Source organism: Burkholderia sp. BCC1999 (assembly GCF_905339975.1).
In the GTDB taxonomy this organism is placed as follows: Bacteria; Pseudomonadota; Gammaproteobacteria; order Burkholderiales; family Burkholderiaceae; genus Burkholderia.
The window spans coordinates 1-177,605 of record NZ_CAJPHP010000015.1 but is presented as its reverse complement, the minus strand read 5'-3'; the positions used below and the strand labels follow the sequence as shown (position 1 = coordinate 177,605).

Sequence of the window (177,605 nt, the reverse complement as noted above, 5' to 3'; positions counted from 1 at the left end):
GGGGGGGGGGGGGGGGGGCGCCCCCCCCCCCCCCGGGGGGGGGGGGGGGGGGGGGGGGGGGGGGGGCCCCGGCGGGCCCCCCCACCCCCGAAACGTCGTCACTGATCGATCGGCGACGTGAGCGGCACGTGTTCGCCGGTCAGCCCGAATACGACGAGCTGCGCGGGCTCGGTCGCGCTCGCGTTGCGCGACACCTGGTGGCGCGAACCGGGCGCCTCGTACCAGCCTTCGCCGGCGCGGTAGCGGTGCAGCGGGCCGCCGTTCACCTGCGACAGCACTTCGCCTTTCGACACGACGGCAAACACCGAGCCGAGGTGATTGTGCGCTTCGGACGCCTGGCCGGGCGCATAGTTGACGGTCGCGATCACGACGAGCTTGCCGGGCGCTTCGGGCACGGCCTGCTGCATGATCGCGTGCACGTTGTCGCCGGCATCGTGCGCGCGGGCCGCGGCCGGCAGGGCGGCGCCGAGCATGAGCGCCGCGCACAGAACGGCGCGATGGAGCGGGGAGCGGATCATCGTCGCCTCCTTACTCGGGCATCTTGCGGAACGCGATCGCGAAGCGGTTCCATGTGTTGATCGTCGCGATCAGCATCGACAGGTCGAACAGCTCTTCGTCGGTGAAGTGCGGCTTCACGGCTTCCCAGACGGCGTCGGGCACGTGGTTGCCGGCCACCAGCGTCAGCGCCTCGGTCCATTCGAGCGCCGCGCGTTCGCGCTCGGTGAAGAACGGCGTTTCGCGCCACGTGACGACGGTCGCGAGACGGCGGTCGGTTTCGCCGCCCTTGCGTGCGTCGGTCGTGTGCATGTCGACGCAGAACGCGCAGCCGTTGATCTGCGACGCGCGCAGGCGGACGAGTTCGGCGAGCGGCTTCTCGATCGAGCTTTTCGCGATGAAGTCCTCGGCGTTGCGCATCACCTTGATGGCGTTCGGGCTGGCGGTATAGAAGTTCAGGCGCGGTTGCATGGCAGGTCCTTGTTCGGTTGGGTAGCGCCCGGGTGGCGCGACAGGACCCACTTTAAGACCTGGACTGGCCTGCTTGAATAACCAATTCCATGGAAATTCAGGTGACCAGTGGCGATCCACCGGCGATGCCTGAACCGAGCAGCCCGGCCAGTTTCGCGAGCGCCGTGTCGATGCGCAGCGCGTCGATCCCGCCATAGCCGAACAGCAGCCCCGCGCGGACCGGCACGCCGACATGGAACGCCGAGATTCCGTACAGGCCGATGTCCTGCGCACGCGCGGCGCGGACCAGCGCCGCTTCGTCGATCCCCGGTTTCAGGTGCGCGGCGAGGTGGATGCCGGCCGTCGGCACGATCGCGTCGAACCACGGCGCGAGTTCGCCGCGCAGGTGCGCGATCAGCATCTTGCGGCGCGCGTCGTAGTGCTTCTGCACGCGCTTCAGGTGCCGCGCGAAATCGCCTTCGAGCATGAAGCGTGCGAGCGCCGCCTGCGTCAGCGTGCAGGTGTGCCAGTCGACGATCTGCTTGGCCTTGGCCAGCGCGCCGCGCAGCGCGCGCGGCGGAATCGCGTAGCCGATCCGCAGTTCGGGAAAGATCGTCTTCGAGAACGTGCCGACGTACGCGACGAGGCCCGTGCGGTCGAGGCTCTTCAGCGATTCGACCGGCCGGCCTTCGAAGCGGAACTCGCCGTCGTAGTCGTCCTCGATGATCACCGCGCGGCGGCGCTGCGCCCATTCGAGCAGCGCGACGCGCCGGTCCAGCGTCATCGGCATCCCGAGCGGGAACTGGTGCGACGGTGTCACGTAGACGAGCCGGGCTTCGTCGGGCAGCCGTTCGGTGACGAGCCCGTGCGCATCGACCGGCACGCCGATCACCGTCGCGCCGAGCGACGCGAACGCGGCGCGCGCGGGCGGATAGCCGGGATCCTCGACCGCGACGACATCGCCCGGCCGCACGACGACGCGTGCGAGCAGGTCGAGCGCCTGTTGAGCGCCTTGCGTGACGAGCACGTCGTCCCAGCTGCACGCGACCGCGCGGCTGAACGCGACGTAGCGCGCGATCGCGCCGCGCAGCTGCGCGTCGCCGGCCGGGTCGTGGTACTGGCCGGGGCCGCGCGCCTGCTGGCGCAGCGCGTGGTGCAAGCAGCGCCGCCACGCGTCGAACGGGAACAGCGTCTTGTCGGTCACGCCGCCGCGGAAGTCGAAGCCCGGCGAATCCTGCGGCGTGGGCATCGCGAGCGCATCGGGCAGGTCGTTCCACAGCGCGCGTGCGTCGACTGCGTCGATGCGCGGCGTGCCGTCGACGATCGACGGCGCCGACATCGCCGCGGCGTGCGGCACGCGCGCGAGGCCGTCGGCGACGAACGTGCCGTCGCCCGCGCGCGTATTCAGATAACCCTCGGCGACGAGGCGCTCGAACGCGTCGAGCGTCGTTTTGCGCGACACGCCGAGCTGTTTCGCGAGATCGCGCGTCGACGGCAGCCGCGCGCCGCCTTCGAGACGCCCGTCGACGATCGCGGTGCGCAGCTGCCGGAAGATCTGCCCGGTCAGGTCGTGACGGCCTTCGATGCGGATCGCGATGTCCATCGTAGTGGTTACCTCGGTCTTGATGATCTGATGCCGATCAGGATACCGGAAGTCGACGGGCCGATCGGTGGGTTGCCGGCGTGAGCGTCGCCTTCGTCGCCCGATTGGACCGCAGCCCGCCGCTGCCTTACGATCCACGACAACCACATACCGGAGCGACCTCATGCTGTCCGAAGACGAACTGGCGTTGCTCGACGCGATCCGTGCCACCGGCAGCCTGTCGCGTGCGGCCGCGCGGCTCGGCAAGGCGCCTTCGACGGTGTCGCACGCGGCGCGCCAGCTCGAAACGCGGTTCGACGCACTGCTGTTCGACCGGCGTGGCTACCGGCTGCAGCTCACGCCGGCCGGACAGTTGCTGACCGACGAGGCGGCACGGCTGGCGCTGGACGTGGCGCGGCTCACGCAGCGCGTGCGGCAGGTCGCGAGCGGCTGGGAGGACCGGCTGTCGATCGTCAGCGACGAGGTGCTGGAGTTCGACACGCTGCTGCCGATCGTCCGCGCGTTCGACGCGCTCGATTCGGGTGTGTCGTTGCGCTTCACGCACGAAGTGCTCGGCGGCACCTGGGAAGCGTTGCGCGACGGCCGCGCGGACCTGGTGGTCGGCGCGACCAACGAGCCGCCGGCGATCCCTGGCTTCAAATGGTTCGAGCTTGGCGCGATGGAGTGGGTGTTCGCGGTGTCGCCGCGTCATCCGCTGGCATCCGCGAACGGTGTGCTGACGCGCGACGCGATCGGCGCGCATCGCGCGGTCGTCGTCGCCGATTCGTCCCGGCGCGCGGCCGGCCGTGCGTATGGGCTGCTCGGCGGGCAGGCCGTGCTCGCGGTGCCGTCGATGCGCGCGAAGATCCTCGCGCAGCGCGACGCGCTCGGCGTCGGCTGGGTGCCGCGCCGGCGCGTGACTTCGCTGCTGGCGCGCGGCGAACTGGTCGAGAAACAGACGGCCGATCCGCGCGAGCCGAACCTGCTTTACGTCGCGTGGCATGGCGACCGCGACGGCCGCGCGCTGCAATGGTGGCTGGAACAACTGCGCGAGCCGCGCCTCGCGCAGCGACTGCTCGACGGGATCGACGTGACCGGCTGAAAGCGGCCGTCCGAACATGTTCGATGTTTTCGAACGTGTTCGTCACGCCCGTCGTACGGCAAGGCCGAGCGCCGCGCGCATCCTGTGTTCACGGTCAACTCACCGGTTCACAGGAGAACATCATGCAACGCTTCGAAGGAAAAACGGTCCTCGTCACGGGCGGCAACAGCGGCATCGGCCTGGCGGCCGCCAGGGCATTCGCGGCCGAAGGCGCGCGGGTCATCATCACCGGGCGCGACGTCGAGACGCTGGAAGCTGCCCGGCAATCGCTCGGCGAAGGCGCGCTGGCGATCCGCAACGAGGCCGGCAGCGTCGCGTCAGCGCGCGCGCTGGCGGATGCGATCGCGACGGCCGGCGCAAGGCTCGACGCCGTGTTCATCAACGCGGGCGTCGCGAAGCTCGCGCCGTTCGCCGACAGCGACGAGGCCATGTGGGACCTCGTGTTCAACACCAACGTGAAAGGCGCGTATTTCCAGATCCAGTCGCTGGTGCCGCTGCTGAACCGCGGTGCGTCGATCGTGATCAACGGCTCGATCAACGCGCACATCGGGATGCCCGGCTCGTCGGTGTACGCGGCGAGCAAGGCGGCCGTCAATTCGTTCGCGAAGACGCTGTCGACGGAACTGCTGCCGCACGGCGTGCGCGTGAACGTCGTAAGCCCGGGGCCAGTGCAGACGCCGCTCTACGGCAAGCTCGGGCTCGATGCCGCGACGCTCGACGAGACGGCCGGCAAGATCAAGGGCCTCGTTCCGGTCGGCCGCTTCGGTACGCCGGAAGAAATCGCGTCGACGGTGCTGCACCTGAGCGCGGCGGAATCGGCGTTCATCGTCGGCGCGGAAATCATCGCGTCGGGCGGGATGGGCTTGCTCTGAGCCGTGGCACTGGCGGGGACCGTTACCGGGCGACGCGACGCCGGGCGGACGGTCCCCGTCGTCCGCGGGACGGCCCGCTGCGAGGCTAGCCGGCGCGGGAGCGGTGCGGGGCGCGATCGGCCACGGACGTTGCCGGGCCGCGTCCCGCGTCGCGGCGACGAAAAGGCCATGACGTCGGCAGGGACGAATGCCCATTCTCTAGACGACCGGTCTAATCCGGCGCTATCATCCGTCCTCATGAATGCGACGACGTATTCGGGCCCGGACAACCAAGACGCGAAAATGCCATTTCTCGCTGCGATGCTGTTCGGGCAGCGAGACGCCGTCGTTTTATTTGGCCCGTTTCTAGACGACTGGTCTAATAGGTGCGCGCGGCATTCGACGTAATGAATCGCACCTTGACGCGCCAGCGCTGACTAACCGACAGGCGTGCCGCGCCGGCTTACCCCGGTTGCGCGGCCCCGGTCCCCCGTCCATTTTTGAAGGAGTGTCCGATCATGAAGATTCTGGTTGTCCTGACCTCGCACGACACGCTCGGCGACACCGGCAAGAAAACCGGCTTCTGGCTCGAGGAACTGGCCGCGCCGTACTACACGTTCAAGGATGCGGGCGTCGAGCTGACGCTCGCATCGCCGAAGGGCGGCCAGCCGCCGCTCGACCCGAAAAGCAGCGATCCGGCCGCGCAGACCGATGCGACGCGCCGCTTCGAGGCGGACACGGCGGCCAAGGCCGAACTCGCGTCGACGCGCAAGCTGGCCGACGTATCGGTGGACGACTACGACGCCGTGTTCTACCCGGGTGGCCACGGCCCGCTGTGGGATCTCGCCGAGGATCTGCATTCGATCGGCCTGATCGAGCGTGCGCTCGCCGCGGGCAAGCCGGTCGCGACCGTCTGCCACGCGCCGGGTGTGCTGCGCCACGTGAAGAACCCGCAGACCGGCGAATCGGTCGTGCGAGGCAAGCGCGCGACAGGCTTCACCAACAGCGAGGAAGCGGCCGTCGAACTGACGGAAGTCGTGCCGTTCCTCGTCGAGGACATGTTGAAGACCAACGGCGCGGAATTCGAGCGCAGCGCCGACTGGGCGCCGCATGTCGTCACCGACGGGCTGCTGATCACGGGGCAGAACCCCGCGTCGTCGGAGCCGGCTGCCGAGGCCTTGCTCGCGAAGCTCGGCCGCCAGTAATGGCATGGCGCCGGCCGGGCCGGCGCCGCTCCCGCTCCGTCGCCGGGCATGACCGGCGACGGTCCCGATCGTTCCGCCGTGCGCATCGCGCGGCGAGTCCCCAGTCGTTTTGCAGAACCAAGCAAAGGAGTCGTGGATGTCTGCCCTGTTCGAACCGTTCAAACTCAAGGATGTCACGCTGCGCAACCGCATCGCGGTGCCGCCGATGTGCCAGTACGTCGCCGAAGACGGCGTCGTCAACGACTGGCATCACGTGCATCTGGCCGGCATCGCGCGCGGCGGTGCGGGCCTCGTGATCGCGGAGGCGACGGCCGTGTCGCCGGAAGGGCGCATCACGCCGGGCTGCGCCGGGTTGTGGAACGATGCGCAGGCCGAAGCGTTCGCGCCGTCGGTCGCGGCGATCAAGGCGGCCGGCGCGGTGCCCGGCATCCAGATCGCGCATGCAGGCCGCAAGGCGAGCGCGAACCGCCCATGGGAAGGCGACGACCATATCGCCGCCGGCGATCCGCACGGCTGGCAGACCATCGCACCGTCGGCCGTGCCGTTCGGCGCGCACCTGCCGAAGGTGCCGCATGAAATGACGCACGACGACATCGCCCGCGTGCAGGCCGATTTCGTCGCGTCGGCGAAGCGCGCACGCGACCTCGGCTTCGAATGGCTCGAACTGCACTTCGCGCACGGCTACCTCGGCCAGAGCTTCTTCTCGGTGCATTCGAACCACCGCACCGACGAGTACGGCGGCTCGGCCGAGAATCGCGGCCGCTTCCTCGTCGATACGCTCGCGGCCGTCCGCAAGGTCTGGCCCGAGCACCTGCCGCTGACCGCGCGTCTCGGCGTGATCGAATACGACGGCCGCGACGAAGAGACGCTCGCCGAGTCGATCGCGCTTACGCAGCGGATGAAGCAGGAAGGGCTCGACATGCTGAGCGTGTCGGTCGGCTTCTCGACGCCCACCGCGCAGATTCCGTGGGGCCCGGCGTTCCTCGCGCCGATCGCCGAGCGCGTGCGCCGCGAGGCCGGGCTGCCGGTGTCGTCCGCATGGGGGATCGACACGCCGCAACTGGCGAACCGCGTGGTGGCCGAAGAGCAGCTCGATCTCGTGATGGTCGGCCGCGCGCATCTGGCCGATCCGCACTGGCCGTATTACGCGGCCAAGCAGCTCGGCGTCGAGCGTCCGTCGTGGACGCTGCCCGCGCCGTACGCGCACTGGCTCGAGCGTTACCGGATCGCCGACAAGGTGGCCTGAGCGGCCGTGGCGACACGGCGCGCCGGCACGGCACGCGCATGATGCGCGCCGCCGATCCGGCGCCGATGGATAGAATGGCGGTTCGTGCAGGCCGGTTGCCTGCGCGAACCGCCATTTTTTTCATTTCGACAGAGGTGCCATGGGCGCACATGTCCCGTCGTCTCACGATTCCGCCGCACGGCCGCGCGCGCAGCAGATTGCCCGCATCGTGCTGTATGCGGCGCTGCTGGTGCTCGCGCTGTGGGTGATCCGCGACTTCATTCCCGCCATCGCATGGGCCTGCGTGATCGCCATCGCGATGTGGCCACTGCTCAAATGCTTCGAATCGCATCGGCTGTTCCGTGACCGTCCGACGCTCATCGCGACCGTCATCACGGCCGGGATCTCGCTGCTCGTCGTGCTGCCGATCGCCGTCGCGGCGACCCAGGCGATCGGGCAGGCGCACGACCTGCGCGAGTGGCTGAGGACGGTTCAGGACAACGGCATTCCGTTGCCAGACGTCGTCAGCCGGCTGCCTTACGGATCGACGCAGATCACCGCATGGTGGCAGGCCAATCTCGGTCATCCGCTGCATGCGTCCAGCGCGATGCACGGCGTGAACGGCGAGAAATTCCTCGCGTTCGGGCGGCAGTTCGGCACGAAACTCGCGCATGTGCTGCTCGAATTCGGCTTCATGCTCGTCACGCTGTTCGTGATCCTGCGCGCAGGCCACAAGCTGTCGGGCGCGTTGTTGCAGGGTGCGCGGCGCGCGTTCGGGCACAACGGCGCGGAACTGATCGACCGGATGGTCAAGGCCGTGTACGGCACGGTGACGGGGCTCGTCGTCGTCGGGCTCGGCGAGGGCGCGCTGCTCGGCATCGCATATGCGTTGGCCGGCGTTCCGCATGCGGCGCTGCTCGGCCTCGTCACGGCGATCGCCGCGATGCTGCCGTTCTGCGCGCCGATCGTGTTCTGCGGCGCGGCGCTGTGGCTGTTCGTGCAGGGCGCGACGATGTGGGCCGTGGTGGTGGCCGTGCTCGGGTTCATCGTCGTGTTCGTCGCCGAGCATTTCGTGCGGCCGGTGCTGATCGGCAGCTCGGCGCGGCTGCCGTTCCTGCTCGTGCTGTTCGGCATCCTCGGCGGCGCCGAGACGTTCGGCCTGATCGGGCTGTTCGTCGGTCCCGCGCTGATGACGGTGCTGACGATGCTGTGGGCCGAGTGGATCGCGTGACGACGCGCGCGGTTGCGCCGGTTCGAGGGTGCGGCGCAGCGGCATCGATGCGCGTACAAGCATGCGCCGGCCGCAACGATCCGGCTTGCGCGCGGGCATGCGATGCAGGGATTCGTATAAAGATCTCTACATTTCTTTTCGATCCGGACCCAAAGGTCTAGTAGCATGGGGCTTTCGATCACGCCGGCACGGCGCAGCAGATTTCCCCAAGCATGCGATTGATTTCGATGTCCCGACCCGCCGCGACGCTGTCCCTGGCCGCGAGCTGCCTGATGTTGCACGGCTGCGCGTGGTTCGACTCGTGGCTGCCGTTCTCGTATTCACGCACGCCGCTCGCGCGGGCCGCATCGCGGCATGGCGCAACGCGCGCCGACGTCGTCCGCGCCGGCGGCAACCCGCGCAGCGTGTGGATGGTCCGCAACGGCAGCGGCGTCTGCTACAACTACTTCATCGAGCACGGCAACGACCACCGCGAGTATTTCGTCGTGTTCGACAGGGCCGGCGTCGTCACGCAATACGGCTTCGATTCCTGCATGGACGCCGACCGCAAGGGCACGCTCCAGCCGGGCAAGGCCGCTTCGCGCTAGCGCAGCCGCATGGGCCGCGCCAGCCGGTGCCCGGGGGCGTTACGCGATCGTGTCGAGCACGCCGCCGTCCGCGCGTAGCGCGGCGCCCGTGGTCGCCGACGCCAGCGGCGAGCACACGTACACGACCAGGTTCGCGATTTCCTCGGGCAACGCCGGCCGCTGGATAATCGACGTCGCACGCTGCGTGCGGACGAAATCCACCGCGACGTCGTCGATGCTGCGGCCCGTTTCGTCGGCCTGCGCCTTCAGCATCGCCCGCACGCCTTCCGACATCGTCGGCCCCGGCAGCACCGAGTTGACGGTCACCTGGGTGCCGGCCGCGAGCTTGGCGAGGCCGCGCGCGATCGACAGCTGCGCGGTTTTCGTGAACCCGTAATGAATCATGTCGACCGGGATGTTCAGGCCCGATTCCGACGAAATGAACACGATGCGCCCGGCATTGCGTTCGATCATCCCCTTCAGGTAATGCCGCGCGAGCCGCACGCCGGACATCACGTTCATCTGGAAGTAATGTTCCCACTCGGCGTCGTCGATCTCGAAGAACGCCTTCAGCCCGTAGATGCCCGCATTGTTGACGAGGATGTCGGCCTCCGGCGTGTGCTGCGTGATGCGCGCGACGCCGGCCGCGTCGGACAGGTCGGCGGCGACGCCGTCGAAGCTCGCGCCGGGCACGGCCGCGCGCAATTGCGCGAGCGCCGACTGCACCGACGTGTCGCTGCGGCCGTTGACGACGACGCGCGCACCGGCGCGCGCGAGCCCTTCGGCGATCGCGAGCCCGATGCCGGCGGTGGAGGCGGTGACGACCGCGGTCTTGCCTTTCAGATCGATGTGCATGAGCGTGACGGGGGAGGAGTGAATGGAAGCCGCCGCGCGTGCCGCGGCGGACGGAATTCAAAGCTTAGGAGAATTTCGATCAACAGGCCATTCCGCGCGTGGGGCGGCGGCGTTGTGACGTACACGTTCCGGATGCGGACGTGAAGCGCAGGCAGTTCGTGAGTCGCACACGCGCGAGATCCCGGTCGGCTCAGGTGGACTGAGCACGAGGTCGGGATCTCGCGCGTCTGCTTCGCCCGCAGGGAACCAACCCGACGATGCGTTCGCAGGCTGCGATGGGAGCGTGCGTGCATCCGGTCCGAATGGATCGGCGCCACAGGCGACGCTGGCGGATTTCGCGCCTGCCGCCTGCCTGTCTCGCGACCCTTGCTCGCAGCCTTTGCGAAGCGCGGCAATGGCAGGCAAATATCAGGAGCACATGACGAACCAGTCCCACCAGTAGTATCCCAGCAGCTCCTGCGTGCTTCTTTCCAGCGTATAGAGTCCGAAGCAGGCGCCAAGCGTTTCTATCCCGCTCGTTCTCGCCTTGGCGCCAATGCTGACGAAAGTTTGCAACTTCGTCACCGGCGGCAGGCCGTCGGACGTTTCAGGGTTCAGTTGCACGGCCTTGACTTCAAGGAACTCCTGCGTAAACGGGTTGAAAACCTGCTGGCCGAAAAGGTGCGAAACCTGATAAACGAGCACGGCCTCGTCCGAGTTCCCGTACAGGGATACCGCCCTGAGTGAAACGGTGTCGCCCGGGACCAGCGTCAGACGTGATTCAGCGGCGCCATTTCCGAGCGCCTCACCTCGTGCCCCGGTGTAAAGCAGGTTGACGGCGCGATGATCGACGGCGGTCGGTCTCTCGGGCTGCTTGCTCGGATTCGGGTACCTCCTCTTGACGTATTCCGTGTCGATTACGGCCAGGATGTCGATCTGCTGCGCGCTCGGGTCGAGACTGATGCTTCCAGGATCGGCTGTCATACGTGGTGCCTCCATTCGGGCTTTGTCGCGGAAAGGGGGCGGCGCCCTGTCAGGCGCCGCGCAAGACCTGCTGGCTGCTGGCTCGAATCGCTTCCGTCCGGCTTCGGAGCGAGTGGCCGGGGCGCATGCTTCAACTGGCCGTGGCTTGCCAGGTCCAGAAGAAGTAGCCGAACAACGTCTTCTTGTTTTGATCCCGCGTATAAAGCGCAAAGCACGCGCCGAGGTTCTCGGATCCGGAAGCGTTTGCTACGGCGTTGAGGCTTTGAAACGCCTGGGATTGCGCCGAGATCGCAACGACATCGGGCGTCTCTGCGGCACTCGGTGCGTCGGCCTGTACGATGTTCTGCACGGCAAACTGGCTGAAGACCCGATCACCCGAGAAGTGCCGCACGTTGTAAATCACTGCCGAGTCGCCCGAGTTGTCGGACAGCGACGTCCCCATCAGGGACACGCTGTCGCGAACCTGCAGCTTCAGGCCCAGCGTGCCCGTTCCTTCCGAACTGCTCACGCCGGGCAGGCGGCTGCTGAGCATGAACGCGGCATTGCTGGAGATGGCCGTCGGATTGGATGCGTTCTTGCTTGGATTGGGATAATTTGTCTTTACGTAATGCGTGTCGATAACCGCAAGAATGTGAATGAATTGAGCGGCTTTTTCCAGGTTGATGTTATCCGGGTCGACTTTCATTGGAATGCCTCCGTGGTGGGTCAATTTCCCGTTCGATACGAATGACGCATCGGCGATGCGCTCTTTTAGTATCGTCAATTTATATTCGTCTTTGTACCTGTCAGCTTTGATGGGGGAGCTATTTTAATAGGGCGTATTTTGATTTTTTAGGGGCGGAAACTGCTTCTGGTCAAACGGGAAAGGCCGGGATTTCAGGTTCGCCCGGCGCAAGCCGGTGCAAGACCTTGAGATTGACGTGCCGGTGGTAATGGTGCCGCCCATTGATTACGGGTTCACTATCGTTCGTGGGCGGGACACGGGCGCGCTTCGATCGGTGTAATTGGTTGTAATTGATTTTCGTGGTTTTTGTACTAACGAAAATTCGATTATTACGTGTGGGTTCCGGTGATCGCCATCGTGTAATCGGGTGTAATTGATTGTTCCGCTCAAAATGACGATATTGACCGTGACGCACTAATGACGTGTCGTCGGATTTCAATTCCCAACGCTGAATGATTGGAGGTTAACCATGGCTTCCGAAGTCACCCTTGCATCAAGCGCGCAGGACATCAACATTCTCGTGGTTATCGACACGGAATGGGTCAAGAGAACCTACCCGAATCCGAGCCAGGTTCAGGGCAATCCGACGGGCATCGCTCACAATGGCCAGTTCATGATTTGCACCGGCGCGCGCGGCATCAAGGGGCAGGGTACGGCCGACCTGGAAATCACCGCCTACCCGCGCGACCGCGTCATGTTCACCGGCGTGTCGATCTACGACAACTCCGATGACGCCGTGATCATCTACGACATCAAGCACTACAAGGGTGACATGGTGTTCAACCAGTTCAACTGCAACACGGTCGTGCGCAACGGTGCGGTGGAACCCGATCCGGAATCGTCCAGCCGAAATGGCCTGCCGGCGAAGCAGAAACAGCTGACGTTCGCGACCTTCGACTCGTCGGTCAGGAACAGCGGCACCGAGTTCTTCGGCGTTTGCTTCGCGCTCTACAAGCTGGTCGGCGGGCAGAAGCAAGAGCTGTTCGGCTACTACTGGTGGGATCCGAAGATCTACGTTCCGGCCTGACCCCATCGGCTCGTGTCACGCACGGGGGCACGCAGGAGCCGTTTCACCGTACGCGTGAAATTCTCCGCCACGCGTGTCGACGCGTCGGCGGAGGCAGGATCGTGCCCACGAGAATTTTCGTGGGCACGATTCATGTTTGACGGTAGCGACTTCGATTTTTGCCGTTGCGAGTCCCGAAGGCCGGGCTCCGGTTGCGCGCCGCCTCACAGTCTTGTACGGTGAGCGTTCGCCGTCCGAACCGGGAGCCCGCCGCGTGAGCCGTACCGCCAACCGATCCATCGACCCATCGCCGTTCTGGCGCGACGCCGCGCTGCCGTTCATCGAGGCGCGCACAGTCGACGACGGACGAGAGATCTGCTACGCGAAGCACACGCACGATACGTTTTCGGTGGGGGCGATCGTCGGCGGCACGAGCACCTACGTGAACGGTGCGACGAACGCACACGTCGGGCGCGGCGTGCTCGTGATCATCGATCCGGAACAGGTGCATGCATGCAATCCGTACGGCCCCGATGCGTGGGCATACCGGATGGTCTATGTCGACGTGCCGTGGCTCGCGCGGCTGCAGCATTCGCTGGGTCGCGATCCGAACGGCGATTTTCACGGCTTTTCGCCGAAGTTGACGGAGCGGGGCGACCTGTTCGCGCAATTTGGCGGGTTCTATCGCACGCTCGTGTCGCCATCGGTCGATCCGCTGGGCAAGGAAAGCGCGGCGGTCGAATTCTTCACGCAACTGCATGGCGCGCTCGATCGCGAACCGTCCGCCCCGCGGCCGGGCGACGACAATACGAAGCTCGCGCGCGCGGCCGACTACATCGCCGCACATTGTCGCGACGGCGTGACGCTCGATGCGATCTGCGCGGCGGCCGACCTGTCGCCGTCGTATCTGATCCGTGCGTTCAACGCCCGCTACGGGATGACGCCGCATGCATTCCTGATCGATCGTCGCGTGCAGTACGGCCGCACCGAGCTGCGCCGCGGCCGGCCGATCGCCGAAGTCGCGCTCGACGCCGGCTTTGCCGACCAGGCCCATTTCCAGCGCGCTTTCCGGCGCATCGCGGCCGCGACGCCCGGACAGTACCGCAGCGCGATGCGCTGACCGGCAGCGTGGCTATACGTCGAGCAGGAACAACGCGCTGCCTGCCAGCAGCAGCGCCATCAGCCGGTTGAACATGCGCATGCGCCGCGCGTTCGCGAGCCGATGCCGCAGTGACGCGCCCGCATACGCCCAGCACGCGATCGACGCGAAGCAGATCACCAGATACAGCGCGGCGAATTGCCAGACCTGTGTGCGGTCGCCGTCGGCCGCATAGGCGCCCATTGCGGCCACGCACGCGAGCCATGCCTTCGGATTGAGCCACTGCATCGCCGCGCCGGCCGCCGCCGACGGGCCGGCCACGTCCGGGTCGGCCGACAGCCGGCCGTCGTCGAGCGCGAGCCGCAGCGCCATATACAGCAGGAACGCGATCCCCGACCACTGCGTGGCCGTCGTCAGCACGGGCCAGCGCGCGAGCGCCGCGTGCAGGCCGAGGCCGATCAGCAGAAAGAGCGCGACGAAGCCGAGCGTCGCGCCGGCCGCGTAGCGCAGGCTCGCGCCGAGGCCATGACGGGCGCCCGCGCTGAGCGCGACGATATTGACGGGACCGGGGGTGATCGACGAGGCCAGCGCGAACGCGGCCATCGAAACCAGCATGCTCATCAGGTGTCTCCATGCGAAATGTCGAAAGTCGCATCGAGACTACGGGAGCCGTTTCGGCCGGTATTGAAGAAAACTGCCCTCGGCGGCGTGCGGCCGCCGTCAGTGCAGCGCGCGCGGTGCGTGGGCCGGCTGCGACTCGGCCGGGCCGGTTACGTCGGCCACGCGCAGCGGTCCGCCCGCGCAGGGTTCCGTCGACACCGAAAAGCCGAACGTGTTGACGCCGCCCGAACACGCGACGAACACGCCGCCGCCGTGCATCTCGGCCACGGCCTTGACGATCGACAGCCCGAGCCCGTGGTTCTCCTTGCTGTTCGCGCGCGCCTCCTCGAGCCGGTAGAAGCGTTCGAACACGTGCGGGCGCTGCACCGGATCGATCGGCTCGCCGGGGTTCGACACGGCCATGTCGACGAGTGTGTCGCGGCGCGTGATCGTCACGTTTACCGTCGCGCCGGGCGCCGAATGCTGGATCGCGTTGATCAGCAGGTTCGTCATCGCGCGGCGGAACAGCGACGGATCGACGGCCGCGCGTGCGTCGCCGTGCAGTGCGGCATGCAGCTGCGCCTCGTCGAGCGGGATTTCGAGGAAATCGAGCATGCGCCGCACCTCGTCGGCAAGCGACACGTCCTTCAGGTCGGTCGCGCGCTCGCCGCGATCGCTGCGCGACAGGAACAGCATGTCGTTGATGATCACGCGCAGCCGTTCGAATTCCTCGAGATTCGACTGCAGCGTCTGGCGCATCCGGTCGACCGACTGGTCGCGGCTCGTCAGCGCGACCTGGGTCTGGCCGATCAGGATGCTGATCGGCGTGCGCAGCTCGTGCGCGACGTCCGCGTTGAACGCTTCGAGCCGCGCGTAGGTCTGCTGGATCCGTTCGAGCGCGCCGTTGAACGACGTCGCGAGGTCGCGCAGCTCGGTCGGCAGCGCATCGGTCTGCAACCGCTGGCGGCGGTTGGTCGCGCTCACGCTCGCCGCGTCCTGCGACAACCGGTCGAGCGGCGCGAGCCCGAAGCGCGCGACCGCGCGGCTCAGCAGCAGCGTGATGACGGTGGCCGTCGCGATCAGCGCGGCGAGCGTCCAGCCGAAGCGGCGCAGCATCCGCTGCGTGCGCTCGCACGACGTCGCGACCACCAGCTGCAGTGGCGGCCGTTCGCCGGCGCCGGCCAGCGAGACGGTCTTCGTCATCACCGCGTAGCTGCTGTCGTTGAGCTCGTAGCGCTGGAACGCGCCGAACGGCGGGTCGAGCGGCACGCCGTTGACGGGGCTGCCGAAGCGGAACGCCGGGTTGTCGCTGACGACCTGGTAGTGCGTCGAGCCGTCGGGCGACTCGAGATCGGCGAGCTTTTCCTGCATCAGGCGGCCGCGTGCGGCCGTGGTGGCATGCGACACGATCATCTCGGCAACCTTCGCCCGCGTGTCGATCGTCGCGCGCAACTCGGCGAACAGCTGGCGCTCCATCATCACGAACAGCCCGCAGCCGACCAGCGTGAACACGAGCAGCGACACGATGCCGAACATCGCCGACAGCCGCAGGACGATCGAGCGTTTCATGCCGTCCTCTCGGTGTCGCCGTCCTCGCGCGCCTCGAGCACGTAGCCCATCCCGCGGATCGTGTGCAGCAGCTTGTCCGCGAACGGGCCGTCGAGTTTCGCGCGCAGCCGCTTGATCGCCGTCTCGACGACGTTCGCGTTGCTGTCGAAGTTCACGTCCCACACGAGTTCGGCGATCGTCGTCTTCGACAGCACTTCGCCGCTGCGCCGCGCGAGCACGCCGAGCAGCTGGAACTCCTGCGCGGTCAGGTCGAGCCGCGTGCCGTCGCGGGTCGCACGGCGGCCGATCAGGTCGACGCGCAGGTCGCCGATCGAGATCAGTGTCGATTCCTGCACGCGCGCGCGGCGCGTCAGCGCGCGCAGCCGTTCGATCAGTTCGAGGAACGAGAAGGGCTTGGTCAGATAATCGTCGGCGCCGCCGCGCAGCCCGCGCACGCGATCGTCGACGCGGTCGCGCGCGGTCAGCATGATGACGGGCGTCTGCTTCTGCGCGCGCAACGCACGCAGCACGCCGAAGCCGTCGAGCTTCGGCAGCATCACGTCGAGCACGACCACGTCGTAGTCGAATTCGACGGCCTTCCACGCGCCGTCCTCGCCGTCGAGCGCGGTGTCGACGACCCAGCCTTCCTCGGTCAGGCCGCTCTTCAGGTATTCGACGACTTTCGGTTCGTCTTCGACGATCAGCACTTTCATGTTCGTATTCCGCGTAACCGGGTTAAGGGCCGATGCCAGCGGTGCGCTGCGGGCCGGCCGCTGCGACGTCGGACGGCGCGGCGCCGTTCGTCGCGGCGCCGTCCCAGCCGCCGCCGAGCGCCTTCGCGAGAAACACGACGAGCGCCGCACGCTGGCCCTGGATCTGCACGGCCTGGCGCTCGCTCGTCAACAGTTGCTGCTGGGCCGTCAGTACGTCGATGAACGGCGTCAGGCCGCCCGCGTAGCGGTCCTGCGCGAGCGACACGAGCTTGCGCGCGTCGTCGACGGCCGCCGATGCCTGCTGCGCGGCGTCGGCGAGGACCGACAGGCCCGTGACCGCATTTTGCACCTCCTGGAACGCGGTGAGCACCGTCTGCCGGTAGCTGGCCTGCGCGGCGACGTAGCCGGCCTGTGCGAAATCGACACCGGCCTTCAGCTTGCCGCCCTCGAACAGCGGCTGGCTGAGCGACCCGCCGACCGACCACAGCAGCGCCGGCACGCTGAACAGACTCGCGAAGCGCGTCGCATCCCAGCCGATGTCCGGCGACAGCGTGATGCGCGGGAAATATGCGGCGCGCGCAACGCCGATCTGCGCGTTCGCGGCCGCCATCGCGCGCTCGGCCGACGCGACGTCGGGGCGCCGCTGCAGCAGGTCGCTCGGCATGCCGGTCGGCAGCGCGGGCGCGTTGATCGGCACCACGCGCGGCGGCAGTGAGAATTCGGGGGCCGGCGTGCCGACCAGCGTCGCGATCGCGGTTTCGACCTGCGCGCGCTGCTGGACCAGCAGCTGCGCCTGCGTGCGCGTCGCGTCGAGCTGCGAGCGCTGCTGCAGCAGGTCGAGGCCCGACACCGCGCCGAGGTCGTGGCGTGCGCTCACGTAGTCGAGCGCCTTCTGCTGCAGGTCGATCGAACGTTTGACGACATCGATTTCGGTATCGAGCTCGCGCAGCGCGAAATAGCTCGACGCAAGGTCGGCCGTCAGCACGAGGCGGGCGTTCGCGAAATCGTCGCGCGCCTGCTCGGTGGTCGCCTGTGCCGATTCGACGCTGCGCCGCACGCGGCCGAACAGGTCGAGCTCGTAGCTGACGGCCGCACCGACCTGGACGTCGTTCTGCACGGTCGACATGCTTTGCGTCGCGTAGTTGGTCTGCGGCCGGTCGGCGGAGATCTTGAAACGCTGGCCGCTCGCGTTCAGGCCGACAGCCGGATATTGCGCGGATGCGACGGACGCGAGCGTCGCCTTCGCCTGGTCGTAGCGCGCGGCCACGGCCTTCAGGTTCTGGTTGTTGCGCAGCGCGTCGGTTTCCAGTGCGTCGAGTTGCGGATCGCCGAACGCGGTCCACCACGCGGGATCGAGCGGCGCGCGGGCCGGCGCGGCCGGGTGCCAGTACGCGTCGGCCGGGTCGAGCCGCCATGCGGCCGGCGTGTCGACGGCCGGGCGCTGGTAGTCCGGGCCGACGGCACAGCCGGCGAGGGCGGCTGCCGCGACGGCGGCGAGCGCGACGGGCCCCACGCGGATACGCATCGCGGTCACGGCTTCGCTCCCGAGGCGGCCGATGCCGGTTGCGCGGCCGGTGCCTGCACGACGACCTTGTCGCCGTTCGCAAGCGCGTCGCTCGGGTTCGCGACGAGGCGGTCGGCCGGCGTGAGCGGGCCGTCGACTTCGAGCGTCTGGCCGATCGTGCGCACGACCGTCACCTGCTTCAGATGGACCTGGCCGTTCGCATCGACGGTCGCGACCGTCGGGCCTTCGCCGCGGAACAGCAGCGTATTGGCCGGGACCTGCAGGCGGCCGACCGGCGTCATCGGCAGCGTGGCCTGCACGTAGGCGCCGGGCAGCAGCCGGCCGTCCGGGTTCGGCAGCGTGATCTCGATCTGCAGCGAGCGCGTCGCGACGTCGATCGCCTCGGACGTGCGCGTGATCGTGCCGTCGAACGTCTTGCCCGGCAGTTCGGCCTGCGCGACGCTCACGTGCTGGCCGACCTTCACCTGCTGCGCGTACGCCTGCGGCACCTGCACGTAGAGGCGCAGCCGGTCGGCCTGCACGACCGTGAACAGCGAGCGGCCCGCGTTGCCCGAGTTGACGAGATCGCCGACGTCGACGTTGCGCTGCGTGACGATCCCGTCGATCGGCGCGACGATCCGCTGGAAACCTTTCAGCTCGGTGAGCCGGCGCATGTTCGCATCGGCCGCGGCGAGGTTCGCGCTGCCCTGGTTGAACGCGCCTTGCCGGTCGTCGAGTTCCTGCTGCGACACGGCATCGCGCTGGCGCAGCTGCTGCGCGCGGTCGAACGACGTCTTCGCGAGCGCGAGTGCGGCCTGCGCCTGCTGGCGTTGCGCGGTGGCCTGCGCGAGTTCCTGGTTCAGCTCGGGTGTATCGAGTTCGGCGAGCGTCTGCCCTTGCTTCACGTGCGCGCCGATGTCGGCCTGCCAGCGCAGCACATAGCCGCTCGCCCGCGCGTAGATGGGCGCCTCGACGAAGCCGCGCAGCGTGCCGGGCAGCGTCAGCTTGCCGCCGGTGGCCGCGTCGACCGGATGCACGACGTTCACGTACTGGCGCGTGTTCTGCTCGGCGACCGCATCGAGCCGGTTGCTGTTCAGCTCGTTGACGACGATCGTGCGCGCGGCGCCGGCGGCCAGCAGCACGCCGATCACGATCAGGACGATGCGCCCGCGCCGCGATACCGACGTGCGCGTCGGCAGGTGCATGCCGTGTTCGTCCACCTGGATGCCGACGGAGCTGTGATGTTTCTCTTCCATGAATTCAACCAATTCAACCGGGTAGTGGGGCGAAAGTCAGTGTCCAGCCTGGCGCGCGCGCCGGCGGGCCAGCCGCGCATGCACGCCGCCGAACACGAGCGGCACGAACAGCAACGTCGAAACGGTCGCGAACAGCAGCCCGCCGATCACCGCGCGGCCGAGCGGCGCATTCTGCTCGGCGCCTTCGCCGAGACCGAGCGCCATCGGCACCATCCCGATGATCATCGCGAGCGCGGTCATCAGCACCGGCCGGATCCGCGTCGCGCCGGCCTCCAGCGCGGCGGTGAGCGGCGGCGCGCCGGCCGCGAGACGCTGGCGCGCGAACGACACGACCAGAATGCTGTTCGCGGTCGCGACACCCACCGTCATGATCGCGCCCGTCAGCGCGGGCACGCTCAGGTGCGTGCCGGTGATGAACAGCATCCACGCGATGCCGGCGAGCGCGGCCGGCATCGCGCTGATGATGATCAGCGGGTCGAGCCACGACTGGAAATTGACGACGATCAGCAGGTAGACGAGCACGATCGCCATCGCGACACCCGCGCCGAGGCCGATATACGACGTGCGCATCGTCTCGACCTGGCCGCGCACCGTCAGGTCGGTGCCGCGCGGCAGCGTGGCGCGCGCGTCGGACACGATGCGGTCGATCTCGCCGGCGACCGAGCCGAGGTCGCGGCCTTCGACGCTCACGTACACGTCGATCGCCGGGCGGATGTTGTAGTGCGTGATCACGGCCGGGTTCGCGGTGCTGCGCACCTGCACGAGGTTGCCGAGCAGTTGCAGCGGCATGCCCGTGCGGCCGCTCGCCGAGATCGGCGTGCCGAGCAGGTCGTCGACCGACGCGATGTTGTATTGCGGGGTCTGGATCTGCAGCGGGTACTGCACGCCGGTGCGCGGGTTGATCCAGAACGACGGCGTCGTCTGCGAACTGCCGGACAGCGAGATCAGCATGTTCTGCGCGACGTTCTGCGCGGAGAGGTTGAGCTGCTGCATGCGCGTACGATCCATGTCGGCCAGCAGGGTCGGCTCGTCGTTGCGTTGCAGCACGTGCACGTCGACGGCGCCGGGGATTTGCCTGAACTTTTTCATCAGGCTGCTCGCGATAGTCATGTTACTCGCGAGATCGTTGCCGAGCACCTGCACGTCGATCGCGGCCGGCTGACCGAAGTTGAGGATCTGCGTGATGATGTCCGACGGCTGGAAGAAGAACTCGACGCCCGGGAAGCGCTCGGGCAGCAGCGTGCGCAGCGTCTGCACGTAATGCTGGGTCGCGCGGTGGCCGGGCTTCAGCGCGATCAGCAACTCGCCGTCGAGCGTGCCGATCGTGCCGGCGTTGCTGTACGACAGGTTGATGCCGCTCACTGGCAGGCCGAGGTTGTCGACGATCGCGCCGAGCTCGTCGGGCGGCACGGTTTCGCGGATCACGCGCTCGACCTGGTCGGCGAGGCGCGCGGTTTCCTCGATCCGGTAGCCGGTGGGCGCGCGCATGTGCAGCCGGATGTTGCCGGAATCGGCGTTCGGGAAGAAGTCGCGGCCGAGCACGAATACCAGGCCCGTCGACAGCACGCAGAAGCCGAGGAAGCACATCGCGTAGAAGCGGCGGCGCACGAGCAGGATGCTCAGCAACACGATGTACCACGCACGCAGCCGTTCGAACGCGAGGTTGAACGCGTGATGGATGCGCGCGAAGCGCGACGTCGAATGGTCGGGGCCGGTGCTGGCCTGCTGCGGGCGGAACAGCAGCATCGCGAGCGTCGGCACCAGCGTGCGCGACAGCACGTACGACGCGAGCATCGCGAACACGACGGCTTCCGCGAGCGGCACGAACAGGAAGCGCGCGACGCCGGTCAGGAAGAACATCGGCACGAACACGATACAGATGCACAGCGTCGAGACGAACGCGGGCACCGCGATTTCGCCCGCGCCTTCGAGGATCGCGTCGTGCAGGTTGGTGCCGAGATGCAGGTGCCGCTCGATGTTCTCGATCGTGACGGTCGCGTCGTCGACCAGGATCCCGACCGCGAGCGCGAGCCCGCCGAGCGTCATGATGTTGATGGTCTCGCCGAGCGCGGACAGCGCGATCAGCGACGTGAAGATCGACAGCGGAATCGAGATCGCGATGATCAGCGTGCTGCGCCAGTTGCCGAGGAACAGCAGGATCATCATCGCGGTCAGCACGGCGGCGATCAGCGCCTCGTGGATCACGCCCTGGACGGCCGCATTGACGAACACCGACTGGTCGAACAACGGCGTGATCGTGAGCCCCTCGGGCAGCGTCGGGATCACCTTCGGCAGCAGCGACTTCAGGTCCGACACGACCTTGAGCGTCGACGCGTCGCCGCTTTTCAGGATCGAGATCAGCACGCCGCGCTGGCCGTTCTGCCGCACGACGTTGGTCTGCGGCGCGAAGCCGTCGCGCACCGCCGCCACTTCGCGCAGGTAGGTCGTCGCGCCGTTGACGGTCTGGACCGGCAGGTTGTTGATGTCGGCGACGGTATCGGCCGACGCGTTGGTGTCGATCCGGTATTCGGTCTGGCCCATCTTCGCGGTGCCGGTCGGCAGCACGAGGTTCTGCGCGTTGACCGCGTTGACGATGTCGGCCGGCGTGAGGCCCTTCGCGAGCAGCGCTTGCGGATCGAGGTCGATCGCGACCACACGCGTGCGGCCGCCGTACGGGAACGGGATCTGCACGCCCGGCACCGTGATCAGCTGCGGGCGCAGGAAGTTGAGCGCGATGTCGGCGAGCGACTGTTCGCTGAGCGTCTTGCTCGACAGCCCGAGCTGGATCACCGGGATGCTCGAGGCTGAATAGGTGATCACGAGCGGCGGTGTCGCGCCCTGCGGCATCTGCCGCACGATCGCCTGCGCGGAGGAGACCGTCTGCGCGATCGCCGTCTGCACGTTCGCGCCCGGTTGCAGGAACACCTTCACGACGGCGATGCCGGGCAGCGACGTCGATTCGACGTGCTGGATGTTGTTGACGGTCGTCGTCAGGATCCGTTCATGGACGGAGGTGATCCGGTTGGTCATCTCCGTCGCGGAGAAGCCGCTGTAATTCCAGATCACGCTGATGACGGGGATGTTGATCGCGGGCAGCACGTCGACCGGTGTGCGCATCAGCGCAAGCGGCGTGGCCAGCACGATCATGATGGCCATGACGATGAACGTGTAGGGGCGCTTGAGCGCGAGATTGACGATCCACATGGAGGCAGCGGGACAGGCGGTGATCAGGCGTCGGTGAAGGGAACCCGAATGATAGGCGTCGACGTGGAACGGGTTACTGTCGCGAAACTGGCGGAACTGTCAGTTTGGGGCACGCGGGTCGTCCGTCGATTCCGCAGACGGAATGCCTGCGTCGCGATGGCTGCGATTGCGTCGATCGCGCTGCGCTCACAGCTGCTCCATCCCGAAGCGCGCGAGCGCATGCAGATCGACGACCTCGATCTGGTTGTACGCGAGCCGCAACGCGCCGAGCTTCTCGAGTTGCTGCAGCGCCTGGTTGATCCGCTGCCGCGACACGCCGACGAGCATCCCCAGTTCCTCCTGCGAGATCGACAGCGACGGGCCCGTATCCGGATACAGGTCGGGGTTGAAGAGCTGCGCGAGCGCCTGCGCGACGCGCGCGTCGACGTCGAGCAGCCGGCTGTTCTGGATCGACGCGATGAATTCGCCCATCCGGTTGTTCAACTGATGGATCACGAAGCGTGTGAACGGCAGGCTGGTATCGAGCAGCGCATGGAAAGTGTCGACCGGCACGAATAGCACGCTCGAGCGCTGGATCGCGACGACTTCGTACTTGCGCAGCTCGCGCTTGATCACGCTGCCTTCGCCGAACCAGCCGCCCGACGGCACGCCGGAAAACGTGCAGCCGCGCCCCGACACGTTGAAGATCGCGAGCTTCAGCAACCCCTGGTGCACGCCGATCCAGTACTCGGACGGCGCGAGCCGGTGCGCGATCACGTCGCCGGCCTCGCACTGCTCGACGCGCGACTGCGCGAGCACGAGCGCCTGGTGTTCGGGCGCCAGCGTGCGGAACCACGCGCACTGGCCGAACAGCGTCGACAGGGCGGGCAGCGGGCCCGGTTCGGGAGGCTGGTCGGCCGGGCGGGCGGCCGCGTCGGGCGGCGCAACGGAATGGTCGTGCATGGGTGCGGGTTTGCGAGGATAGGGATAACGCGCAGCGCTCGAAAGGCACTCTGTCGTTTCGATGACAGACGGCTCACAATAGCGCCCGTTAGGCTGTCGGCAATTGAACCACATCAAAACGATCCGGGGTGCATGCACGCCGGTCGACAGAACACGGGAGACAGGATCATGACGCAGATGTTCGAGGCCGGACTCGGCCGCCGCGACGCCAATTACGTGCCGCTCACCCCGATCGATTTCCTGGTCCGGACGGCCGAAGTCTACGGCGAGCGCCTTGCGATCGTGCATGGCGACGTGCGGCGCACGTGGGGCGAGACCTACGCGCGTGCAAAGCAGCTGGCGAGCGCGCTCGTGCAGGCCGGCGTCGGGCGCGGCGACACGGTCGCGGCGATGCTGCCGAACATCCCGGCGATGGTCGAGGCGCACTTCGGCGTGCCGATGGCCGGCGCGGTGCTGAACACGATCAACACGCGGCTCGACGTGTCGTCGGTGCTGTTCATGCTGCGTCACGGCGAGGCGAAGGTGCTGATCGTCGACACCGAATACGCGGAGTTCGCGCATCGCGCGGCGCTCGAGGTGCCGGGCCTGAAGATCGTCAGCGTGGCCGACGCGATGCCGGCCGATCCCGACCGTTTCGCGGGCGCGACCGATTACGAGGCGTTCGTGGCCGGCGGCGACGCCGACTACGCGTGGACACCGCCCGCCGACGAATGGGATGCGATCGCGCTGAACTACACGTCCGGCACGACCGGCGACCCGAAGGGCGTCGTCTACCATCATCGCGGCGCGTATCTCGCGGCGATCAGCAACCTCCTCGAATGGGACATGCCGAAGCACGCGGTGTATCTGTGGACGCTGCCGATGTTCCACTGCAACGGCTGGTGCTTCCCGTGGGCCGTCGCGGCGCGCGCGGGCGTGAACGTGTGCCTGCGCAAGTTCGACGCGAAGACCGTGTTCGACCTGATCCGCCGCGAGCGCATCACGCATTACTGCGGCGCGCCGATCGTGCAGAGCGCGATCGCGAATGCACCGGCGGAATTCCGTGAAGGGATCGACCACACGGTGCACGCGATGGTCGCGGGAGCGGCGCCCGCGCCGGCCGTGATCGCGAAGATGAAGGAGATCGGCTTCGACCTGCTGCACGTGTATGGGCTGACCGAGGTGTATGGCCCGGCGACCGTGTGCGCGAAGCAGTCTCACTGGGAAGAACTGTCCGACGAGGAGCGCGCGCGGCTCAATGCGCGCCAGGGCGTGCGTTACCACCTCGAAGCGGGCGCGACGGTGCTCGATCCCGATACGATGGCGCCCGTGCCGGCCGACGGCGAGACGCTCGGCGAGATCATGTTCCGCGGCAACATCTGCATGAAGGGCTACCTGAAGAACCCGAAGGCGACCGACGAGGCGTTCCACGGCGGCTGGTTCCATACCGGCGATCTCGCGGTGCTGATGCCGGACGGCTATATCCGGATCAAGGATCGCAAGAAGGACATCATCATCTCGGGCGGCGAGAACATCTCGAGCATCGAGGTCGAGGACGCGCTGTACCGCCATCCGGCCGTCGCCGTCGCGGCCGTCGTCGCGATGCCCGACCCGAAATGGGGCGAAGTGCCGTGCGCGTTCGTCGAGCTGCGCGAAGGCGCGAGCGCCACCGAGGAGGAGATCGTCGCGCACTGCCGGCAACTGCTCGCGGGCTTCAAGGTGCCGAAGGCCGTGCGCTTCGGCGAGTTGCCGAAGACGTCGACCGGCAAGATCCAGAAGTTCCAGTTGCGCAATGCGGTCGGCTCGGACAAGGCGATCGACCTGGCTGGCGACAAGAAGTAGGCGGCGCGCCCGGCCGTGGCCGATCATCCTGCGTCCGTCACGCGTCGCGTGCGAGCCGGAACACGCTGACTGCGTGCCGCGCGCGTCACCGCCAGTCGTCCGCTTGATACGTCAACTTTGGCGAAATCTTTAGCGGAATGCCGTCGATCGACGGCCGGCGGGCGCGGGAGAGGACCGCGGGCGTCAGTGCGTCACGAGCCACGCGACGGCCAGATAGCGGCCGACCTTCGCGATCGTCACGATGACGAGAAAGGTCGGCAGTGGTTCGCGCAGCACGCCGGCGATCATCGTCAGCGGATCGCCGATCACCGGCGCCCAACTGAGCAGCAGCGACCAGCGGCCATAGCGCCCGTACCAGCGCTCGGCGCGCGCGAGCGCGGACGGCTTGACCGGAAACCAGCGGCGCTCGCGGAAGTGCTCGATGCCGCGCCCGAGCGCCCAGTTGATCGCCGAGCCGGCGACGTTGCCGATGCTCGCGACGAGCACCAGCGCCCACACGGGTTCGCGCCCGGCGAGCAGCAGGCCCGCGAGCACGGCTTCGGACTGGAGCGGAAACAGGGTCGCGGCGACCATCGACACGGCGAACAGGCCGCCGTAAGTGAACAATTCGGACATCGCGCGATTGTACCGGCCGCACGCCGGCCGGCCCGGGTCATACGGTCACCGGCTCGCGGCGCTAGGTGGCGTCGGCCGTGCCGAACAGCAGGTGCGAGATCACCGACTTGTCGACTGGTTCGTCGTTGAGCGTGCTGGCGAGCAGTTCGCCGGCGAGTTGCTGCGGCGAGAACACCATGTCGGGTTTCAGCAGGCGCAGCCGTTCGAGGTTGCGCTGCTGGTTCACGAGCGCGACCGTGCGCACCGCCGGCGCGATCTCGCGGATCGCGAGGATGATGAAGGCGTTTTCGGCGTCGTCGGAGCGCAGCGCCAGCACGGCTCGCGCGGTCGCCGTGCCGGCGCTTTCCAGCACCGCGTGGTCGGTCGCGTCACCGACGATCAGGTCGGTCGCGGCCGCGTAGTTGTGCTCGACGCCGGCCGGCACGATGACGGTCACCGCGTAGCCGCGCTTGCGCAGCCCGTCGTGTACCGCGTGCGCCACCGGCGTCGCGCCGACGATCAGGAAATGATGCTTGCGGATCACGTTCGAAAGGCCTCCCTTGACGATCCGTTTCAGATTGCCGCCGATCACGGGGCCGACGACCGCGCTGATCGACGTCGCGAACACCGTGATGCCGAGGACGATCACCGAGGCGGTGAACAGGCGTGCGGTCGGCGCGTGCGGAACGATGTCGCCGTAGCCGACCGTCGACATCGACACGATCGAGAAATAGACGGCGGTGGCGAGGTCGTGGACGGGGGGCGTGAATTCGTCGCCGAGGTACAGCACGCCGAAGGTCGCGTAGATCAGCAGCGACACGATGCTCAGCAGCGCGAACAGGCTGCTTGCGGCCACGCTCGCGCGGTCGAAGTGCCGCCAGTAATACAGCAGCGCAACCGCCAGCACGGCCGTGTAGACGAACACCGCGTGGCTTTGATAGCCGCCGAGCAAGCTGATCGCGGCGGCCGCGACCAGCAGCACGATCGACAGCACCCACGCGACGCGGGCGCGCAGCACGATGCCGATGGCCATCGTCGCGAGGCCGGCCGCGACGACGACTTGCGGCAGCACGACGAGCCCTGCGTTGTCGACGAGATTCAGCGCATCGGCGAGCCACGCGTGATGCAGGCCGAGCCTGGCATGCTCGACGACTGGGCGCAGCACCATGAGCGCATCGAGCGCGAGGAGGAGGGCGAGATACCAGTGCAGGCCGATTGGCGCGAACAGGCGCCGCAGGCGGGTAGTGACGTGCTTCATTCAGTCGCCCGGCGGGCCGGGCATGTCCAACGAACCAGCCGCTACCCTAAAGCATTCCGCGATCGGCTGCTTTTTCGCGGGGCCTGATGGCGGCCGTGACGAAGCCGGCAGCCCTGGTCTTTCAGTTCCAGCCGACCATGATCGCGCCCATCCCGACGAGCAGCCCGCCCGTCACGCGATTCATCGCGCGCATCCGTGCCGGCCGCTGCAGCGCGCGGCTCAGCCGGTGCGAGAACAGCGCCATCGACGCGACGCCGCCCGCGAACAGCAACGCGAACGTCGTCGCGAGCAGCAGGAATTGAAGGTTCAGGCTCCAGTCGGCATTCGGGCTGATGAACTGCGGAAAGAACGACGGAAAGAACAACAGTGTTTTCGGATTCAGGCCGGAGGTCGCGACGCCGCGCCAGAACAGCGCGCGGTCGCTGTCCTGCTGGGCGATGGCCGGATCGGTTGCGGCAGCCGGTGCGTTCGCCGGCGCACGGCTGAGCCATTGCTTGGCGCCGAGCCACACGAGATACGCGGCACCGGCCCAGCGCAGTACGGTCAGCGCGTGCTCGTTGAGATGCACCAGTGAATTCAGGCATAGCGCGGTCAGCGCGAGTTGCAGCAGCACGGCGAGCGTGCCGCCCCAGACGCAGGGCAGCGCACGGCGCCAGCCGGCGCGCAGCGCCTGGTTCATCGTGAGCAGGTTGACGGGACCGGGGGCGTAGATCAGGACGACGGAGGCAGCGAGGAACGACAGATAAAGCTTGAACGACATGACGGGAGTGCAGGTACAGGGCCGCAGGCACCGGCCCCGCACGCGGTCGGATAGGCGTGCGGGCGGCGGGGAATCGCATGTCTGCCGCCCGGCACCGCAACTTGTGATTGCGGCCGTGCGTCCCGGTGCGAAGGGGTTGTCGCGGGGAGCGTGCCGGGCAGCAGGCATGGAGAAAATGTATCAAGCGGCCCGGTTAAAAGGCTTCCTGTTTTCCGGTAAAACGGGCCTGAAACCGGAATCCTGTTCAGATAGAATGCCGATTTTCAGTAGAAGATTCTTCTCATCATGGCTACCCGCGAACGCACGCCGAAAACGCTCGACAATCAGGACCGCAAGATCCTTGGTGCATTGCAGAAAAATGCGCGCCTGTCGAACGCCGAACTCGCCGAACAGATCGGCATGTCGACCACCGCATGCTGGAACCGCACACGGCAACTCGAGCTCGACGGCTACATCGACGGTTACGTCGCACTGGTCAACCAGCGCATGCTCGGCTACGCGGACATCGTGATCCTCGAAGTCACGCTCGATCGCCACGAGGACGACGCGCTCGCGCGTTTCGGCTCGGAACTGGCGGCGCTGCCTGAAGTGCTCGAGGCATATCTGGTGTCGGGCGAGTACGACTACTGGATCAAGGTCGCGGTGGATGGCACGGCCGGCTACGAACGCTTCCTGCGCGAAAAGCTGTACCGGATTTCGAGCATTCGTCACAGCCGCTCGATGTTCGCGCTGCGCTGCATGAAGGATGTGCCTTCGATCCAGGTGTGACGGCAGGCGAGGATGGCGTGCGGCCGTCGTTGAAACGACGGCGCGTGCGGTTGCGCGTGGGTGCGGTAAATGCCGCCAAAGGGCCGACAGGGAAGGCTCGCCGGGTGTGACGGTAGGCGGACACGGAAAACGGATGAATCTTCCGTTGGGGGCGGGGTGACGTTGGCTCTCGCCTGGTATCGGCGCTTGTCGCGGCCGTAAAACAAGCTTGAAACGCTCCCGACGCGGTGAGCGCATTCATCAGCCGGAACGCGCCCGGCACATTTCCACGTCAGTCAGCACCACCGCATTCCGATGCCCGGCGCGGCGGCCACTGGCGGCGCGCATCCGGGCAAGCGGATCAGGCGGAGGGTTTGCCGCTGGATGGCGGCCGATCGTTCCGCTCAGCGCGGCAGGCGCGCGTGTGCTTCAGCGATGACTTCGCAGTTCTCGAGGTGGAGCGCCCACGCTTCTGCAAGCAGCTCGCTCACACGTGCGAGCCAGCCAGTGGATTCGGTGGAACGGTTGGAGACATTAGACGTTTGCATGACGAAGCCCCGTATAGGTGGCGAGTTAGGGATAACCCTAATCATAGCGAAACGTCACCGCCTTGTGAAATGCGATTTCGTTATATGAGAATTCCTGACACTTATGTTGCTGTTGAGCAACATGAATAGCGGCTGCCTTTGCGTGACGCACGGGCGTGCCGAGGCCGTGCCGGCACGGCCTCAGGGGAAGAGAGCAAAGGGGATTCGAGTGTCGGGGAAAAGGGGCGCGATTACTGCCCGATCCACCCGAACCGCCAGGACAGTCGCCGCGTCGCGGCGAGCAGCGTCTGCGCGAGGTCGCTGTCCGGCCCGCGCGGGAAGCCGCGCGACGAGCCGATGATCGCGATCACCAGCCGGATGCTGCCGGTGTGATCGAACACGGGCGCGGCGACCGTGCCGATGCCCGGCACCGGCGCGTCGAACGCGAAATCGAGTTCGTCCGCACGGATCGCCGCGAGCCGCGCGCGAAATGCGGCGTCGTCCGGCGCGGTGCGGCTGCCCGCGAGACGCACGGGCTCGTTGGCGAGCAGGTCGGCCAGCACGTCGTCGGACATGCCGGACGCGAAGATCCGGCCGATCGCCGTATTGACGAGCGACATCACGGTGCCGACCTGCAGGCTCACGTGCTGCGGCCGCGCCGATTCTTCGAGACGGATCACGGTCGGGCCCAGCGGGCCGAGCGTCGCGGCGGCCACACTCATGTCGGTCGCGGCGGCCAGCGCGATGATCTCGGCTTCCGCGTCGCGCGTCGGCGACACGCGCTGCATCGCGATCAGGCCGAGCGCCTGTGCGAGCGGGCCGCCGTCGAAACAGCCGGCGTCGTCGCGGCCCAGCAGGCCGATCTTCTGCAGGCTGACCAGATGCGGAAATGCCTTCGCGGCCGGCATGCCGGCCGCTGCCGCGAGATCGCGCAGCGGCAGCGCGCGGCCGGCCGACACCAGCGCGAGCAGCAGTTCGCCGGTGCTGTCGAGCGCATTGATCCCGCGCTGCGCCTTCGCGTCGTCGCCCAATGCCGGCGGCACGCGAGTCGCGCCAACTGCCGGCGCGGGCGGCGGTTCAGCCTGGTTCGAGCTTTCCGCGCCGAGCGACGCGGTGGCCTGCCGTGCGGCTTCGCGCAAGGCCGTCGCAATCGGGCCGTCCCAGTCGACATCGATCGACCCGCTCGAACCGATTACCGTCAACGCAAGCTGCAGATGCCCATTCGCGTCGAATACGGGCACGCACATTGCGCTGACGCCGGGGCTCGGCCGGTCGATGCTGCGCTCGATACCGCGCGTGCGAATCGCTTCGCGCTCGGCTTGCCGCGCGTCGGCGTCGGGTGCGTTTTGCTCGTCTTCGGCGCCCGCGAGCGAATCGCCCGCGCCGGCCTGGCTGGCCGCCATTGCGTCGAGCTGCGCGGTGTCGCCGAACGTGCGGAACACGCGGCCGGTGGCCGTCGTATCGAGCGACATCACCGAGCCGACGTGCAGGTTCACGTGCAATGGATAGCCGCCGTGCTCGATGCGCACGATCGTCGGGCCGAGCGCGCCCGGCACCGACAGCGCGACGCTCAGGCCGACGGCTTCGGCGAGCTGCACCGCGTGCGGCAGCGCCGCGCGGTAGGCCGCCTGGCGCTCGATCGACATCAGCCCGAGCCGCAACGACAGCGGGCCCGGCTCGTAGTTGCCGGTGATCGCATCGCGCTTCACGAGCGCGAGCCGCGTCAGGCTGACCAGATAGGTATGTGCCTGCGCGGTCGACAGGTCGGCCGCCGCCGCCAGCTCCGACAGCCCGAGCGGCTTGCGCCGGCGCGCGAGCGCGTCGAGCAGCCGGCCGCCGACCTCGACACTCTGGATCCCGCGCTGCGCCTTGGGCGGCGCGTCGTCTGCGCTGACTTCGTGGTTCTGCACGCGATGGTTCTTCCGTTGACGAAACCCCGCATGGTATCCGACGCCATTTATCGCGCCAGCCCGCAGGTTTACCCGTATTAAACAATAGCAAGCGACTTTGTCATTGACAAATATTCGGCACAGGAAGATGATCCGCTCACTCCCCTCAACACATGGCTCGCAGCCACGGAACGCAACATGGCCAAAGCATTCGCCTCCCAAGCCGATCTGGAAGAGAAGAAAGTCACCTGGACGAAGCTGTCCGAGAACGCGTACGCGTACACCGCCGAAGGCGACCCGAACTCGGGCGTGATCATCGGCGACGACAGCGTGCTGATCGTCGACACGACCGCGACGCCCGCGATGGCGCAGGACCTGATCGCGAAGATCCGCAGCGTGACCGACAAGCCGATCAAGCACGTGGTGCTGTCGCACTACCACGCGGTGCGGGTGCTCGGCGCTTCGGCGTATTTCGACGAAGGCGCGCAGCACGTGATCGCGAGCCGCGGCACGTACGAGATGATCGTCGAGCGCGGCGAGGCCGACATGAAGTCGGAGATCGAGCGCTTCCCGCGCCTGTTCGCCGGCGTCGAGACGGTGCCGGGTCTGACCTGGCCGACGCTCGTGTTCGAGCGCGAGATCACGCTGTTCCTCGGCAAGCTCGAAGTGAAGATCATGCACGTCGGCTCGGGCCACACGAAGGGCGACACGATCGTGTGGATCCCGTCGCAGAAGGTGCTGTTCTCGGGCGACCTGGTCGAATACGACGCCGCGTGCTATTGCGGCGACGCGCAGCTCGAACAATGGCCGGCCACGCTCGAGGCGCTGCGCGCGCTCGGCGCCGAGAAGCTCGTGCCGGGCCGCGGCCCCGCGCTGCTGAATCCGGCCGAGGTCGACAAGGGCCTCGACTACACGAAGGATTTCGTGACGACGCTGCTCGCGCAAGGCCGCAAGGCGGTCGAGCGCAATCTCGACCTGAAGGCGTCGATGGCGCTTACGCGCGAAGCGATGGACCCGAAGTTCGGCCATGTGTTCATCTACGAACACTGTTTGCCGTTCGACGTGTCGCGCGCATTCGACGAGGCGAGCGGCATCACGCATCCGCGCATCTGGACCGCGCAGCGCGACAAGGACATGTGGGCCGCGCTGCAGGACTGAGCGGCACGCGGCGGCGGGGCGTTGAGATAAACGCTTCGCCGTTTCCCTGAGGGCTGCGGCATCCGCGGCGGCACTGCGCCGCGGCGCCGGCAGCCGTATCCGGTCTCACAAGAAAGCAGGGCGCATGCACGCCCTCGGAGACTGCTGCGCGCTCGAATCGCGCGGCCCGTTTGGAGAGAGACATGCCCCAATCGCTTCCCGCCGAAGCGACGCTCGCGCACGCGAGTGCCTCGGCGCCGACTTCCGTATCCGACACCGAATCCAGCGACGCGCAGCTGTTCCGCAAGATCGCGTGGCGGATCGTCCCGTTCCTGTTCCTCTGCTACGTCGTGTCGTTTCTCGACCGCATCAACATCGGCTTCGCGCAATTGCAGATGAAGCACGATCTCGGTTTCAGCGATGCGATGTACGGCCTCGGCGCCGCGGTGTTCTACGTCGGCTACGTGTTCTGCGAGGTGCCGAGCAACATGCTGCTCGCGCGGTTCGGCGCGCGCCGCACGTTTACGCGGATCATGCTGCTGTGGGGCATTGCGTCGACCGGGATGATGTTCGTGTCGCAGCCGTCGCATTTCTACGTGCTGCGGTTCCTGCTCGGCGTGTTCGAAGCGGGCTTCTTTCCCGGCATCGTGCTGTACCTGACCTACTGGTTCCCGGCGAACCGGCGCGCGGCGGCGATCTCGGTGTTCTTCGCGGGCGTCGCGGTGGCCGGCGTGCTCGGCGGCCTGATGTCGGGCTGGATCATGCGCGACATGAGCGGCGTGCTCGGGCTGCACGGCTGGCAATGGATGTTCGCGATCGAAGGCGCGCCGGCGATCCTGCTCGCGTTCGCCGCGTTCACGTTCCTCGTCGACCGGCCGCAGGACGCCGCGTGGCTCACGTCCGACGAAAAGGCGCGCGTTGCCGCGCTGTGTGGCGAAGGGCGCGGGCACGGCAGCGCGCACGACGGACGCAGCGTGATGGCCGCGCTTGCGAATCCGCGCGTGTACCTGTTCGCGTTCATCTATTTCTCGCTGACCTGCGCGTCGCTGACGCTCAACTTCTGGATGCCGCTGATGATCCGCGACTTCGGCGTGACCGACGTCGTTGCGGTGAGTCTCTACACGGTCGTGCCGAACGCGGTCGGCGCGATCGGGCTGGTCCTGATCGCGCGCCGCTCGGACCGCACCGGCGAGCGCCGCAAGCACTTCGCGTGCTGCACGATCGGCGGCGGGCTCGCGCTCGCGGCGCTGACACTGCATCTGCATAGTTTCGCGGCGATGCTCGCGTGCCTGTCGATCGCGGCGACGCTGATCTTTGCCGCGCTGCCGATCTTCTGGGCCGTGCCGACCCGCTACCTGTCGGGCAACGCGGCAGCCGCCGGGATCGCCCTGATCAGCAGCATCGGGATCACGAGCGGCATCGTCAGCCCGTGGGTGATCGGGATGATCCGCACGCGCACGGGCAGCATGGATCTCGCCGTGTACCTGCTGGCCGCGCTGCTGGTGGCGAGCGGCGCCGCGCTGATGCTCGGCGTGAAGAGCGAAAGCGCGCAACGCGGCTGAGTGAACCAGGGCCGGTCGATGCCCGCGGGCAGCGGCGACCGGCGCCTCATCTCCGTCCGCACCCGAATCCATCGAGGAGACGTTCGATGTCAGCCCCTCTTCACGCGCACGCCGCACCGGCCGTCGCGTCCGGCGCCGGTTCAACGGACGCGGCCGGCGACGACGCGCTGTATCGTCGCATCGGCATGCGGATCATCCCGTTCCTGTTCATCTGCTACATCGTGTCGATCCTCGATCGCAGCAACATCGGCTTCGCGCAGTTGCAGATGCGGCAGGATCTCGGCCTGACCGATGCGATGTACAGCCTCGGCGCGGTGCTGTTCTTCGTCGGCTACGTGCTGTTCGAGGTGCCGAGCAACGCGCTGCTGCGCCGCTTCGGCGCGCGCCGCACGTTCGCGCGGATCATGTTCCTGTGGGGCGCGGTGTCGGTCGCGATGATCACCGTCGACAGCGCGAAACACTTCTACGTGCTGCGCTTCCTGCTCGGGCTGTTCGAGGCTGGGTTCTTCCCGGGCGTGGTGTTCTACCTGACTTACTGGTATCCGGCGCGGCGGCGCGCGTCGGTGCTGTCGATCTTCTACGCGGGCGTCGCTGTGGCCGGGATGGTCGGCGGGCTGCTGTCGGGCTGGCTCATGCGCGGGATGTCCGGCGTGATGGGGCTGCACGGCTGGCAATGGATGTTCGCGATCGAAGGCGCGCCCGCGATCCTGCTCGGCCTGATCGCGTGGTTCTGGCTGTGCGATCGCCCCGAGCACGCGCGCTGGCTGTCCGACGCCGACCGACAGCGGCTCGCGGCCGACCTGGCCGCCGACCGCGCCGGCGCGGGCATGCAGGCGCCGCATTCGCTGCGGCAGGTGCTGGCCGAACCGCGCACGTACCTGTTCGCGTTCATCTATTTCTCGCTGACCACCGCGCTGCTGATGCTGCTGTTCTGGATGCCGCTCATGATCCGCGAATTCGGCATCCGCGACGTCGTGCAGATCAGCCTGCTGTCGGTCGTGCCGAATGCGATCGGCGCGGCCGGCCTGATCGTGATCGCGCGACGCTCCGACCGCAAGCGCGAACGGCGCCGGCACTTCGCCGCGTGCGCGTTCGGCGGTGCGGTGGCGCTCGCGCTGCTGACGCTGCACCTGCCGAGCATCGTCGCGATGATGGCGCTGCTGTCGATCGCGGCGATGCTGATCTTCGCCGCGCATCCGGTGTTCTGGGCCGTGCCGTCCGCGTATTTCTCGGGCGCCGGCGCGGCCGGCGGGATCGCGCTGATCAGCAGCATCGGCGTGTCGAGCGGGATGATCACGCCCTGGCTCGTCGGGTTGATCCGCACGCGCACCGGCAGCATGGACCCTGCGATGCTGATGATTGCGGCGCTGCTGGCCGCGTGTGCGGTCGCGATGCTGCTGGGTGTGCGGCGCGGCGAGGCCGGCGCGCGGGCGGAAGCCGCGCATTGACGGCGATGCCGCGCGAGCGGGCGGCGGTGCGATGCCGTCGTCCCGTTCGCGGCGGAAGCGGGCGCCGCGGCTAGGCCCGATACACCTCGATCCGGTTACGGCCGCGTTCCTTCGCGAGATAGAGCGCCTTGTCGGCGCGCGACAGCGACTGGTAGGCGCCGAAGTCCGATTCGCGCATCGCGTCGATGCCGATGCTGACGGTCACCACGACCTGCTCGTCCTCGTGCGTGAGCTGCGTCTGCAGCGCGCGCTGCTGCACGCGCCGCGCAAAGGCCAGCGCCGTATCGAGATCCGATCCCGGCAGCACGATCGCGAACTCCTCGCCGCCGACCCGGCCGACGATGCTGTCCGGCCCGGTTTCCGCGAGCAGCAGCCGCGCGAAATGACGGAGCGCGCGATCGCCGAGCGGGTGGCCCCAGCGGTCGTTCAGCGCCTTGAAGTGATCGAGGTCGAGCATCAGCACGGCGGCGGCCCGGCCGGTCGCGCGCACACCGCGCAGCGCCGCTTCGCTTTGCCGCATGAACGCATGACGGTTCGACAGTTGCGTCAGGTGATCGGTCGTCGCCATCCGGTGCAGTTCGGCCTCGATGTGCTTGCGGTCGGTCGCATCGGTGATGAAGCCGTGCCATACGGTGCCGCCGTCGGACGTGCGCTGCGGGCGTGCATCGCCTTCGCGCCAGCGCAGGCCCTGGTCGGGCAGCAGCACGCGATACTCGAGACGCCACGGCGTCAGGTGCACCGACGATTCCTGCAGCGAGTGCCGGTAGGCGACCAGGTCGGCCGGATGGATCCGCATCTCGACCGTCTCCGCGTGGTGGGCGAGCTGCTCGGGCGTCAGTTCGTAGATGTCGCGGACGCCGGCGCTCGCATACGAGAAGAAGCGGCGCCCGCCGGCCGTCTGACGAAGTTGAAAGACGAGCCCCGGCACCTGGTCGGTGAGATCCGTGACGAGCGCGGCCGAGTCGCGCAACCGCGCGGCGAGTTCGCGCAGTGCGGTGATGTCGGTGGTCGTGCCGACCATCCGCAGCGCACGGCCGTGGCAGTCGCGCGTGATCACCTTGCCGCGGCTGCGGATCCACCGGTACGTGCCGTCCTTGCAGCGGATGCGGTGTTCGACTTCGTAGCTGTCGGTGCGGCTTTCGAAATGCGCGAGCATCGCGGCTTTCACGCCGTCGACGTCGTCCGGATGCAGGCGTTCGTAAGCGTCCTCGATCCGGCTGCTCAGTTCGTGCGGCGCATAACCGAGCATCGCCTTCCACGCCGGCGAGTAACGGATCTCGCCGTTCTCCACGTTGCGGTCCCACACGCCGGTGCCGCTTTCGGTCAGTGCAAGCGATGTCAGCGTGCTGTGCTCCTCGACGCGCGCGAGCCGGTTGCGCAACGCAGCTTCCGCGATGGCGCGGGCCAGCGCGCGCTCGGCCACGACCGCGAGGTCGAGCAGCAGCGCGCATTGCGTGGCGTCGAGCATCAGGCGGGTGTCGTTGACGATGCACAGCGTGCCGAGTGTCGTGCCGTCGGGCGCGGCCAGCTCACAGGCCGCGACGATTTGCGGTGCGGGAAGCCGGGCGTCGTTGCATTGCGGGGCGTGTACGACGTATCGTCTGCCGGCAGACGGATCGCGTTCGACGTGCGGCGCAAGGCAGACGGCAGGAAGCGGATCGGGCAAGGTGCCGTCGGCGGCGAGCACGCGTTGCGTGCCGGCCTCGGCGCGCGCGACGAATGCGCCGGCCGTGCGTGCCTGCGCACGCGCTATGCGGCAAACGGCGACGAGTTCGGGCAGCGACGGAAGCGCCGGCTGGCCGTCGGCGGAATCGTGCGCAGAGGCCGGCGCGTCGCCGGTCTCGGTGATGAACATACGGAACCGCATGGTCGAATTCCGCAACGGACGATTGCCCTCGTGATCGGACGAATGCCGATCGAACGAGGCTGCTTGGGGGACTGCAATCGCAGAGCTTACTGTCGCGCGGAATGCGTGGCAAGCGAGTCGAAATCGGTCGCTGGCGCCGGTCATTTGTGCCGGTGGCGAACGAATCCGGCGCGCGTTCCCGCAGACGAATCGAGCGTTCGGCGCGCGCCCGGAAACGTGCCGTCGAACGGGGAATGACCGTCGGTCGATTCGCCGTGCGGCCCCGTTTCCCACGACGCGCCCGGGGTTCGATGCGATGACCGGCCCCGATCGACACGGGGCCGGCGCGATCGATCAACTGGCGTAGCGCGGCGCGGGCGTATCGGCCGACAGGTGCGGCGCCATCGTGCGACGTGCGGTCTCGTAAGCGTCTCATTCGTCGCCCGCATGCAGCGACGGGATCGTCACGAGTTCGCCGCGCTCGAAGCCGACGAGTGCCGCATCGACCATGTCGGGCGCGGCCATCACGATTTCCTTCGGCAGGTGTTCGAGCGGCAGGCCGCCCGTTTGCCAGAAATCGGTGGCGGTTGCGCCCGGCAGTACGGCCTGCACCTGTACGCCCTTGCCGGCGAGTTCGTGATGCAGCGACTGGCTGAACGCGAGCACGAACGCCTTGCTGCCGCCGTACACGCCGTTCAGCGTTTCCGGCGAGATCGCGACGATCGACGAAATGTTGATCACCGCGCCGCCGCCGCGTGCGACGAAGCCGGGCACGGCTGCGTAGGTCAGGCGCGTGAGCGCGGTCACGTTCAGGTCGATCATGCGCGTCATTGCGTCGACGTCGCTGTCGAGCAGCGGCGCATGCGTGCCGATACCCGCGTTGTTCACGAGCAGCGTGATGCTCGCGTCCTGTTTCAGCTTCGCCTCGACGGCGGCGAGCGCCGAGCGGTCGTTGAGGTCCGCGTCGACGATCTCGACGCTGCGCTGCGTGTCGTTCGTGATGCGCTCGGCAAGGGCGCTCAGGCGGTCGCGATTGCGCGCGACCAGGATCAGGTCGTAGCCGCGGCGCGCGAGGCGGTCCGCGTAGACGGCGCCGATGCCCGACGATGCGCCGGTAATGAGGGCGGTACCGCGATGTGCTTGCGTCATGATGTGCTCCGTTTCGGTGGGGTTGGCCGGATGGCGTGAAGCCATTCTGGCGCCGAAGTGTCGCGACACAAATGACGTAGATGGGTATGATTCAGGACATCGGGCCGACCACCGCGCCCGGGACCGGAGAACCCCATGCACCGAATTGGCTTTCTGATCAGCGACGGCTTCCAGATCATGGCGCTCGCCGCGCAGTCGGTGTTCGAGTACGCGAACATGGGCATGCGCGAGCCGTTCTACGTGATGGACAACTATTCGGTCGACGGCGGCGACGTGCGCTCGTCGCTTGGGCTGTCGGTCGCGACGCGTGCGCTGCGCGGGCGGATCGACGTCGATACGTGGATCGTCGCGGGCGTCAACGATCCGCTCGCCGCGCCGGCGCCGGCCGGCGTCGTCACCTACCTGCGGCGTACGAACGCGCGTGCGCGGCGGATCGCCGGCATCTGCACGGGTGCGTTCGTGCTGGCCGAGGCCGGGCTGCTCGCGCAGCGCCGCGCAACCACGCACTGGGCGTTCGGCCGCGACATGCAGCGGCAGTACCCGGAGATTCGCGTCGAGGAAGACCGGATCTACATCGTCGACGGTCCGATCTGGACCTCGGCCGGGATGACGGCCGGGCTGGACCTTGCGCTCGCGATGGTGGAAAAGGATCTGGGCGCCGATGCCGCGCGCTCGGTCGCGCACAAGCTCGTGATGCATCAGCGCCGGGCCGGCGGCCAGTCGCAGCATTCGGAAATGCTCGATCTCGCGCCGAAATCCGACCGGATCCAGAACGCACTGAACTATGCGCGGCAGAATCTCGGCCGTGCGTTGACCGTCGAGGATCTGGCCGAAGCCGTGCACTTGAGCCCGCGCCAGTTCAGCCGCGTGTTCACGCTCGAAACGGGGCAGTCGCCGGCGAAGGCGATCGAGCGGCTGCGGCTCGAATCCGCGCGGCTGATGATCGAGCAGAGCCGCCATCCGCTCGACGTGATCGCGAAGGAGAACGGTTTTCGCGACCGTCGGCACATGCGCGAGGCGTTCGTACGCGGGTTCGGCGTGCCGCCGCAGGCGATGCGGCGCGACGCGCGGGCGGACGAGCGGGAGCCGGCCTGAGCGTGGGCGCGAGGTGTTCGGTGCGGTTTGAAAAAATCGCGCAGAATCTCGTCGATATGCTTCGTGAGGAGACACGATGTACGCCGCCCCGTTCGACATAGCGATTCCCGATCACGCGCTCGATGACCTGCGCCGACGCCTGCGAGACACGCGCGCACCGATGCTGACACCGGCCGCGGCGTGGCAGCAGGGTGTCGACGGCGCATGGCTGCGCGAGCTGACCGCATACTGGGCCGAACGCTTCGACTGGCGTGCGACGGAGCGCGCGCTGAACCGGCTGCCGCAATTCGTCGCCGACGTCGGTGGGCAGCGCGTGCATTTCATCCATCGGCGCGGCGTCGGACCGAGGCCGTATCCGCTCGTCATCACGCACGGCTGGCCGGGTTCCGTATTCGAATTCGAGGCGCTGATCGATCGCCTCTGCGACCCGGCGGCGTTCGGCGGCGATCCGGACGACGCGTTCGACGTCGTCGTGCCGTCACTGCCGGGCTTCCTGTTCTCGCCGGCGCCCGAGGCGCCCGGCATGGCGGCATTTCAGGTCGCCGACCGCTGGGCGGCGCTGATGTCCGGCCTCGGCTATCGCCGCTTCGGTGCGCAAGGCGGGGACCTCGGCGCAGGCGTGTCGATTGCGCTCGGCGCGCGACATGCCGCCGTGGTGGATGCGATTCACCTCAACTATCTGCCCGGCAGCTACGAACCTCCGACCGACGCGGCTGCGCCGCTGACCGAGGACGAACGGGCCTTCGTGACGCAACGCGGCGAATGGGCCGCGCTGGAAGGCGGATACGCGCATGTTCACATGACGAAGCCGCAGACGCTGGCCGTCGCGCTGAACGATTCGCCGGCCGGGCTGGCCGCGTGGATCGCGGAGAAATTTCGCGCGTGGAGCGATTGCGACGGTGACGTCGCGCGGCGGTTTTCGCACGACACGCTGCTGACCGGAATCTCGCTCTACTGGTTCACCGGCTGCATCGGTTCGTCCATGCAGATGTATTGGGAAAACCGGCTGCAGCCCATGCGCTTCGCGGCCGGGCAGCGCGTGACGGTGCCTGTTGCGTTTGCGCGTTTTCCGAAGGAAATCAGCCGCCCGCCGCGCAGTTGGCTCGAACGGGTGTTCGACGTCGCGCAGTGGACCGACATGCCGCGCGGCGGCCATTTTGCCGCGCTGGAGGAGCCGGATCTGCTGGCCAACGATATTCGGCGATTTTTCCGGCGTTTTCGGTAACGCGCGGTTCGGTCCGGGAGGCCGGTAAAGTCCGCCGGCGGCCAACCGGGCATCGACGGGAGCCTGCACCATGCGGACCGCGCCGCGCGGCTTCCTGTCCTATCGCGTGACGAACGGCGCGGCGTCGTCCGGCGCGGTGCGCGCATGTTTGCGCTGGCGCAGCAGCGCGACGCGGCAGTTCTCGCGCGCGGTCTCGTTACCATCGTCGTCGAGCAGCACCAGATCGCCGCGCATCACGTTCAGCGTGATCACGTCCTCACCGGGCGCGCCGAGCGTTTCCGGCGTGTGCACCGAACCGGCCGGTTCGAGCACCGTCGAGCCGGCGTGCGCGACCCAGTCGTATTCCAGGTAGCGCCACGCACCCTGCAGCGTATGAACGAACACCTCGCCATCGTGACGGTGGCGCGGCAGCGTGCCGCCGGCCGGCATCTTCAGCAGCGCGGTGAGCGTGTCCTCGGCCGCATTGATGTGCAGGTACTTGATCGCGAGCCCCGGCAGGTCGGCGCTCATCGGCAGCCACGGCAGCGCGTCGCCCGGCAGGCACGAGATTGGCGGCAGGTCGGTGGAGAGCGAGGCGGACGGCTGCGTCATGGCGGGAGGCGGAGCGGAAATGGGGAGCCCGCATTATCGCAGAGCCGGATCGCACGGCCGAACGCGGTCGCTCTCGTCGACACGGGCGCCGCCGAAGGCACGATACTTACAGTCTGAAATGCGCAGGTAAACTGTACAGTTAAACTGTCGACATGCTATCGTGGCGCCATGAACACGCCATCGTCCCCCTCCGATGCACTCCCGCTTGCCGGTCTCGCCGGCGAACTCCGCATTTCGGTCAGCAAGCTGATGCGGCGCATGCGGGAGCAGACCCATCCGAACGACCTCACTTCGTCGCAGAAATCGGTACTGCTGCGGCTCGACCGCGACGGCCCGGCGACGGTGTCGGCGCTGGCCCGTGCCGAAAGCGTGCGTCCGCAGTCGATGCGCGTGACGGTCGCGACGCTCGAGGCGCTCGGCGCTGTCGGCGGCGCGCCCGATCCGACCGACGGCCGCCAGACGCTGATCGCGCTCACGCCCGGTTTCCGCAAGGTGCTGCAGGCCAACCGTGCGGCCAAGGACGACTGGCTGTTCCGTGCGCTGCACGCGCAACTGTCGGAGGCGGAACAGGCCGAGCTCGCGGCGGCCGTGAAGCTGCTGCAGCGGCTTGCCGAATTCCAGGATCCCGCCCGCCCGTGAACCGCATCGACCCGCACGCCGAAAGGACCGCCTGACCATGAACCTCGCACATCTCGTGTCGTACTTCTTCGGCGGCGCGTTTCTCGCGAACGTCGTACCGCATCTCGTCAGCGGGTTGCGCGGCGAGCCGTTCCAGACGCCGTTCGCGAATCCACCCGGGCGCGGGTTGTCATCGTCCACCGTGAATGTCGTCTGGGGTGTTGCGAACCTCGTGATGGCGTACGTGCTGGTGTGCCGGGTCGGCGATTTCGACCTCCGGGTCACGGCCGATGCGGCGGCGCTCGGGCTCGGCATCCTCGCGCTCGGCCTGTTCCTCGCGCGGCGATTCGGCGAACTGCACGGCGGCAACGAGCCCGACCGGGAGCGGCCATGAGCGTACCGGCGGCAGGCGTGTTTCGTTCGCTTCGCAGTTTCAACTATCGTGTGTGGGCGATCGGTTCGCTGGTGTCGAACATCGGCACCTGGGTCCAGCGCACCGCGCAGGACTGGCTCGTGCTCACGCAGCTCACGCATCACGACGCATCGGCCGTCGGCACGGTGATGGCGCTGCAGTTCGGGCCGCAGCTGCTGCTGTTGCCGTGGACCGGCTACGCAGCCGACCGCTTCGATCAGCGCAAGCTGCTGATGACGACGCAGGCGCTGATGGGCGTGCTGGCGCTGGCGCTCGGCGCGCTGACGGTCGCGGGTGTCGCGCGGCTCGAGCATGTCTACGTGTTCGCGTTCCTGTTCGGCTGCGCGTCGGCGTTCGACGCGCCCGTACGGCAGACCTTCGTCGCGGAGCTGGTCGGCGATCGCGAGCTCGCGAATGCCGTCGCGCTCAATTCGACGTCGTTCAACGCCGCGCGGATGATCGGCCCGGCGGCGGCGGGTTTCATGATCGCGTCGGTCGGCACGGGCTGGGCGTTCGTCGCCAACGGGCTCAGTTTCTTCGCGGTGCTGGTGTCGCTGTTGCTGCTGCGGGAGGACGAACTGCGTGCGAACCTGCGGGCGGGGCGTTCGCGAGGCGGCCTGCTCGACGGCTTCCGCTACGTGTGGCGGCGCGACGACCTGAAGGCGATCCTCGTGATGCTGTTCCTGATCGGCACGTTCGGGCTCAATTTCCAGTTGTTCATCTCGACGATGGCGGCCAGCGTGTTTCACGTCGATGCACGCGGGTTCGGTGTGCTGTCGTCGATGATGGCCGTCGGCACGGTGTCGGGCGCGCTGCTCGCGGCACGCCGCGAGCAGCCGCGCTTCCGGCATCTGTGGTTCGGCGCGGCGCTGTTCGGGCTCGGCTGCACGTTCGCCGCGCTGGCGCCGGGCTACTGGCTGTTCGCCGCCGCGCTCGTGCTGACCGGGATCGCCGCGATCACCTTCATGAATTCGACCAACAGCCTGATGCAGCTTTCCACCGAGCCGGCGATGCGCGGCCGCGTGATGGCGCTGCGCCTCGCGGTCGCGCTCGGCGGCACGCCGATCGGCGCGCCGGTGGCCGGCTGGGTCGCGAACCATCTCGGCCCGCGCTGGGCGCTCGGCGTCGGCGCGGCGTCCGGTTTTGCCGCGGCGCTGGTCGCCACGCATTTCGTGAAGCGCAGCCGCGCGCTAGCGCAAGCCGACGGCGCGCGCGAACGGTTCGACGGCGTGTGATCGGGTGAGCGGGCGGGGCGTCGATATAGCCCCGCCGCGCTTGCTCGTCCCGCAACCGCTCGCACACCGCACACCGCCGGGAGCCGGATGCTTCGCGTGCGGCGCCTACCCAGCCGGCCGCACCGCCGTCGCATGCGCGGCTTCCAGACACGACTGGAACAGCAGCGCGGCCCGCGACGGCCGCGGCGAGCGCCGCAGCAGGCTCACGAACCGGCACCGGTAATTGAACCGGTGCGGTGCGATCGGCTGCATCAGCCCCTTGTTTTCGAAACTTTCCGCGTAGTGATCGGGCAGGAAGCCGAGATAGCGGCCCGACAGGATCAGCGTCGCGATCGATTCCTGGTCCGACGCGGTCGCGCTGCGCGTGAGCTTCGCGCGGTGGCTCAACTCCATGTTCGGCGAGTGGAAGCCGAGCCCCGCGAACGCGTGGTTGCGGATCGTCGTCCACGTGAGCTTGCCGTGCGGCGCATCGAAGAGCGGATGCTGGCGGCCGCAGTAGAGCAGCATCCGTTCGTCGAACAGCTCCGAATACTCGAGACTGCCCGAGTTGCGGTGCGCCGGAATGATCCCGACCTGATAGCTGCCGTCGATGATTCCGCGCTCGACCTCGTTGATCGACGCGACGTGCAGGTTCAGCGCGACGTCGGGCGCTTCGTCGGCGAACTGGCGGATCGCGTCGCCGAGCCGCGCATTCGCGTTGGTGGCTGTCTTGTCGAACACCGCGATGTGCAGTTCCCCGCCCATTTTGTCGTGAATGCCGTCGATCCTGCTGCGAAACGCTTCCATCGACGCGAGCAGGCGCAGCGTTTCCTCATAGACCGTCTGGCCTTCCGGCGTCAGCGTGAAGCCCGCGCGGCCGCGCCGGCACAGCACGAGGCCGAGGCGCGTTTCGAGATCCTTCACGTGCCGGCTGATCGTCGAGATGCCGATATTCAGCTCCAGTTCGGCCGCCGCCATCCCGCCGCACTGCACGACACCCTTGAAGACCCGCAGCAGGCGGAGATCCATGTCGCTGAGCTGCCCGAGCAACGCACGGCTCTTCGGTTTCTTTGCTTGCATAGTTGAGCAAGTGAACATTGATATTGCGATATTCAAAAGACTAATTGGCGTCCCGACAATGTGCAACATCAACACAAGGAGGAGGGGCGCGCCGCGCCGACCGACATGACCGACATCACCACCGCCCAGCAGGACGACACGAACCTTCGCACCGACGCCGCGTGGCTCGACGCGCACTGGATGCCGTTCACGGCCAACCGCCAGTTCAAGGCCGATCCGCGCATGATCGTGTCGGGCAAGGGTGCGTATTACACGGATGGCGAAGGCCGCAAGATTTTCGACGGCCTGTCGGGCCTCTGGTGCACGGGCCTCGGTCATGGCCGCACGGAAATCGTCGAAGCCGTGAGCCGCCAGGTCGCGCAGCTCGACTACGCGCCGGCATTCCAGTTCGGCCACCCGAAATCGTTCGAACTCGCGAACAAGATCAAGGACCTGACGCCGGCCGGCCTCGACTACGTGTTCTTCACGGGCTCGGGTTCGGAAGCGGCCGATACCTCGCTGAAGCTGGCCCGCGCGTACTGGCGTGCGAAGGGCAAGGGCACGAAGACGCGCCTGATCGGCCGCGAGAAGGGTTACCACGGCGTGAACTTCGGCGGCATCTCGGTCGGCGGGATCGGGCCGAACCGCAAGCTGTTCGGCCAGGGTCTCGACGCCGATTTCCTGCCGCACACCCAACTCGCCGAAAACAAGTTCTCGCGCGGGATGCCCGAGCACGGCGCCGAGCTGGCCGACCGCCTGCTCGAGCTGATCGCGCTGCACGACGCGTCGAACATCGCGGCCGTGATCGTCGAGCCGTTCTCCGGCTCGGCGGGCGTGGTCGTGCCGCCGAAGGGCTATCTGAAGCGCCTGCGCGACATCTGTACCGCGCACGACATCCTGCTGATTTTCGACGAGGTCATCACGGGCTTCGGCCGCGCCGGCGCGATGACGGGCGCCGATGCTTTCGGCGTGGTGCCGGACATCCTGAACTTCGCGAAGCAGGTGACGAACGGCGTGCAGCCGCTCGGCGGCGTGGTCGCGACGAAGGAGATCTACGACACGTTCATGGCCGCGGGCGGCCCCGAGTACATGCTCGAGTTCCCGCACGGCTATACGTATTCGGCGCACCCGGTCGCGTGCGCGGCCGGCGTCGCGGCGCTCGACCTGCTGGTGAAGGAAGACGCGGTGGCGCGTGTGCGCGATCTCGCGCCGCATTTCGAGGCGGCCGTGCACGGGCTGAAGGGCCAGCGCCACATTACCGACATCCGCAACTACGGGCTGGCTGCCGGCCTGACGATCGCGGCGCTGCCGGGCGAGCCCGCACGGCGCCCGTACGAGATCGCGATGCGCTGCTGGGCGAAGGGTTTCTACGTGCGCTACGGCGGCGACACGATCCAGCTGGCGCCCCCTTTCATCTCGGAGAAGCGCGAGATCGACAACCTGGTCAACGCGCTGTCCGACGCACTGAACGAAGTGGACTGAGCCGCCGCTCGTCCCCCGCGATAACCGAATTCACGAAAGAGCCTCAACGATGAAACACGACAGCAATGTGACCTCCACCATCGGCCACCTGATCGACGGCAAGCGCGTCGACGGCGGCAGCCGCGTCCAGCCGGTGTTCGACCCGGCCACCGGCGAATCGAACAAGAGCGTCGCGCTTGCCGACAAGCTGACCGTCGAAGCCGCGATCGCGTCCGCGCAGGCCGCGTTCCCGGCGTGGCGCAACACGCCGCCGCTGAAGCGCGCGCGCGTGATGAGCCGCTTCAAGACGCTGCTCGAAGAGCACGCCGACGAGCTGTGCGCACTGATCACGGCCGAGCACGGCAAGGTGCTCGCCGATGCGATGGGCGAACTGCAGCGCGGGATCGAGAACGTCGAATACGCGACCTACGTGCCCGAGCTGCTGAAGGGTGAGCACAGCAAGAACGTCGGCCCCGCGATCGACTCGTGGAGCGAGTTCCAGGCGCTCGGCGTCGCGGCCGGCATCACGCCGTTCAACTTCCCGGTGATGGTGCCGCTGTGGATGTGGCCGATGGCCGTCGCCTGCGGCAACACGTTCGTGCTGAAGCCGTCCGAGCGCACGCCGTCGTCGACGCTGCGCATGGCCGAGCTCGCGCTCGAAGCCGGCCTGCCGCCGGGCGTGCTGAACGTCGTGAACGGCGACAAGGAAGCGGTCGACACGCTGCTGACCGATCCGCGCGTGAAGGCCGTGAGCTTCGTCGGCTCGACGCCGATCGCCGAATACATCTATTCGACCGGCTGCGCGCACGGCAAGCGCGTGCAGGCACTCGGCGGCGCAAAGAACTTCGCGGTCGTGATGCCGGACGCCGATATCGGCAATGCGGTGAACGCGCTGATGGGCGCCGCGTACGGTTCGTGCGGCGAGCGCTGCATGGCGATTCCGCTGGTCGTCGCGATCGGTGACGAGACGGGCGACAAGGTCGTCGCGGGACTGAAGGCCGAGATCGAGAAGATGAAGGTCGGCCCCGGCATCGGCGCGGGCGTCGACATGGGCCCGCTCGTCACGCAGCAGCATTTCGAGAAGGTGACGGGTTTCGTCGAAGCCGGTGTGGAAGCCGGTGCGACGCTCGTCGTCGACGGCCGCAGCGTGAAGGTCGACGGCCACGACGGCGGCTACTACCTCGGCCCGTGCCTGTTCGACAACGTGAAGCCCGGCATGCCGATCTACCAGCACGAGATTTTCGGGCCCGTGCTCGGCGTGATCCGCCTGAAGTCGCTCGACGAGGCGATGGCGCTGATCGACGCGCACGAGTACGGCAACGGTACGTGCCTGTTCACGCGCGACGGCGAGGCCGCACGCTATTTCGGCGACAACATCCAGATCGGCATGGTCGGCATCAACGTGCCGCTGCCGGTGCCGGTTGCGTATCACTCGTTCGGCGGCTGGAAGCGTTCGCTGTTCGGCGACCTGCACGCGTACGGCCCGGACGCCGTGCGCTTCTACACGAAGCGCAAGACGATCACGCAGCGCTGGCCGTCGGCCGGCGTGCGTGAAGGGACGGTGTTCAGCTTCCCGTCGAGCCGCTGACGCGCGGCCCGGCTGCCTGCATCGCCCGCCTGGCGGCGGACGATGCCACACGGCCGGCGCGATCGCGAGCAGGCCCGCCCGGATCGTCGATCCGGGCGGGCTTTTTTACGTCCGCGCGGCGTGCGCGGCAGACGGCGGATTGACGCTTACGGCGTGGCCACGTGCCACATGTCCTTGAAGTTGTCGCCGTTGCGATCGCCCTGTTTCATGTCCTTCGAGAAGAAGTACAGCGGCTTGCCCTTGTACGCCCATTGCGGGCTTCCGTCGTCGCGCTTGACGATCGTGTAGGGCCCGACCGGAACGTCGGTCGCACTGGCCTTGTAGGGTTGCCAGAAGGATTCGCACTGGCCCGTGCACGCGCTGGTGCCGGCGTTGGGCTTGTCCTTGTCGAACGTATAGACGGTCATCCCGTTCGCGGCGACGAGCGAACCGTTTTCGACTTTCGTGATCGAGCCTTGAGCCGACGCCGAAGCGGATGCAATGGCGAGCAGGGTGGAGCTGACGAGCAGCGCGGCTTTCATGAGGGCCTCCTGTAATCCGGTGGGCGGCCGCGATCGCGCACGGGCGAGCGTGCGTCGGGATCGCGATGAATGGTGCCGGAACGCGGTGCCGTCGCCGCCGGTGCGAGCGACGCAGGGTCGAATGGCGGCGAACGGAGCGCTCCATTCACGATAGGCGGTTTTTGGCGGGGCTGCGAGAACATCGGGGGCGCATCGGCCGCGCGTATGCGTCACGCAACGGGGGGCGATCGCCGCCATGCTCCACTCCGGTAATCGACATCCGTCCCCGAACGCGCGCCGCACGCACCCGTGCGTCAGCGTTTCGCGCGATTGGTCAGCGCGACGCCCGCGATCACGAGCGCGCCGCCGGCCAGCATCGACGGCGACAACGGCTCGCCGAGCAGCGCGACCGACAGCAGCACGCCGAACACGGGCACCAGGTTGGTGAACACGGCCGCGCGGGCCGGCCCGAGTTCTCGGATCCCTTGTGAATACCAGACGAATGCGACCACCGTGCCGATCGCGCCGAGGTAGAGCATCGACGCGATGGCCTGCCACGTCAGCGGCGTGCCGCCGCTCGCAGGCGCGCCGAACAGGTGCGCGACGATCAGCAGTGCGAGGCCCCACAACGCCGCATACGTCGTGGCTGCGAGCGGCGAGAGTCCGTCGAGCGCGCGCCGGCCGATCACCGTATAGGCGGCCCAGCTCAGCACGGCGCACAGCATGAAGCGTTCGCCGGCGCCGAACGTGTTGCCGAGATCGGTCAGCACGCGCAGCAGGTCGCCGCGGCTGATCACGACGAGCGCACCGAACAGCGCGACGGCGATGCCGGCCCAGCGCGACAGCGACAGGCGTTCCCCGCGCACGACGATCGACAGCAGCACGGCGGTGGCGACCGGATTCAGCGCGACGAACAGCGCGGTGCGCCCGGCCGGCATTCGCGCGAGCGCCGCGAAAAAGCACACGTTGTACAGGAAGATGCCGGTCGCACCGAGGCCGAACGTCGTCACGATCTGGCGGCCGCTCAGTTTCGGCAGTCCGCCTTCGATTCTCCACGTCAGCACGGCCAGCATCAGCGCGGCGATCGCGAAGCGGCCGGTGGCCGCCGAGGTCGCGGACATCGTCGCGGCGAGGATCCGGCCCGCGATGAAGGTCCCGCCCCAGAACAGCGCGACGAGCGTGAGCTTCACGTAGACGGCCGCGTGCGGCCGGGTGGCGACGAGGCTGGCGGGGGGAGCGGGAGCGTTCATGTGACGTGGGTTCTCGAAAGGAAAGCGCGTGCGGCCATGCGTGCGCGACCGCGCACGGCGGGCAATGCCGGGCCGGGGGAAGGCCGGGCAGCAGGCTGATTCAGGGGGATGGGACCGGGCGCGGCGCCGTCAGCGAAACACGGGCGCCGACGCGAGCGCGGTCAGCACGACCGGCATCGCGAGTGCCGCGGCGATCGTCTGGAACGCGGTGATGCCGGCCATCAGCGGCGCATCGCCGCCGAGCTGGCGCGCCATGATGTACGACGCCGACGACGTCGGCAGCGCCTGGAACAGCAGCGCGACCGTCAGCGCCGCGTCGCCGAGCCCGAAGACGCGACCGGCCGCGAGCGTGAGGAGCGGCATCGCCATGAACTTGAACGCCGACGCGATGCACACAGGCTGCAGCCACGCCCGCGCCGCATCGAATTTCAGCGCCGCGCCGACGCACAGCAGGCCGAGCGGCATCGATGCCGCGCCGAGCGCGCGCACGGCCGGCTCGACGGCCGCCGGGAACGCGACGCCGCCGGCCTGCATCGCGATCCCGAGTACGCACGCGACGACGAGCGGGTTCGACAGGATCTGCCGGGCGAGCGCGCCCGCGCCGAGCCGCATGTCGCCATAGCGCGCAAAGACCAGCACGCACATCAGGTTGACGGTCGGGACGATCGCCGCGACGCACACGGCCGCGAGCGCGATGCCTTTTGCGCCGAACAGCCCGGCGGCCAGCGCGGTGCCGACATAGTTGTTGAAGCGCACGGCGCCCTGGAACACCGACGTGAAGCCGGCGCCGTCGACCCGCACGAACGGGCGGACCAGCAGGAGAAGCGCCGCGGCGAGTGCGGTCGAACCGACCAGCGCTGCCGCGAGCGGTAAAACGGGCAGCGATTGCAGTCGCGCATTCGCGAGGCCGTCCGCGAACAGCGCGGGCAGCAGCACGTAGTAGCACAGCCGTTCGGCCTGCGGCCAGAACGCGTCGGCGATGAAGCCCGTACGCCGCAGGCCGTGGCCGAACGCGACCAGCAACGCGACCGGCGCCAGCGCGAGCAGGATCGGGCCGATCATCGGCGCGCCTTCACGCGGGTCGCGCGGGAACGGTGGCGAAACGAGGCGGGAATCCATCCGGCGGGCAACATGGCGACACGCAATCGAAAGAGTGACGATGCCGCCAAGTTAACACGCGCAAGCAACAGTAATAATTGTTAATTATCGGGTGTTCAATGAGAAATTCTCATCGATGACGCGGAGACTTCGGCGGCCAGTGCGCGGGCGAATCGTTCGGCCGGGCGCGACTGGTGTTCGAGCAGCACGACCGCGCGGCCCATCTGCGGCTGGCCGAACGGCAAGCGCGTGACGGGTGGCAGGCGCGCGAGCGTCGAATCGGGGAGCGCGACGATCGCCGCGCCGAGCCCGCGCGCCACCATGCGCGCGATCGTCTCCGCGCTGTCCAGCACCATCTCTTCACGCACGCGCACGCCGATGCGGCGCAGCTCGGCGGCGATCATGCGGCCGGCCCACGCCTGCGCATCGAAGCGGATGAACGGCAACGCGTCGAGCAGCGCGCCTGCGTCGCGTTCCGCATGGTCGGGCGGCGCGAGCAGCCAGAAGCGGTCCTCGTACAGCGTGGTCCACGTCAATTCGGCCGGATGCGGACGCACGGGGCGCGTCGTGATCGCCGCATCGAGTTCGCCGGCCGCGACGCGGTTCGCCAGCTCGGCCGACATGCCGGCCGATACGTGCACACGCAACGACGGATGGGCGGCACGCAGCGCGAGCAGCGCGTCGGGCAACGGGCCGGACAGCGCGGTCTGGATCGCGCCGATCCGCAGGCGGCCGACGAGCTTCTTCTCGTCGCTGAGCGCATCGGGAATCCGGTCGACCATCGCGAGCACCTGCTCGGCCTGCGCGAGCAGGATGTTGCCGGCTTCGGTCAGCACCGGCTGCCGGCGCGAGCGATCGAACAACTGCACGTTGTATTCGCTTTCGAGCGTCTTGATCTGCAGGCTCACCGCCGATTGCGTGAGGCCGATGGCTTCGCCGGCGCGCGCGAAAGTCCGGTATCGGGCGATGGCGACCAGCGTTCTGAATGCGCGTAGTGACATGGGCGAAGTGGCGTGAGCGGCAGGGCCGGCATGCGGATTGCTCGCGTGACGGGCCGCATGGAGGCGGTGAACTCGGCGGGATACGCAAGCGGACAAACCAGCCGGCAAGTTCGCGGACATCATGCCCGTGGCCGCCGAATCGGGCAACCGTGGCATCGCCGGCGTGGCACGGGCTGCCCGCGGCTACGCTTGTCGGGGTGGTTGCCGCCGCGCGTGTTCCGCCGCACTATCCGAAGCGATGCGAGCGACGCTTGCACCGATCGTTGAAGGAGGGCCCGACGATGCTGACGAATCCCGGCGACGTGGCGCGTGCGTGCTACCGCGCCTACGCCGACAAGGACCGCGATGCGATTGAAGCGCTGATTGCGCCGGACTTTCATTTCACGAGCCCGCTCGACAACCGGCTCGACCGCGACACTTATTTCGCGCGCTGCTGGCCGAACAGCGCGATGTTCACGGGCTTCGACTTCGTCGACGTCGTCGTGCACGGCGAGCACGTACTCGTCGTGTACGAGGCCGAGACGCGTGGCGGCAAGCGGTTCCGGAACGCGGAGCGGTTGCGTGTCCGCGATGGCCGGATCGTCGAGGCGGAAGTGTATTTCGGCTGGAATGTGCCGCACGATGCGCGTGACGGCGAGTTCGTCGAACCACGCGGTTGAGCGCGGGCTACACCCACAGCCGGTACATCCAGAACGATTCGTCGTCGATGAAGCGCTGCGTGAATTCGCTCGGCGAGAATCCCGTGACGCGCTTGACCCCGCGGCTCAGGTGCGCCTGGTCGGCGAATCCTTCGTCCAGCGCCAGCGTCGCCCAGTTGAATGCGGCACCGGCTTCGAACCGGTCGCGCGCCGCGAAGAACGCGCTCTCCGTCCTCACGAGCGCCTGCCATTCGCGCAGCGATCGGCCGCTGTAGGTCTTGATGCGCCGTTCGACCTGACGCGGGCTGTACGTGCCGCGCCATTCGCGCGCCTGCAGCTCGAGGCGCTCGACCCAGCAGCGCCCCGCGTTGCGGAGCGACGACAGCGCCGTCGCAGGCCGCAGCGCCTGCCAGCGCGGCGCGAGATGGCGATCGATCGCCGCCAGCACGTCGGCGTCGCGATCCGCGCCGATCAACGCATCGAGCAGCGGATGCCAGTCGTGGCCGAGGCACGCGTGTGCGTCGAGCACGCGCTCGTGGATGTCCGGCAGCGCGATGCCGAACAACGTCCGCGCGGCATCGGCGGTGAAACAGATCATGCCGATCAGCCCGCCCGTCGGCGCCCACGCGATGGTGGGGGCCGAGTGGCTGCCCGATAGCGTCGCCGCCGCGCCGAAGGGGCGCCATCGCGGGCCGTCCGGTGCGGATTCGATGAAACCCACGTCGAGATCGCGGTACCACGACACGCAGACGAGCGGCGTGGCCGGAAAGTGCGAAAGCCGTTGCGCGTCGCCCAACACGACGCCGCGCGTGTCGCACAGGACGATCGCGACCACCGCGCCCTGCAGCGCGGCCGGTGCGGGATGCAGCCGCGCATGCGGCGACCGCCCGCTGCCCGCCACGCGGGGGGCGCGGGCAAGCGGATCGGGACATGACGGCGGAATCGATGGCGGGCCGGAGAACATGACGCCGCAGTATAGGGACCGGCCTGATGCGTGTCGATGTCGTTTGCGTTCAAGACCGCCGGCGCGCCGATGTGGAGAATCCGGCGCATGAACACACGATCCTCTTCCCAATGTCCCTTCCACGCGGGTGCCGCTGCGCCGGCGCCCGTGCTTCACCCGCCCGGCGCATGGCCGCCGGGGCCGCCCGCCGGCCTGACGGGTTGGGGGTTGCTGCGCACGATGTCGCGCGACCTGATCGGCACGCTTGGCGGCTGGCAGCGCACCTACGGCGACGTCGTTCACTTGCGCGTGTGGCCCGAGCATGCCGTGGCCGTGACCGATCCGGCGCTCGTGCGCGAGCTGCTGGTCACGCATCACGATGCGCTCGGGCGCTGGGAGCGCGCCACCCGTGTATTCGGGGAGGTCCACGGCCACAGCGTGCTGGTCGCGGAAGGCGACGCGTGGCGCGACCAGCGGCAGGCCCTGCAGCCGAATTTCATGCCGAAACCGGTTCAGTCGTTCGTGCCGGCGATCGCGGCGACGGCCGGTCACGCGCTCGCGCAATGGCCGGCGCGCGATCCGGACTGGCCGATCGAAAGCGCGCTGACGTCGCTGACCATGGACGTGATCATGCGCACGATGTTCTCCGACACGATCGGCGACGATGCGCGCGCGGCCGAGGAGGCGGTGCGCGTGGTGAGCGCCGCGGCCAACGCGGCGTTCTACCAGCCGGTGAACACGCCGAACTGGGTGCCGTGGAAGCACCGCACGGCACGCGCGATGGCGGTGCTGAAAGGGCTCATCGACCGGCAACTGCATGCGCGTCTCGACCGGCCCGAGCATGCGTGGCCCGACGATCTGCTGTCGCGCCTGTTGCGGCTGCATCGGGCGGATGCGCGGAAATGGCCGTTGCAGGCCGTGCACGACGAATGTGTGACGGCGTTCCTGGCTGGCCACGAGACGACCGCCGGGGCGCTGACCTGGTGGGCGTGGTGCATGGCCGCGAATCCGGCCGTGCAAGCCGCCGCGCGCGACGAGGTGTCCCGCGTGCTGGGCGGTCGCGCGCCGTCCGCGGAGACGCGCTCGTCGTTGCGCTACCTGTCGCAGACACTCGACGAAACGCTGCGCCTGTATCCGTCCGCGCCGATCCTGATCAGCCGTCGCGCATCGCGGCCGATCGCGCTGGGCGCGTGGCAGTTTCCCGCGCGCACGCTGTTCATGCTGCCGCTGCAACTGATGCAGCGCGATCCGCGATGGTTCCCGGAACCCGATACGTTCCGCCCGGAGCGCTTCGCCGACGATGCGCCGGCGCTGCCGCGCGGCGCGTACATGCCGTTCGGCACCGGCCCGCGCGTGTGCCTCGGCCAGCATCTGGCGATGACGGAGATGACGGTCGTGGCCGCAATGGTGCTGCAGCGCTACGTGTTGTCGGTGCCACCTGGCATGACGCCACCGCGCGAGGTGTTGAACGTCACGCTGCGGCCGCAGCAGGCGTTGCATCTGGCGATCGCGCCGACGGGGCTGGCGGCCGATGAGGTCTCCGAATGATGGAGGCATGAACGGTCGATTCGATCCAGCCTGCATCGCGCGGGCGATTGCCGTTCGCGCGATGCGGCGTCATCGAATCGTCGGAATGTGAATGTGCGCCGGCAAACGCTTTCGGTGCCACTCGCGCAGCACCTATGCTTGAAGGACCCACGCCGGGCGGAGCCCAAGGAGAATGGTCATGCGCATGCTTCTCAACATACGAATCCCTCACGAGCCGTTCAACACGCTGGTGCGCGACGGCAGCGTCGGCGACGTGATCTCGCGAATACTCGAAGCGGTCAAGCCGGAGGCCGTGTATTTCACGGAGCAGAACGGCGGGCGCGGGGCGGTCGTGATCGTCAATCTGGATGATCCGTCGCAGATCCCGGCGCTCGCGGAGCCGTGGTTCCTGATGTTGAATGCAGACTGCGAGTTCCGCGTGGTGATGTTGCCGGACGATCTCCGCAACGCCGGGCTCGCGCAAATCGGCGCGAAGTGGAAGTAGCGCGAAGCAGCGCATGTCCGTGCTCCCGCTCGACAACCGGGCGGGACGCATGGTGCGGCGCTCGCGCGCCGACTATCGCGCAGGCTGCGACGGCTCGATGTTCGATGCCTGCGTGTCTTTCGGCCGCAGCAGCAACAGCAGCCCGCACAGTGCCGCCGCGACGACGAACACGAAAAAGAACCGTTCGTTCCATTGATACTCGCTGGCGGACGCCGTGCCGCCGTGATTCCCGGCCGTGGCACCGATTTCCAGCAGGAACGTGAAGACCGCCGGTACCGGCGCGGAGCCCAGGTAGGCCAGGAACGCGAATTGCAGCCGGCCGCGGGTCAGGATCGACCATACGTTCTTGCCCATCAGGCAGGCGACCAGCACCACGGGCGGCACGAGCACGAGCGATGCGGCGCTGATCGCGCACAGAAACAGCCAGCCAATTCCAATGATCGGAATGAGTGACATGAGTCGGGATTCCTGTTTTCGGGCAATCGTGTTGTCGATCGGGCGTCCGCATCGGCGTCAGCAAACGACCCAGGCATGCGGCACTTGACGGATAGTGCCCGATTCCGCGCCCGTTGCCATCCGTGCCGATCGAGACGGTCGAGGCGATCACCCGGCCGCATCTTCCCCCAGCGCCTGGATGAATCGCGAAAACAGCTCGGGCTGCGACGAAATCCCGAGCTTCGCGTACAGATGGCGCCGATGCACCTTCACCGTTTCGGGTGAGATGGCCAGCCGCTCGGCGATTGCCTTCGACGAATTGCCGCGCAGCACCATTCGCGCGATCGACATTTCGCGGTCGGTCAGCACACCCGCGCCGAAACGTGCGAGCGCCTGCTCGACGCGCGCGCCGAGATCGGCATCGGGCGTCATGCGAGCGGCGTCGCCTACCAGCCGCCAGTGTTGCCGCATCGCCGCGAGCACCCAAGGCATCGCGGCCGTCAGCTTGCCGAGCGGCTCGACGTCGAAGCGCGCGGTCGCACCGAGCGACAGCGACAGCAGCGTGTCGGCGTTCGGCCGCACGAGGATCTGGATCTCGTCGTCGCCGACCGCGTCGCGGAAGTAGCTGAGGAAATATTCGCTCTGCCGGAACAGGTCGGGCGCGACTTCCTCGAGCCGGTAGCAGCCGTCGGCGAGCCCGTCGTGCGCGGCCTGCAGGAACGGGTCGAGCAGATACACGCCGTTCAGGTAGAGCGGCACGGGCGACGCTGCGTCGGTGCCGCCCGTGTCGTATTCGTCGAGCACGAGCGGCACGCCGTCGCGGCTGACCGCGGTCGCGAGCGCGTTGTCGAACGGCACCATTTCATTGAGCAGCAGCACCAGGAACCGCCAGAAGCGCGGCTGGCCGAGATGATCGATTGCGCGGCCAAGCGCCTGATGCATCGCGATTTCGGAAAAGAGACGATCCATACCACCACCGGAAAGGCGTAACACGAAGGGGGAATAGCGGTCCTGAAATTGGCTTCCTAGACTGCCACGCAATCAATCGGGCCCGAGTATGGGTGTTCAAAAAAGAGCAGGATAGGAGCACAGGAGAACGAAATGGCGATGATGTCGGAATCGACGGGTACCGTGCAAGCGGCGCCTGCCACGGAGGACGCGCCGCGCGCGTTGTCGCAGACGCTCAGCGTGCGCGACGCGGTGATGATCACCGTATCGGGCGTGACGCCTGCAAGCTCGATCTTCGTGATCGCGCCGTTCGCAATCCAGCAGGCGGGCAGCGGCGCCGTGCTGTCGTTCGTGCTCGGCGGCGTGCTGGCACTTGCATTTGCGCTTTGCTACGCGGAGCTCAGCGCCGCACACCGCAGCGCGGGCGGCGAATACGTGATGGCCAAGCGCGTGTTCGGCACGCTGCCCGGCTACCTGACCTTCATCACGGTGCTGTCCGTCAGCGTGTTCATTCCGGCCGTGCTCGCGAGCGGCGCCGCGCCATATCTGAACAACGCGCTCGGCACGCACTTCAGCAACCAGTCGGTCGCGCTGACGATCGTACTGCTCAGCTATCTGCTCGGCATGCTGAACATCAAGACGAACGCGTGGATCACCGGTGCGTTCCTCGTCGTCGAGATCGGCGTGCTGATGTTGATCGCAGGGCTCGGCTTCGGTTCGCCGCACCGCGGCGCCGACGTGCTGATCGCGCCGGTCGTCGCGAGCGGCAACGCGCTCGTGCCGGCGACGCTCGCGGCCATCGTGCCGGCGATCGGCACCGCGATCTTCTGCTACAACGGCTTCGGCTCGGCCGCGTATCTCGCGGAAGACCTGCGCGGCGGCAACCGAAACGTCGCGAAGGCGGTGATCTATTCGCTGCTCGTGATCCTCGTCGTCGAACTGGTGCCGCTCACCGCGATCGTGCTCGGCGCACCGTCGCTGACGGAACTGACGAAGAGTGCCGACCCGATCGGCTACGTGGTGCGCTCGCTGAGCAACCCGACCGTGTCGCGCGTGGTCAGCGGCGGGATCTTCCTGTCGGTGTTCAACGCGATCATCGCGATCGTGATCACGATGGGCCGCCTGCTGTACAGCAGCGGACGGCACGCGCTCTGGTCGCGCACTTGCAACCGCGCGTTCTCGACGATCCATCCGCGCCTCGAATCGCCGTGGCTGGCGACGATCGCGCTGGCGGTGCCGTCGGCGGGGCTCGTGTTCGTGTCGAGCCTCGACGAGCTGACCGCGTTCACGGTCGACCTGCTGCTGCTGATCTACCTGGTCGTCGGGCTGGCCGCGCTCGCGAGCCGTTTCGTGCGTCGCGATGTCGAGCATCATTACCGGATGCCCCTGTGGCCCGTGACGCCGCTCGTCGCGGTGGTGGGCGCAGCCTACACGCTGTACACGACGCTGGCGACGGCAACGAAATCGACCGACCTCATCATCATCGCGGGGCTGCTGGTCGCCGCACTCGTGATGTACGGGGTGTGGGCGCGCCACAGCGAAGCGTTCCGCGCGCTCTGAGCACCGGACCGACACCTTGCAACATCGATATACCGAACCACTGAAAGACTGGAGGAACTGCATCATGCGCACGAGGGATCTCGGCATCCGCATCGGACTCGGCACGCCGGGCCGCTTCAACGCGATCACGGACGTACCGGGCGTGCGGGTCGGACATTGCACGCTGAACGTCGAGAACGGCGACGCATCGATCCGCACCGGCGTGACCGTCATCGAGCCGCGCGCGGGCGCCGCGCACGATTCGCTGTGCTTCGCGGGCGTGCACGTGCTGAACGGCAACGGCGACGCGACGGGGCTTGAATGGATCCGCGAAGCCGGCCTGTTGACGACGCCGATCGCCTATACGAACACGCACAGCGTCGGCGCGGTGCGCGACGCGCTCGTCGCGAACGAGCGCGAAGCGGCGGCCGGCCGCGTGTACTGGTGCATGCCGGTCGTGATGGAAACCTACGACGGGCTGCTGAACGACATCTGGGGGCAGCACGTGAGTGCCGCGCACGTGCAGCGCGCGCTGGCTGCCGCGCAGTCGGGGCCGGTTGCGGAAGGCGGTGTCGGCGGCGGCACGGGCATGATCTGCCACGAGTTCAAGGGTGGCATCGGCACCGCGTCGCGCGTGCTCGCGGCAGATGCGGGTGGCTGGACCGTCGGCGCACTCGTCCAGGCGAACTACGGTGTGCGCGAGATGCTGCGCGTCGCCGGCTACCCGGTCGGTGAAGTGCTGCGTGATGTGCATTCGCCGTTCCGCGCGCCTGAAGCGAAGGGCGAGGCCGGCATGGGCTCGATCGTCGTGACGATCGCGACCGATGCGCCGCTTCTGCCGCATCAATGCACGCGCCTCGCGCAGCGCGCGAGCGTCGGGCTCGCACGTGTGGGCGGCGGCACCGAGGATTCGAGCGGCGACATCTTCCTGGCGTTTGCAACCGGCAACGACGGCCTGCCGGCGGCGAACTACGGCAGCAAGGGCGCGCCGACCACCGGCGTGCAGATGGTCAACAACGACCATATTTCCGCGCTGTTCGTCGCGGCGGCGGAAGCGGTGGAGGAAGCAATCGTGAATGCGCTGGTCGCGGGCGGCGACGTCGAATCGCGCGGTGCGCGGGTCGAAGGGCTCGGGCAGGCGCGCCTGCTGGATGCGTTGCGCGAAGTGGGGTGGCGGCCGGGGCGCGGCGCCTGAAACGGCAAGCGCCGCTTCAAATGAAGCGGCGTGGAACGCGGCGGCGATGCGGCGATCGGTCGGGCCGCGATCGGTCGGGCCGCCGTCCGCCCGCGCATGCGATGCATGCAGTGCGGGCGATGCGTGCCTGGCCGTGACGACGCGGCGTCATGCTCAGCTGCCGAAGTAGATGTTGCAGAAGCTGACCGGGCCGACACAGGCGTTCGGGTCTTCCTGCTTCGATTGCGAACGATCGACGCGGCCCGCGGCCTTGACGGCTTCGGCGCGATTCGCCTGTTGCGGTGCGGCGTCTGCCGGTGCCGGCTGTGCGTGGGCGACAGCAGCGGTGAGCGACAGAGCAACGAGGGCGAGGTGAAGCGGCTTCATTTTGGTTTCTCCTGGGTGAGTGCCAGTCTCGCTGGCAGTGAGGAAACTATAGGCTCGCACTGCTTAAAGATTAATCACCGAGGCTGTAGAGCTTATTTCCATCCGGAACAAGGATCCCGTTGCGCCCGCACCGATTCTCAATGGCGGTGCCGGTTGAACGGCGCATCCTTGTCCAGCAGCGCGCTGCGCATGAAATGCAGGCAACCGACGATCCGCTGTATGCTCCGGCGCGCATCGGGCACCGCGTACCACGCCTGCAGCGTGTGCTGCGCCGCGCGGATCGCGAGATTCACCGATTTCAGCGTGCGTGCGTGATGGCCGGGCGTCGGATCGTCGAAGAAGCGCGGCAGCTCGTGCAGCACTGCATCGATCGAGGCAGTCCAGCGCAGCGTCTGCGGCGGTTTCGATGCACTGAACGCATCCAGTTCGTCGCGCAGGTCGATCACCGCATGGCCGACCTCGAGTGTCGACAGCATCCAGCGCATGGCGTCGCGGTGCTGCCGCGTGCGCCGCACGAGCAGCGTGCGCAGTTGCGCCATCAAGTCGTGCGTACTCGACTGGAAACGCTGCGCGAGGCCGTCCGGCGCGCCTTCGCACGCGAGCGTGACCTGGCGGCGCAAGTCGTGCGCGATGCGGCCCGTGAGCCACGGCATGTGAGTGGGGAATACGACCGCGAACACGAGCGAGCACGCGAGCATCGCGACGACGATCGCCAGCCCGTTGTTGATCAGCACTTCGGGCGTATACGCGATCGCGTTGTCGGGGCCGGCGAGCAGGCAGAAGAACACCGCGAAGCCGATCCCGTAGCCGGACAGGCCGGGCCGCATGGCAAGGAAGGCACCGAGGCCGAGTACCGGCGCGAGTGTCGCGCACAGCAGCGGAAAGCCGTCGATGTTCGGATACACGTAGCACAGGAACACGTAGCCGACGGCGGTCGCGAACGCCGCGCCGACGCTCATCTGCGCGACGAACTTCGGCGCGCGCGGCGACGTCGAGCTGAGGGCGCACGCGATCGCGGTGGCGATCACGGCGAGCGGGCCGCTTGGCCATTCCGACGCGATCCAGAACGCGCTCATCGCGCCGACGGCGACGATCGTGCGCAGGAACGCGAAGCCGACGAAGAACGAATTGGTCTTCACCGCGTAATGCGTGACGGAGCGCTCGAACGCATGATCGTCCTGGTCGAGCGACGCGTACGTATCGGCGTAGCCGAGGTACTCGCCGATGAAGCGGTACAGCAGTTCGATCGCGGTGTCGAAGTCGAGCAGGCCGCCGGCCGCATGCGCTTCGACGCTTCGCCGCGACGCACGGGCGGCTTTCGGCAACGCGCTGTGGAAACGGCGCAGCTCGAGCAGCGCACCGGTGGCCGGCGTGACGCCGTGCTGCCGCTCGTCGCGCAGTGCCGCGAATCGCAGCGCGAGCGCGTCGACATGCGGTGCGAGCGCATCGAGCACCGCGTCCGAATGGTTCGCGCGCAGGCGTTTGACGAGCTGGTGCAGCGCATGGAGCCGCGTGCACGCATTCATGAACTCGCTGTTCAGCCGTGCGAGCCGGCGGCTGCGCGCGCGAATGTGGGGATCCTCGAACGACGCGAACGCGCGGTTGGCCTCGAAGCCGACGATGTCGTCGACGAAATCGGCGAAGCGCCGCTCGAAATCGCCGCGCGCGACGTCGCCCGCGAGCGCACCGGCCGTGAACGCCGCGAACGTCGCGTGGCGGGTGCCCAGCGAGCGCATCAGCGCCTTCGCGGAACTGAGCGGCAGGATCAGCGCGCTGACCGCGCCCGAGCAGGCGATTCCGAGCGCGACTTCCGCGGCGCGCGTGAGCGCGGACTGGAACAGCGTCTGCGGCGTCATCACGGCCGGCAAGCCGATCAGCGCCGCCGTATAGCCGGCGAGCACGAAGCCGTACCAGCGGAAATGGCGGTTGCGCACCGCGAGCGCGATGCAGGTGCCGATCCACAGCGTGATGCCGGCCATGTACAGCTCGGGCTGCTGCGCGAACAACCCGCCGAGCGCGAGCGCGGCGACGAGGCCGGCCGCCGTGCCGAGCACGCGGTAGAAACTCTTCGCGAACACCATCCCCGACAGCGGCTGCATCAGCACGAACACGGTCGTCATCGCCGTGCGCGGCTGCGACATCTCGAGACGCATCGCGATGCCCATCGCGAGCAGCGCCGCGAGCACGGTTTTCGCGAGATGCAGCCAGATCAGCCCGTCGCTCGCGGCCCAGTCGCGCGCCGCGTCGCCGAGCGGATCGAGCCATGTCCTCCATCGTGCCGGTTCGATGGAAGGTCGCTCGATCGCAGGTTGTGGCTTCATGAAAAGAGGGGGCCGGTACGGGGCCGGGCACGGTGCCGCGGCGCATCCGAACGGGTCCGTTCGACTGGTGAGGCGCCGATTGTAGGAGCGCGGCGCCCGCGCATTAACGCAGCTGCGGGGAAACGATAGTTGCAGCCGGAGTAACAATCTGTCGCATCCAGTGGAGGAAAATAGCGGTTCCGCTACAGGTTGCTCACAGGAATGGATACCCTACAAAACATGCGGGTGTTTTCGCGCGTCGTCGAGACGGGCAGCTTCACTGCTGCTGCGCAATCGCTGAATTCGACGACGGGCGCGATGTCGCGCGCGGTGTCGGAACTCGAGGCGCGACTGCGCACCCGTCTGATGAATCGCTCGACCCGCCGTCTCGCGCTCACGTCCGCCGGCGAAAGCTATCTGCGGCGCTGCCGCCAGATCCTCGCCGACGTCGACCGCGCGGAAGAAGAGGCGAGTTGCGCGCACGAACGGCCGGCTGGCGTGTTGCGCATGCACAGTTTCGCGAGCGTCGGGCATCACTATGTGCTGCCCGCGCTGACGCGCTATCACGCGCAGTTCCCGGACGTGTCGATCGAGCTGTCGCTGTCGCAGCGCATGCCCGACCTGTTCGACGGCACGAGCGACATGGCCGTCGTGACCGCGTCGTCGCTGCCCGATTCGGAACTCGTGTCGCACCTGCTGGGCTCGACGTTCAGCATCCTGTGCGCGTCGCCCGACTATGTGAAACGGCACGGCGTGCCGGCCCGTCCGCAGGATCTCGCCGCGCACGCGTGCCTGACGCTGTGTACGCCCGCGTTCCCGACGCACGAGTGGGTGCTCGAAGGGCCCGAGGGTGTCGAGCAGATCCATGTCGCGGGGCCTGTGCAGACCAATACGGCCGAATCGCTGGCGCTCGCGATCCGCGACGGCATCGGGATCGGCATGCTGCCGCTGTACTCCGCGATCGACGCGTTGCGCGATGGCACGCTCGTGCGCGTGCTGCCCGCGCACATCCTGCAGAAGATGAACGTGTACGCGCTGTATCCGTCGCGCCGCTTCGTCGATGCGAAGGTGCGGACCTGGGTCGAGATGTTGCGTGCCCAGGTGCCGGGAATGATCGCGCGCGATGTCGAGATGCTGAACGCGATCGACCGCGAACCGCAGGCTGCCTGAACGCCAGGCGCTGCCTGGCGCGTCGTTTCTTGTCCGGCTTCTTCATGCACGAGCGATACACGCCTTGCCCACGGAATATCCTTCACGCGGGCGAGGCGTTTCGTCATGCCGTCACAGCGAGGGCTTCGCGGCCGCACCCGATTCGGTTGCCGGCTGGCCGGCCGGGCCGTACGCGGCCTGCGCCGCCTTGTGCTCGGCAAGCCGCTTCGCCTGCAGCCGTTGCTGCGCGGCCATGATGTCCTCCGGATAGTTGTCGGCTTCACCGCGCGCCGGGTTGTAGCCGACCGACTCCAGATCGATCAGTTCCTGCAGCACCTGCGCGCGCGTGACGGGCGACGTGGCCGACTGGGCGAACGACAGGGCCGGTGCGGCAAGCAGGACGGCAGCGGCGGCGGTAACGGCGAGCGATTTCACGAGGTTCTCCTGAATACGGGGTGGGTGGCCGGATCGATGCGCGACGCATGACCCGAGCTTCGACGCCAGTCTACGTAGCGGCTGCACGTACAAAAACCCCGATTCCCGGCAGGCTGCCTTCCAGATGGAACAACATTGGCGCGTCGCCCGCGGCAAACGAACGGGTATGCGAATACACGTTCGTGGCCGTCGGGCGACGCGCTATCACCCAGGTCAGAAGCGCGTGCGCATGCCGATCGTGCCGACGACCTGGTTCGCCGTGCTCGATGCGCCGCCCGACGTGTTGATGAACGCCTGATAGCCGCGGCCGGACGCATGCTGATACATCGCTTCCGCGTACAGGTCGGTGCGGCGCGACAGCTTGTACACGGCCTGCAGGTCGACCTGGTGCCACTTCGGATCGGTGCCGTGCTTGCTGTCGGGATTCGACACGCTGGCGTCCGTGTACACGTAGGCGGCGCCAAGGCTGACGGCCGGCGTGACCGCATAGCGCACGTTCACGTCGTAGTTGTTGAACGCGACCTGGCCGGTGGAGCCGAACGAGCCCGTGTTGTCATACTGCGAGCGCGTATAGACGAAGCCGACGGTCGCCGGGCCGAACACGTAGCTGATGCCGCCGCCGTACGTGCGCATGCGGTCCGAGCCGATCGACCAGCCGCCCTGGCTCACGCTCTTCGCTTCGGCCGAATCGGTTGCGCCGGGGCTCGCGCTCGTCGAGCCCTTGGTGCCGTTCATCTGCAGGTAGGCGCCGGCCAGCTTCAGCGGGCCGTTGGTATAGCTCGCCGCGACGCTGTACGCGCGGTTCGCGCTGAAGTTCGTCGAGTTGGAGAACGCGTACATCGCGCCGACCTTGAAGCCCGCGAGCGACTCGCTCGTGTACTTGACTGCGTTGTTGATACGCAGCGAGTGATTCAGGTTGTCGTTGTCGAACGGATGCGCGAAGCCCGCGTCGCCGAAGTCGCCGGCCGTCGCGGACAGCGGCGCGACGAAGTCGACCATCGTGTCGTACTGGCGGCCGAGCGTCAGCGTGCCGTAGCCGGCCTGGCTGAGGCCGATGTACGCGTGGCGACCGAACAGCTTGCCGTCCTGGCCGAGGCCGCCATTGTTGACGTTGAAGCCGTTTTCGAGCACGAACAGTGCTTTCAGGCCGCCACCGAGATCCTCGGTGCCGCGCACGCCGAAGCGGCTGCCGTTGACCGTGCCGCTGGCCATGCGCCACTGCGATGCGCCGTTCACGTTGTTGGTGTACGCGATGCCGGCGTCGATCAGGCCGTACAGCGTGACCGAGCTTTGCGCATGGGCGAGCGGCGCGAACAGGGCGGCGGCGCATGCGCCGGCGATCAGGTTTTTTTTCATGGTGAGGCTCCTGCGTGTGGGACTGGAATCAAAAGTTCGGCGCAAGTATAGGAATGCCCTGCGCGTGCGCGGCCGCCTGCGCGGCGAGCGCACCTTTCCGGATCCGGCAAGAGTCCTTCACAAAACTGACATGTCGTGCCGCGTGTGCCCGAGGCAGGCGGTTTTAGCGTGATGGCCGACACGCGGCTTCCGTTCGGCGCGGCCCGGTTGTCGTGTCGATGCAACATGCGCGGCGCGTGCGCGCATCGATGCTTTTCATCCATACTGGTCACCCGGATCGCACGGCCGCCGACGCAGATCGCGCGGCGGTCGACATGCATACAACAAGGGGCCTCCACATGAATCTGTTCAACGTACGCCTGCGCGGCCGCGACGGCCTGTTCACGATCGGCATCGACGGCGGCACGATCGCGCGGGTCGACGCGCAATCCGCGCCGCTCGCACCGGCGAATCCCGGCGATATCGACGGCGGCGGCCGTCTCGCGATTCCGCCGCTCGTCGAGCCGCATATTCACCTCGACGCGGTGCTGACGGCCGGCGAGCCGGCATGGAACATGAGCGGCACGCTGTTCGAAGGGATCGAGCGCTGGGCCGAGCGCAAGGCGACGATCACGCACGAGGACACCAAGACGCGCGCGCATGCAGCGATCGGCATGCTGCGCGACCACGGGATCCAGCACGTGCGCACGCACGTCGACGTGACCGATCCGACGCTCGCCGCGCTGAAGGCGATGCTGGAAGTGAAGGACGAGGCGCGTGGGCTGATCGACCTGCAGATCGTCGCGTTCCCGCAGGAAGGCATCGAGTCGTTCGACGGCGGGCGCGCGCTGATGGAGCAGGCGATCGACCTCGGCGCGGACGTCGTCGGCGGCATTCCGCATTTCGAGAACACGCGCGAGCAGGGCGTCAGCTCGATCGGCTTCCTGATGGATCTCGCGGAGCGCACCGGCTGCCTCGTCGACGTGCATTGCGACGAGACCGACGACCCGCATTCGCGCTTTCTCGAAGTGCTCGCCGAAGCGGCGCGTGTGCGCGGGATGGGGGCACGCGTGACCGCGAGCCACACGACCGCGATGGGCTCGTACGACAACGCGTACTGCTCGAAGCTGTTCCGGCTGCTGAAGCGCGCGGGCCTGAACTTCATCTCGTGCCCGACCGAGAGCATCCATCTGCAAGGCCGCTTCGACACGTTCCCGAAGCGGCGTGGCGTCACGCGCGTCGCGGAGCTTGACCGCGCCGGGATCAACGTGTGCTTCGGGCAGGATTCGATCAAGGATCCGTGGTATCCGCTTGGCAACGGCAACATCCTGCGCGTGCTCGATGCCGGCCTCCATATCTGCCACATGATGGGTTACGAGGATCTGCAGCGCTGCCTCGACTTCGTGACCGACCACAGCGCGACGGCGATGCATCTCGGCGACGGCTACGGCATCGCGGTCGGGCGTCCTGCGAATCTCGTCGTGCTCGACGCGGAAAACGACTACGAAGCCGTGCGGCGGCAGGCGAAGGCCACGCTGTCGATCCGCCACGGGAAGGTGATCATGCGGCGCGAACCGGAGCGTGTGACGTATCCGGATTGATGCGGAAGGCGTGGGGTCGCGATTCTTTCCGACCTCATCTATTCATGAAATGCATGAGTCGATTCTAAAAATACGTTTGTCTCATGATCGGCACAGGCCTACGATGCGGTTCTGACGACGGTGCGCGTATTGCGTGCCGTCTTTTCGATCCCCGCTCGCCGACCTCATGCGCCTCGATCTCCCGTCCGCTCCCGCATCCTCTTCGCCGCCCGCCAGCCCGTTCGCGCGCATGGCCGTCGTCACGGTCCTGACCGGCGTCGGAGCGGGCGTCGGCGGCATGCTGCTCGCGCTGCTGCTGCATGCGATCCAGCACATTGCATATGGCTACAGCGTCGCGCACGTGATCGGTTCCGAGAGCTTTCTCAGCGGCGTGACCGGTGCCGATCCGTTGCGCCGCCTGGTGGTGCTGGTCGTCTGCGGGATCGTCGCCGGTGGCGGCTGGTGGGCGCTTTATCTCTATGGCCGGCCGCTGGTCAGCATCCGCCGCGCCGTACGTGCGGCCGATCCGCGGATGCCGTTTGTCAGCACGACGGTTCACGCGCTGCTGCAGATCGTCACCGTTGCACTCGGCTCGCCGCTCGGCCGAGAAGTCGCGCCGCGCGAGATCGGTTCGCTGCTCGCCGGGCGGCTGGCTCATGCCGCGGGGCTTTCGCCCGACGACTGCCGGCTGATGGTCGCGTGCGGTGCCGGTGCGGGCCTTGCGGCGGTCTACAACGTGCCGCTCGGCGGCGCGATCTTCGTGCTCGAAGTACTGCTCGGCACGTTCGAACTGCGGGCGCTGGTCGTGGCGGTTGCGACGTCGGCGATTGCGGCCGTCGTCGCGTGGATCGGCCTCGGCAACGAACACCAGTACACGGTGCCGCCGTTCGTGCTGAGCACGCCGCTCGTTGCATGGTCGATCGTCTGCGGGCCGCTGTTCGGTTTCGCCGCGTACGGCTTCGTGCGGCTCACGACCCGCGCGCGGGCGAACGCGCCGAAAGACTGGCGGCTGCCCGTGTTTTCGCTGGTCAATTTCGCGGTGATCGGTGTGCTCGCGATGCGGTTTCCTCAACTGCTCGGCAACGGCAAGGGGCCGGCATCGCTGGGTTTCGACGGCACGCTGACGATCGGCCTGGCGGCGGCGCTGCTCGTGCTGAAGGTACTGATCGAGGCCGCCAGCCTGCGGGCCGGCGCGGAGGGCGGGCTACTGACGCCAGGCCTCGCGAACGGCGCGCTGCTCGGTGTCGTGCTCGGCGGGATGTGGAGCCTCGTGTGGCCGGGCGCGTCGATCGGCGGATGTGCGCTGATCGGCGCGATCGCGTTCCTGGCCGCGTCGATGCAGATGCCGATCACGGCCGTCGTGCTGCTGCTCGAATTCACGCGTGCGAATCACGACAGCCTCGTGCCGATGCTGCTGGCCGTGGCCGGTTCGCTTGTCGCGTACCGGTTTGCTCAGCGCTTGGCGGAGCAAAGGGCGAGTGCGGTTGTGACCGTCAGCGTGCCTGCGACGACGGCGCGCTGACGCTCGGTCGGCGATTTCCCTCCGAGGCGGTGCGGTTCGTGCCGCCTTTCTCCGTTTCCCCCGTTTCCCTGTTCTGACACGACGCGATCGTCACCGCGCACGCCAAAGCGCGTCCGCCGGTTCTGTGCAAGAATCCGCGCGTTTCCGCGCCGCAACCAACAACGACACGCGCGGACGTCCCTATCAGGAAACGAGGAGCTCAAGTTGATACAGCGCATTTCCCGCTTCTTCACGCAGGTGGTTCACCGCGTGCTGCCCGACCCGTTGATTTTCGCGATCCTGCTGACGATCGTCACGTTCGCGCTTGCGTTCGGCCTCACGCCGAATACGCCGGCGCAGCTCACGACGATGTGGGGTTCGGGTTTCTGGAACCTGCTCGCGTTCTCGATGCAGATGGTCATGATTCTCGTCACCGGCCATGCGCTCGCGAGTTCGCCGCCCGTGCGGCGCATGCTCGTCGCGCTCGCGAGTACCGCGCGTACGCCCGGTCAGGGCGTGATGCTCGTTGCATTCGTCGGCGCGTTGGCGTGCGCGATCAACTGGGGTTTCGGCCTCGTGCTCGGTGCGATGCTCGCACGCGAAGTGGCGCGCCGCGTGCCCGGCAGCGACTACCGGCTGCTCGTCGCGTCGGCCTACATGGGCTTCCTGAGCTGGCATGGCGGACTGTCGGGCTCGGTCCCGCTCGTCGCGGCCACGAAGGGCAATCCGATGGAAAAGACCATCGGGCTGATTCCCGTGTCGGATACGATCTTCACCGGCTACAACGCGTTCATCACGATCGGCCTGATCGTGATGCTGCCGTTTCTCGCGCGGATGATGATGCCGAAGCCGGGCGACGTCGTCAGCGTCGATCCGGCGTTGCTCGCCGAGCCGCCGAGCGTCGAGCGCAAGCTCGGGCCCGATGCGACGTTCGCGGAACGCCTGGAGGAGAGCCGCGTGCTGTCGGTCTTCGTCGCGGCGCTGTGCGCGGCGTTCCTCGTGCTGCGTTTCGTGCAAAAGGGCTTCGCGCTCGACATCGATACGGTGAACCTCGCGTTCCTCGCGGCCGGCATCCTGCTGCACCGGACGCCGATGGCGTATGCGCGCGCAGTGGCCGGCGCGGCGCGCGGCGCGTCGGGGATCATGATCCAGTTCCCGTTCTACGCGGGCATCCAGGCGCTGATGGATCACTCGGGGCTGGCGGGCGTGATCACGAAGTGGTTCGTCGATATCGCGAACGTGCACACCTTCCCGCTGCTCGCCTTCCTGAGCTCGGCGGTGATCAATTTCGCGGTGCCGTCGGGTGGCGGCCACTGGGTCGTGCAGGGTCCGTTCGTGATGCCGGCCGCGCAGGCGCTCGGCGCCGATCTCGGCAAGGCCGCGATGGCGATCGCGTACGGCGAGGCATGGACCAACATGGCGCAGCCGTTCTGGGCGCTGCCGGCGCTGGCGATCGCGGGACTCGGCGTGCGCGACATCATGGGGTATTGCGTGACGACGCTGCTGTTTTCCGGCGTGGTGTTTGTGGCGGGAATGTATCTGTTCTGACAGGGCGAGGCGAGATGCGGGCGGTGTACGCGTCCGCCTCTCGCCATCGTGAATCCGGCCTGTCGTCACGCCGGCGAGAAGCCGGATCGCCATCCATCATCCGATCGGGCAGAATCGACACTCCCAGTTCCAGCCGACGGATGTTCCATGACCGCTTCGAACGAACCGCCCGGCCACCGCGCCTATGCGAGCTTCGCGCAACGCTACGCGGAGATCGCGCCGACGAAGGCGCACAACGCATTGTACGAACGGCCGGCGACGATGGCGCTGCTCGGCGACGTTGACGGCCTGACGGTGCTCGACGCCGGCTGCGGGCCCGGCATCTGCAGCGAGCACCTCGCTCGCCGCGGCGCGACCGTGCATGCATTCGACGTCACGCCGGAGATGACCGCGCTTGCGCGAACGCGCTGCGACGGCCTCGCGGTCGAAGTCGTGGAGGGTGACCTGGAGGCGCCGCTTGCGTGGCTGCCGGATCATGCGGTCGACAAGGTGCTGTGCTCGCTCGCGCTCGACTACGTGCGCGATCTCGCGCCGACGCTGCGGGAATTCAGGCGCGTGGCGCGCCCCGGTGCGACGCTCGTGTTCTCGATGGCGCATCCGATGCGCGACTGGATGGACGAGCGCACGCGCGGAGACGGCACGTACTTCGACACGTCGCGCTTCGGTTTCCACTGGTCGGGATTCGGCGAGCCGAAGCCCTTTGTCGAAGCCTGGCGGCGTCCGCTCGCCGATATCCTGAATGCGGTCGCCGACGGCGGCTGGCGGCTCGACCGGTTCGTCGAACCGAAGCCGCTGCCGGAGATGAAGGCCGTGTCGGAACGACTCCACGCGGAGCTGTCGCTGGCGCCGGCCTTCCTGTGCATTCGCGCGCGCCGCTGATGCGGCAGGGTGTGCTACCGGCGTTCAGTGCTGCGCCGGTTCGTCGTTCAGCGTGCCGAGGAACGCTTCGATATCCTTGATGTCCTGCGCCGTCATCGCAGGCGTGTCGCCCGGCTTGCGGTCGAACGGCGCATCGGTCACGTCGACGTTCGCGCGATATCTCGGCGGGATGTCGTCGTACTCGTCGACCTTGCCGTCCGCGCCGCGCGAATAGAACTTCTGCGGCGAGATGCTGCGCTCGTTGTAGAACGCCATTACCTGGTCGAGCGTATGGAACACGCCGTTGTGGAAGAACACGTGGCGCGTCGCCGAGTTGCGCAGCGTCGGCGTCAGGAACATCGCGCAGTACTGCGTCTGGTCCTTCAGGTCGTCGCGGAACGGCCCGCACACGCCGAGATCGTAGAACGCCGGATTGCGGTTCTGCGCGAGCGCCTTGTTGCGCGGCGCACCGAGCGCCTCGTACTGGTAATCGGTAAACATCGGCGGCAATCCATCCTTGCCGGGCTTCGACAAGTGGCAGCCCGCGCAATTCGCCTTGTCCGGATCGTTGAACAGGCGCAGCCCGCGCAGCTCGGCCTGCGTGAGACGCGCACGGCCTTCGAGCCAGCGGTCGTACTTGCTGTTGTACGGGTGGAACGACGGATCCTCGACCTGGTAACGCGCGATCGCGAACATCGCCTCCGACACCGCGAGTTGCGGGCTGTCGAACACGCGCGCGCCGAACAGTTTCTCGAACTGCGCGCGGTGCGCCGACTGCGCGAGCTTGTGCGCCACGTCGTCGATGCTCGAGTTCGCCATCTCGACCGGATTCAGCAGCGGGCCGAACGCCTGCTGCTGCAGCGTGTCGGCGCGGCCGTCCCAGAACATCCCACCCTGCGGTACGAGTTGCGGCGCGGCCGACGTGCCGGCCACCTTCTGCGCCTTCACCACACCGGCCGCCGATGCGGCCTGCTGCGCGACGGTCGGCGCGGCGTCGTTTTCGCCGGCATCGGGGCCGATGCTGAAGTTCGGCTGGCGGTACAGGTACATCAGCGACGGCGGCGGGCGATAGCCCTGCTGCGTCATCGCGAGGCCGCCGGGCTGCACGTCGAGCGCATTCGGCGGGCCGTACGCATGATCGGGGCTGTGGCACGACGCGCACGACTGCTTGCCCGACGCGGACAGCGACGGATCGGCGAACAGCGCACGGCCGAGTTGCGCGACCGCCGACAGCGGCTGTGCGACGGGACGCTGCAGCACGACCGGATGCGGATTCGCGCCCGTCCAGTCGGCGACGACGGTGCCGATCGCCGCCGGCACCTGCGCGGGAAATGCGATTGCAAATGCGCCATAGCCGAGCACGGCCGCGCCGATCACGAACGCCGCGCGGCGCAGCAGGCGGGAAGGGGCGCGCGGCGCGGAGGAGCCGGAGGCATCGGGAGACGGGAACACGGGGCGAGCTGTCATGCTGTCGGTCGGAAATCGGGCGCCGCACGAAGCGACGCGTTAAACGGAAAAAGCCGGCGCGTGAGGCGCCGGCCATGCGGTCATGCAATCCCGGTCAGATTGCCGGTGCCGCGCTCAATGCGGTGCCGAGCGTCGGGTCGAGGTACAGCGGCGTCGTGTTCGGCTTCGACGTGAAGTCGAACAGGTTGCGCAGGTCGCCGGCCGTCGCGTCGAACGAACCGCCGCCGATACGCTGGCCGCCGAGCCAGTTGTCCTCGATGAAGCGCACGACGGACGACTGGTCGAGCATCGTGTGGTCGACGTAGTTCTGCTTCGCATACGGCGAGATCACGATCAGCGGGATGCGCACGCCCGGGCCGCAGCGGCCGTTCACGGTCGCGCCGTTCACGCCGGTGGTGCCGCCCGTGCCGCACTTGCCGGCGCCGTTCACCTGGTCGACCGGGTCCGACGACGCGCGCGTCGGCGCCGTGTACACGTGGTCGTACCAGCCGTCCGAGTCGTCATAGGTGACGATCACGGCCGTGTTCTGCCAGTCCGGCTGTTGCTGCAGGAAGTTGACGACCTTCGTCACGAACGCCTGCTCGTCGAGCGGATCCGAATAACCCGCGTGCGCATCCTGTGCGGCCGGGGCCTTCAGGTAGCTGACCGACGGGAAGTTGCCGGCCTTCACGGCGGCGAAGAAGTCGTCCGTGTCGTACTGGTGGTTCGCGGGCTCGGCGGTCTTGCCGTCGGCCTGGAGGCTCGAACCGATCGCCGCGACCGAGCTCGGGCGCGTGTGCTGCGGGTTCGACGTCGACGCGTAGTACTGGAACCAGTTGTGGTGCGGGATGTAGTCCGACGTCGCGGCGTTCACGGCGGTGGCGACCGTGCTGCGCGCGCAGCCCGTCGTGCCGTTGCCGTTGATCGTCGACAGGTTGAAGCCGCCCATGAAGCCGCCCCACGTGATCTTCGCGCCGTTCAGCAGGTCGCCGATGTTCTTGCCGCTCATCAGCGCCTGGTCGGTCGTGCTCGAGCACACGTCGTTGCCGGGGTCGACGTCGTTGATCATCGTCAGGCCACCCGCGCCGTCATTGATGTAGTACGAGCTCTTCGCGAGCGTCGACGGTTGTGCAGACGTCTTGACGATCTGCATCCCGTTGGTCTGGCCGGACACGACGTTCAGCGCGCCCGGCGTCGACGGGCCATACGACGTCGTGTACGTGTTGTCGCTCATCGCGAAGCGCTGCGCGTAGTTCCACAGTGCCGTCACGGTGTTGCCGTCGAAGTAGCCCATCACCTGGCCCTTCGTGCCGAACGCGCCGGCGCCGCCGGACGAGCCCTTGCCCGTGTACTTCGGGAACAGGTCGGCGAGGCCGTTGTCCTCTGCCTGCTGCTCGGCCGTGTACGCGTGGTTCTGGTCGGCGGTCGCCGCCTGCGTGCGGTCGAGGCGGAACGGGTTCGCCGCGTCGGTGCCGTTGGCCGTGTTCGTGAAGTTGGGGTTCGCGGTGAGCAGCGTGCCCGTCAGCCCGTTCGGCGTCGGCGTGCCTGACTTCGCGCTGAACGCCGGTTCGCCCGACGGGTTCGTCGCGTTCGGATAGGTGCCGAAGTAGTGGTCGAACGAGATGTTTTCGCCATAGATCACGACGACGTGCTTGATCGGCGTGGCGGTCTGCAGCGCATCCTGCGACGACACGGCAGGCGTCGACGTGGGATCGTCGCTGCCGCCGCAGGCGAACAGCGCCAGCGCTGCGGCTGCGCAGGCAGTGACGAGCAAGGCTTGACGGAACATCGGGAAACTCCAGGTAAGGTCTTCGATGGTGGAGAGCGGCCCCGTTGCCGTGTCGGTTCGGCGCGGAGCTCGTGAGAGAGCACGCGCATTGGAACAGTCGCGTATGAAGATATGGGGACGGAGTGATTTCGCGACGGTTGCGCTGCGGTATCGATTTCATTACGACGCAGCGCGGCGCGAAAGAGAACGGAAAGGGGCGGACCGCGTGCCACATGGGCGTCACATTCGGCGGCGCGCGCGTGGCTGCCGCGGGAGCCAAGCAGGGCAGGCGAAAGGGCGTGGCCGGCGAATTCGTCTATGCAACGCCGTGCGGCGCTTTTTTGACAATCCGGTTACGCATTCATACGATGAACGCCTGTCGCGCGCATCGCGCGATTTCCCACTGTCAGTGAGGCTTCAGCGTGCCGATCCCCGTTCTGTTTGCCGTTCTGTGCGCGGCGTTCCTGCATGCGTCTTGGAATGCGCTCGTCCGCAGCAGCGGCGACCGGTTGCGGTCGGCGACGGTGCTGCAGATCGCGATCGGGGTGTTCGCGCTGTTGTTCCTGCCGGCCACCGCGCCGATCGCACCGGCGAGCTGGCTCTGCGTGGTCGCGTCGGCCGTGCTCCACGTCGCCTATACGCTGCTGCTCGTGCGTGCGTACGAGCATGGCGACCTGACCGTCGCGTACCCGGTTGCGCGCGGCACCGCGCCGCTGCTCGTCACGTTCGGCGCGGCGGCGTTCGCGGGCGAGCACCTGAACGTCGGCGCGCAATGCGGGCTCGTGCTGATCTGCGCGGGCATCATGGCGATCGGGCTGGAGCGCGGGCGCGACGCGAAGCACCGGATGATGCAGGTGCTGCCGACGGCGTTCGCGACCGGCGTGTCGATCGCGGCGTACAGCGTGGTCGACGGAATCGGCGTGCGCGAAAGCGGCAACACGGTCGGTTATACCGCGTGGATGTTCGTGCTGACGGGCGCGATGATGGCTGCGTACTACCGGCTGCGCGCGGGGCCGCTGCGGCTCACGCAGCAGGTCGGCGAGACGGCGAAGGCCGCGTGCGGCGGCGTGTTCGCGGCGCTCGCGTACGGCATCGTGATCTGGGCGATGGATCGCGCGCCGATGGGCCCGGTGTCGGCGCTGCGCGAAACGAGCGTGGTGTTCGCGGCGCTGATTGCGCGCGTGTATCTCGGCGAGCGGCTGACGCCGCGCCGGGCGACGGGGTGCGCGGTGATCGCGGCGGGGGCGTTGCTGATCAGTGCGTTCGAAGCGGTGCGGTGAACGCGTTGGCCCGATGTGCCGGGCGTGTCGCTCGCCGGGTCAGGTTTCAACCGGCATCGCACTCGTGCACTTGATCTCGTCGAGGCACACGCTGGAATGCACGCCGCTCACGCCGGGAATCCGCATCAGCGTTTCGAGCAGGAAAGTGGACAGCCCCTTCAGGTCGCGCGCGACGACCTTCAACACGTAGTCGATATCGCCCGTCACCGAGAAACATTCCTGGATCTGCGCGAGATCCGACACGAGTTTCTGGAACTTCGACAGGTCGCGGATATGTCCACGCTCCATCGTCACGTGCACGAAAGCGGTGACGCCAAAGCCAAGCGTGTCGGGGCACAGCCGGGTTTCATAGCGGCGGATCGCGCCGATCTCCTCCAGCCGCCGGTGGCGGCGTAGTGTCTGCGCGGGCGACAGGCCGACGGCCTTCGCCAGATCGAGGTTCGACGCGCGGCCGTTCTCCTGCAGGATCGAAAGCAAGTGGCGATCGAGGCGATCCAGAACCGGTTCATGCATTTTTATTTCCTCATCTGTCTCCTGGATGCAATCTTATCTCATAATGTAGGGTTTGCATGAACGGGTTACGAAACCCGATTTCGCCGTCGCGACGCTAAACTGACGCCGGATTTTCGTGTGCGGCCGCAGCAATGCGGATGCGGCGAGGTCGGCGGCCGGTCTGGCGGGCACGCTGACGCTAATCGGGCGCCGCCACGCGAGGATTGCAGTCCCCCAACCCGGCGGCTCCACGAACGGCCGCCGGCACAGTAAAACAGCGCCCGGCACACCGAGGCGCGCCGCACCCCGCTGCAGGCGGAGGCGGACAGAGTGGAGAAGACATGGTTTCTGGAAACGAGAGCGACGGCCTGAAGCGCGGGCTGAAGAACCGGCACATCCAGCTGATTGCGCTCGGCGGCGCGCTCGGCACGGGGCTGTTCCTCGGCATCGCGCAGACGATCAAGATGGCCGGCCCGTCCGTGCTGCTCGGCTACGCGGTGGCTGGCATCGTCGCGTTCTTCATCATGCGCCAGCTCGGCGAGATGGTCGTCGACGAGCCCGTCGCCGGCTCGTTCAGCTACTTCGCCAACAAGTACGTCGGCCACTTCACCGGCTTCCTGTCGGGCTGGAACTACTGGGTGCTGTACATCCTCGTCAGCATGGCCGAGCTGTCGGCCGTCGGGATCTACGTGCAGTACTGGTGGCCCGGCGTGCCGACCTGGGTGTCGGCGCTGGTGTTCTTCGTCGCGATCAACCTGCTCAACCTGGCGAGCGTGAAGTCGTACGGCGAGACGGAATTCTGGTTCTCGATCATCAAGGTCGCCGCGATCGTCGGCATGATCGGCTTCGGCGGCTGGCTGCTCGCGAGCGGCCATGCGGGGCCGGAGGCGAGCGTCCGGAACCTGTGGCAACACGGCGGCTTCTTCCCGAACGGCGTGTCGGGGCTCGTGATGTCGATGGCCGCCATCATGTTCTCGTTCGGCGGGCTGGAACTGATCGGCATCACCGCGGCCGAGGCCGACGATCCGAAGCGCAGCATTCCGCGCGCGACCAACCAGGTGATCTACCGCATCCTGATTTTCTACATCGGCGCGCTCGCCGTCCTGCTGTCGCTGTATCCGTGGGAAAAGGTCGTCACCGGCGGCAGCCCGTTCGTGCTGATCTTCCACGCGCTGAGCAGCAACGTGGTGGCCAACGTGCTGAACGTGGTCGTGCTGACGGCCGCGCTGTCGGTCTACAACAGCGGCGTGTACAGCAACAGCCGGATGCTGTTCGGCCTCGCGCGGCAGGGCAATGCGCCGAAGGTGCTGTGCTCGGTGAACAAGCGCGGCATTCCGCTCGCCGCGCTCGGCGCGTCGGCGCTCGCGACCGGCGCGTGCGTGCTGGTCAATTACTTCATGCCGGGCAAGGCGTTCGAGGTGCTGATGGGCCTCGTCGTGTCGGCGCTGATCATCAACTGGGCGATGATCACCCTGATCCATCTGAAGTTCCGTCAGGCCAAGCGCGCGGCCGGGGAGGAGACTTCCTTCCGCAGTCTGGGCTATCCTTTCACGAATTACCTGTGCCTGGCATTCATGGCCGGCATTCTCGTCGTGATGTACCTGACGCCGGATCTCCGCCTGTCGGTGTACCTGATCCCGGTATGGCTCGCGGTGCTCGCGGTCGGGTATCGCTTCCGTCAGAAGAATGCAGGCTATGCGGTGCGCGACGGCGCATCCGCACGCTGACGCAGGCCACGACCGATCATTCTTCCAAACGAGACCGACATAGCCATGTTCGAACACATCGACGCGTACCCGGGCGACCCGATCCTGACGCTGAACGAGAATTTCCAGAAAGATCCGCGCGACCAGAAGGTCAACCTGAGCATCGGGATCTATTTCGACGCCGAAGGCCGGATTCCGGTGATGGGCGCCGTGCGCGAAGCCGAAACCGCGCTGCAGCGCGACAGCGGCCCGAAGCCGTACCTGCCGATGGTCGGCCTGGCCGCGTATCGCGACGCCGTGCAAGCGCTCGTGTTCGGCGCCGATCACCCGGCCCGCGCGGCCGGCCGCATCGCGACGCTGCAGACGCTCGGCGGCTCGGGCGCGCTGAAGGTCGGCGCCGATTTCCTGAAGCGCTATTTCCCCGATGCGCAGGTGTGGCTCAGCGATCCGAGCTGGGAAAACCACCGCTTCATCTTCGAGCGCGCCGGCTTCACGGTGAACACGTACCCGTACTACGACGAGGCGACGGGCGGCCTGAAGTTCGACGCGATGCTCGCGGCGATCGACGCGCTGCCGGCGCGCAGCGTCGTGCTGCTGCATGCGTGCTGCCATAACCCGACCGGCGTCGACCTCGACGAAGGCCAGTGGGAGAAGCTGATCGACGTGATCGAGGCGCGCGGGCTGCTGCCGTTCGTCGACATGGCGTACCAGGGCTTCGGCGCGGGCCTCGACGCGGACGCGTTCGCGGTGCGTGAACTGGCCCGCCGCGGCGTGCCGGCACTCGTGGCGAACTCGTTCTCGAAGAACTTCTCGCTGTATGGCGAGCGCGTGGGCGGCCTGAGCGTCGTCTGCGAGGATGCTGCCGCGGCCGATCGCGTGCTCGGCCAGCTGGCCGGCGCCGTACGCTCGAACTACAGCAACCCGCAGACCTACGGCGCGAAGGTCGTCGCGGCCGTGCTCGGCACGCCGGCGCTGCGCAAGCAGTGGGAAGAGGAACTGTCGGCGATGTGCCGCCGCATCGCGCGGATGCGCCAGTCGATCCATGACGGCCTGCGCGACCACGTCAGCGGCGAGGCGCTCACGCGCTACGTGAAGCAGCGCGGGATGTTCACGTACACGGGCCTGACCGAATCGCAGGTCGACGCGCTGCGCGAAGTGCACGGCGTGTACATCCTGCGCTCGGGCCGGATGTGCGTGGCGGGCCTGAATGATTCGAATGTCGGCATCGTCGCGGATGCGATCGGCAAGGTGCTGAAGAGCGGCGTCTGATCGACGCGCGCCCCGGCGCGCACCGAACGATGCTGGATGAACCGGCTGTTTCCCGTCGCGGGAGCAGCCGGTTTTTTCTTGCGCGGCGGCAACGTGCGCTGGACGACAGACGCCCGAGCGCTTGCGGCGGTACGATCACGGCATCCGACACAACAAGAAGGGCGAGACATGGGCATCCGGATCATCCAGCTCGGCACGCCGCGCGCGGCCGGCGAGGGCCTGCGGATCGGCACGGTGCGGCGGCCGCCGCGTGGCGTACCGAAGGCGGAATTCGCGTCGCGCAACTACTATGATGTATGGTTGCCGACGCTGTCGCCGAGCGCCGAACTCGTTGCCCAGGCACAGGCCGCCAAAACCGACGCCGAATGGAATGCGTTCAAGCGCCACTTCCGCGCGGAGATGGCGCATGGCGATCCGGCGAAGGTGCTGGACCTGCTGGCGGCGCTGTCGGCCACCACGGCGTTCTCGATCGGCTGCTATTGCGACGACGAGCGCCATTGCCACCGCAGCGTGCTGCGCGAGCTGCTTGCGCAGCGCGGCGCGGCGATCGAGCCCGACGCGGGCTGAAGCCGCGTCGGGCGGCAGCATCCTGATCGTGCGGCGCAGCGAACCGCTTGACGTGGGTCAAGCGCGCGGCCGCGCGCGCCACTATGCTCTCGTCATGGAGCCATCACGACGATGACAGGCCGACAGATGCACATTACTTTTCCGCCCGAGCCGCCCGAATATTGCGCGCGCGATCTGGTCGTCGCGTTTTCGGCGCTGGTCGACGGGCGTTGCGTACAGTGCGCGGTCACGGCCGAGGCGCTGGAAGACCATTTCGGCGCGCGGTCGCTGCTCGAACGCGACCTGCTGGCCGCGTTCGACGGGCACCGGTCGGCGATCGAGGCGATGGCTCGACGGATGCTCGAGGAAATCGGCGGCCGGCCGGTGCTGCTGCATAGCGGTCACTTCCGGCTCGAAGGCTGATATCGCAGGAGGGTGCATGACACTGCAGGGCAACATTCACGAACGCGACTGGTCGGTCGAAGTCGAGACGCGCCCGTGCGAATCGGGCGAGTTCCGCTGCCGCGTGTCCGTCGAGCACGGCGTCGGCGCCGCGCGGTTTCATCATACGTTCGAGCACAGCCATGCGTATCCGACCGAGCGCGAGGCCATGATCGAAGGGCTGCGCGCCGGCATGACATGGATCGAGATGAAGACGTCGCAGGTCTTCAACGTATGAACGACCCCGCGCCCGGCACGGCGCGGGAGGATGGTCGGCCGGGTAGCGATCGAAGCGTCGCGCCCCGCCACGGGAAACGCGTGCCGCCGCATCGTGATGCGGGCGGCGCAAGCAAGGCGGTCGACGAGCGGGCGGCGCCGTCAGGAGAGTCGGACATGGGCGTGGGCATGCAGATCGCCTGCCATGGATTTACGGGGACCGCCGCGGTCGAAGCCGAGGCCGGCGCGCAGCTGGTGCGGCTCGAACGGTTCCGCGCGCTGATCGACGGCTGCCACCTCGCGATCGAATCGCGCGCGGCGACCGATGGCGCGCGGCTGTACGACGTGCGGCTCGACCTGGTGATGCACGACGCGGCGCTCAGGCCGCTGCCGCCGTGCGTCGGCGATGACGTCGACGACGCGCTGCGCCGCGCCTTCGCACAGGCCGAACGGGCGCTGATCGCGTGGCAGGCGAGCGGCGAAAGGGTGGCGCTGCGCGGCTGATCCGGCGGCGCGCGTCAGACCTGCGCGAGCGCCTGCGCGTCGATGATGCGTACGCGCTTGCCGCGTGTTTCGACCAGCGCTTCGCGGTGGAACCGCGAGAACATCCGGCTGACGGTTTCGAGCTTCATCCCGAGATAGCAGCCGATTTCCTCGCGCGTCATCCGCAGGTTGAATTCGGTCGCCGAATAGCCGCGCGCCTCGAAACGGGACGACAGGTTCAGCAGGAAATGCGCCACGCGCTGTTCGGCCGACATCGTGCCGAGCAGCAGCATCTGGCTCGATTCGCGCACGATCTCGCTGCTCAGCATCTGGTAAAGGAAATGCTGCATCGGCTTCATCTCGCGGCACGCCGCTTCGAGCGCGCCGAACGGGATGATGCACACGACGCTGTCTTCCAGCGCGATCGCGTCGCAGCAATGCTGTCCGCCGCCGATGCCGTCCATGCCGAGCGTTTCGCCGGCGATCTGGAAGCCCGTCACATGCTCGCGGCCGTCGCGATGCATCATCACCGTCTTGAACGAACCCGCGCGCACCGCATAGATGCTCTGGAACGGATCGTCGATGCGGAACAGCGCATCACCCTGGCGAACGTGCCGGGTCGTGCAGATGATCGAGTCGAGACGGCCGTATTCGGCGGCCGTCAGGTGCGGCGGCAGGCACATCGAGCGCATCGCGCAGGCCGAGCAGCGTGCGGCCGGATGTTTGGCGGCGTCGGCGCGCGCGACCGCGCGCAGCGGAATCGTTGGCCGGGGTACGACGGAGACGTCGGCGGCGCAGGCGGTGGCTGTGGACATAAGTCACTCCGGCTCGTCAGGGTCGGTGCACGCGAGCGTGCACCAGGGATTCGATGACACGGCATGCAGCGTCGAATTCGACGGTCTTGTCGAAGAAGTAGTCGGCTCCCGCCGTCGCGCATGCCTCTCTGAATGCCGGCGCCGAATGATTCGTCAGCACGATCGTGACGATGCGCGGCGCGACCTTGGACAACATCCCGATCAGGTCGAGGCCGCTGCCGTCCGCGAGCCGCACGTCGACGATCACGACATCCGCCTGGCTGCTGCGGATGTGCGTCCACGCGTCCTGGCCGTCTTCCGCTTCGCCCACGACGGCGACACCGCGGATCGCGCCGACGAGCAGCGCGATGCGCTGCCGGACGGCGACGGCGTGATCGACGAGAAACACCCTGAGCGCGGCAGGTGACAGGCTGGCATTCATGCCGGCAGTATCGTGTTGCGCCGCCGAAATTGAAATCGGCCGAATTGGAAGTTTGTGTAGGCCGCTTCGCCGCGTTGTAGGGCGTTTCCTACAACGCGTCGGGGAAACCGCCGGAGCGGCTCCGATGTTGCGATGCCGCGTGCGCGGCTGAAGGGCCTCGGCGCCTGGTCAGCCGGCCTTGCGCGCCGCGAGCGTATCGCGCGCCGTGCGGCAGGCGGCGAGATCCCACGCGGCACAGCCGACGCTCTTGAACAGCAGCGGCCCGCCGCGCGTAAAGGTGCCGTTCAGCACGTCGGCGAGCGACGCGACGTGCTGCCAGTCGACTTGCGCGACGATCAGGTCGCCGGCCTCGTGGCGCGCGCCGGCCGGATCGTCGACGACGAGCCGGCTGCCGTGCACCGTGTTCGCGTCGATCTCGGCGGCATCGGCGGTGAACGCGCCGACGCCGACCACGAGCCGGCCTTCGCGTGCGGCTTCCCGGTAGACGGGCGTGCGGCTCGTCGTCAGCGTGACGACGACATCGATCGCGTCGGGAATCGCGTCGCCGTCGAGCGGCACGAGCCGCGGCGCGTGCGCGCGGTTCGCCGCGCAGAAGGCGGCCGCGCTGTCGGCGTTCGTGCCGCGCACGTGAAGGCGCGCGTCGGGGAAGATCGCCGCGAGCGCTTCCGCGTGATTGGCCGCCTGCTTGCCGGTGCCGATCAGCAGGATGTCGTGCGGCGCGGCGCCATGCAGCGCCTGGATGCCGAGCGCGGTGATGGCCGCCGTGCGGCGCCCGGTGACCGTCGGGCCGTCGAGCACGAAGCGCATCTCGCCCGAGTGCGCGTCGTACGCGGTGACCTGGCCGAGAATCGTCGGCAGCCCGCGCGCGCCGTTGCCGGGGCAGACGTTCACGAGCTTGTGGCTCGCGAGGTCGCGCGCGCTCGACGGCATCGACAGCATCACGCCGCCGCCCTGCAGCGGCACGACCAGGCGCTCGGGGCTGACGATCTCGCCCGCCGCGTACTCGGCGACGGTTTGTCTGAGTGTGGCGAGCAGCGCCGGGTAATCGAGCAGCGCGGCCGTGTCGGCCGCATCGAAAACGGGAATCGGGGAAAGGGCAGTCATCGTGTGCGTCGTATGCGTCGTGAGCGTGGACGACGGGCGCATGCCGCGCCCGCCACAGGGTTGCCGGATACCGTGACACAGGGCAGCGTGGATCGAATCTATACCACTTTCTGGCGCACCTGCAACCCAGAAAATAAAGCACGCTGCCGGTTTTGGTTCTAATATCTGTCCAGAAGGGCCGCCATGGCCTCGATGCCGGCGCGCTCCGGTATAGTGCGAACCCATTCCAGATTCACGCCCGCGACCGGGCAGGAGCCATACGATGATGTCCGCGCGTCCCGACTTACTCGAAGGCGGTTTCAAGCCGCTGCAGATCTACGAGCAGGTAGCCGAGAAGATTCGCGACGAGATCCGCGCGGGGCGCTATGCCGCCGAGTCGCGGCTGCCGTCCGAGCGCGAGCTCGCGGGGCTGTTCCAGGTCGGCCGGCCGGCCGTGCGCGAGGCGCTCGGCGCGCTGCAGAACGAGGGGCTCGTGTTCACGAAGCGCAATTCGGGCACCTACGTCGTCGCGTCGCCGCTCGACGTGCTCGCCGAGCGCGGCGACATGCACAACGCGTCCGAAGCCGATTTCAGCCCGACGTCGACCCTCGACGTGCGGTTGATCCTCGAGCCCGCGATCGCGCGTCTCGCGGCCGGGCACGGCCGGGCCGATCCCGGCGCCGAACGTTATCTGGCGCAAATGGAAACCATCACCGACGTCGACGATCCGCATCAGCGCGCGCTGTGGAACGAGAGCGACCGGCTGTTCCATCGGCAGCTCGCGCTGATGACCGGCGACGCGCTGATCGTGAAGATCGCGGACGAAGTCGCGAAGACGATGGACCAGCCGCTGTGGAAACGCCTGAAGGACGACGGCATCTACGACGCGGGCCGGATCCGGCTCTACGTGTCCGAGCACCGGTTGATTTACGAGGCGATCGTGTCGGGCGACGCCGACGCGGCGGCGTTCTATGTCGAGCAGCACATCCGCCGTGTACGGCGCGACATCACGCCGAAGTGACCGCGCGAGCGTCGTTCTGGTCTGAAAATTGACCAGAACCGAAGATTTTATTTTGAAATTGCTTGCGTGGTGACCACACGTGTCCTACATTGGTTTCACACAAAACCAATCAGGAGACATCATGCGATACCTCGTTACCGCGCTCTCGGTGGCCATCGCCGCCGGTGCGCTGACTTCCGCCCACGCGCAGGAAGTCGTGATGATCGGCCATTCGGCGCCGCTGACGGGCCCGCAGGCCGCGAACGGCAAGGACAATGAAAACGGCGCGCGCCTCGCCGTCGACGAACTCAACAAGGCCGGCATCAAGGTCGCCGGCAAGACCGTCACGTTCAAACTGGTTTCCGACGACGACCAGGCCGACCCGAAAGCGGGCGTGCAGGTCGCGCAGAACCTCGTCGACAAGGGTGTCGTCGCGGTGCTCGGACCGTACAACTCGGGCGTCGCGATTCCCGCGTCGCGCGTGTATTCGACTGCCGGCGTGCCGATCCTGCCGGTCGCGTCGAACCCGGCGCTGACGAAGCAGGGCTTCAAGAACATCTTCCGGATCGGCGCGAGCGACGAACAGCTCGGCGGCACGATGGCCACGTTTGCCGCGAAGACGCTGAATGCGAAGACCGCCGCCGTGATCGACGATCGCACCGCGTACGGGCAGGGCGTCGCCGAGCAGTTCATGAGCGTCGCGAAGGCGAACGGAATCAAGATCGTCGACCAGGAATACACAAGCTCGTCGGCCACCGATTTCCTCGGCATTCTCACCAAGATCAAGGCCAGCAACCCCGATGTGATCTTCCTCGGCGGCTATGCGGCGCAAGGCGCGCCGATGGCCAAGCAGATGAAGCAGCGCGGGCTGCGTGCGAAGCTGCTCGGCGGCGACGGCATCTGCTCGGCCGACATGGGCAAGGTCGCGGGCGACGCGGCATCGATCGTCTACTGCGCGCAGGGCGGTGTCGCGCTCGAGAAGACGGCGGCCGGCCGCGAGTTCCTGAAGAAGTACCACGACACGTATCACACCGATACGCAGGTCTACGGCGTCAACTACTACGACGGGATGAAGCTGCTCGCCGACGCGATGGTCAAGGCCGGCACGACCACCGACAAGGCGAAGCTGATCGCGCAACTCGCGAAGTCGAACTACGCGGGCGTCGCGGGCACCTATTCGTTCGACGCAAACGGCGACCTGAAGGGCGCACCGACGACCGTCTACGTGATCCGCAACGGCCTGCCGGAGCCGTACGCGAAGTAATCGCCACACCAGCCTGTCACCGGACGGCGGCGCGACCGCCGTCCTTCGTTTCAACGCATCCGATTCGACATGAAAATTTCCCGATCCCTTTCCACCGTCGAAGTCCATACGGGCGGCGAAGCGTTCCGCATCGTCACGAGCGGGCTGCCGAGACTGCCGGGCGACACGATCGTCCAGCGCCGCGCGTGGCTCAAGGAGAACGCCGACGAGATCCGCCGCGCGCTGATGTTCGAACCGCGTGGCCACGCCGACATGTATGGCGGTTACCTGACCGAGCCGGTCTCGCCGAATGCCGATTTCGGCGTGATCTTCCTGCACAACGAAGGCTACAGCGACCATTGCGGGCACGGCGTGATCGCGCTGTCGACCGCCGCCGTCGAGCTCGGCTGGGTGCAGCGCACGGTGCCGGAAACGCGGGTCGGCATCGACGCGCCGTGCGGCTTCATCGAGGCGTTCGTCAAGTGGGACGGCGAGCATGCGGGCCCGGTGCGCTTCGTCAACGTGCCGTCGTTCATCTGGCAGCGCGACGTGTCGGTCGAGACGCCGTCGTTCGGCACCGTGACCGGCGACATCGCGTACGGCGGCGCGTTTTATTTCTACGTCGACGGCGCGCCGTTCGACCTGCCGGTACGCGAATCGGCCGTCGAGAAACTGATCCGGTTCGGCGCGGAAGTGAAGGCCGCCGCGAACGCGAAGTACCCGGTCGTGCATCCGGAGATTCCGGAAATCAACCACATCTACGGCACGATCATCGCGAACGCGCCGCGCCATCCGGGCTCGACGCAGGCGAACTGCTGCGTGTTCGCGGATCGCGAGGTCGACCGTTCGCCCACGGGCTCCGGCACCGGCGGGCGCGTCGCGCAGCTGTACCAGCGCGGGCTGCTCGCGGCCGGCGACACGCTCGTCAACGAATCGATCGTCGGCACGGTCTTCAAGGGGCGCGTGCTGCGCGAGACGACGGTCGGCGACATTCCGGCCGTGATTCCGGAAGTGGAAGGCAGCGCGCATATCTGCGGGTTCGCGAACTGGATCGTCGACGAACGCGATCCGCTCACTTATGGATTCCTCGTGCGCTAAGCAGCGGCGCCGATCGGCCGCCCTCGCGCGGTTTCCCGCTTGTAGTACCAGGTTTGGCGCGTCGTTCCCGTTACGGGGCACGCGCCTTTTTTGCGTGCGAAACGCGGGCAAGGCCACGCGGTGCATGTCGGCGCAACGCCGCCGCGGGCCGGCAGGCCTCGCGAGTTTGGTACGATGCACCCTTTTCAGTCGAGCTCCACCCGCGTGAATCGCCGAAACGTGTCGTCAGTGCGTGCCTTCTGTGCCAGATGGGTCGCGCGCGCCCAACCCGTCGCGGCTGCCGCCGTCGCGCGGGTCAAGCCTCTCGCCGCCACCGCGTGGCACCATCTCCGTCATCCGACGCGCCGCGGCGTGCTGCTCACGGCTGCCGCCGTGCCGGCGCTGTTCGCGGTGTACGTGGTCGTGCTGATTCCGTTCACGCCGGGCATCGGCGACATCCGCAAGGCGCGCGTCGACCAGCCCGCACAAGTGCTGTCCGCCGACGGCAAGCTGCTGGCCGAATTCAAGCCGTCGAACCGCGAGTGGGTGCCGCTCAAGCAGATCTCGCCTCACATGGTCGACGCGCTGATCGCGACCGAGGATCACCGCTTCTACGAGCATCACGGCCTCGACTGGAAACGCACGGCGTCGGCCGCGCTTCATACGTTCTCGGGCAGCCGCCAGGGCGGCTCGACGATCACGCAGCAGCTCGCCCGCAACCTGTATCCGGACGAGATCGGCCGCGCGCCGACGCTCACGCGCAAGGTGAAGGAGGCGATTACCGCGCTGAAGATCGAGGCGGTCTACAGCAAGGACCAGATCCTCGAGACCTACCTGAACACGGTGCCGTTCCTGTACAACGCGTACGGCGTCGAGATGGCCGCGCGCACCTATTTCGACAAGTCCGCCGACGAACTCGACGTGCTCGACAGCGCGACGCTCGTCGGAATGCTGAAGGGCAACAGCTATTACAACCCGGTGCTGAACCCCGAGCGCGCGCTGCAGCGGCGCAATACGGTGCTCGGCCAGATGGTGAAGTACGGCAAGCTGTCGCCCGCGCAGTTCGCGCAATTGCAGCGCCGCCCGCTGCGCATCGACTTCGAGCGCCAGAAGGAGCCGCCGGGGCCGGCGCCGCACTTCGCGCAGCAGTTGCGCAAATGGCTGATCGCATGGGCCGACCGCAACGACTACAACATCTACTCGGACGGGCTGATCGTGCGCACGACGATCGACTCGCGGCTGCAGCAGATGGCGACACAGGCGCTCACGCTGCAGGGTAACCAGCTGCAGGGCATCGCGAACAACGCGTGGAGCGGCCGCGACGGCTGCGGCACCGACAACGAGGTGTTCCGCACCTTCATGCGCGAATCGCCCGAGTACAAGGTCGCGCAGGATGCCGGCAAAGACGACGCGGGCGCGATGAAGCTGCTTGCGGCGGACCGCGGCTTCATGCGTGCGCTGTGCAAGGCGAAGACCGACGTGCAGGCCGGCTTCCTCGCGATCGATCCGCGCAATGGGCAGATCCGTGCGTGGGTCGGCAGCCGCGATTTCACCAACGAGCCGTTCGACCACGTTGCGCAGGCGCGACGCCAGCCGGGCTCGACCTTCAAGCCGTTCGTCTATGGCGTCGCGTTCGCGAACGGGATGAAGCCGGACGACACGTTCATCGACCAGCCGGTCGAGATCCCGCTGAAGGGCGGCGAGATCTGGCGGCCGAACGACGACGTGCCGCCGACCGGCAAGCCGATGACGCTGCGCGACGCGATCGCGCTGTCGCGCAACCGGATCACCGCGCAGGTGATGGAGAAGGTCGGGCCGGCCGCCGTCGCACGGCTCGCGCGCGACATGGGCGTGCGCGAAAGCCCGCTCGAACGCGTACCGTCGCTCGCGCTCGGCACGAGCCCCGTCACGCTGAAGGAGATGGTCGCGTCGTACGCGACGATCGCGAACGGCGGGCTGTACGTCGAGCCGCAGATGGTCACGCGCATCGAGAACCGCCAGGGCGAGGTGCTCGCCGAATACGCGCCGGCGCCGCCCGAGCGCGCGCTCGACGCCGAAACCGACAAGACGCTGCTCGGGGTGATGCGCGACGTCGTCACGCGCGGCACCGGCGGCAGTATCCGCACGCGTTTCGGGATCCGCGGCGACGTGGCCGGCAAGACCGGCACGACGCAAGACAACGCGGACGGCTGGTTCATCCTGATGCAGCCGGGCCTCGTTGCCGGCGCGTGGGTCGGCTTCGACGACGGCCGCGTGACGCTGCGCAGCGATTACTGGGGGCAGGGCGCGCACAGCGCGCTGCCGATCGTCGGCGATTTCTTCCAGCGCGCGCAACGTGCCCGGATCGTCGACTCGAAGGCGAAATTCGACACCGAGCCGTCGCCCGGCTGGTTCGCATCGCTGCGCGAGCGCGTGACGGACCTGTTCGACACGTGGTTCCCGCCCGAACCGAAGAAGGCGCCCGCGCCCGGCAGGACGCAGCGAATCGAGCGTCCGCCCGAGGTCGACGAAGGCGCGGCGTCGGACGCGTCGGCCGCGTCGGCGCCTGAAGCCGCGTCCGGCGGTATCGTCGAGGAGTGGGTGCCGGCATCCGAAGTGGCCGCATCGGCCGCCGCCTTGTCGGCGGGCGCCTCGCAACCGCAACCCGCGCAGCCGCCAGCGAGCGCCGGCATGACGAGCGGCAGTAGCGCGGGCATCGACACAGCGCCGCCCGCCGCGCCGGTCCAGCCTCCCGCGCCGTCCACTCCCGACGCGACCGGCACGTCGCAGTAACATAACCGTTCAGATTTCGCGCGATGCTGCCGTAATCAAGATGTCAAGACAGCTCGCGCGGTCGCTCCGCGCCTCTCCGATGCGGCTTCCCACCGATTACGTCGCGCTCGCGCGCGACGATCTCACCGCCGGCGTTCCGCTCGGCTTCGATCTCTACGATGCCGACGGCGCGGCGCTGCTGCCGGCCGGCACGACGCTGCGCGACGCCGCGCAGCATGCGTTCCTGTTCGACCATTTCCGGCCGGTGCGCCGGCGCGATGACGCGCAAGCCGATCCGCGTGTGCAGGGCGCGGTGCCGCCGGCCACGCGCATGGGGTTGTCGGCGGGCGCCGCGATCGGCATCCGCCGCCGGGTCGGCACGACCCGCGCGTTGCAGCGCTGCCGGCTGATCGGCGTCGCTGCGTCGGGCGCGCTGTTCGTCGAACCGCAGCAGGCGGCCGTGCTCGAATTCGCACGCGGCGACGACATCGAGGCGGTCGCGATCGGCCGCGCCGCGGTGTCCCGTTTCGGCGCGACGGTCGAGGCGGTGCAGGCATCGGGTGCCGCGCCGTTCATGATCCTGTCGCCGCCGGGCTTCGTCGACCGGCTGCGCACGCGCGCGGAACCGCGCGTACGGGTGCGGATCGCGGCGTGCTGCGCCGGTGGAGCCGAGGGGGCGGAGGGCATCGGGGTGGTGCACGACATCAGTCTGAGCGGGCTGTCGATTGCCGTCGACCGGCCGATCGCGGCAACCGGCGAGCCGTTGCGTGTGCAGCTTCCGTTCGAAACGGGCGGGCACGTCGAGCTGCTGGCGCTGGACGGCACGGTGCGCGCCGTGCATGCCGATCCGTCAGCGCCGGCGCTGACGCTGCATCACGCGGCGTTCGGCGAAACCGCCGATGGCGACCTGGTCCGCTTGAAGGCGCTGCTGTTCGACCGGCTGATGGCATCGGCGGATACCGATCACCTGCGCTGACACGCAGCAGGGACCGCATATTTGGCGCGCGAACGTCGATAATCATCTGATGATTCGGCTTATTCCAGCGAGATTGTACGATTTCCGTCAACAGTGAATTTGCGATTTAAGTATTTACCCTGATAGTCGCGCCTCCTAGACTTCTACTCATGCGCAACGACCTCGAGTCCGAAGCGCCTGACAAAACAATCCTGGAGGTAACGCATCATGAAATCGCTGATCAAGGCAGTTGCACTGGCCGCCCTGGTGGCCGCACCGATCGTCTCGTTCGCCCAATCGAACCAGCAGCCGCTGACGCGCGCACAAGTGCGCGCCGAGCTGGTCCAGCTCGAAAAGGCCGGCTACAACCCGAACGACTGGATGAACTACCCGGAAAACATTCAAGCCGCCCAGGCCAAGATCGCCGCCGCGCAGAACACCGGCGCGCAAGCTGACGCAACGGGCTACGGCGCGAATGCCGCCGCCACGTCGCAGTCGGGCCAGCGCGTGGTCGTGCCGGCCGCCGCCGATCGTTCGTCGGTGTACTTCGGCCACTAAGCCGGCAGGCACCCATGAGGGTGCCCGGCTCGTCGCTTCCCCTGAACCCGCGCACGGTAGCCGCCGTGCGCGGGTTTTGCATTTGCGCGGCCGGTCGGCATCACGATCCCGCATCGGCGCGGCGGGCCCGGCTCGCGAGTACGGCGGCGACACCGCCGAGAATGGCAGCCGACGCGAGCGCGAGCCGCCAGGTCGGCTGTTCCGACAGGAACAGCACTGCGCCGCATGCGGCGATCGGCGGCACCGACAACTGGACCGCCGCGGCGCGCATCGCGGTCAGGTACCGCAGCGCGGCGTACCAGATCACGTAGCCGATCCCGGACGTCAGCGCGCCGGATAGCACGGCGAGCACGATGCCGGACGGCGTCAGGTGAGTGCGGGCTGCAAGCACGGCGCTCAACACGAGCGCCAGCGGCGCGGCCCGCATGAAATTGCCGGCGGTCGCCGCGACCGGGTCGGTCGTCCGACGGCCGCGTATCGAATAGATGCCCCATGCAATGCCGGCGACCGTCATCAGCGCGGCGCCGCTCGGCGTCGGGGCGGCCAGCCCCGGTGAGACGAGATACAGCAATCCGGCCAGCGCCGCCCCGAACCCGGCCCAGCCGGCGGGAGCAAACCGTTCGCCGGCGTGCCATCCGGCCGCGAACATCGTCAACTGCACCGCGCCGAACAGGATCAGCGCGCCGGTGGCGGCGCTGACGGTCAGGTACGCGAACGAGAAGCAAGCGACATACGCGAACAGCATGACTGCGGCGGGCCAGTCCGCCGGCTGGGCGGACCGCCGCGCCCCCGCGCGCGCAACGATCGCGAGCATCAGCGCGCCCGACACGAGGCGCACGCTGCCGAAGCTGGCCGCGTCGATCCGGCCGGCCTGCAGCGCGAGCCGGCACAGCAGCGAGTTCGATGCGAACGCAAGCATCGCGACCGACGTCAGCGCGGCGACGCGCGCGCCCGGCCGCACATGCGACGCGAGGGCGGAAGCGGGCGGGCGCATGGCGAGCCTCACGCGTGACCGGCGACGATCAGCACGGCCGCGCCGAACAGCGCGACACCGAGCGGCGCGGTGAGCAGCCGCCCCCACACGGCATTCTTTTCGATGGCCATCAGCGCGGCGAGCGCCAGCATCCAGCCGAGGCTGCCGGCGCCGACGACGAACATCAGCAGCATCAGCGCCCAGCAGCACCCGATGCAGAACAGCCCGTGGCTGGCGCCCAGCGAGAACGCGTGTCGCAGCGGCGCACGTCCGCGCCAATGGCCGATCACGAAACCGAGCGGCGTGCGGCAACGCTCGAGGCAGCGTGCCTTCAATCCGCTGAACTGAAACGCGCCGGCGAGCGCGAAGACGGCCGCGCCGATCAACCAACCGCGCCACGCAAGCGCCGGCACGTGCGCGACGCCCGTCAGCAGCAGCGCGTGCAGTCCGTGCGCGACGAGACCGAAGCCGCTCCATGCCGCGACGTAGCCCAGACCGACGAGGGCGAGCAGCCACGCGCGGTCGGGGCGATCCGACACGACGCGCGCGAACGTGTCGAACAGCGTCAGCGTGGTCGGCAGCATCATCGCGAGGATCATCAGCGTCCAGGCTGCCGCGTCGAACGCTGCCGGCAGCCACAGCGCGCCACCCGGCAGCGCGCGGCACAGCGTGCTGAATGGCAAGGACGCCGCGTCGTCGCCGTGCTCGAGATAGCGCCCGTACGGGCTGCGCGTCCACGCCCACAGCGTGACCCACGCGAACCCGACGAGACTCGCGAGCACGAACGGAAACAGGCGCCGGTGCAACCGCGCGGCCATGGTCGTTTACGTGCGTTCGCGATTCATGCGTCGAACAGGAACGTGCTCTGCAACGCGTTGTGATCCTTCAGATCGACGTCGATGCCGATCGCCGCGTTCTTCGACCGGTAGACCGGCGCCTTGCCGACGAATACGGGTGCGCCGGGCACCGTCGAGAACACGGTGTCGGCCAGCGTCGTCTGCGCGCCGCTCGGGCCGAGGTACGGTTCGAGTTCCGCGTGGTAGTCGGTGCCGATCGACAGCGTGCCGCGGGCGCCGACGACATCGAACCTGATCGGCGCACGTTCGACCGACACGACCTTGCCGATCAGTTTCGCGAGCTCGGCGATCGGGCCGCCGGCCTGGCCCGTATAGACCTTGAGCAGCGCCTGCTCCTGCGCCTCCGACGCCGTGTCGCTGACGTAGATCGCGGCCGTCCAGTTGCCTTGCAGGATGTTGCCCGGCACGCGGCACACGGCGGCGATCGTGTTGCCGCCGACGTCGATACCGTCGACCGTGCCCTTGTCGACATGCCACGCGACGATGGTGTCGCAGACGCCGAAATCCGGATCCTCGCCGATCCAGCACGGGCACAGTACGCGACAGTTGCAGACCTCGAGCAGACGGCCTTCAAGGTGATAGCTCATGATTTCCTCCAGGTGAGCGACGGCGCTTGCGCGTTGTGCTGGGCGGAGAAAACCGGCTGACGAAACGTCACGCCCGCTCGGCGTCGCGAACGCGAAATGCGCTGAGGAATGCGGCGGAAGCGAAGACGGGATGGGTGCGATAGCGCGGCCTGAAACGGCGTATCGATTTTCCAGTGTAGGCGTGCGCGGGCGATATGCAAGGCGCCGGCTGACAAGCGTCCGCGCGTGCGCTAGCATCGCGGACGGTGTCGCCGCGCGCCGAGGCGCGGCAGGGCAACCGGCCCGCACCGGGTTCCGCAATTCAACGAACAACAAGGAGCATCCATGCGTGTCTTGACCGGTCTGCTGTGCTCGCTGGCGTTGCTGGCGAACGTCGCCCATGCGCAGGCGAATTGCGCGGACGCGACGGATCAGGCGGCGATGACGGCATGTGCCGATCGCGCGTACAAGAAATCCGACGGGGAGCTGAACCGCACCTACCAGGCCGTCACCGCGCGTCTGCACGATGCGCGGCCGCTGGCCGACAAGCTCGTGAATGCGCAGCGTGCATGGATTGCGTACCGCGATGCCGAGTGCGGTTTCTCGAGCGCGAATGCCGAGGGCGGCAGTGCGTACCCGATGGTCGTCTCGACCTGCCTCGACGATCTGACGAAAGTGCGCACCGAAACGCTGAAGGGCTATCTGTCCTGCGAGGAAGGCGACCTGGCGTGCCCGGTGCCCGGCAAGTAAACCTCACGCGCCGTTCAACCGGCCGCGCGTCACGCGGCCGGCCAGGCACGCCATTCGCGGCTAGACGTCGTCCGTTTCGTCGAGCAGCTTGTGCCGCATCGCGTACCGCACCAGCGCGGCTTCGTGCGGCATCTGCATCTTTTCCAGGATCCGCGTCTTGTAGGTGCTGACGGTCTTGGCGCTTACGCACAGCGCATTCGCGATCTCGGTCAGCGTCTGGCCGGCCGCGATCCGCCGGAACACGTCGAATTCGCGATCGGACAGCCGCTGGTGCGGCAGCGTCTCGGCCGGCTCGTTCAGGCTCTGCGCGAACTGCTCGGCCATCGCAAGGCTCACGTAGACGCCGCCCGACGCGACCTTCGTCACCGCGCCGACCAGTTCGGCGCTCGCACTTTCCTTCGTCAGATAGCCGGACGCGCCTGCGCGGAACGCACGCACCGCGTATTGCTGTTCCGCGTGCATCGTCAGCACGAGCACGCGCAGCGCGGGCTTCTCGTCCTTGATCTGCTTGATCAGTTCGACGCCGTTGCGGCCCGGCATCGACAGGTCGAGCACGAGCACCTGCGCGGGTGTCGAGCGCACGAGCGCGATCGTCGACGGGCCGTCGCAGGCTTCGCCGGCCACCTCGAATCCGGTGGCGTTCTGGAGGATGTGCCGCAGACCGTCGCGTACGAGCGTATGGTCGTCGGCGATGAGCACCTTGATCATGTGATGAGCGTTTCCTGTTGAACGGTACTGAGCGGGAATGCGACGGTAATCGAGAAGCCGCGCGCGAGCGCGGTGTCGATCGTCACGGTGCCGCCAAGCATGTGTGCGCGTTCGCGAATGCCGATCAGGCCGAACGATTTGTCCTCATGGGCCGGACCGCCGGGCGCCGCGCCGCGGCCGTTGTCCGCGACGCGCAGCACGCAGAAGCCTTCCTCGATGTCGAGGCGCAGCGCGACGCGCGTCGCATCCGCATGGCGCGCGACGTTCGTCAGCGCTTCCTGGACGATGCGGAACAGCGTGGTCGCGCCCGCGCTGGTGAACGAGAGGCCGCCCGTTTCGATGTGACGCTCGACATCGATCCCGTAGCGGTTCGTGAAATCGTTCGCGAGCCATTCGATCGCGGGCACGAGGCCGAGATCGTCGAGCATCACCGGGCGCAGGTCGGCCGCGATGCGCCGCACCGACGCGACCGTCGCATCGATCAGCCGCCGCATGCCCTGCAGGTGCGTCTGCACGTCCTCGTCGGGCTGCGCGCGGCCGGGCACGCGCAACTGCTGCTCGACGACCGACAGGTCCATCTTCAGCGCGGTGAGCTGCTGGCCGAGGTCGTCGTGCAGTTCGCGCGCGATCCGCGTTTTTTCTTCTTCGCGCACGTTCTGCAGGTTCGCCGACAGCTCGCGCAACTCCTCGCGCGACTGCTTCAGCGCGTTCTCGGCGCGCAAGCGCTCGGTGATGTCGCGCAACATCACGGTGTAGAGCTTGCCCGACGCGTCGCGGATCTGCGAGATCGACGCCTCGATCGGGAATTCCTCGCCGTTGGCGCGCAGCCCGAACAGCACGCGCTGACGGCCCATCTGCCGCTCGGACACGCCCGTCACGCCGAACTGGTCGACGTGCTTCGCGTGCGCGGCGCGGAACCGCTCGGGGATGAAGCGCGACAGCGGCGCGCCGATCGCCTCCATCGCGGACACGCCGAACACCTGCTCGGCCATCGGATTGAAGATCACGACCGTCTGCTTCTCGTCGATCGTGATGATCGCTTCCATCGACGAACGGATGATGCCCATCATCCGCGCCTCGTTGAGGATGCCGCGGCTGCTCGCGCCGGCATCGGCAGTCGCGCCGGACCGGCGGCGCTGCAGCGCATGGACGAGCGCCGCGAAGGCGAACGACGCGATCAGCCCCGCGGCGAGCACGGTGCCGGCCGCGCGCTGCGCACCGGTCGCGCTCGGGCGGCCGTCCGCGGAATAGGCGAGCGTCAGCGCGGTGCCGCCGAAATTCAGCACGTCGGTGCGTCGCATCAGGTCGGGCGATGCCGACGCTTCGTCGGTCGTCGACTCGACGCTGACGATCGCGCGCGGACCGCCGCCGGCCGTCATCCACAGGTCGATTCCGCGTTCCGCGTCGAGCGCGCGCTCGACCAGGCGCCGCGGGCTCAGCGCCGCGAACAGCACCCCGTCGACGCCGGCTTCACGCGTGCCGGACGGCGTGACGGCCGCATTCGGCGACAGGGTCACGGGCAGGAACAGCGTCAGCGTGCGGGCGTCGCGGGAGGCATCGTCGTCGGCCGGGTGGACGCCGAGCGCGATGTCGCCGGTCTGCAGCGCGCGCGTCAGCGGCGCCGCGTCGGATACACCGAAGCGGACGACCGGCGAGTTCGAGGCGGGCGCGCTGAGCGCCGCGGTCGCAAGCGGACCGGCCGGCAGCGGCTTCGCGCCGGCGAGCCCGCCGCGTGCGGCCGGCGACAGCGGCGCATAGCCGATCTGCCGGACCGGCGAGCGGGCGCTGTCGAGATCGAGCGTCTCCGCATACCGGCGCCATTGTTCGGGCGTCATGTCCGGGACGAGACCGAACGCGCCGCGCGCGCCTTCGAGCACGGCAACGCCGGCCTGCAACTCGTGGCGCAGCATCGCGGTCACGTGCGTCGTGCGGCGTTCGAAGCGCGTATGGACGGCGCCTTGCCACTGCTCGCGCACGAGCAGCGCGACGCCGAGCGACAGCACGGCGCCGGCGCATAGCGCAACGACGCCAGCCGCGAGCGGCTGGCGTAACATGGTCTGGAGGCGCGTGGGCCCTCGGGCGTCACGCGTCGGGGTTCCACTGGCGGTCATTCAATGGCCATTCTGTTGGTCGGGCAGCCCGGGGCACTCGGGCAGCGCGGCAAAACCGGGGAAAACTCGCACCGGCTGCGTGCAACGTCTGTTTTCAAGATGAAATTGTGCGCGTTTTACACGTTTTTTGTAATAGGGTCACCTGAAATTGCGGCGAACGGCGTGAAGCAACGGGCACGCCGGCTGCGTTTGACGCGCGTCAAGCCGCGCGCCGGCACGTGGGGCAGACTGTTCGGCAGGCAAGCCGGCACCGGGCCGGCTTGCGATGACGGGCCGCCGTGGCGCGATGCGCGACGCGTGCCCGGTCGGAGGGACGGACCATGTACAAACGGATTTTCGTCGGGCTCGACGGCAGCCCGAGCGCGCGTCTCGCGCTGAACGAGGCGATCCGGATCGCGGCGGCGTCCGGCGGTGAAGTCACCTGTGCATATGTCGTCGAGCACCGGCCGCAGCTCGTCGACGTCGACGCGGGCTTCGCGGCCGAGCGCGACGGCGACGCGGCCGCGACCGATGCCGTGACGCCGGTGCTCGACGACGCGAAAGCGGTGCTCGCGCAGCAGCATGTGACGGGCACCGTGCGCGCGCTCGACGCATACGGCGAGGATGTCGCCGCCGTGCTGATGCGCACGGCGGCCGAAGCCGACGCGGACCTGATCGTGATGGGCACGAGCGGCCGGCACGGCCTGCGCCGGCTGCTGCTCGGCAGCGTCGCGGAATCGCTGCTGCGTGCGGCCGACCGGCCCGTTCTGCTGGTGCGGCACAACGAACCCGGTACGCCGGCGGCTGCGTAGCACGCTGTGTGGCGCAGAAGCAGGCGCTGCCGCGAGCGGGATGCAGCAGCGCACATACGCCGGTAGTCCGCCCGATGAAACGCGCGACGCGCTGATCGGCGCATCGCGCGCAAGCGCGCCTGTCGTCCTGTCGTCGCAGGTTCGACGAGCCGGAAGCGGGCGCCCGTGACGCACCCGCGTGCCCGCGATTGCACACGCGGTTGCATCCCGACACGCAGTTCTGGCAGCATCGACCGGTGTCCGCTTGTTCGCCGCGCGCATGGCCGCGGCGATCGACGCAGGGGCATCCGGCTGGAACCGGTCGCACGGGCGATGAACGGGGCCGACCGCCGGATGCCGGTTACCTACCTTACCGACGTCATCCGCCATGCCGATCTCCGCTCCCGACCTGATTCGCCAGTTCGACCTGCAACCGCATCCCGAAGGCGGCTATTTCCGCGAAACCTATCGCGCGACCGATTCGGTCGTGCGTCCGGCCGACGGTGCGCCACGCGCTGCGTCGACCGCGATCTACTACCTGCTGTGCGACGGCGCGTATTCGTCGTGGCACCGGATCCGTTCCGACGAGGTCTGGCATTTCTACGCGGGCGACCCGATCGAAGTGTGGGCACTCGACGCGCACGACGGGCTGACGATCCACCGGCTCGGCAACCCGCTCACGCATCCGGGCACGGTGTTCCAGGCGGTCGTGCCGGCCGGGAGCTGGTTCGGCGCGCGCTGCGCGTCGCCCGAGCATGTCGCGCTCGTGGGCTGCACGGTGGCGCCGGGGTTCGAGTTTTCGGAATTCGAGCTGGCCGACGCAGCCGCGCTGGCCGACGCGTTCCCCGACTACGCGGAACACGTCGCACGGCTCGCGCAGCGCTCCGACGTGTGACGGTCACGGTATTGCCATCGTTGGCGCGAAGCCCGCGCCGACGGCGTGTGTTCCGCGCGATCGCGGCCAAACCCGTTTAGAATGCCCGTGATGCACATGGTCGGCCGCGGACGTGCCGCGGCGGCCGTTGCACTGCCGGTCCGACGGCTCCCGTCGCACGGCCCGCATGTCTTCCAGGAGCGCCGCCGTGTGGCACTTTCCCATCGCAATTCCATCGTCGCTCGGCCCGTGGGCCGTGTTCGCGAGCGTGTTGATCACGCAGCTCGGCGTGCCGGTGCCGGCCGTGCCGATGTTGATTCTCGGCGGCACGATGGCGGCAATGGGGCAGGCGTCGTGGGTCAGCATGTTCGCGGCGGCGATCGGCGCGACGATGCTCGCCGATTCGCTGTGGTTCTTCATGGGCCGTACGCGCGGCCGGCGCCTGCTGAACGGCCTCGTCCGCTTCTCGCTGTCGCTCGACACGACGCTGCGCTTTGCCCGTAACGTATTCGAAAGATACGGCGCGCCGCTGCTCGTGTTGTCCAAGTTCCTGCCGGGCCTCGGCCTCGTGTCGGCGCCGCTGCTCGGCACGACGGCGATCGGCGTCGGCGTGTTCCTGTTCTGGGACCTGGCCGGCGCGTCGCTGTGGGCCGCGTTCTGGCTGGTCGGCGGCGCGGCCATTCATGATCAGATCGTCCAGTTCGTGCTGTGGGTGCGCGCGAGCGGCGGCACGATTCTCGACGCGTTCCTCGCGATCTTCATCACGTTCCTGCTGTACCGCTGGGTGCGCCGCCTGCAGTTCCGCCGGTATCTCGCGCAGGTGCGCATCTCCCCGCCGCAACTCGTCGAGATGATGACGTCGGACGAGCCGCCGCTGATCTTCGACGCACGGCCGAAGGCGATCCGCGAGCGCGAACCGTACCGGATCGCCGGCGCGGTGCCGGTCGATCTCGATTCGCCGGACCTGCTCGACCCGGAACTGCTGAAACGTCCGATCGTCGTCTATTGCGTGTGCCCGAACGAGGCCACGGCCAAGCGCCTGATCGCGAAGATGCAGCGCAAGAAGATGATCCACAACATCCGCGCGCTGAAGGGCGGCCTCGATGCGTGGGAAAAGCACGGTTTCCCGGTCGAGCCGATGCCGGCCGATCTCGACGCGTCGCGTTATTTCGTGCGTCCCGAACACGGCGCGCTCGAAGGCGAATATACGGTGCGCGCGACGTTGTCCAAATAAATGCGCGCGCGATATCGCGCGCATTCGAATTCCGCCTCCGGTTTCACGCATGGCGATTTCGTGAAAATCGGCTGGCGTGAAACCTCTGATCCTCCATATAATCCCGCCTGCATATTGCGTGCGCCTGATCGCGCACCTTCGACGCGTGTTCGTTCACGCCGAAAGCGATTGATCCCGTTGTCGTCCGTTACGCGCACAGCCGCGTCACACGGGCCGCACGGGCGTATTCCGTAAAAGGCCCGATCCGCTTTCCGGATTGTTCCGGGAAGTACGGATAATCCGCGGCGATTCCCATCGGATTGACGCAGTATCCGCGTCGTTTCTCATTCGGAAAACGGCGGCGGGGATTATTTCGTTTTCGGTTGCCGAAATTGGCATGAACGGTCGCGCATTGACATCGACACAATGACGGCGGCCCGCTCGCGGCTGCCAGGAGACGGACTTGAAACAACCAGAAGACCAGCTGCACCGCGGGCTGGAAGAACGGCACATCAACCTGATGGCGCTCGGCGCGACGATCGGCGTCGGCCTGTTCCTCGGCTCCGCCACCGCGATCCGCACGGCCGGCCCGGCCATCCTGCTGACCTACCTGCTGGGCGGCATCGCGATCTTCCTGATCATGCGCGCACTCGGCGAAATGGCGATCACCAATCCGGTCGCCGGCGCCTTCAGCCGCTACGCACGCGACTACCTCGGGCCGCTCGCCGGCTACCTGACCGGCTGGACCTACTGGTTCGTGTGGATCGTCACCTGCATGGCGGAAATCACGGCGGTCGGCGTCTACATGCACATGTGGTTCCCCGGCGTGCCGAACTGGATCTGGGCGCTCGCCGCGCTCATGACAATGGGCTCGGTGAACTTCATCGCGGTCAAGCTGTACGGCGAATTCGAGTTCTGGTTCGCGCTGATCAAGATCGTCACGATCGTGCTGATGATCATCGGCGGCGGGCTGATGATCGCGTTCGGCATCGGCAACGGCGGTGTCGCGACCGGCATCTCGAACCTGTGGTCGCACGGCGGCTTCATGCCGAACGGGATCAACGGCGTGATCGCCGCGCTGCCGATCGTGATGTTCGCGTATCTCGGCGTCGAGATGCTCGGCCTCACGGCCGGCGAAGCGCGCAACCCGGAGAAGTCGCTGACGAAGGCCGTGAACTCGGTGTTCTGGCGCGTGCTGATTTTCTACATCGGCGCGCTGTTCGTGATCATGTCGCTCTATCCGTGGGACCAGATCGGCACGCAGGGCAGCCCGTTCGTGATGACGTTCTCGCGGCTCGGCATTCCGGCCGCCGCCGGCATCATCAACTTCGTCGTGCTGACCGCGGCGCTGTCGTCATGCAACAGCGGCCTGTTCAGCACCGCGCGGATGCTCTACAACCTCGCGCAGCAGGGCCAGGCGCCGGCCATGCTCGGCCGCGTGAACCGCAGCGGCGTGCCGGTGTACGGCGTGATCGTGTCGGTCGCGCTGCTGCTGATCGGCGTGCTGCTCAACTATCTCGCGCCGCAACACGTGTTCACGTGGCTCACGTCGGTATCGACGTTCGGCGCGATCTGGACGTGGTGCGTGATCCTGATCGCGCAGATGCGCTTTCGTCGCACGCTGTCGGCCGACAAGATCGCGCGCCTGCCGATCCGCGTGCCGTTCTATCCGCTCGGGTCGATCGTCGCGCTCGGTTTTCTCGCGCTGGTCGTCGTGCTGATGGCATTCACGCCCGATACGCGCGTCGCGCTCGTGATCGGGCCCGTGTGGATCGTGCTGCTCGGCATCGCGTATGCGCTGTTCTACGCGAACCGGCCGGCCGCCTCCGCACCGACAAAGTCGTAAGCGGGCCGGGACAGGGAGCCACGCGATCGTTGATCGCGATCATGCGCGGGCGGGCAGGACGACCTATGCTGAACAAATCGCTTGTCCGCGCTTCGCGTGGCTACCCGCCGATCCTTGCGACCGCGGCGGCTGCCCGGCCGCCGCGCGCCGCTTCCACGCGAGGCTCCCGTCGTCGTTCCGCGACGACGCGCACGCACGGAGGCTTTCGCCATGCAGCCTGCCCATTCCATCCCGACGCTCGCGCGGATCGCGCTGGCGGTCGATCCAACACCCGAATCGCTGTCCGCCGCACGCTACGCCCGCACGCTGCTGCGTCCCGGCATGCGATTGCGTATCGTCTGTGCAATCGACAATCCGCGCCTCGTGCTGCCCGATATCCCGCGCATCGACGCGCTGCTGACGTCGGCGCGCGAGGACATGATGGGCGAAGCGCACGCCATCAACGCGCGGATCGCCGCGCTGTTTGCCGACAGCGGCATCGAGGTCGAGCAGGTCATCGTCGATACGTCGGTCACGGGCGGCACGGTCGCCGATGCGCTGGTGAACGACACGTCGGCATGGCAGGCGGACGCGCTGGTGGTCGGCGCGAATCCGCATCATGGGCTGTTGCGGCTCGTCGAAGGCGCGATGTCGGACACGCTGTCGAAGCGCGTGCGCTGCGCGCTGCTGATCGTGCCAGCCGCCTATGCACGGCCGTCGGACGGCGCGCTGCAGCGGCTGATGTTCGCGGTCGACGGCAGCGAGCCGTCGCTGCACGCGGCGCGTGTCGGGCTCGGCTTCGCGGCGCCGACGACGTTGCTGTACGCCGCCTACGTGATCGATCGCGCGGTTCGTCTGACCGATATCGTGCCGGTGCGTGCGCTCGAGGACGCGTACCGTGCGGAGGGCGACGATGCGCTCGCGAAAATCGCACCGCTGTTTCATGCGACCGGGAATCCGACCAAGCGCGGTGTCGTCGAAACGCGTCCGACCAGCGACGACGTGGCCCATGCGCTGATGCGCGATGCCGTGCACTGGCGTGCGGAACTGCTGGTGGTCGGCACGCATGGCCGGCGCGGTATCGCCGCCTGGCTGATCGGCAGCGTCGCGCGCCGCGTGGCGCACCTCGCTCAAGTGCCCGTGCTGCTCGTGCGCGGCGCGGCGTGAATGGCGCGGCATCGCGCACGAAGCCGATGTCGATTGACCTGCATCAGAAACGGCATGCGCATCGCGTGAGACAGTAACGGAACATCCGGCGATGGCGATGGTCTGTCGTGCATGAGCGACGACAACCGCGCGTGCACGCAAGCATCGAAACCGCCGATCCGGCGGGTCGCGATCGAACGCGCGCTTAAGCCGGCACATCGATTTCAGGAGCCGCGCCATCGATTGCATGGCGTGTCATCCACCGAGAACTCTCTGGCACGAGGGTAGGCAGCCAGCGGCTGCCTTGGAGGACGGGCGGGGTGCACGCACCCCGTCCGCTTTCCGCCTGGCTGGCCCCGTCGGATCACTTTCCCCGCAGGTATTGTTTTGCATGCGGCCGCTCAGAACGGCGCGTATGTGCGCGCGGTCGCATCGAGGCGAACCGCGGCGAAGGTCGACACGTGCACTGCGCCGCCGCATTCACGCGACAGCGGCAGGCACGGCGAACGCGTCACGGCGCGCAGCCATCGTACGGCCTCGTGCCGTGCGTCGACTGCGTGCGTGTTCAGGTGGTCCGAAGAATCGAGCAGAGGTCGTGCCGGCGGACGACGCCGCGTCGCACCCGCGAGCGCGGGCGCACGACGTGCATCGGCCCGCATGCGCTGCACGTGCGGCTGCGCAGCCGGTTCGCATGCGGCCAGCCGGGGCGTGCCTTGCGGCGCGGCTCCGACTCGACCGGCTCGGTGCGCGACAGGCGCGCGCCGAGGGCCGCGGCGAACCGCTGCAGCGCGAGGACCGACCCCGCGACGCTCTGGTACTTCTCGCGGCCGATCTGCCCGTCGAGCGTGACGAGCAACCCGGCGTCGCGGGCGAGCGCGAGCAAGGTTTCGAGATCGTCGGACGGACGATTGCCGGCCGACGCGCTCCGGGCGGGCAGGGCGCGCGCGTTGCCCGACGCGCGCCGCTGGCCGTCCCGGCCCGGGAAGTTGCGATGTGCCATGGTTGGTCTCCTGCGCCAGACCCCGCGCGCCTTGCTCGATGGCAGGCTGGGCGATGATCCGGTATGAACGCGTTGTTCATGGCATCAGTATCGTGTGACGGCGGCAGGCTGCCAAGCGGCGCGCGCTGAACTCGCTGTCAGGTATTGCGCGGCGCCTATCGGAATCCGCTGACACGCGCCGTGGCCAATTGGTCGATCGTCCGGGCCGCAGGCGATCCGGCGGGTTCGTTCCGACGAATGAATCCGGTGTGCGGAGCCTCGCTTGACGCATGATTTCGGCCGGTCTAAGTTCCCGAGTGCATCGGCGTTGCGTGGCGGTTCCACCGCCCGCCAGTCGGCCGGTGCCGCGCCCCGGGGTGGCGTGGCAGGGCTTCCAGTCTCGTTCGCGGGCAGTTTGCGCCGCGAATCAAGCGCGGCCGGTTCGGGGACGGATCGGCACGGCGGCACGCAACGTGCCGTTGATCGCGCGCAAACACGCGCCGGCGCATCGCACGCCGCGCGGCCGACCAGTCTTTAAGCTTCCAGTACCGTCGTTTTTTCATTCCTCGACCGTCAGGAGTCCGTCGATGTCCAAGGACAATTTGCTCGATTCACTCAAGGAAGCCGCCGAACAGCGCGCGATCGGCGCGGATCAGCTGCGTGCGATGCTCGACGATGAAGTGCGTGCGCTGTCGTCCGGCGCACGCGTGCATGACTACATCCACGTGTTCGCGATCCAGAACCTGCGCGAACGGATGCGCCAGCGGGACGATTTCGATACCGACACGCAGGCCGGTGCTGCGCCGGCGGAATCCGATCCGCGCCCGAGCGTCCGCCTGTGACAGGCGCTTGCCGCGGCTGACATGGCAGGTCGCCGGTCGCGGCCGAATCACGATTGACCGCTCTTGCCAGCGGCGCTTGCCGCTTCGGTCCGCCTGCGCGCGACCTGACGATTCACTGACAGCCGTCAACGTCTTTCGTCATATGTTTCATTGAATTGTCACAACGACCTCAAGTAAGCGCCGCGATTGCCGTTTACCCGGTGAATTCGTCCACCGGGCGTTCGCGCTCCCTTACCGAGTCGTTGCCATGCTCTCGTCCATCCGCGCCCGCATTCTCGCCGCGTGCGTCGCCATCGTCGTATTCGCGCTCGTCGCCACCACGCTGATCAACTATTTCATCGCGCACTCGTACAACGACGACGCGATCGACCGCAACCTGACCTCCGTCGCGAGCGGCCACGTGGTCGGGATCGCCGACTGGGTCGCCACCCGCAGCCGGATGATCGCGTCGCTGCAGGACGCGGCGCTCGCACCCGATCCGCTGCCGGTGTTCAAGCAGATGGCCACGGCCGGCGGCTTCACGAACGTGTACGCGGGCTACGCCGACAAGGCGTTCCGCTTCTCCGACCCGACCGGCATCCCGCCCGACTACGATCCGACCGGCCGCCCGTGGTACAAGCAGGCCGCGCAGGCCGGCAAGCCGGTCGTCACGCCGCCTTACGTCGATGCCGGCACCGGCAACCTCGTCGTCACGTTCGCGGTGCCGATCCTGCGTGACGGCGCGCTGAAGGGCGTCGTCGCCGCGGACGTCGCGATGGACAGCGTGATCGCCAACGTGAAGTCGATCCGCCCGACACCCGCGAGCTTCGGGATGCTGATCGACAGCAGCGGCCACGTCGTCGCGCATCCGGACCCGAAGCTCACGCTGAAGCCGGTCGCCGACGTGTCGCCCGAACTCGGCGCGACGAGCGCCGCGACGATCGCGGCCGCGACGGCCCCCGTCGAGGTGAGCGTCGGCGGCAGCGCGAAGCTGGTGCGTGCGCGGCCCGTGCCGGGCACCGACTGGTACGCGCTGGTGCTGCTCGACAAGACCGAAGCGACGGCCGGCATGCGCTCGCTGCTGACGGCGTCGCTGATCACGCTGGTCGTGATCGTCGGCGTCGCGTCGCTGATCATCGGCGCGATCACCGCGACCGCGTTCCGCCGCCTGTCGCAGGTGCGCCAGGCGATGGCCGCGATCGGCTCGGGTGCCGGCGACCTGACGCAGCGCCTGCCGGCCGACGGCCGCGACGAAGTCGCCGACATCGCGCGCTCGTTCAACAGCTTCGTCGACAAGCTGAACGACGTGATGCGCCAGATCCGCGACGCGAGCGAATCGGTGCGCACGGCCGCGAACGAGATCGCGGCGGGCAACCAGGACCTGTCGTCGCGTACCGAATCGGCCGCGGCGAGCCTCGAGGAAACGGCTGCGTCGATGGAAGAGATCACCGCGACCGTCGGCCAGTCGGCGGCAGCCGCCGGCCAGGCCGACGAGCGCGCGGCGGCCGCGTCGCGGATCGCGTCGCACGGCGGGGCGGTCGTGTCGGACGTCGTCGCGACGATGGAGAAGATCGAAGAAGCATCGGGCCGGATCGGCGACATCATCGGCGTGATCGACGGGATCGCGTTCCAGACCAACATCCTCGCGCTGAACGCGGCCGTCGAAGCGGCGCGGGCGGGCGAGCAGGGCCGCGGCTTCGCGGTCGTCGCGCAGGAAGTGCGCAGTCTCGCGCAACGCAGCGCGCAGGCTGCGCGCGAAGTGAAGGTGCTGGTCGAATCGACGGTCGCGAGCGTGTCGGCCGGTTCCGGGCAGGTGCGCCAGGCCGGCGACACGATGCGCGAGATCGTGTCCAACGTGTCGAACGTGACGACCATCATCTCCGAGATCACGCACGCGGCGAACGAGCAGACGCGCGGTATTCAGGAGGTGAACCGCGCGGTCACGCAGCTCGATGAAATGGTCCAGCAGAACGCGGCGCTCGTCGAACAGTCGACCGCCGCCGCGACCGCGCTGCAGTCGCAGGCGAATGCGCTGGCGACGACGGTCGGGCGGTTCAAGGTCGCGTAATCGCAGCCTGGAGGGGGCGCGGCCGCACCGCTCAGGAGCGGCCGCTGTCGCGCATCAGCGCGAGCCGGTTGTAGAGCGTTTTCAGGCTGATGCCGAGCGCCTTGGCTGCGCGCGGCTTGTTGCCGTCGAAGTAACGCAGCGTCGCCGCGATGAAGCGTTGCTGCGCATGGTGGAGCGTCGCGCCGAGCGGCAGCGCCATCGCGCTCTCCGACGTACGGTCGGGCGGCATCGGCTGCTTCGGCAGCGCGACGTCGATGCCTTCGTCCGCCAGGATGTACGCGCGCTCGATCGTGTTGTGCAGCTCGCGCACGTTGCCGGGCCACGAGTACGCGCGGAGTGCCGCGATCGCTGCGTCGGTCAGCCGCTTGTGCGAGCGGTGCCGCGCGTTCAGCGTGTCGACGAATTCCTGCGCGATCGTCTCGACGTCGCCGTCGCGCTGGCGCAGTGGCGGCACGTACAGCGCGAACGCGGCGAGCCGGTAGAACAGGTCCTCGCGCAGCCGGCCGTCGCGCACGGCATCGGCCGGGTTGTGCCGCGTGGCCGACACGATACGCACGTCGAGCGGAATCGGCTCGGTGCCGCCCACTCGCACGATCGCATTCGACTCGATCGCCCGCAGCAGCTTCACCTGCAGCGCCGCGGGCATTTCGGCGATCTCGTCGAGCAGCAGCGTGCCGCCGCGCGCGGCCTCGAAGAAGCCTTCGCGCTGCGCGATCGCACCGGTGAAACTGCCTTTCTCGTGCCCGAACAGTTGCGACTCCGCGATATCGGGCGGGATCGCGCCGCAATTCACGGGCACGAACGGGCCGTCGCGCCGCGCACTGAGATCGTGCAGCCGGCGCGCGACGATATCCTTGCCGACCCCGCTTTCGCCGGCAATCATCACGCTGGCGCGGGTCGGCGCGATTTTCTCGATGCGGCCGAGCAGCGTGCGCACCGCGGAGGACCGGCCGGAGAGCCGGCGGCCGTCTGCGCGCTGCTTCGACCGGTTTGCGGTTTCACCCATCGTCGTTAGCGGGCCGTTTTGAAAATCGGCATCACGCGTTCCGTTCATTGCAATATTTATCATCGACAGCGAAACGGCCACGAAGGTGCCGCTGAATAGTAATTTCCAATGTTCGCGACGGGGCCAGAAGGATTCGACCATCGGCCTTTTGACTGGAAACGGCTGCTCGTTCCAGGGTCGGACCGCAGCTTTTTTACAGAAAGCCGATGAAAAATCCGGCCGCTATCGCTTTTCGCCGAAGCGGCGGGCGGCCTCGATCGATGCCGGACCGCCACGACACGCGGCGGGCACGATGCGCCGTCCCGCCATCCGCCGCCGGAACACCGTGTCACGCCCGTCCCGGGCATATCGCTTGCTGACACTTCCACGCCCGCCCGGCACGCTCGACGGCATCCCGGATCGCCGAACGGAGGCACGTCGCCGCACGACGGGAGCCGGCGCGAGGCAAGGATGCAATGAGGCCCCTGACCCATGAGCTGTTGCGGCAGGGTGCATGGGTCGTGCTGACCGTCGCGCTGGCGTCCGCGCTGCAAGCGTGGGCGATTCACCTCGTCGGCGAGCACGCACCGTTTGCGCCGCTGCCTTTCTATGCGGGCGTTGCCGCCGCCGCGTGGCTGACGTCGTTCGGCGGCGGCCTCGCCGCGACTGTCGCGAGCCTGGCCGTGATCGGCACACTGTGGTGGCGCGATGCGCCGCTGGACACGCTGCTCGCGCAGGCCGGTGCGTTCGTTGCGATCAGCTTCGTCGAGTGCATGCTCGTGATGGCGGTGAAGCCGCTGATCGCGAACGATCGCCTGCACGCCGTCGACGACGACGGCGACGACGGCGACGCGGACGCCGCCACGCGGGCGCCGCATCGCGAGCCGGCGCCCGCCGCACGCGAGCCTGACGACAGCGAGTTGCGCCGGGTGGTCGACGCATCGCCCGACGCGATTGTCGGTGTCGACACCGCGCGCCGGATCACGAGCTGGAATCCGGCCGCGCGCCGGATCTTCGGGGTCGACGCCGCACAGGCAAGCGGGCGCGATGTCGCAGCGATGATCGCGCCGCGCTGGCGGCGGCGGCATCCGCTGCCCGCCACGTTCGCGAACCTGCACGCGCCGGTCGGGCCGCTCGACGTGCTATGTGTGCGTCGCGACGGCGGCCGCTTTCGCGCTACCTTCGCCGCGTCGCCGATCGTCGATGCGCAGGGCAACTGCACGGGCCTGTCGATGACGCTGCGCGAAGCGCGCGAACGCCGCTGCCGCGAGCGGCGAGACCTGCGCTCGTTGCGCGGCGCCCGCGACGCACGCGCGCTGGCCGACACGTCGAACCGTCTGAAGGACGAGTTGCTGGCCACGGTGTCGCACGAGCTGCGCACGCCGCTGAACGTGATCTACGGGTGGGTCGAGGTGTTGCGCAACGTCGACGGGCACGGGCTCGCGGAACAGGCGGTCGACGCGATCGATCGCAGCGCGCGGTCGTTGTCGCACATGGTCGGCGACCTGCTCGACGCGTCGTCGCTCGCGACGGGCCGGCTGCGTCTCGAACGCGTGCCGGTCGACCTCGTGCGCGTCGTGCGCGACGCCACGCGCGAGCTCGATGCGACCGCGCAGGCGAACGGGCTCGAACTGTCGACGGCGTACGCGATGCAGTCCTGCGTGATTCCGGCGGACGGCGAGCGCGTGCGCCAGGTGCTGTCGAACCTGTTGTCGAACGCGATCAAGTTCACGCCGCCGGGCGGGCGCATCGACGTGTCGCTGACGCGTGCGGGCGAACGCGTCCGGCTGTCGGTCGCCGATACGGGACAAGGGATTGAACCGGAATACCTGCCGCACCTGTTCGAAACCTTCAGCCGGCCCGAAGGCGCGTTCGCTTCGCCGAAGCGCGGCCTCGGGCTCGGCCTGTCGATCGTGCGCAACATCGCACAGCTGCACGGCGGCGGCGTCGTCGCGACGAGCGACGGACCGGGACGCGGGACGACCGTGACGGTCACGCTGCCGGCCGGCTGGGACGCCGACGATCCGGCCGAGCGCCTGACGCGCCCCGCAGGCGCGTCGGACTCGGTGGCGCTCGACGGCCAGCGCGTGCTCGTCGTCGATGACGATGCAACCTCGCGCGCAAGCCTCGCCGCGGCGCTCGAAACGATGGGCGCGCAAGTGTCGACCGCGCAGTCGGGGCACGACGCGCTCGACGCGGTGGAGCGGCATCCGCCGAGCGTCGTGCTGTCGGATCTCGCAATGCCGGACGGCGACGGCTTCTGGCTGCTCGACCGGATCCGCCATTTGCCGGGCGGCAGCGGGCATTTGCCTGTCGTGGCGGTCACCGCGCACGCCGGCAAGGCCGACCGCCACCGTGTGCTGGCCGCCGGCTTCGATGCGTATCTGTGCAAGCCGGTCGACATGCCGACGCTCGCGAGCGTGATCGTCGACGTCGCGCCGGACGATAGGCACGGCGGGAAAGGGCGCGGCTGAGCGCCCGGTCACACTGGAATACGGGAGGCCCGATGGATGCAACGAAAACCATGCGGTGCGACGGCACGGGCCGCGAGCCGGTTCGAACCAGGCGCATGCCGCCGGTCGTGCCGATCGCGTGCATGCCGATTGTGTCGTTCATATGGATCGCGACACCCCGCCATGCATCGGCCGAGGAGGGTGTCGGTGCGAAGCTCGAGAGTCAGGCGTCGGCCGTCGGCGGCCAGATCCGCGATGCGACGCTTGCTTCCCGCGTCAGGGCGGCGCTCGTCGCCGAACGCGGATTGGCGTCCGGCGACATCGACGTTCAGGTTCGCCATCGCGTCGTCGAACTGACGGGCAACGTGCCCGACGAACGGCAACGCGCGACCGCGATCCGCGTGGTGCACGGCGTCGACGGCGTGAGCGGCGTACACGACAGGCTGCAGATCCGCCGGCAGTAAGATGTGCGCGGGCCAGCGCCGGGGAGGAGGTTCAACGTGGATAGCCTCGTCGCGGGCCGCTTCTCGCGGGAAGAACAGGCGGAACGTTGCGCGCATGTGACACGGCGCACGAACGGGTTCGTGGAGCGGACGATGTTCGCGGCCGGCGTGCTGTCGGTGGAGCGCACCGAGGGCGCGTGGTGCACCGGCGCATGGACCGATTTCTTCTCGTCGCGCCATCGCCCGGCGCGACGGCAACCGGCGCGGCCGGCGCGCGCCGTCACGACACACGGAGGCCCGGATGACCACGAACCGGAGCAAGCGGTGCCGTCGCCTACGGGCGGCAATCACACTGGCTGCTGCCGTTGGCGCACTGGCGTTCGCGTGTTCGCACGCGCAGACGCTGCCCGCTTCGTCGGTGCAGGTCGCCCCGGGCGTCGTCCGCCCCGGCACGACCGCTGACGAGGCCGACATGACGCAGCGGCCGACCGGCATCGATGCGGAGTTTGTCGACAAGGCCGGCATGCTCGACAAGGTCGAACGGCAGGCCAGCCAGCTTGCGCTCGACCGCTCGTCGAACCCCGGCGTGAAAGCGTTCGCGCGCCGGATGGTAGACGATCACGCCCGCCTCGCCGGCGCATTGCGGCAACTCGGTGCGCAAAAGGGTGTGCCGGTGCAGGCGCGGATGCTGGTCGATCCGGCGGTGACGGCGTTGCGGATGAAGGCAGGTCATGCGTTCGATACGGCGTACGTCGCACTGGCCGGCCCGCGTGTGCATGAAGCGGCGATCCGGCTCTACGAAGATGAGGCGAAGCACGGCCGCGATCCGCAGCTTCGCGCATTCGCGGCTAGCACGCTGCCGGCGCTGAACGCGCATCTGGCCGCCGCACGGCAACTCGCGCAGACCGTCGCGGCCGCGCGCTGATCGGCGTCAACGCCGCCGTTTGCCGTCCTCGGGAGCGTCCGGCGACGCCTCGTGCGGCGGCGAGTCCAGTGCCGTTTCGCCTTCCTCGATCAGCCAGTACGGCAAACTGCCGTAGTACGCGTGCAGCACTTCGCCCCAGCCAGGATCGGCCATCGCCGGCCAGCAGTCCCGGTCGAAGCCGGGCGCGTCGCGCACGTGCTCGGTCGCGACCGGCAGCACGAAGCATTTGCGCTCGACGTCGAGCACGAGCACGTTCCACGGCACCGCGAGCAGTTTGTCGCCGAGCCCGCGCACACCGCCCGACGCAACGACTGCATACGCGATCCGGCCGGCGCGCACGTCGAGCATGATGTCGGCCACCTTGCCGATGTCGTCGCCGTCCATCGTCAGCACACGATCGCCCGCGAGCGTCCGGGCGGCCATCACGTCGGGCCCCGGCCCGCAGACGGTCGAGCGGCGAGGGCCGCCGACAATGCGCGTGTCGCCGCGCGACAGTCTGTCCGTTGTCATCGATCATCTCCTGTCGAAGCTGTTGGTGGTGAGCGCCGGCGCGGCAGCGACACGTCCTCGAGCGTATTGGCCAGCTCGTCGCGTTCGGGGCCGCCCGCGCGCGTCGCGATGTCACCGAGGGACACGATCCCGACCAGCCGCCGGTCGCGATCGAGCACCGGCAAGCGATGCAGTTGCACGTCGGCCATCCGCTGCTGGACGTCGCCGACGCCGTCGTCCTCGACACACCATTGCACGGGTGCGGATGCCACGGCCCGCACCGGTGTATCGAACGCATGGCCGTGCGACAGCCCGCGCACCGCGAGATCGCGGTCGGTGACGATCGCGACGAGTTCGGTGCCGTCGCAAACGGGCAGCACGCCGATGTCGAAGCGCTGCATCAGTTCGGCCGCATGGCGAATCGTGTCGGTCGGCGCGACGCACACCACGTCGCGCGACATGATCTCGTTGACGCGATACATGAACGCCTCCTTCGTGAGCGAGACGAATCGGGAGCAGATGTCGTGCCGCGCACGCTGCGCATGCACCGGGCCTCGACGGCCGGGCGACGGAGAAAATTGCCAGCCCGCTTGTACATCTTCCACGGCGGCTGCCGCGCACGGGCGGTGCGGGATGTCAGTGGCCGATGCCCGTCATGACGACGATTGCCAGCACCACTGCGCTCTCGATGGCGGCCAGTGCGGCGACGCCGGCGGCGCCGCTGATTTCATGCCATCTGCTTTCAAGGCGTTTCATCAGATCACTCCGAATGGGTCCGGCCCGCCGATGCGCCGCCGCGCATGGCGAGCCGGATGCCGCCGTCAGCCGTGATCGCGGGGCGGGGAAGGGTCGTGCGGCTTGCGACGTTCATGCTCGCCGGACGGTTTGGCGGGGTCGATGCGGGTCGCGCCGCCGACGGCGGGCGGATCGCTGGCCGGAAACGTCTCTTCGAGCCCTTCGTCGATGCGCTCTTCCGTCTTGTCTTCGGACGGCGGGTGTGACGTGGCGAGACGGAACAGTCCGGCAGCCGGTGACACGGCGTCGTGGCGGCCGGTGGCGTAAGCGGTCATGGTCGAACCTCCTTGGTCGTCGATATACGCGCAAGCGCCGTGCCCATGACGTGCCGGCGGCACGACGCTTGCGCGCCGGAGAAGCCGGACGGGCACGCGGGACATGAGCCGCGCGCCGTCCGCGTGGACAAGAGGACATCCTGATGAATGCATCCAGGGAAAGGATACGTTACGACGCGAACGTATGCGGCGGCGAATTCGCCAGCGTGCGCGCGCGATTCGACGCGTGGAAACGCGAATCGCTGGTCTATCGGCCCGAGCGGCGCATGTTCGACGGCAAGGACGAGGTACGCGAGCTGAACGACCTCGTCTACGACGGGCCCGAGCGCGCGCAGCAGGCGCTCGTCGCGCAATGCGCGCCGTCCGATCCGTTCGCACTCGCGGTGCGGCTGACCACGGAAGGACGCACGATGTGGCTGGTGATGGCGGCCTACGACGACTGACCGTGCGGCGCGCGCGGAACACGAGCAGGCACGCCGCTTGCGCGCGGTCGCAGCGCCATCGAGAGGCGCGCGCCGTCGCGCAGGAGTGACATGAAGACGCCATCCATGCTGCACCGCCCCGAACCGACGACACCCGACGTCGACCCGGACCCGGTACCGCCCGATCACGACGATCCGGTCGATCCGCCCGTGCCCGACGGGCTGCCGCAGGGCGACCCGCCGTCACATCCGCCGCCGATGCGGATGCGGATGCCGGGCCAAGCGGTGCGCTACCACCGGCCGCGCGAATACTGAAAAGGAGGACCCTCATGGACATCCACGTTCAATCACCCGACAAGCGCGCGATCGCTCAGGTGCTGGGCCGCTATTTCGAATCGCGCTCGCTGCGCTATCACATCGAGGAATTGCCGGGCGGCGTGCTGCAGATCGGCTTTCGCGCGAGCGGCCGCCCGGTCGCCGTCACCGTCTCGTTCGACGATGCCGCGTACGACACCTACACGCACTGGGACGCCAGCCAGAAGCAACTGGCGCTCGGCCGGCTCGCCGACGGCTTCTCGCGGATGATGTCGTCGCGCAGTCCGGCCGCGCTGGCCGGCGACTATCACGTCGAGCGTTTCTGATTCGGCAACGCTGCTCCCATTCATTCCGAAGGGCGGCAAAGTGCCCGCGCGCAGCGGGCGCTTTGCGTCCGCGCGCGCGTCGCGTAGGATGTCCGTTAATTCAGCGCACGCTACGTTCGCGCCACCGGCTGCCAGCCGCTGCAGCCGAAGCGGCGCGACGCGCTTTCCTTCAGGTTCGTTTCGCGCAACCGACGGAGACGCCTTGATGACTGTTGCTCGCACGTTGCTGTCACCCGGCGCACGCCGGTTCGTATCCGGCCTGTCGGCCTGCGCGGCGCTTACGGCGGCCGGCGCCCGCGACGCGTCGGCCCAGACGCCTTCGCCGCTCGGCGAGTGGCAATACTCGGCGGGCGTGCCGCTCGAAAAACTGTACGACCCGAACATTTCCACCTGGAATATCAGCGTGGGCGCCGCGATGACGCTGCAGCCGCGCTATGCGGGCTCCGACCGTTATCGCGTGCTGGGCGGCCCGAATCTGGATATCCGCTATCGCGACCTGTTCTTCCTGTCGACGGGCGAGGGGCTCGGCGCGAACGTGCTGCGCGGGCCGAACTGGCGCGTGAGCCTGTCCGTCGGCTACGACCTCGGGCGTCGTTCGGCCGACGATACCGAGCACCTGAACGGTCTCGACAACATCAACGCGGCACCTGTGATGAAACTGGCGGCCGATTACGTGATCTCGAAGGAATTTCCGCTCGTGCTGCGCGCGGATATCCGGCGCAGCATCGGCGGCTCGAACGGCTGGGTCGGCGATTTCTCCGCGTACATGCCGCTGCCGGGCAGCAACGAGCATTTCTTCTGGTTCGCGGGGCCGACCGTGTCGTTCGCCGATTCGCGCTACATGAACAGCTGGTTCGGCGTGAATCAGGGTGCCGCCGCGCGCTCGGGGCTGCCGGCCTATTCGTCGGGGGCCGGGATCAAGTCGTTCGGCGCGGGGGTGACGATGGCCTGGTTCGTGAACAAGCACTGGTTCGTCACGATCGACGGCGCCATCGAGCAGCTCGTCGGCCGCGCGGCGCGCAGCCCGATCACGCAGCAGTCGACCAACGGCGTGTTCGACATGTCGGTGAATTACCAGTTCTGACCGCGGCCGGGCAGCAAAAGGCAGATGCCGCACGCGGCATTTGCCGTCACATTTGATATGATTCCGACCTGTACAAACGTACAGTGATCGATCTCCGTGACACCCGCTTCGCCGACGCCCCCGGCGTTTTACTACCTGACCAATTTCGAACGCGCGCTGGCCTGGCTCGGCGAGCGTTACGACGACCTGTTCGACGCGCACGAGCACGCGTTCGTCCGGCAGTTCGCGACGCTGCCGCAGCCGTCGCGCGCGCTGCTGGTGCGGATGCTGATGCGCAGCGGGTCCGATTTCCGCGCAAGCAAGCTCGTGTACGACGAAATCGGCAGCACGCTCGACGCAGTCACGCCGCTCGTCGAACTCGGCTGGGTCGATCCGGCGCCCGCGCTTACGCTCGACGAGCTGTTCTCGTTGTCGACCAAGGCCGATCTGCTGCACATCTTCCCGTCGCTTGCCGCCCATGCCGGCGAGCGCAAGCCCGAATGGCTCGAACGGCTGCGCCCCGCGTACGACACCGCGCAGCCGCTCGACGCGTGGTGCGCGCAGGCTGGCGACCGCGTGTTGCGCGTGACGGTCGGCGCGCTGTGCGACCGGCTGCGGCTGATGTTCTTCGGCAATCTCCATCAGGACTGGAGCGAGTTCGTGCTCGCCGATCTCGGCGTGTTCCAGTACGAAAGCGTGCCGATCGCACCGTCGTCGCGCGCGTTCCAGCAGCGCGGCGACGTCGATGCGTATCTCGCGCTGCAGATGTGCCGCGACGCGCTCGATGCGTGGCCCGACGACCTGCCGTTCGACGACCTGATGCGCGCAATCGACGCCGTGGGCTGCGGGCAGCCATGGCTCGCGACGCGTCGCGCGAAGCTGCTGTTCGCGCTCGGCCAGACCTGCGAGCGCCGCGCCGACTGGGATACCGCGCTCAACGCGTATACGCGCAGTGCGTGGCCCGGCAGCCGCCACCGGCGCATCCGCGTGCTCGAGCGCTGCGGGCGCGACGACGACGCGCTCGTGCTGGCGCTCGACGCGCGCGGCGGCTTCGAGAGCGACGAGGAACGCCAGCGCGTCGAGCGCATGCTGCCGCGCCTGCAGCGCCGCGCCGGCCAGCGCGTCGAACGTGCGGCCGCAGCGGCCGGCGCACCGCGCGAAACACTCGTGCTCACGCGTCCCGACGCATTCGTCAGCGTCGAATTTGCGGTGCGCGACCATCTCGCGCAACCGGCGTCACCGGTCCATTACGTCGAAAACACGCTGATCAATTCGCTGTTCGGCCTGTTGTGCTGGGAACCGGTGTTCGCAGCCGTGCCCGGCGCGTTCTTCCACCCGTTCCAGCGCGGTCCGGCCGACCTGCACGCACCCGATTTCGCAGCGCGTCGCGCGGACGCATTCGACGCGTGTTTCGCACAGCTCGATTCGGGCGCGTACCGCGACACGATCCGCCGGCATTTCGCGACGAAGGCCGGGCTGCAGTCGCCGTTCGTGTTCTGGGGCGTGCTGACCGATGCGCTGCTCGACGAAGCGCTCGCGTGCCTGCCGCCCGAGCACCTGCGGCTGTGGTTCACGCGCCTGCTCGCGGATATCCGCAGCAACCGTTCGGGGCTGCCCGATCTCGTCCGCTTCTGGCCCGATGAGCGCCGTTACGAGCTGATCGAGGTAAAAGGCCCCGGCGACCGCCTGCAGGACAACCAGACGCGCTGGCTCGCATACTGCGTCGCGCACGGCATACCGGTGCGCGTCGTCGACGTCGAATGGGCCGTCGACGGCCTGGCGCAACCGGAAGCGACGGGGTTGTCCGCATGAGCTATGTCGTCGCGGTGCGGGCCATGTGCGAATTCACCGCGCGGCGCGGCGATCTCGACCTGCGCTTCACGCCCGCGCCGACCGCGCTCGAAGGCATCGCCGGCCACGGTGCGGTCACGTCGAAACGCGGCGCACGCTACGAAACCGAGATTGCGCTGACAGGCACCTGGGGCACGCTCACCGTGCGCGGCCGCGCGGACGGCTACGATCCCGTGGCGAACCGCGTCGAGGAAATCAAGACCTATCGCGGCAGCCTCGATGCGATGCCGGACAATCATCGCGCGCTGCACTGGGCGCAGGCGAAGGTCTATGCGCACCTGATGTGCGACGCGCGCGGCCTCAAGGAAATCGACGTCGCGCTCGTGTATTTCGACATCGTGTCCGAACGCGAGACCGTGCTGACGGAAACGCTGGATGCGAACACGCTCGCGACGTTCTTCGCCGAACAGTGCGCGTGCTTCGTCGGCTGGGCCGAGCGCGAAACGGCCCATCGCGCGGCGCGCGACGCAGCGCTGCGCGCGCTCGCATTTCCGCACGGGCAGTTCCGCAGCGGCCAGCGCGAGCTGGCGGTCTCGGTCTATCGCGCGGCACGCGACGAGCGCTGCCTGATGGCGCAGGCGCCGACCGGCATCGGCAAGACGCTCGGCACCGTGTTTCCGCTGCTGAAGGTGTGCGGCGAGGGCGAGCTCGACCACGTCTTCTTCCTGACCGCGAAAACGCCCGGCCGTGCGCTCGCGCTCGAAGCGGCGACGACGCTCGGCGCCGGCACGCCCGCGCTGCCGCTGCGCGTGCTGGAACTCGTCGCGCGCGACAAGGCGTGCGAGCATCCGGACAGCGCGTGCCATGGCGAATCGTGCCCGCTCGCGAAAGGCTTCTACGACCGGCTGCCGGCCGCGCGCGACGCGGCAATCGAGGCCGGTCTGCTCGATCGCGATACCGTGCGCACGGCCGCGCTCGCGCACGACGTCTGTCCGTACTACCTCTCGCAGGAACTCGCGCGCTGGTCGGACATGATGATAGGCGACTACAACTACTACTACGACGGCAGCGCGATGCTGCACACGCTCGCGCAGCAGAATCAGTGGCGCGTCGGCGTGCTCGTCGACGAAGCGCACAACCTGCTCGACCGCGCACGCAAGATGTACAGCGCATCGCTCGATCCGTTCGCGTTCGCGGCTGCGCGCGAAGCCGCGCCGGCGGCGCTGCGCAAGGCATTCGACCGGCTCGCCCGCGCGTGGGGCACGGTCAATCGCGCGCAGGCCGAACGCTATGCGGCGTACCCCGACGTACCGGGCCCGATCGTGTCGGCCGTGCAGAACCTCGTCGCGGCGATCGGCGAACACCTGACCGACGCACCGCGCGCGAACGGCGACGCGCTGCTGCGGTTTCATTTCGAGGCGATCCAGTTCGGTGTGCTCGCCGAAGCCTTCGACAGCGCATCGATCTTCGACGCGACACTCCATGGCGAACCGATGCCGCGCCAGCCGGCGCTCGACGGTGTCGCGTCGGCGAGCCGCCGGCGCCGCATTCAGTCGACGCTTTGCGTGCGCAACGTGATACCGGCCGGCTTCCTGGCGCCGCGTTACGAAGCCGCGCGCGCGACCGTGCTGTTCTCGGGCACGCTGAGCCCGTTCCATTTCTATCGCGACACGCTCGGGCTGCCCGGCGATACGGGCTGGCTCGACGTCGACGGGCCGTTCCGCGCCGAGCAACTGACCGTGCGCGTCGCGAGCCATGTGTCGACACGCTGGCGCGACCGCGACCGGTCGCTCGAACCGATCGTCGATCTGATCGCCGCGCAATACGCGACGCGGCCCGGCAACTACCTCGGCTTCCTGAGCAGCTTCGACTATCTCGGGCGCGTGGTCGCGCTGATGCAGACGCGGCACCCGGACGTGCCCGTGTGGGCGCAGGCGCCCGGGATGGCCGAAAGCGAGCGCGACGCGTTTCTCGCGCGCTTCGACGCGGGCGGGCGCGGGGTCGGTTTCGCGGTGCTGGGCGGGGCGTTTTCGGAAGGCGTGGACCTAGTCGGCGAGCGGCTGATCGGCGCCTTCATCGCGACGCTCGGGCTGCCGCAGGTCAACGACGTCAACGAGCAGATGCGGCGCGCGATGGAGGCGCGTTTCGGCAACGGCTACGACTACATGTACCTGTATCCGGGCTTGCAGAAGGTCGTGCAGGCGGCCGGGCGGGTGATCCGCACCGAGCACGACGAAGGCGTCGTGCACCTGATCGACGACCGTTATCGCAGGCGCGAAGTGCGCGACTTGCTGCCGCGGTGGTGGCGGATCGGGTGAAGGTGAGGGTGAAACTGCCTCGCGCTACAGCACGTTGAGCATCGCGAGCGCGGCTTCCTGCAAGTGCGGCAGCACGCGCCGCACGGCCGCGTCCGCCGTCTCCGCGCCGATCGGCATGTTCGTGCTCAGCGCGGCGACCACCTCGCCCTGACGGTTCTTCAGCGGCACCGCGATCCCGCGTACGCCGACCTGCAATTGCTGCTCGATCGCGGCAAAACCGGCGTCGCGCGCATGGTCGACCTGTTCGAGCAGCCGCGCCTTGTTGGTGATCGTGTGCGGCGTGAACGGCGGCAGTTCGGTTTCGTCGAGCCACGCGCGCACGGCTTCGCGATCGGGATGATGGGCGAGCAGCACGACACCCGGCGACGTCAGCGGCGCCGGCACGCGTGCACCGAGCACGAAGCCCGTCGTCATCACGCGCGACACGCCGTTGCGTGCGATGAACACCAGTTCCCAGCCGTCGAGCACGCTGACGTACGCCGATTCATTCAGCGACGCGCTCAGTTGCTGCAGATAGGGCTGGACCGTGCGCGGCAGACGCGCCGAATCGAAGTACGACCAGCCGACCCGCAGCACGCGCGGCGTGAGGCCGTACAGCTTGCCGTCGGTGTACACGTAGCCGAGCGATTCGAGCGTCAGCAGGTAGCGCCGCGCTGCCGTGCGCGTGAGGCCCGTACGCGCGGCGGCCTGCGTGGGCGTCATGCGTGCGTGCTGGCTGTCGAAGGCTTCGAGGATCATCAGGCCTTTTTCGAGGCCGGCAATCCAGTCGCGTCGGTCGAGTTCGGGCTTTTTCATCGTCGGATAGCGGAAGGCCGGTGTGCGTTGAACGCTCGGAATTGAGCGATTATCGCGCAGACCGACCGCGCTGGCGAAGCCGCGCTCGCGCTAGAATCGCCGCTCCGACTGGAACAGAACAATGACACTCCGAGAATCCGCCTTGGCCGTGCTCGTCGCGGCCATGCCGCTGCTTGCCGCGGCGAATCCTGCGACCACCGCCGCAACCCTCGCTAAACCGGCCGTCGATATCCGTGCATGGCCGCGCATGACATCGCCGAAATTCGGCTGCTACGTCGAAACGACGTTCGGCTACCGCGACAAGCGCTTCAATTGCTCGCTGAAGAAGTACCGGAACACTGGCGACGCGTGCAAGAACACGAAGGCGTACTACGAAGGCCCCGCGTTCCCCGAGCGGCTCGCGGCCAGCGTGCATCCGCTCGCGACGAAGGTCGACCTGGACTGGGAGCATGGCGAGCTGCAGATGGTCACGGTCACGCTGAAGGGAACGTGGAACGCGGCAGAGGTGCGCAAGGCATTCGGGCTGCCGCGCGCGGAGGGGAGCAAGCTGACCGAAGCCGAACTGCGGTCACAGCCGGGCAACGTGATGGATACGAGCGTCCAGTATCCGTCGGACGTGCTCGATGAACGCCTCGCGACGCGCCCGAGCAACCCCGCGCGTGGCACGACGGCCGTGATGCTCTATGGGTTCGACCACATGGGTGCCGGCGACGTCGATTGCGGCGGCGGTGGCGAATAACGCGGGAGGGGTAACGGGAAGAGACCGACGGCCTGTCAAAACCAGCCGCCGGGTGAACGCGGCGCCCGTGTCACGCGCGCCGCGTCCTTCAATGCCTTACTCGCTGCTCGTCCATTCGACGTTCGCGCCGACCGAGCGCAGGTTCTCGACGAAATGCGGATGCGCGCGGCGGATCGGCAGCGCGTTCATGATTTCCGAGCGGCCTTCGATGCTCGCGGCGACCATCAGCAGTGCAATCGCGACGCGAATGATGTACGGGCTCTCGACGCGTGCCGGCGTCAGTTGCAGCCCGCCGAACGTGATCAGCCGGTGCGGATCGGACAGCAGCACGTGCGCGCCGAACTTCGACAGCTCGCCGGACCAGCCGAGCGCGCCGTCGTAGACCTTGTTCCAGAACATCGCGCTGCCTTCCGCGCGCACGCCGAGCGCGATGAAGATCGGCAGCAGGTCGACCGGCAGGTACGGCCACGGCGCGGCTTCGACCTTGGTCAGGATGTTCTGCGTGAACGGCCGGCGAACGCGCAGCGGGCCGTCGCGTTCCGCGCGCGACCAGCCGTCGCGATGCGTGACGTTGACGCCGAACTTCGCGAACGTGCGGTCGATCAGCGGGAAATGTTCGGGCGACGAGTTGCGCACCGTGATGTCGCCGCCGGTGATCGCGCCGAGCGCGAGGAACGTCGCGATCTCGTGGAAATCCTCGGCGAAGCGGAATTCGCCGCCGCCGAGCTTGCCGCCGCCCGTCACGCACAGCCGCGACGTGCCGATCCCTTCGATCGTGACGCCGATCATCGCGAGGAACTGGCAGAACTCCTGCACGTGCGGCTCGGACGCCGCGTTCATCAGCGTCGACGTGCCGCTCGCGGTCGTCGCGCACAGCGCGAAGTTCTCGGTGGTCGTCACCGACGCGTAGTCGAACCAGTGATCGTTGGCCGTCAGCGGGCCGTCGGTGCGGACGATCAGCGAATCGGGCGTGCGCTCGATGTGCGCGCCGAAGCGCTCGAACACCTCGACGTGCGGGTCGATTTCGCGCACGCCGAGCGTACAGCCTTTCACGTCGTTCTCGAGGCGCGCGACGCCGAAGCGTGCGAGCAGCGGCGGAATCAGCATGATCGACGAGCGCATCGCCTCGGGCAGCCGGTGGACGGCCGGATCGAACTTCGTGTTGCGATGGTGGAGTTCGAGCAGGCCCGTCGTGAAGTCGACCGACACGTCGCTGCCGAGCGTGCGGAAGATGTCGAGGATCTTGCGCACGTCGGTGATGTCCGGCACGCCGACGAGGCGCAGCGGCTGATCGGTCAACAGGGTGGCGCACAGAATCGGCAGGACGGCGTTCTTGTTCGCGGACGGCTTGATGTCCCCGCGCAGCGGAGTGCCGCCGTGGACGATGAGATTCGACATGATATGGGGGCGTATCGGTGACTGACGTAGGCCCATATGATGCCATTGGTCGGCCGGCGGCGTGGAATGTTCAGAGGGGAAAAGGGGGATCGGGGCGCGCGATTGACGGTGTTTGACGTTGGCCGCGGGTGATATCGGCAATCCAATGGCGCGATCGACACGTAAAAATGAAAACGGCCTGCCGCCGTGACTGGGATCGGATCGGTTTCTTATCTCGTAAAATCGAGATCGGACTCCCGAATGCGGCCCTTTATGTCGACACCAACACCCAAATCCCGCTTATCTGACGACGTTTCTGCGCATGCAGACGGCCGGCCCTGGACGCATGATGAACTCCGTTCGTCGGTCGACGAATATCTCAAAATGCTCGAAAGCGCGCGCGCGGGTGAGCCCTACGTCAAGAAAGCGGTGTACGACAGGCTGGCCGCGAAGTTCAATCGCACGGCGAAAGCATTCGAGTACCGGATGCAGAACATTTCGTATGTGCTGGCGCTGATGGGCCGTCAATGGCTTCCCGGACTCAAGCCCGCAAAGAATGTCGGCTCGAATGGCGTGTTGATCGAGCAATTCATCAACGAACGGGAGCAGCGGTCGGCCGTACCGACCGTGAAATTCGAACTCGACGTGCGCGACGCGTTGAAAAAGCCGCAGATTGTGCCGCCGCCGGGCAACGCGACTCCTGCGGTCACGAGTTCAACCGTGACGCAGATTCGCCGCGATCCGGCGGTCAAGGCTTGGGTATTGGCGCAAGCGAACGGAATTTGCGAATGCTGCAGCGAGCCCGCGCCGTTCAAGGGCGCCGACGGGCTGCCGTTTTTGGAGGCGCACCACGTCCGCAAGCTGGCGGAGCGGGGGCCCGATCTCGTGTCGAATACAGTGGCCGTTTGCCCGAACTGCCACCGCGAACTGCATTATGGCGAGGGCGCCCGGCAACTCGTCGAACGCCTCTACGCTCGGCTGCCGCGCCTCGTTCGCGCGTAACCGGCGACGCACGCCGGCCACGCACTCATTCCATCACTGCGCCGCCCGCATCCGCGCGGCGACCACCAGCGAGATCAGGCAGCCCACCGCGAGATAACCGGCGACGAGATGCCACGAGCCGCCGGCCAGGCTGACGAGGCCGACCGCGATGAACGGCGTGAACCCGCCGCCGACCACACTCGCGAACTGGTAGCCGACACCCGCGCCGCTGTAGCGGTATTCGGCGCCGAACAGCTCGGTGAACAGCGGCTGCTGGACGCTCACGACCATGTCGTGCGCGGCGTTCGCCAGCAGGATCGAGAAGATCACGATCCACGCGATCGACCGCGCTTCCAGCGCGACGAAGAACGGCACCGCGGACGCGAGGCCAATCAACGCGCCGACGAGGTAGATGCGACGCAGGCCGTAGCGGTCGGCCAGCCACGCGAAGCACGGAATCGTCACGCAGCTCACCGCGCCGACCAGCAGGCCGATGTTCAGGAACAGGTCGCGCGACATGCCGAGGTTCGTCGTCGAATAGCTGAGCGCGAACGCGGTGACGATATACATCGTGAACAGTTCCGCGAGCCGCAGCGCAATGATCAGCAGGAACGCCTTCGGGTGGCGCGTGAGCGCTTCCAGCACCGGCAGGCGCAGCTTGCGGTTGCCATGCTCGACCTTCTCGACGAACTCCTGCGACTCGTCCATGTTCTTGCGCACCCACAACCCGATCAGCACCAGCACGATGCTGAACACGAACGGCAGGCGCCAGCCCCATGACTTGAACGCGGCCTCGCCGAGCGTGTGGCTCAGGATCGACACGATGCCCGTGGCCAGCACGAGGCCGACGCCGTAGCCGACCTGCACACCGCTGCTGTAGAACGCCTTCTTCTGCTTCGGCGCGCTCTCGACGGCCATCAGCGCCGCGCCGCCCCATTCGCCGCCGACCGCGAAACCCTGGATCGCACGCATCAGCACCAGCAGCACGGGCGCCCACCAGCCGATCGTCGAGAATGCAGGCAGCAGGCCGATCGCGACCGTCGACAGCCCCATCAGCATCACGGTCAGCACAAGCATCCGCTTGCGCCCGAGCCGGTCGCCGTAATGGCCGAACACGACGCCGCCGAGCGGCCGGAACAGGAAGCCGACGCCGAAGGTCGCGAACGCCGCGAGCGTGCCCATGGTCGGGCTGACTTTCGGGAAGAACTCGGAATTGAATACGAGCGCGGCGACGATCCCGTACAGCAGGAAGTCGTACCAGTCGACGACGGCGCCGACGAAGCTGCCGATCGCGGCCTTGCGGGCCTGGCTGCGCGCACGGGCGCTGGCGGCGGCGTCGAGGGTGTCGAAGGTTGGGGTCATGGCGGTGTCTCCTGGCACGGCGCATCGTGGAATCGTGGCGGCGCCGCGTCCGATGCTGCATTGAAGTCGATGGGTGAACGGAGAATAGGGCGCGCGCCGCATGGCGGCAATTGGCCAGTCGGATAAAGTGCGCGATGATCGTTCAAGTCCGTGCGATTATCGAACGCTTTTCGGGTTTGCACTAAGCGGCGTGACGATATCCCGTTCGGCCAGGGTGTGCCGCCGTGAACGATTTGGTTAAAATCTGCAGCATCGACAATTCGCCCGTTCGGGGCGGATGCGCGGTCGCCCCTCGGCCGCGCATGCCGCACGCGACGGGCGCCATCCCCATCGACCGCATGCCTCCGGAGACTGGAATGCCCGGCAATTCCCACCCCCTGTCCAGCGATACGCCGCCCGTTGCCGATCCGGCCGCCAATCCGCTCGGGATGGCCGGCCTCGAATTCGTCGAATTCGCGGCGCCCGTGCCGGAGGCGCTCGCGCAGCGCTTCGAGCAGCTCGGGTTCAAGGCGATCGCACGCCATGTCAGCAAGAACGTCACGTTGTACCGGCAGGGGCAGATGCATTTCCTGATCAATGCCGAGCCCGATTCGTTCGCTGCGCGCTACGCGGAGGAATACGGGATGGGCGTCTGCGCGATCGGGCTGCGCGTGGCGAGCGCCCGGCGCGCGTTCGAGCGGGCGATCGAGCTCGGCGCATGGGCGTTCGAGGGCGAAAAGGTAGGTGTCGGGGAACTGAAGATCCCGGCGATCCAGGGCATCGGCGATTCGCACCTGTATTTCATCGACCGCTGGCGCGGACGGGACGGCCAGCGCGGCGGCGTCGGCGACATCTCGATCTTCGACATCGATTTCCGGCCGATCGACATCGCCACCGCACACACCGATCTCGATTGCGTGGGTGTCGGCCTGCAGCAGGTCGACCATTTCACGCAAACCGTCGGCGCGGGGCGCATGCGGGAGTGGCTGGACTTCTACCACGACCTGCTGCATTTCCGCGAGATCCACGAAATCGACGCGCACTGGCATGTGTCGGAGGAATCGCGCGTGATGGTGTCGCCGTGCGGCGCGGTGCGGATTCCGGTCTACGAGGAAGGCACGCGGCGCACCGAGCTGATGCATGCATATCTGCCCGACCATCCGGGCGAGGGCGTGCAGCACGTCGCGCTGGCCACCGACGACATCCTGTCGTGCGTCGATGCGTTGCGGGCGAACGGCGTCGAATTCATCGAGCCGCCCGCACGCTATTACGACGAAGTCGATGCGCGGCTGCCCGGGCACGGCGTCGATCTCGACGCGCTGCGCCGCCGCGCGGTGCTGGTCGACGGCGAGATCGGCAGCGACGGTGTGCCGAAGCTGTTCTTCCAGACCTTCGTCAAGCGCAGGCCCGGCGAGATCTTCTTCGAGATCGTGCAGCGCAAGGGGCACCACGGGTTCGGCGAAGGCAACCTTGCAGCACTCGCCCGCGCGCGCGACGCGGGCTGAGCGGCCAGCGCACCCGCACCCGCGTCACACCTCACGCGTCAAGTTTCACGCGGCGGCGGCCGGCACGCGGTTCGGCGCGGGGTCGTTCGGCTCGCCCAGCGCGCACGCCGTGCCGCCCGGGGTGTACATCGACACGACGCAGCGGTTGCATGACGTGCAGCCCGATTGCGTCAGCCGGCCGTCGCGCAGCCCGTTCACGAAACCCGGTTCGAACACGAGCGCCCGCGCGAGCGCGACCGCATCGAAACCTTCGCGCATCGCCAGCTCGACGTTCTCGCGCGAGCGCACGCCGCCGAGATAGGCGAGCGGCATCCTGACGGCCGCGCGCACCTGCTTCGAGTGCTCGAGGAAATACATCTCGCGAAACGCACCCATCTTCGGTTCGGTGAGCTTCTGCAGCGCCATCGCGGTACGCACGATCGCGTTGTCGGCGTTCGCGCGCGCTTCTCCCGGCAGCGGGCTGCCGAACAGTTGCCACACCGATTCGACGTTCATTCCACCGCTCAGCACCAGCAGGTGCGCGCCTTCGGCTTCCAGTTGCCGCGCGATCTCGCATGCGTCGTCGGCGGTGCCGCCGCCGCGCACGCCCTCGGTCACGCCGATCTTGCAGACGACGGCGAGATCGCGGCCCACCGCGTCGAGCACGCGACGCAGCACTTCGACCGGGAACGCGGCCCGGCGCGCCGCGTCGCCGCCATAGGCATCGCGGCGGCGGTTGTACAGCGGCGACAGGAACTGGCTCAGCAGGTAGCCGTGCCCCATGTGGATCTCGACCGCATCGAAGCCGGCGTCGCGCGCGTGTCGCGCCGCCTGCGCGAATTCGTCGGCGATCGACGACATCTGGTCGCGCGTCATCGCCTGCTTCAGGAAGCGGCCGCTCATCACGCCAACCTTGTTGAAACCGCCCGACGCGCTCAACGGCCGTTTCGTCGACAGAGAAGGCAGGAACGTGAAGCAGCCGCCATGCGTGATCTGTGCGGATGCGGCCGCGCCGTGGCGATGGACGGCGTCGGTCAGCGCGCGGAACTGGCGGACCGTCGGCACGTCGAGTCGTGCCTGGTCGACGAACGTGCGGCCGTCGTCGCTGATCGCGCAGTACGCGACGGTCGTCAGCGCGGCGCCGCCTTCCGCGATGCGCTCGTGAAAGCCGACGAGCGCGCGCGACGGCACGCCGTTCGGCGTCATGCCTTCGTTGGTAGCGGACTTGATCAGGCGGTTGCGCAGCGTCAGCGGGCCGATCTGCAGCGGGCTGAACGCGGTCGTGAGGTCGGCGGATTCCATGAGGGGGCGGGCGTCGGGAATGGGCACGGTGACCATTGTGCGGCGGTGGCGCAGGCGCGCATCGTCCGGGTGGACGAGCCGTTCGCCCGGACCGCCTTGAAATGCCCGCGAGCTTCACCGCTCGCCGGGATGAGCCGTCGACACCGTCCGAGGCGGTGCGCGTCAGACATGTCGATTCGTTTACCGCCCGCACCGTCGTTGCGCGGCAGTTCGCCGTCGTCGAAATCGGCGAGCGACCGCGTCGCGCAATCGGGCGATTTCGAGCGAATCAGGACGAACAGTCGATTCGGCGCCTTGACCTGCCGCATCGCCCCCCAAGCCCGACACACCGCGGAGAAACGCCGCGCGTGATCACCCACCTGCCAGCTTGCGGCTCTGGCGACGCATGCCGTCGAAGATCGTGTCCGCCACATCCGCCGGAAAATCCGCCGGGATCTGCGCGGCGACTTCGGCAATCGCGGGCTCCGTGCGCGCGACGACGGCCGCCATCGCGGCGTGCACGTCGTCTTCGGTCAGGCCGACGCGACGGCCCTGCGCGATCCAGTGACGCGGCTGGATCTCGCCGATCACGTAGTGCCGGTTCTTCCCGCACACGGCCATCGCGAGCCGCGCGCGACGCGGCGGGAGCTGGTTGCGGCGCGTGCCGATGATCGGATGCGCGGACAGCACGTCGTACAGCGGCGTGCTGCGGTACGTGTTGCCGGGCAGGTGCGCGATGCTGAAGTTCTTCGCGTGGCCGTCGATCGCCGCCAGCACCCAGAACACGAGCTGCGCGACGAAGAAATTCCTCCTGTCGTGCGCGGCGTCGGCCGAATTCGCGAGGATGCCCATGATCGTCTCGATGCCGGGGCCGCCGTCGGATTCGTATTTCGCGCCCGACGGCGTGCCGGTCGCCTGGCACAGGTCCTCCTGCGGCAGCCGCAGGATCCACGAGCCGTCACGCGAAGGGCGCCGGTCGAAGCGCTCGACGATCAGTGCCTTCTGGTCGTCGAACCTGCCGATCTCGCACGGCGCGACCGGCAGGCCATATGCGGCGACCAGTTTCGAGCACAGCCATTCGTTCTCGACGGACGTCCGCATGTCGGCCTGCATGTTCCCGACGCGCCCGAGCGGCAGCTTGAAGATGTGCGTCGTCGGCGTGCTGCCCGACGGCCGCAACCAGCGGTTCCGCTGACGCAGCAGCGCGGTCTTTTCCTGCGCGCCGGCGATCGACAGGCGCAGGTCGACGTCCGGCTCCGCGCGGCCGGGCAGTGGCGCGGCGGTCGCGTGACGCAGCACGTCGGCGACGGCTGCGTCGTCGAGCGTTACGCCGTCGATCGCCTCGAGGTCGACCGGCGTCTCGTCGGGCGGCAGCATCTGGATCGCGCCGACGCAATCGCGGCCGATCGACGCGAGCAGTTCGAACGGCGCCGTCGACCCGAGCCGGTAACGCTGCGCGATGCGACGGCGGATCGGCTCGCTGTCGGGCAGCAGGTTGTCGAAGTAGTCGGCAACGATCGCGCCCTGGTGCGGCTGGTTGCCGGGCGTGAAGGGCAGCGACAGCGACAGTGGCCGCCCTTGGGGATCGTCGAGCCAGCCCGGCAGGTAGACGAGGCGCTCGACGCCGCGCCGGACTTCCCAGTAGCCGACCGGGATGCCGTTCATCCACAGGTCGAGCCGGTCGTGGCGGGTACGTGCAGCCATCGTCACCAGTCCTCCCGTTTCGAGACGCGCGGCTTGCGTCGCGCTGCCGTCGCGGACCGCTTGCGCGCGGCGCCGGTCGTGGTTCCGGTTCGGGTTTTTGCGGTTGTGGCACCGCGCGTGGCATCCGGCCTACGTGTGTTCGCGGCCGGCTTGCGAGGCGCCGGCCGGGCATCGGCACCGGTATCGGTATCGGTATCAGCGGGCTCCGCCGATTCGTCCGGCGCGCCCAGGTCGAGCGTCATCCGGACGCCGAGCGTGTTCAGCACCTTGAAGAGCCGTTCGATGCTGACCGCCGACGGATTGGCTTCGAGCTGCGCGTAGGATTGCTGCGTGACGCCCAGGCGGGCGGCCAGTTGCGCCTGGGTGAGCCCCGCGGATTTCCGGAAGCCGACAAGTATCGGGCGCAACTGGGTCAGGGTCTGGACAGGAAAGGCCATCGGGCGCTCCGCTGGATGACAGGCGATCGTTTGTAATCGGAAAATACAGTCTATGGCATGTATTGTCAAAATACAAACCCAAGACTGTATTCAACAAAAACAAACGATAGCCTGTTTAGCGATTGCCGACGGCCATCCCGGGCATCAAAACATCACGCCGCCCGAAGCGGATTCGCGTGCGCGCCCCGAGCGCTTTCCGGATCGTCGTCCCCGAGCGGGATGAACGCCATGATCTCCAGGTCGTGCCCCGACAGCGCCGGCAGCCGGAACGGGCTCGACAGCACGTTCAGCCGCCGTACACCGACGTCTCGCAGGATCTGCGACCCGATCCCGGTCACGCGCCCGTCGCGGCGTGCGCTGCCGGCCGGCATCCGCATCGCGTCGCCGCGCATGTCGCAATCGAGCAGCACCGCCACGCCGCAGCCGGCCGCGTCGATCCGCTGCAGCGCGGCGTGCAACGGCCACGAATGCGCGGACGGCTCCGCGTCGAGCAGGTCGAGCAGCGAATGGCATTCATGCACGCGCGTCAGCACGGGGGTCGCAGGGTCAGGCTCGCCGCGTACGAGCGCGAGATGCGGCGCGCCGTGCACCGCGTCGCGATACTCGATCGCGCGGAACCGCCCCCACGGCGTATGCAGCGGCCGCTCGCCGACGCGTTCGACCAGCGACTCGTGCTCGCGACGGTAGTGGATCAGGTCGGCGATCGTGCCGATCTTCAGCCCATGATGCGCGGCGAACGTCTTCAGCTCGGGCAGGCGCGCCATCGTGCCGTCGTCGTTCATCACCTCGCAGATCACCGATGCCGGCGTGAGCCCGGCAAGCGCCGCGAGATCGCAGCCGGCTTCGGTATGCCCCGCACGCACGAGCACGCCGCCCGGACGCGCGGCGATCGGGAAGACGTGGCCGGGCTGCACGAGATCGTCAGGGCGCGCGCCTGCCCGCACCGCCGCACGGATCGTGTGCGCGCGATCGGCCGCCGAAATGCCGGTGGTCACCCCTTCGGCCGCTTCGATGCTGACGGTAAACGCGGTACCGAACGGCGTGCCGTTATGGTCGGCCATCGGCGGCAACCGCAGTTGCTCGCAGCGCTCGGCGGTCAGCGTCAGGCAGATCAGACCGCGCCCGAAGCGCGCCATGAAATTGATCGCGTCGGGCGTCACGTGATCGGCGGCGATCACGAGATCGCCTTCGTTCTCGCGATCCTCTTCGTCGACGAGCAGGACCATCCGGCCCGCACGAAGCTCGTCGACGATCTCCAGCGTGCTGGCGAGCGTCATTGCGCCTCCGTGGCGTCGAACGCGCGGCGCAGCGCGGCGGCGCCGAACGTCAGCACGCGGTCGGCCGCGTCGACGGCGCCGAGCATGCTCGCGAAACCGTGCAACTGGCCCGGCCAGCGCACGAGCGTGACCGGCGTGCCGGCTTGCGCGAGTCGCAGCGCAAAGGCTTCGGCCTCGTCGCGCAGCGGATCGAATTCGGCGCTGACGATCGTCGCCGGCGCGACGCCTGCGACGTCGGGTGCGGCGAGCGGGCTGGCAAGCGGCGACGCGCGATCGGCGCCGTCGTCGAAATAGTGATGCTTGAACCAGCGCATCATCTCGGCCGTCAGGAAATAGCCGTCGCCGAGCGATTCATACGACGGATGCTCGGTCGCGCAATCGACGACCGGATACAACAGCAACTGATGCGCGATCGCGATCCCCGAGCCGCGCAACTGCAACGCGGCGACCGCCGCAAGATTGCCGCCCGCGCTGTCGCCGGCCACGGCCACCGCGCCATCGCGCGCGCCGAGATCGCGCGCGCTGGCCGCCGCCCAGCGCACGGCGTCGCATGCGTCGTGCGCGGCAGCCGGGAAGCGCGCCTCGGGTGCGAGCCGGTAGTCGACCGACAACACGAGCGTGCGTGCCCGCTGCGCGAGGCTGCGGCACAGGTTCGCGTGCGAGTCGATGCCGCACGACACGAAGCCGCCGCCATGGAAGAACACGGTCAGCGGCAGCGGGCCGTCGGCGTCGGGCCGATACAGCCGTGCGGACAACTGACGGCCCGATGCGGGAATCTGCCAGTCCTCTTCGGCGGCGACGGCGTCGCCGGGCGCGAAGGCGCCGCCCGCGGCGAGGCTCGCACGGTAGGCGGGAACGGTGAGCTGTGCGAAATCGATCGCGGGGGCTTGGGCGAATGCGGCAAGCAGCGCCTGCGCCTGAGGGTCGAGCGGCATGGGAACTCCTGTCTGAATCGAATGCGGTCTGAATCAGGTAAACCCGTGTCGCGGTTTTCCCTGAGTCCGCACCGGATGCTTGCCGGTACGGCCTGACGGGCATTCCAGCGCAGCGGGCAGGGCGCCACATCATCCGATTGGACGATGGTTCGCAAGCGCAGATGGCCAATTCTCACCATTCAGTGAATCTCCCGATGACGCCGGAATTTAGACGCGTCTTAATCATGGCGGCGCGGGTGGGTCGCACCGGAAACATGTCGTATGGAGGATGGAGCGTGCTGATGGAGACGAGATGGGCTCCGCAAGAGAGCCAGGCAACAAGTGACGAGGCCGATATCGGCGTCGCGGATTTCAGCGAGCTGATGGCGCGCATCTACCAGGGGCCGCTGGAGACGCCGCCGTGGGCCGGTGCACTCGAACTCGTCCGTCGCTGGCTGCAGGCGAACTACGTGACGCTGATCCTGCGTGCGGCCGCGAGCGATCGCCGCGCGCCGCTGTCCGTACACGCGTCGGAGTTCGGCCCGGTCGTCCCGGGCGACGGTCAGGCAGCCTACAACGACTATTACTATTCCCTCGACCCGTTCGTCGGCTTGCCGGCCGATCGCGTGGTCACGGTCGACGACGTGTTCGGCGACACCGGCTGGCTGTCGAGCGAGCTGTACAAGCAGTTCCTGAAGCCGCAGGACGTGCGCTATATCCTCGGCGCCGACCTGCGCACGCCGTCGGGCGTCGAATGCCGGTTCCGTGTCTGCCGCAACCATGCGTCGAAGCAGTTCTCCGCGCGCGACAAGGCGATCTGCGCGCTGCTGCTGCCGCACCTGAAGCGTGCGATCGAACTGCATTCGCGGCTCGATTCGGCCGAGGTCGAACGATCGATCTACGCAAACGCGATCGACCGGATGCAGGTCGGCACGATCGCGCTCGACGAGAACGGCACGATCATCGACATGAACAGCGTTGCCGACGAGATCCTCAAGCAGAACAACGGTCTGACGATTGCGCGCGGCACGATCGAGGCGACCGACGCGCAGGAGAACCGCACGCTGAAGCGGCTGATCCGCCACGCGGTAATGGGCCACCACGGCACGGCCGCGGCGACCGTCGAGGCGATGCCGATCACGCGCAGCTTCGACAAGCCGCGCCTCGGGCTGCTGGTGCGCACGGTGCTGCTGTCCGACTGGTCGGAAGACAACAAGCGGCGGCCGGCCGTCACGCTGTTCCTGCGCGACCCCGACCGCAAGCCGCAGGGTGCGCAGGAAATCATCCGCAAGCTGTTCGACCTGACGCCGGCCGAGACGTCGCTCGCGCTGTTGCTGACGAACGGGCTGACGCTCGAGGAGGCGGCGGAGGAATCGGGAATCAGCAAGAACACGGCGCGCACGCACCTGCGCGCGATCTTCTCGAAGACGGGTGTCACGCGGCAGGCGACGCTCGTGCGGATCCTGCTCGGGAGCGTCGTGCCGCTCGGCTAGGCGGATGCCGATACCGACCCATCGGAAGTGGACGCAATCGTCCGGCAATACGTCGGCATCGATCGACACATCGTGTGTTGCGCGGTGACGACGGCATCATGCAAAAGAGGCTCGCACCGTGCGAGCCTCTTCTTCATTCGAGCCGATAGTACGTATCGGACATTCGGCGATACCCACCGCGTTTACGACCCGCGCGTCGAGCGATTCGCCCACTCGGCCAGCGCCGGCCATTGCGCACCACCGCGCCGGATGAACCCGACGCCCGTACGGATCACGAGTGCGCCGATCGCGAGCGCGGCCACGTCGTCGAGGCGGCCGAAGCCGACCAGCGCCGCGCTCATTGCAAGCGCCGCCAGCAATGACGACAGCGCATCGGTACGCACATGCCAGCCGCTCGCCTCGAGCAACGCGGAACCGGTCTCGCGTGCCTTGCGCAGCATCCAGGACGAAAGCACGGCCTTGCCGACAAGCGTGACGGCGACGAGCGCGAGTGTCGCCGCCCCCGGCTGCACGATGGGTGGTGTATCGAACCGGTGCATCGCGTGCCAGATCATCTGCGCGCCGGTCGCGACGAGCAGTGCGCCCAGGCCCGCGAGCGCGAGCGGTTCGTAGGTCGGGCGCCGCTCCGGCGGCAAGCGCGCGTCGAGCCGGCACGCGACGAGGATCAGCGCATCGGCCGCGAGGTCGATCGCCGCATGCGCGACGTCCGCGAGCAGCCCCGACGAATGCGCGGACCACGCCGCAGCCGTCTCGGCGGCGAGCAGCAGCAGGTTGATCGCGAGGCTGACGGCGAGGGCGCGGGACGTGGCCGCATAAACGTGGGAGGTGGCGCGCGACGTGCGCTGCATGGCGGATTCGTCTATCGATAGCGTGGGTCAGCCCCGAACGCTACCGGTCGACGGTGGCAGATCAGTGACACGGACAGAACCGCCGCATCCGCCCACGATGCGCAAGCAAACACGCCAGCCGTCCGGGTCGAATGCCGTGAACGGCGAAGGGTGCCGGCCGCGGCGCGTTCAGCGCAACCAGCACCGCGGACGCTTGCGCCCGCGGCCTTCCCGCTTCCGCTCAAAGTGTCTCGATGGCCAACGCGATACCCTGGCCGCCGCCGATGCATAACGTCACGACGCCACGCCTGATGCCGTCACGCTGCATCGAGTGGATCAGGCGTGTCGTCAGCACCGCGCCCGTCGCACCGATCGCATGACCGTGCGCGATCGCGCCGCCTTCGACGTTGACGAGTTCCTCGGCGATCCCGAGCTGGCCAGCCACCGCGATCGGCACGACCGCGAACGCTTCGTTGATCTCGAAACGTTCGACGTCCACCAGTTTCCAGCCCGCCCGTTCGAGCGCGATCTTCACGGCCGGAACGGGGCCGAGCCCGAACATGCCCGGCTCGACGGCGGCGACGCCGAATGCAACCAGCCGGGCGCTCGGCGCGATGCCGTGCGCATCGGCAAACGCGCGCTCCGCAACCAGCATCGCCGATGCGCCGCTGTTCAGGCCCGGTGCGTTGCCTGCGGTAATCGTGCCGTCCGGGCGGAACGCGGGTTTCAGTTTCGCGAGTGCTTCGAGCGTCGTGTCGGGGCGCGGCGTCTCGTCGCGCGCAAACGCGACGCGCGCCTTGCGCTGCAGGACCTCGACCGGCACGAGTTCGGCGTCGAACTTGCCGTCCGCCAGCGCGGCGGAAAAGCGCTGTTGCGAGCGCAGCGCCCAGCGATCCTGGCGGTCGCGCGAGATGTCGAGCTGGCTCGCGAGATCCTCGGTGTGCCACCCCGAATGCTGGTCGGAAAACGCGTCGACGAGACCGTCGCGCAGCATGCTGTCGCGGATCGGCGCGTCGCCCATCCGGTAGCCCGAGCGTGCGCCGTCGAGCAGGTACGGCGCGCGCTCCATGCTTTCCATGCCGCCGGCGATTGCCGCGTTCGCGTAACCCAGCAGGATCTCCTGCGCGGCATTGACGACCGCCTGCGCGCCGGAGCCGCAGACGCGGTTGACCGTCAGCGCCGGGACTTTGACCGGCAGGCCCGCGCCGATGGCGGCCTGCCGGGCCGGGTTCATCTTGTTACCGGCCTGGATCACGTTGCCCAGCACGACCGTGTCGATCGCCGCGCCGTCGAGCCCGCTGCGCAGCAAGGTTTCGCGCACGGCGATCGCCCCGAGTTCCGTGGCCGGGGTGTCCTTCAGGGTGCCGTTGAACGTACCGATCGGCGTCCGGACGGGATGGCAGATGACGATTTCGCGTGTACTCATGATGCGTTCCTGGATCACGTTGCAAGGTGCGCGGGCAAAGCTGTCGCAAACGGTGCACGCCGCGCGTTTCGCGTCGCCGTTTCGATTGCGCCGCAACGCCGGCAGGGCCGCGGACGCTGCGCAACATGACTGCAGCCGATGCGCGGGTCGCCAGCATCACGTGAGCGAACGGCAATTATGCATATGCATACGTTGAACCGTATCTATGCATATGCATATTGTCAACAGGGGTATTGCGAGGACGTCAGCCTGGCGCCGCCTCCGGGGGCACGATTCGGTGCCTTGCGCTCACCACCCACGATCTCGACATTATAGAAATAATGTCAAATTTTGATATTGGAATGATTGGATGTTTAACGGTTTACGTTATATTATTTACGAAACTCCCGACGAAACCAGCCATGTCCGATCTCGCTGCCGATGAACCCCGCCTGACCGCCGAAATCGAGCGCCTCAAGGCCGACTTCCCGAAAACCCGCGAGCTGTATCGCGAAGCCTGCGCGCTGCTGTTCTTCCGCTTCGGCATCACGCCCACGGCAAACCGCCTGTATCAGCTCGTCCGCAAGGGCAGCATGAGCACGCCCACGGCCGTCCTCGGCGAGTTCTGGGCCGAGTTGCGGGAAAAGAGCCGCGTCCGCATCGAGCATCCCGACCTGCCGGCCGATCTGCAAGCGGCAGCCGGCGAACTGGTCGCCGCGCTGTGGAATCGGTCAAGCAACGACGCTGCTGCCGCGCTCGACGCGCTGCGCGCGGAAGTCGAAGCGGAACGGGTTGCGGCGAAAACGGAAGTCGCGACGTTGCAGGCCGAGCTGGCCCGCACCGAAACCGCGCTGGAGCAACGCACGGCGGCGCTGCTGGCCGCGCAGGTGCGCATTCAGGAACTGGAGCAGGCGAGGGCGGCCGACGAAGCATCGCGACACGCGCTGCAAGCGGATATCGAGCGACTGAAGACCGACAACGCGGAAGGCGACCGCGCACTCGCGCAGGCACGCGCGGATTTCACGACCCAGCTCGACCGGTTGCGCGACGACGCGGGCCGCGCCGAGGAACGCCTGCGCGCGTCGGAAAAACGGGCGCTTCACGAGATCGATCGTGAGCGGCTCGCGGCCGCGCGGTTGCAAAAGGAACTCGACGCGACGGCAACGCGCACGGAACAACGCGATGCGCAACACCGGAAGGACATCGCCGATCTGCAGGCCCAACTCGGCGATGCGCTGCATCGATGCGGCGTGCTTCAGGGGCAGCTGGACGGCGCGCAGGCGACCGATACGGCACGTGGCAAGGAACTCGACGCATTGAGGCGCGAGATGACGGTACTCGCCCGCCGGCCGCCGCTGCGCGGCGTCAAGACGGCGCCGGCCACGCAGCGGGAAGCGCGCAAGGCCCGCACGAGAAAGCGCGTCGACGAAGCGCCGCGCTGACGATGAAACCGCCAGCGCGCGCCGATCGATAGCGGCGCACACCCCGAGGCGAGCCCGCCCGATTCAACTCAACTCGTCACATATCGCGACGGCAGTGGCGGCGCGTCCGCCGGAATCGTCACGAGCGACGTATTCAGCCAGCCCTGCGGCGTGCCGTTCGACTGCGCATAGGCGCCGACGTACGGCATCATCCGCGTCGTCTGGTAGACCTGCGGCGTCCAGCCGGCCGGCGCGAGGAAGATCGACGTCGCACGCTTCTCGCTGTACGCGGATGCGCCATACGTCGAGATGTTCCACAGCGTCTGTTGATACGTCGCGTAGTCCGCGTTGTGACGCGAACCGCCGGCCTGCCACCCTTCGAGCTGGATGAACGTGTTGTATGTGCCGGCGCCCGCGAGCAGGTTGTTCACCGTGCGCCCGTACAGGAACGACAGGATCAGCCCGCAGTTCGCCGGCGCGAAATCGCTGCCGACGCTCAGGTAGTAGCGGCCAGTCGTGTTCAGGACCGACGCGTAGTGCGAGTTGCCGATATCCGTCGACGTCGTCAGTCCGCTCGCGCCCATGAAGCTGTCGAACGCCTGCATCGTGACGCCCGCCGGCAGGTCGCTCGTTGCGCTGATCGCGACGAGGTGCGAACCGGCCGCCAGCAGCGTCAGGAACGCGGACAACGTCGCCGCGATCCAGTTGCCTTGCGCGTCGACGAACGGAAACGCGCGATAGCCCGTCAGCGCAAAGACCGCTGGGTCCGTACCGGCCTGCCACGCGATCTGCGGCACCCACATCGTCAGCGGGCCGGCGTTCGATGCGTTCGACACGTATTGCTTCAGCGCATCGATCAGCTGCGCATCGGCGGCGGGCAGCACGGTGTAGGACGCGCCGTTCTGCCAGCGCTGCACCCATTGCGCGACGAAGCCCGCGAGCTGGCCGCCGGTGAAGTCGGCGGGCGGCACGTAGCCGAGCGAACCGGTGCTCTGGTACGCGGACTGGATGGCCGCGGCCGTGCGCACGTTGCTGCCGAACATGCTGTTCGCGAAATCCTGGCAGTTGTTGACCGGCGGCGTCGAAAGCTGCGCGAGCGGGACGACCCATGCGCCGTTCGCGGTCGCGACGCCGCGATACAGATTCAGATTCGCGACCGAGTCGTGACCGGGAAACGTCACGGCGTCGGCGCCCGACACGTAGCCGGCCGACGGCGTGACGCTGACGGTGGTCGGCTGCGAGCCGAACGGATGCGTATACGCGATCGCGAACGATGCATCGCCGCCGGCGAGGCTGAACGACCCCGTGCAATCGCCCCAGCTGTTCGACGCGCTGACGGCCGTCGATTGCCCGGTCGCAATCAACGCTTGCGATGCTTGCGGCGTCGAGCCGCTCTGGCTCGCTGCATTGCCGAACGCGAGCGTCGTCGACGGAATCGCATTGGTGACGTTGATCGTGATGGAGCGATCGGCGATGCCGTAGCTGCGCGCGGACGCATTCGCGGCACCGGCCGCGGCAAGCGACGATGCGGAGGTCGGATTGCCGTCGCCGCCACAAGCGGCCAGCGTGCCGACGAGCGGCGACAGGGTCAGCGCGGCGCCGCGCTGGATGAAGCGTCGACGGTTCGGCGCGGGCGGACGGACGGGTTTCGAGGCGGTCATGGGGCGTTCCTGGTCACGGGTTCGAGAGGAGGTAACGACGGTCCGGCGCATTGCACACGTGTGCAATGCCGGCTGCTCGTTCACGACCGCCGGCACATGCGCCGCGCATATTTAAGCGGGAGATCGATGAAACGCCCGCGACGAAACCGAGTCGCTCGTGTGACGCCGTGCGCGCGGTGGTGCAGGGGGGAGCGCCCGCCAGGCATTGGGCGCCCGGCGGGGATCAGGTAAAGTGCCGCTCAACATGCCGGTTCGACGTTACTAGACGACCGGTCTAATCGTTGCTACCATACGCCATCATGAATGCATCTTCAGGCGCGGAAGTCCGCCAGCACATCCTGAATATCGCGAAGCCGATCATGCTCCACAAGGGGTTTTCGGCGGTCGGTCTGAACGAGATTCTCGCTGCGGCGGGCATCCCGAAGGGCTCGTTCTACCATTACTTCGGCTCGAAAGAGGCATTCGGCGAAGCGCTGCTCGAATCGTATTTCGAAGGCTATCTCGCGCATCTCGACAACCTGCTCAAGCATCAGGCCGGCACCGGCGCCGAACGCCTGATGACGTACTGGGGCAACTGGCTGCACACGCAGTGCGCGGACGATCCGGAAGGCAAGTGCCTCGCGGTGAAGCTCGGCGCGGAAGTATCGGACCTGTCGGAAGCGATGCGCGCGGTGCTTCGACGCGGCACGAGCCAGATCATCGAGCGGCTCGCGGGCGGCATCGAGGCCGGGCTGGCCGACGGCTCGCTGCGTGCAGTCGACGATCCGCCGCACACGGCCGCGATCCTCTACGAGCTGTGGCTGGGCGCAACGCTGCTGGAAAAGATTCATCGCAACCGCCAGCCGCTCGAAAGGGCGATGGCCGAAACGCTGCGCATGCTGAACCTGCCGCCGGTCGCGCAGGGCGGTGCGCAGTCGTAATCCGGGCGCGCTTCGGCGCGCCTTGTTTTCGCCCTGATTCTAGACGACTGGTCTACTCAAACACGCATGACGAACGCTTCACTCCGCGTTACGCTGTCCCGATTGCTCCAACCGCACGCGTGCGACCGCGACGGCCGCGATGCCGACGCGGCCGCGGGCGTGCATCTTCTGCTGGTCCATCCCTGATCCGAACGTGCCCACGAAGCACGTTCATTCCTGTTGACGGAGGCTCACATGCCGCAAAGCAAGACCGCAAACCGCCAGATCGTCCTGGCTTCGCGCCCGGTCGGCGCACCGACGCCGGGCAACTTCCGCTCGGAAACCGGTGACGTGCCGACGCCCGGCGCCGGCCAGGTGCTGCTGCGCACGGTCTGGTTGTCGCTCGACCCGTACATGCGCGGCCGGATGAGCGACGCGCCGTCCTATGCGCCGCCGGCCGAACTCGGCCAGCCGATGGTCGGCGGCACGGTCAGCCGCGTCGTCGCGTCGAACCTGCCGGCCTTCCGCGAAGGCGATCTGGTCGTCGCCGGGGCCGGCTGGCAAGACTATGCGCTGTCCGACGGCCGCGACCTGATTGCGCTCGGCCGCGATTTCGCGCATCCGTCGTACGCGCTCGGCGTGCTCGGCATGCCGGGCTTCACCGCGTACACGGGGCTGCTGAAGATCGGCGAACCGAAGGCCGGCGAAACCGTGGTTGTCGCGGCCGCGAGCGGCGCGGTCGGCGCGGTGGTCGGCCAGATCGCGAAGCTGAAGGGCTGCCGCGTGGTCGGCGTCGCAGGCGGCGCCGACAAGTGCGCCTACGTGACCGACTCGCTCGGCTTCGACGCCTGCGTCGACCATCGCGATCCGGCATTCGCGGCGAAGCTGAAGGAAGCGTGCCCGAACGGCATCGACGTCTATTTCGAGAACGTCGGCGGCGCCGTGTTCGACGCGGTGTGGCCGCTGTTGAACGATCATGCGCGCGTGCCCGTCTGCGGGATCATTGCGCATTACAACGACTCGGCATACGACGACAAGGCCGTGTCGACCGGCCGCGATCGCGTGCCGGCGCTGATGGGCACGATCCTGCGCAAGCGCATCCGCATGCAGGGTTTCATCATCCTCGACCACTATGCGACCGGTTATGCGGCGTTCCTGAAGGAGATGAGCGAATGGGTCGCGCAGGGCAAGGTGAAGACGCTCGAGGACGTCGTCCCCGATCTCGCCGACGCGCCGGAAGCACTGGTCGGCTTGCTCGCCGGCAAGAATTTCGGCAAGGTCGTCGTGCGCGTGGGCCCGGACGAACTGGCCTGATGCCGCGGCACGGCAACACATGACGGTTGCACGCTGGCGTCGCGCGACGCCAGCTTGTGGCATGCTCGATTTCGATTCAAAAGGAGTGACAAGATGGCGCTTCACGTGATTGCTTCCCTGTTCCTGAAACCCGAACATGCGCAGGCCGCCGAGGCCGAACTGCGCAGCATGGTCGCGAAGACGCGCACCGAGCCCGGCAACCGGCGTTACGACCTGTTCCGCGAACAGGACGGCTCGCCGAACCTGCACCTGTACGAGATCTACGACGACCAGGCCGCATTCGACGCGCACCTCGCGAGCCCGTATTTCGGCGAATTCCGCACGAAGTCGGCCGACTGGTTCACGGCGCCGCCCGTCATCAAGGTGCTGTCGGGCATCGACGTGGCTGAGTAACACCCGCTTCACCGCCGCGGCTCGTCCCCACCCGGGCCGCGCGGCACCCGTCGTGCGCAGCGCGACGGCGATGACGACACCGCACGGCGCCGCGTTCGCGCCGCTCCCCCAATACAACGGCCCCGGAGGCTGAATGGTCACCCTCAACATCAACGGCGAAACCCGCACGGTAGACGCTCCCGACGACATGCCCTTGCTCTGGGTGCTGCGCGACGTCGTCGGCCTCACCGGCACCAAGTTCGGCTGCGGGATCGCGCAATGCGGCGCGTGCACCGTGCATCTCGACGGCGTCGCCGCGCGTTCGTGCGTGCTGCCGGTCGCGGCCGTCGCGGGCCGCAAGATCACGACGATCGAAGCCGTCGGCGCGACGCCGGCCGGGCACAAGGTCCAGCAGGCCTGGCGCGAGCTCGACGTCGTCCAGTGCGGCTATTGCCAGTCGGGGCAGGTGATGGCCGCCACCGCGCTGATCGCGTCGAACCCGAACCCGAGCGATGCCGACATCGACGCGGCGATGGCCGGCAACATCTGCCGCTGCGGCACCTACAACCGGATTCGCGCGGCCGTGAAGCAAGCCGCGAAGGGAGCCTGACATGTCACGCGGACTGATCGAAGCAGGTCGGGCCGGCACGGGCGTGTCGCGCCGGTCGTTTCTGAAACTCGGCATGTCGCTCGGCGCGGCGGCTGGCGGCGGCCTGCTGCTCGGCTTCAGCCTGCCGGCAGCGGGCGATGACGCGCGGCGCTCGGTGATCGGCGGCGATGCGGCCGAACCCGCGCAGCCGGGCGTATTCGCGCCGAACGCGTTCGTGCAGATCGACCGCGCCGGCAAGGTCACGCTGGTGATGCCGAAGGTCGAGATGGGGCAGGGTGTCTATACGTCGCTGCCGATGCTGATCGCCGAGGAACTCGAAGTGCCGCTGTCGAGCGTGACGCTCGATCATGCGCCGCCGAACGAGAAACTGTTCATGGACCCGCTGCTCGGCGGCCAGCTCACCGGCGGCTCGACGTCGGTGCGCTATGCGTGGGAACCGATGCGCCGTGCGGGCGCGACCGCGCGCACGCTGCTGGTCTCGGCAGCCGCAAAACAATGGAACGTCGATCCCGCCAGCTGCCGCGCCGCGAACGGCGAAGTGCAGCATCCGCCGAGCGGCCGCCGTGCGTCGTACGGCCAGTTGGCCGATGCCGCGGCGAAGCTGCCGGTGCCGAAGGATGTCGTGCTGAAGAAGCCCGAGGATTTCAAGCTGATCGGCACGCCCGCGAAGCGCCTCGATTCGCCGGAGAAGGTCGACGGCTCCGCGCAGTTCGGGCTCGACGTACGCCTGCCCGGCATGCTGTACGCGGTAATCGTGAACAGCCCGGTGTTCGGCGGCACGGTCGCGAGCGTCGATGACACAGCCGCGAAGAAGATTCCCGGCGTGCGCCAGGTCGTGCGCGTCGACAACGCGGTCGCGGTGGTCGGCGATCACACGTGGGCCGCGAAGCGTGGCGCATCGGCGCTCGTCGTGAAGTGGAACGAAGGCGCGGGCGCGAAGGTATCGACGAAGGATCTGTTCGCGGATCTCGCGCAGGCGGCGGCGAACGGCAAGGGCGCGGTCGCACGCAAGGAAGGCGACGTCGGCAAGGCCTTCGCGAACGCGAAGACGCGCGTCGACGCCGTGTACGAACAGCCGCTGCTCGCGCACGCGACGATGGAGCCCGTGAACTGCACGGTGCACGTGCGCGGCGACGGCTGCGAGATCTGGGTCGGCACGCAGGTGCCGACGCGGGCGCGCGATACCGTGCAGCAGCTCACGAGCTTTCCGCCGGACAAGATCGTCGTGCACAACCACCTGCTCGGCGGCGGCTTCGGCCGGCGGCTGGAAACGGACATGATCGGCCAGGCCGTGAAGGTCGGCAAGCAGGTCAATGGGCCGGTGAAGGTGATCTGGACGCGCGAGGAAGACGTCCAGCACGACATGTACCGGCCGTGCTACTACGACAAAATCTCGGCCGGCCTCGACGCGAACGGTAAGCCGGTCGCGTGGCAGCACCGGATCGTCGGTTCGTCGATCATGGCGCGCTTCGCGCCGCCGGCGTTCCAGAACGGCGTCGATCCCGATGCGGTCGAGGTCGCGGCCGAGCTGCCGTACGACCTGCCGAACCAGCTCGTCGACTACGTGCGCCAGGAGCCGCGCCACGTGCCGACCGCGTTCTGGCGCGGCGTCGGCCCGACCCGCGGCACGTTCGTCGTCGAGAGCTTCATCGACGAGCTGGCCGCGCAGACCAAGACCGACCCGGTGCAATACCGCCGCGCGCTGCTCGACAAGACGCCGCGCGCCCGCAACGTGCTCGACGTGGCAACGAAGGCGGCCGGCTGGGGGGCGTCGCTGCCGAAGGGGCAAGGGCGCGGCGTCTCGGTGATGCACGCGTTCGGCAGTTTTTTCTCGATCGTCATCGACGTCGCGGTGGACGGCGGTGAGGTGCAGGTCAAGCGCGTCGTGTGCGCGGTCGATTGCGGCATGTTCGTCAATCCGAACACGATCGAGGCGCAGGTGCAGGGCGGCATCATCTTCGGGATCACGGGCGCGCTGTACGGCGAGATCACGATCGAGGACGGCCGCGTCGTGCAGGGCAACTTCACCGACTACCGGATGATGCGCATCAACGAGACGCCTCCGATCGAGGTTCACCTGGTGAAGAGTGGCGAAGCGCCGGGCGGGATCGGCGAGCCTGGCACGGCCGCGACGGCGGCGGCGCTGTCGAACGCGATCTTCGCGGCGACCGGCACGCGGCTGCGCAAGCTGCCGGTCGGCAACCAGCTGAAGATGGCCTGAGGGAGACACGATCATGCGAAACCTCATGCTGAACACGCTCCGCGCGTCGCTGCTCGCATTGTCCGCGCTGCTGGCCGGCACGGCTGCACACGCGGCGGAAACGGCGCCGGCCGACAGCGCGCTCGTCGCGCGCGGCGCCTACCTCGCGAAAGCCGGCGACTGCGTCGCGTGCCACACCGCGCCGCGCGGCACGCCGTTCGCGGGCGGCCTGCCGATGGTCACGCCGATGGGCGCGATCTATACGACCAACATCACGCCCGATCCGGAGACGGGCATCGGCCGCTATACGGAAGCCGAGTTCGCCGGCGCGCTGCGCAAGGGCGTCGCGAAGGACGGCCACAACCTGTATCCGGCGATGCCGTATCCGTCGTACGCGAAACTGAAGGACGACGACGTGAAGGCGCTGTACGCGTACTTCATGCACGGCGTCGAACCGGTGAAACAGGCGAACCGGCCGTCGGACATCCCGTGGCCGCTCAACATGCGCTGGCCGCTCGCGTTGTGGAACATGGTGTTCCTCGACACGACGCCTTATGCCGACAAATCGGACAAGGACGCGATGTGGAACCGTGGCGCGTATCTCGTGCAGGGGCTCGGGCACTGCGGATCGTGCCACACGCCGCGCGGCGTCGGCTTCCAGGAGAAGGCGCTCGACGAAGGTGGCGCGGCGTACCTGTCGGGCGCGCCGATCGACAACTGGTTCGCGTCGAACCTGACCGGCGAGCACAACACGGGGCTCGGCCGCTGGAGCGAGGCCGATATCGCGCAGTTCCTGAAGACCGGCGCGAACCGGCACGCAACCGCGTTCGGCTCGATGGTGAGCGTGATCAACCACAGCACGCAGGCAATGACCGACGACGATCTGGCCGCGATGTCCCGATACTTGAAATCGTTGCCGGCCGCAGGCGGCACGGGCGCGCCGCCGTACAGTTATGATCCGAAGGCGACGCAGGTGGCACTGGGCCGGCCGGCAACCGACCCGGGCGCGAAGGTGTATAACGCTTACTGCCTGCATTGCCACGGTGTGGACGGGCGCGGTTACGCGCCGCTGCTCGCGCCGCTCGCCGGCAATCCGAACGTGCTCGAGGCCGATGCATCGTCGCTGATCAACGTGACGCTGAACGGCAGTGACACGCTCGTGATCGGCGGTGTGCCGTCCGCGTATCCGATGCCGGCGTTCTCGAACCAGCTGAACGACCGGCAGATCGCCGACGTGCTGACGTTCATGCGCGCCGGCTGGAACAACGGCGCGCCGGCCGTGCAGGCGGCGGACGTCGCGAAACTCCGCAAGGCGACCGCGGCCGCGCGCTGAGCGCGGCGCGATGCGGAACGACGGCAGGCCGGCGTGCCTGCCGTCGAGGCCACCGGGTGCGTGCCAGCCCCGGCGGCCTCGCTCTTTCTGTCAACCGGCGTGCGGCCGTTCGCGGCAGCGCGCGTTTTATCGACGCAATGTAGGGGTGTCTGGATGGCTAACGTGACTTATACGGATACGCAACTGCTGATCGACGGCGAGTGGGTCGACGCCGCGAGCGGCAAGACGATCGACGTCGTGAACCCGGCGACCGGCAAGCCGATCGGCAAGGTGGCCCACGCGGGCATCGCCGATCTCGACCGTGCGCTCGCCGCCGCGCAACGCGGCTTCGAAGCATGGCGCAAGGTGCCCGCGCACGAGCGCGCGGCGACGATGCGCAAGGCGGCCACGCTGGTGCGCGAACGTGCCGACGCGATCGCGCAGCTGATGACGCAGGAACAGGGCAAGCCGCTCACCGAAGCACGCGTCGAAGTGCTGTCGGCGGCCGACATCATCGAATGGTTCGCGGACGAAGGCCGTCGCGTGTACGGCCGGATCGTGCCGCCGCGCAACCTCGGTGCGCAGCAGACGGTCGTGAAGGAGCCGGTCGGCCCGGTCGCGGCGTTCACGCCGTGGAATTTCCCGGTCAACCAGGTCGTCCGCAAGCTGAGCGCCGCGCTGGCAACCGGCTGCTCGTTCCTCGTGAAGGCGCCGGAAGAAACCCCCGCTTCGCCGGCCGCGCTGCTGCGCGCGTTCGTCGACGCCGGCGTGCCGGCCGGCGTGATCGGCCTCGTGTACGGCGATCCGGCTGAAATCTCGTCGTACCTGATCCCGCACCCGGTGATCCGCAAGGTCACGTTCACGGGCTCGACGCCGGTCGGCAAGCAGCTCGCCGCGATGGCCGGCCTGCACATGAAGCGCGCGACGATGGAGCTGGGCGGCCACGCACCGGTGATCGTCGCCGAGGATGCCGACGTCGCGCTCGCGGTGAAGGCCGCCGGTGGCGCGAAGTTCCGCAACGCGGGCCAGGTCTGCATTTCGCCGACGCGCTTCCTCGTGCACAACAGCATCCGCGACGAATTCACGCGCGCGCTGGTCAAGCATGCGGAAGGGCTGAAGGTCGGCAACGGTCTCGAGGAAGGCACGGCGCTCGGCGCACTCGCGAACCCGCGCCGACTCACCGCGATGGCGTCGGTCGTCGACAACGCACGCAAGGTCGGTGCGCGCATCGAAACCGGCGGCGAACGGATCGGCTCGGAAGGCAACTTCTTCGCGCCGACCGTGATCGCGGACGTGCCGCTCGAAGCGGACGTGTTCAACAACGAGCCGTTCGGCCCGGTCGCGGCGATCCGTGGCTTCGACAAGCTCGAGGATGCCATCGCGGAAGCGAACCGTTTGCCGTTCGGTCTGGCCGGCTATGCGTTCACGCGCTCGTTCGCGAACGTGCACCTGCTCACGCAGCGCATGGAAGTCGGGATGCTGTGGATCAACCAGCCGGCGACGCCGTGGCCTGAAATGCCGTTCGGCGGCGTGAAGGATTCGGGCTACGGCTCGGAAGGCGGGCCGGAAGCGCTCGAGCCGTACCTCGTCACGAAGTCGGTCACGGTAATGGCTGTCTGACGGTCGGTCGACCGTGCGCGCGCTGCCGTCGGTGCGGCGCGCACGAACGGCGCAGGCTGGGCATCATGCCCGGCCTGCGCCGTTTTTCGTTGGTTTTCACGATACTGGGCGGGACGATCCCGCCTTCAGTCCGGTGTCGTCACCAGCGCCGCGGTCTGGCCCAGCCAGTCGGCCGGATCGCCGCGATGGTAGATCTGCTCGGACGGCTCGATGTTGTCGATGAAGCGCTGGTAGATCACCGCGCGCCGGGCCGTGGCGATCGGCGCGAGGAGGGCGGCGGCCCGCACCGGGTCGCAGCCGGGCACCCGCGCCAGCCATTCGCGATTCCAGTGCGTCTTGATCGCCGCCGCGTATTCCCGCGGCACCGCGTCGAGAAACGCCGACTGGTCGAGCAATGGGTGGCCGATTCCGCTGTCGCCCCAGTCGAGCAGCGTGAGCGCCGATCGCGTGCCGCGAAAATTGCCGGGATGGCAGTCGCCGTGCACCAGCGTATTCGGCAGTCCGCACGCGTCGAGCGCGGCGAGCCGCGCCGCCAGCCCGTTCACGAAACGAAGCAGCGACGCACGTTCGTCGCCCGACAGTGCGTCGCCATTGCGTGCGACGACATCGGCGATCTCCTCGGACTGATCCGCACGACTCCAGTCGGGCAAGCGCATCGTGCGCAGTTCGTCGATGCGGTCGATCCATGCAGCCTGCAGGTCGATCAGTAACGTCACCATGTCGAACAATTGCGGTAGCGCAGCGTCGTACTGGTCGTCACCGGGAATCTCCGCGAGCAGGATGCGCCCGCATTCGTCATGACCGAGCAGCGTCGGCACGCGCCGGCCGGCCAATGCCGTGATGACGCGGCCCTCGTGCCCCAGAAACGGCGGCACCACTTTCAGCCAGGCCGACTGGCCGCCGATCGGGATCCGCCACACGCTGGACAGGTTCCAGGTTCGCACCTGCACGGGCCGGGCGCTCGCCGACAAGCCGCGATCGGCCAGCACGCGCGCCGCCCAGCCGAGATCGGCCGCGGGGCCGCCCGGCAGCGCGTAGCGCTGGCGCAATGAATGGGGCTCGATGTTCCCGGTCCAGCAATCGGCCGGAACGGGCGACGCAATCTCGGCCAGGTAGGTGACTTCGCCGCCGGGCGCGCGCTCGCGAACGGTTTCCAGCAAACGCAGGATCGTCACGTCGACGCGATGGCGTTCGCGCGCGGCTCGCACGACCGATTCCACTTCCTGCCACCATGGGATCGCGACCGGCATCGGCGGCAGGCAACCGACCACCGTGCCGTCGGGCGTCACCAGCACGAGCCGCGCAACGCGCGGCGGCGGTACGGCCGGATCGAGGGTCCCCGTCATCGTGCTCATGTCGCTCCCGACAGCCTCCGTTGACTGTGCAGGACGAGCTTATCCCGATTCGCGCATGCCTGGCCGTGCAGTTGCCGGTCGCGCGACTCAATGCCGGCTGCTGCCGCGATAGCTTTCGACTTCGGCGTCGTACGCGGCCAGAAACGCCTTGCCGAACACCGACGCGAAATCGTCCTCGATCGCGAACACCGTATCGCGATGGGTCGCCGCATAGCGATCCCACATCCGCGCCTTGTACAGCGCCGGCACGCGCTTCTCGTACCAGCGCATCGCGTCGTCGCGTTCGCGCAGCCGTTGCGGCGAAAAGCGCGTCAGCAGGTCCATCAGCGCGGCGCGCATACCCGCGACCATGCCGATCTGGTGCGCGTGCAGATCCTGGAACGCATCGTTGACCGCGCTCTGCGGCGACATGAAGCCCGGCAGCGGCAGCCCGAACATCTGCCGCAGCACGGCGCCGCCGTCCGGCAGCAGCTTCAGCGGGTTGTTCTCGCGATCGAGCAGCATCGTCATGTGCGCCTTCACCTCGCGCTTCAGGATGCTGCGCGACGACAGCAGCTCGACGGTGCCGTTCGCGAACAGCGCCAGCAGCTGGCCCGCGATGTACAGCTGTTCGGCCGACCACTGGTGCGATTCGGCGGCCACGTCGAGCCCCGCGCCTTCGAAGAACGCGTTCAACAGTTCGTCGGGCGTCGGCGTCGTGCGCGTGGCGTGTGGCGCCGGCTCGTCGGCTGGCCGCGTGTCGGCATGCATGGCCGCCGGCTGAACGCGCACGTGCTGCGTCCACTCGGGCGCATGGTCGGCCTGCGTCGCGTGCGCCGTGTCGCGATCCGCGTTGCCGCGATCGGCCGGCGACGCCGTGCCCGACGCGCCAGGATCGCCCGATGACTGCGCGAACAGGTCGAGCGGATCGATCGACAACTGGTTCAGGTCGCGCTGCGACGGCGCGGGCGGCGCGGCGCGGTGCGCGGGCTGCGGCGCATCCGGGCGTGCGGGACCGCCCGGCCGTGTGCCGGCATCCGCCGCCTTGCCGCGTGGCACGAGGCGATCCTGGAGCAGCCCCCACAGCCGGTTGCCGGCTCCCTTCGGCAAAGGCGAGGGTGGCGCCGCGCCCACCGCGGGCGCATCGCGCTTGCCGGCCGGCGCCCCGGTATCGGGGGCCATGTCGATGACCGGCACGCCGTCGTCATCGTTGCCGTCGTCGCGCTCGGCCCGCAACACGTACGGCCCGATGCGGATGATGTCGCCGGTATTGAGCGGCCGCTCCTGCGCATAACCGACCGGTTCACGATTCACCTCGATCGTCGACACGCTGCTCAGGTTCTTCAGCAGGCACGCGTCGTCGCCGACCTGCAGCAGCGCCTGCAGCCGCGAAATCTGCCGGGTGTCGTCGCGCAGCACCAGATGGTTGTCGGTTGCGCGGCCGATGGTGCCGCCCGGCGGATGAAACACGACGGCGTCGTAGGAGTCGTTTTCGACCGGCTCGCCGGCATGTTCGATCACGATCAGTTGCATGTCATACGTCGCTCGGTGGATGAAGCGCTCGCGTGGATACCGGTTCGTTCAGGAGGCCGACGCATGCCTGCGGCGCGCGAATTCGAACGCGGGCCCCCAGATTGGATGCCCCTTCTCGGCGGATGACAAGTCGAAGCGCGGGTTGAGGTCGAGAATCTTCGAGAACTCCGCGCGACATTGCGCGACGCGGTTCGTCACGCAGTAGCTGAACGCGAGGAGCTTGTGCGCGGCGACCTGCGTGTCGACGTCGGCCCCATCGATCTCCTTCGCATGGTTCAGCAGCGCGATCGTGCGCCCGTAGTCGCCGGCGGCGTACGCGGTGCGCGCGCTGTCGACCGTCGCACGCGCGGCCGACTGCGTCGGGGACGTGCTGCATCCGCCGGCCCCCAGCAGCAACGCACCGAGGAAAAGAACGATCGATGAACGACCTTTCATTATTGAAATAAAAAATGGGTGGTATTGGAAGGTGCCACGCAAACGCTGTTGGATTCTAGTGCCAATCATTGGCATCGATATCTCTGTTACGTTTTGTTTCAACTACCCGATCCGATTCCATTTTCTATTGAAAATAGACTACGAATTTCATTCCTTGTTAAACCGGGAAAACGATCTATAGTTCGCTGTGTTTTTCGGATTCGTCAGTTGTTTTGTCAGCGCTCGTCAATGCACGAAAAAATGGGCCGTCCGTTCGGGCGGAACGAATAGCCTGGCACACCATCAGCGTCGCGAGCGCCTCTTGCTCGGCGGCCGGCCGGCTTATGCCCCGCGCCCATCCGACATGGTGTCCACGCAATAGAGCCGGGCCGCCCAGGCGAACCGGTCGGATTAATTTTTCCGTCAAATGCCAATCTCAACTCAATTGCCAGTCATCCAGCAGAATCGACTTTTACGAATCCCGGATGATTTGACCCGGCTTTTTACCAGAACAATATGCCGGAACAAATTGCAATGGAAGGATATGCGAATTACACAATTACCGATCAATTAATTGTCCCTTTTTTTATCCGAACATCCGGTTTCGCAGTTGAAAACCGGTGCATGGCTATTGGGTGGCGAGGGTGGAATATGCAATGGCGGTCGAGCAGTTTCATCGTATGGGGATGCGTGTCGCTGCTGCCGGCGTGCGGCGCGACGGAGCACGCGGCCGCGGTGCCGTATGCGATCACGGTCGAGGTTGCGCCCGACGTCAACCCTGACATGAACCGCAAGCCGTCGCCGATCGTGCTGAAGGTGTTCCAGCTGCGTGCGGCGTCGGCCTTCGACAGCGCGGATTTCTTCTCGCTGCAGGACAAGCCCGAGAACGTGCTCGGTGCGGACCTGCTCGGCACCGACCGGGTGATCCTGCGGCCCGGCGAGTCGCGCACGCTGCACTATCGCGGCAACGTGGAGGCCGGCGCGATCGGCGTCGTCGCCGAATACCGCATGCTCGAAAAGAACCGCTGGCGGCTGACGGTGCCGTTGCCGCGCGCGAAGCAACTCAACCTGTACAAGTTCTGGCAGACCTCGCCGGGCGAGTTGAAGCTGTCGATCGCGGTCCGGAACGGCGGCGTCGCGCTGAACAATCCGCAGGGGCGCCCATGACCGAACCGACAATGTCCGCGACGCCGGTCGCGGCGCTCCGCCAGCGCGTGGTGTGGACCGAGGGCATGTTCCTGCGCCCGCAGCATTTCCAGCAGCTCGAACGGCACTGGGAGCGCTATGTCGCGTTGCGCTGCCTGCCGCTGCAAGGCTTCTACTGGGGCTTCGACACGCTCGAGATCGATCGCGAACAACTGGCGCTCGGCAAGGTCGCGCTGCGCGCCGCGTCGGGCGTGATGCGCGACGGTACGCCGTTCGACCTGTCGCATCCGGACGATCTCCCCGAGCCGCTCGACGTACCGGCCGACGCGAAGGACCAGCTCGTCGTGCTCGCGCTGCCGCTGTGGCGCGGCGGCGGCGAGGAGGTGTCGTTCGGCGCGGGCCCGGCCAGCAGCGGCAACGGCAACGCGGACGTCGCGCGCTACGTCGTGCGCGAATACGAAGTGGCCGACGCGAACGCGGTCGCGCTCGGCCCTGCGCTGCTGCAGACGGGGCGCCTGAACGTCCGGCTGATGCTCGAAGCCGAGCTGACCGGCGACTGGCACGCGCTCGGCGTCGCGCGGATCGTCGAGCGGCGTACCGATGCGCGGCTGCTGGTCGACGACGGCTACATTCCGCCGCGGCTCGTCGCGCAGCGCGATGCGGTGTTGCTCGCGTATGCACGCGAACTGCACGGGCTGCTCACACAGCGCAGCGAGGCGCTAGGGGAGCGGCTGTCGGAACCGGGGCGGGGCGGCGTGTCGGAAGTCGCGGATTTCCTGCTGCTGCAGCTCGTGAACCGCTATCTCGCGCTGACCTGGCATGTGCAGCAGCAGGTGTCGACGCATCCTGAAATGCTGTTCTGCGACTGGCTGAAGCTCGCGTGCGACCTGAGCACGTTCACGGCGGCCGGCCGGCGCCCGCAGTCGCTCGCGGTCTACGTGCACGACGACCTGCGGACGAGCTTCGCGGAACTGATCGCGGAACTGCGGCGGTCGCTGTCGACGGTGCTCGAGCAAAACGCGATCCAGATCGAGCTGCGCGATGCGGGCAACGGCATCCGCGTCGCGACGCTGGCCGACCCGGCGCTGCGCGACACGGCCGGCTTCGTGCTCGCGGTGCGCGCAGACGTGCCGGCCGACAGCCTGCGCACGCGCTTTCCCGCGCAGGCGAAGCTCGGGCCCGTCGAGCGGATCCGCGATCTCGTGCAGTTGCAACTGCCAGGCATCACGATGCGCCAGTTGCCGGTCGCGCCGCGCCAGATCCCGTATCACGCGGGCCATACGTACTTCGAGATCGACAAGGGCAGCGACCTGTGGAAACAGCTGGCGCGCTCCGGCGGTCTTGCCTTTCATTTCGCCGGCGAATTCCCCGGACTCTCGATGGAGTTCTGGGCGATACGCGGGTGACGGCGGGGCGACGCGATGAATTCTTCTTCCGATCCGATCTCCGCCGGCGCCGGCGGATTCGTGCCGCCGAATCCGGGCGGCATGCATCCGGCTGCCGCGGCGGGCACGACGGCCACACAGCCGCGGCCGGGCCGCTGGGCCGCGAGCGGCACGAATCCGCTCGTCGCCGCCGCGAACCCGCTGCTCAACCTGGTGCCGCAGATCCGCTCGACCGTCCACCATCCGAATCCGGCGTGGCTGCGCGAGCATCTCGTCGTCGAGATCCGCCAGTTCGAGGCGCGCGCGCAGGAAGCCGGCGTGCCGTCGGAAGCGATCATCGGCGCGCGCTACTGCCTGTGCACGGCGCTCGACGAGGCGGCCGCGCTGACGCCGTGGGGCGGCAGCGTGTGGTCGTCGCACAGCCTGCTCGTGTCGTTCCACAACGAGACCTGGGGCGGCGAGAAGTTCTTCCACCTGCTCGAACGCCTGTCGCAGCAGCCGCGCCAGCATCTCGACCTGCTCGAGCTGCTGTATTTCTGTCTCGCGCTCGGCTTCGAGGGCCGCTATCGCGTGCTCGACAACGGTCACGCGCAACTTGACGCGCTGCGCCACCAGCTCGCGCTGACGATCCGCTCGGTGCGTGGCGAATTCGAGCCCGCGCTGTCGCCGCACTGGCGCGACGTCGTCACGCGCGATGTCGCCCGCCGGTTCGGCGTGCCGCTGTGGGTGTGCGTGGCGCTCGCGCTGCTGATCGGTTTCGGCCTGTTCGTCGGGCTGCGCATCGCGCTCGCCGGGCATTCGGACCGGCTGTTCGCGTCGATCGATGCGCTGCACGTGCCGAAGCTGCAGCCCGCGCAGGTGCCGCCGCGCCCGGCGCCGGCGCCGCGCATCGCGAAATTCCTGGCGCCCGAGATCGCGGCCGGCCTCGTGTCGGTGCGCGACGATGCCGATCGCAGCGTGATCGTGCTGCGCGGCGACGGGCTGTTCAAGTCCGGCTCGACGTCGGTGATCGACCGCTACGTGCCGGTGCTCGCGCGCGTCGCCGATGCGCTGGACAAGGTGCCCGGCAACGTGCGCGTGACCGGCTACACCGACGACACGCCGGTGCATACGGCGCGCTTCGCGTCGAACTGGGACCTGTCGCGCGAACGCGCGGAAGCGGTGCGCAGCATGATCGCCGCGCGACTCGATCATCCGGAGCGGCTCGCGGCGGAAGGGCGCGGCACACTCGACCCGGTCACGCCGAACGATTCGCCCGCGAACCGCGCGCTGAACCGGCGCGTCGAGATCACGCTGCTGCCGGCGCCCGGCAGTGCCGCCGTCGGCGCACGCGCGACGCAGGGAGCCAACTGATATGAACCAGGCTGTCGCGCGTTTCGTCCGGCCGTTGCCGTCGCGGGAAATCTGGACCTTTGCCGGTCTCGTCGTGCTTGCGTGCTTCGTGTGGCTCGCGGGCCCGCTGTTCGCGTTCGCCGAGATCCGGCCGCTCGAAAGCGGCTGGGCACGTGGGCTGACGATCGCGGTGCTGTTCATCGCGTGGGGCGTGCGCGTCGCGTGGCGCAGCTGGCACGCCGGCCGCCTCAATGCGCAGTTGCTGAACCAGCTGCGCGAGGCGGCGCCGGGGCCGGCCATCGCCGACGATCCGGCGAAGGCGCAGCTCGACGAGTTGCGCAGCCGCTTCGACGAAGCCGCGACGCTGCTGAAGAAGGTCCGCTTCGGGCAGGCCGATACCGTGCGCAAGGGCCTGCCGCGCTGGTTCGACCGGATGTCGCGCCAGTATCTGTACCAGTTGCCGTGGTACGTGTTCATCGGTGCGCCGGGTTCGGGCAAGACCACCGCGCTCGTCAATTCCGGGCTCAGTTTCCCGCTCGCCGAACAGTTCGGCCGCGCGGCAATACGCGGCGTGGGCGGCACGCGGCATTGCGACTGGTGGTTCACGAACGACGCGGTGCTGATCGACACGGCCGGCCGCTATACGACGCACGAAGGCAATCGCGCACTCGACGAGGCCGAGTGGAAAGGCTTCGTCGACCTGCTGAAGAAATATCGCACGCGCCAGCCGCTGAACGGCGCGATGCTGACGATCAGCGTCGCGGACCTGCTCGGCGCGTCGGAAGCCGAACGCACGCAGCACGCGATGGTGCTGCGCAAGCGGCTGCTCGAACTGCGCGCGCAGCTCGGCATCCGCTTTCCCGTGTACCTGCTCGTGACGAAGGCCGACCTGCTGGCCGGCTTCGCCGAATACTTCGGTGCGTACGGCCGCGCGGAATGCGCGCAGGTGTGGGGGTTCACGTTCCCGCTCGCGCAGAGCGAAACGCCGGGCTTCGACCTGCGCGCGGCGTTCGACCGCGAATACCGGCTGCTGCACCAGCGGCTGAACGACGGGCTGCCCGAGTTGCTCGCCGCGCAGACGGACGCGCGCCAGCGCGAGATGACGTACCTGCTGCCACAGCAGATCGCCGACCTGCAGGACATGCTCGGCCAGTTCGTCGCCGAAGTGTTTTCGGTGTCGAGCTACGAGCCGATGCCGATGCTGCGCGGCGTCTACCTGACGAGCGGCACGCAGGAGGGCACCGCGTTCGATCGCGTGATGAGCGGCATCAAGCGCTTCCTGAAGATCGAGGGCGTGCCGCCGGTCGCTCAAGTCGGCTCGACCGGCCGCAGCTTCTTCCTGAAATCGCTGTTGCAGGAGCACATCTTCCGCGAAGCCGCGCTTGCCGGCAGCGACCTGCGCTGGCACCAGAAGCGGCGCGTGCTGCAGTTCGCGGGCTACGTGCTGCTCGCGCTGGTGTGCGTGGCCGTGCTGGCCGCGTGGCTGCGCAGCTATGCGAACAACCGCGCGTATCTCGACCAGATCGCCGCACGCGTGCCGGCCGTCGATTCGCAGATCGCCGGCGCGAAATTCTCCGATGCGTCCGACATCGCGCGGTTGCTGCCCGTGCTCGACGCGCTCGGCGGGCTCGCGAATGCGGGTGGTGTCGACCTGCAGCATCCACCGCTCGCGTACCGGTGGGGGCTGTTCCAGGGCGAGAAGATCGACGAGGCCGTCGATGCCGTGTACCGGCGCGCACTCGAGGACGTGCTGCTGCCGATCGCCGCGAGCCGGATGGAAGCCGCGCTGCGCGACGCGCGGCCCGACGAAACCGAATATGCGTATGCGGCGCTGAAGGCGTACCTGATGCTGTACGACAGCGCGCACTACGATCCCGCGTTCGTGCAGGCTGTCGTCGACCTCGAAATGGAACGCTCGCTGCCGCCCGATTTCTCGCCGGCCGAGCGCGCGGCGCTGCGTGCGCATCTCGCCGCGCTGTTCGGCGGCCGTGTCGCGGTGTCGCCGTATCCGATGAACGAGCGGCTCGTGGCCGACGTGCGCGACCGGCTGCGGCAGGTGCCGTTCTCGCAGCGGCTGTACCGTCAGCTCACGCGCACGCTGCGTCCGGCGACGTCGGCGTTCGACTTCAGCGTCGCGCGCGCGGTCGGCCCCGACGCGTCGCTGGTGTTCCGCCGCCAGAGCGGCAAGCCGTTGTCGGAAGGCGTGCCGGGCTTCTACACGCGCAACGGCTATCGCAACGTGTTCGCGCCGCGCCTGGCCGGCGAGGTCGAAGCGTACGGACGCGAGGAGGTGTGGGTGCTGAACCTCGGCCTGTCCGAGATCCCCGGGCCGAACGACGCGGCCGCATGGGCGCGCGACATCCGCCAGCTTTACCTGAACGACTACCTGAAGATCTGGGACGACTATCTCGCCGACATCAAGCTGCAACGCACGGCGACGCTCGCGCAGAGCATCCAGGTCGCACGCGCGCTGTCGTCGGCCGATTCGCCGCTCACGCGGCTGATGGTGGCGCTTGCACGCGACACGGCGCTCGGCGATGCGCCGGGCGGTGCACGCAATCTGGCGTCGCGTGCGCAGGACAAGGTCGACGAGGCGCGCAGCTCGCTGTCGCAGATCTTCGCGGGGCAGGCCAGCGACGCGAATCCGTCGGCGGCGGCGCCCGCGAGCCCCGAACAGGTGGTCGACAGCCATTTCGCCGGGCTGCGTGCATTCGCGCCGGGCAGCGGCGACCAGGCCCAGGCGTTCAACGAGGTGCTGAAGTCGATCGACGCGCTGTACACGTACCTGACAGCCACCGACGATGCGCTGAGGAGCGGCGCGCAACCGCCGCCGTCGGACGCCCCCGCACGGCTGCGCGCGCAGGCCGGCCGCCTGCCGACGCCGTTCCGCGAAGTGCTCGACGATCTGTCGAACGTCGCGAACGGCAGCGTCGCGACCGTCGAGCAGCGCAGCGTCGCGCAGCGTGCCGGCGCGAACGTCGGCGACTTCTGCCGGCAGGCAATCGCGGGCCGCTATCCGTTCGCGCGCGGTGCGTCGCGCGACGTCGCGCCGGCCGATTTCGCGCAGATGTTCGCGCCGGGCGGCTTGATGGACGACTTCTTCCAGAAAAATCTGCAATCGATCGTCGATACGACGTCGCACCCGTGGCGCTTCGCAAACCGCAATGCCGACGCCGATCCGTCAGCCGCGGCAATGCTTGCGTCGTTCGAAAAAGCCGCGGTGATCCGCGACGTCTATTTCGGCGGCGGCGCACGCACCGCGCAGTTGAAGGTGCAGGTCCAGCCGCTCGAAATGGATCCGTCGATCACCGAGATGGTGCTCGACGTCGACGGACAGATCGTCCGCTACGCGCACGGCCCGCTCGTGCAGAGCGCGCTCGACTGGCCGGGCCCGCGCGGCAGCAACCAGGTACGGCTGCAGGTGTCGGGCCAGGCCGGCGCGACCGACGGCTTCTCGACCGACGGGCCGTGGGCGCTGCACCGGCTGTTCGACCGCGCCGCCGTATCGGCCGGGCGCGGTTCGGACCAGATGATTGCGCGCTTCACGGTCGACGGCAAACCGATCGTGCTGCAGGTGAATGCGGGCAGTGTCCGCAATCCGTTCCGACTGCCCCAGATGGAGTCCTTTACATGCCCTCCGAAGCCATGAGCCCGACACCGCCGCTCGCGCGCGCCGACGGCGACGCGCCGGCCTGGTACGGGAAGATTCCCGGTGCCGGCGACTTCGTGAACAGCCGGCTGCCGCATGCGCTCGCGCAGTGGTGGGAGCGCTGGCTTCAGCAGGGGATGGCCGCGATGCGCCAGCGCGGCACGGACGAGATCGAACGCCACTACACGGTCGCGCCGGTCTGGAATTTCCTGATCCCGGCGGGTGCCGGCGCATCGTGCGTGCAGTCGGGCTGCCTCGCGCCGAGTTGCGACCGCGTCGGGCGCTATTACCCGGTGATCGTCACGCTGCCGATGCGCGCGGCCGACTACTGGAACGGGCTGCCGGACGCCGCCGACACGTACTACTGGCAGGTTGGCCATGCGCTGCTCGACGCGATCCGCCACGCACGCGCACCGGGCGACCTCGAGCGGACGCTCGAACGCGTGCGGCTCGCGCCAGGCGCCGGTCGCGACGCGGCGGACCTCGTCGAAGGCATGCCGGCGGCGCTGCCGGAGCGGCCGGCGGCAGCGGCATGGCCGGGGCTTTCAGGCTATTTCGATCCGCACGGTGGCACCAGCTTCTGGTGGACCAACCGCGCCGACGGATCGCCGCTGCGCACGCATGCGCACACCGGCACGCCCGACAACGCGTTGTTCCTGACGCTGTTCGGCGGCGGCTAGCGGCCTGGGTGACGGCAGGCGGGCCGCCGCGCGCGGCAGGCGGAAAGGATGCGGTTTCGAGAGGTGGTGGAGATGAAGGACGCTGGATCGAGAGACAACGAGCATGACACGGCGACACGCGGCGACGCATCCGAATTCACGGTGCGGCCGCTGCCGCTCGGCCATCGCCTCGGCGAGCTGCAGCTCGACGAGGTGCTGGGCATCGGCGGTTTCGGCATCGTCTATCGCGCGTTCGACCGCACGTTGCGGCGCGCCGTCGCGATCAAGGAGTACATGCCGTCGATGCTCGCGACGCGCGGCGGCGACTACACGGTGTCGCTGCGTTCGGAGCGGTTCGCGCAGGCGTTCGACGCGGGACGCGGCGCGTTCCTCAACGAGGCGCGCCTGCTCGCGCAGTTCGATCATCCGGGGCTCGTCAAGGTCCTGCACTTCTGGGAAAGCCACGGCACCGCGTACATGGTGATGCCGTTCTACGAAGGGCGCACGCTCAAGCAACTGCTCGACAGCGGGATGCGGATCAGCGAGACGCAATTGCGCAATATCGTCGGCGCGCTGCTCGGCGCGCTCGATACGCTGCATCGCGCGCAATGCTTCCATCGCGACGTCGCGCTCGACAACGTGCTGATCCGCCCGAACGGCAGCGCGATCCTGCTCGACTTCGGCGCGGCGCGCAAACGGATCGGCGACATGGTCGACGACGGCGCGATGATGATCAAGCCGGGCTATGCGCCGATCGAGCAGTACACCGACGATCCTGCGTTCAGCCAGGGGCCGTGGACCGACCTCTATGCGCTCGGCGCGGTGATGCACGCGATGATCACTGGCGAATTGCCGCCCGCGGCCGTCGTGCGCAGCATCAAGGATACGTACCGGCCGCTCGCGTCGCGCGAACTGCCGGCCGGCGAGGTGTACAGCCCGGCGTTTCTCGCGGCGGTCGATCATGCGCTGCAGTTGCGGATTCCGGACCGGCCGGAATCGGTCGCGGCGTTCGCGGCGGAACTCGGGTTGCGGGATTTCGACCGGACGGGAGGCGGGTATGGCGCGGCGGCCGCGCCGCTGGCGGGGGATGCCGGCAAGGGTGGGGAAGGGAAGGCAGATGCTTCGACGGCTTCCGCTGCGTCGGCGATCGGCGAGGGCGGGACGGCTTCGGGCAAGGCCGCAACGCATGTGCCTTCGTCGAAGTCAGCGCATCCGGACGAGATGTCGACGCCGTCGGAAACCGCCTCCGCGTCGTCAGCCGGGTCCGGCGCGAAACCGGAGCCGGAAGGGTCTGCTACATCGAAGGCGGCCGCACAAGGCACTGCGATGGGCGCTACCGGAACGCTCGCGGCTTCGGCGGCAGCGCATGCGGCAAAGCATGATCAATCCGATGCGCCTGACGGAAATGCCGAACGTGCGAAGGAACCGCCGGCAGCCAGCAGCGCAACGCACGACGATCCCGGCACGCGAGCGCCAGGTGCCGACGCCAGGATCGGCAACCGTGACACGGCACCGAAAGTTGGAAATACCAACAGCCATGCTGACCAGCTTGCCGGTGCCTCAGGTGCGAAGACGTCGCGGCCTGCCGCATCGGCCGCGTCGCCCGGCGGCACATCGCCGCCGACCGACACCCCGCGTGCGGCGGCGCCGGCCGGATCACGCAGCCGCCGCGTGCCCGTCTATGTCGGTGGCGCAGTCGTTGCGCTGATCGCCGTCGGCCTCGCCGCAACCTATCTGTCGCGGCCGGCCCGTGTCGCGGACGACACCGCTCCCGCCGCAAGCCAGCCGCTCGCCGGCACGTCATCGCCCGCCAGTACGCCAGCCACCACGCTGGCCCAGCAGGGGCCGACACCGACCGTCGTGCCGCCGTCGAGCCTGCCGGCCGGATCGTCCGCGGATGTTCCACCTCCGATCGCCGCCGCGCCGGCCAGTGCGCCTGCCGTGGAGGCCGCCGCGCCCGTGCCGCAGGTCGCGACGACCGTCACGAATCCGCCTTCGACGCGGGCCGGTGCGAGTTCGACCATCGCCCCGGCCGGCAGCCTCGACGCGTCGGAACGCGTCGTAAACGTCCCGCCCTCGGAAGCGGCCGCCGCACCGGCGACAACGCCAACGCCCGCGCCGAAGCCACCGTCGGAAACCGAGACGGCCGTCGCCGCCGTGAACGCGCCAACGGCGGAATCGCCATCGCGTCCGCCAAAGACGCAGGAAACCGTCCAGGTGCGTTTCAACGTGCGCCCCTGGGGCGACGTCTACGTAAACGGCGCACGGCGCGGCGCGAGTCCGCCGCTGCGTTCGGTGTCGCTGACGCCGGGCGTCTACGTGATCGAGATCCGCAACGGCGCGCTGCCGCCGTTGCACCGCACCGTTGCGATCGACTTCGGCAGCAAACCGGTCAACATCGACTATGCATTCGAATGACGTCAGCCAGGCGGCGCTGGCCGCCGCCGAATATTCCGCGGCATCGCCGCGCGCCGACCTGATCGGCCGACTCCTCGCGGACGTTGCGCCGGATGCGCCGTGCGGCGCGAACCTCGAATACGACGCCGAGTTCCTGCAACTGCAGGAACGCGCGACGCCGCGCGCCGAGCAGCAGTACGGCGACACCGTGATCCCGGCCGAGGCACCCGACTGGCGCACGGTCGAACGGCTCGCGCTCGCGTTGTCCACCCGCACGAAAGACCTGCGCGTCGTGGCCTGTCTCGCGCGCAGCTGGACCGAGCAGCACGGCATTCCCGGCTACGCGGACGCACTCGCGGTGGTCGCGACACTGCTCGAACAGCGCTGGGACGATCTGCATCCGCGGCTCGACGCGGACGGTGAGCCGGACCCGACGCCACGGACGAACGCACTCGCCGACGTCGCCGGTGCGCACGATTGCGCACGCGCGGCGCGCCGCCAGCCGCTCTTCGACGGCGGGCCGAGCGTGCGCGACGCCGAGCGGCTGCTCGACGGCCGCGACGAAACGGGCGCCGCCGCGATCGGCAGCCGCGAAAGCCTGATCGCCGCGCTGTCGGCCGCACGCGACGACGGCACGACACCGCTGGACGCAGCGCGTGCCACATTGCGATCGCTCGATGCGATCCGCGCGTGCGTGGCGGACAAACTCGGTCGCGAATGGGCGCCCGATGAGGGCGATGCGGAAAAGGCGTTGCGCCGGATCGCGCAGGACGTGCCGCTGCCCGAGCCGTCGCAACGCCCACCGGACGGCGCGATGCCTGCACCGCAGGCCGTACCCGGCGGCACCGCACCGGCCGCGCAGGTGGCCATGCCGAATGCCCACGCGTGGCGCGATGCCGAAGTCGCGAGCCGCGACGACGTTCGCATCGGCCTCGACAAGATGTGCCGCTATTTCGAACTGCACGAGCCGAGCCATCCCGCGCCGCTGCTGCTGCGGCGCGCCCAGCGGCTGCTCGCGCTCGACTTCTACGAAATCATCCGCGATCTCGCGCCGGAGAGCCTGCCGAAGCTGGACCTGCTGAGCGGCGAACGGAGCGAATGAACCGAACGAAGGAAGCCGCCACGCGGGCGGCGGCAACGACTCGCGCAACCTGATCGAAGTGAAGGAGTGGACGATGACGGACAGAACCAAGGCAGCGGGCAGCGGACAGAAGTTCATCGCGCGCAATCGGGCGCCGCGCGTGCAGATCGAGTACGACGTCGAGACCTATGGCGCCGAACGAAAGGTGCAGCTGCCGTTCGTGATGGGCGTGATTTCGGACCTCGCCGGCAAGCGTGCCGAGCCGCTGCCGGATTTGCCGGAGCGCAAGTTTCTCGAGATCGACGTCGACAACTTCGACGAACGGATGAAGTCGGTCGCGCCGCGCGTCGCGTTCCAGGTGCCGAATACGCTGACGGGCGAAGGGATGCTCAACGTCGACATGACGTTCGAACAGATCGACGATTTCTCGCCGGCTGCGATCGCGCGCAACGTCGACGCGCTGCGCCGGTTGCTGGAGGCGCGCACCGAGCTGTCGAACCTGCTGTCGTACATGGACGGCAAGCACGGCGCCGAACAGCTGATCGAGCGCGCGATCAACGATCCCGACCTGCTGAAGACGCTCGTGCGCGAACCGCGCGAACCCGCGCAGGGCGGTGACGCGACCCAACCGGAGGCCCGCGATGAATGATCCCGTCCAGTCCCGCGTCGACGCGCGCGACGCCGCGCAACCCGCCGTCGCGCACGACGAGTTCGCGGCGCTGCTGCAGAAGGAATTCAAGCCGAAGACGGCCGAGGCGCGCGAGTCGGTCGAGCGCGCGGTGCGCACGCTCGCGCAGCAGGCGCTCGAACATACGGTAGGCATGACGACCGACGCGTACGGCAGCGTGAAGCAGATCATCGCGGAGATCGACCGCAAGCTGTCCGAGCAGATCAACCAGATCCTGCATCACACCGAGTTCCAGACGCTCGAAGGCGCATGGCGCGGGCTGCATTACCTCGTCACGCACACCGAGACCGACGAGTTGCTGAAGATCAAGGCGCTGCCGGCGTCGCGCAACGAGGTCGCGCGGATGCTGAAGCGCTACAAGGGCGTCGCGTGGGACCAGAGCCCGCTGTTCCGCAAGATCTACGAGGAGGAATACGGTCAGTTCGGCGGTGAGCCGTTCGGCTGCCTGGTCGGCGATTTTCATTTCAATCACAGCCCGCCGGACGTCGAAATGCTCGGCGAATTGTCGAAGATCGCGGCCGCCGCGCATGCACCGTTCATCGCCGGCGCGTCGCCCGAGCTGATGCAGATGGATTCGTGGCAGGAGCTGTCGAACCCGCGCGACCTGACGAAGATCTTCCAGAACACCGAATACGCGGCGTGGCGCAGCCTGCGGCAGTCGGAGGACTCGCGCTACGTCGGCCTCGCGATGCCGCGCTTTCTCGCGCGGCTGCCCTACGGCGCGCGCACCAATCCGGTCGACGAGTTCGACTTCGAGGAAGACACCGACGCCGCGAACCACGACCGCTACACGTGGGCGAACTCGGCGTACGCGATGGCGGCGAACATCAACCGCTCGTTCAAGCAGTACGGCTGGTGCTCGTCGATCCGCGGCGTCGAATCGGGCGGAGCCGTCGAAGGGTTGCCGAGCCATACGTTCCCGACCGACGACGGCGGCGTCGACCAGAAATGCCCGACCGAGATCGCGATCAGCGACCGCCGCGAGGCCGAACTCGCAAAGAACGGTTTCATGCCGTTCGTGCACCGGAAGAACTCCGATTTCGCGGCATTCATCGGCGCGCAGTCGCTGTATCAGCCGGCCGAGTACCACGACCCCGACGCAACCGCGAACGCGCGGCTGTCCGGCCGCCTGCCGTACCTGTTCGCGTGCTGCCGCTTCGCCCATTACCTGAAGTGCATCGTGCGCGACAAGATCGGCTCGTTCCGCGAGCGCGACGACATGGAGCGCTGGCTGAACGACTGGATCATGAACTACGTCGACGGCGACCCCGTGAACTCTTCGCAGGAAACCAAGGCGCGCAAGCCGCTCGCGGCCGCGCAGGTGGTCGTCGACGAGGTCGAGGACAACCCCGGCTACTACACGTCGAAATTCTTCCTGCGGCCGCACTACCAGCTCGAAGGGCTCACCGTGTCGTTGCGGCTCATCTCGCGGCTGCCGACCGCGAAGGCGGCGAACGAGTGAGCGGCGCGGCAGGCAACGATCGGCATTCAACACGGCATTCATCCTGACATCGCACTGAAACGGAGACGGTTATGGGCGTGGCAATGTTTATGAAGGTGGACGGCGTGACCGGCGAATCGGCGGACGCGCAGCACAAGGGCTGGACCGACATCCAGTCGTTCACATGGGGCGCGAGCCAGCCGGGCGCGATGGCGAGCGGCAGCGGCGGCAACGCGGGAAAGGCGAGCTTCAACGATCTCGTCGTCGCCGCATACATGGACAAGGGCGCGCCCGCGATCATCAAGAACTGCGCGAACGGCAAGCATCTTTCATCGGTCGAGATTTCCGCGTGCAAGACCGGCGGCACGCAGGTCGAGTTCATGCGCGTGACGCTGCAGGAGGTGCTCGTCACGTCCGCGCAGGTCGCGGGCATCGATCCGGGCGACGTCGCCGACCGGCTGATGATGCATTACGGCTTCCAGGCCGCGAAGGTGAAGAAGCAGTACTGGCAGCAGAACGACAACGGCGGCAAGGGCGCCGAGGTGACAGTCGGCTGGAACATCAAGGAAAACACCGAGATGTAACGGCGCGGAGACGACCATGGACGACCCGCGAACCCGCGACGCCCGGGAGGGCAACCTGCGCGACCGGCTGCAGCCGGCGTTGCTCGACCGGCTCACCGACGACGCACCTCAACGCGCCGCCGAAGCGCCCGGCGCGTTATGGATCGGCACCGAACGCCTGCGTGCGGCCGTGCTGCGCGATCTCGCGTGGCTGCTCAACACGCGCAACGCCGAGGACGGCTTCGTCGACTGGTCGGCGTTCGCGCACGCGCAGGCGTCGGTGCTCAACTACGGCATGCGGCCGCTCGTCGGCAAGCCGATGTCGGGCGTCGAGCGGATGTCGGTCGAGGCGTCGATCCGCGACGCGATCGTCCGATTCGAGCCGCGCATCGCGCCCGACAGCATCGATGTCCGCAGCGTGATCGACGCGCCCGGCGGCCGCGCCGGCGAGCGGCGTCACAACGTGCTGCTGTTCGAGATCCGCGGCACGCTGTGGTCGATCCCGCATCCGCTCGAATTCGTGCTGCGTTCCGGCCTCGATCTCGAGACGGGCGCGATGTCGCTGCAATCCGTGACGGGAGCCTGACGCGATGGATACGCGCCTGCTCGACTACTACAACCGCGAACTCGCGTACCTGCGCGAGCTCGGCGGCGAATTCGCGCAGCAGTTCCCGAAAGTTGCCGCGCGGCTGCGGCTCAATGAGTCGGGGCCGCCCGACCCGTACGTCGAGCGGCTGCTCGAAGGCTTCAGCTTCCTCACCGCGCGCGTCCAGCTGAAGATGGACGCCGAGTTCCCGCGCTTCACGCACGCGCTGCTCGATGCCGTGTATCCCGGCTATGTCGCGCCGCTACCGTCGATGGCGATCGTGCGGTTCGCGCCGCTGCTGAACGAAGGCAGCCTCGCGCAGGGCTGGCATCTGCCAGCCGGGACCGCGCTGCGCGCGCGGCCGGCCGCGTCCGAGCAGACTCCGTGCGAATTCCGCACCGCGCACGACCTGACGCTGTGGCCGCTCGAGCTGATCGATGCGACCGTCACCGGCGCGCCGTCCGGGCTGCCGCGCGGCGCCGTCGCCGCGCGGCAGGACGTACGCGGTGCGCTGCGCATCCGGCTGAAGGCACGCGGCGGCGCAAAACTGTCGCAACTGCCGCTCGACCGGCTGACGTTCCATCTCGCAGGCCCCGAGCGCGATGCGCTGCATCTGCTCGAACTGATCGCCTCGCATGCGCTCGGCGTCGTGTGCCATGACCCGGGGCAGCCGCCACGCTGGCTGCATACGCTCGACGCCGACGCGATCGTCCACGAAGGCTTCGATCCTGCACAGGCGATCCTGCCCGACGACGGCCGCAGCTTCCACGGCTACCGGCTGCTGCGCGAGTATTTCGCGTTTCCCGCGCGCTTCCTGTTCTTCAGCATCGGCGGGCTGCGCGCCGCGCTCGCGCGTGCGACCGGCGACGAGTGCGAGCTGACCGTGCTGTTCGACCGGCACGACGCGACGCTCGAAGCGGCCGTCGACGCGCGTCACCTCGCGCTGAACTGCACGCCGGCCGTGAATCTGTTCGCACGCCGCGCCGACCGCATTCCGCTGCAACCGGGCGCGCGCGAGCACCATGTCGTCGTCGATCGCAGCCGGCCGCTCGACTACGAGGTCTATGCGGTGCAGCGGCTCGCGAGCGAACAGCGCGACGACGGCCAGTCGCGCGAGTTCCGGCCGTTTCACGCATCGTTCGCCGGCGACGACGGCAACTACGGCGCGTACTACACGGTGCGGCGCGAGCCACGGCTGGTGTCCGCGCAGGCACGCTCGAACGGCACGCGCACCGGTTACGTGGGCAGCGAGACCTACGTGTCGCTCGTCGACAGCCAGTGCGCCCCGTACGACGAGACGATGCGCTACCTCGCAGCCGACACGCTGTGCACGAACCGCGATCTCGTGCTGCTACATCCACCGGGCGACGCGAACACATTCACGCTGCGCGTGTCGGCCCCGGTCGAGCGCATCGTCGCCATCCGCGGCCCGTCGAGGCCGCGCCCGCCGATCGCCGATGCGCAAACCGCGTGGCGGCTGATCCGCCATCTCGGGCTGGCGCGCCACACGCTGACCGATCTCGACGACGAAGAGGGCGCGCATGCGCTGCGCGAACTGCTCGGCCTGCATGCCGACCCGGCCGACACCGCGATGCGCCGGCAGATCGACGGCGTGCAGCGCGTCGCGTTCTCGCCCGTGTTCCGCCGGCTGCCGGCATCCGGGCCGTTGATGTTCGGGCGCGGCGTGCAGGTTGACGTGACCGTCGACGACCATGCGTTTTCCGGCGACAGTCCGTTCCTGCTCGGCTCGGTACTCGAACAGTTCTTCGCCCGCCACGTGTCGATCAACGCGTTCGCCGAATGCGTGCTGACCAGCGCGCAACGCGGCACGCTCGCGCGCTGGCCGGCGCGTATCGGCAGGCGACCGGCGATATGAAACGCGAACCGTCATCCGGCATTCAGCCGGCCGCCGACGCCGCGCGCCGCAACGCGTGGTGGGCGCGGCTGCGTGCCGCGCCGCACGGCTACGACCTGTTCCAGGCGCTGCGCTGGCTCGACGCGCTGTCGCCCGGACGCCCGCCGCTCGGGCGCGCCATCCGGCCGCGCGACGAACCGGTGCGGCTCGGACAGCAGCCGTCGCTCGCGTTCGCCGCGTCGATGCTGGCCGGCATCCACGACGACGACGGCGGCATGCCGCCGCGCATCGCGATCCACGGTTTCGGATTGTTCGGCCCGAACGGGCCGCTGCCGACGCACCTGACCGAATACGCACACGAACGCGCGGCGCAGCACGACGACCCGACGTTTGCCGCATTCGCCGATCTGTTCCATCACCGGCTGATCCTGCTGTTCTACCGTGCGTGGGCCGACGCACAGCCGACGGTGAGCCTCGATCGGCCCGGGCACGCACGGTTCGATGGCTATATCGCGAGCCTGATCGGGCGCGTGGCGCACGGCGACAAGCCGAGCGCGTCGACCAGCGCCGACACGCTTGCGCCGCATGCGCGCAATTTCCATGCGGGCCATCTCGTGCGGCACACGCGCAACCCGGAAGGGCTCGTGCAAATCCTGCGCCGGCATTTCGGCGTCGACGCGCGCATCGTCGAGCACGTGCCGCAGTGGGTCGCAATCGAGCGCTCGCAGCGCTGCACGATCCGGGCAACGCGGCCGACGTTGCGCGTCGGCGCCGTCGCGCTTGGCATCGCGGTGCGCGACGCGCAGTCGCGTTTCCGCATCGTGCTCGGCCCGCTGACGCTCGATGCGTATCGCCGCTTCCTGCCGGGCGGCCCGCACGCGCGGCAGCTCGCACAGTGGGTACGCGAGTACGTCGGCATCGAATTCGACTGGGACGTGCAGCTGGAACTGGCGGCCAACGCAGTGCCAGCGATCGCGCTCGGCGCGCCGCAGGGCATCGGCCGCACCGCGTGGCTCGGCCAGCGGCTCGAACCGGGCCCGGCGCGCGACCTCGTCGTCCGCTACGACGTGCGGCGCGGCGGCACGCCCCTTCATCGCGAAACCGCCTAACCGGGAACCGTCATGTCCGATATCGGCCGCGTCAACCTGTTCGGAAAACTGAATCCGTTCCTCTACGAGACGCTCGAGCAGGCGACCGGGTTCTGCCGGCTGCGCGGCAATCCGTACGTCGAACTTGCGCACTGGTTCAAGCAGATGCTGCAGCGGCCCGACGGCGACCTGCAGCGCGTGTTGCGCCGCTTCGAGATCGACGAGGCCGCAATCGATCGCGGCCTCGTCGCCGCACTCGACAAGTTGCCGCGCGGCGCGGGATCGGTGTCGGACCTGTCGGTGCATATCGACGACGCGGTCGAGCGCGCGTGGGTCTATGCGACGCTGAAGTACGACGCGACGCGGATTCGCGGCGCGGTGCTGCTGCTCGCGATCCTGAAGACGCCGCAGTTGCGCAACGTGCTGGTGGCAATCACGCGCGAATTCGAGCGCATCGTGCCCGACGTGCTCGCCGACGCGCTCGAATCGATCGTAAGCGGTTCACCGGAGGCGCAACCGGCTTCGCAGGGGAGCGATACGGCAGTCCGCGGCACGACCGCCGCCGAAGGCTCGGCACTCGCACGCTTCGCCGTCGACCTGACCGCCCGCGCGCGGGCCGGCGAGATCGACCCTGTCGTCGGCCGCGACGCCGAGATCCGCCAGATCGTCGACATCCTGCTGCGGCGACGGCAGAACAATCCGTTGCTGGTCGGCGAGGCCGGCGTCGGCAAGACTGCCGTCGCGGAAGGTTTCGCGCTGCGGATCGCCGCCGGCGACGTACCGCCGTCGCTGCGCGACGTCGCGCTGTACCTGCTCGACATCGGCCTGCTGCAGGCCGGCGCGAGCGTGAAGGGCGAGTTCGAAAGCCGCTTGCGCGGTGTGATCGACGAAGCGATGTCGTCCGAGCGGCCGGCGATCCTGTTCATCGACGAAGTGCATACGCTCGTCGGCGCGGGCGGGGCGGCCGGCACCGGCGACGCCGCGAACCTGCTGAAACCGGCGCTCGCGCGCGGCCTGCTGCGCACGATCGGCGCGACCACGTGGTCCGAGTACAAGCAGTACATCGAGAAAGATCCCGCGCTGACGCGGCGCTTCCAGCTCGTCCACGTGCACGAACCGGAAGAAACGGCCGCGCTGACGATGCTGCGCGGCCTGGCCGCGAAGCTCGAGGCCCATCACCGCGTGCTCGTGCTCGACGACGCCCTGCAGGCCGCCGTCACGCTGTCGCACCGGTACATTCCCGCCCGCCAGTTGCCGGACAAGGCGATCAGCCTGCTCGATACGGCATGCGCGCGCGTCGCTGTCAGCCAGCACGCGGTGCCCGCGCCGATCGAGGACGCGCGCCGCCACATCGACGGCCTGCGCGTCGAGCAGGAACGGATCGGGCGCGAGTGCGCGCTCGGCACTGGCGACACCGCGCGGCGCGACGCGATCGACACCGAGATTTCGGCTGCGCAGGCAGAACTCGACCGGCTAGACACACGCTGGCAAACCGAGCGCGATGCGCTGGCGGCGATCGTCGATTCGCGTGCCGTGTTGCTCGACGATGATCCGTCGCACGCGCTCGATGCCGACGCGCGTGCCGCCGTCCAGGCGCGCCTTGCCGCCGCTCAGCAGGCACTGGCCGACCTGCAGGGCGATGCGCCGCTTGTGCTGCCCGCCGTCGACACGCACGCGGTGGCGGCCGTCGTCGCCGACTGGACCGGCATTCCGCTTGGCCGGATGGTGCGCGACGAGACGCAGGCCGTGCTGAAGCTCGCCGATACGCTCGGCGAACGCGTCGTGGGCCAGCGACATGCGGTCGAACTGATCGCCGAGCGGGTCCAGACCGCGCGCGCGAAGCTCGACGATCCGACCAAGCCGCATGGCGTGTTCCTGCTGTGTGGCCCGTCCGGCGTCGGCAAGACCGAAACCGCGCTTGCGCTCGCCGACACGCTGTACGGCGGTGAGCACAACGCGATCACGATCAACATGAGCGAGTTCCAGGAAGCGCACACCGTGTCGACGCTGAAGGGCGCGCCGCCAGGCTATGTCGGCTACGGGCAAGGCGGGGTGCTGACCGAGGCCGTGCGCCGCCGGCCGTACAGCGTCGTGCTGCTCGACGAGATCGAGAAGGCGCACCGCGACGTGCACGAGATTTTCTTCCAGGTGTTCGACAAGGGCTGGATGGAAGACGGCGAAGGGCGCGACATCGATTTCCGCCATACCGTGATCTTGCTGACGTCGAACGTCGGCGCCGATCGTGTGATGGAGCGATGCCGCGACCCTGAGCGCCTGCCGGACGCGCACACGCTCGCCGATGCGCTGCGCGCACCGCTGCTCGACGTGTTTCCGGCCGCGCTGCTCGGCCGGCTCACCGTCGTGCCGTATTACCCGCTGACCGACGCGACGCTCGCCCGGATCGTCTCGCTGCAGTTGCGGCGCATCGAGAAGCGGATCGACGCGCATCACGGCATCCGGCTGCACTGTACCGACGCGGCGACCGCGCTGATCGTCGAACGCTGCCGGACCATCGAATCCGGCGGCCGCATGGTCGACGCGATCCTCACGCATACCGTGATGCCACGCATCAGCCGCGCGATCCTGCAGGCCACGCTCGAAGGGCGCGCGCTGGCGTCGATCGAGGTGAGCGCGGCCGACGGCGAATTCGCTTACCGGTTCGACGAGGAGGAAACGACTTGAATCGCGTATTCACACTCGACAGCCCGCATGGCGACGACCTCAAGTTCCATACGCTCGACGGTAGCGACGAACTCGGCCGGCTGTTCGAATTCCGGATCGAGGCGCTTGCCGAAAGCCACAGCCTGTCGCTGAAGGACATGCTCGGCAAACCCGTGACGGTTCACATCGAACAGCAGGACCAGTCGACGCGCTACCTGAACGGGATCGTTGCGCGCGCAACGCTTGCTGGCCGGCGTGCCGAACGGTACTACGGCTACGAACTGGTGGTGCGCCCGTGGCTGTGGCTCGCGACGCGCCGTTCCGACTGCCGGATCTTCCAGAACAAGACCGTGCCCGAGATCGTGCAGGAAGTGCTGTCGATATACGGCTTTCCGATCGAGAACCATCTCGCGGAAATGTACGTTCCGCGCGAGTACTGCGTGCAATACAACGAGACCGATGCCGCGTTCGTGTCGCGGTTGATGGAGTTCGAGGGCATCTATTACTGGTTCAAGCATGCGGAGGACACGCATACGCTGATGCTGAGCGACGCGATGTCGTCGCACACCGCGCTGCCCGGTTACGAGACGATTCCGTACATCGCACGCGATCGCACTGCGATCGCCGACGAGGAGCATATCGACGGCTGGCTGCCCGCGCAGGAGGTGAGCGTCGGCAAGCACCAGACTACCGACTACGACTATACGAAGCCGCGCGCCGATCTTTCGTCGCAGAAGGTCGATCCGCGTGGTCATGATCACGATAGCTTCGCGTCGTTTGAGTGGCCAGGCGGTTATCGCGACGATGCGCCCGGCGCGCATTACAGCCGCGTGAGGCTCGAGGAGCAGCAAGCTGAGCATGAGCGGGCGAGTGCGGATACCGACGTGCGCGGTGCTGCGCCGGGTTACCTGTTCACGCTCGCGCATTGTCCGCGTGCGGACCAGAATCGTGAGTATTTGATCGTGCGGTGCCAGTACCGATTTCAGGAGAACGCCTATGCGAGCGACCAGGGCGCGGCGGCTGTGGTGCATCAGACGATGATGCTCGTTCAGCCGTCAAGCCTGCCTTACCGGTCACCGCGCGATACACCGCGGCCACGTACCAACGGGCCGCAGACGGCGACCGTCGTCGGCCCGCCGGGGGAGGAAATCTGGACCGATCAGTATGGGCGTGTGAAGTTGCAGTTTCGCTGGGATCGGTATGGGCAGAGCAATCAGGATTCGTCGTGCTGGGTGCGGGTGTCGAGTCCTTGGGCCGGTGGTGGATTCGGGGGCGTGCAGATTCCGCGGGTAAGTGATGAAGTCGTCGTCGACTTCCTGAACGGCGATCCGGATGAGCCGATCGTCACCGGACGGGTTTTCAACGGCGAGAAGATGCCGCCGTGGGGGCTGCCGGGGAGTGCGACGCAGAGCGGATTGCTGTCGAGGTCGTCGCCGGGCGGGACGACCGACCATGCCAATGCGTTCCGGTTCGAGGACAAGAAGGGCGCCGAGCAGCTGTGGATGCATGCGGAACGGAATTTCGACGCGGAGACGGAGGCCAATCACACGCTGTCGGTGGGGAACAACCATACGCATACGGTCGGGAACGACGAGACGATGCAGGTGAAGAACAACCGGCAACGGAGCGTGGGGCAGAACGAGACGGTCAATATCGGGCAGAACCGGGTTGCGCAGATTGGCGTGGATGAAACGCATGGGGTGGGCGGAAACCGGACGCGAACGGTCGGGAAGAACGAGACCGTGACGATCGCGTCGGATCGTGCCGCGACGATCGGCGGCAGCCACACGGAAACGGTCACGCATGGCAAGACCGAAACGATCGGCGAAGCCAAGACACTGAACGTCGGACAGATGTATCAGACGACGTCGCAGGACATGAAGACGCTGGTTGCATCGGCGCATACCGAGGAAATCGGCACGCGGACCTCGACGATCGCCAAAGCCCATACGCACACGGTCGGCGGAGAACACACCGTCAACGTCGGGGCGAACCATACGACGAACGTACAGCATCAGGTGACCGTCAACGCCGGCGATCAGCTTTCGCTCGTCTGCGGGAATTCGAGCATCGTGATGAAGAGCGACGGCACGATCACGATCCAGGGTGTCAATGTCACATCGACCGGCACGAACAGCCACAGCGTGAACGGCAAGACGGTGACGTCGTCGGCGACCGCCGAGCACACGGTCGAAGGCGCCGTCCTGAAACTGAATCCGTGACGGAGGCTCGCACGAATGCAGAACTGGCAGCCAACCAATCCGATAGAGCGCAGGTTCATGAATGCGCATTCGGACTGGATGAGTTTCGCGAAAGAGCAGGATGCGCGATTGATGATCTGGCAGACCGACGAGACGGATGCGGAGCTCGTGCGGCTGTATTTCCAGGTTCAGGACGAGACATCGTGTGCGGTCAGGACGATGCGCGCGTCGTTCGTCAATGAAGCGGGTTATGCAAAGGCATTGACGGATGAACTCATCGCGTTCTACGACAGCCGGCGAGAGGGGTCCGCTGCGCAGGGCGTACGGGCGGACTGGCAGCCGCCGTATGACGACGGCAAGAATCCCGTGCTGTATCTGTTCGCGGTTGCCGACAGCCTGATGCAGCACCATCCGGATGTTTTTCCGGCGATGGTGTTCGTGCTGGAGCCTGTGAAGGTGCGGGATGACGCGGCGTGGGTGCGGTGGATGGACGATTTGCTGTCGATCATTGCCGTCGCGCCACCGCTTGCCGAGCGCGTGCGCTTCGTCGTGCCGCGTATCGATATCGCGCCGTTTGCGGCGTTGATGCAACGGCATCGCGCCGCGGTGTACGTCGTGCGCGGCAAGTATTCGATGGCGAGCGTGCCGCGTGAACTGCTGGCGGAATCGGGCGAGCGCGGGCCGAGCGGGGAGTTTCGACGGCATTTCGTGATGCTGACCGAGATGATCGAAGGCAACAATCCTGCTCGGCTGGAGGAACTGCGTGCGGCGGCGCTGAAGGTCGCGGAGCACGAGCAGTGGTTCGATCAGTGCGTGGTCGTGCATCTGATCGCGGGGGCCGCGTATCTGAAATGGTGTGATCGGGAGAAGGCGATCGACGCGTATCGGCGCGCGGCCAGCAGTGGTACGCGGGCGGCTGAGGCCGGGCATCCGGCGGGGCACAAGCTCGTGGCGAACGGGTTGTTCGGCGAGGCGAGCGTGCATCTGACGCACAAGGATTATGCGCACTCGGCATATTGCTACGAGCGTGCGGCTGCGTCGACTACGGCGGCGAAGGACGGGTTGATGACGGTCGAGGCCTGGCGGATGAGTGCCGTTTGCTGGGAACGGGCAGGCGAGCGCGAGCATGCGCTGGAGGCCGGGTTCAATGCGCTCGATGCGGGATTGATGATCGACGAGCCGATGCGGGCGAACAGCAATCTGCCGATGGTGGTCGAGTGGATGGTGTCGCAACTGGGGGCTCATGACCGGCGGCGTAACGCGCTCAGCGAAAAAGTCGCGGCGTTGCGCGGCGGGCGTTGAGCGGGGAGGGCAGAAATCGTGGCGCTACTCGCCGTCAAGCATCTCGATCCGGTTGTTGGCGTGGACGTTCATTCGGTACTGGTCACGCCAGGTACGCCACCGGTGTTCCTGCCGCACCCCCATGTCGGGTTCATGCTCGATAAGCGCGAGTACATCCAGGCCGCAAAGGCCGTGGTCGGCTGCATTGCAACCATGATCGCGCAGGAGAAGCTGACCGAGTACATCGAAGATCATCCAGAAGATGTGAAGAAGCTGGAACACCTCGCCGATGAAGCGAACCAGCAGGTCAATGAACTGATGGGCGGCGGCAAGTTGCCTGACACGGTCGTGGAGGGGATGAAGCTCGCGAACGAGGCCAACAAGATCAAGAACCGTATCAACGACGATCTTGGCTCGAACGTCGGGTCAGGTGGCAGCAGCGGCAGGCCGATTTTCGTGAACGGGATGATGCGGGCCACGGCCGGGACGCATGCGTATCACGTTCCTGGGTTGCATTTTCCGCTCGGCGAATCGTTCGCTCCGCCGCCTGAGGAGGTTGAACCGTCGAATGACGGGGAATCGTTCATGGGCAGCAAGACGGTACTCGCCAACAACGATCCGATGTCGTACATGGCGCTGGAGGCGTTGAGTTGCTGGTCGATCGGGATGGAGCCGCCTCCGCATAACAGCGCGCATACCGATCGGACTTATCCGTCGATGCCGAGTTCGGTGATGTTGCCGATTCCGGCTGGACGGCCGGTGTTGGTGGGCGGGCCGCCGATCATGAACATGGCCGCGGCGGCGAAGGGGTTGTTCAAGGCGTTTCGCGGAAGCAAGTGGGCGAGGGCGCTGGCGGATAAGCTGAATTTGAAGTCGGGGTTCTTGCGGTGCAATGTGCTGAAAGCGGAGCCGGTCGATGCGACAACGGGGGAAGTGGTCGTGGAGCAGCACGATTTCACTGTGTCGGGGCGATTTCCACTCGTGTGGGAGCGAAATTATGCCAGTCATACCGTTTATTCCGGCGCTGTCGGTGAAAGTTGGCAAACGCCGGCTGACATCAGGCTCGAACTCGTTCCGCACAATGGCGCGACAGGCGTCGCTGCATACTTCCCAGACCATTCGAGTGCGTTCGATAAGCTGCCTGCAAATGACGGATGGACGGCCCGCATGTACGACAGGCAATACGACTATGCACTGTACCGCCAAGCCGATCGGTTGATACTACGTACGCGCGACGGTATTGAATACGGATTCATATTGCCGCTGCAATGGCGCCATTCCGTCAGACACCATGCCCGGTTGATTTTGCCGATCAAGAGAATTTCCGATCTGAATGACAATGCGTGGGTCTTTGAGCGCGATCCATACGAACGCCTCACTCGCGTTACAGAATGGACGCGCGACGGGCCGACGGCGCGCTCGGTCGAATGTGAAACAGGGCATTCTTCGCATAGCAAAGATCATTCTGCCTTATTGTTGACCGCGTTAATACTTGTTGATGAGGATGGCCACGCGCATCCGCTCGTCACATACGAACATGACGGTAATCAAAATCTAAGCGCGGCCATCGACGCGATGGCCGCGGCACATCGATTCGACTACACTGATGGCCATCGGATGGTCAGGCACACCAGTGCCCGCGGCGTATCATTCAACTATGCGTATCGTGTCGCAGACAATGGTATATGGCGCGTTGAAAGAGCTTGGGGGGATCACGGCCTCTTCGATTACCGCTTTGCGTACGACATCGAACACAATCAGACGGCAATCACTGATTCTCTCGGCCACGTTACTATCCTGCAGTTGAACGAGCAGCGCACTCCTGTAGCCGAAATCGACCCTCTCGGCGGCATAACGAGCTATAAGTACGACTCCCAAGGTCGTGCCAGCAGCAGAATCGATCCGGTGGGCCGAGCCATCAATTGGTGCTATGACCGGTATGGCAACGTTATCAAGGTAACGTTGCCCGACGGAGAGACGATCAATACAAAATACGACACGGATCATCGCCCCGTGTGCGTAATGTCCAATGGTTATACGAAACGCTATGAGTGGGATGTAAACGGTAACCTGCTCATGCAGATGACTCCGTCAGGAGCCATTTCACGCTTTGCCTACAACGAACACGGCCAGCTTGCCAAATTCACCGGGCCACTCGGCGCGGTCACGCGATTCGAGTACGACCGTACTGGAAATCCGGCCGCCCTGATTAATGCACTCGGCCATAGGGTTCAATATCGGCACGATGCGCGGGGCAACCTCGTTGAAACAATCGATGCGTTCGGACAGCATAGCTACTATCACTACGACCGAAGCGGCAACCTGACCCGAGCTATCGAACCTGGTGGGGTCGAAATCCAATGCGCTTACGATACCGACGGCAACCTGATTCGCTACCGCGACGCAGCCGGGTGTGTGACACAGATTGACTATTCGGCACTCGGTGAAGTTGAGAGACGAGTTGCGCCAGACGGAACCGCCGTCCAGTATCGATACGACACCGAGAATCGTCTGATCTGCGTCGTCAACGAGCGTGGCGAACTCTATGAACTTGAGCGGGATGCGCTCGGGAGAGTTAGCGTCGAGACCGATTACTGGGGACAAGCGCGACGGTATCAATACGGTAACGGCGGCGAACTACTTCGCAGCACCGATCCGTGCGGGCGAGAAATCGAATATGAAACAGACCGCCGCGGTCGTATTACGCGCAAACGCGTGCCTGATCCAAGACGCTCTACTGGTATTCGGACGGAAAAGTTTTCGTACGATCTCCACGGAAACCTGATTGTCGCGGAAAACGACGACTACCGCGTCGAACTGACGTACGACCCGGAGGGGCGAGTCATTCAGGAAAAGCAGGGTGACGATTTCGTCATTACCGAGACGTATGACATTTCCGGCAATCGTACGGAACGTCGAACCGAGCTTGCAGCCAACGGCGCGCTCAGCGTGCATACGGTTCGATATGAATACGACGCACTCGATGCAATCAGTTCGATCCAGATTGACGATTCGGATCCGATCGCCTTCGAACGAGACGTGCTCGGGCGCATCAACGTTGAGTTGCTTGGCGAAGCACTACGGCGAGAACTGTCCTATACAGCCGAAGGCTCATTGGCGAACCAGGTGCTAGTTTCCAGCACTGGCCCAGTGTTTTCGATCGAATACACATACGAATCCAACGGTGAACTGACGGAAAAACGCGACTCCCGTATCGGAGTCGAGAGTTTTCGATACGATCCGCTAGGACGGCTGGTCGCGCATTTCGATACCGGCGGCAAGTTACGTCAATTCCTGTATGACCCGACCGGAAGCTTGTTGACCACGAGGGTTCATCGCGACAACGGTCCGAATACAGCCGCTCCGGACGCGCAAAGAGACGACACATGGGTTCGGGACGGTAAGTTCGGCGATTGCTACTTTGCATTCGATCGCTCTGGAAATCTGGTCCACAAGCAGAGTTCACAGAGAGATTTGACTCTGCTCTGGGACGGTGATGGATTGTTGGTTGAGTCGAGAAACGCTTGTGGAGCAGCCGCAGGGGTCGGGCGATCGAGCTATGCTCAGCACAGTCACACTGACTACGTGTATGACGCGCTCCATCGCAGGGTTAAAAAAATTACGCATGTGGTGAATGGGACAGCGACAAACGGCACGCGTGAAAACACTCCGGCATTATCAACGAGGATCAGCCGTTTTTTTTGGAGTGGCAATGCGCCAGTCACGGAGCTCATTGAGCGTGCCGACAAGAGTGGCAAGGTACAAAGTCGAAGCGCTGCTGAATGGGTCTACTATCCTGGGACCTTCCGCCCATTGGCATCAATTCGATACGCTCATTCTCCGGATGTCAGGGAAAGCGAAAATCAAGAGAGCACTTCTTACCCAAATTCCTCAAACATTTTATTTTTTCATTTGGATGTCAATGGATCCCCAATTAAAGTTACCGATCAATCAGGCCATATAGTCCTCGAACATTCTCACTTATCACCAGGATATTTATCAGAAATTGATTCTATTGGAACCCTCGAACAACCGCTTCGCTTTCAAGGTCAATATTTCGATAACGAAAGCGGGCTGCACTACAACTTACATCGTTACTATGACCCGGAGATCGGATGTTACATCAGCCAGGATCCAATTGGCCTCTACGGCGGCACGAATCTCTATCAGTACGCAACCGATCCATTAGGATGGATTGATCCGCTTGGCCTCGCCCCAAGGCCAAGCGGACACGCATTGCTTCGCGGCGATGCTTATCTGCACGAAAAAACAAATGCAAAAGGTATCGGAAAACCCCATATTGACGCGGACGGAAATCTGGTTCCCGCTAACATTGGACCGGTACCGGTCGTTCGCCATGTTCTTGGCGGCTACAGAAGGTCCTCCAAAGGAAAAAGTCCGTTCACGAGTTTTTCACCTCATCAATCGATAGCTGATGGTTATGGAAGTCCGACAATAGTGCTTGATCTCCCCGCACTTCGGCGCGCGATTCGATCCGGGGAAGTAACCGGCGTTGCGATACTCAACCCGAAGCAAGTCCAACGACTTATTCAAGACGGACCGGAGGGAAAGTTTTTCACTGATATGGCGCTTGGATTTGCGCGTCGCGATACCGAATACCTAGTCTATGGGACCGTACCCAGTAGATTCATCAAGATTCGAAAGGGTTGCAGTGCCCCTGGGCCAGTACCGTAGCACGTGAGCCGCACTCGTGGCTATCATGCGCGCGACTGACCATGGCCATCTACTCAGTCAGAATGAAAAAGAGGGGACTTGACGCAAAATTCAGTGTTCACATCCTTCACGTCTGGCATCATTGATGTCTTCTACTTCACCACACTGGCACCAACCACGGATAGCGGATATGGACCTCATCTTTGATGACCAACTGGTCGGAAAAATATCGGATGCCGCCCAAGAAGGTTCTTGGTTCATGGGCAGCATAACCCTAAGCCCCTTCGGTACGTCGTTAGTCAAATTTTTTGCGTTTATGACCGACGAATCCGGTGAATTATCCGAATCGGATTTCGATTCCAAACTTCTCGACGAGAAAAACTGGTGGATCTCTGACCAGGGGGAAAGAAAGGCAATCTCTTTGCCGGCGGTGTACATCGATGACAACAGCGTCTACTGGCGATGGGCGTAGCGCATTGCCGGGAACGTCGCTACAAAGAGCAGCGGGTGATCAACGGAAACCTTGCGCCCGGATCCAGACAAATACGGAATGCTTGCCGGCGAAAGCCTTCGCGATCATCTTTATTAT

152 protein-coding genes and 1 pseudogene are annotated in these 177,605 nt (G+C 67.5%); 90 read left to right on the top strand and 63 right to left on the bottom strand.

Annotated features, from left to right (window positions below):
• Positions 1–98 precede the first annotated feature (98 nt).
• The 3 genes from U5809_RS22735 to U5809_RS22725 all read right to left on the bottom strand — a co-directional run bounded on the left by U5809_RS22735 (position 99) and on the right by U5809_RS22725 (position 2,548).
• Positions 99–518 carry a cupin domain-containing protein gene (locus tag U5809_RS22735; protein WP_322088209.1) on the bottom strand — a complete coding sequence of 140 codons (420 nt, stop codon included), beginning with the start codon at positions 516–518 and terminating at the stop codon, positions 99–101.
• 10 nt (positions 519–528) lie between these two features.
• Positions 529–966 carry a carboxymuconolactone decarboxylase family protein gene (locus U5809_RS22730; RefSeq protein WP_176045270.1) on the bottom strand — a complete coding sequence of 146 codons (438 nt, stop codon included), beginning with the start codon at positions 964–966 and terminating at the stop codon, positions 529–531.
• Positions 967–1,063: 97 nt separating this feature from the next.
• Positions 1,064–2,548: a PLP-dependent aminotransferase family protein gene (locus U5809_RS22725; protein WP_322088208.1), complete on the bottom strand. Its 1,485-nt coding sequence runs from the start codon at positions 2,546–2,548 to the stop codon at positions 1,064–1,066.
• Between the two features lie 163 nt (positions 2,549–2,711).
• On the opposite strand from U5809_RS22725, the gene U5809_RS22720 reads away from it, so the two are divergent.
• The 6 genes from U5809_RS22720 (at position 2,712) to U5809_RS22695 (ending at position 8,728) form a co-directional block, all read left to right on the top strand.
• A complete protein-coding gene (locus U5809_RS22720) occupies positions 2,712–3,629 on the top strand; it encodes a LysR family transcriptional regulator (protein ID WP_322088207.1) in 918 nt (305 codons plus the stop codon).
• A gap of 122 nt (positions 3,630–3,751) precedes the next feature.
• Positions 3,752–4,501 carry an SDR family oxidoreductase gene (locus tag U5809_RS22715; RefSeq protein ID WP_282510163.1) on the top strand — a complete coding sequence of 250 codons (750 nt, stop codon included), beginning with the start codon at positions 3,752–3,754 and terminating at the stop codon, positions 4,499–4,501.
• Positions 4,502–4,998: 497 nt separating this feature from the next.
• On the top strand, positions 4,999–5,685 hold the full coding sequence (locus U5809_RS22710) for a type 1 glutamine amidotransferase domain-containing protein (RefSeq protein ID WP_322088206.1): 687 nt from the start codon (positions 4,999–5,001) through the stop codon (positions 5,683–5,685).
• Positions 5,686–5,821: 136 nt separating this feature from the next.
• Positions 5,822–6,931, top strand: coding sequence for an NADH:flavin oxidoreductase/NADH oxidase (locus U5809_RS22705; protein WP_322088205.1), 1,110 nt, complete (start codon positions 5,822–5,824; stop codon positions 6,929–6,931).
• A 139-nt stretch (positions 6,932–7,070) separates the two neighbouring features.
• Entirely contained in the window at positions 7,071–8,141 is a 1,071-nt protein-coding gene (locus tag U5809_RS22700; RefSeq protein ID WP_322088204.1) for an AI-2E family transporter, read from the top strand.
• A 212-nt stretch (positions 8,142–8,353) separates the two neighbouring features.
• Positions 8,354–8,728, top strand: a complete 375-nt coding sequence (locus U5809_RS22695) for a hypothetical protein (RefSeq protein ID WP_176045279.1) — start codon at positions 8,354–8,356, stop codon at positions 8,726–8,728.
• 39 nt (positions 8,729–8,767) lie between these two features.
• On the opposite strand, the gene U5809_RS22690 is transcribed toward U5809_RS22695, so the two are convergent.
• The 3 genes from U5809_RS22690 to U5809_RS22680 all read right to left on the bottom strand — a co-directional run bounded on the left by U5809_RS22690 (position 8,768) and on the right by U5809_RS22680 (position 11,210).
• Complete coding sequence (locus U5809_RS22690; protein WP_282510154.1) at positions 8,768–9,562, bottom strand: SDR family NAD(P)-dependent oxidoreductase; 795 nt, start codon at positions 9,560–9,562, stop codon at positions 8,768–8,770.
• Positions 9,563–9,970: 408 nt separating this feature from the next.
• Positions 9,971–10,525, bottom strand: coding sequence for an inclusion body family protein (locus U5809_RS22685; protein ID WP_322088203.1), 555 nt, complete (start codon positions 10,523–10,525; stop codon positions 9,971–9,973).
• A 130-nt stretch (positions 10,526–10,655) separates the two neighbouring features.
• Positions 10,656–11,210 (bottom strand): AidA/PixA family protein, encoded by a 555-nt coding sequence (locus U5809_RS22680; RefSeq protein WP_322088202.1) that lies wholly within the window; start codon positions 11,208–11,210, stop codon positions 10,656–10,658.
• A 508-nt stretch (positions 11,211–11,718) separates the two neighbouring features.
• Here U5809_RS22680 and U5809_RS22675 point away from each other — a divergent pair.
• Positions 11,719–12,276, top strand: a complete 558-nt coding sequence (locus tag U5809_RS22675; RefSeq protein ID WP_322088201.1) for an inclusion body family protein — start codon at positions 11,719–11,721, stop codon at positions 12,274–12,276.
• Between the two features lie 253 nt (positions 12,277–12,529).
• Positions 12,530–13,375: an AraC family transcriptional regulator gene (locus U5809_RS22670; RefSeq protein WP_322088200.1), complete on the top strand. Its 846-nt coding sequence runs from the start codon at positions 12,530–12,532 to the stop codon at positions 13,373–13,375.
• Positions 13,376–13,387: 12 nt separating this feature from the next.
• Here the strand turns inward: U5809_RS22670 and U5809_RS22665 are convergent, their stop codons facing one another.
• From U5809_RS22665 to U5809_RS22635, 7 genes are all read right to left on the bottom strand, one after another.
• Entirely contained in the window at positions 13,388–13,975 is a 588-nt protein-coding gene (locus U5809_RS22665; protein WP_282510144.1) for a LysE family translocator, read from the bottom strand.
• 99 nt (positions 13,976–14,074) lie between these two features.
• Positions 14,075–15,523: a heavy metal sensor histidine kinase gene (locus tag U5809_RS22660; RefSeq protein WP_322088199.1), complete on the bottom strand. Its 1,449-nt coding sequence runs from the start codon at positions 15,521–15,523 to the stop codon at positions 14,075–14,077.
• The gene (locus tag U5809_RS22655; RefSeq protein ID WP_176045284.1) at positions 15,520–16,215 is read right to left on the bottom strand and encodes a heavy metal response regulator transcription factor; all 696 of its coding nucleotides are present in this window, start codon (positions 16,213–16,215) and stop codon (positions 15,520–15,522) included. Before U5809_RS22655 ends, U5809_RS22660 begins: the two co-directional genes overlap by 4 nt.
• 22 nt (positions 16,216–16,237) lie before the next feature.
• Positions 16,238–17,740: an efflux transporter outer membrane subunit gene (locus U5809_RS22650; protein WP_322088213.1), complete on the bottom strand. Its 1,503-nt coding sequence runs from the start codon at positions 17,738–17,740 to the stop codon at positions 16,238–16,240.
• Positions 17,741–17,745: 5 nt separating this feature from the next.
• Entirely contained in the window at positions 17,746–18,975 is a 1,230-nt protein-coding gene (locus U5809_RS22645; RefSeq protein ID WP_322088198.1) for an efflux RND transporter periplasmic adaptor subunit, read from the bottom strand.
• Between the two features lie 36 nt (positions 18,976–19,011).
• On the bottom strand, positions 19,012–22,179 hold the full coding sequence (locus U5809_RS22640; RefSeq protein WP_322088197.1) for an efflux RND transporter permease subunit: 3,168 nt from the start codon (positions 22,177–22,179) through the stop codon (positions 19,012–19,014).
• A gap of 186 nt (positions 22,180–22,365) precedes the next feature.
• On the bottom strand, positions 22,366–23,121 hold the full coding sequence (locus tag U5809_RS22635) for a Crp/Fnr family transcriptional regulator (protein ID WP_282510135.1): 756 nt from the start codon (positions 23,119–23,121) through the stop codon (positions 22,366–22,368).
• Positions 23,122–23,289: 168 nt separating this feature from the next.
• On the opposite strand from U5809_RS22635, the gene U5809_RS22630 reads away from it, so the two are divergent.
• Entirely contained in the window at positions 23,290–24,942 is a 1,653-nt protein-coding gene (locus U5809_RS22630) for an acyl-CoA synthetase (protein WP_322088196.1), read from the top strand.
• A gap of 183 nt (positions 24,943–25,125) precedes the next feature.
• Here U5809_RS22630 and U5809_RS22625 read toward each other — a convergent pair whose 3' ends face one another.
• The 3 genes from U5809_RS22625 to U5809_RS22615 all read right to left on the bottom strand — a co-directional run bounded on the left by U5809_RS22625 (position 25,126) and on the right by U5809_RS22615 (position 27,554).
• Positions 25,126–25,557, bottom strand: coding sequence for a YqaA family protein (locus U5809_RS22625; RefSeq protein ID WP_322088195.1), 432 nt, complete (start codon positions 25,555–25,557; stop codon positions 25,126–25,128).
• Between the two features lie 61 nt (positions 25,558–25,618).
• A complete protein-coding gene (kch, locus tag U5809_RS22620; RefSeq protein ID WP_322088194.1) occupies positions 25,619–26,794 on the bottom strand; it encodes a voltage-gated potassium channel protein in 1,176 nt (391 codons plus the stop codon).
• 121 nt (positions 26,795–26,915) lie between these two features.
• A complete protein-coding gene (locus U5809_RS22615; protein WP_322088193.1) occupies positions 26,916–27,554 on the bottom strand; it encodes a LysE family translocator in 639 nt (212 codons plus the stop codon).
• 285 nt (positions 27,555–27,839) lie between these two features.
• On the opposite strand from U5809_RS22615, the gene U5809_RS22610 reads away from it, so the two are divergent.
• Positions 27,840–28,322, top strand: a complete 483-nt coding sequence (locus U5809_RS22610; protein WP_059240672.1) for an Lrp/AsnC family transcriptional regulator — start codon at positions 27,840–27,842, stop codon at positions 28,320–28,322.
• Positions 28,323–28,705: 383 nt separating this feature from the next.
• Here U5809_RS22610 and U5809_RS22605 read toward each other — a convergent pair whose 3' ends face one another.
• Positions 28,706–28,849: a hypothetical protein gene (locus U5809_RS22605; RefSeq protein ID WP_176045293.1), complete on the bottom strand. Its 144-nt coding sequence runs from the start codon at positions 28,847–28,849 to the stop codon at positions 28,706–28,708.
• A 230-nt stretch (positions 28,850–29,079) separates the two neighbouring features.
• A complete protein-coding gene (locus tag U5809_RS22600; protein WP_322088192.1) occupies positions 29,080–30,738 on the bottom strand; it encodes an IclR family transcriptional regulator in 1,659 nt (552 codons plus the stop codon).
• A gap of 177 nt (positions 30,739–30,915) precedes the next feature.
• Here U5809_RS22600 and U5809_RS22595 point away from each other — a divergent pair, with 177 nt between their 5' ends.
• The 3 genes from U5809_RS22595 (at position 30,916) to U5809_RS22585 (ending at position 34,864) form a co-directional block, all read left to right on the top strand.
• Positions 30,916–31,875: an MBL fold metallo-hydrolase gene (locus U5809_RS22595; protein ID WP_282510120.1), complete on the top strand. Its 960-nt coding sequence runs from the start codon at positions 30,916–30,918 to the stop codon at positions 31,873–31,875.
• A 182-nt stretch (positions 31,876–32,057) separates the two neighbouring features.
• Positions 32,058–33,416 (top strand): MFS transporter, encoded by a 1,359-nt coding sequence (locus U5809_RS22590; RefSeq protein WP_322088191.1) that lies wholly within the window; start codon positions 32,058–32,060, stop codon positions 33,414–33,416.
• Positions 33,417–33,502: 86 nt separating this feature from the next.
• Entirely contained in the window at positions 33,503–34,864 is a 1,362-nt protein-coding gene (locus U5809_RS22585; protein ID WP_322088190.1) for an MFS transporter, read from the top strand.
• 70 nt (positions 34,865–34,934) lie between these two features.
• On the opposite strand, the gene U5809_RS22580 is transcribed toward U5809_RS22585, so the two are convergent.
• Together U5809_RS22580 and U5809_RS22575 are read right to left on the bottom strand one after the other, a co-directional pair.
• Entirely contained in the window at positions 34,935–36,731 is a 1,797-nt protein-coding gene (locus U5809_RS22580) for a diguanylate cyclase (protein ID WP_322088189.1), read from the bottom strand.
• Positions 36,732–37,064: 333 nt separating this feature from the next.
• Positions 37,065–37,859, bottom strand: a pseudogene (locus U5809_RS22575) (SDR family NAD(P)-dependent oxidoreductase).
• Positions 37,860–37,994: 135 nt separating this feature from the next.
• Here U5809_RS22575 and U5809_RS22570 point away from each other — a divergent pair.
• Together U5809_RS22570 and U5809_RS22565 are read left to right on the top strand one after the other, a co-directional pair.
• A complete protein-coding gene (locus tag U5809_RS22570; RefSeq protein ID WP_322088188.1) occupies positions 37,995–38,954 on the top strand; it encodes a GlxA family transcriptional regulator in 960 nt (319 codons plus the stop codon).
• Positions 38,955–39,030: 76 nt separating this feature from the next.
• Positions 39,031–40,179 (top strand): epoxide hydrolase, encoded by a 1,149-nt coding sequence (locus U5809_RS22565; RefSeq protein WP_322088187.1) that lies wholly within the window; start codon positions 39,031–39,033, stop codon positions 40,177–40,179.
• 99 nt (positions 40,180–40,278) lie between these two features.
• On the opposite strand, the gene U5809_RS22560 is transcribed toward U5809_RS22565, so the two are convergent.
• Entirely contained in the window at positions 40,279–40,770 is a 492-nt protein-coding gene (locus U5809_RS22560; protein ID WP_322088186.1) for a 2,4'-dihydroxyacetophenone dioxygenase family protein, read from the bottom strand.
• 168 nt (positions 40,771–40,938) lie between these two features.
• Here U5809_RS22560 and U5809_RS22555 point away from each other — a divergent pair, with 168 nt between their 5' ends.
• Genes U5809_RS22555 through U5809_RS22545 form a run of 3 tightly spaced genes read left to right on the top strand, consistent with a single transcriptional unit; the run spans position 40,939 to position 43,035 of the window.
• Positions 40,939–41,409: a MarR family winged helix-turn-helix transcriptional regulator gene (locus tag U5809_RS22555; RefSeq protein ID WP_322088185.1), complete on the top strand. Its 471-nt coding sequence runs from the start codon at positions 40,939–40,941 to the stop codon at positions 41,407–41,409.
• Between the two features lie 37 nt (positions 41,410–41,446).
• A complete protein-coding gene (locus tag U5809_RS22550; RefSeq protein ID WP_322088184.1) occupies positions 41,447–41,782 on the top strand; it encodes a hypothetical protein in 336 nt (111 codons plus the stop codon).
• Positions 41,779–43,035, top strand: coding sequence for an MFS transporter (locus tag U5809_RS22545; RefSeq protein WP_322088183.1), 1,257 nt, complete (start codon positions 41,779–41,781; stop codon positions 43,033–43,035). Before U5809_RS22550 ends, U5809_RS22545 begins: the two co-directional genes overlap by 4 nt.
• A gap of 105 nt (positions 43,036–43,140) precedes the next feature.
• Here the strand turns inward: U5809_RS22545 and U5809_RS22540 are convergent, their stop codons facing one another.
• A complete protein-coding gene (locus U5809_RS22540) occupies positions 43,141–44,094 on the bottom strand; it encodes a LysR family transcriptional regulator (protein WP_322088182.1) in 954 nt (317 codons plus the stop codon).
• 105 nt (positions 44,095–44,199) lie between these two features.
• Here U5809_RS22540 and U5809_RS22535 point away from each other — a divergent pair, with 105 nt between their 5' ends.
• A complete protein-coding gene (locus U5809_RS22535) occupies positions 44,200–45,555 on the top strand; it encodes an aspartate aminotransferase family protein (RefSeq protein WP_282510096.1) in 1,356 nt (451 codons plus the stop codon).
• Between the two features lie 49 nt (positions 45,556–45,604).
• Positions 45,605–47,122, top strand: a complete 1,518-nt coding sequence (locus U5809_RS22530; protein ID WP_322088181.1) for a CoA-acylating methylmalonate-semialdehyde dehydrogenase — start codon at positions 45,605–45,607, stop codon at positions 47,120–47,122.
• Between the two features lie 146 nt (positions 47,123–47,268).
• Here U5809_RS22530 and U5809_RS22525 read toward each other — a convergent pair whose 3' ends face one another.
• The 4 genes from U5809_RS22525 to U5809_RS22510 form a co-directional block, all read right to left on the bottom strand.
• Positions 47,269–47,643 (bottom strand): hypothetical protein, encoded by a 375-nt coding sequence (locus tag U5809_RS22525; RefSeq protein ID WP_322088180.1) that lies wholly within the window; start codon positions 47,641–47,643, stop codon positions 47,269–47,271.
• A 293-nt stretch (positions 47,644–47,936) separates the two neighbouring features.
• Positions 47,937–48,872 carry a DMT family transporter gene (locus tag U5809_RS22520; protein ID WP_322088179.1) on the bottom strand — a complete coding sequence of 312 codons (936 nt, stop codon included), beginning with the start codon at positions 48,870–48,872 and terminating at the stop codon, positions 47,937–47,939.
• Positions 48,873–49,001: 129 nt separating this feature from the next.
• The gene (locus U5809_RS22515; RefSeq protein ID WP_322088178.1) at positions 49,002–49,934 is read right to left on the bottom strand and encodes an AEC family transporter; all 933 of its coding nucleotides are present in this window, start codon (positions 49,932–49,934) and stop codon (positions 49,002–49,004) included.
• Positions 49,935–50,086: 152 nt separating this feature from the next.
• Positions 50,087–50,971, bottom strand: coding sequence for a LysR family transcriptional regulator (locus U5809_RS22510; protein ID WP_322088177.1), 885 nt, complete (start codon positions 50,969–50,971; stop codon positions 50,087–50,089).
• Between the two features lie 281 nt (positions 50,972–51,252).
• On the opposite strand from U5809_RS22510, the gene U5809_RS22505 reads away from it, so the two are divergent.
• A complete protein-coding gene (locus U5809_RS22505; protein ID WP_322088176.1) occupies positions 51,253–51,630 on the top strand; it encodes a nuclear transport factor 2 family protein in 378 nt (125 codons plus the stop codon).
• Positions 51,631–51,637: 7 nt separating this feature from the next.
• Here U5809_RS22505 and U5809_RS22500 read toward each other — a convergent pair whose 3' ends face one another.
• Positions 51,638–52,573 carry a helix-turn-helix domain-containing protein gene (locus U5809_RS22500; RefSeq protein ID WP_322088175.1) on the bottom strand — a complete coding sequence of 312 codons (936 nt, stop codon included), beginning with the start codon at positions 52,571–52,573 and terminating at the stop codon, positions 51,638–51,640.
• Between the two features lie 87 nt (positions 52,574–52,660).
• Between U5809_RS22500 and U5809_RS22495 the strand changes: the two genes are divergently transcribed.
• Together U5809_RS22495 and U5809_RS22490 are read left to right on the top strand one after the other, a co-directional pair.
• Positions 52,661–54,100, top strand: a complete 1,440-nt coding sequence (locus U5809_RS22495; RefSeq protein WP_322088174.1) for a cytochrome P450 — start codon at positions 52,661–52,663, stop codon at positions 54,098–54,100.
• 178 nt (positions 54,101–54,278) lie between these two features.
• A complete protein-coding gene (locus U5809_RS22490; RefSeq protein ID WP_282511359.1) occupies positions 54,279–54,584 on the top strand; it encodes a panthothenate synthetase in 306 nt (101 codons plus the stop codon).
• A 72-nt stretch (positions 54,585–54,656) separates the two neighbouring features.
• Here the strand turns inward: U5809_RS22490 and U5809_RS22485 are convergent, their stop codons facing one another.
• Both U5809_RS22485 and U5809_RS22480 read right to left on the bottom strand, forming a co-directional pair.
• On the bottom strand, positions 54,657–55,040 hold the full coding sequence (locus U5809_RS22485; protein WP_322088173.1) for a hypothetical protein: 384 nt from the start codon (positions 55,038–55,040) through the stop codon (positions 54,657–54,659).
• A 147-nt stretch (positions 55,041–55,187) separates the two neighbouring features.
• The gene (locus U5809_RS22480; RefSeq protein WP_322088172.1) at positions 55,188–55,988 is read right to left on the bottom strand and encodes a helix-turn-helix transcriptional regulator; all 801 of its coding nucleotides are present in this window, start codon (positions 55,986–55,988) and stop codon (positions 55,188–55,190) included.
• 132 nt (positions 55,989–56,120) lie between these two features.
• Here U5809_RS22480 and U5809_RS22475 point away from each other — a divergent pair, with 132 nt between their 5' ends.
• Together U5809_RS22475 and U5809_RS22470 are read left to right on the top strand one after the other, a co-directional pair.
• Positions 56,121–57,527: an APC family permease gene (locus U5809_RS22475; RefSeq protein WP_322088171.1), complete on the top strand. Its 1,407-nt coding sequence runs from the start codon at positions 56,121–56,123 to the stop codon at positions 57,525–57,527.
• 64 nt (positions 57,528–57,591) lie between these two features.
• On the top strand, positions 57,592–58,701 hold the full coding sequence (locus U5809_RS22470) for a P1 family peptidase (protein ID WP_322088170.1): 1,110 nt from the start codon (positions 57,592–57,594) through the stop codon (positions 58,699–58,701).
• A gap of 153 nt (positions 58,702–58,854) precedes the next feature.
• Here U5809_RS22470 and U5809_RS22465 read toward each other — a convergent pair whose 3' ends face one another.
• Both U5809_RS22465 and U5809_RS22460 read right to left on the bottom strand, forming a co-directional pair.
• Complete coding sequence (locus U5809_RS22465) at positions 58,855–59,067, bottom strand: hypothetical protein (RefSeq protein ID WP_034191451.1); 213 nt, start codon at positions 59,065–59,067, stop codon at positions 58,855–58,857.
• Positions 59,068–59,204: 137 nt separating this feature from the next.
• Positions 59,205–61,388, bottom strand: a complete 2,184-nt coding sequence (locus U5809_RS22460; RefSeq protein ID WP_322088169.1) for an FUSC family protein — start codon at positions 61,386–61,388, stop codon at positions 59,205–59,207.
• Between the two features lie 201 nt (positions 61,389–61,589).
• Here U5809_RS22460 and U5809_RS22455 point away from each other — a divergent pair, with 201 nt between their 5' ends.
• Complete coding sequence (locus U5809_RS22455; RefSeq protein WP_176045320.1) at positions 61,590–62,537, top strand: LysR family transcriptional regulator; 948 nt, start codon at positions 61,590–61,592, stop codon at positions 62,535–62,537.
• A gap of 111 nt (positions 62,538–62,648) precedes the next feature.
• Here the strand turns inward: U5809_RS22455 and U5809_RS22450 are convergent, their stop codons facing one another.
• Both U5809_RS22450 and U5809_RS22445 read right to left on the bottom strand, forming a co-directional pair.
• Positions 62,649–62,951: a DUF4148 domain-containing protein gene (locus U5809_RS22450; protein ID WP_322088168.1), complete on the bottom strand. Its 303-nt coding sequence runs from the start codon at positions 62,949–62,951 to the stop codon at positions 62,649–62,651.
• 213 nt (positions 62,952–63,164) lie between these two features.
• On the bottom strand, positions 63,165–64,307 hold the full coding sequence (locus U5809_RS22445; RefSeq protein WP_322088167.1) for a porin: 1,143 nt from the start codon (positions 64,305–64,307) through the stop codon (positions 63,165–63,167).
• 338 nt (positions 64,308–64,645) lie between these two features.
• Here U5809_RS22445 and codA point away from each other — a divergent pair, with 338 nt between their 5' ends.
• From codA to U5809_RS22425, 4 genes are all read left to right on the top strand, one after another.
• On the top strand, positions 64,646–65,887 hold the full coding sequence (codA, locus tag U5809_RS22440) for a cytosine deaminase (protein WP_322088166.1): 1,242 nt from the start codon (positions 64,646–64,648) through the stop codon (positions 65,885–65,887).
• A 166-nt stretch (positions 65,888–66,053) separates the two neighbouring features.
• Positions 66,054–67,388, top strand: a complete 1,335-nt coding sequence (locus tag U5809_RS22435; protein ID WP_322088164.1) for a chloride channel protein — start codon at positions 66,054–66,056, stop codon at positions 67,386–67,388.
• Positions 67,389–67,592: 204 nt separating this feature from the next.
• The gene (locus tag U5809_RS22430) at positions 67,593–68,915 is read left to right on the top strand and encodes a TIGR00366 family protein (RefSeq protein ID WP_282511357.1); all 1,323 of its coding nucleotides are present in this window, start codon (positions 67,593–67,595) and stop codon (positions 68,913–68,915) included.
• 147 nt (positions 68,916–69,062) lie between these two features.
• Positions 69,063–69,794, top strand: coding sequence for a class I SAM-dependent methyltransferase (locus U5809_RS22425; RefSeq protein WP_322088163.1), 732 nt, complete (start codon positions 69,063–69,065; stop codon positions 69,792–69,794).
• A 24-nt stretch (positions 69,795–69,818) separates the two neighbouring features.
• Here the strand turns inward: U5809_RS22425 and U5809_RS22420 are convergent, their stop codons facing one another.
• Both U5809_RS22420 and U5809_RS22415 read right to left on the bottom strand, forming a co-directional pair.
• Entirely contained in the window at positions 69,819–71,240 is a 1,422-nt protein-coding gene (locus U5809_RS22420) for a cytochrome-c peroxidase (RefSeq protein ID WP_322088162.1), read from the bottom strand.
• Positions 71,241–71,334: 94 nt separating this feature from the next.
• Positions 71,335–73,008, bottom strand: a complete 1,674-nt coding sequence (locus tag U5809_RS22415; protein WP_322088161.1) for an alkaline phosphatase family protein — start codon at positions 73,006–73,008, stop codon at positions 71,335–71,337.
• A 401-nt stretch (positions 73,009–73,409) separates the two neighbouring features.
• On the opposite strand from U5809_RS22415, the gene U5809_RS22410 reads away from it, so the two are divergent.
• Positions 73,410–74,267: an EamA family transporter gene (locus U5809_RS22410; RefSeq protein ID WP_322088160.1), complete on the top strand. Its 858-nt coding sequence runs from the start codon at positions 73,410–73,412 to the stop codon at positions 74,265–74,267.
• 39 nt (positions 74,268–74,306) lie between these two features.
• On the opposite strand, the gene U5809_RS22405 is transcribed toward U5809_RS22410, so the two are convergent.
• On the bottom strand, positions 74,307–74,780 hold the full coding sequence (locus tag U5809_RS22405; RefSeq protein ID WP_322088159.1) for an Lrp/AsnC family transcriptional regulator: 474 nt from the start codon (positions 74,778–74,780) through the stop codon (positions 74,307–74,309).
• Between the two features lie 320 nt (positions 74,781–75,100).
• Between U5809_RS22405 and U5809_RS22400 the strand changes: the two genes are divergently transcribed.
• The 6 genes from U5809_RS22400 to U5809_RS22375 all read left to right on the top strand — a co-directional run bounded on the left by U5809_RS22400 (position 75,101) and on the right by U5809_RS22375 (position 79,441).
• Entirely contained in the window at positions 75,101–76,486 is a 1,386-nt protein-coding gene (locus tag U5809_RS22400; RefSeq protein ID WP_282510045.1) for an amino acid permease, read from the top strand.
• Between the two features lie 45 nt (positions 76,487–76,531).
• Positions 76,532–77,734, top strand: a complete 1,203-nt coding sequence (locus U5809_RS22395) for an amino acid aminotransferase (RefSeq protein WP_322088158.1) — start codon at positions 76,532–76,534, stop codon at positions 77,732–77,734.
• A gap of 168 nt (positions 77,735–77,902) precedes the next feature.
• Entirely contained in the window at positions 77,903–78,301 is a 399-nt protein-coding gene (locus U5809_RS22390; RefSeq protein ID WP_322088157.1) for a DUF488 domain-containing protein, read from the top strand.
• 111 nt (positions 78,302–78,412) lie between these two features.
• Complete coding sequence (locus U5809_RS22385; RefSeq protein ID WP_322088156.1) at positions 78,413–78,703, top strand: DUF1488 domain-containing protein; 291 nt, start codon at positions 78,413–78,415, stop codon at positions 78,701–78,703.
• Positions 78,704–78,719: 16 nt separating this feature from the next.
• A complete protein-coding gene (locus U5809_RS22380) occupies positions 78,720–78,959 on the top strand; it encodes a hypothetical protein (protein ID WP_059240619.1) in 240 nt (79 codons plus the stop codon).
• 155 nt (positions 78,960–79,114) lie between these two features.
• Positions 79,115–79,441, top strand: coding sequence for a metal ABC transporter ATPase (locus U5809_RS22375; RefSeq protein WP_322088212.1), 327 nt, complete (start codon positions 79,115–79,117; stop codon positions 79,439–79,441).
• A gap of 14 nt (positions 79,442–79,455) precedes the next feature.
• Here the strand turns inward: U5809_RS22375 and U5809_RS22370 are convergent, their stop codons facing one another.
• The 3 genes from U5809_RS22370 to lhpI form a co-directional block, all read right to left on the bottom strand.
• Positions 79,456–80,235, bottom strand: a complete 780-nt coding sequence (locus U5809_RS22370) for a helix-turn-helix domain-containing protein (protein WP_282510038.1) — start codon at positions 80,233–80,235, stop codon at positions 79,456–79,458.
• Positions 80,236–80,251: 16 nt separating this feature from the next.
• Positions 80,252–80,656, bottom strand: coding sequence for a response regulator transcription factor (locus tag U5809_RS22365; protein WP_282510037.1), 405 nt, complete (start codon positions 80,654–80,656; stop codon positions 80,252–80,254).
• Between the two features lie 168 nt (positions 80,657–80,824).
• Positions 80,825–81,760, bottom strand: coding sequence for a bifunctional Delta(1)-pyrroline-2-carboxylate/Delta(1)-piperideine-2-carboxylate reductase (gene lhpI, locus U5809_RS22360; RefSeq protein WP_322088155.1), 936 nt, complete (start codon positions 81,758–81,760; stop codon positions 80,825–80,827).
• 262 nt (positions 81,761–82,022) lie between these two features.
• On the opposite strand from lhpI, the gene U5809_RS22355 reads away from it, so the two are divergent.
• The 6 genes from U5809_RS22355 (at position 82,023) to U5809_RS22330 (ending at position 89,323) form a co-directional block, all read left to right on the top strand.
• Positions 82,023–82,760, top strand: coding sequence for a FadR/GntR family transcriptional regulator (locus U5809_RS22355; RefSeq protein ID WP_322088154.1), 738 nt, complete (start codon positions 82,023–82,025; stop codon positions 82,758–82,760).
• Positions 82,761–82,881: 121 nt separating this feature from the next.
• The gene (locus U5809_RS22350) at positions 82,882–84,003 is read left to right on the top strand and encodes a branched-chain amino acid ABC transporter substrate-binding protein (protein ID WP_322088153.1); all 1,122 of its coding nucleotides are present in this window, start codon (positions 82,882–82,884) and stop codon (positions 84,001–84,003) included.
• A 69-nt stretch (positions 84,004–84,072) separates the two neighbouring features.
• Entirely contained in the window at positions 84,073–85,080 is a 1,008-nt protein-coding gene (gene lhpH, locus U5809_RS22345; protein WP_282510029.1) for a trans-3-hydroxy-L-proline dehydratase, read from the top strand.
• Between the two features lie 174 nt (positions 85,081–85,254).
• Positions 85,255–87,831, top strand: coding sequence for a penicillin-binding protein 1A (locus U5809_RS22340; protein WP_322088151.1), 2,577 nt, complete (start codon positions 85,255–85,257; stop codon positions 87,829–87,831).
• Between the two features lie 79 nt (positions 87,832–87,910).
• Positions 87,911–88,786: a PilZ domain-containing protein gene (locus U5809_RS22335; RefSeq protein ID WP_322088150.1), complete on the top strand. Its 876-nt coding sequence runs from the start codon at positions 87,911–87,913 to the stop codon at positions 88,784–88,786.
• Between the two features lie 207 nt (positions 88,787–88,993).
• Positions 88,994–89,323: a DUF4148 domain-containing protein gene (locus tag U5809_RS22330; protein WP_282510023.1), complete on the top strand. Its 330-nt coding sequence runs from the start codon at positions 88,994–88,996 to the stop codon at positions 89,321–89,323.
• Positions 89,324–89,423: 100 nt separating this feature from the next.
• Here U5809_RS22330 and U5809_RS22325 read toward each other — a convergent pair whose 3' ends face one another.
• The 3 genes from U5809_RS22325 to U5809_RS22315 are packed head-to-tail and all read right to left on the bottom strand — an operon-like array spanning position 89,424 to position 91,740.
• Entirely contained in the window at positions 89,424–90,317 is an 894-nt protein-coding gene (locus U5809_RS22325) for a DMT family transporter (RefSeq protein ID WP_322088149.1), read from the bottom strand.
• 8 nt (positions 90,318–90,325) lie between these two features.
• Complete coding sequence (locus tag U5809_RS22320) at positions 90,326–91,114, bottom strand: DUF2182 domain-containing protein (RefSeq protein WP_322088148.1); 789 nt, start codon at positions 91,112–91,114, stop codon at positions 90,326–90,328.
• 23 nt (positions 91,115–91,137) lie between these two features.
• Complete coding sequence (locus tag U5809_RS22315; protein WP_176045352.1) at positions 91,138–91,740, bottom strand: DUF1326 domain-containing protein; 603 nt, start codon at positions 91,738–91,740, stop codon at positions 91,138–91,140.
• Between the two features lie 324 nt (positions 91,741–92,064).
• On the opposite strand from U5809_RS22315, the gene U5809_RS22310 reads away from it, so the two are divergent.
• Positions 92,065–92,469 carry a lysozyme inhibitor LprI family protein gene (locus U5809_RS22310; protein WP_322088147.1) on the top strand — a complete coding sequence of 135 codons (405 nt, stop codon included), beginning with the start codon at positions 92,065–92,067 and terminating at the stop codon, positions 92,467–92,469.
• Positions 92,470–92,529: 60 nt separating this feature from the next.
• Here the strand turns inward: U5809_RS22310 and U5809_RS22305 are convergent, their stop codons facing one another.
• Positions 92,530–93,177 (bottom strand): response regulator transcription factor, encoded by a 648-nt coding sequence (locus U5809_RS22305; protein ID WP_176045354.1) that lies wholly within the window; start codon positions 93,175–93,177, stop codon positions 92,530–92,532.
• Positions 93,174–95,288: a PAS domain S-box protein gene (locus tag U5809_RS22300; protein WP_322088146.1), complete on the bottom strand. Its 2,115-nt coding sequence runs from the start codon at positions 95,286–95,288 to the stop codon at positions 93,174–93,176. The genes U5809_RS22305 and U5809_RS22300 overlap by 4 nt, the downstream gene beginning before the upstream one ends.
• A 320-nt stretch (positions 95,289–95,608) precedes the next feature.
• Between U5809_RS22300 and U5809_RS22295 the strand changes: the two genes are divergently transcribed.
• The 5 genes from U5809_RS22295 to U5809_RS22275 all read left to right on the top strand — a co-directional run bounded on the left by U5809_RS22295 (position 95,609) and on the right by U5809_RS22275 (position 101,137).
• Entirely contained in the window at positions 95,609–96,079 is a 471-nt protein-coding gene (locus U5809_RS22295) for a universal stress protein (protein ID WP_176045356.1), read from the top strand.
• A 367-nt stretch (positions 96,080–96,446) separates the two neighbouring features.
• On the top strand, positions 96,447–96,953 hold the full coding sequence (locus tag U5809_RS22290) for a cupin domain-containing protein (protein ID WP_322088145.1): 507 nt from the start codon (positions 96,447–96,449) through the stop codon (positions 96,951–96,953).
• A gap of 187 nt (positions 96,954–97,140) precedes the next feature.
• Positions 97,141–98,166 (top strand): DedA family protein/thiosulfate sulfurtransferase GlpE, encoded by a 1,026-nt coding sequence (locus U5809_RS22285; protein WP_322088144.1) that lies wholly within the window; start codon positions 97,141–97,143, stop codon positions 98,164–98,166.
• A gap of 442 nt (positions 98,167–98,608) precedes the next feature.
• On the top strand, positions 98,609–99,991 hold the full coding sequence (locus U5809_RS22280; RefSeq protein ID WP_322088143.1) for an amino acid permease: 1,383 nt from the start codon (positions 98,609–98,611) through the stop codon (positions 99,989–99,991).
• Between the two features lie 210 nt (positions 99,992–100,201).
• Positions 100,202–101,137, top strand: a complete 936-nt coding sequence (locus U5809_RS22275) for a universal stress protein (protein ID WP_322088142.1) — start codon at positions 100,202–100,204, stop codon at positions 101,135–101,137.
• Positions 101,138–101,681: 544 nt separating this feature from the next.
• Here U5809_RS22275 and U5809_RS22270 read toward each other — a convergent pair.
• Entirely contained in the window at positions 101,682–102,116 is a 435-nt protein-coding gene (locus U5809_RS22270) for a hypothetical protein (protein ID WP_322088141.1), read from the bottom strand.
• A gap of 566 nt (positions 102,117–102,682) precedes the next feature.
• On the opposite strand from U5809_RS22270, the gene U5809_RS22265 reads away from it, so the two are divergent.
• Positions 102,683–102,937: a DUF3562 domain-containing protein gene (locus tag U5809_RS22265; RefSeq protein ID WP_322088140.1), complete on the top strand. Its 255-nt coding sequence runs from the start codon at positions 102,683–102,685 to the stop codon at positions 102,935–102,937.
• A gap of 247 nt (positions 102,938–103,184) precedes the next feature.
• Complete coding sequence (locus tag U5809_RS22260) at positions 103,185–104,984, top strand: methyl-accepting chemotaxis protein (protein ID WP_322088139.1); 1,800 nt, start codon at positions 103,185–103,187, stop codon at positions 104,982–104,984.
• A 31-nt stretch (positions 104,985–105,015) separates the two neighbouring features.
• Here U5809_RS22260 and U5809_RS22255 read toward each other — a convergent pair whose 3' ends face one another.
• A complete protein-coding gene (locus U5809_RS22255; RefSeq protein WP_322088211.1) occupies positions 105,016–106,053 on the bottom strand; it encodes a sigma-54 dependent transcriptional regulator in 1,038 nt (345 codons plus the stop codon).
• A 392-nt stretch (positions 106,054–106,445) separates the two neighbouring features.
• Between U5809_RS22255 and U5809_RS22250 the strand changes: the two genes are divergently transcribed.
• The 3 genes from U5809_RS22250 to U5809_RS22240 all read left to right on the top strand — a co-directional run bounded on the left by U5809_RS22250 (position 106,446) and on the right by U5809_RS22240 (position 109,790).
• A complete protein-coding gene (locus U5809_RS22250) occupies positions 106,446–108,443 on the top strand; it encodes an ATP-binding protein (RefSeq protein WP_322088138.1) in 1,998 nt (665 codons plus the stop codon).
• A gap of 32 nt (positions 108,444–108,475) precedes the next feature.
• A complete protein-coding gene (locus U5809_RS22245) occupies positions 108,476–108,886 on the top strand; it encodes a BON domain-containing protein (protein WP_322088137.1) in 411 nt (136 codons plus the stop codon).
• 280 nt (positions 108,887–109,166) lie between these two features.
• Positions 109,167–109,790, top strand: a complete 624-nt coding sequence (locus U5809_RS22240; protein ID WP_322088136.1) for a DUF4142 domain-containing protein — start codon at positions 109,167–109,169, stop codon at positions 109,788–109,790.
• Positions 109,791–109,796: 6 nt separating this feature from the next.
• Here the strand turns inward: U5809_RS22240 and U5809_RS22235 are convergent, their stop codons facing one another.
• From U5809_RS22235 to U5809_RS22225, 3 genes are all read right to left on the bottom strand, one after another.
• The gene (locus U5809_RS22235; RefSeq protein WP_322088135.1) at positions 109,797–110,300 is read right to left on the bottom strand and encodes a PRC-barrel domain-containing protein; all 504 of its coding nucleotides are present in this window, start codon (positions 110,298–110,300) and stop codon (positions 109,797–109,799) included.
• The gene (locus U5809_RS22230; RefSeq protein WP_322088134.1) at positions 110,297–110,761 is read right to left on the bottom strand and encodes a CBS domain-containing protein; all 465 of its coding nucleotides are present in this window, start codon (positions 110,759–110,761) and stop codon (positions 110,297–110,299) included. Before U5809_RS22230 ends, U5809_RS22235 begins: the two co-directional genes overlap by 4 nt.
• 339 nt (positions 110,762–111,100) lie before the next feature.
• Positions 111,101–111,349, bottom strand: coding sequence for a hypothetical protein (locus U5809_RS22225; RefSeq protein ID WP_322088133.1), 249 nt, complete (start codon positions 111,347–111,349; stop codon positions 111,101–111,103).
• Between the two features lie 143 nt (positions 111,350–111,492).
• Here U5809_RS22225 and U5809_RS22220 point away from each other — a divergent pair, with 143 nt between their 5' ends.
• From U5809_RS22220 to U5809_RS22195, 6 genes are all read left to right on the top strand, one after another.
• Positions 111,493–111,792, top strand: a complete 300-nt coding sequence (locus tag U5809_RS22220) for a hypothetical protein (RefSeq protein WP_322088132.1) — start codon at positions 111,493–111,495, stop codon at positions 111,790–111,792.
• A 90-nt stretch (positions 111,793–111,882) separates the two neighbouring features.
• On the top strand, positions 111,883–112,086 hold the full coding sequence (locus U5809_RS22215) for a hypothetical protein (RefSeq protein ID WP_322088131.1): 204 nt from the start codon (positions 111,883–111,885) through the stop codon (positions 112,084–112,086).
• Between the two features lie 14 nt (positions 112,087–112,100).
• Entirely contained in the window at positions 112,101–112,412 is a 312-nt protein-coding gene (locus tag U5809_RS22210) for a hypothetical protein (protein ID WP_042977308.1), read from the top strand.
• 205 nt (positions 112,413–112,617) lie between these two features.
• On the top strand, positions 112,618–113,496 hold the full coding sequence (locus U5809_RS22205; RefSeq protein ID WP_322088130.1) for a MipA/OmpV family protein: 879 nt from the start codon (positions 112,618–112,620) through the stop codon (positions 113,494–113,496).
• 96 nt (positions 113,497–113,592) lie between these two features.
• Positions 113,593–115,287: a VRR-NUC domain-containing protein gene (locus tag U5809_RS22200; protein ID WP_322088129.1), complete on the top strand. Its 1,695-nt coding sequence runs from the start codon at positions 113,593–113,595 to the stop codon at positions 115,285–115,287.
• Positions 115,284–117,584, top strand: a complete 2,301-nt coding sequence (locus U5809_RS22195) for an ATP-dependent DNA helicase (protein ID WP_322088128.1) — start codon at positions 115,284–115,286, stop codon at positions 117,582–117,584. The genes U5809_RS22200 and U5809_RS22195 overlap by 4 nt, the downstream gene beginning before the upstream one ends.
• 24 nt (positions 117,585–117,608) lie before the next feature.
• Here the strand turns inward: U5809_RS22195 and U5809_RS22190 are convergent, their stop codons facing one another.
• Positions 117,609–118,379: an IclR family transcriptional regulator domain-containing protein gene (locus U5809_RS22190; protein ID WP_322088127.1), complete on the bottom strand. Its 771-nt coding sequence runs from the start codon at positions 118,377–118,379 to the stop codon at positions 117,609–117,611.
• A 121-nt stretch (positions 118,380–118,500) separates the two neighbouring features.
• Here U5809_RS22190 and U5809_RS22185 point away from each other — a divergent pair, with 121 nt between their 5' ends.
• Positions 118,501–119,118 carry a hypothetical protein gene (locus tag U5809_RS22185; protein WP_322088126.1) on the top strand — a complete coding sequence of 206 codons (618 nt, stop codon included), beginning with the start codon at positions 118,501–118,503 and terminating at the stop codon, positions 119,116–119,118.
• A 96-nt stretch (positions 119,119–119,214) separates the two neighbouring features.
• On the opposite strand, the gene U5809_RS22180 is transcribed toward U5809_RS22185, so the two are convergent.
• Positions 119,215–120,516, bottom strand: a complete 1,302-nt coding sequence (locus U5809_RS22180; RefSeq protein ID WP_175842561.1) for a UDP-N-acetylglucosamine 1-carboxyvinyltransferase — start codon at positions 120,514–120,516, stop codon at positions 119,215–119,217.
• A gap of 252 nt (positions 120,517–120,768) precedes the next feature.
• Here U5809_RS22180 and U5809_RS22175 point away from each other — a divergent pair, with 252 nt between their 5' ends.
• Positions 120,769–121,497, top strand: a complete 729-nt coding sequence (locus U5809_RS22175; protein WP_322088125.1) for an HNH endonuclease — start codon at positions 120,769–120,771, stop codon at positions 121,495–121,497.
• A gap of 33 nt (positions 121,498–121,530) precedes the next feature.
• Here the strand turns inward: U5809_RS22175 and shiA are convergent, their stop codons facing one another.
• Positions 121,531–122,838, bottom strand: coding sequence for a shikimate transporter (gene shiA / locus U5809_RS22170; RefSeq protein ID WP_322088124.1), 1,308 nt, complete (start codon positions 122,836–122,838; stop codon positions 121,531–121,533).
• A gap of 356 nt (positions 122,839–123,194) precedes the next feature.
• Between shiA and U5809_RS22165 the strand changes: the two genes are divergently transcribed.
• Complete coding sequence (locus U5809_RS22165; protein WP_322088123.1) at positions 123,195–124,322, top strand: 4-hydroxyphenylpyruvate dioxygenase family protein; 1,128 nt, start codon at positions 123,195–123,197, stop codon at positions 124,320–124,322.
• Positions 124,323–124,367: 45 nt separating this feature from the next.
• Here the strand turns inward: U5809_RS22165 and U5809_RS22160 are convergent, their stop codons facing one another.
• The 5 genes from U5809_RS22160 to U5809_RS22140 form a co-directional block, all read right to left on the bottom strand.
• A complete protein-coding gene (locus tag U5809_RS22160) occupies positions 124,368–125,603 on the bottom strand; it encodes an NADH:flavin oxidoreductase (RefSeq protein ID WP_322088122.1) in 1,236 nt (411 codons plus the stop codon).
• A 351-nt stretch (positions 125,604–125,954) separates the two neighbouring features.
• A complete protein-coding gene (locus U5809_RS22155) occupies positions 125,955–127,286 on the bottom strand; it encodes a type II toxin-antitoxin system HipA family toxin (protein ID WP_322088121.1) in 1,332 nt (443 codons plus the stop codon).
• Positions 127,287–127,288: 2 nt separating this feature from the next.
• Positions 127,289–127,723, bottom strand: coding sequence for a helix-turn-helix transcriptional regulator (locus U5809_RS22150; protein ID WP_322088120.1), 435 nt, complete (start codon positions 127,721–127,723; stop codon positions 127,289–127,291).
• Between the two features lie 152 nt (positions 127,724–127,875).
• The gene (gene ribBA, locus U5809_RS22145; RefSeq protein ID WP_322088119.1) at positions 127,876–129,000 is read right to left on the bottom strand and encodes a bifunctional 3,4-dihydroxy-2-butanone-4-phosphate synthase/GTP cyclohydrolase II; all 1,125 of its coding nucleotides are present in this window, start codon (positions 128,998–129,000) and stop codon (positions 127,876–127,878) included.
• Positions 128,997–129,935 (bottom strand): alpha/beta hydrolase, encoded by a 939-nt coding sequence (locus U5809_RS22140; protein ID WP_322088118.1) that lies wholly within the window; start codon positions 129,933–129,935, stop codon positions 128,997–128,999. The genes ribBA and U5809_RS22140 overlap by 4 nt, the downstream gene beginning before the upstream one ends.
• 281 nt (positions 129,936–130,216) lie before the next feature.
• Here U5809_RS22140 and U5809_RS22135 point away from each other — a divergent pair, with 281 nt between their 5' ends.
• Positions 130,217–131,407, top strand: a complete 1,191-nt coding sequence (locus U5809_RS22135; protein WP_282509936.1) for a helix-turn-helix transcriptional regulator — start codon at positions 130,217–130,219, stop codon at positions 131,405–131,407.
• Positions 131,408–131,589: 182 nt separating this feature from the next.
• Here U5809_RS22135 and U5809_RS22130 read toward each other — a convergent pair whose 3' ends face one another.
• Positions 131,590–132,255 carry a cation diffusion facilitator family transporter gene (locus U5809_RS22130; RefSeq protein ID WP_322088117.1) on the bottom strand — a complete coding sequence of 222 codons (666 nt, stop codon included), beginning with the start codon at positions 132,253–132,255 and terminating at the stop codon, positions 131,590–131,592.
• A gap of 220 nt (positions 132,256–132,475) precedes the next feature.
• Positions 132,476–133,660, bottom strand: a complete 1,185-nt coding sequence (locus U5809_RS22125) for a thiolase family protein (RefSeq protein WP_322088116.1) — start codon at positions 133,658–133,660, stop codon at positions 132,476–132,478.
• A gap of 401 nt (positions 133,661–134,061) precedes the next feature.
• On the opposite strand from U5809_RS22125, the gene U5809_RS22120 reads away from it, so the two are divergent.
• Positions 134,062–135,081, top strand: a complete 1,020-nt coding sequence (locus U5809_RS22120; RefSeq protein ID WP_322088210.1) for a DNA-binding protein — start codon at positions 134,062–134,064, stop codon at positions 135,079–135,081.
• A 68-nt stretch (positions 135,082–135,149) separates the two neighbouring features.
• Here U5809_RS22120 and U5809_RS22115 read toward each other — a convergent pair whose 3' ends face one another.
• The gene (locus tag U5809_RS22115; RefSeq protein ID WP_322088115.1) at positions 135,150–136,721 is read right to left on the bottom strand and encodes a hypothetical protein; all 1,572 of its coding nucleotides are present in this window, start codon (positions 136,719–136,721) and stop codon (positions 135,150–135,152) included.
• Positions 136,722–137,020: 299 nt separating this feature from the next.
• Here U5809_RS22115 and U5809_RS22110 point away from each other — a divergent pair, with 299 nt between their 5' ends.
• The 7 genes from U5809_RS22110 to U5809_RS22080 all read left to right on the top strand — a co-directional run bounded on the left by U5809_RS22110 (position 137,021) and on the right by U5809_RS22080 (position 145,048).
• On the top strand, positions 137,021–137,641 hold the full coding sequence (locus tag U5809_RS22110) for a TetR/AcrR family transcriptional regulator (RefSeq protein WP_322088114.1): 621 nt from the start codon (positions 137,021–137,023) through the stop codon (positions 137,639–137,641).
• Between the two features lie 234 nt (positions 137,642–137,875).
• A complete protein-coding gene (locus U5809_RS22105) occupies positions 137,876–138,934 on the top strand; it encodes an NADP-dependent oxidoreductase (protein ID WP_322088113.1) in 1,059 nt (352 codons plus the stop codon).
• Positions 138,935–139,027: 93 nt separating this feature from the next.
• Positions 139,028–139,327 carry a putative quinol monooxygenase gene (locus U5809_RS22100; RefSeq protein ID WP_006482784.1) on the top strand — a complete coding sequence of 100 codons (300 nt, stop codon included), beginning with the start codon at positions 139,028–139,030 and terminating at the stop codon, positions 139,325–139,327.
• A gap of 133 nt (positions 139,328–139,460) precedes the next feature.
• Complete coding sequence (locus U5809_RS22095; RefSeq protein ID WP_048244466.1) at positions 139,461–139,916, top strand: (2Fe-2S)-binding protein; 456 nt, start codon at positions 139,461–139,463, stop codon at positions 139,914–139,916.
• Between the two features lies 1 nt (position 139,917).
• On the top strand, positions 139,918–142,137 hold the full coding sequence (locus tag U5809_RS22090; RefSeq protein ID WP_322088112.1) for a xanthine dehydrogenase family protein molybdopterin-binding subunit: 2,220 nt from the start codon (positions 139,918–139,920) through the stop codon (positions 142,135–142,137).
• A 13-nt stretch (positions 142,138–142,150) separates the two neighbouring features.
• A complete protein-coding gene (locus U5809_RS22085) occupies positions 142,151–143,449 on the top strand; it encodes a cytochrome c (RefSeq protein WP_322088111.1) in 1,299 nt (432 codons plus the stop codon).
• 153 nt (positions 143,450–143,602) lie between these two features.
• A complete protein-coding gene (locus U5809_RS22080) occupies positions 143,603–145,048 on the top strand; it encodes an NAD-dependent succinate-semialdehyde dehydrogenase (protein ID WP_322088110.1) in 1,446 nt (481 codons plus the stop codon).
• 125 nt (positions 145,049–145,173) lie between these two features.
• On the opposite strand, the gene U5809_RS22075 is transcribed toward U5809_RS22080, so the two are convergent.
• From U5809_RS22075 to U5809_RS22065, 3 genes are all read right to left on the bottom strand, one after another.
• A complete protein-coding gene (locus U5809_RS22075) occupies positions 145,174–146,403 on the bottom strand; it encodes a phosphotransferase (RefSeq protein ID WP_322088109.1) in 1,230 nt (409 codons plus the stop codon).
• Between the two features lie 87 nt (positions 146,404–146,490).
• Positions 146,491–147,915 (bottom strand): type VI secretion system-associated FHA domain protein TagH, encoded by a 1,425-nt coding sequence (gene tagH / locus U5809_RS22070; protein WP_322088108.1) that lies wholly within the window; start codon positions 147,913–147,915, stop codon positions 146,491–146,493.
• Between the two features lie 48 nt (positions 147,916–147,963).
• The gene (locus U5809_RS22065; RefSeq protein ID WP_322088107.1) at positions 147,964–148,350 is read right to left on the bottom strand and encodes a TssQ family T6SS-associated lipoprotein; all 387 of its coding nucleotides are present in this window, start codon (positions 148,348–148,350) and stop codon (positions 147,964–147,966) included.
• Between the two features lie 630 nt (positions 148,351–148,980).
• On the opposite strand from U5809_RS22065, the gene tssJ reads away from it, so the two are divergent.
• The 18 genes from tssJ (at position 148,981) to U5809_RS21975 (ending at position 177,488) form a co-directional block, all read left to right on the top strand.
• Positions 148,981–149,496 (top strand): type VI secretion system lipoprotein TssJ, encoded by a 516-nt coding sequence (gene tssJ / locus U5809_RS22060; protein WP_322088106.1) that lies wholly within the window; start codon positions 148,981–148,983, stop codon positions 149,494–149,496.
• Complete coding sequence (tssK, locus tag U5809_RS22055) at positions 149,493–150,881, top strand: type VI secretion system baseplate subunit TssK (RefSeq protein ID WP_322088105.1); 1,389 nt, start codon at positions 149,493–149,495, stop codon at positions 150,879–150,881. The genes tssJ and tssK overlap by 4 nt, the downstream gene beginning before the upstream one ends.
• 15 nt (positions 150,882–150,896) lie before the next feature.
• Positions 150,897–152,213 carry a DotU family type VI secretion system protein gene (locus tag U5809_RS22050; RefSeq protein WP_322088104.1) on the top strand — a complete coding sequence of 439 codons (1,317 nt, stop codon included), beginning with the start codon at positions 150,897–150,899 and terminating at the stop codon, positions 152,211–152,213.
• Position 152,214: 1 nt separating this feature from the next.
• Complete coding sequence (tssM, locus tag U5809_RS22045) at positions 152,215–155,841, top strand: type VI secretion system membrane subunit TssM (RefSeq protein ID WP_322088103.1); 3,627 nt, start codon at positions 152,215–152,217, stop codon at positions 155,839–155,841.
• On the top strand, positions 155,838–156,521 hold the full coding sequence (gene tagF / locus U5809_RS22040; protein WP_415877959.1) for a type VI secretion system-associated protein TagF: 684 nt from the start codon (positions 155,838–155,840) through the stop codon (positions 156,519–156,521). The genes tssM and tagF overlap by 4 nt, the downstream gene beginning before the upstream one ends.
• Before the next feature lie 72 nt (positions 156,522–156,593).
• Positions 156,594–158,918 (top strand): serine/threonine protein kinase, encoded by a 2,325-nt coding sequence (locus U5809_RS22035; protein WP_322088101.1) that lies wholly within the window; start codon positions 156,594–156,596, stop codon positions 158,916–158,918.
• On the top strand, positions 158,905–159,999 hold the full coding sequence (tssA, locus tag U5809_RS22030; RefSeq protein ID WP_322088100.1) for a type VI secretion system protein TssA: 1,095 nt from the start codon (positions 158,905–158,907) through the stop codon (positions 159,997–159,999). Before U5809_RS22035 ends, tssA begins: the two co-directional genes overlap by 14 nt.
• Positions 160,000–160,072: 73 nt before the next feature.
• Complete coding sequence (gene tssB / locus U5809_RS22025) at positions 160,073–160,627, top strand: type VI secretion system contractile sheath small subunit (protein ID WP_114179939.1); 555 nt, start codon at positions 160,073–160,075, stop codon at positions 160,625–160,627.
• Complete coding sequence (gene tssC, locus U5809_RS22020; protein WP_322088099.1) at positions 160,620–162,128, top strand: type VI secretion system contractile sheath large subunit; 1,509 nt, start codon at positions 160,620–160,622, stop codon at positions 162,126–162,128. The genes tssB and tssC overlap by 8 nt, the downstream gene beginning before the upstream one ends.
• 71 nt (positions 162,129–162,199) lie before the next feature.
• The gene (locus U5809_RS22015) at positions 162,200–162,691 is read left to right on the top strand and encodes an Hcp family type VI secretion system effector (RefSeq protein WP_027791618.1); all 492 of its coding nucleotides are present in this window, start codon (positions 162,200–162,202) and stop codon (positions 162,689–162,691) included.
• A 16-nt stretch (positions 162,692–162,707) separates the two neighbouring features.
• The gene (gene tssE, locus U5809_RS22010; RefSeq protein WP_322088098.1) at positions 162,708–163,256 is read left to right on the top strand and encodes a type VI secretion system baseplate subunit TssE; all 549 of its coding nucleotides are present in this window, start codon (positions 162,708–162,710) and stop codon (positions 163,254–163,256) included.
• 4 nt (positions 163,257–163,260) lie between these two features.
• The gene (tssF, locus tag U5809_RS22005; protein WP_322088097.1) at positions 163,261–165,132 is read left to right on the top strand and encodes a type VI secretion system baseplate subunit TssF; all 1,872 of its coding nucleotides are present in this window, start codon (positions 163,261–163,263) and stop codon (positions 165,130–165,132) included.
• Positions 165,057–166,220 (top strand): type VI secretion system baseplate subunit TssG, encoded by a 1,164-nt coding sequence (gene tssG / locus U5809_RS22000; RefSeq protein ID WP_415877958.1) that lies wholly within the window; start codon positions 165,057–165,059, stop codon positions 166,218–166,220. The genes tssF and tssG overlap by 76 nt, the downstream gene beginning before the upstream one ends.
• A 12-nt stretch (positions 166,221–166,232) precedes the next feature.
• Positions 166,233–168,881, top strand: a complete 2,649-nt coding sequence (tssH, locus tag U5809_RS21995) for a type VI secretion system ATPase TssH (RefSeq protein ID WP_322088095.1) — start codon at positions 166,233–166,235, stop codon at positions 168,879–168,881.
• Complete coding sequence (gene tssI, locus U5809_RS21990; protein WP_322088094.1) at positions 168,878–171,082, top strand: type VI secretion system tip protein TssI/VgrG; 2,205 nt, start codon at positions 168,878–168,880, stop codon at positions 171,080–171,082. Before tssH ends, tssI begins: the two co-directional genes overlap by 4 nt.
• Positions 171,083–171,097: 15 nt before the next feature.
• Positions 171,098–172,363, top strand: a complete 1,266-nt coding sequence (locus tag U5809_RS21985) for a hypothetical protein (RefSeq protein WP_322088093.1) — start codon at positions 171,098–171,100, stop codon at positions 172,361–172,363.
• Between the two features lie 18 nt (positions 172,364–172,381).
• On the top strand, positions 172,382–177,037 hold the full coding sequence (locus U5809_RS21980; RefSeq protein ID WP_322088092.1) for an RHS repeat-associated core domain-containing protein: 4,656 nt from the start codon (positions 172,382–172,384) through the stop codon (positions 177,035–177,037).
• Positions 177,038–177,206: 169 nt separating this feature from the next.
• The gene (locus U5809_RS21975; protein ID WP_322088091.1) at positions 177,207–177,488 is read left to right on the top strand and encodes a hypothetical protein; all 282 of its coding nucleotides are present in this window, start codon (positions 177,207–177,209) and stop codon (positions 177,486–177,488) included.
• Positions 177,489–177,605: the final 117 nt, after the last annotated feature.

Coding starts and splice junctions, on each gene's coding strand:
- U5809_RS22140 (WP_322088118.1), bottom strand. CDS start 129,935: ATGCCGCTCGACCCTCAGGCGCAGGCGCTGCTTGCCGCATTCGCCCAA.
- tssC (WP_322088099.1), top strand. CDS start 160,620: ATGAATGATCCCGTCCAGTCCCGCGTCGACGCGCGCGACGCCGCGCAA.
- U5809_RS22260 (WP_322088139.1), top strand. CDS start 103,185: ATGCTCTCGTCCATCCGCGCCCGCATTCTCGCCGCGTGCGTCGCCATC.
- lhpI (WP_322088155.1), bottom strand. CDS start 81,760: ATGACTGCCCTTTCCCCGATTCCCGTTTTCGATGCGGCCGACACGGCC.
- U5809_RS22325 (WP_322088149.1), bottom strand. CDS start 90,317: ATGCGCCCGCCCGCTTCCGCCCTCGCGTCGCATGTGCGGCCGGGCGCG.
- U5809_RS22695 (WP_176045279.1), top strand. CDS start 8,354: ATGCGATTGATTTCGATGTCCCGACCCGCCGCGACGCTGTCCCTGGCC.
- U5809_RS22585 (WP_322088190.1), top strand. CDS start 33,503: ATGTCAGCCCCTCTTCACGCGCACGCCGCACCGGCCGTCGCGTCCGGC.
- U5809_RS22540 (WP_322088182.1), bottom strand. CDS start 44,094: ATGCAAGCAAAGAAACCGAAGAGCCGTGCGTTGCTCGGGCAGCTCAGC.
- U5809_RS22380 (WP_059240619.1), top strand. CDS start 78,720: ATGACACTGCAGGGCAACATTCACGAACGCGACTGGTCGGTCGAAGTC.
- U5809_RS22700 (WP_322088204.1), top strand. CDS start 7,071: ATGGGCGCACATGTCCCGTCGTCTCACGATTCCGCCGCACGGCCGCGC.
- U5809_RS22685 (WP_322088203.1), bottom strand. CDS start 10,525: ATGACAGCCGATCCTGGAAGCATCAGTCTCGACCCGAGCGCGCAGCAG.
- U5809_RS22560 (WP_322088186.1), bottom strand. CDS start 40,770: ATGACGCAGCCGTCCGCCTCGCTCTCCACCGACCTGCCGCCAATCTCG.
- U5809_RS22665 (WP_282510144.1), bottom strand. CDS start 13,975: ATGAGCATGCTGGTTTCGATGGCCGCGTTCGCGCTGGCCTCGTCGATC.
- U5809_RS22215 (WP_322088131.1), top strand. CDS start 111,883: ATGAAGACGCCATCCATGCTGCACCGCCCCGAACCGACGACACCCGAC.
- U5809_RS22015 (WP_027791618.1), top strand. CDS start 162,200: ATGGGCGTGGCAATGTTTATGAAGGTGGACGGCGTGACCGGCGAATCG.
- U5809_RS22320 (WP_322088148.1), bottom strand. CDS start 91,114: ATGGCCGCGCGGTTGCACCGGCGCCTGTTTCCGTTCGTGCTCGCGAGT.
- U5809_RS22675 (WP_322088201.1), top strand. CDS start 11,719: ATGGCTTCCGAAGTCACCCTTGCATCAAGCGCGCAGGACATCAACATT.
- U5809_RS22305 (WP_176045354.1), bottom strand. CDS start 93,177: ATGATCAAGGTGCTCATCGCCGACGACCATACGCTCGTACGCGACGGT.
- U5809_RS22185 (WP_322088126.1), top strand. CDS start 118,501: ATGACACTCCGAGAATCCGCCTTGGCCGTGCTCGTCGCGGCCATGCCG.
- U5809_RS22300 (WP_322088146.1), bottom strand. CDS start 95,288: ATGACCGCCAGTGGAACCCCGACGCGTGACGCCCGAGGGCCCACGCGC.
- U5809_RS22335 (WP_322088150.1), top strand. CDS start 87,911: ATGCGGCTTCCCACCGATTACGTCGCGCTCGCGCGCGACGATCTCACC.
- U5809_RS22730 (WP_176045270.1), bottom strand. CDS start 966: ATGCAACCGCGCCTGAACTTCTATACCGCCAGCCCGAACGCCATCAAG.
- U5809_RS22545 (WP_322088183.1), top strand. CDS start 41,779: ATGAGCGTACCGGCGGCAGGCGTGTTTCGTTCGCTTCGCAGTTTCAAC.
- U5809_RS22520 (WP_322088179.1), bottom strand. CDS start 48,872: ATGAACGCTCCCGCTCCCCCCGCCAGCCTCGTCGCCACCCGGCCGCAC.
- U5809_RS22135 (WP_282509936.1), top strand. CDS start 130,217: ATGGAGACGAGATGGGCTCCGCAAGAGAGCCAGGCAACAAGTGACGAG.
- U5809_RS22155 (WP_322088121.1), bottom strand. CDS start 127,286: ATGGCTGCACGTACCCGCCACGACCGGCTCGACCTGTGGATGAACGGC.
- tssF (WP_322088097.1), top strand. CDS start 163,261: ATGGATACGCGCCTGCTCGACTACTACAACCGCGAACTCGCGTACCTG.
- U5809_RS22640 (WP_322088197.1), bottom strand. CDS start 22,179: ATGTGGATCGTCAATCTCGCGCTCAAGCGCCCCTACACGTTCATCGTC.
- U5809_RS22720 (WP_322088207.1), top strand. CDS start 2,712: ATGCTGTCCGAAGACGAACTGGCGTTGCTCGACGCGATCCGTGCCACC.
- U5809_RS22630 (WP_322088196.1), top strand. CDS start 23,290: ATGACGCAGATGTTCGAGGCCGGACTCGGCCGCCGCGACGCCAATTAC.
- U5809_RS22590 (WP_322088191.1), top strand. CDS start 32,058: ATGCCCCAATCGCTTCCCGCCGAAGCGACGCTCGCGCACGCGAGTGCC.
- U5809_RS22455 (WP_176045320.1), top strand. CDS start 61,590: ATGGATACCCTACAAAACATGCGGGTGTTTTCGCGCGTCGTCGAGACG.
- U5809_RS22705 (WP_322088205.1), top strand. CDS start 5,822: ATGTCTGCCCTGTTCGAACCGTTCAAACTCAAGGATGTCACGCTGCGC.
- U5809_RS21985 (WP_322088093.1), top strand. CDS start 171,098: ATGCAGAACTGGCAGCCAACCAATCCGATAGAGCGCAGGTTCATGAAT.
- U5809_RS22580 (WP_322088189.1), bottom strand. CDS start 36,731: ATGCGGTTCCGTATGTTCATCACCGAGACCGGCGACGCGCCGGCCTCT.
- U5809_RS22195 (WP_322088128.1), top strand. CDS start 115,284: ATGAGCTATGTCGTCGCGGTGCGGGCCATGTGCGAATTCACCGCGCGG.
- U5809_RS22625 (WP_322088195.1), bottom strand. CDS start 25,557: ATGTCCGAATTGTTCACTTACGGCGGCCTGTTCGCCGTGTCGATGGTC.
- U5809_RS22220 (WP_322088132.1), top strand. CDS start 111,493: ATGAATGCATCCAGGGAAAGGATACGTTACGACGCGAACGTATGCGGC.
- tssH (WP_322088095.1), top strand. CDS start 166,233: ATGTCCGATATCGGCCGCGTCAACCTGTTCGGAAAACTGAATCCGTTC.
- U5809_RS22385 (WP_322088156.1), top strand. CDS start 78,413: ATGACAGGCCGACAGATGCACATTACTTTTCCGCCCGAGCCGCCCGAA.
- U5809_RS22735 (WP_322088209.1), bottom strand. CDS start 518: ATGATCCGCTCCCCGCTCCATCGCGCCGTTCTGTGCGCGGCGCTCATG.
- U5809_RS22565 (WP_322088187.1), top strand. CDS start 39,031: ATGTACGCCGCCCCGTTCGACATAGCGATTCCCGATCACGCGCTCGAT.
- U5809_RS22165 (WP_322088123.1), top strand. CDS start 123,195: ATGCCCGGCAATTCCCACCCCCTGTCCAGCGATACGCCGCCCGTTGCC.
- U5809_RS22355 (WP_322088154.1), top strand. CDS start 82,023: ATGATGTCCGCGCGTCCCGACTTACTCGAAGGCGGTTTCAAGCCGCTG.
- U5809_RS22245 (WP_322088137.1), top strand. CDS start 108,476: ATGGATGCAACGAAAACCATGCGGTGCGACGGCACGGGCCGCGAGCCG.
- U5809_RS22310 (WP_322088147.1), top strand. CDS start 92,065: ATGCGTGTCTTGACCGGTCTGCTGTGCTCGCTGGCGTTGCTGGCGAAC.
- U5809_RS22470 (WP_322088170.1), top strand. CDS start 57,592: ATGCGCACGAGGGATCTCGGCATCCGCATCGGACTCGGCACGCCGGGC.
- U5809_RS22120 (WP_322088210.1), top strand. CDS start 134,062: ATGTCCGATCTCGCTGCCGATGAACCCCGCCTGACCGCCGAAATCGAG.
- U5809_RS22605 (WP_176045293.1), bottom strand. CDS start 28,849: ATGCAAACGTCTAATGTCTCCAACCGTTCCACCGAATCCACTGGCTGG.
- codA (WP_322088166.1), top strand. CDS start 64,646: ATGAATCTGTTCAACGTACGCCTGCGCGGCCGCGACGGCCTGTTCACG.
- U5809_RS22210 (WP_042977308.1), top strand. CDS start 112,101: ATGGACATCCACGTTCAATCACCCGACAAGCGCGCGATCGCTCAGGTG.
- U5809_RS22270 (WP_322088141.1), bottom strand. CDS start 102,116: ATGGCACATCGCAACTTCCCGGGCCGGGACGGCCAGCGGCGCGCGTCG.
- U5809_RS22435 (WP_322088164.1), top strand. CDS start 66,054: ATGCGCCTCGATCTCCCGTCCGCTCCCGCATCCTCTTCGCCGCCCGCC.
- U5809_RS22465 (WP_034191451.1), bottom strand. CDS start 59,067: ATGAAGCCGCTTCACCTCGCCCTCGTTGCTCTGTCGCTCACCGCTGCT.
- U5809_RS22530 (WP_322088181.1), top strand. CDS start 45,605: ATGAAACACGACAGCAATGTGACCTCCACCATCGGCCACCTGATCGAC.
- U5809_RS22075 (WP_322088109.1), bottom strand. CDS start 146,403: ATGAGCACGATGACGGGGACCCTCGATCCGGCCGTACCGCCGCCGCGC.
- U5809_RS22510 (WP_322088177.1), bottom strand. CDS start 50,971: ATGTCACTACGCGCATTCAGAACGCTGGTCGCCATCGCCCGATACCGG.
- U5809_RS22370 (WP_282510038.1), bottom strand. CDS start 80,235: ATGTCCACAGCCACCGCCTGCGCCGCCGACGTCTCCGTCGTACCCCGG.
- tssB (WP_114179939.1), top strand. CDS start 160,073: ATGACGGACAGAACCAAGGCAGCGGGCAGCGGACAGAAGTTCATCGCG.
- U5809_RS22395 (WP_322088158.1), top strand. CDS start 76,532: ATGTTCGAACACATCGACGCGTACCCGGGCGACCCGATCCTGACGCTG.
- U5809_RS22035 (WP_322088101.1), top strand. CDS start 156,594: ATGAAGGACGCTGGATCGAGAGACAACGAGCATGACACGGCGACACGC.
- U5809_RS22725 (WP_322088208.1), bottom strand. CDS start 2,548: ATGGACATCGCGATCCGCATCGAAGGCCGTCACGACCTGACCGGGCAG.
- U5809_RS22330 (WP_282510023.1), top strand. CDS start 88,994: ATGAAATCGCTGATCAAGGCAGTTGCACTGGCCGCCCTGGTGGCCGCA.
- U5809_RS22175 (WP_322088125.1), top strand. CDS start 120,769: ATGTCGACACCAACACCCAAATCCCGCTTATCTGACGACGTTTCTGCG.
- U5809_RS22390 (WP_322088157.1), top strand. CDS start 77,903: ATGGGCATCCGGATCATCCAGCTCGGCACGCCGCGCGCGGCCGGCGAG.
- U5809_RS22420 (WP_322088162.1), bottom strand. CDS start 71,240: ATGACAGCTCGCCCCGTGTTCCCGTCTCCCGATGCCTCCGGCTCCTCC.
- U5809_RS22125 (WP_322088116.1), bottom strand. CDS start 133,660: ATGAGTACACGCGAAATCGTCATCTGCCATCCCGTCCGGACGCCGATC.
- U5809_RS22365 (WP_282510037.1), bottom strand. CDS start 80,656: ATGAATGCCAGCCTGTCACCTGCCGCGCTCAGGGTGTTTCTCGTCGAT.
- U5809_RS22485 (WP_322088173.1), bottom strand. CDS start 55,040: ATGTCACTCATTCCGATCATTGGAATTGGCTGGCTGTTTCTGTGCGCG.
- U5809_RS22295 (WP_176045356.1), top strand. CDS start 95,609: ATGTACAAACGGATTTTCGTCGGGCTCGACGGCAGCCCGAGCGCGCGT.
- U5809_RS22405 (WP_322088159.1), bottom strand. CDS start 74,780: ATGCATGAACCGGTTCTGGATCGCCTCGATCGCCACTTGCTTTCGATC.
- U5809_RS22635 (WP_282510135.1), bottom strand. CDS start 23,121: ATGCACGACCATTCCGTTGCGCCGCCCGACGCGGCCGCCCGCCCGGCC.
- ribBA (WP_322088119.1), bottom strand. CDS start 129,000: ATGACGCTCGCCAGCACGCTGGAGATCGTCGACGAGCTTCGTGCGGGC.
- U5809_RS22690 (WP_282510154.1), bottom strand. CDS start 9,562: ATGCACATCGATCTGAAAGGCAAGACCGCGGTCGTCACCGCCTCCACC.
- tssJ (WP_322088106.1), top strand. CDS start 148,981: ATGCAATGGCGGTCGAGCAGTTTCATCGTATGGGGATGCGTGTCGCTG.
- U5809_RS22255 (WP_322088211.1), bottom strand. CDS start 106,053: ATGATAAATATTGCAATGAACGGAACGCGTGATGCCGATTTTCAAAAC.
- tssM (WP_322088103.1), top strand. CDS start 152,215: ATGAACCAGGCTGTCGCGCGTTTCGTCCGGCCGTTGCCGTCGCGGGAA.
- U5809_RS22095 (WP_048244466.1), top strand. CDS start 139,461: ATGGTCACCCTCAACATCAACGGCGAAACCCGCACGGTAGACGCTCCC.
- U5809_RS22235 (WP_322088135.1), bottom strand. CDS start 110,300: ATGACAACGGACAGACTGTCGCGCGGCGACACGCGCATTGTCGGCGGC.
- U5809_RS22100 (WP_006482784.1), top strand. CDS start 139,028: ATGGCGCTTCACGTGATTGCTTCCCTGTTCCTGAAACCCGAACATGCG.
- U5809_RS22110 (WP_322088114.1), top strand. CDS start 137,021: ATGAATGCATCTTCAGGCGCGGAAGTCCGCCAGCACATCCTGAATATC.
- U5809_RS22655 (WP_176045284.1), bottom strand. CDS start 16,215: ATGAAAGTGCTGATCGTCGAAGACGAACCGAAAGTCGTCGAATACCTG.
- U5809_RS22150 (WP_322088120.1), bottom strand. CDS start 127,723: ATGGCCTTTCCTGTCCAGACCCTGACCCAGTTGCGCCCGATACTTGTC.
- U5809_RS22105 (WP_322088113.1), top strand. CDS start 137,876: ATGCCGCAAAGCAAGACCGCAAACCGCCAGATCGTCCTGGCTTCGCGC.
- U5809_RS22445 (WP_322088167.1), bottom strand. CDS start 64,307: ATGAAAAAAAACCTGATCGCCGGCGCATGCGCCGCCGCCCTGTTCGCG.
- tssK (WP_322088105.1), top strand. CDS start 149,493: ATGACCGAACCGACAATGTCCGCGACGCCGGTCGCGGCGCTCCGCCAG.
- U5809_RS22595 (WP_282510120.1), top strand. CDS start 30,916: ATGGCCAAAGCATTCGCCTCCCAAGCCGATCTGGAAGAGAAGAAAGTC.
- U5809_RS22160 (WP_322088122.1), bottom strand. CDS start 125,603: ATGGAATCCGCCGACCTCACGACCGCGTTCAGCCCGCTGCAGATCGGC.
- U5809_RS22065 (WP_322088107.1), bottom strand. CDS start 148,350: ATGAAAGGTCGTTCATCGATCGTTCTTTTCCTCGGTGCGTTGCTGCTG.
- U5809_RS22650 (WP_322088213.1), bottom strand. CDS start 17,740: ATGCGTATCCGCGTGGGGCCCGTCGCGCTCGCCGCCGTCGCGGCAGCC.
- tssA (WP_322088100.1), top strand. CDS start 158,905: ATGCATTCGAATGACGTCAGCCAGGCGGCGCTGGCCGCCGCCGAATAT.
- tssG (WP_415877958.1), top strand. CDS start 165,057: ATGCGTGCTGACCAGCGCGCAACGCGGCACGCTCGCGCGCTGGCCGGC.
- U5809_RS22660 (WP_322088199.1), bottom strand. CDS start 15,523: ATGAAACGCTCGATCGTCCTGCGGCTGTCGGCGATGTTCGGCATCGTG.
- U5809_RS22230 (WP_322088134.1), bottom strand. CDS start 110,761: ATGTATCGCGTCAACGAGATCATGTCGCGCGACGTGGTGTGCGTCGCG.
- U5809_RS22315 (WP_176045352.1), bottom strand. CDS start 91,740: ATGAGCTATCACCTTGAAGGCCGTCTGCTCGAGGTCTGCAACTGTCGC.
- U5809_RS22375 (WP_322088212.1), top strand. CDS start 79,115: ATGGGCGTGGGCATGCAGATCGCCTGCCATGGATTTACGGGGACCGCC.
- U5809_RS22190 (WP_322088127.1), bottom strand. CDS start 118,379: ATGAAAAAGCCCGAACTCGACCGACGCGACTGGATTGCCGGCCTCGAA.
- U5809_RS22480 (WP_322088172.1), bottom strand. CDS start 55,988: ATGGATCGTCTCTTTTCCGAAATCGCGATGCATCAGGCGCTTGGCCGC.
- U5809_RS22570 (WP_322088188.1), top strand. CDS start 37,995: ATGCACCGAATTGGCTTTCTGATCAGCGACGGCTTCCAGATCATGGCG.
- U5809_RS22460 (WP_322088169.1), bottom strand. CDS start 61,388: ATGAAGCCACAACCTGCGATCGAGCGACCTTCCATCGAACCGGCACGA.
- U5809_RS22090 (WP_322088112.1), top strand. CDS start 139,918: ATGTCACGCGGACTGATCGAAGCAGGTCGGGCCGGCACGGGCGTGTCG.
- U5809_RS22205 (WP_322088130.1), top strand. CDS start 112,618: ATGACTGTTGCTCGCACGTTGCTGTCACCCGGCGCACGCCGGTTCGTA.
- U5809_RS22225 (WP_322088133.1), bottom strand. CDS start 111,349: ATGACCGCTTACGCCACCGGCCGCCACGACGCCGTGTCACCGGCTGCC.
- U5809_RS22265 (WP_322088140.1), top strand. CDS start 102,683: ATGTCCAAGGACAATTTGCTCGATTCACTCAAGGAAGCCGCCGAACAG.
- U5809_RS22180 (WP_175842561.1), bottom strand. CDS start 120,516: ATGTCGAATCTCATCGTCCACGGCGGCACTCCGCTGCGCGGGGACATC.
- U5809_RS22475 (WP_322088171.1), top strand. CDS start 56,121: ATGGCGATGATGTCGGAATCGACGGGTACCGTGCAAGCGGCGCCTGCC.
- U5809_RS22415 (WP_322088161.1), bottom strand. CDS start 73,008: ATGTTCCGTCAAGCCTTGCTCGTCACTGCCTGCGCAGCCGCAGCGCTG.
- U5809_RS22535 (WP_282510096.1), top strand. CDS start 44,200: ATGACCGACATCACCACCGCCCAGCAGGACGACACGAACCTTCGCACC.
- U5809_RS22715 (WP_282510163.1), top strand. CDS start 3,752: ATGCAACGCTTCGAAGGAAAAACGGTCCTCGTCACGGGCGGCAACAGC.
- U5809_RS22710 (WP_322088206.1), top strand. CDS start 4,999: ATGAAGATTCTGGTTGTCCTGACCTCGCACGACACGCTCGGCGACACC.
- U5809_RS22115 (WP_322088115.1), bottom strand. CDS start 136,721: ATGACCGCCTCGAAACCCGTCCGTCCGCCCGCGCCGAACCGTCGACGC.
- U5809_RS22490 (WP_282511359.1), top strand. CDS start 54,279: ATGCGCATGCTTCTCAACATACGAATCCCTCACGAGCCGTTCAACACG.
- U5809_RS22350 (WP_322088153.1), top strand. CDS start 82,882: ATGCGATACCTCGTTACCGCGCTCTCGGTGGCCATCGCCGCCGGTGCG.
- U5809_RS22550 (WP_322088184.1), top strand. CDS start 41,447: ATGAACCTCGCACATCTCGTGTCGTACTTCTTCGGCGGCGCGTTTCTC.
- kch (WP_322088194.1), bottom strand. CDS start 26,794: ATGAAGCACGTCACTACCCGCCTGCGGCGCCTGTTCGCGCCAATCGGC.
- U5809_RS22080 (WP_322088110.1), top strand. CDS start 143,603: ATGGCTAACGTGACTTATACGGATACGCAACTGCTGATCGACGGCGAG.
- U5809_RS22085 (WP_322088111.1), top strand. CDS start 142,151: ATGCGAAACCTCATGCTGAACACGCTCCGCGCGTCGCTGCTCGCATTG.
- U5809_RS22615 (WP_322088193.1), bottom strand. CDS start 27,554: ATGTCGTTCAAGCTTTATCTGTCGTTCCTCGCTGCCTCCGTCGTCCTG.
- U5809_RS22610 (WP_059240672.1), top strand. CDS start 27,840: ATGGCTACCCGCGAACGCACGCCGAAAACGCTCGACAATCAGGACCGC.
- shiA (WP_322088124.1), bottom strand. CDS start 122,838: ATGACCCCAACCTTCGACACCCTCGACGCCGCCGCCAGCGCCCGTGCG.
- U5809_RS22500 (WP_322088175.1), bottom strand. CDS start 52,573: ATGTTCTCCGGCCCGCCATCGATTCCGCCGTCATGTCCCGATCCGCTT.
- U5809_RS22250 (WP_322088138.1), top strand. CDS start 106,446: ATGAGGCCCCTGACCCATGAGCTGTTGCGGCAGGGTGCATGGGTCGTG.
- U5809_RS22555 (WP_322088185.1), top strand. CDS start 40,939: ATGAACACGCCATCGTCCCCCTCCGATGCACTCCCGCTTGCCGGTCTC.
- U5809_RS21975 (WP_322088091.1), top strand. CDS start 177,207: ATGGACCTCATCTTTGATGACCAACTGGTCGGAAAAATATCGGATGCC.
- U5809_RS22680 (WP_322088202.1), bottom strand. CDS start 11,210: ATGAAAGTCGACCCGGATAACATCAACCTGGAAAAAGCCGCTCAATTC.
- tagH (WP_322088108.1), bottom strand. CDS start 147,915: ATGCAACTGATCGTGATCGAACATGCCGGCGAGCCGGTCGAAAACGAC.
- U5809_RS22130 (WP_322088117.1), bottom strand. CDS start 132,255: ATGCAGCGCACGTCGCGCGCCACCTCCCACGTTTATGCGGCCACGTCC.
- lhpH (WP_282510029.1), top strand. CDS start 84,073: ATGAAAATTTCCCGATCCCTTTCCACCGTCGAAGTCCATACGGGCGGC.
- U5809_RS22290 (WP_322088145.1), top strand. CDS start 96,447: ATGCCGATCTCCGCTCCCGACCTGATTCGCCAGTTCGACCTGCAACCG.
- U5809_RS22400 (WP_282510045.1), top strand. CDS start 75,101: ATGGTTTCTGGAAACGAGAGCGACGGCCTGAAGCGCGGGCTGAAGAAC.
- U5809_RS22050 (WP_322088104.1), top strand. CDS start 150,897: ATGAATTCTTCTTCCGATCCGATCTCCGCCGGCGCCGGCGGATTCGTG.
- U5809_RS22505 (WP_322088176.1), top strand. CDS start 51,253: ATGCTGACGAATCCCGGCGACGTGGCGCGTGCGTGCTACCGCGCCTAC.
- U5809_RS22275 (WP_322088142.1), top strand. CDS start 100,202: ATGCAGCCTGCCCATTCCATCCCGACGCTCGCGCGGATCGCGCTGGCG.
- U5809_RS22525 (WP_322088180.1), bottom strand. CDS start 47,643: ATGAAAGCCGCGCTGCTCGTCAGCTCCACCCTGCTCGCCATTGCATCC.
- U5809_RS22425 (WP_322088163.1), top strand. CDS start 69,063: ATGACCGCTTCGAACGAACCGCCCGGCCACCGCGCCTATGCGAGCTTC.
- tssE (WP_322088098.1), top strand. CDS start 162,708: ATGGACGACCCGCGAACCCGCGACGCCCGGGAGGGCAACCTGCGCGAC.
- U5809_RS22495 (WP_322088174.1), top strand. CDS start 52,661: ATGAACACACGATCCTCTTCCCAATGTCCCTTCCACGCGGGTGCCGCT.
- U5809_RS22515 (WP_322088178.1), bottom strand. CDS start 49,934: ATGATCGGCCCGATCCTGCTCGCGCTGGCGCCGGTCGCGTTGCTGGTC.
- tagF (WP_415877959.1), top strand. CDS start 155,838: ATGAGCCCGACACCGCCGCTCGCGCGCGCCGACGGCGACGCGCCGGCC.
- U5809_RS22240 (WP_322088136.1), top strand. CDS start 109,167: ATGACCACGAACCGGAGCAAGCGGTGCCGTCGCCTACGGGCGGCAATC.
- U5809_RS22340 (WP_322088151.1), top strand. CDS start 85,255: ATGCACCCTTTTCAGTCGAGCTCCACCCGCGTGAATCGCCGAAACGTG.
- U5809_RS22645 (WP_322088198.1), bottom strand. CDS start 18,975: ATGGAAGAGAAACATCACAGCTCCGTCGGCATCCAGGTGGACGAACAC.